192 protein-coding genes, 2 tRNA genes and 4 pseudogenes (2 of these 198 only partly in view) are annotated in these 229,081 nt (G+C 67.9%); 105 read left to right on the plus strand and 93 right to left on the minus strand.

The window, feature by feature from the left end; all coding sequences use genetic code 11:
• The 11 genes from CTP10_RS24495 to CTP10_RS24545 all read right to left on the minus strand — a co-directional run.
• A protein-coding gene (locus CTP10_RS24495) for an SDR family NAD(P)-dependent oxidoreductase (protein ID WP_116322952.1) crosses the window boundary here: on the minus strand, positions 1-627 show its 5' portion. The gene continues 144 nt to the left of window position 1, outside the view; only the first 627 of its 771 coding nucleotides appear in the window; it begins with the start codon at positions 625-627; its stop codon lies beyond the left edge, outside the window.
• A gap of 27 nt (positions 628-654) precedes the next feature.
• Positions 655-1,758 (minus strand): acyl-CoA dehydrogenase family protein, encoded by a 1,104-nt coding sequence (locus CTP10_RS24500; protein WP_116322953.1) that lies wholly within the window; start codon positions 1,756-1,758, stop codon positions 655-657.
• Complete coding sequence (locus CTP10_RS24505; RefSeq protein ID WP_116322954.1) at positions 1,755-2,894, minus strand: acyl-CoA dehydrogenase family protein; 1,140 nt, start codon at positions 2,892-2,894, stop codon at positions 1,755-1,757. The genes CTP10_RS24500 and CTP10_RS24505 overlap by 4 nt, the downstream gene beginning before the upstream one ends.
• 24 nt (positions 2,895-2,918) lie before the next feature.
• Entirely contained in the window at positions 2,919-3,689 is a 771-nt protein-coding gene (locus CTP10_RS24510; RefSeq protein ID WP_116322955.1) for an enoyl-CoA hydratase/isomerase family protein, read from the minus strand.
• 13 nt (positions 3,690-3,702) lie between these two features.
• A complete protein-coding gene (locus tag CTP10_RS24515) occupies positions 3,703-4,887 on the minus strand; it encodes a thiolase family protein (protein ID WP_116322956.1) in 1,185 nt (394 codons plus the stop codon).
• Between the two features lie 24 nt (positions 4,888-4,911).
• Positions 4,912-5,931 carry an acyl-CoA dehydrogenase family protein gene (locus CTP10_RS24520; protein WP_116322957.1) on the minus strand — a complete coding sequence of 340 codons (1,020 nt, stop codon included), beginning with the start codon at positions 5,929-5,931 and terminating at the stop codon, positions 4,912-4,914.
• A gap of 13 nt (positions 5,932-5,944) precedes the next feature.
• On the minus strand, positions 5,945-7,108 hold the full coding sequence (locus CTP10_RS24525; RefSeq protein WP_116322958.1) for an acyl-CoA dehydrogenase family protein: 1,164 nt from the start codon (positions 7,106-7,108) through the stop codon (positions 5,945-5,947).
• Positions 7,109-7,127: 19 nt separating this feature from the next.
• On the minus strand, positions 7,128-8,348 hold the full coding sequence (locus tag CTP10_RS24530; protein WP_116322959.1) for a CaiB/BaiF CoA transferase family protein: 1,221 nt from the start codon (positions 8,346-8,348) through the stop codon (positions 7,128-7,130).
• Between the two features lie 226 nt (positions 8,349-8,574).
• Positions 8,575-9,750, minus strand: coding sequence for a porin (locus CTP10_RS24535; RefSeq protein ID WP_116322960.1), 1,176 nt, complete (start codon positions 9,748-9,750; stop codon positions 8,575-8,577).
• Between the two features lie 230 nt (positions 9,751-9,980).
• Entirely contained in the window at positions 9,981-11,204 is a 1,224-nt protein-coding gene (locus CTP10_RS24540; RefSeq protein ID WP_116324093.1) for an ISL3 family transposase, read from the minus strand.
• A 220-nt stretch (positions 11,205-11,424) separates the two neighbouring features.
• Complete coding sequence (locus CTP10_RS24545; protein ID WP_116322856.1) at positions 11,425-12,261, minus strand: enoyl-CoA hydratase/isomerase family protein; 837 nt, start codon at positions 12,259-12,261, stop codon at positions 11,425-11,427.
• A 236-nt stretch (positions 12,262-12,497) separates the two neighbouring features.
• On the opposite strand from CTP10_RS24545, the gene CTP10_RS24550 reads away from it, so the two are divergent.
• Positions 12,498-12,971 carry an acyl-CoA dehydrogenase family protein gene (locus CTP10_RS24550; RefSeq protein WP_116322857.1) on the plus strand — a complete coding sequence of 158 codons (474 nt, stop codon included), beginning with the start codon at positions 12,498-12,500 and terminating at the stop codon, positions 12,969-12,971.
• Between the two features lie 75 nt (positions 12,972-13,046).
• Here CTP10_RS24550 and CTP10_RS24555 read toward each other — a convergent pair whose 3' ends face one another.
• The 8 genes from CTP10_RS24555 to CTP10_RS24590 all read right to left on the minus strand — a co-directional run bounded on the left by CTP10_RS24555 (position 13,047) and on the right by CTP10_RS24590 (position 24,014).
• The gene (locus CTP10_RS24555) at positions 13,047-14,057 is read right to left on the minus strand and encodes a Bug family tripartite tricarboxylate transporter substrate binding protein (protein WP_116322858.1); all 1,011 of its coding nucleotides are present in this window, start codon (positions 14,055-14,057) and stop codon (positions 13,047-13,049) included.
• A 67-nt stretch (positions 14,058-14,124) separates the two neighbouring features.
• Positions 14,125-14,580, minus strand: coding sequence for a MaoC family dehydratase (locus CTP10_RS24560; RefSeq protein ID WP_116322859.1), 456 nt, complete (start codon positions 14,578-14,580; stop codon positions 14,125-14,127).
• On the minus strand, positions 14,577-15,743 hold the full coding sequence (locus CTP10_RS24565; protein WP_116322860.1) for an acyl-CoA dehydrogenase family protein: 1,167 nt from the start codon (positions 15,741-15,743) through the stop codon (positions 14,577-14,579). The genes CTP10_RS24560 and CTP10_RS24565 overlap by 4 nt, the downstream gene beginning before the upstream one ends.
• 15 nt (positions 15,744-15,758) lie before the next feature.
• A complete protein-coding gene (locus CTP10_RS24570) occupies positions 15,759-16,964 on the minus strand; it encodes an acyl-CoA dehydrogenase (RefSeq protein WP_116322861.1) in 1,206 nt (401 codons plus the stop codon).
• Between the two features lie 15 nt (positions 16,965-16,979).
• A complete protein-coding gene (locus CTP10_RS24575; RefSeq protein WP_116322862.1) occupies positions 16,980-17,891 on the minus strand; it encodes an SDR family NAD(P)-dependent oxidoreductase in 912 nt (303 codons plus the stop codon).
• A 235-nt stretch (positions 17,892-18,126) separates the two neighbouring features.
• Complete coding sequence (locus CTP10_RS24580) at positions 18,127-21,936, minus strand: LuxR C-terminal-related transcriptional regulator (RefSeq protein WP_233528373.1); 3,810 nt, start codon at positions 21,934-21,936, stop codon at positions 18,127-18,129.
• Between the two features lie 141 nt (positions 21,937-22,077).
• Positions 22,078-22,854 (minus strand): AMP-binding protein, encoded by a 777-nt coding sequence (locus CTP10_RS24585; protein WP_158577737.1) that lies wholly within the window; start codon positions 22,852-22,854, stop codon positions 22,078-22,080.
• A 125-nt stretch (positions 22,855-22,979) separates the two neighbouring features.
• Entirely contained in the window at positions 22,980-24,014 is a 1,035-nt protein-coding gene (locus tag CTP10_RS24590; RefSeq protein ID WP_116322865.1) for a Bug family tripartite tricarboxylate transporter substrate binding protein, read from the minus strand.
• Positions 24,015-24,386: 372 nt separating this feature from the next.
• Between CTP10_RS24590 and CTP10_RS24595 the strand changes: the two genes are divergently transcribed.
• The 7 genes from CTP10_RS24595 to CTP10_RS24625 all read left to right on the plus strand — a co-directional run bounded on the left by CTP10_RS24595 (position 24,387) and on the right by CTP10_RS24625 (position 31,419).
• Entirely contained in the window at positions 24,387-24,809 is a 423-nt protein-coding gene (locus CTP10_RS24595) for a hypothetical protein (RefSeq protein ID WP_233528374.1), read from the plus strand.
• Between the two features lie 98 nt (positions 24,810-24,907).
• Positions 24,908-25,483: a DUF2889 domain-containing protein gene (locus CTP10_RS24600; RefSeq protein WP_116322866.1), complete on the plus strand. Its 576-nt coding sequence runs from the start codon at positions 24,908-24,910 to the stop codon at positions 25,481-25,483.
• Positions 25,484-25,533: 50 nt separating this feature from the next.
• Positions 25,534-26,517, plus strand: a complete 984-nt coding sequence (locus CTP10_RS24605; protein WP_116322867.1) for a Bug family tripartite tricarboxylate transporter substrate binding protein — start codon at positions 25,534-25,536, stop codon at positions 26,515-26,517.
• A gap of 96 nt (positions 26,518-26,613) precedes the next feature.
• Positions 26,614-27,780, plus strand: coding sequence for a thiolase domain-containing protein (locus CTP10_RS24610; RefSeq protein ID WP_116322868.1), 1,167 nt, complete (start codon positions 26,614-26,616; stop codon positions 27,778-27,780).
• 28 nt (positions 27,781-27,808) lie between these two features.
• Positions 27,809-28,207 carry a Zn-ribbon domain-containing OB-fold protein gene (locus CTP10_RS24615; protein ID WP_116322869.1) on the plus strand — a complete coding sequence of 133 codons (399 nt, stop codon included), beginning with the start codon at positions 27,809-27,811 and terminating at the stop codon, positions 28,205-28,207.
• 72 nt (positions 28,208-28,279) lie between these two features.
• On the plus strand, positions 28,280-30,355 hold the full coding sequence (locus CTP10_RS24620; RefSeq protein WP_233528375.1) for an acetate--CoA ligase family protein: 2,076 nt from the start codon (positions 28,280-28,282) through the stop codon (positions 30,353-30,355).
• 92 nt (positions 30,356-30,447) lie between these two features.
• Complete coding sequence (locus CTP10_RS24625; protein WP_116322871.1) at positions 30,448-31,419, plus strand: bifunctional helix-turn-helix transcriptional regulator/GNAT family N-acetyltransferase; 972 nt, start codon at positions 30,448-30,450, stop codon at positions 31,417-31,419.
• A 13-nt stretch (positions 31,420-31,432) separates the two neighbouring features.
• Here CTP10_RS24625 and CTP10_RS24630 read toward each other — a convergent pair whose 3' ends face one another.
• Positions 31,433-31,846 carry a PPC domain-containing DNA-binding protein gene (locus tag CTP10_RS24630; RefSeq protein WP_116322872.1) on the minus strand — a complete coding sequence of 138 codons (414 nt, stop codon included), beginning with the start codon at positions 31,844-31,846 and terminating at the stop codon, positions 31,433-31,435.
• A 79-nt stretch (positions 31,847-31,925) separates the two neighbouring features.
• Complete coding sequence (locus tag CTP10_RS24635) at positions 31,926-32,852, minus strand: LysR family transcriptional regulator (protein ID WP_116322912.1); 927 nt, start codon at positions 32,850-32,852, stop codon at positions 31,926-31,928.
• A 140-nt stretch (positions 32,853-32,992) separates the two neighbouring features.
• Here CTP10_RS24635 and CTP10_RS24640 point away from each other — a divergent pair, with 140 nt between their 5' ends.
• The 8 genes from CTP10_RS24640 (at position 32,993) to CTP10_RS24675 (ending at position 41,403) form a co-directional block, all read left to right on the plus strand.
• Complete coding sequence (locus CTP10_RS24640; RefSeq protein WP_158577738.1) at positions 32,993-34,375, plus strand: MFS transporter; 1,383 nt, start codon at positions 32,993-32,995, stop codon at positions 34,373-34,375.
• A gap of 135 nt (positions 34,376-34,510) precedes the next feature.
• On the plus strand, positions 34,511-35,710 hold the full coding sequence (locus CTP10_RS24645) for a 3-hydroxybenzoate 6-monooxygenase (RefSeq protein ID WP_116322874.1): 1,200 nt from the start codon (positions 34,511-34,513) through the stop codon (positions 35,708-35,710).
• Between the two features lie 47 nt (positions 35,711-35,757).
• Positions 35,758-36,456, plus strand: a complete 699-nt coding sequence (locus tag CTP10_RS24650) for a fumarylacetoacetate hydrolase family protein (RefSeq protein WP_116322875.1) — start codon at positions 35,758-35,760, stop codon at positions 36,454-36,456.
• A 13-nt stretch (positions 36,457-36,469) separates the two neighbouring features.
• Positions 36,470-37,108 carry a maleylacetoacetate isomerase gene (gene maiA / locus CTP10_RS24655; protein WP_116322913.1) on the plus strand — a complete coding sequence of 213 codons (639 nt, stop codon included), beginning with the start codon at positions 36,470-36,472 and terminating at the stop codon, positions 37,106-37,108.
• 24 nt (positions 37,109-37,132) lie between these two features.
• On the plus strand, positions 37,133-38,176 hold the full coding sequence (gene gtdA / locus CTP10_RS24660; protein WP_116322876.1) for a gentisate 1,2-dioxygenase: 1,044 nt from the start codon (positions 37,133-37,135) through the stop codon (positions 38,174-38,176).
• Positions 38,177-38,193: 17 nt separating this feature from the next.
• A complete protein-coding gene (locus CTP10_RS24665) occupies positions 38,194-39,696 on the plus strand; it encodes a fumarate hydratase (RefSeq protein WP_116322877.1) in 1,503 nt (500 codons plus the stop codon).
• A gap of 180 nt (positions 39,697-39,876) precedes the next feature.
• Positions 39,877-40,338, plus strand: a complete 462-nt coding sequence (locus CTP10_RS24670) for a DUF6130 family protein (protein ID WP_116322878.1) — start codon at positions 39,877-39,879, stop codon at positions 40,336-40,338.
• 114 nt (positions 40,339-40,452) lie between these two features.
• Complete coding sequence (locus CTP10_RS24675; protein ID WP_233528379.1) at positions 40,453-41,403, plus strand: Bug family tripartite tricarboxylate transporter substrate binding protein; 951 nt, start codon at positions 40,453-40,455, stop codon at positions 41,401-41,403.
• A gap of 118 nt (positions 41,404-41,521) precedes the next feature.
• Here CTP10_RS24675 and CTP10_RS24680 read toward each other — a convergent pair whose 3' ends face one another.
• Together CTP10_RS24680 and pdxR are read right to left on the minus strand one after the other, a co-directional pair.
• Entirely contained in the window at positions 41,522-42,238 is a 717-nt protein-coding gene (locus CTP10_RS24680; protein WP_116322880.1) for a DUF899 family protein, read from the minus strand.
• Positions 42,239-42,264: 26 nt separating this feature from the next.
• Positions 42,265-43,794, minus strand: a complete 1,530-nt coding sequence (gene pdxR / locus CTP10_RS24685) for a MocR-like pyridoxine biosynthesis transcription factor PdxR (protein ID WP_116322881.1) — start codon at positions 43,792-43,794, stop codon at positions 42,265-42,267.
• 82 nt (positions 43,795-43,876) lie between these two features.
• Between pdxR and CTP10_RS24690 the strand changes: the two genes are divergently transcribed.
• Entirely contained in the window at positions 43,877-44,500 is a 624-nt protein-coding gene (locus CTP10_RS24690; RefSeq protein ID WP_116322882.1) for an FMN-binding negative transcriptional regulator, read from the plus strand.
• A gap of 59 nt (positions 44,501-44,559) precedes the next feature.
• Here CTP10_RS24690 and CTP10_RS24695 read toward each other — a convergent pair whose 3' ends face one another.
• The 14 genes and pseudogenes from CTP10_RS24695 to CTP10_RS24760 form a co-directional block, all read right to left on the minus strand.
• Positions 44,560-46,287, minus strand: a complete 1,728-nt coding sequence (locus CTP10_RS24695) for a tannase/feruloyl esterase family alpha/beta hydrolase (protein WP_233528376.1) — start codon at positions 46,285-46,287, stop codon at positions 44,560-44,562.
• A gap of 322 nt (positions 46,288-46,609) precedes the next feature.
• On the minus strand, positions 46,610-47,632 hold the full coding sequence (locus CTP10_RS24700; RefSeq protein WP_116322884.1) for a class I fructose-bisphosphate aldolase: 1,023 nt from the start codon (positions 47,630-47,632) through the stop codon (positions 46,610-46,612).
• Positions 47,633-47,730: 98 nt separating this feature from the next.
• A pseudogene (locus tag CTP10_RS24705) lies at positions 47,731-48,001 on the minus strand (Dyp-type peroxidase); the annotation flags it as partial.
• A gap of 100 nt (positions 48,002-48,101) precedes the next feature.
• Complete coding sequence (gene fba / locus CTP10_RS24710) at positions 48,102-49,139, minus strand: class II fructose-bisphosphate aldolase (RefSeq protein WP_116322885.1); 1,038 nt, start codon at positions 49,137-49,139, stop codon at positions 48,102-48,104.
• A 41-nt stretch (positions 49,140-49,180) separates the two neighbouring features.
• Positions 49,181-50,416, minus strand: coding sequence for a phosphoglycerate kinase (locus CTP10_RS24715; protein WP_116322886.1), 1,236 nt, complete (start codon positions 50,414-50,416; stop codon positions 49,181-49,183).
• Between the two features lie 54 nt (positions 50,417-50,470).
• Positions 50,471-51,160 (minus strand): phosphoglycolate phosphatase, encoded by a 690-nt coding sequence (gene gph, locus CTP10_RS24720; protein ID WP_116322887.1) that lies wholly within the window; start codon positions 51,158-51,160, stop codon positions 50,471-50,473.
• Positions 51,157-53,172 (minus strand): transketolase, encoded by a 2,016-nt coding sequence (gene tkt / locus CTP10_RS24725; RefSeq protein ID WP_116322888.1) that lies wholly within the window; start codon positions 53,170-53,172, stop codon positions 51,157-51,159. The genes gph and tkt overlap by 4 nt, the downstream gene beginning before the upstream one ends.
• A gap of 26 nt (positions 53,173-53,198) precedes the next feature.
• Positions 53,199-54,077, minus strand: a complete 879-nt coding sequence (locus tag CTP10_RS24730; RefSeq protein ID WP_116322889.1) for a phosphoribulokinase — start codon at positions 54,075-54,077, stop codon at positions 53,199-53,201.
• An 11-nt stretch (positions 54,078-54,088) separates the two neighbouring features.
• Positions 54,089-55,183 carry a class 1 fructose-bisphosphatase gene (locus tag CTP10_RS24735; RefSeq protein WP_116322890.1) on the minus strand — a complete coding sequence of 365 codons (1,095 nt, stop codon included), beginning with the start codon at positions 55,181-55,183 and terminating at the stop codon, positions 54,089-54,091.
• Positions 55,184-55,234: 51 nt separating this feature from the next.
• On the minus strand, positions 55,235-55,951 hold the full coding sequence (gene rpe / locus CTP10_RS24740) for a ribulose-phosphate 3-epimerase (protein WP_116322891.1): 717 nt from the start codon (positions 55,949-55,951) through the stop codon (positions 55,235-55,237).
• Between the two features lies 1 nt (position 55,952).
• Positions 55,953-56,717 carry an HAD family hydrolase gene (locus tag CTP10_RS24745; protein WP_116322892.1) on the minus strand — a complete coding sequence of 255 codons (765 nt, stop codon included), beginning with the start codon at positions 56,715-56,717 and terminating at the stop codon, positions 55,953-55,955.
• Positions 56,718-56,720: 3 nt separating this feature from the next.
• Positions 56,721-57,656: a CbbX protein gene (gene cbbX / locus CTP10_RS24750; RefSeq protein ID WP_116322893.1), complete on the minus strand. Its 936-nt coding sequence runs from the start codon at positions 57,654-57,656 to the stop codon at positions 56,721-56,723.
• A gap of 144 nt (positions 57,657-57,800) precedes the next feature.
• On the minus strand, positions 57,801-58,220 hold the full coding sequence (locus tag CTP10_RS24755; RefSeq protein ID WP_116322894.1) for a ribulose bisphosphate carboxylase small subunit: 420 nt from the start codon (positions 58,218-58,220) through the stop codon (positions 57,801-57,803).
• 39 nt (positions 58,221-58,259) lie between these two features.
• The gene (locus CTP10_RS24760) at positions 58,260-59,720 is read right to left on the minus strand and encodes a form I ribulose bisphosphate carboxylase large subunit (protein ID WP_116322895.1); all 1,461 of its coding nucleotides are present in this window, start codon (positions 59,718-59,720) and stop codon (positions 58,260-58,262) included.
• A 151-nt stretch (positions 59,721-59,871) separates the two neighbouring features.
• Here CTP10_RS24760 and CTP10_RS24765 point away from each other — a divergent pair, with 151 nt between their 5' ends.
• The 5 genes from CTP10_RS24765 (at position 59,872) to CTP10_RS24785 (ending at position 65,508) form a co-directional block, all read left to right on the plus strand.
• On the plus strand, positions 59,872-60,822 hold the full coding sequence (locus CTP10_RS24765) for a LysR family transcriptional regulator (protein ID WP_116322896.1): 951 nt from the start codon (positions 59,872-59,874) through the stop codon (positions 60,820-60,822).
• A gap of 169 nt (positions 60,823-60,991) precedes the next feature.
• A complete protein-coding gene (locus CTP10_RS24770; RefSeq protein ID WP_116322897.1) occupies positions 60,992-62,671 on the plus strand; it encodes an ABC-F family ATP-binding cassette domain-containing protein in 1,680 nt (559 codons plus the stop codon).
• A 182-nt stretch (positions 62,672-62,853) separates the two neighbouring features.
• A complete protein-coding gene (locus tag CTP10_RS24775) occupies positions 62,854-63,063 on the plus strand; it encodes a hypothetical protein (RefSeq protein WP_147316295.1) in 210 nt (69 codons plus the stop codon).
• Between the two features lie 144 nt (positions 63,064-63,207).
• Positions 63,208-64,791 (plus strand): isocitrate lyase, encoded by a 1,584-nt coding sequence (locus tag CTP10_RS24780; protein WP_116322898.1) that lies wholly within the window; start codon positions 63,208-63,210, stop codon positions 64,789-64,791.
• A 375-nt stretch (positions 64,792-65,166) separates the two neighbouring features.
• Positions 65,167-65,508 (plus strand): YciI family protein, encoded by a 342-nt coding sequence (locus tag CTP10_RS24785; RefSeq protein ID WP_233528377.1) that lies wholly within the window; start codon positions 65,167-65,169, stop codon positions 65,506-65,508.
• Between the two features lie 103 nt (positions 65,509-65,611).
• Here the strand turns inward: CTP10_RS24785 and CTP10_RS24790 are convergent, their stop codons facing one another.
• Positions 65,612-67,735, minus strand: a complete 2,124-nt coding sequence (locus tag CTP10_RS24790) for a sensor histidine kinase (protein WP_116322900.1) — start codon at positions 67,733-67,735, stop codon at positions 65,612-65,614.
• Positions 67,708-69,111, minus strand: a complete 1,404-nt coding sequence (locus tag CTP10_RS24795; RefSeq protein WP_116322901.1) for a sigma-54-dependent transcriptional regulator — start codon at positions 69,109-69,111, stop codon at positions 67,708-67,710. Before CTP10_RS24795 ends, CTP10_RS24790 begins: the two co-directional genes overlap by 28 nt.
• A gap of 297 nt (positions 69,112-69,408) precedes the next feature.
• On the opposite strand from CTP10_RS24795, the gene CTP10_RS24800 reads away from it, so the two are divergent.
• The 9 genes from CTP10_RS24800 to moaA all read left to right on the plus strand — a co-directional run bounded on the left by CTP10_RS24800 (position 69,409) and on the right by moaA (position 78,242).
• The gene (locus CTP10_RS24800; RefSeq protein WP_116322902.1) at positions 69,409-70,848 is read left to right on the plus strand and encodes an L-lactate MFS transporter; all 1,440 of its coding nucleotides are present in this window, start codon (positions 69,409-69,411) and stop codon (positions 70,846-70,848) included.
• 35 nt (positions 70,849-70,883) lie between these two features.
• A complete protein-coding gene (locus tag CTP10_RS24805) occupies positions 70,884-71,006 on the plus strand; it encodes an MFS transporter small subunit (protein WP_271815722.1) in 123 nt (40 codons plus the stop codon).
• A 285-nt stretch (positions 71,007-71,291) separates the two neighbouring features.
• Positions 71,292-72,743, plus strand: coding sequence for a cytochrome ubiquinol oxidase subunit I (locus CTP10_RS24810; protein WP_116322903.1), 1,452 nt, complete (start codon positions 71,292-71,294; stop codon positions 72,741-72,743).
• Positions 72,744-72,763: 20 nt separating this feature from the next.
• Positions 72,764-73,771: a cytochrome d ubiquinol oxidase subunit II gene (gene cydB, locus CTP10_RS24815; RefSeq protein ID WP_116322914.1), complete on the plus strand. Its 1,008-nt coding sequence runs from the start codon at positions 72,764-72,766 to the stop codon at positions 73,769-73,771.
• Positions 73,772-73,782: 11 nt separating this feature from the next.
• Complete coding sequence (locus CTP10_RS24820; protein WP_233528378.1) at positions 73,783-73,908, plus strand: DUF2474 family protein; 126 nt, start codon at positions 73,783-73,785, stop codon at positions 73,906-73,908.
• A 2-nt stretch (positions 73,909-73,910) separates the two neighbouring features.
• Positions 73,911-75,995, plus strand: a complete 2,085-nt coding sequence (locus CTP10_RS24825; RefSeq protein WP_116322905.1) for an FUSC family protein — start codon at positions 73,911-73,913, stop codon at positions 75,993-75,995.
• Positions 75,982-76,194, plus strand: coding sequence for a DUF1656 domain-containing protein (locus CTP10_RS24830; RefSeq protein WP_116322906.1), 213 nt, complete (start codon positions 75,982-75,984; stop codon positions 76,192-76,194). The genes CTP10_RS24825 and CTP10_RS24830 overlap by 14 nt, the downstream gene beginning before the upstream one ends.
• Entirely contained in the window at positions 76,191-76,994 is an 804-nt protein-coding gene (locus CTP10_RS24835; RefSeq protein WP_116322907.1) for an efflux RND transporter periplasmic adaptor subunit, read from the plus strand. The genes CTP10_RS24830 and CTP10_RS24835 overlap by 4 nt, the downstream gene beginning before the upstream one ends.
• Before the next feature lie 144 nt (positions 76,995-77,138).
• Positions 77,139-78,242, plus strand: a complete 1,104-nt coding sequence (gene moaA / locus CTP10_RS24840) for a GTP 3',8-cyclase MoaA (RefSeq protein ID WP_116322908.1) — start codon at positions 77,139-77,141, stop codon at positions 78,240-78,242.
• Positions 78,243-78,247: 5 nt separating this feature from the next.
• On the opposite strand, the gene CTP10_RS24845 is transcribed toward moaA, so the two are convergent.
• The 3 genes from CTP10_RS24845 to fdhD form a co-directional block, all read right to left on the minus strand.
• On the minus strand, positions 78,248-78,514 hold the full coding sequence (locus tag CTP10_RS24845) for an Rrf2 family transcriptional regulator (RefSeq protein ID WP_116322909.1): 267 nt from the start codon (positions 78,512-78,514) through the stop codon (positions 78,248-78,250).
• A complete protein-coding gene (locus CTP10_RS24850; RefSeq protein WP_116322915.1) occupies positions 78,501-79,961 on the minus strand; it encodes an aminotransferase-like domain-containing protein in 1,461 nt (486 codons plus the stop codon). Before CTP10_RS24850 ends, CTP10_RS24845 begins: the two co-directional genes overlap by 14 nt.
• A gap of 206 nt (positions 79,962-80,167) precedes the next feature.
• Positions 80,168-81,019, minus strand: a complete 852-nt coding sequence (gene fdhD, locus CTP10_RS24855; protein ID WP_116322910.1) for a formate dehydrogenase accessory sulfurtransferase FdhD — start codon at positions 81,017-81,019, stop codon at positions 80,168-80,170.
• A gap of 134 nt (positions 81,020-81,153) precedes the next feature.
• Here fdhD and CTP10_RS24860 point away from each other — a divergent pair, with 134 nt between their 5' ends.
• Positions 81,154-82,545, plus strand: a complete 1,392-nt coding sequence (locus CTP10_RS24860) for an IS4 family transposase (RefSeq protein ID WP_271815723.1) — start codon at positions 81,154-81,156, stop codon at positions 82,543-82,545.
• A gap of 83 nt (positions 82,546-82,628) precedes the next feature.
• Here CTP10_RS24860 and CTP10_RS24865 read toward each other — a convergent pair whose 3' ends face one another.
• Positions 82,629-84,956, minus strand: a complete 2,328-nt coding sequence (locus CTP10_RS24865; RefSeq protein ID WP_116321380.1) for an FdhF/YdeP family oxidoreductase — start codon at positions 84,954-84,956, stop codon at positions 82,629-82,631.
• A 210-nt stretch (positions 84,957-85,166) separates the two neighbouring features.
• The gene (locus tag CTP10_RS24870; RefSeq protein WP_116321381.1) at positions 85,167-87,089 is read right to left on the minus strand and encodes a feruloyl-CoA synthase; all 1,923 of its coding nucleotides are present in this window, start codon (positions 87,087-87,089) and stop codon (positions 85,167-85,169) included.
• 273 nt (positions 87,090-87,362) lie between these two features.
• Between CTP10_RS24870 and CTP10_RS24875 the strand changes: the two genes are divergently transcribed.
• The 5 genes from CTP10_RS24875 to CTP10_RS24895 are packed head-to-tail and all read left to right on the plus strand — an operon-like array spanning position 87,363 to position 92,586.
• Entirely contained in the window at positions 87,363-88,316 is a 954-nt protein-coding gene (locus tag CTP10_RS24875) for a hypothetical protein (protein ID WP_116321382.1), read from the plus strand.
• Positions 88,313-89,197: a HesA/MoeB/ThiF family protein gene (locus CTP10_RS24880; protein ID WP_116321383.1), complete on the plus strand. Its 885-nt coding sequence runs from the start codon at positions 88,313-88,315 to the stop codon at positions 89,195-89,197. The genes CTP10_RS24875 and CTP10_RS24880 overlap by 4 nt, the downstream gene beginning before the upstream one ends.
• Complete coding sequence (locus CTP10_RS24885) at positions 89,190-90,443, plus strand: hypothetical protein (RefSeq protein WP_116321384.1); 1,254 nt, start codon at positions 89,190-89,192, stop codon at positions 90,441-90,443. Before CTP10_RS24880 ends, CTP10_RS24885 begins: the two co-directional genes overlap by 8 nt.
• Entirely contained in the window at positions 90,440-91,567 is a 1,128-nt protein-coding gene (locus CTP10_RS24890) for a GNAT family N-acetyltransferase (protein ID WP_116321385.1), read from the plus strand. The genes CTP10_RS24885 and CTP10_RS24890 overlap by 4 nt, the downstream gene beginning before the upstream one ends.
• A gap of 2 nt (positions 91,568-91,569) precedes the next feature.
• On the plus strand, positions 91,570-92,586 hold the full coding sequence (locus CTP10_RS24895; RefSeq protein ID WP_116321386.1) for a hypothetical protein: 1,017 nt from the start codon (positions 91,570-91,572) through the stop codon (positions 92,584-92,586).
• On the opposite strand, the gene CTP10_RS24900 is transcribed toward CTP10_RS24895, so the two are convergent.
• Positions 92,583-94,238, minus strand: coding sequence for a hypothetical protein (locus tag CTP10_RS24900; protein WP_116321387.1), 1,656 nt, complete (start codon positions 94,236-94,238; stop codon positions 92,583-92,585). The genes CTP10_RS24895 and CTP10_RS24900 overlap by 4 nt on opposite strands.
• Positions 94,239-94,444: 206 nt before the next feature.
• On the minus strand, positions 94,445-95,767 hold the full coding sequence (oxlT, locus tag CTP10_RS24905; protein ID WP_116321388.1) for an oxalate/formate MFS antiporter: 1,323 nt from the start codon (positions 95,765-95,767) through the stop codon (positions 94,445-94,447).
• 906 nt (positions 95,768-96,673) lie between these two features.
• Between oxlT and CTP10_RS24910 the strand changes: the two genes are divergently transcribed.
• Both CTP10_RS24910 and CTP10_RS24915 read left to right on the plus strand, forming a co-directional pair.
• Positions 96,674-96,901: a hypothetical protein gene (locus tag CTP10_RS24910; protein WP_116321389.1), complete on the plus strand. Its 228-nt coding sequence runs from the start codon at positions 96,674-96,676 to the stop codon at positions 96,899-96,901.
• Positions 96,902-97,477 (plus strand): annotated as a pseudogene (locus CTP10_RS24915) (molybdopterin cofactor-binding domain-containing protein); the annotation flags it as partial.
• On the opposite strand, the gene pgaD reads toward CTP10_RS24915, so the two are convergent.
• From pgaD to pgaA, 4 genes are read right to left on the minus strand one after another with little or no spacing between them, the layout of a single operon-like run.
• Complete coding sequence (pgaD, locus tag CTP10_RS24920) at positions 97,434-97,928, minus strand: poly-beta-1,6-N-acetyl-D-glucosamine biosynthesis protein PgaD (protein WP_116321390.1); 495 nt, start codon at positions 97,926-97,928, stop codon at positions 97,434-97,436. The pseudogene CTP10_RS24915 and the gene pgaD sit on opposite strands and share 44 nt — an antisense overlap.
• On the minus strand, positions 97,925-99,262 hold the full coding sequence (gene pgaC / locus CTP10_RS24925; protein ID WP_116321391.1) for a poly-beta-1,6-N-acetyl-D-glucosamine synthase: 1,338 nt from the start codon (positions 99,260-99,262) through the stop codon (positions 97,925-97,927). Before pgaC ends, pgaD begins: the two co-directional genes overlap by 4 nt.
• Positions 99,259-101,289, minus strand: a complete 2,031-nt coding sequence (pgaB, locus tag CTP10_RS24930; protein WP_116321392.1) for a poly-beta-1,6-N-acetyl-D-glucosamine N-deacetylase PgaB — start codon at positions 101,287-101,289, stop codon at positions 99,259-99,261. Before pgaB ends, pgaC begins: the two co-directional genes overlap by 4 nt.
• A gap of 25 nt (positions 101,290-101,314) precedes the next feature.
• On the minus strand, positions 101,315-103,831 hold the full coding sequence (pgaA, locus tag CTP10_RS24935) for a poly-beta-1,6 N-acetyl-D-glucosamine export porin PgaA (RefSeq protein WP_233528227.1): 2,517 nt from the start codon (positions 103,829-103,831) through the stop codon (positions 101,315-101,317).
• 920 nt (positions 103,832-104,751) lie between these two features.
• Here pgaA and CTP10_RS24940 point away from each other — a divergent pair.
• The 8 genes from CTP10_RS24940 to CTP10_RS24975 all read left to right on the plus strand — a co-directional run bounded on the left by CTP10_RS24940 (position 104,752) and on the right by CTP10_RS24975 (position 116,012).
• Positions 104,752-105,444 (plus strand): cytochrome c biogenesis CcdA family protein, encoded by a 693-nt coding sequence (locus tag CTP10_RS24940; protein WP_116321393.1) that lies wholly within the window; start codon positions 104,752-104,754, stop codon positions 105,442-105,444.
• Between the two features lie 47 nt (positions 105,445-105,491).
• Positions 105,492-106,022 (plus strand): thioredoxin family protein, encoded by a 531-nt coding sequence (locus tag CTP10_RS24945; RefSeq protein WP_116321394.1) that lies wholly within the window; start codon positions 105,492-105,494, stop codon positions 106,020-106,022.
• A 305-nt stretch (positions 106,023-106,327) separates the two neighbouring features.
• Positions 106,328-106,876: a fimbrial protein gene (locus CTP10_RS24950; protein ID WP_116321395.1), complete on the plus strand. Its 549-nt coding sequence runs from the start codon at positions 106,328-106,330 to the stop codon at positions 106,874-106,876.
• 92 nt (positions 106,877-106,968) lie between these two features.
• Positions 106,969-107,766, plus strand: coding sequence for a fimbria/pilus periplasmic chaperone (locus tag CTP10_RS24955; protein WP_116321396.1), 798 nt, complete (start codon positions 106,969-106,971; stop codon positions 107,764-107,766).
• A gap of 160 nt (positions 107,767-107,926) precedes the next feature.
• Positions 107,927-110,542 (plus strand): fimbria/pilus outer membrane usher protein, encoded by a 2,616-nt coding sequence (locus CTP10_RS24960; RefSeq protein ID WP_116321397.1) that lies wholly within the window; start codon positions 107,927-107,929, stop codon positions 110,540-110,542.
• 195 nt (positions 110,543-110,737) lie between these two features.
• Positions 110,738-111,934: an EAL domain-containing protein gene (locus CTP10_RS24965; RefSeq protein WP_116321398.1), complete on the plus strand. Its 1,197-nt coding sequence runs from the start codon at positions 110,738-110,740 to the stop codon at positions 111,932-111,934.
• Between the two features lie 291 nt (positions 111,935-112,225).
• On the plus strand, positions 112,226-115,282 hold the full coding sequence (locus CTP10_RS24970) for a PAS domain-containing hybrid sensor histidine kinase/response regulator (RefSeq protein ID WP_116321399.1): 3,057 nt from the start codon (positions 112,226-112,228) through the stop codon (positions 115,280-115,282).
• Positions 115,283-115,370: 88 nt separating this feature from the next.
• Positions 115,371-116,012 (plus strand): response regulator transcription factor, encoded by a 642-nt coding sequence (locus CTP10_RS24975; RefSeq protein WP_116321400.1) that lies wholly within the window; start codon positions 115,371-115,373, stop codon positions 116,010-116,012.
• Between the two features lie 18 nt (positions 116,013-116,030).
• Here CTP10_RS24975 and CTP10_RS24980 read toward each other — a convergent pair whose 3' ends face one another.
• Positions 116,031-116,663, minus strand: coding sequence for a M23 family metallopeptidase (locus tag CTP10_RS24980; RefSeq protein ID WP_116321401.1), 633 nt, complete (start codon positions 116,661-116,663; stop codon positions 116,031-116,033).
• A gap of 149 nt (positions 116,664-116,812) precedes the next feature.
• Between CTP10_RS24980 and CTP10_RS24985 the strand changes: the two genes are divergently transcribed.
• A complete protein-coding gene (locus tag CTP10_RS24985) occupies positions 116,813-117,127 on the plus strand; it encodes a TFIIB-type zinc ribbon-containing protein (protein ID WP_116321402.1) in 315 nt (104 codons plus the stop codon).
• 52 nt (positions 117,128-117,179) lie between these two features.
• Here the strand turns inward: CTP10_RS24985 and CTP10_RS24990 are convergent, their stop codons facing one another.
• Complete coding sequence (locus tag CTP10_RS24990) at positions 117,180-118,820, minus strand: hypothetical protein (protein ID WP_116321403.1); 1,641 nt, start codon at positions 118,818-118,820, stop codon at positions 117,180-117,182.
• Positions 118,821-118,993: 173 nt separating this feature from the next.
• Between CTP10_RS24990 and blaOXA the strand changes: the two genes are divergently transcribed.
• Entirely contained in the window at positions 118,994-119,830 is an 837-nt protein-coding gene (gene blaOXA, locus CTP10_RS24995) for an OXA-1206 family carbapenem-hydrolyzing class D beta-lactamase (RefSeq protein WP_116321404.1), read from the plus strand.
• A gap of 46 nt (positions 119,831-119,876) precedes the next feature.
• Here blaOXA and CTP10_RS25000 read toward each other — a convergent pair whose 3' ends face one another.
• Positions 119,877-120,221: a hypothetical protein gene (locus tag CTP10_RS25000; RefSeq protein WP_116321405.1), complete on the minus strand. Its 345-nt coding sequence runs from the start codon at positions 120,219-120,221 to the stop codon at positions 119,877-119,879.
• A gap of 216 nt (positions 120,222-120,437) precedes the next feature.
• Between CTP10_RS25000 and CTP10_RS25005 the strand changes: the two genes are divergently transcribed.
• From CTP10_RS25005 to CTP10_RS25035, 7 genes are all read left to right on the plus strand, one after another.
• A complete protein-coding gene (locus CTP10_RS25005) occupies positions 120,438-121,700 on the plus strand; it encodes an ROK family protein (RefSeq protein ID WP_116321406.1) in 1,263 nt (420 codons plus the stop codon).
• A complete protein-coding gene (locus CTP10_RS25010) occupies positions 121,687-123,291 on the plus strand; it encodes a sugar ABC transporter ATP-binding protein (RefSeq protein WP_233528228.1) in 1,605 nt (534 codons plus the stop codon). The genes CTP10_RS25005 and CTP10_RS25010 overlap by 14 nt, the downstream gene beginning before the upstream one ends.
• 138 nt (positions 123,292-123,429) lie before the next feature.
• Entirely contained in the window at positions 123,430-124,461 is a 1,032-nt protein-coding gene (locus tag CTP10_RS25015) for an ABC transporter permease subunit (protein ID WP_116321407.1), read from the plus strand.
• Positions 124,462-124,499: 38 nt separating this feature from the next.
• Entirely contained in the window at positions 124,500-125,474 is a 975-nt protein-coding gene (locus CTP10_RS25020) for an ABC transporter substrate-binding protein (protein WP_116321408.1), read from the plus strand.
• Positions 125,475-125,535: 61 nt separating this feature from the next.
• Complete coding sequence (zwf, locus tag CTP10_RS25025) at positions 125,536-127,023, plus strand: glucose-6-phosphate dehydrogenase (RefSeq protein WP_116321494.1); 1,488 nt, start codon at positions 125,536-125,538, stop codon at positions 127,021-127,023.
• An 11-nt stretch (positions 127,024-127,034) separates the two neighbouring features.
• Complete coding sequence (gene pgi, locus CTP10_RS25030) at positions 127,035-128,684, plus strand: glucose-6-phosphate isomerase (protein ID WP_116321409.1); 1,650 nt, start codon at positions 127,035-127,037, stop codon at positions 128,682-128,684.
• 21 nt (positions 128,685-128,705) lie between these two features.
• A complete protein-coding gene (locus tag CTP10_RS25035; RefSeq protein ID WP_116321410.1) occupies positions 128,706-129,662 on the plus strand; it encodes a carbohydrate kinase family protein in 957 nt (318 codons plus the stop codon).
• Here the strand turns inward: CTP10_RS25035 and CTP10_RS25040 are convergent.
• The 3 genes from CTP10_RS25040 to CTP10_RS25050 all read right to left on the minus strand — a co-directional run bounded on the left by CTP10_RS25040 (position 129,619) and on the right by CTP10_RS25050 (position 132,810).
• Positions 129,619-130,335: a hypothetical protein gene (locus CTP10_RS25040; protein WP_116321411.1), complete on the minus strand. Its 717-nt coding sequence runs from the start codon at positions 130,333-130,335 to the stop codon at positions 129,619-129,621. The genes CTP10_RS25035 and CTP10_RS25040 overlap by 44 nt on opposite strands.
• Positions 130,336-130,687: 352 nt before the next feature.
• Complete coding sequence (locus tag CTP10_RS25045; RefSeq protein WP_116321412.1) at positions 130,688-131,659, minus strand: Bug family tripartite tricarboxylate transporter substrate binding protein; 972 nt, start codon at positions 131,657-131,659, stop codon at positions 130,688-130,690.
• Between the two features lie 137 nt (positions 131,660-131,796).
• The gene (locus tag CTP10_RS25050) at positions 131,797-132,810 is read right to left on the minus strand and encodes a GlxA family transcriptional regulator (RefSeq protein WP_116321413.1); all 1,014 of its coding nucleotides are present in this window, start codon (positions 132,808-132,810) and stop codon (positions 131,797-131,799) included.
• 111 nt (positions 132,811-132,921) lie between these two features.
• Between CTP10_RS25050 and CTP10_RS25055 the strand changes: the two genes are divergently transcribed.
• The 7 genes from CTP10_RS25055 (at position 132,922) to CTP10_RS25085 (ending at position 140,017) form a co-directional block, all read left to right on the plus strand.
• Complete coding sequence (locus tag CTP10_RS25055) at positions 132,922-133,977, plus strand: ABC transporter substrate-binding protein (RefSeq protein ID WP_116321414.1); 1,056 nt, start codon at positions 132,922-132,924, stop codon at positions 133,975-133,977.
• Positions 133,978-134,031: 54 nt separating this feature from the next.
• The gene (locus CTP10_RS25060; RefSeq protein WP_116321415.1) at positions 134,032-135,090 is read left to right on the plus strand and encodes an ABC transporter ATP-binding protein; all 1,059 of its coding nucleotides are present in this window, start codon (positions 134,032-134,034) and stop codon (positions 135,088-135,090) included.
• A complete protein-coding gene (locus CTP10_RS25065; protein ID WP_116321416.1) occupies positions 135,087-135,929 on the plus strand; it encodes an ABC transporter permease in 843 nt (280 codons plus the stop codon). The genes CTP10_RS25060 and CTP10_RS25065 overlap by 4 nt, the downstream gene beginning before the upstream one ends.
• Positions 135,926-136,714: an ABC transporter permease gene (locus CTP10_RS25070; protein WP_116321417.1), complete on the plus strand. Its 789-nt coding sequence runs from the start codon at positions 135,926-135,928 to the stop codon at positions 136,712-136,714. The genes CTP10_RS25065 and CTP10_RS25070 overlap by 4 nt, the downstream gene beginning before the upstream one ends.
• A gap of 39 nt (positions 136,715-136,753) precedes the next feature.
• Complete coding sequence (locus CTP10_RS25075) at positions 136,754-137,767, plus strand: proline racemase family protein (RefSeq protein ID WP_116321418.1); 1,014 nt, start codon at positions 136,754-136,756, stop codon at positions 137,765-137,767.
• Between the two features lie 156 nt (positions 137,768-137,923).
• Complete coding sequence (locus tag CTP10_RS25080; RefSeq protein WP_116321419.1) at positions 137,924-138,103, plus strand: hypothetical protein; 180 nt, start codon at positions 137,924-137,926, stop codon at positions 138,101-138,103.
• Between the two features lie 570 nt (positions 138,104-138,673).
• Positions 138,674-140,017 carry a nucleobase:cation symporter-2 family protein gene (locus tag CTP10_RS25085; RefSeq protein WP_116321420.1) on the plus strand — a complete coding sequence of 448 codons (1,344 nt, stop codon included), beginning with the start codon at positions 138,674-138,676 and terminating at the stop codon, positions 140,015-140,017.
• A gap of 208 nt (positions 140,018-140,225) precedes the next feature.
• On the opposite strand, the gene CTP10_RS25090 is transcribed toward CTP10_RS25085, so the two are convergent.
• Positions 140,226-141,395: a M20 aminoacylase family protein gene (locus tag CTP10_RS25090; protein ID WP_116321421.1), complete on the minus strand. Its 1,170-nt coding sequence runs from the start codon at positions 141,393-141,395 to the stop codon at positions 140,226-140,228.
• A 142-nt stretch (positions 141,396-141,537) separates the two neighbouring features.
• Here CTP10_RS25090 and CTP10_RS25095 point away from each other — a divergent pair, with 142 nt between their 5' ends.
• Positions 141,538-142,497 (plus strand): LysR family transcriptional regulator, encoded by a 960-nt coding sequence (locus tag CTP10_RS25095; RefSeq protein WP_199414642.1) that lies wholly within the window; start codon positions 141,538-141,540, stop codon positions 142,495-142,497.
• 76 nt (positions 142,498-142,573) lie between these two features.
• On the opposite strand, the gene CTP10_RS25100 is transcribed toward CTP10_RS25095, so the two are convergent.
• Positions 142,574-143,542 (minus strand): Bug family tripartite tricarboxylate transporter substrate binding protein, encoded by a 969-nt coding sequence (locus CTP10_RS25100; protein WP_116321422.1) that lies wholly within the window; start codon positions 143,540-143,542, stop codon positions 142,574-142,576.
• A gap of 29 nt (positions 143,543-143,571) precedes the next feature.
• Complete coding sequence (gene argH, locus CTP10_RS25105) at positions 143,572-145,071, minus strand: argininosuccinate lyase (RefSeq protein WP_116321423.1); 1,500 nt, start codon at positions 145,069-145,071, stop codon at positions 143,572-143,574.
• Positions 145,072-145,196: 125 nt separating this feature from the next.
• Here argH and CTP10_RS25110 point away from each other — a divergent pair, with 125 nt between their 5' ends.
• Positions 145,197-146,075 (plus strand): LysR substrate-binding domain-containing protein, encoded by an 879-nt coding sequence (locus CTP10_RS25110; protein ID WP_116321424.1) that lies wholly within the window; start codon positions 145,197-145,199, stop codon positions 146,073-146,075.
• 13 nt (positions 146,076-146,088) lie between these two features.
• Here CTP10_RS25110 and CTP10_RS25115 read toward each other — a convergent pair whose 3' ends face one another.
• Positions 146,089-147,579, minus strand: coding sequence for a PQQ-dependent sugar dehydrogenase (locus CTP10_RS25115; RefSeq protein ID WP_116321425.1), 1,491 nt, complete (start codon positions 147,577-147,579; stop codon positions 146,089-146,091).
• A gap of 72 nt (positions 147,580-147,651) precedes the next feature.
• The gene (locus CTP10_RS25120) at positions 147,652-147,963 is read right to left on the minus strand and encodes a MarR family winged helix-turn-helix transcriptional regulator (RefSeq protein WP_376790696.1); all 312 of its coding nucleotides are present in this window, start codon (positions 147,961-147,963) and stop codon (positions 147,652-147,654) included.
• On the opposite strand from CTP10_RS25120, the pseudogene CTP10_RS25125 reads away from it, so the two are divergent.
• The 4 genes and pseudogenes from CTP10_RS25125 to CTP10_RS25140 form a co-directional block, all read left to right on the plus strand.
• Positions 147,911-148,039 (plus strand): annotated as a pseudogene (locus CTP10_RS25125) (MarR family transcriptional regulator); the annotation flags it as partial. The gene CTP10_RS25120 and the pseudogene CTP10_RS25125 sit on opposite strands and share 53 nt — an antisense overlap.
• Positions 148,036-148,758, plus strand: a pseudogene (locus tag CTP10_RS25130) (sulfatase-like hydrolase/transferase); the annotation flags it as partial. The pseudogenes CTP10_RS25125 and CTP10_RS25130, both read left to right, overlap by 4 nt.
• A gap of 65 nt (positions 148,759-148,823) precedes the next feature.
• The gene (gene rocF, locus CTP10_RS25135; RefSeq protein WP_116321426.1) at positions 148,824-149,744 is read left to right on the plus strand and encodes an arginase; all 921 of its coding nucleotides are present in this window, start codon (positions 148,824-148,826) and stop codon (positions 149,742-149,744) included.
• Positions 149,745-149,910: 166 nt separating this feature from the next.
• On the plus strand, positions 149,911-150,435 hold the full coding sequence (locus CTP10_RS25140) for a host attachment protein (RefSeq protein WP_116321427.1): 525 nt from the start codon (positions 149,911-149,913) through the stop codon (positions 150,433-150,435).
• Between the two features lie 73 nt (positions 150,436-150,508).
• Here the strand turns inward: CTP10_RS25140 and CTP10_RS25145 are convergent, their stop codons facing one another.
• Positions 150,509-150,769, minus strand: a complete 261-nt coding sequence (locus CTP10_RS25145) for a hypothetical protein (RefSeq protein ID WP_158577691.1) — start codon at positions 150,767-150,769, stop codon at positions 150,509-150,511.
• Positions 150,770-151,091: 322 nt separating this feature from the next.
• Complete coding sequence (locus tag CTP10_RS25150; protein WP_116321428.1) at positions 151,092-151,802, minus strand: GntR family transcriptional regulator; 711 nt, start codon at positions 151,800-151,802, stop codon at positions 151,092-151,094.
• Positions 151,803-151,998: 196 nt separating this feature from the next.
• Between CTP10_RS25150 and CTP10_RS25155 the strand changes: the two genes are divergently transcribed.
• From CTP10_RS25155 to CTP10_RS25165, 3 genes are all read left to right on the plus strand, one after another.
• On the plus strand, positions 151,999-153,675 hold the full coding sequence (locus CTP10_RS25155; RefSeq protein WP_116321429.1) for a GMC family oxidoreductase: 1,677 nt from the start codon (positions 151,999-152,001) through the stop codon (positions 153,673-153,675).
• Between the two features lie 70 nt (positions 153,676-153,745).
• Positions 153,746-154,648, plus strand: a complete 903-nt coding sequence (locus CTP10_RS25160; RefSeq protein WP_116321430.1) for a TauD/TfdA dioxygenase family protein — start codon at positions 153,746-153,748, stop codon at positions 154,646-154,648.
• Between the two features lie 35 nt (positions 154,649-154,683).
• Positions 154,684-156,105, plus strand: coding sequence for an aldehyde dehydrogenase family protein (locus CTP10_RS25165; protein WP_116321496.1), 1,422 nt, complete (start codon positions 154,684-154,686; stop codon positions 156,103-156,105).
• Between the two features lie 89 nt (positions 156,106-156,194).
• On the opposite strand, the gene CTP10_RS25170 is transcribed toward CTP10_RS25165, so the two are convergent.
• Positions 156,195-156,983, minus strand: a complete 789-nt coding sequence (locus CTP10_RS25170) for a GntR family transcriptional regulator (protein WP_233528229.1) — start codon at positions 156,981-156,983, stop codon at positions 156,195-156,197.
• A 357-nt stretch (positions 156,984-157,340) separates the two neighbouring features.
• Here CTP10_RS25170 and CTP10_RS25175 point away from each other — a divergent pair, with 357 nt between their 5' ends.
• The 4 genes from CTP10_RS25175 (at position 157,341) to gabD (ending at position 160,895) form a co-directional block, all read left to right on the plus strand.
• Positions 157,341-158,600: an AI-2E family transporter gene (locus CTP10_RS25175; RefSeq protein ID WP_116321431.1), complete on the plus strand. Its 1,260-nt coding sequence runs from the start codon at positions 157,341-157,343 to the stop codon at positions 158,598-158,600.
• Between the two features lie 119 nt (positions 158,601-158,719).
• A complete protein-coding gene (locus tag CTP10_RS25180; RefSeq protein WP_116321432.1) occupies positions 158,720-158,935 on the plus strand; it encodes a hypothetical protein in 216 nt (71 codons plus the stop codon).
• 128 nt (positions 158,936-159,063) lie between these two features.
• Positions 159,064-159,273, plus strand: coding sequence for a DUF3079 domain-containing protein (locus CTP10_RS25185; protein WP_116321433.1), 210 nt, complete (start codon positions 159,064-159,066; stop codon positions 159,271-159,273).
• A 173-nt stretch (positions 159,274-159,446) separates the two neighbouring features.
• Positions 159,447-160,895, plus strand: coding sequence for an NADP-dependent succinate-semialdehyde dehydrogenase (gene gabD, locus CTP10_RS25190; protein ID WP_116321434.1), 1,449 nt, complete (start codon positions 159,447-159,449; stop codon positions 160,893-160,895).
• A 124-nt stretch (positions 160,896-161,019) separates the two neighbouring features.
• On the opposite strand, the gene CTP10_RS25195 is transcribed toward gabD, so the two are convergent.
• The 3 genes from CTP10_RS25195 to CTP10_RS25205 all read right to left on the minus strand — a co-directional run bounded on the left by CTP10_RS25195 (position 161,020) and on the right by CTP10_RS25205 (position 163,076).
• Positions 161,020-161,811, minus strand: coding sequence for a hypothetical protein (locus CTP10_RS25195; RefSeq protein WP_199414643.1), 792 nt, complete (start codon positions 161,809-161,811; stop codon positions 161,020-161,022).
• A gap of 87 nt (positions 161,812-161,898) precedes the next feature.
• Positions 161,899-162,291, minus strand: a complete 393-nt coding sequence (gene flhD, locus CTP10_RS25200) for a flagellar transcriptional regulator FlhD (RefSeq protein WP_233528230.1) — start codon at positions 162,289-162,291, stop codon at positions 161,899-161,901.
• Entirely contained in the window at positions 162,288-163,076 is a 789-nt protein-coding gene (locus tag CTP10_RS25205; RefSeq protein ID WP_116321435.1) for a helix-turn-helix domain-containing protein, read from the minus strand. Before CTP10_RS25205 ends, flhD begins: the two co-directional genes overlap by 4 nt.
• Before the next feature lie 240 nt (positions 163,077-163,316).
• On the opposite strand from CTP10_RS25205, the gene CTP10_RS25210 reads away from it, so the two are divergent.
• Entirely contained in the window at positions 163,317-165,284 is a 1,968-nt protein-coding gene (locus CTP10_RS25210) for a PAS domain-containing hybrid sensor histidine kinase/response regulator (RefSeq protein WP_116321436.1), read from the plus strand.
• A 134-nt stretch (positions 165,285-165,418) separates the two neighbouring features.
• Positions 165,419-166,399, plus strand: coding sequence for a Bug family tripartite tricarboxylate transporter substrate binding protein (locus tag CTP10_RS25215; RefSeq protein WP_116321437.1), 981 nt, complete (start codon positions 165,419-165,421; stop codon positions 166,397-166,399).
• Between the two features lie 9 nt (positions 166,400-166,408).
• Here the strand turns inward: CTP10_RS25215 and CTP10_RS25220 are convergent, their stop codons facing one another.
• Positions 166,409-167,269: an IclR family transcriptional regulator gene (locus tag CTP10_RS25220; RefSeq protein ID WP_116321438.1), complete on the minus strand. Its 861-nt coding sequence runs from the start codon at positions 167,267-167,269 to the stop codon at positions 166,409-166,411.
• Entirely contained in the window at positions 167,266-168,126 is an 861-nt protein-coding gene (locus CTP10_RS25225) for an IclR family transcriptional regulator (protein ID WP_116321439.1), read from the minus strand. Before CTP10_RS25225 ends, CTP10_RS25220 begins: the two co-directional genes overlap by 4 nt.
• Positions 168,127-168,459: 333 nt before the next feature.
• On the opposite strand from CTP10_RS25225, the gene CTP10_RS25230 reads away from it, so the two are divergent.
• The 4 genes from CTP10_RS25230 to CTP10_RS25245 all read left to right on the plus strand — a co-directional run bounded on the left by CTP10_RS25230 (position 168,460) and on the right by CTP10_RS25245 (position 173,045).
• Positions 168,460-169,419, plus strand: coding sequence for an MBL fold metallo-hydrolase (locus tag CTP10_RS25230; RefSeq protein ID WP_116321440.1), 960 nt, complete (start codon positions 168,460-168,462; stop codon positions 169,417-169,419).
• A 64-nt stretch (positions 169,420-169,483) separates the two neighbouring features.
• A complete protein-coding gene (locus CTP10_RS25235; protein WP_116321441.1) occupies positions 169,484-171,202 on the plus strand; it encodes an FAD-dependent oxidoreductase in 1,719 nt (572 codons plus the stop codon).
• Positions 171,203-171,238: 36 nt separating this feature from the next.
• Positions 171,239-171,469: a DUF2783 domain-containing protein gene (locus CTP10_RS25240; RefSeq protein ID WP_116321442.1), complete on the plus strand. Its 231-nt coding sequence runs from the start codon at positions 171,239-171,241 to the stop codon at positions 171,467-171,469.
• Positions 171,470-171,641: 172 nt separating this feature from the next.
• On the plus strand, positions 171,642-173,045 hold the full coding sequence (locus CTP10_RS25245) for an MFS transporter (protein WP_116321443.1): 1,404 nt from the start codon (positions 171,642-171,644) through the stop codon (positions 173,043-173,045).
• Between the two features lie 65 nt (positions 173,046-173,110).
• Here the strand turns inward: CTP10_RS25245 and CTP10_RS25250 are convergent, their stop codons facing one another.
• Complete coding sequence (locus CTP10_RS25250; protein ID WP_116321444.1) at positions 173,111-173,419, minus strand: hypothetical protein; 309 nt, start codon at positions 173,417-173,419, stop codon at positions 173,111-173,113.
• Between the two features lie 197 nt (positions 173,420-173,616).
• Here CTP10_RS25250 and CTP10_RS25255 point away from each other — a divergent pair, with 197 nt between their 5' ends.
• Positions 173,617-173,838, plus strand: a complete 222-nt coding sequence (locus CTP10_RS25255; RefSeq protein ID WP_116321445.1) for a DUF2188 domain-containing protein — start codon at positions 173,617-173,619, stop codon at positions 173,836-173,838.
• 63 nt (positions 173,839-173,901) lie between these two features.
• Here the strand turns inward: CTP10_RS25255 and CTP10_RS25260 are convergent, their stop codons facing one another.
• The 4 genes from CTP10_RS25260 to CTP10_RS25275 form a co-directional block, all read right to left on the minus strand.
• The gene (locus CTP10_RS25260; RefSeq protein WP_116321446.1) at positions 173,902-174,228 is read right to left on the minus strand and encodes a hypothetical protein; all 327 of its coding nucleotides are present in this window, start codon (positions 174,226-174,228) and stop codon (positions 173,902-173,904) included.
• 95 nt (positions 174,229-174,323) lie between these two features.
• Complete coding sequence (locus tag CTP10_RS25265) at positions 174,324-174,602, minus strand: BON domain-containing protein (protein ID WP_116321447.1); 279 nt, start codon at positions 174,600-174,602, stop codon at positions 174,324-174,326.
• Between the two features lie 16 nt (positions 174,603-174,618).
• Positions 174,619-175,182, minus strand: a complete 564-nt coding sequence (locus CTP10_RS25270) for a BON domain-containing protein (protein ID WP_116321499.1) — start codon at positions 175,180-175,182, stop codon at positions 174,619-174,621.
• A 68-nt stretch (positions 175,183-175,250) separates the two neighbouring features.
• The gene (locus CTP10_RS25275) at positions 175,251-176,393 is read right to left on the minus strand and encodes a flavodoxin family protein (RefSeq protein ID WP_116321448.1); all 1,143 of its coding nucleotides are present in this window, start codon (positions 176,391-176,393) and stop codon (positions 175,251-175,253) included.
• A gap of 251 nt (positions 176,394-176,644) precedes the next feature.
• Between CTP10_RS25275 and CTP10_RS25280 the strand changes: the two genes are divergently transcribed.
• From CTP10_RS25280 to CTP10_RS25290, 3 genes are all read left to right on the plus strand, one after another.
• A complete protein-coding gene (locus tag CTP10_RS25280) occupies positions 176,645-177,250 on the plus strand; it encodes a DUF421 domain-containing protein (RefSeq protein ID WP_116321449.1) in 606 nt (201 codons plus the stop codon).
• Entirely contained in the window at positions 177,247-177,825 is a 579-nt protein-coding gene (locus CTP10_RS25285) for a CinA family protein (RefSeq protein ID WP_116321450.1), read from the plus strand. Before CTP10_RS25280 ends, CTP10_RS25285 begins: the two co-directional genes overlap by 4 nt.
• Before the next feature lie 81 nt (positions 177,826-177,906).
• The gene (locus tag CTP10_RS25290) at positions 177,907-178,248 is read left to right on the plus strand and encodes a hypothetical protein (RefSeq protein WP_116321451.1); all 342 of its coding nucleotides are present in this window, start codon (positions 177,907-177,909) and stop codon (positions 178,246-178,248) included.
• 52 nt (positions 178,249-178,300) lie between these two features.
• Here CTP10_RS25290 and CTP10_RS25295 read toward each other — a convergent pair whose 3' ends face one another.
• Genes CTP10_RS25295 through CTP10_RS25305 form a run of 3 tightly spaced genes read right to left on the minus strand, consistent with a single transcriptional unit; the run spans position 178,301 to position 179,833 of the window.
• Positions 178,301-178,927 carry a diguanylate cyclase gene (locus tag CTP10_RS25295; protein WP_116321452.1) on the minus strand — a complete coding sequence of 209 codons (627 nt, stop codon included), beginning with the start codon at positions 178,925-178,927 and terminating at the stop codon, positions 178,301-178,303.
• A 30-nt stretch (positions 178,928-178,957) separates the two neighbouring features.
• Entirely contained in the window at positions 178,958-179,413 is a 456-nt protein-coding gene (locus tag CTP10_RS25300; RefSeq protein ID WP_116321453.1) for a PA2169 family four-helix-bundle protein, read from the minus strand.
• Positions 179,414-179,449: 36 nt separating this feature from the next.
• Positions 179,450-179,833, minus strand: a complete 384-nt coding sequence (locus tag CTP10_RS25305) for a hypothetical protein (RefSeq protein WP_116321454.1) — start codon at positions 179,831-179,833, stop codon at positions 179,450-179,452.
• 342 nt (positions 179,834-180,175) lie between these two features.
• Here CTP10_RS25305 and CTP10_RS25310 point away from each other — a divergent pair, with 342 nt between their 5' ends.
• The 8 genes from CTP10_RS25310 to treY all read left to right on the plus strand — a co-directional run bounded on the left by CTP10_RS25310 (position 180,176) and on the right by treY (position 201,289).
• The gene (locus CTP10_RS25310; protein ID WP_233528231.1) at positions 180,176-183,568 is read left to right on the plus strand and encodes an alpha-1,4-glucan--maltose-1-phosphate maltosyltransferase; all 3,393 of its coding nucleotides are present in this window, start codon (positions 180,176-180,178) and stop codon (positions 183,566-183,568) included.
• A gap of 21 nt (positions 183,569-183,589) precedes the next feature.
• On the plus strand, positions 183,590-186,952 hold the full coding sequence (gene treS / locus CTP10_RS25315; RefSeq protein WP_116321456.1) for a maltose alpha-D-glucosyltransferase: 3,363 nt from the start codon (positions 183,590-183,592) through the stop codon (positions 186,950-186,952).
• Between the two features lie 41 nt (positions 186,953-186,993).
• Positions 186,994-189,240, plus strand: a complete 2,247-nt coding sequence (gene glgB / locus CTP10_RS25320) for a 1,4-alpha-glucan branching protein GlgB (RefSeq protein WP_116321457.1) — start codon at positions 186,994-186,996, stop codon at positions 189,238-189,240.
• Positions 189,237-191,477 (plus strand): glycogen debranching protein GlgX, encoded by a 2,241-nt coding sequence (gene glgX / locus CTP10_RS25325; protein ID WP_116321458.1) that lies wholly within the window; start codon positions 189,237-189,239, stop codon positions 191,475-191,477. The genes glgB and glgX overlap by 4 nt, the downstream gene beginning before the upstream one ends.
• Positions 191,474-193,732 (plus strand): 4-alpha-glucanotransferase, encoded by a 2,259-nt coding sequence (gene malQ / locus CTP10_RS25330; RefSeq protein WP_116321459.1) that lies wholly within the window; start codon positions 191,474-191,476, stop codon positions 193,730-193,732. The genes glgX and malQ overlap by 4 nt, the downstream gene beginning before the upstream one ends.
• A gap of 114 nt (positions 193,733-193,846) precedes the next feature.
• A complete protein-coding gene (locus CTP10_RS25335) occupies positions 193,847-196,390 on the plus strand; it encodes a glycogen/starch/alpha-glucan phosphorylase (RefSeq protein ID WP_116321460.1) in 2,544 nt (847 codons plus the stop codon).
• Positions 196,391-196,640: 250 nt separating this feature from the next.
• Positions 196,641-198,626, plus strand: coding sequence for a malto-oligosyltrehalose trehalohydrolase (treZ, locus tag CTP10_RS25340; protein WP_116321461.1), 1,986 nt, complete (start codon positions 196,641-196,643; stop codon positions 198,624-198,626).
• Complete coding sequence (gene treY, locus CTP10_RS25345) at positions 198,626-201,289, plus strand: malto-oligosyltrehalose synthase (protein WP_116321462.1); 2,664 nt, start codon at positions 198,626-198,628, stop codon at positions 201,287-201,289. Before treZ ends, treY begins: the two co-directional genes overlap by 1 nt.
• Before the next feature lie 21 nt (positions 201,290-201,310).
• On the opposite strand, the gene CTP10_RS25350 is transcribed toward treY, so the two are convergent.
• Positions 201,311-202,000: a malto-oligosyltrehalose synthase gene (locus CTP10_RS25350; RefSeq protein ID WP_233528232.1), complete on the minus strand. Its 690-nt coding sequence runs from the start codon at positions 201,998-202,000 to the stop codon at positions 201,311-201,313.
• Positions 202,001-202,506: 506 nt separating this feature from the next.
• Here CTP10_RS25350 and CTP10_RS25355 point away from each other — a divergent pair.
• Genes CTP10_RS25355 through CTP10_RS25365 form a run of 3 tightly spaced genes read left to right on the plus strand, consistent with a single transcriptional unit; the run spans position 202,507 to position 203,588 of the window.
• A complete protein-coding gene (locus CTP10_RS25355; protein ID WP_116321463.1) occupies positions 202,507-202,878 on the plus strand; it encodes a BON domain-containing protein in 372 nt (123 codons plus the stop codon).
• A gap of 42 nt (positions 202,879-202,920) precedes the next feature.
• Entirely contained in the window at positions 202,921-203,154 is a 234-nt protein-coding gene (locus CTP10_RS25360; RefSeq protein ID WP_116321464.1) for a hypothetical protein, read from the plus strand.
• A 47-nt stretch (positions 203,155-203,201) separates the two neighbouring features.
• Positions 203,202-203,588, plus strand: coding sequence for a hypothetical protein (locus tag CTP10_RS25365; protein WP_116321465.1), 387 nt, complete (start codon positions 203,202-203,204; stop codon positions 203,586-203,588).
• A 74-nt stretch (positions 203,589-203,662) separates the two neighbouring features.
• Here the strand turns inward: CTP10_RS25365 and CTP10_RS25370 are convergent, their stop codons facing one another.
• The 4 genes from CTP10_RS25370 to uvrA form a co-directional block, all read right to left on the minus strand.
• Positions 203,663-204,430: a BON domain-containing protein gene (locus tag CTP10_RS25370; protein WP_116321466.1), complete on the minus strand. Its 768-nt coding sequence runs from the start codon at positions 204,428-204,430 to the stop codon at positions 203,663-203,665.
• A 20-nt stretch (positions 204,431-204,450) separates the two neighbouring features.
• Positions 204,451-205,320, minus strand: a complete 870-nt coding sequence (locus tag CTP10_RS25375) for an endonuclease/exonuclease/phosphatase family protein (RefSeq protein ID WP_116321500.1) — start codon at positions 205,318-205,320, stop codon at positions 204,451-204,453.
• A 105-nt stretch (positions 205,321-205,425) separates the two neighbouring features.
• Positions 205,426-205,782 carry an endonuclease gene (locus tag CTP10_RS25380; protein WP_116321467.1) on the minus strand — a complete coding sequence of 119 codons (357 nt, stop codon included), beginning with the start codon at positions 205,780-205,782 and terminating at the stop codon, positions 205,426-205,428.
• A gap of 106 nt (positions 205,783-205,888) precedes the next feature.
• On the minus strand, positions 205,889-211,777 hold the full coding sequence (gene uvrA, locus CTP10_RS25385) for an excinuclease ABC subunit UvrA (RefSeq protein WP_116321468.1): 5,889 nt from the start codon (positions 211,775-211,777) through the stop codon (positions 205,889-205,891).
• Positions 211,778-212,225: 448 nt separating this feature from the next.
• Between uvrA and CTP10_RS25390 the strand changes: the two genes are divergently transcribed.
• Complete coding sequence (locus CTP10_RS25390; protein ID WP_116321469.1) at positions 212,226-212,555, plus strand: HigA family addiction module antitoxin; 330 nt, start codon at positions 212,226-212,228, stop codon at positions 212,553-212,555.
• 200 nt (positions 212,556-212,755) lie between these two features.
• On the opposite strand, the gene ribA is transcribed toward CTP10_RS25390, so the two are convergent.
• A complete protein-coding gene (gene ribA / locus CTP10_RS25395) occupies positions 212,756-213,352 on the minus strand; it encodes a GTP cyclohydrolase II (protein ID WP_116321501.1) in 597 nt (198 codons plus the stop codon).
• 382 nt (positions 213,353-213,734) lie between these two features.
• Between ribA and CTP10_RS25400 the strand changes: the two genes are divergently transcribed.
• Positions 213,735-214,130 carry a riboflavin biosynthesis protein RibA gene (locus tag CTP10_RS25400; RefSeq protein WP_233528234.1) on the plus strand — a complete coding sequence of 132 codons (396 nt, stop codon included), beginning with the start codon at positions 213,735-213,737 and terminating at the stop codon, positions 214,128-214,130.
• A 24-nt stretch (positions 214,131-214,154) separates the two neighbouring features.
• Here CTP10_RS25400 and CTP10_RS25405 read toward each other — a convergent pair whose 3' ends face one another.
• Complete coding sequence (locus tag CTP10_RS25405) at positions 214,155-214,625, minus strand: Lrp/AsnC family transcriptional regulator (RefSeq protein WP_116321470.1); 471 nt, start codon at positions 214,623-214,625, stop codon at positions 214,155-214,157.
• Positions 214,626-214,777: 152 nt separating this feature from the next.
• On the opposite strand from CTP10_RS25405, the gene CTP10_RS25410 reads away from it, so the two are divergent.
• Positions 214,778-215,140 carry an AsnC family transcriptional regulator gene (locus tag CTP10_RS25410; RefSeq protein WP_116321471.1) on the plus strand — a complete coding sequence of 121 codons (363 nt, stop codon included), beginning with the start codon at positions 214,778-214,780 and terminating at the stop codon, positions 215,138-215,140.
• Positions 215,141-215,149: 9 nt separating this feature from the next.
• Here the strand turns inward: CTP10_RS25410 and CTP10_RS25415 are convergent, their stop codons facing one another.
• Positions 215,150-216,067 (minus strand): LysR family transcriptional regulator, encoded by a 918-nt coding sequence (locus tag CTP10_RS25415; protein WP_116321472.1) that lies wholly within the window; start codon positions 216,065-216,067, stop codon positions 215,150-215,152.
• 132 nt (positions 216,068-216,199) lie between these two features.
• Here CTP10_RS25415 and metE point away from each other — a divergent pair, with 132 nt between their 5' ends.
• Positions 216,200-218,575, plus strand: a complete 2,376-nt coding sequence (metE, locus tag CTP10_RS25420; RefSeq protein ID WP_116321473.1) for a 5-methyltetrahydropteroyltriglutamate--homocysteine S-methyltransferase — start codon at positions 216,200-216,202, stop codon at positions 218,573-218,575.
• Between the two features lie 137 nt (positions 218,576-218,712).
• Here metE and CTP10_RS25425 read toward each other — a convergent pair whose 3' ends face one another.
• Both CTP10_RS25425 and CTP10_RS25430 read right to left on the minus strand, forming a co-directional pair.
• Complete coding sequence (locus CTP10_RS25425) at positions 218,713-220,134, minus strand: DUF1254 domain-containing protein (RefSeq protein WP_116321474.1); 1,422 nt, start codon at positions 220,132-220,134, stop codon at positions 218,713-218,715.
• 318 nt (positions 220,135-220,452) lie between these two features.
• Positions 220,453-220,830: a short-chain fatty acid transporter gene (locus CTP10_RS25430; protein ID WP_116321475.1), complete on the minus strand. Its 378-nt coding sequence runs from the start codon at positions 220,828-220,830 to the stop codon at positions 220,453-220,455.
• Positions 220,831-221,058: 228 nt separating this feature from the next.
• On the opposite strand from CTP10_RS25430, the gene CTP10_RS25435 reads away from it, so the two are divergent.
• A complete protein-coding gene (locus tag CTP10_RS25435; RefSeq protein ID WP_116321476.1) occupies positions 221,059-222,768 on the plus strand; it encodes an MBL fold metallo-hydrolase in 1,710 nt (569 codons plus the stop codon).
• Positions 222,769-222,872: 104 nt separating this feature from the next.
• A tRNA-Arg gene (locus tag CTP10_RS25440) sits at positions 222,873-222,949 on the plus strand.
• Between the two features lie 125 nt (positions 222,950-223,074).
• On the opposite strand, the gene CTP10_RS25445 is transcribed toward CTP10_RS25440, so the two are convergent.
• Complete coding sequence (locus CTP10_RS25445; RefSeq protein WP_116321477.1) at positions 223,075-224,028, minus strand: hydrolase; 954 nt, start codon at positions 224,026-224,028, stop codon at positions 223,075-223,077.
• Between the two features lie 269 nt (positions 224,029-224,297).
• Between CTP10_RS25445 and CTP10_RS25450 the strand changes: the two genes are divergently transcribed.
• Complete coding sequence (locus CTP10_RS25450; protein WP_233528235.1) at positions 224,298-224,642, plus strand: hypothetical protein; 345 nt, start codon at positions 224,298-224,300, stop codon at positions 224,640-224,642.
• On the plus strand, positions 224,606-225,154 hold the full coding sequence (locus CTP10_RS25455; protein WP_233528236.1) for a hypothetical protein: 549 nt from the start codon (positions 224,606-224,608) through the stop codon (positions 225,152-225,154). The genes CTP10_RS25450 and CTP10_RS25455 overlap by 37 nt, the downstream gene beginning before the upstream one ends.
• Positions 225,155-225,242: 88 nt before the next feature.
• Here the strand turns inward: CTP10_RS25455 and CTP10_RS25460 are convergent.
• The 5 genes from CTP10_RS25460 to CTP10_RS25480 all read right to left on the minus strand — a co-directional run.
• Positions 225,243-225,329, minus strand: a tRNA-Leu gene (locus CTP10_RS25460).
• A gap of 107 nt (positions 225,330-225,436) precedes the next feature.
• Positions 225,437-226,723: an amidohydrolase family protein gene (locus CTP10_RS25465; RefSeq protein ID WP_116321478.1), complete on the minus strand. Its 1,287-nt coding sequence runs from the start codon at positions 226,721-226,723 to the stop codon at positions 225,437-225,439.
• A 111-nt stretch (positions 226,724-226,834) separates the two neighbouring features.
• Positions 226,835-227,557 carry a TetR/AcrR family transcriptional regulator gene (locus CTP10_RS25470; RefSeq protein ID WP_116321479.1) on the minus strand — a complete coding sequence of 241 codons (723 nt, stop codon included), beginning with the start codon at positions 227,555-227,557 and terminating at the stop codon, positions 226,835-226,837.
• Positions 227,557-228,243 carry a uracil phosphoribosyltransferase gene (upp, locus tag CTP10_RS25475; RefSeq protein WP_116321480.1) on the minus strand — a complete coding sequence of 229 codons (687 nt, stop codon included), beginning with the start codon at positions 228,241-228,243 and terminating at the stop codon, positions 227,557-227,559. The genes CTP10_RS25470 and upp overlap by 1 nt, the downstream gene beginning before the upstream one ends.
• Before the next feature lie 97 nt (positions 228,244-228,340).
• On the minus strand, positions 228,341-229,081 hold the 3' portion of the coding sequence (locus tag CTP10_RS25480) for a URC4/urg3 family protein (RefSeq protein ID WP_116321481.1). 582 nt of this gene lie beyond the right edge of the window; the window shows 741 of its 1,323 coding nt (coding positions 583-1,323); the start codon falls outside the window, past its right edge; the stop codon is at positions 228,341-228,343.

The raw sequence follows: 229,081 nt of genomic DNA on the forward strand, positions 1-229,081 counted from the left end.
GTCGCGGAAGCGGTCGCCGCGGATGGTCTCCGTCATCGGCGTTTCCACCACGCCCAGGCAGATCGAGTTGGTACGCACGCCGTACTTGCCCCACTCGCGCGCGGCGCTCATCGTCATCCCAAGCATGCCGGCCTTGGCGCTGGAATAGTTGATCTGCCCGATCGAGCCGCGGCGGCCTGCCTCGGACGAGATATTGACGATGGAACCGCTGACCTGTTCGCCCTTCTTCGCGCGCTCCACCAGGTGCGCGCCGACTGCCTGCAGCCACAGGAAGGAGCCCGTCAGGTGGCAGTCGATGACCTCGTTCCACGTTGGCAGCGTCATGTTCTCGATCATCGACGCGCGCACGATGCCGGCGCAGTTGACCAGACCGTCCACCTTGCCGAAGTGCGACAACGCGTGCTCCATCGACGACGCGACGAAGTCAGCGTCGGACACGCTGCCGGTATAGGCAACCGTCTGTCCCGGATAGCGCGCGGTGATTTCCTGCAGCGCTTCGCCCTGCATGTCGACCAGCCCGACCCTGGCGCCCAGTTGCAGCGCGAGTTCCGCCGTGGCCTTGCCGACGCCCTGCGCGGCGCCGGTGACGATGATGACTTTGCCTTTCAGGGACATAAGATCCGACATAGTGTTCTCCTCGGTGTTTTCAACGGTTCAGTGGTACTGGCGGCCTTCCAGGCAGCCCATGTGGTATTGCGTGTCGCCGTGCAGCTGGTCCAGCACGAGCACGCGGCGCAGGTAGTGCCCGACGGCATATTCTTCGGTCATGCCGATGCCGCCGTGCATCTGGATCGCCTCTTGCGTGACCTGCCGTGCGGCACGGCCGATGTAGGCCTTGGCGGCATGCACCTGGTCCGCGCCGGCGGCCAGGTCATTGCGGCCCGCTAACGCCACGGCCAGCGAGAGCGACAGGCTGCGGCTCTGCTCCAGCGCCACCAGCATGTCCACCGCGCGGTGCTGCAAGGCCTGGTTGGATCCGATCAGCTTGCCGAACTGCTTGCGCGTCTTGAGGTAATCCACCGTCAGGTCACAGGCGCCCTGCATGGCCCCGACCATTTCGGCGCAGGCGGCGTTGATGCCGGCGTCGAGCACGCGCCGCAGCGCGGCCCCGTCCGCCTCGCCATCCAGCAGTTCGGCCTGGACGCCGTCGAGCCTCACATCGGCGGCCGGCGTGCCGTCGATCAGCCGGTAGCCTTCGCGCTGCACGCCGACGCTGTTTCCGTCCACCAGGAACAGCGCTGCCCCGCCTGCCGGCACCTGCGCGCTGACGACCAGGTAGTTGCTGCCCGCGCCGTGCACGACGCAGGGCTTGCTGCCGAACAGCGCCCAGCCGCCGACCCCGGACGCGGCCTGCACGGACACGCGTCCCGGCATGGCTTCGCCATGCGCCCATGCGAGCGTCACGTCGCCCTGGGCGATGCGCGGCAGCAGCCGGGCCTTTTGCGCGGACGAGCCCGCAGCCGCCAGCGCGGCGCCGGCCATCACCGCCGTGCCGTGGTAGGGCTCCAGCGACAGGACACGGCCCAGCTCGCGGGAAATCAGCATCTGGTCGACGGCATCGCCGCCGAAGCCGCCGAATTCCTCGGCGATTGCCGCCCCTGGCACGCCAAGCCCGGCCAGCGCGCCCCATACCTGCGAGCTGTGTCCGTCGTCGTGCACCACGTACTGCTGGCGCTTCTCAAAGTTGTACTCGCGGCCCAGCAGCCGCGACAGGCTGTCCAGCAGTTGCTGCTGGACGTCGTTCAGTTGCAGGTTCATCGCAGGTCCAGGACAGTGACCGAAAGAATGTTCTTTTGCACCTCGGTGCTGCCGCCGAAGATCGAGACGGCTCGGGAGTACAGGTAAGACCTGGTGAGCGTGCCGGTATCCGCGCGCAGTGCATCGGTGCCGCTCATGCCGCAGATCACGTCCGTGATGGCCTGGAAGATCTCGCTGCCGCGCGCCTTGAGCATCGGCGAAAGATTCATGTCGGCATCGCCGCCATGCATGCGGAATTGCGTGACCTCCAGCGCATGCAGGTCGGTCTCGATCATGGCAATGCGGCCGCGCCAGGGGGCCAGCATCTCGGCCGGCCGGCCTTCGGCCTGGTGCCGCGCAAGCAGGTCCCTGGCATAGGCCACGCGCTCCTTGCTGCGGCCGATGCCGGCAATGTAGGCGCGCTCGTGGCCGAGCAGGAACTTGGCGTAGTCCCAGCCCTTGTTCTCCTCGCCCACCAGGTTAGCCGCCGGCACCAGCACGTTGTCGAAGAAGACTTCGTTCAGGCTGTGCCGTCCGTCAATGCTGATGATGGGCCGCACCGTAATCCCCGGCGACTTCAGGTCGACCAGGATGAAGGAGATGCCTGCTTGCGGCTTGGCCGCGCCCGGGTCGGTACGCACAAGGCAGAAAATCCAGTCCGAGTAATGCGCCTGGCTGGTCCAGATCTTCTGGCCGTTGACCAGGTAGCCGTCCGCCGTGCGCTCGGCTCGGGTCTTAAGCGAGGCCAGGTCCGATCCGGAGCCCGGTTCCGAGAAGCCCTGGCAGACCTGGATGTCGGCGTTCAGCAGCTTCGGCAGGAAGTATTCGCGCTGCGCGTCGCTGCCGAAGTGGACCAGCACCGGGCCCAGCATGGTGATATTGAAGATATGCGGCGGCGGCGCGGGCGCGCAGGCGCACTCGTCGGCGAAGATCTGCTGCTCGGCGGCATCCCAGCCGGCACCGCCGAAGGCCTTGGGCCAGGCCGGCGCGCCCCAGCCGCGCGCGTTCAGCCGGCGCTGCCAGAGTTCAGTGTCGGCCTTGGAGGCAAAGCCGCCGGCGCGCAGCCGCTGGCGCATATCGTCGGGCAGGTTGGTGGCGATAAAGTCGCGGATTTCCTGCCGGAACGCCTTGTGTTGCCCGGAATAGAGCAGGTCCATGGTTGTCCTTCCGTTGGTTGGGGCTCAGCACCCCTTGAATACAGGCGCGCGCTTCTCCGCGAAGGCACGCAGCCCCTCTTGCATGTCGTATGAGCGCTGGTGGTCGCGGAACGCCAGCAACTCATCGCGCAATGCGTCGCTCACGGTCTTGTCCGTGGCCTGCGCCGCCACCCGCTTCATGCGCGACAGCACCAGCGGGCTGCGGGCGGCCAGCTCTTCGGCAAGTGCCTGGGCGTGGCCGGCCAGTTCACCGTCGGGCACCACTTCATTGACGAGGCCATGGCGCTCCATCTGCGCCGCCGTGAAGGTGCGGCCGGTGAAGAGCAGGTAGCGGGCCACGTTGACCGGCACCTTGCGCGGCAGCACGGCCGCGCCGCCGGCGCCGGGAAACACGCCGAAATTGGCATGCGCGTCACCGAGGCGCGCCGATTCGGCAGCCACCACCAGGTCGCAGGCCAGCACCAGCTCCAGTCCGCCAGCCACGGCCAGTCCGTTGACGGCGGCGAGCACCGGCTTGGGGAAGGCGCGCAGCGTGGCGAAGAACGCCGTGGCCACGTCGATGAAATCCGGCTCGCCGGCGGCAACGGGCGCAGAGACTTCCTTCAGGTCGGCGCCGGCACAGAAGGCGCGGCCATTGGCGGCCAGCACGACCACGCGCACGGCGGGATCGTCGGCCCAGCGCCGCAGTTGCGTGTCGAGTCCCAGCATCAGCTCGCGGCTCAGGCTGTTCATGGCAGCGGGCCGATCCAGCGTCAGCCAGCCGACGGCGCCACGAAGTTCATGCAGATGGCTCATCGTCAGGCTCCGTTCAGCACAGCTCGATCGCCACGGCCGTGGCCTCGCCGCCGCCCAGGCACAGGCTGGCCATGCCGCGGCGCAGGCCGCGCTGCCTGAGCGCGTGGATCAGCGTCACCAGCATCCGCGCGCCGGTGGCGCCGACCGGATGGCCCAGCGCGCAGGCGCCGCCGTTGACGTTGAGCCGGTCACGGGAAATGCCCAGTTCCTGCAGCGTCACCAGGGTGACCACGGCAAAGGCTTCATTGACCTCGTAGAGATCCACGTCCTGCGCCGTCCAGCAGGCTTTGTCGAGCACACGGCGGATCGCGGCAGCCGGAGCATCCACGAACTGCTGCGGGGCCTGGGCATGCGTGGCATGGCCGACGATGCGGGCGAGCGGCGCCACACCCTGGCGCTGCGCATCGCTTTCACGCATCAGCACCAGCGCGGCGGCGCCGTCGGAGATCGACGACGCATTGCCGGCGGTGACGGTGCCGTCTTGCCGGAACACGGCCCTGAGCTTTGGCAGCTTGTCGGCATCGCACTGGCCCGGCGTTTCGTCGCGGGTGAACAGCGTCTCGGCACCCTTGCGCTTGAGCGTGACGGGCGCGATCTCGTCATCGAACGTTCCCTCCTGCACCGCACGCTGCGAACGCTGCAGGCTCTCACGGGCATAGGCGTCCTGCGCCTCCCGGCCGATGCCGCGCTCCTGCGCGGAGAGGTCGGCGTAGTAGCCCATCAGGTGGCCCTCATACGCGTCTTCCAGGCCATCGCAGTACATATGGTCGAGGAACTGGCCGTGGCCGAGGCGGTAGCCATGGCGGCCGCGCGGCACAATGAAGGGCGCGTTGGTCATGGATTCCATGCCGCCCGCCACCGCCACCGAGCAGGTGCCGGCGCGCAGCAGGTCGTGCGCCAGCATCACGGCCTTCATGCCGGAGCCGCACATCTTGCTTAGCGTGGTGGCCGGTGTGGAAACCGGCAGGCCAGCGCCCAGCACAGCCTGCCGCGCCGGTGCCTGGCCCAGGCCGGCGAACAGGCAGCAGCCCATCAGGGCTTCGTCGACCGAGGCCGGGTCAACGCCCGCCCCGGCTACGGCGGCGCGGATGGCCACCGCGCCCAGTTGCGGCGCCGTGTGCTGCGCCAGCGCGCCATTGAAGGCGCCGATCGGCGTGCGCCTGGCGCCGACGATCACGATCGAATCAGTGTTCTGCATGTCAGGTTCCAGCCAGTCAGGGGGTCAGGCCGCGGCCGGTGCCAGCTGCAGCCGCACGAAGTCCAGGATCTCCTGGCCGGTGCCGCTCGCCTGGCTAAACAGCGCATCGCCAAGCGCGGTGGCGCAGGCGGTCTCCGTGCCGGCGCATGCGCGCCATTCATGCAGGCGGCGCGTGAACAGGCCGAGCGCCAGTTCCTCGGTGATGCCGATGGCGCCGTGCACCGCGTGCGCAATCGCGGCGACGCGGCTGGCCGCCTCGCTGCAGCGCAGCTTGGCCGCCGCTGCCAGCAGGGGACGCGGCAGGTAGCTGTCCGCGGCGCAGCCCAGGCGCGCGCCGAAGGCCGACGCATTGGCCTGCTCGGCCAGCACGCTCACCTCCTGCTGCATCGCCTGGAACTGCGAGATGGCGCGACCGAACTGCTGGCGGTCGTTCACGTAGCCGACGCTCATGGCCTGGATGCGCACCATGGCGCCGGCCATGCCCGCGGCGTGCATGGCGTTGCAGATGGCCAGCACGTCGCCCTCGCCGGCCGGCAGCCGGCGGATGGCCTGGGCCGCTGAATCCCAGCGCAGCGTGGCCGAAGCCTGCGGACGATAGGCCCCGGACGTGGCCTGGGCCAGCGCGCGCGGCATCAGCAGCCACTCGCCACGCCAGCCCACCAGCACCTGGTGCGCCAGCGCGCCGCCCGGCACTTCACGGCAGACGATGGCATCGCCTGCCTGGGTCAGCGCCGGGGCGATGGCGATACATTCGCCATCGTGCTCGTGGCCGGCGTCGGCGAGGATGGCGCGGGCGATGGCGGTCTCGGCAAACGGATGGCTCAGCCCGGCGCGCCCGGCGGCCAGGAACAGCGGGAAGGCTTCCGCCAGCGGCAGTCCCGCCCCGCCCCGCTCCACCGGGACCAGCGCGTCGGTGAAACCCAGCGCATCGATGGCGGACCATTGCGCGTCGGCACCTTCGCCGGACTCGCTGCGCCGTACTTGTTCATCCTGGCACAGGCCGGCCAGCGCGCGCTCGAAGGCTTCCAACAGGGAATCAGTCATGGTGTCTCTCGTATCAGCGAAGCCCGAGCGATCGGGCGATGATGCCGCGCAGGATCTGGCGCGTGCCGCCGCGCAGCGAAAAGCTCGGCGCCAGCTGCGTGATATAGGCGTGGGCGCGCAGCAGGTCGTCGGACGGGGCAAAGTCAGGCATCTGCTCCATCGCCTCGCTGATCCAGCCCGGTGCGGTCTGCTCGAACTCCGTGCCGAGGTCCTTGACATACGACGCGTCGATTTCCGGGTTCTCGCCCTTGTCAAGGCGGTCGGCCACGGCAAGCGACATTGCCCGCAACACGGCCATGCGCCCGGCGATGCGCCCGGCAATCGCCTTGACCGAATCCGGCACCGGCAGGCCGGAGGCCTTCACCTCGGCCAGCCATGTCTCGGCCAGCATCAGGCTGGTCAGGATGCGTTCCGGCCCGCTGCGCTCGAACGCCAGTTCGGCGGTCACCTGCTTCCAGCCGGAGCCCTCCTCGCCCACCAGCGCATCGGCCGGCAGGTCCACGTCTTCGAACACCACCTCGCAGAAGTGGCCATCACCCGCGAGGTCGCGGATCGGCCGCGCGGTGATGCCGGGCAGGCTCAGGTCGATCAGCACCTGCGACAGGCCCTTGTGGCGGTCGCCATGCTGGCCGGAGGTGCGCACCAGCGCGCACATGTACTGCGCCCGGTGTGCGTTGGTAGTCCAGATCTTGCGGCCGTTCAGCCGCCAGCCGGTCTCGGTGCGTACCGCCCGGGTGCGTACGGAAGACAGGTCCGAACCCGTATCCGGCTCGCTCATGCCGATGCAGATGAAGATCTCGCCGCGGATCAGCTTCGGCAGGAAGAACTGCTTCTGCGCTTCGCTGCCATAGCGCAGGATCAGCGGGGCAGTCTGCCGATCGGCGAACCAATGCGCGGATACCGGCGCGCCGGCGGCAATCAGCTCTTCCACCAGCACGAAGCGGGCAAAGGCGCTGCGGCCCGCGCCACCATACTCGGGCGGCAGGGCCAGGCCGATCCAGCCCTGCTCGCCGAGCGCACGGCTGAAGCCGGCATCAAAGCCCATCCAGGTGCGCGCGCGCACCGGCGCCGGCACGTCGCGCAGCGCGGCTTGCAGGAATTGGCGGATCGGGGTCCGCAGCGCCTCGTCCTCGGGCGGGATGCTGACGAGCGGAAGGGAATCGAGGGTCGAGTTCAAGTTAACTCCCGGTTTGGGTTCAGGTTCGGTCGCCGGCGTTCCCGCCGAGGCGCGTGGCGCCCTGCCTGGCCAGCTCGCGGATGCCTTGCTCGCTGTAGCCGGCCTCGGCCAGCACCTGGGCACTGTGTTCGCCCAGGCGCGGCGCCTGCCGCGTGACCGTCGGCTGCGACTTCGACCATTGCGACGGGATCGCCATCGAGCGGATCGCGCCTTCGCTGGGGTGTTCGACAACGTCGAAGAAGCCCACCGCGTCGAGGTGCGGGTCCGCCATCAGCGAATCCACCGTGTGCAGCTGCATCACCGGCATGTCGGCGGCTTCAAGCACGGCGATCCATTCCGCCGTGGTGCGCGTGGGCATGATCTCCGCGACCATGCGGTACAGCTCGTGGATATGCTTGTTGCGCTCGACGATCGAGCTGAAGCGCGGGTCGCTGTCCATCAGGCCGGGCTGGCCGATCAGCTCCAGGAACTTGCGCCACTGCTTGTCGTTGTAGAGCAGCACGCACAGGTAGCCGTCCTGGGTGCGATAGGGACGGCGGTGTTCGTTGAGAATGCGCGAATAGCCGCTGGGGCCGATGGGCGGCTCGAAGGTCAGCCCGCCCATGTGGTCGCCGAGGATGAACTGGGCCATGGTTTCGAACATCGGCACGTCGATCGACTGCCCTTCTCCGGTACGCTCGCGGTGGAACAGCCCCGCGGTGACCGCGTTGACCGCCGCCAGGCCGACGATGCGGTCGGCAATGGCGCTCGGCGCGTAGCGCGGCACGTCGCTGCCGGCCTGCTTGGCGAGCGCCGGGATCGCGACCGCGCCCTGGATCAGGTCGTCGTATGCGGACTTGGCCGCGTAGGGGCCACCCTGCCCGTATCCATACAACCCCACGTACAGGATGCGCGGATTGACCTTCGCCACTTCCTCGTAGCTCAGGTTCAGCCGCGCCATCGCCTGCGGCCGCACGTTGTAGATCAGCACGTCGGCATCGGCGGCGATGCGCAGCAGTGCCTCGCGCCCGGCCGCGGCCTTCAGGTCCAGCACGATGCTGCGCTTGCTGCGGTTCGCGTGCAGGAAGATGCCGGACATGCCGGCGTTACGGCGCGGGCCGACCTCGCGCACGGTATCTCCGTCCGGTGGCTCGACCTTGATCACGTCCGCCCCGAGGTCGCCCAGGATCTGCGTGGCGTAGGGGCCCATCAGCACCGTCGTCATGTCGACGATGCGCACGCCCTGCAACGGGCCGCTCATGTTGCGCTCCCCGCCCGTGCGGAGACGGGGAAAGTGAATGCGTTGAAAGTCATCATGCCTCCTTGAATCGCGTTGATGGAAATCCTACGGAAGCACGCAGGGTTGGAAAAATACTTTGTGTATGTCGCTCAATACATGGCTTGTATCGGTACCGGCGAGGGCAATGCCGTGCGGGGACGCGTGCACCACGGGTCCCCGCACGTACTCCCGCGACCGCCGGATGGCGTCAGAAGACGTGGCGAATGCCCGTGGTCACGCCGACCATGGCCTTCTGTCCTGCCATCGACGGATAGCCGTACAGGAACAGCGTCTGTGACGAGTCGAAGTTCAGGCCTGCATTGCGCGAGTAAGCCGCCGACAGGTAGACGTCGGTGCGCTTGGACAGGTTGTAGTCCACCAGGAACGACACCTGCCACGGGTTGGCAGGATTGCTGGCAGGTGCCGTCTGGCCCAGGCTCAGGCGCTTGAAATCCGCGTAGTAGTAAGCCAGCGACAGTCCCAGTGCCCTGGTAGCCTGGTAATTGACCCCCGCCCAGTAGTAGTCGTCGCGCGCCAGCGTATTGCCGTTGGCGAAGTCAACCTTGGCCCAGCGGTAGCCCACCATCGCCTTGAACGGGCCGGTGGCATAGCTGAACGCGGTGCCGGCCTTGCGGCTGGTTCCCTGCTGGCCCGAGGTCACGGTCGGATGCCATTCGTCATAAGCGAGGGTGGCGCCGAAGCCGTTGCTCAGCCACGTCAGCGAAGCGCCGTAGCCATTGTTGTCGCGGAACGCCCCCGGCGTTTCGCCGGCGCCGCCGTTGGCCAGCGCGGTGGCGCCGATCGCCGGCACCCCAACGCCGAACGAGTAGTGCGCGACGGCCTGCACCGGGCCAAACTGCCCCACATACTTGACCGTGTTGTCTTCGCGGTAGTTCGTGCCGAGCTGCCAGGCGACAGGTTCATAGGTCGTGGCAAAGCGCAGCGGCGCGAAGTTGGCCATGCCCTCGAAGAAGGAGGTGTACTGCCGGCCCAGCATCAGCTTGCCGTAGGACTGGTTCTGCAGGCCGACAAAGGCCTGGCGGCCAAACAGCCGGCTCGACTGGATCGCGCCGGTGTCCCAGGCAAAGCCGCTTTCCAGCACAAAGATGGCACTGTTGCCGCTGCCCAGGTCCTCCACGCCGCGCAGGCCCCAGCGCGAAGGCGACAGGCCGCCCAGCGTCGGCATCCCCACGCGCTTGCCGCCGGTGGTGGCAAAGACCGGCTGGCCATTGACGACGGCAGGCTGCGCCGTCGCGACGCGATTCACGTATTCGATGGACCCGTCGACCACCCCATACAACGTCACGCTGGAATTTGCCCGGGCCGTCGCGCCAAACCCCCCAAGGGCGCCCATCGCCGCCAGGGCGAAAATCGTCTTCCTCATTTCTTGTCTTCTCCTTGTCAATCGTCTGCGCCAGACGCAAGCTTCCCGTCCGGTGCGGGCACGCCTCCTCCAGAAGCGCGGCGCACGCCGCTTCCTCCGTGTGCGCGGTGACTAGGAGAACATTGCGCGGACCTCCCGATACCCCCCTGTCGGGAGGCGTTGGCCCTGCCCACACCCCCACTCATGTCGAGGGGGGACAAGCAGCACCAGGCGTCTAAAAAAATGGTTCTTCACCGATTTCCGGGGAAGGCTGCCCGGATTTTCAGGAAGAAGTAATAGTCATCGCGGAAGCCGTAGGCCATGCGTTTGATGACCTTGATCCGGTTGTTGATGCCTTCCACCAGATTGGTCCCCAGTGGCCAGCGGCTGTGGGCGAGGATGCCTGGCAGGTATGGCTTGAGCCGTTTGGCGAAGAGACATAGTGGGGCGATGCCGCTGGCCATGGCTCGGCCGTACCACTCATGCCAGAAGCGCCTGGCGTAGCCGGGATGCCGATATGCCCAAAGCGTCTTGAGGTCGTCCTTGAGCACGTAGACGGTCATCAGCGCCTTGTTGGCCGCCAGTATTTCCTCAAGCCGGATCTGATCGGCCTCACGCGTGACGTTCTCCCGATTGCGCAGCAGCAACCAGCGAGATGACTTGACCACCTTACGGGCGGTCTTGTCGCCGCGCAGCCGATTAGCCTCATCCACCCTGACGCGGTCGATGACCTCACGGCCGTACTTGGCCACCACGTGGAACAGGTCATAGACAACCTCCGCTTGCGGGCAGTGCATCCGCACTTCAAGGTCGTAGGCGGTATTCATGTCCATCACCGCGGCGCGAAGCCGGGCACAGCCTTCAGGGCCAAGCAGCTTGAAGAAGGGCCGGATTTCCTCTCGGGAGCGACCGCGCCCGACCCAGAGTACCCGCTTGCTCGACGGCTCGACGATGACTGTGGCATAGCGATGGCCCTTCTGGATCGCAAACTCGTCCATCGCGATCACCGTGACCCCGCTCAGATCGACCGGCCCCAATTCCCGCTCGAGATGGCGCAGATCGATGCGCTTGACCGTGGTCCAGGCCAACCGGTAGAAGCCCGCGACATGGCGCAACGACATAACCTTGCATAGTCGCGCTACGCTGGCCGCTAACCGCGTCGTGACCCGCGCATAGGGCGCGAGCCAGTCCAGGCGCTCCAGCTTCGGGCCACATCGCCGGCAAGCTAGACGAAGCCGCGGCACGACCAGCTCTACCGGAATCTCGAACACCGGAAGATCCCGCACGCGCCGCTCCACTCGGTCGTGGATACTGCTAACACCTCGACCACAGCCATCGCAGCACCGCCTCCGACGTGCCTTGGGTTCCAGCCGGATGATGCAAAAACGCTGCCCATTACGGGTCTCCTCCCAGCTATCGCGTAAGCGATAGCCTTCCCAGCAGCCGAGCTGGGCCATACAATCGCGTGGGGCCAACCTCCACCTTCCTGATTCTTGTTGTGTCGCAACTCCAAGATACCAGTGGTGGGCGGTTGGCCCTTTTTGTTTCTAAACGATCACGCAGATCGGCGAAGAACCAAAAAAATCCCGCGCGCAAAAAAAACTCCGGCACCAGTGCCGGAGATGAAACGCCCGTCACATCGAGCCTGTGACAGGGCATGGAGACATTTGCGTGTCGAGGCTCCGCCAACCCTGGTCAGGGCCGCGCCTCCCTGTCCCAGTCGAACCGTGCCGGCTTGCCGTTGAGAAAGGCATCCACCGCCTCCGCGTAGTACGGCACCGCCGAAGCCAGCGCCTGCGCCTGGCACTCCAGCTCCAGCAGGGTGTCGTATGAGCTTTCGAAGGTGCGGTTGAGCGCGCGCTTCATCAGCGCGAGCGCCTCTTGCGGCGCTGCCACGAAGCGTTGCGCGAAGTGCCGCGCCTCCTTCGCCAGTTCCTCCGCCGGATGGATCGCATGCACGATGCCGCAGCGCCTGGCATCGACGACTTCGAGGCGCCGGCCGGTGAACATCAGTTCCTTGGCCAGCATCATTCCCACGGCACGCGGCAGCGCATACAGCGAGCCCATGTCGGGCAGCAGGCCGACCTTGGCGAACGACATGCAGAACGACGCACGCTCCGAGGCCAGCACGAAGTCGGCCGCCAGCGCCAGCGAGAACCCCGCGCCGGCCGCCGGCCCGTCCACCGCCGCGATGACCGGGATTTCCAGGTCGCGCAACCGCCGCAGCCACTTGTGGATGTCCTGCAGGCGGCGGCGCATGGCCTCCGGCGCGCGCGCGGAAGGATCGGGACTTGCGAAGATCTCCCTGATCGACTTCAGGTCGCCACCCGCGCAGAAGCTGCCGCCTGAGCCGGTCAGGATCAGCGCGCGGATACCGCGGTCGGCTTCCACGCAATCGAGCATGTCGTGGTAGTCCTGCCGCATCTGCAGCGTCAGGGCGTTGCGCGACGCCGGACGCTGGTGCGTGAACTCGGCCACGCCGTCCGCAATGGAAAGGTGGCTGTGGCGCATCGGGATTTGCCGGGCCTGCATCGTCGTATGTCCTCCAGGAAGTGGCGGAAAGCCGTTGGCGGCAGTGTGGCGCCGCGCATGGTCTTGCCGCCCCCCTCATCTCAAGGGGGATGCTCCCAGCGTGTCCATAAGCCAGCGCCTATGCGCCAGCGGCACCCCCAGTGGTGGGGGGCGTTCCCGGCGTGGCCCGGGCTTAATGTGGACGGCATCGGCAATGCAGGCTGGCCTGCCTGCCGCCAACCAACTGGAGCGCCTTCATGAACTTTGCCCCCGACCCCAATCTCGCTGCGTTCCGTCAGGAGGTACGGGACTTCCTGCGGCAACACCAGCCGGCGGACCTGCCGCGACGCAAGGACGGCCTGCGCTCGCCGCGTGCCGACGTGGTGCGCTGGCAGCGCATCCTCGATGCCCAGGGCCGGGGCGCGCCCTACTGGGCAACCGAGCATGGCGGCACCGGCTGGAGCGTGCAGCAGCGCCTGGTGTTCGACGAAGAATGCGCGAGCGCCGGAGCTCCCTCCCAGGATGCGTTCGCGCAGAAGCTGGTCGGCCCGGTCCTGAACCATTTCGCCACGCCGGATGCGGAACCGACGGCAACGGCCCCGATGCTGCCGATGGCGGAGGTCGCGCAAGGCATGGCGTCGGAGATGTTCTTCCGCCGCGCCACCACCATCTATGGCGGCACCAGCGAGGTGCAGCGATCGATCATCGCCAAATCGCTGTTCCAGTTCTGAAGCCGCGGAAAGCAAGAATGTCCTTCGGCATACCGCCCGAAGGACTCTTGCAACCGGCAGGGTCGACTACGACTGCTATTCGGGCTGCAGGCCGGACGCCGCGATCAGCCGCTTCCATGTCTGCTGGTCCGCCATCACGGCCTTGCCAAGTTCCGCCCCGCTGCCCGGGTTAGGCAAGCTGCCACGGCTCGCGTAGTGGACCATGGCTTCAGGCGAGTTCACAAACTCCAGCGTCAGCCTGGCGATCTTGTCGACGATCGGCGCCGGCGTGCCTGCCGGCGCAAACAGGCCGCTCCAGTTGATGCGCGACACCGCCTCAACCACGGTGTTGTTCTGCATGCCGGCTTCAGCCAGCGTCGGCACCTCTGGCAGCAACGATACGCGCCGCGGGCTGAGCACCGCCAGCGCGCGCAGCTTGTTCGACTGGATCAGCGGCAGTGCCGCGGTGAACTCGACCATGGTGAAGTCCACATTGCGGCCAATCAGGTCCGGCAACAGCGTTGCGGTCGCCTTGTAGGGTACATCCACCGTCCTGATGCCCGCCGCCTCCGTGAACGCCGCTGCCGTCAGCCGGTAGCCGGTGCTGCTGCTGGCGCCGTTGAGCTTGCCGGGCCGGGCGCGTGCGGCGTCGACGAGATCCGAAACCGACTTGTACGGAGAACTCGCGGCGACTACCAGCGCCACCGGCAGCGACGACATGCGCGCCACCGGCACGAAATCCTTGCCCGGGTTGTACGGCAGTTGCCTGAACAGGTAGGGGTTCGCCGACATCGCGCTGGATGCGGTGAGCAGCAGCGTGTAGCCGTCAGGCGCGGACTTGGCCACATAGTCACTGGCGATGATCATGTTGGCGCCTGGCCGGTTCTCCACCACGACGCCCTGCCCCAGCTTCTGCGACAGGAATTTCGCCAGGAGCCGGGTGTAGTCGTCGATGCCGGTGCCGGGGCTGGCAACGGATACGATCCTGATCACGCGTTCCGGATAGTTCTGTGCCTGCGCCCCCGCCGGGGCGGCCAGGACCGCCAGCGCGCCGCTGGCGGCGGCAGCGAGAATGCGGCGGCGCTGGCGTGAAATGCGATCTTGCATGCGTGTCTCCTCCTTGCTTGTACTGCCCCGGTACGGGGCAGCTGGTCTTGTAGAGAGGTCCGGCGGGTTACGGGAACCGCCTGATGATCGATTCCGCGATGCAGACCGGCTTGCTGCCGCCCTGCCGCTCCACGATCATCTCGAGCTTCAGCTGCGCGCCGCCGTTTTCCAGCGGATCGAATGACACCAGCTTGAAATGCGCGCGCAGCAGGCTGCCGACCGGAACCGGCGCGGGAAAGCGCACCTTGTCCAGGCCGTAGTTCACGCCGGTGCTGCTGTGCTTCACCTTGTAGGCGGTATGGGAAAACGCCGGCAACAGGCTCAGCGTCAGGAAGCCGTGCGCGATCGGCGCGCCGAACGGGCCGTCCTTGGCACGCACCGGGTCCACGTGGATCCACTGGTGATCGCCGGTCGCATCGGCAAACAGGTTGATGCGGTCCTGCTCCAGCATCAGCCATTCGCTGGTGCCGATGACTTCCCCGACCAGCGGCTGCAGGTCGCTGATGTTCTCGTAGATCTTCATGCTTGCAATGCCTCCTGGTTCAGGGCTGCCTGCAGGGCGCGAGCGTTGCAAGCCTCGTGCAGGTCTGCGTTGCCAAACAGCACGTCCGCCACCACGGCGCGCTTGAAGTAGTGGCCCACGGTGTACTCCTCGGTCATGCCGATGCCGCCGTGGAGCTGGATGCCTTGCCCGCAGACGTAGCGGGCGGCACGGACGATCAGTGCCTTGGCCTGCGACACCGTTCGGGCCAGGTCGCCATCGTCGTCGTTCTCGATCGACGCCAGCAGCGCATACAGCATTGAGCGCGCGACTTCGAGTTCGGCCGCCATGTCCGCCATGCGGTGCTGCAGCGCCTGGAAGCTGCCGATGGGCACCCCGAACTGCTTGCGCACCTTCAGGTACCCGGCCGTGATCTCGATGGTCTTCTCCATGCCGCCGACCAGCTCGGCACAGAGCGCCGCGATGCCATGCGTGAGCCCGTGGCGCAGCGCAGCCTGTCCCGTGCCCGCTTCGCCAAGCAATGCATCAGCCGGTACAAAAGCCTGGTCGAAGGTGACTTCCGCCGCCCAGCTGCCGTCGTGCAGCGGCAACGCAACGCGCTGCAAGCCCGCCGCGTCGGCCGGGACCAGGAACAGGCTGCACAGGGCAGCCTCGCCGGACGCGCCTGGCAGCATGGCGGACACGATGAAGGCATCGGCATCGCAGCCGCCCAGCACCAGCGTCTTGGTGCCGTGCAGGCGGTAGCCGCCGGGCGCCGGCTCGGCGCGCGTCGCCACGGGTTCGGGCAGGCCGCGCGACTGCGCCTCGCTGTAGGCCAGCGCGACGCGGCGCGAGCCGTCCGCCAGCGCGGGGATCAGTGCGTCCAGCTGGTCGGGACCGGCAGCCGCCGCCAGGGTCTGTGCGGCCAGCACCGCGCTGCCGAGATACGGTTCCACCACCAGGCCCCGGCCCAGTTCGGTGGCGATCAGCACGGTTTCGATGATCGAGCCGCCCAGGCCTCCGGCCGACTCCGGCAGCGCGGCCGCCAGCCATCCGTTCTCGGCAAAGATGGCCCAGTGCCTGGCGTTGCAGGGCTCGGCGGACCTGATCCTGGCCGTGCGCGCCTCGAAGTCGTAATCTTTGTCGACGAAGCGGCGCACGCTGTCCTGAAGCAGGCGCTGTTCGTCAGTCAGGTTGAAATTCATGATCGGTCAGTGCCTTCAGAGTTGGAACATTGACTTGGCGATGATCGTGCGCTGCACCTCGCTGGTACCGCCATAGATCGTTGACGCGCGGCGAAAGAACATCTCGTTGGTGATGCCGCGGGCGACGTCCTGTGCGGGCAGCGGCGCGGCGGCATCGGCGGCGGCGTCCTGTGGCGTCGGGTAAGCGACGGCGCCGTAGTCCCCCAGCGCCTCGACCAGGAAGCTGCTCATCTTCTGCAGCAGCTCGGTGCCGCGGATCTTCAGGATCGAGCCCATGGCATGCGCGGCGGGGCTGTGATCCTCTTCCATCGCCGCCACGCGCTGCACCAGCGTGGCGATGGCGGCAAGCTCCGCCTCGAAGCGCGCCAGCTGCAGCGCGAACTCATGCCGCTCCAGCAGCACGCTGCCGCCCTCGCACCGGCGTGTCGCCAGCGCGTGGATCTGCGCCAGGTAGCGGCGCAGCATCGGCAGGTCGGCGGCCGTGGCGTGTTCGTTGTTGAGCAGGAACTTGGTGATCTTCCAGCCTTCGCCCTCGGCACCTACCAGGTTCCTGACCGGCACGCGCACGTTGTCGAAGAAGGTCTCGTTCAGGTGGTGGCAGCCATCGATGGTGACGATGGGCCGGACCGTGATGCCCGGCGTCTTCATGTCCACCAGCAGGAAGCTGATGCCTGCCTGCTTCCTGACCTCGGTGTCGGTGCGCACCAGCAGGAAGATCCAGTCGGCGCGATGCGCGTAGCTGGTCCAGATCTTCTGGCCATTGACCACGTAGTGGTCGCCATCGCGGTCGGCGCTGGTACGCAGCGAGGCCAGGTCCGAGCCGGAGCCCGGCTCCGAAAAGCCCTGGCACCAGTGCCGTGCGCCGCTGAAGATATGCGGCAGGTGCTCGGCTTTCTGCTCCGGCGTGCCGAATGCATTCAGCACGGGACCGAGCAGCTTCTGCGCACCGGTATCTTGCGATGGCGCGCCAACCGCCGTGCACTCCTCGTCGAACACCAGGCGCTGCAGCACGCTCCAGCCGGTGCCGCCATGCTCGGTTGCCCAGTACGGCGCGCCCCAGCCCTTCTCGTTCAGGATGCGCTGCCAGTGCTTGAGTTCCGACGCGGGCGAGCGCGTGCCGATGCGGATGCGGCCGCCCAGCTCGGCGGGCAGGTTCTCGCGCAGGAAGGCGCGCACCTGCTCGCGAAAGGCCTCCAGGCCCAGGTCACGTTCAAAATCCATGTTCGTCTCCGGCCGTCAGACCGGATCCCAGCCGAACACGTCGCGCGACAGGTCCAGCTTGTAGAAGGAATCCTGGAACATCGGGATGGCGCGCTCGACGCAGCTGTCGACGGTCCAGCCTTCGCCGTTGTGGGCGGTGCGGATCGGGCGCGGCTGCGAGAACAGGTAGATCTCGTTGTTGCGCACGCCGAAGACCTGTCCGGTGACGTGCTTCGCCCGATCCGTCAGCAACGCCAGCGTGAACGGCGCGATCTTGCCGGCTTCCAGGCGCATGTTGATCTTCATGCGTTCGGCCGCTTCCGGCGTGTTGGTCGGAATGCTGCCCACCATGCGCGTGAAGGCAAACGGTGCGATGCAGTTCGAACGGACATTGAACTTCTGCATATCGACCGCGATGGACTTCGACAGGCCGACGACGCCGAGCTTGGCCGCCGAGTAGTTAGCCTGGCCGAAATTGCCGATCAGGCCTGCGGTCGAGGTCATGTGCACGAAGGCGCCGCTTTCCTGCGCCTTGAAATGCGGCGCCACGGCGCGCGACACGTTCCAGCTGCCCTTCAGGTGCACGCGGATCACGGCATCGAAGTCGTCTTCGCTCATCTTGTGGAAGATGATGTCGCGCAGGTTGCCGGCATTGTTGACCACGCCATCGACGCGGCCATACAGGTCCAGCGCCTGCTGCACGATCTTCTGCGCCGGGTTCCAGTCCGCCACGCTGTCGGTGCTGGCCGCTGCCTCGCCGCCGGCCGCCTTGATCTCGTCAACGGCCTGCTGGGCCGGGCCCGCACTGCCGCCGGACCCGTCGATGTTGACGCCCAGGTCGTTGACGATCACGCGCGCGCCCTGGCGCGCTGCTTCCAGCGCGATACCTTTGCCGACGCCGGCACCGGCGCCCGTGACGATAATGACTTTCCCTTCAAGCAAGCTCATGTTTGGTACTCCGGAATGAATCGTTTGGATAAGGCTGTCGGCAGGGCGAATCGGGTTGCTGCCTCGGTAACCATGATTGCGGGAGGCGCGCAGGCGGGCACTCCCCGACCCGGGGGGCGGGCGAAAACGTAGCTTAAGAAACGCGGAGATGAGGGATAAGGCGCCGGCGCAAGCGCTCAATGGCTGCCTTGCCATTGCGGCAAGCAGCCATCGAGCACGCTGAATTCCGGCCGGATCAGGCAGCGCGGAGAGTGGGCTGGATCGAGTCGCCGCTCAGGTCGCGCAGGCGCGCCGCCGCACCGCCGCGCCCCCCCACGCCAAGCTTGGCATAGACATTCTTGAGATGCCATTTGACCGTCTCGGTCGAGAGGTTGAGCACCCTGGCAATCTTCTTGTTCGACATCGCTTGCGCCAGCAGATGCAGGATCTCGCGCTCGCGCTCGCTCAGTGCGGCCATGGGTCCGGCGTCCTCGCTGCCACGCGCCTGCCCCTGCCGAGCCGTGGCCACGGACGACATCTTGTGCAGGCGCTCGACGTAGAAGGCCAGCACTGGGTCGGGTGCGGCGTCGCGGCCGAGCCGGATGAGCAGATCGGGCGCGCTTTCCAGGACATCGAGCAGCGTCCGTGTCAGCTCAAGCCGATGACCTTGCCGGATCGCGCGCAGGAAGTCCTGGCGCGCCGCCTGCTGCTCGCCCAGGCCCAGCCGCGCGATGGCCAGTTGCAGGCGCAAGCCGGCAGCTCCCGGTGCCTGCTCGCTGCCTGCCAGCAGCAACTGGATGCGTTCGATGGCGTTGGCATAGTCCTTGGTATGCAGTGCCATCTCGACGCCGCCACGCGCAGCGGCCAGCGCGATCTGCCCCGAACGCTCCGGGCCCGCTCCGGCATAGCGCTCCGCCACCCCCTGCACGCACTCCAGCACGACACTGGCGCGCTCCATCTCATCCTGCTGCAGGTGGCGGCGCAGGCGCAGCACCAGCGCTTCGGCAAGGAGCCGGTCGAGACCGTAGCGCACCGCGTAATTTTCGAGACGGTCCAGGTAGGCGAGCGCCTGCGCCTGGCGGCCCGCCAGCCAGTGGGAATTGGACAGCACCCGGCACGCGCGCAGCACGATCTCCGGCAATGACACGCGCTCAAGCATGTCGATGCGCGGCTCCAGCAACTGGCACGCTGCCTCGGCCTCGTTCGATTCGTGGAGCGTATCGGCCAGCAGCCCCGCAGCCATGCATGCCAGTCCCTGGTAGGCAGCGCCGCGGCGTTCGGCTTCCTCCATCACCTCGCGCACGATCTTGCCGGCCTGCTTGATCCTGCCTTCCCGAGCCAGGCTGATGGCATGGATGCAACGGCCGAGCTGCCCGCTGCGGTGCGCACCGGTGCGTAACTCGGCCTCCTCCAGCACACGCCGGGCCAGGTCGTACTCGCCGCGCGCGGTGAGCAGCCAGGACAGCACATTGCCGCGTGCATGCCACGCAAAATCGTCGAGATCGGCAGGCGCGTCCAGCAGTCGCGGCAGCATGGCCGCCGCGGCGTCGGTGTTGTCCAGCTGCAAGGCAAAGCCTGCCCGCAACAGGCACAACGCGTAGCGCTCGCTCGCGTCGAGCTGCTCGCTCCGGGACTCGATCTGGTCCAGGCTGCGCTGGAGCTGGTCGAAGTCCCTCGAATAGAGCTGCATGTACGCATTGACAACATGGAGCCCGAAGCGCCGCTGCACCAGCTCGACCGGCAGCAGGCGCATCAACGCGGCCAGCTGGCGCAATTGGCCGCGTGTCAGCAGCGCCTGGGCGCAGCCTTCTACCATGCTCGCCGCGGCGTCCACCTGGCCGGCCTTGACGGCGTGGAACACGGCTTCTTCGATATGGCCGTGGCGCTCGAACCAGCGCCACGCCGTCTGGTGCAGCGCGCGCTGCCCGGCCTCGCCGCGCGCCGGAAGACGCTCGAGCAGCGCTTCACGCAGCAACGGATGAACGCGATACCAGGTCACGTGGTCCGCGCCGCATTCCGCCGTGACGAAGAGATGATCCAGCACCATCTGGCCCAGCCGCGACTGGATCGGCGCGATCGCCGTCGGCCGGCCCACGATCTCAGCGCAAAGCGGCGCGCAGAAACGCTGGCAGATGGCCACGCTGGCCAGCATGTCAAGATTGGCTGGTGCCAGGTGCACCAGCACTTCACGCTCGAAGTAGCCGGAAAAGGCGCCGGTACCCCCGACGCGGGCCAGCGGCGACCTGCCTCCCTGCCTGGTGCGCAGTTCGATGGCAAAGAGCTGCAACCCCGCCACCCAGCCGTCGGTCAGCGCATGCAGCGTGGCTGCGTCATTGCTGCCGATGCTGCCGAGCTGCTCGCGCAGGAAGCGTTCCGACTCGTCCGGCGTGAAGCGCAGGTCACGCATGTCGAATTCCGCCAGCGCGCCCTGCAGGCGCAACCGCTCCATCGACAGTTCGAGCGCGCTGCGCGAACTGAAGGCGAGGTGCAGTGGCGCCGGCGCATAGTCGAGCAGCCATTGGAGCGCCTGCAGGATGCGCATGTCGGTGATATGGTGCAGGTCATCGATCATCAGCACCAGTTCGCGCTGGCGCCGGGCCAGCGCCCGGACAAGGGTGATCACCCACAGTTCGACGGCAGTGTCGCTGCTGTCGGCGCCGACCACCCGCGCGGCTTCGCTGGCTGCGGCGGGATCGACTTCAGCGATGCTGGCCAGCAGGTAGTCGAAGAAGCGGACCGGCTCGTCGTCTTCGGCCGTCAGCGTCAGCCAGCAGACGTCGTACCCGAGCGGCAGGATTGCCTTGCGCCATGCCATCAGCGTGCTGGTCTTGCCGCTGCCGGCCTGCCCCTGGATCACCACGCAGCGCTGGCGGCGCGCTTCCATCAGGCGCTTCAGCAGCGTGTCGCGCGGCATGAGCTGGCGCGTGCCCCGCGGCGGCAGGACCCTGTCGCCGGCGATCGGCGTACGCTCGCGCGCCTCGGCAGTGGGTGCCTGCCAGCCGGCGGGCGATGGCACCGTGGCGGGCTGGATGCGCGCCGGCTCTGCCGCCGGAGGCACGTGCCGTGCGCCGGTCGTTGTGCGGACCCACTGGAAGGGTGCATCGGTGCCGGCACGCATGGCGGCCTCCACGGCCGCCAGCAATTCGGGGATGCCGGCGGGAAAGGCCCCTGCCCGCTCGGCCTGCGTGTCGCGCACGAAGCGATGCACCATGCGCAGCCAGCTGGCCGGGCCATGCGCCAGTTGCACGGTAATGCGCGGGTGCGCCCGTAGCCAGTGCTGCAATGGCGCATCGCAGGCGCCAGCGTGGCTGACCGCCAGCGCCAGCAACCTGCGCCCCGGCGCAGCCGCGGCTTGCGCCTTCTGCAGGAACGATGCCAATGCTTCATGGCCGGTGTCGCTGGCCGGGGCACCGGGCAGGCCGCCCTCCAGCATCGCCAGTGCCGTGACCAGCGAAACAGCGAGACTGCGCCGATGGGCGGGCAGCGTGCGCATGTGGTTGCTGCCATGCGGTGGGAGCGGTCCAGCGGCATCGTTGTCTGCCTGGTCTGCCTGGTCTGCCTGGTCTGCCGTGTCGGCCACCGACAGCACCAGCGCGTAAGCAGGCGGCGCGGCGTAGAGCGCGATGATTTCTGGCGACGGGGCTTCCGGAGCAAAGGATGCCTCCGCTGCGCCACCAGACTCCTGCATCGGCATGCCGCCGGCCTGGCTACTGGCGCCCGGTCTTGCTCCGGCCGCGCGCCAGTGCCGCGAAACGCTCATCGCGCTCACGCCGAGTTCCGCGGCAAGGCTGCGGGTGCTCCAGCCACGCGAGACGCCCGTCATTTCGCAGCCGGTCAGCATGGCCAGGCGTTCCACGTCCACCCGCACCGGCGGCGCGCCACGCGGCAGGTCGCGCAGGATGCCGCTCACGCCGGACATCGCATAGCGCTCACGCCAGCGTGCCACCTGGGCCCGGCTGATCCCAAGCTGCGGGGCGATCGCCTTGTTCTGTTCGCCACTGGCGGCGAGCAGGACAATGCGTGCGCGCTGTGCCAGGCGGGCGGGGGCGTCGGGGGCTCGGGTCATTGCCTCGAGCTCGGCGCGTTCGTGCTCAGTCAGGGAGATTCGGGGTGCAACACGCATAAGCAACCTCTGCGGATTGGCGGTGGCTAGCCTGCCAAGGGAATGCGCCGGCGGTTCGGATGCCCGCGCCGCCGGTACGACGTTTCAGCCCAGTGCGGCAATGGCCGCGGGCACCGGCTCCTGATAGAGCGCTTCAATCAGCGCCTTGCGGCGCTCACGCGTGACCACGCCTTTGGGCACGCCGGTGGACCCCGAGGTAAAGAAAATCCGCGCGATGTGTTCGGCGCGCACCGCGCCGTGCGCTGCCTCGATCCGCGCCAGGCGTTGCGGTGTCAGCTCGGTATCGAGCAGCGCGTCCCACCTCATATTCCCGTCGGCGGCTTCCTCCACGGCAATAGTCGCCTGCGCCGGCAGCGCCAGTGCCCGCAGCGCGCGGGCAAAGCCGGGCGCCGATTGCACGAACACCGCGGCCGGCGCCAGCAGCTTATGGACATCTTTCAGCCGCACGAAGTCCTGGCTCTGCAGCGAATAGGCGGCGGATACCGCGGCGCAGGGAATGCCCACGTATTCGGCGGCTGCCACCACCACGGCATGCTCGATCGAATTGCCCGACAGGATCATCAGGGGCTGTTGGCGCGACGGGCCCATCTCAAGCAATCCGGCCGCCACCGCCAGCATCTGCCGGTGGAAGTCGCCCCAGCAAAGCGTGCGCCAGGCGCCGGCGCTGTCGCGCTGGGCCAGCGCGGTCTGCGTGGCGCGCTGCCGCGCCCAGCCCTTGACGAAGCCGCTGAAGCCCAGGTGCGGCGATGGCACCGGCGCCGTGCCGGCGCGCAGCAGCAGCGTGCCATCGGGGCGCACCTCGTGGATCGCCTGCGCGGTGCGCAGAGCGGCGTCGCGATACCGCGGCTGCATTCGTGCCATGTCGCTCGTCGACGAGGTGGCGTCAGTAGCGTGTGGCCGATGGTGCAACATTGTCTTGCGTCTCCTCTCTCTTGCGCCCCGGGGACCTGCCGCCGCCAGGGTCGATGTCGTTCAGTCGATGTCGTTCAGTCGATGGTGGCGCCCGAGCGCTCGATGGTGGCCTTCCACTTGCTGCGCTCGGCCTGGATGAAACCGGCGAACGGCTGGCCGGCCAGCGGCAACGGCACCCCGCCCATCTTGTTCAGGGCCTCCACAGCGGCGGGATCCTTCAACATGCGCCCGACCTCCGCCTGCCACCTGGCCACGATGGCGGCAGGCGTGCGCGCCGGGAAGAACAGGCCGATCCACGAAGTGGACTCCGCCGCCGGATAGCCGGCCTCGGCAATGGTTGGCACCTGCGGCAGCGCCGGCAGGCGCGTGGCGCCAGTGACGGCGAGCGCGCGCAGCTTGCCCGCCTGGATCTGCGCCAGGGTGGAAACCGGATAGTCGAAGGTCATGTCGACCTGCCCTGCCAGCAGGTCATTGATGGAAGGCGCGCTGCCCTTGTACGGGATATGCACGAACCTGACGCCGGCCTGCGCCTGGAACAGTTCGGCGGCGAGGTGCGTGCCGGTACCGTTGCCGGCGGAAGACACCGTCAGCTTGTCCGGATTCGCCTTGGCGAACGTGACCAGGTCCTTGACCGACTGGTACGGCAGGCGGCTGTTCACGACCAGCACATTGGGGATCGAAACCAGCCCCTGCGCGGCAACGAAATCCCGGGCCGGATCGAAGCGCAGCGCCTTGTACAGGTACTGGTTGCTGGCCATGGTTCCTTGCGTGCCCATCAGCACCGTATAGCCGTCAGGCTCGGCCCGTGCCGCCAGCTCGGTGGCCAGGTTGCCGCCCGCGCCGGGGCGATTGTCGACGACGACGCGGATGCCGCCGTCGCGCGCCATGCGTGCCGCGACCAGTCGGCCGAGCTGGTCGGTAATGCCGCCGGGCGGCCCTGGCACCACCAGCGTGACCGGCTTCTCCGGATAGAACGCCTCTGCCCGCGCAATGGGCATCCACGCGGCCAGTACGCCACATGCCAGTGCCGCGGCACTCGCCGCGACCAGCCTTCTCCCGCACGCGCGCAGGCGCGGCACCTTGCCATGCGTTTGCCCTTGTCTTTGCATTACCCAGGTCTCCTGTTCGCACCGGGGACGTCCCGGCTGGCTACCGTCACTCGGCGTGGCACTCCTGCTATCTACGAATACCCGTAGTCAATCACGGAATTTCGTACAAATTGAATACTACGTCATTTCGTATAAATCTACAAAATATCGTAGGCGAAGCGGAATATGGCTCACATACGCCCGTGCAGCCAATGCGCCCCCCTGTATCGCTGATAGCAAGGCTTATCCGCTGGGCCACCGCGTATTTGCCCGCATATCGACCGCATGCCCCCCCTTGGTCGAGTGGGGCGAAGGCCGGGGCACTGCGTGACACTGTCCAGCAGAAACCGCAGCCCATCAGCGAATGCCGGCTGCCACCAGTGAGACAAGCCGATGCAGTGCCACCCTTCCCCGACGCTTTCCGCGCCATTCAAGGCCGACCCGCCGCCGGCAACGATCCAGCCCTTGCATGGCCTCGCGCCGATGGAGCGGCTGATGGACCTGCTGCAGGAAGTCCGCCACGTCAGCCGCCAGCTGCAGCGCAAGGCGCGGCAACTGGCGCGCTGCGATGACGAGCCCGCGTATGCCGAGGTCCTTCACGCCATGCTCAGCGACCGCATGCGCAGCGGCGATGCCCGCATGCGCATCGTTTGCTACGCGTCGGCGGCCGAACTGGGCGTGCCGGTGGAGCTGCCCGCGGAACACTGCAGGCAGGCCATGGCCGGTGGCCCGGGCTTCGCGCTGCGCGTGCTGTTCTGGGCCGCGCACCGCCGCATGCAGGGCGCCAGGCGGCCGCGACGGCAGGCCGGGGAATGACCTGGTGCTGACGATGCCGCCCCGCACGCCACCGAGACTGACGCTACCGATCGACCTGCCGCCGGCTGCGCTGCGCGCGCCGGCAGGGAAGCCATGCCATGACCCAGACCACCACTGACCGCATCGCCATCCACACCCGCGAAGTGACCTGCCGCGGCTATGAACGCAGCGATGGCCTGCTCGATATCGAGGCCGAAATGCGCGATATCAGCCCCACCGGCACCGACCTGCTGTTCCGGCAGGTGTCGCCGGGCGGCGCCATCCACCACATGCGCATCGTCGTGACCATGGACCGGGCACTGGTGATCCGGGACGTCAGGGCGGTGATCGAAGCCGGGCCCACCGAGTACTGCAACGCGATCGAGTCGGCCTACGCCGGCCTGAAAGGACTGCAGATCCGTGGCGGCTTCCGCCAGCAGGCCAAGGCGATCGTCGGCGGCGTGCACGGCTGCACCCATCTGACCGAACTCCTCGGTCCACTGGCCACCACCGCCACGCAGACCACCATGGCCATCGGCCGCCGCGAGCGCAATGGCCGCTGGCCCGGCGAAGGCACCGGCCCCATGCCGAAGCCGGTGCTGATCGGCAGCTGCCATACCTACCACGAGGATGGCGAGGCGGCGAAGCAGCTGTGGCCAGTGCACCGGCGCAGGCCCGCCACGCAGGAAGCCTGAACCCCGGCACGCCCTGCGCGGCCGGCAACCATGAGAACCACGGAGGAGACATGAACTGTTTTGCGGAACGGACCCGCGCACCCTGGCGCGCATTGCTGGCGCTTTGCCTGCCGGCCCTGGCAGCACCCGCGGCCGCCCAGCCATACCCGGAACGGCCCGTGCGCATCGTGTCGATCACCAGCGCCGGCACCGGGGCAGACGACTACACGCGCCTGCTGGCCAAACACCTGGGACAGAAGCTGGGGCAGAGCTTCGTGGTCGAGAACAAGCCCGGCGCCAACATGATCCTGGCCTGCGACTATGTCGCCAAGGCCGCGCCCGACGGCTACACGCTGCTGTTGTCCGCCTCCGGCGCCATGGCGGCCAATCCTTTCCTGTTCAAGCGCCTGCCCTATGACCCGCTGAAGGACTTCGTGCCGATCGCGCGCATGTCGGTGATTCCGGTGGCGCTGGTCGTGCCGGGCACGTCGCCGTACCGCACCGTGGCCGACCTGGTCAGTGCGGCCAAAGCCAGACCGGGCACGCTCAACTTCGGCACGTCGAGCACCGGCTACCGGACCATCATCACCGCCTTCAACGACGCCGCGAAGATCCAGGCCATGAGCGTTCCGTACAAGGCCATGAGCACGCTGCTGCCAGACCTGATGAGTGGCGTGGTCGATTACGGCGTGGTGGAGGTCTCGGCGGTGGTCCCGCACGTGCAGTCGGGCAAGCTGCGCGCGCTGGCGGTTACGGCCAACGCGCGCATGCCGCAACTCAAGGATGTCCCCACCATGGCCGAGGCCGGCATGCCGGCGGCGGCGATCAACAGCTGGACCGGCCTGTTCGCGCCGGCCGGCACGCCGCCGGCCATCGTGGAAAAGCTCACCCGGTACACGCTGGAATTCGTGAACTCGCCCGAAGCCATGGCGCACTACGGCGCACGCGGCAGCGTGCCGTATCCCGCTGGCGGTGCCGAGCTGCGCAAGACCATCGCCGCCGACCAGCAGATGTGGAAGCGGCTGATCACGCTGGCCGGCATCGAGCCGGAATAGCACCTGCTCTGACACAACCTCTGACACCACCTCAGCCGCCCGGCGGCATGCCGGGCGCGCCCGCCCTCCCACCTTACCGACCTACAGGAATCAAACATGAGCATCAAAGGCAAGGCCTATATCGTCGGCGCCTATGAGCACCCGACCCGCAAGGCACCGGACAAGACCGTGGCGCAGCTGCACGCGGAAAGCGCCAAAGGGGCGCTGGAAGACGCCGGCCTGACACTGGCCGATGTCGACGGCTACTTCTGCGCCGGCGACGCCCCCGGGCTGGGCGTGCTGAACATGGTCGACTACCTTGGCCTGAACGTGCGCCACGTCGACTCCACCGAGACCGGTGGCTCGTCTTACCTCGCGCACGTGTCGCATGCCGCGCAGGCCATCGCCATGGGCAAGTGCAACGTGGCGCTGATCACGCTGGCGGGCCGCCCGCGCTCCGAAGGCTCCAGCGGCACCAAGCCGCGCAACTGGGGCGACAACCTCCCCGACCTGCCCTTCGAAGCGCCCTACAGCCCGCTGACCGTCAATTCGTATGCCATGGTGGCGATGCGCCACATGTACGCATACGGCACCACCAGCGAACAGCTGGCGTGGATCAAGGTGGCGGCCTCCCATCACGCCCAGTACAACCCGAACGCCATGCTGCGCGAGGTGGTGACCGTGGAAGACGTCCTGAACTCGCCAATGATTTCCGACCCGCTGCACAAGCTGGACTGCTGCGTGGTCTCCGACGGCGGCGGCGCGCTGATCGTGGCCCGGCCGGAGATCGCGGCAAAGCTGAACCGTCCGAAAGTCCGCATCCTCGGCGCGGGCGAGCACGTGAAGGGGCAGCTTGGCGGCAACGTGGACCTGAGCTGGTCCGCGGCCAGGGTATCCGGCGCCGCGGCCTTCGCCGAAGCCGGCGTCACGCCCGCCGACATCCAGTACGCCTCGATCTACGACAGCTTCACCATCACCGTGCTGATGCAGCTGGAAGACCTGGGCTTCTGCAAGAAAGGCGAAGGCGGCAAGTTCGTGGCCGACGGCAACCTGATCTCGGGCGTAGGGAAGCTGCCCTTCAACACCGACGGCGGCGGCCTGTGCAACAACCACCCGGCCAATCGCGGCGGCATTACCAAGGTGATCGAGGCGGTGCGCCAGCTGCGCGGTGAGGCCCATCCGGCCGTGCAGGTCAGGAACTGCGGGCTGGCACTGGCGCAGGGCACCGGCGGCCTGCTTGGCTCGCGCCACGGCAGCGCCACCCTCATCCTGGAACGTGAATAACCCCTGCACGCAGGCATCGAGCACAGCCATGACGACACCCTATACCCCTACCCCCTTCAAGGCACCCGCCGAACACCCCGACAACACCGAATTCTGGGCCGCCGCGCGCGAAGGCCGCCTGCTGCTGCGCCACTGCGACAGCTGCGGCAAGCCCCACTGGTATCCGCGCACGCTGTGCCCGTTCTGCCTGGGCACGACCCAGTGGAAGCAGGCCAGCGGCCGCGGCACGATCTACTCGTACAGCGTCACGCGCCGCGCCGGCCCGACGCCATTCTGCATGGCGTACGTGACGCTGGACGAAGGCGTCACCATGATGACGCAGATCGTCGACTGCGACCTCGACACGGTGCGGATCGGGCAGAAGGTGCTGCTGCGCTTTGCGCCGTCGGACGGCGGTGCGCCGCTGCCCACCTTCACGCTTGCCTGAGCCACATCGGCCCTGCCCCGCACCCAACCTAGCCAGCCTGTTATGAATACGACTGCCTCCCTGGAAAGACTGTTGAACCCCCGTTCGGTCGCCGTTATCGGCGCTTCGGACGATCCCTCCCGTATCGGCGGACGGCCCATCGCCTCCATGCGCAAGCTTGGCTATGCGGGGCGCATCCTGCCGGTCAACCCCAACCGCCGTGAAGTGCAGGGCCTGCAGGCCTGGCCTTCGGTCGCCGCGTTGCCCGAAGTGCCCGACGTGGCCATTGTCGCCGTGCCCTCCGGCCAGGTGCTGGAAGTGGTGACGGCACTCGGCGAGCGCGGCGTGGCCGCGGCCATCCTGTTCAGCGCGGGCTTCGCCGAGGTCGGCGGCAGCGGCGTCGCCATGCAGGCCGAACTGGTGGCCGCGGCGCGGCGCACCGGCATGCGCCTGCTGGGGCCGAATTCCCTGGGGCTGGTGAACCTGCATACCGGCTTTGTCGGCAGCTTCTCTTCGCTGGCGGGGCTCGACGACGTGCGCGCAGGCCGCGTCGGCATTGTCAGCCAGTCCGGCGCCTACGGCAGCCACCTGGTGTCGGCCATGGTCGATACCAACGTGGGCCTGTCCAACATCGTCATGACCGGCAATGAGGCCGACCTGACCCTGGGCGAGATCGTCAGGCTGATGGTGGCCGATCCCAACACCGACGTGATCGCCCTGTACTCCGAAGGCATCAATGATGGCGATGGCCTGGTCGAGGCGCTCAAGGCCGCGCGCGCGGCGCGCAAGCCGGTGGTGATGATGAAGGTCGGCCGCAGCAAAGTGGGCGGCGCCGCGGCGCAATCGCACACCGCATCGATTGCGGGCAACGATGCCGTGGTCGACGCCGTGCTCGAAGAGCTTGGCGTGGTGCGCGCCTACACCACCGAAGCCATGCTCGATATCGTGCGGCTGGCCACGCGCGGCGTATTCCCGGCGGATAACACGCTGGGCGTGATCACCGTCAGCGGTGGCGCCGGCGTGATCATCTCGGACGCGGCCGAGGAATACGGCGTGCCGGTACCGGAAATGCCCGCATCCGCCCAGGCCACGATGCTGAAGATGCTGCCGATCTGCGCCCCGCGCAACCCGGTGGACACCACGGCCCAGTTCATCAACGACCCGACGCTGGTGAAGCCGTTCATGGAGATGATGCTCAACGAAGGCAGCTACCGCTCCATGCTGGGCTTCTTCAGCTATGCCGGCACCACGGCCGAAGTGGCACCGGTGCTGCGCCAGCAGCTCTCCGAAGTACGCGCCGCCTGTCCGGACCGTCTCTACGTGCTGGTGCTGCGTGGCCCGCGCGAGGTGATGCGCAGCTACGAGGCAGAGGGTTTCACGGTATTCGAAGACCCGACCCGCGCCGTGGCCGCCATTGCAGCCATGGGCCGCTTCGGCCGCGCCTTCGCCATGCAGCCGCTGGCACCGGCACCAACGGGCGGCACGGTCACGCTGCCAGCGCAGACGCCGAGCGAGGCGCAGGCGAAGCAATTGCTGGCCGAAGCGGGCATCGCCAGCGCGCCGGAGCGCGCGTGCGGCGACGTCGGGAGCGCCGTGCTGGCCGCGCGCGAGATCGGCTATCCGGTGGTACTGAAGATCCTGTCCCCGGACATCCTGCATAAGTCAGAAATCGGTGGCGTACTGCTCGACGTGCGCGATGAAGCGGCGGTGCGCAGCGGCTTCGGCACGCTCATGGAACGCGCCCGTGCGGCCGCGCCGGACGCGCGCATCGAAGGCGTGCTGGTAGCCAGGCAGCTGGGCGGTGGCGTCGAATGCATCATGGGCATCAACCGCGACCCCGTGTTTGGCCCGATCGCGATGTTCGGCCTGGGCGGGGTGTTTGTCGAGGTACTGAAGGACGTGGTGTTCCACCGCTGTCCCTTCGGTGAAGACGTCGCCGAGGCCATGATCCGGTCGATCAAGGGTGCCCCGCTGCTGCTGGGCGCCCGTGGCCGGCCGGTGGCCGACATCCCCGCGCTGGCGCGCACGCTGTCGCGCCTGTCGGCATTCGCCGCCGCCGCAGGGCCGCGGCTGCAGTCGATCGACCTGAACCCCGTCTTTGCGATGCCGCAGGGTGAAGGGGCTTTTGCGGCAGACGCGGTCATCGAAATCAACGCGGACGCCACCTGAGCGGGCGAGGCCGGGGCCGCTGCGCGCGGCTTGACGAAGTTGCGCAACGCAACTATATTGGTTGCGTTGCGCAACCCACATCAAGACAAGCCATGCCCGCCGATTCCCCCGCCGCCCAACAAGAGGCAACCATCCTCGAACTGCGGGAGTTCTCCCGCCGTCTTGTCCGTGAACTGGGTTTCATGCGCTCTACCCTGGCGGGAAGCGACCTGGCCCCATCGGCGGTTCATGCCGTGCTGGAAATCGGCATGGCGCCAGGCGTTAGCGCGAAGGACCTGGGACAGACGCTCAGGCTCGACAAGTCAAATACCAGCAGGCAGCTTGCGAGGCTCGAATCCGAGGGATATGTGGAGCGCCGTGCCTCAGCCGACGATGCGCGATCATCGGAGTTGTACCTGACAGCCGCCGGGAAAGAACTTCGGAGAAAAATCGACCGCTTCGCTACGGATCAGGTGTCGAACGCACTGCGGCGCATGGTGCCTTCTGACCAGCAGGCGCTGCTGCGTTCCCTTGCGCTCTACGCCGACGCACTGGCGCAAGACAACGCAAGCAAGCCGACCGGAGCAGAGAGCGGAACCTCGGGAATTCGCCAGGGCTATCAACCGGGCTGCATTGGCGATGTCGCAAGCCTCCATGCACGCTTCTATTCGGAGCATTGGGGCTTTGGCGCCTTCTTCGAGAAGCGCGTCGCAACCGAGCTTGCGGCGTTCGCGAGCACGCTGCCAGCGGAAGGCAAGGCACTCTGGCTTTACGTCGAAAATGGCCGTTCGCTCGCCTCGCTTGCGATTGACGGAGATACCGGGACCGGCGTCGCGCATCTGCGATGGTTTATCGTGGACGATTCGTTGCGTGGCTCCGGCATCGGGCGACAGCTTATGTCGATCGCGATGGCCTTTGTCGACGAGCATTACAAGGAAACATACCTTTGGACGTTCAAGGGCCTGGATTCGGCGCGCCACTTGTATGAGGCGTTTGGCTTTGCGTTGGCCTCCGAATTCGAGGGAGACCAATGGGGGACCAGGGTCACCGAACAACGGTTTACCCGCGAAAAGTTACACGTGTAAAGGCGTAGACAGCCTATGGTCCCCCCATAGGCTGCTCATTTCGTATCACCAGTTCCACGAACCCCGAATCCGTATCGTACTCCCGCGCAAACCGATGCCCGGGAAGAAGCGCCAGCAATATCTCGGCAGTGGTACGGACCGTGCAGCCGGGTGCCACATGACCGCCGGACACCCGCCCGCGCTGGTCGGCAACCGACATATGCAAGTGGGCCCCATCTGGTGACAGCGATCCGGCGAGCGTCAGGATTTCCAGATCGCCACGCAACTCGGCAGGATCCTCGTTTCCGGCAAATCGCAGTTGTGCAACGCTGAGGCTCCCGATGCCCTGGATGACGAAGGCCGCAGGCACCTTGAGCTGGCGCAGCGCGTCTTCCAGCGCGCCACGCAGATCGTCGCCGGGAGAGAGTCGCAGGGGATGTGCTTGCATCACGGAGATCCGGATTGGGGGGGATTGGGGGGATTGGGGCTTCGGGGCAGTTTAGGGCCAGGTTGACCGGGCCGCCATCTCATTCCTGCTCGCCCGTTGTTTCACCGAACAACTCCTGCGTAAGCCCCCGCAGCCAGCGATTGCCCGGATCGTCATGCTGGCAGCGGTGCCAGTGTTGCCTGAGGTCGAAAGCGGGAATCGGAAACGGTGGCTGGAGGACCTGCACATCCGCGATGCGCGCGAACAGCTCGCCCACCGGCAGCGGCACCGTGACGACGAGGTCGGTCGATGCGACCACGAGCGGGATGCTCAGGAAATGCGGGGAGCGCAGCAGTTCGCGGCGCACGATGCCATGCTGCCGCAGGTATTCCTCGACGATCTCCTGGCTACGGCTTTCGCTCTGGATCACGGCATGAGGTAGCGCACGGAACTGTTCCGCCGTCATGCGTCCCCTTGCGCTCGGATGGTCCCTTCGCGCCAAACACACGAACCCGTGCCGGAACAGGCGCTGCTGGAACACGTCCGAGCCGCCGAGGTCCGGGTAGTAGCCAATGGCCAGGTCGATCCTGCCGCGTTCGAGCTGATCCATGATGTCCGTGTGCCGCGCCGACACCGTGCGCACGTCCACATGGGGCGCCTCTTTCATCAGCCGGGCCAGCAGGCGCGGCAGGAATGCCGCTTCGCCCACGTCGGACAGGGCCAGCGTAAAGGTCCGGCGAGCCTGCGCGGGCTCGAAGCGCGGGGCCGTCAACAGATGCTCCCGCACCTGCGCCAGCACGCCCTGCACTACCGGCGCCAGCGTTACCGCGCGGGGCGACGGCTGCATCCCTTTTCGCACTTTCAGGAACAGCGGATCGCCGAGCTGGTCGCGCATCCGCTGCAACGCGTGCGACATGGCCGGCTGGCTCACGCCAACCTCCTCCGCCGCTCGCCCCAGGTGACCATGCCGCCACAGCGCGTCGAACACGCGCAGCAGGTTCATATCGAAGTTATCCATTTCGCTCATGACCGTCATTCCCGTCATTTGATTGCCGAATGATAGGGAAGAAACGAGACTTCGGTCATCCGGATTGGCCCGTAGCGCGGCAAATGCCAACGGAACACGACCTGACTACAAGACATAGCACCGCGCATCCAAGGAGACACATGTACCCGCCCCCGATCAGCATTGCGTCGGTGATCGACGCTCGGCCACTTGGCGCTTATCGCCTTCGCATCTTTATCGTCTGCTTCCTGATCGTGCTGATGGATGGCTTCGACACGCAGGCGATCGGCTTTGCGGCCAAGGCCATGTCATCCTCGCTCGACATTCCCATCGCACTTTTCGGGCAGGTCTTCTCCGCGGGCCTGCTGGGCGCCATGGTTGGCGCCTTCCTGCTCGGACCGCTTGCCGATCGCTTTGGCCGCCGCTGGCTGCTGGCGGCGTCCATCGTGATCTTTGCTGTGTTCTCGCTGCTGACGCCGCATGCGCCCACGCTGCCGGAACTGCTGCTGGTGCGCTTCGTCGCTGGCCTTGGCCTGGGTGGCGCGATTCCGAACCTGCTGGCGCTGTCCGCCGAATACACGCCGCGGCGCATGCGCGGCATGATGACCGGCGTGCTCTATGCCGGCTTCCCGCTGGGCGGTGCCGTGGGCGCTCTCGCCAGTTCGCACATCGTGCCGCACTACGGCTGGCCGGCACTGTTTTATCTCGGCGGCGTGCTGCCGCTGGCGCTGGCTGTACTGGTCATCGTCGGCCTGCCGGAGTCGCTGCCGTTCCTGCTCAAGCGCAAGGGCGGCCAGGATGCCGTGCGAGCTATCGTCGCGCGCATCGCGGGCCGATCGTCCGCGCCCGACTGCAATGCGAGCTATGTCGACGCCGAGGAAAACGTGCGTGGCCTGCCCTTCCGGGAACTCCTGTCAGGTGGGCGTCTCGCTTCCACGCTGCTGCTCTGGACCGGCTTCTTCATGTGCTTTGTGCTCTTGATCGTGCTGGTGCTGTGGACGCCCGCGCTGCTGCGCGGCGAGGGCGTCGGCGAACACGATGCCGCGCTGGTGGTCGCCCTGATCAATCTCGGCAGCGTCGCCGGCACCGCCGCCGGGGGCCGCCTGGTGGACCGTTTCGGCCCGTACCTGACGCTGCCGCTGCTGTTCATGCTCGGCGCGCTCAGCGTGTCCGGCCTGGGTTACGTCACCGATTCGCTGGCCCCGCTTGCGATCGCCGCCACGCTGTGCGGCGTGTTCATGGGTGCCGGCAGTTCGGGCCTGCTGGGCCTGGCCGTGCTGAGCTACCCCAGCGGCATGCGCGCCACCGGGGTGGGCTGGGCGATGGCGCTGGGCCGCATGGGCCAGGTCACCGGCCCGCTCATCGTCGGCGCCTTGCTCGCCAGCGGCTTCAGCATCAAGACCATCTTCCTGTGCAGTGCCGTTCCAGCCGCCATTGCCGCCGCCGCGATCCTGGTGCTGCGCGTGGCCCAGGCCGCGACCCCGGCTCACGGTGACGCACCGGCCGAAAGGACCGCGCTGCCCGCGGCGCTGGACGGTCGCTGACGGTCGCTGACGGTCGCTATCGACCGCTATCGACCGCTATCGACCGCTACCCCGCTTCCCTTCCATCCATTCGTTGTACGCGACGGCGGTCACGGCTCGTCGTGACCCGTGTCGCCTGAAGAAGCAAGGAGTCTCATGCGTATTTCCACCCAATCCAACCCGGTGCTCGTCGTTGGCGGCGGCATCGGAGGCCTCGCGGCGGCGCTTGCGCTGGCGCGCGAGGGCTGTCATGTCAAGGTGCTGGAGCAGGCCAGCGTCATCGGTGAAATCGGTGCGGGCGTGCAGTTCGGCCCCAATGCCTTCGCCGCATTCGACGCGCTCGGCGTGGGCGAGCGCACGCGCGCGCATGCCGTCTACACCGATCACATGATGATGGTCGACGCCGTCGACGGCGGCACCATCGCCGACATTCCCGTTGGCGCGGCCTTTCGCAAGCGCTTCGGCAACCCGTATGCGGTCACGCATCGCGCCGACGTCCACAGCACGCTGCTCGAAGGCGTGCGCGAGACCGACCGGATCGAATTCGTCACCGCGACCCGCATTGTCGAGGTCAGTCAGTCGGACAGCGGCGTCACTGCGTTCGACGAACACGGCAACACCTATCGCGGCTGTGCCCTGGTTGCTGCCGACGGCGTGAAGTCCGCCATCCGCCAGCAACTGGTCGGCGATCCGCCGCGCGTATCCGGGCATGTGGTGTACCGCGCCGTGATCGATGCCGCGCAGTTCCCCCGCGACATGCAATGGAACGCGCCGGTGCTCTGGGTCGGGCCGAACTGCCATGTGGTGCATTACCCGGTCCGCGCCGGCGAGCAGTACAACCTTGTGGTGACCTTCCATAGCCGCCAGCAGGAGACCTGGGGCGTCAGCGACGGCAGCCAGGAAGAGGTGCTGTCCTACTTCCAGGGCATCGATGCCCGGCCCTTCGGCCTGCTGTCGCTGCCGCCGACGTGGCGCCGCTGGGCCACGGCAGACCGCGAGCCGATCGGCCAATGGACGCACGGCGCCATCACCATGCTCGGAGACGCCGCCCATCCGCTGCTGCAATACCTGGCACAGGGAGCCTGCATGGCCGTGGAAGACGCCGTCACGCTTGGCGCCGCGGTACGCGCCTGCGACGGCGACCTGCTGCGCGCGTTCTCGCTGTACCAGGACGCCCGCATCACCCGCACGGCGCGCGTGGTGCTTTCCACCCGCGAGTTCGGCCGCCTGTGCCACGCATCCGGCGTGGAGCGGCTGGTGCGCAATGCCCTGTGGAAGGGCCGCTCGCCGGAGCGCTTCTACGACGCGCTGGAGTGGCTGTATGGCTGGAAGGCAGAGACCTGCCTGTCCGCCTGAACACCGCCATGCATGACGAATCCCGATCCCGAAACCTGGAGTCCCACATGACCTTTGTCGTTCCGCCCGTTCCCACTGTCACCATTCCCGTCGCCGGTGGCAACGGCCAGTTTCCCGTGCGCCGCATCTACTGCGTCGGCCGCAACTACGCCGCGCACGTCCGCGAGATGGGCATGGACCCGAGCCGGGAAGCGCCCTTCTTCTTCTGCAAGCCTGCCGATGCGACCGTGGTCGCGCCGGAGGGCGCCGGCGCGCAGGTCGACTATCCGCCGGCGACCGGACAGTTCCATTTCGAGATCGAACTCGTGGCGGCGATCGGCCGCGCGGGGCGCAACATTGCGGTCGAGGACGCCAATTCGCACATCTGGGGCTATGGGGTCGGCATCGACATGACGCGGCGCGACCTGCAGATCGCGGCGCGCGACCGCGGCCGACCCTGGGAGCCCGGCAAGGCCTTCGACCAGTCCGCGCCGGTCTCGCTGCTGCATCCCGCCACCGAGGTCGGCCATCCCGCCGGCGGCGCCATCTGGCTGCAGGTCGATGGCCAGGACCGCCAGCGCAGCAGCCTGGACAAGCTGATCTGGTCGGTGCCGGAAATCGTCGCCAACCTGTCGACGCTGTTCGAACTGCAGCCCGGCGACCTGATCTTCACCGGCACCCCGGAGGGTGTCGGACCGGTAAGCAGCGGCGAGGTCATGCGTGGCGGCATCGACGGGCTCACCAGCATCGAAGTGCGTGTCGCGTGAAGGCGGGCTGACCATGGACCTGTACGACTTCTTCAATAGCTCCGCGGCATACCGGGTACGCATCGCCATGGCGCTTAAGGGTATCCCCTGGAACCATGTCGGCGTCAACCTGCGCGCCGGCGAACAGCACCAGCCCGGATACAAGGCACGCAACCCGAACCAGCTGGTGCCGGTGCTGCACGACGGCGGCGAGACTATCACGCAGTCCCTGGCGATCATCGACCACCTCGACCGCAAGTGGCCAGTGCCGCGGTTGATACCTGCCGACGGCCCGGCCCGCACGCGCGTGCTGGAGATTGCGCTGACCATCGCCTGCGACATGCACCCGTTGAACAACATGCGCGTGCGCAAGTACCTCGGCAACCCGCTTGGGATCGATGAGGCCGCCGGATCCGAATGGGTCGCGCACTGGCTCGACGCGGGCTTCAGCGCCCTGGAGCCCTGGCTGCCGGCGGACGGCGGCTGGTGCGTCGGCGACGCACCCACGCTGGCCGACTGCTGCCTGGTGCCGCAGGTCGCCAACGCGCTGCGCGCGACGTTCAGCCTCGGACCATTCCCGCGCGTGCGCCAGGCCTACGCGCACTGCATGCGCCACGAGGCCTTCCGCCTTGCGGCGCCGAGCGCGCAGCCGGACTACGTTGCCGCCCACTGATACTGCCGCCAGAGGCATCCGATCATGACCACGAACCCCACTCCCGACCTTTCAAACCGGCGCGATGCCTTCTACCGCGACCTGGAACCGCACGCGATGGCCGCCCTCTGGACCCGGTTGCGCAAGCTGATCCCGGTGGAGCCCACGCCGGCCGGCGTGGCACACCGCTGGGCCTATGCCACGGCGCGCCCGTACCTGATGGAATCCGCGACGCTGATTTCGGCCGAAGAAGCCGAGCGGCGCGTACTGCTGATGGAGAACCCCGGCCTGCCAGGCACGTCGCGCATCACCAACACCCTGTATGCCGGCCTGCAGTTGATCCTGCCCGGAGAAGTCGCGCCGGCGCACCGCCATAGCCAGTCGGCACTGCGCTTCATCGTGGAAGGCTCGGGCGCCTACACCGCGGTCGACGGCGAGAAGACCTGCATGGAGCCCGGCGACTTCGTCATCACCCCCGCATGGACCTGGCACCATCATGGCCACGAGGGCAGCGCGCCAATGGTCTGGGTCGATGGGCTCGACATTCCCATCGTGTCGTTTTTCAACGGCGGCTTCCGCGAGGAGTTCGATGCCGACGAAGCGCCGGTCACGCGGCCCGCCGGCGATGCGCTGGCGCGCTACGGCTCGGGCCTGATGCCGGTGGGCTATCAGCCGTCTACGCTGAACTCACCGGTATTCAACTATCCCTACGCGCGCACGCGCGAAGCGCTGTACGCGCTGCCCCATGCCGGCGAACCGGATCCGCACGCCGGCTACCTGATGCGCTACACAAACCCGGTGGACGGCGGCTGGGCCATGCCGACCATCGCCACCATGATCCGGCTGCTTCCCTCCGGCTTCGGCACCTTGCCATACCGCTCAACCGATAGCACCGTCTTTATCTGCGTGGAAGGTACCGGCTACGCGATGATCGGCGATCAAAGGCTGGACTTCGCGCCGCACGATATTGTCGTCGTACCGGGCTGGAGCCGGTTCACGCTGCATGCCGAGCGGGATCTTGTGTTGTTCTCGTACTCCGATCGCGTCGCGCAGGAGAAGCTCGGCCTGTTCCGCGAGCAGCGCTTCTGAAGGCGGAGGCCGGCACCGTGACCACCGTCGTTTCGTATGAAGACTTTGTCGACAGCATCGCCGCGGCACTGCAGTTCATCAGCCACTATCACCCGCCGGAATTCATTCGGCACCTTGCCCGCGCCTATGAACGAGAAGCCAGCGAGCCGGCAAGGCAAGCGATTGCGCAGATCCTGATCAACTCGCGGATGTGCGCGGAGGGCAGGCGTCCGATCTGCCAGGATACGGGCATCGTCAACCTGTTTGTCCGCGTCGGCATGGACGTGCGTCTCGACGGATTTCCGTCGGGCGTCATCGACGCGGCCAATGCGGGCGTGCGCCGGGCCTATCTCGACCCGGACAATACGCTGCGTGCCAGCATCGTCGAAGATCCGCTGTTCACGCGGCGCAATACCGGCGACAACACGCCGGCGGTCGTCCACGTCGAACTCGTGCCGGGCAATACGGTTGTCGTGGACGTGATGGCGAAAGGCGGCGGCAGCGAGAACAAGAGCAAGTTCGCCGTGCTCATGCCCAGCGATTCGGTCGCGGACTGGATCGTCGGCATGGTGCCGTCGATGGGCGCGGGCTGGTGTCCGCCGGGCGTGCTTGGCATCGGCGTCGGCGGCACGGCCGAGAAAGCCATGCTGCTGGCCAAGCAGAGCCTGACGGCGCCGCCAGACATGCTCGAACTCAAGGCCCGGGGCCCGCGGAATCCGGTGGAAGCGATGCGCATCGATATCCACGACCGCATCAATGCGCTTGGCATCGGCGCGCAGGGCCTCGGCGGATTGACCACGGTGCTCGACGTCAAGATCGAGACCTACCCCACGCATGCGGCAAGCATGCCGGTCGCCGTCGTCCCTAACTGCGCGGCAACGCGACACGCGCGCTTCGAACTCGACGGCAGCGGTCCGGTCATGCTGACACCCCCGTCTCCCGATATCTGGCCGGAGCTGCCAATGCCCGATGGCACGGCAATCCGCCGGGTGGACCTGAACACCCTGACCCGGGAGGAAGCCGGCAGCTGGCGCGCCGGGGAGACGCTGCTGCTGTCGGGCCGCATGCTGACCGGACGCGATGCCGCCCACAAGCGCATCGACGAGATGCTGTCGCGTGGCGAGCCGCTACCGGTCGACTTCCGCAATCGCATGATCTACTACGTCGGCCCCGTCGACCCCGTGCGCGATGAGGTGGTCGGCCCCTGCGGCCCCACCACGTCAACACGGATGGACAAGTTTGCGGACCGCATGCTCGGCGCCACCGGCCTGCTCGGCATGATCGGCAAAGCCGAACGCGGGCCAGCTGCGATCCGTGCCATCGTCAGGAACCGCTGCGTCTATCTGGCGGCAACCGGAGGCGCCGCGTACCTGATCTCCAAGGCGGTCCGATCCTCCCGGGTACTGGCGTTTGGCGATCTCGGCATGGAAGCCATCTACGAGTTCGACGTGGAGAACCTGCCCGTCGTCGTCGCCGTGGATGCCACCGGTGACAGCGTCCACGAGAGCGGCCCGCGCATATGGCGCATGGCTACGGCGTGACATGGTTGCAGCGATCAGCCTGCGTGTTGTATCTCAACCGCCATGTTGGGAACGCGACGCCACATCCGGCAGCGATCGCATGAAAGTCGTCACGAACACACTACTCTGTACTTACGCGCGAGGAGCGAAACAGCCTCGCGCGCCGAGGCAATCCGCCTTGCGAAGAAAAAGGAACGCATCATGCCCCATCTACTCCGAGACCTGTCAGTCGCCGCAGCCGGCGCGGCATTCAGCCTCATCGCGTTCGCCCAGGCGGCGCCAGATACCAGGTCCCCTCCCGCAGTTCTCCCGCTGGCATCGGAGCCCGCCCCCAGGCTGGTTCCGTACGCGCCGCTGCCCGAACCGCTTGCCCGCGGTGTCGTCATCGTCCAGTTCCGCACCGAGCATTTCCGTGTCATGCCTGTCTTTGGCAAGACCGCCGCCGAACTATCCCCGCGGATCGGGCACCTGCATGTCACGGTTGACGAGACACCCGGCACCTGGGCCCATACCAGCCAGGATCCCATCATCGTGGTCGGGCTGACGCCTGGTGCGCACAAGCTCCGGCTCGAACTGGCCGATCCCAACCACAAGATCCTGGCCACCGAGATCGTCAACGTCACCGTGCCCGACCTGAAAGCGCCGGCAGCGCACAAGCACTGAGGACGCGACGCCCAGCGATCCGAAAAGTCTTTGTCAGGCAAGCGACGGTATGATGAGCCCGAATCACCGACCCACAGACGGAGACATGCCTTGACAATAAAATGCCGATTCACCCTGGGCCTGCTTGCCACGGCAAGCCTGATCGCAGCCGCGCCCGCTTGCGCCCAGGGCCAGTGGCCGGCCAAGCCGATCCGCTTTGTCGTGCCATTTGCCGCCGGCGGCGCCAATGACCTGATGGCGCGCGCGGCGGCCGAGGGGGCTTCCAAGGAGCTGGGCCAGACCGTACTGGTCGAAAACCGCCCCGGCGCGGGCGGCACCGTCGGCGCAGACATGGTGGCCAAGAGCAAGCCCGATGGCTACACCTTCCTGATCAGCGCCGCCGGTGTCATTTCCAACAGCATGATCAAGAAGTCGATCCCGTTCAAGGACGACGACCTGGTTCCCGTCGCCATGATCGGCCTGGCTCCGTCGGTCATCGTGGTGCCGAAGAACGCGCCCTACAAGGACCTGCGCGACTTTGTCGAGGCATCCAGGAAAGGGAACGGCTTCAACTTCGCCACCGCGGGGACCGGCAGCACGCCCCACTTCGTCGCCGAAATCCTTAACGTGAAATACGGCGCGAAGCTGCAGCCGGTGCCGTACAAGAGCGGGTCGGAGAGCACCACGGCAGTACTGGGCGGCCAGGTCGAAGGCACCTCAGAGGCCAGTATCATCGCGCTGCCGCATATCCTGCAGGAAGGCAAGTTCAAGGCGCTGGCGACCACCTGGACGCAGCGCATCTCGGCCTACCCCCAGCTCTCCACCGCCGTCGAGCAAGGCTTTCCGGACTTGCAGATCGCCCACTGGGCGGGCATCCACGCGCCGAAGGGTACGCCTAACGCCATCCTCGACAAGGTTGCCGCAGCGGTAGACAAGGCCATGAAAGATCCGGACGCCTCGGCAAAGCTCAAGGCCGTGGGCATCGAGCCCATCGGCGGCACGCGTGCGGACTTCGTGAAGTTCGTCAGCGCGGAACGGAAGCGACTGGGCGAGATCGTCAAGGCCGCCAAGATGCAGGAGAAGTGATGGCCGCGCAGGCCATTCCGGTGGCCTGCGGTTTCCGGCATTCGGTGACGGAAAGGAGGTCGCGCGTGGGACGCTCAGGGGGTCGCGCGTGGGACGCTCGGGGGACGCTCGGGGGACGCTAATAGGCAAGTTTTGGCATGAACTGCCCACGCCCCTCGGGGGTCATGTCGAGCAGGCCCCAGAGCGCACTGACGGCATCGCCGGAGCGGTGGTCCGTGCCAGGCTCCGAGGGCGCCCAGGTCAGGTCGCTGCCCCAGAAATGGCGGACCTTGCCGTTGTCGAGGCGGAATACGTTGAATGCGGTATCGTCCCACTCCTCGCCGGCCTTCCCGCCGCGCAACGTCCGTATCTCCGCCGGCAGTTTGGTTGAGTCTCCGAAATAGTCGGCGACGTAGCTGTTGCCGGCGGTCGAGAGGAACTGCAAATGCGCCCATCCCCGCTCGCGCGCCCACGCGACCAGCCGGGCGATTGGCGACTTGGCCACGATATACAGCGAGGCGCGCTGGCCGATATGCCTTGCCGCGCCGTTGACGGAGTCGAGCAAGAGCGTACACATCGGGCACGGCGTGTCGCGGTCGGGGCCGTACATGAAGCTGTACAGGATCAGGGTGCGATGGGGGCCGAAGAGTTTCGACATCTCGACCTTTTCGGGCATACCGTTGGCGCCGATCCGCTCGAACCGGTAGTCCTCCGGCACTTCGCCGCCTGGCGGCAGCGCGCGGCGTTGTGCCGTGACGGCCTCGATATGCCTGCGCAATGCAATTTCCTCGTCAACCAGCGCGTTGCGCGCCTTGCGGTATTCGGCGCTTTCGTTGGGATAAGTGATGTGCGACATGCTTATCTCCTGCGGTTTGCTCCCTGTTAGTCTTGCCGGCGCCCGGATCGGTTCATCGCCGCGATGACCGTGCCGAGCGTACGCATGCCCTGCAAGATCTGCCCGGTCGTCAGGCTGGCATAGCCCAGCACCAGCCCGGGCGGCCGGCCTTGCGCCCGCGGCATGGCAAACAACGGCGACAACGGATAGACGCCCACTTCCTGCTGCCGCGCAGCGGCCACCAGCGCCGGCTCATCCTGCGGACGCAGGGACGGCAGCCACAGCACCACATGCAGGCCGGCCGCGGTGCCGCTGACCTGCGCGTCCGCGGGCAGGTAGCGGGCAATGCCATCCAGCAAGGCCGCACGGCGGCGCTCATTCTCGCGGCGCATGCGCCGCACATGGCGTTCGTAGGCACCGCTTTCGATCAGCGCGGCCAGCACGCGCTGCTCCAGCACGGGTGCATGGCGGTCGGACAACCGCTTGGCCTGCCGGAATACCGGCACCAGACCGGCCGGCAGCACCACGTAGCCGAGCCGCAGTTGCGGCGACAGTGCCTTGGACACGGTGCCGACGTAGATCACGCGCCCGTCGGTGTCGATCGAGCGCAGCGTGTCGATCGGGCGCTGGCCGTATCGGAACTCGCCGTCGTAGTCGTCTTCGACGATCCAGGCGTCATGGCGCTGTGCCCATTGCAGCAACTCCACGCGCCGGCCGACCGGCAGCACGCCGCCCAGGGGGAACTGGTGCGACGGTGTCACGTAAGCCAGACGGACGCGCTCGTCCTGCGGCAGGCTGGCGGTATCCAGGCCATGCTCGTCCACGGGCGTGGGCAGGCACGTGGCGCCGGTGGCCGCGAAGCAGCATCGGGCCATCAGGTAGCCGGGGTCTTCAAAGACGAAGGCGTCGCCGGTATCCAGCAGCAATCGCGCGCACAGGTCGATGGCCTGCTGCGAGCCATTCACCACCACGATCTGCGCGGCGTCGCAGGCAAGCCCCCGGGCCCGTCGCAGATAGCCCTGGAGCGCGCGCCGCAGCGCCACATCGCCTTCCGGCGCGGCGTAGTAGAGGCCGTCCTGCTGGCGCAGCAGTTCGGCCTGGTAGGCGCGCCGCCAGGGCAGCGTGGGGAAATCCCGGGACGCCACCGCCCCATAGCGGAAGTCAAAGCGAAGCGGTTCCGCGTCGGGCAATCCCGGCATGCCGAGGCCCGCCAGCCGGCGTCCAAACCGGGACAAGGGCAACCGTGACGTGGGCCGCTGCTTTATAACCGCCGTGGCCGCCGTGGCCGGTGCCGGCGTTGCCAGCGCGCTGGCAACCCGCGCCGCCCGCCCTGCTGATGTAACCAGAAAGCCCTCTGCCGCCAGCTGCTCGTAAGCTGCAGTGACCGTGGTCCGGGACACGGCCAGCTCTGCCGCCAACGCCCGCGTGGACGGTGCCGGCGCGCCAGGCGGCAGCGTGCCGTCCGCGATCTGGCTGCGTAGCAGGTCGTAGATCCGGCGCCCCGCGCCCGTAGCGCCGGGCCGGTTACTGGTAGGCGGTCGGGTAGGCGGTCGAGTAGGCGGTGGTGACTGGCCCATAAAGAATGTAGAAAACTGGATCTTCCGATTGTGCCAGTTACAGGCGACAGTATCCACGACTCCATCGCCCACGATTCGCCCCATGTACATCCCTGCCCACTTCGCCGAATCCCGCCCCGATGAACTCGCGCGCATCATCCGCGCGCATCCGCTCGGCATGCTGGTCACCCAGGCAAACGGCGCGCTGGATGCCGACCACATCCCGTTCGAGTTCGATGCCGATGCCGGCACGCACGGCATACTCACCGCCCACGTGGCCCGCGCCAACCCGCTCTGGCAGCGCTGCCCTTCGGGCACGCCGGTCATGGTCGTGTTTCGCGGCGCACAGGCGTATATCTCGCCGAACTGGTACCCGAGCAAGCACGAGTCGCATCGCCTGGTGCCGACCTGGAACTACGAGGTGGTACACGCGCACGGCACGCTCACCGTGCATGACGACGAACGCTTCGTCAGGCGCCTCGTCGCGCGCCTGACGCGCCGGCACGAGGCGGACGAATCGCGGCCGTGGAAGATGGGCGATTCCGCACCCGAGTTCATTGACGGCCTGCTGCGCCATATCGTCGGCATCGAGATCGCCGTGACCTCGCTGCAGGGCAAGGTCAAGCTGAGCCAGAACCGGGAACTGCGCGACCGGCTGGGCGCTGCGGAAGCGCTGGAGGCACGGGGGTACGCCGAACTGGCGCAGTCAATGCGCAGCGCCGGCTAACGGAAAGCAAAAAAGGCAGGCCGCACGGGCCCGCCCCTTTCTCTTGCACCTGCGTGCGGTTATTGCGTCGCGCAGCTAAAGCTGGCTGCCACGTTTACGTCGCCGGCACCGTTGTACTTTGGCCAGTTCGGATACTCACACAGCGGACGCGTGCGGCCCGGCACGCCAACCGTGTCGGTCACCGTCAGCGAAGCCGGCGCGGTGCCCTGCTCGACCCACTTTTCCAGTGCGGTCAGCGAGTCCCACGAGGCATTGAACACGGAGCTGGTCGCGTGCCCATAGCCCGGGATCTCGTAGTAGCGCATGAAGTTGCTGACATTGCCAGCACCCATCGCGCCCTGCACCCGCGTGAAGTAGTCCTCCGTCGCGCGCGTGCTGACCAGTGCGTCGGACATGCCGTGGGCCATCAGGATCTTGCCGCCCTTGTTCATGAACGCGGACAGGTCGGTCTTGTTGATGTCCTGCAAGGCGGTCAGCTGGCTGATGCGGTCCTGCCATGGGCCCGGGTTCTGCGGGTCAAGCGTCAGCGAGTTGAAGGTCGGATCACGAGTGACAAAGTAGCGCACCCACTGGTCCCAGAACACACTGAAGTACGGCGCGGTGTTCGGCATCGGGTTGGCCGGGGCATCGGTGTTGAGCGCCAGCGCAATCACCGTGGGCTGGACCGTTGCGTTGCCGGCCATGCCCAGATCGGCGCCCCAGACGTTGAAGCCCGGATACTGCGTCTCGCCGCTGCCCAGCGCATAGCCGAACACGATCTGCGAAGCGTAGACCTTCAGCGCGCTGATCTGCGCGTCGGACAGGCAGGTGTCACCCGTGTCGGCGCCGTTGGCACAGCGGACTGGCTGGCCATTGAGCATCGCCGTTGACGGGTCGAAGCTGGCGTTGCAGGCAGCGATATTGCTGATCAGGCCGTCCTTGACGCCATCGAGGTCATCGCACGCGGCGATGGCGGCATCGTAGAGCACCTTGCGCTTGGGCTGGTTCGGGTATGCACCCGGCGCTGCCAGCGCGCGGGTGATGCGGCCGAACTGCAGGTCCAGGCTGGCAGCATTCCAGGCGGGGTAAAGCACGATGGCACCATCCCAGTCCTGCGGCCAGCGCTGCACCACGGCCAGCGCCTCGCGGCCGCCGCTCGAGCCGCCGGCAAAGTAGGCCTTCTTCGGGCCGTCGGCCTGGTAGTGCATCTGGATCAGCGCGATCGCGACGTCGCGCGTCTTCTTCAGCGCGTCGCTGGAGAAATTGCGGACCGCCTCGTCATTGGTCCCGAACGAACCGTCGCGGCTGCCGAGCGCGCCCGCCTGGTGCCCCGAATCGCTGGCGAAGGTGGCATAGCCGCGCGCCAGTGGCGAGGGCTGGTCGGTCGGGCCCGCCGGAACATTGCCCGCGGTATTGGGGATCGTGCCGTCATAGCCGCCGCCACCGAACATGACGACCTTCTGGTTCCAACTGGCGGGCATGTCGACCTCGAACCGGATCGACGGCGCCGTGGGGTCGACCGGTGCGATCGTCCCGGTCACCTTGCAGTACGCGCCAGTACCCAGCTGGCCGCCACCGGTAGCCGGCACCATGACGGCATCGGCAACGGTCGCGCCGTTGGTCGGAAGGCCGATACTGCCCGCGGCGACAGTCTTGCCCGGCAGGTTCTGGCAGGCTACCGGCGTCTTTGACGGCGGGGGCGGATTATCGTCCCCTCCGCCGCCGCAGGCACTCAGCACCAGGCCGGCCGCCGACACGACGATGAGGGGTGCCAGTCTGAAAGTCGCTGGCGAAACTTTGCTTTGCATGTCTTTTGACATTTGTCTTCTCCACGATGTCTCCGGGGGACGGGATAGCGGCAGCGGGACCGGCCCGGCGCTATCTCCCGGTGGCTGCGTCTGCATTCGGCGTGCCAGTACGCAGGTGACGAGACGGAGGTGGAGTGCGAAATATGTCCGGCGTTGCAGAAGCGGTACACCCGGGTATCACCTGGATGACGGCATCACACGCCCTCCCGGCGTGTAGCGGGAAAGTCTTTCAATCGAGCGCGAAGTAACTGCAACCGGCCCGGCAGCCGCCGGGGCATGCGCGCCGGTCGGCGACAAGCACCGCCAGCGCATTGCGGAAGGTTCAACTCCCCGCATTTTCCATTGCGGCTTCGTACTGCCCGAGGCACGCCATGCCATTCAGCCGCGAGCGCTGCAGCAGCGCCTGTTGTGCCTGCCCCGCATTGCTGGCCTCGCCGCGCCAGGCCAGCAATGGCGGCTCCTGCAAGGCGCGCCCGTAGGAGAAGCTCAGCCGCCAGGGCAACGGGCCCAGCCGGTTCATGGCGTCAAGATTGGCCGTGGCTTCGGCGGGCGTCTGGCCGCCGGACAGGAAGAAAACGCCGGGCACCGCGGCGGGCACGGTGCGCCGGAGCACCTGCACGGTCTGCTTCGCGACCTCTTCGGGCGCCGCGTGACCTGCGTCCTTGCCGGGAAGCACCATGCTGGGCTTCAGCAGCATGTGCTCGAACACCACCGCGTGCCTCTGCAAGGCGTCGAAGACTGCATGCAGCACGGCTTCGGTGACTGCAGCGCAGCGCGCCATGGTGTGTGCGCCATCCATCAGCACCTCGGGTTCGACGATCGGCACGACGCCCGCTTCCTGGCAGATCGCGGCATAGCGCGCCAGGGCCTCGGCATTGGCGTGAATGGCAAGCGGCCCCGGCAGCGTGTCGGACACGTTGTAGACGGCGCGCCATTTGGCAAACCTCGCGCCCTGCTGGCGATAGCCGGCAAGCCGCTTGCCAAGACCGTCGAGGCCCTCGGTGATCTCGTCGCCGGGCGCATGGGCGAGCGCCAGCTTGCCCTTGTCCACCTTGATCCCGGGCACGATGCCCTGGCGCGCGGCCAGTTCCGGCAGCGGCGTGCCATCGTCGGCCAGCTGGCCGAGTGTTTCCTCGTACAGGATCACGCCGCTGATGAACTCGCCCAGGCCCGGCGTGGACAGGAGCAGGTTGCGCCACGCCCGGCGGCTTTCTTCATTTGACGCTACACCGATGCGCTCGAATCGCTTGGCGATGGTCGGCCCGCTTTCGTCGGCGGCCAGCAGGCCTTTGGCGCCCTGCACCATGGCATCGACGGTGGCTTGCAGTTCGCTTGCTTGGTCCATGACGTTGCTCCGTGAGGGGGTATAGCAACAAGGATTGGCGCCTCGATGCGATTGCGCAAGCGACGGGCGTGCGGGCCATCTCGGACCGCCACGCAGAACTAAGGAGCCTGACCGGTATCAGCACCGGCGCCGTCCGGCCGGCGTTCGGCAAGCGCCTCCAGCAGCGAGGCGGAGGGCACGAAAAACAGGTTGCCGCTGACCGCCTCGCTGAAATCCAGCAGCCGGTCATAGTTGCCGGGCGGGAGAGCGGGCATAGCCGATAAAGAACGTGCTGAACTCGCCCTTGCCCGGCTGGCCGAACAGCATGTTGTCACGCAGGATCTTCACGTCCTCGCCGTTCTCGGGAAGGCGGTGACAACCGGCAGGCTTTGCTTCGTTGATGCTCCGGCCCCTCTCCCCTCTCCCCCACCCCTCTCCCGCGCGCGGGAGAGGGGAACGTATGCATGGGTTGGTGGTGCTGCGAGCACTGTCAGCGATAGCGCCCCGCCATCCTCTCCATCCCCACCGGCTTGATCCGCGCGGCCTGCCCCGCGCACCCGAAGGCCTCGAAGCGCAGCTTCACCACGCCCTTCGCTCCCTTCTTGGCCGCCAGCAAGGCCTTGCGGGGATCGAATTCGCTGCGGTCCTCGGCCAGGGACTTGCGGATCGCCCCGGTCATGGCCAGGCGGATATCGGTGTCGATATTCACCTTGCGCACGCCCATCCTGATGCCGCGCAGTATCTCCTCGACCGGCACGCCGTAGGTCTCCTTGATGTCGCCGCCGTACTGGCGGATGATCTCCAGCCATTCCTGCGGCACCGAGCTGGAGCCGTGCATCACGAGATGGGTGTCCGGGATCTGCGCGTGGATATCCCGGATGCGGTCCATCGCCAGGATGTCGCCGGTAGGCTTGCGCGAGAACTTGTAGGCGCCGTGGCTGGTGCCGATGGCGATGGCCAGCGCATCCACGCCGGTGCGGGCGACAAAGTCGCGCGCCTGCGCCGGGTCGGTCAGCATCATGTCGTGCGACAGCGTGCCGGCCGCGCCCACGCCGTCCTCTTCGCCAGCCTGGCCGGTTTCGAGCGAGCCCAGGCAACCCAGTTCGCCTTCCACCGAGACACCGATTGCATGAGCCATCTCGCACACGCGCCGCGTGACGTCGACGTTGTAGTCGTAGTCCGCCGGCGTCTTCATGTCTTCACGCAGCGAGCCGTCCATCATCACGCTGGTAAAACCGGAGCGGATCGATGCCTGGCACACCGCCGGGCTGGAGCCGTGGTCCTGGTGCAGCACGATGGGGATGTCCGGATGGGTCTCGGCCGCGGCCAGCACCATATGGCGCAGGTAGGCCTCGCCGGCATACTTGCGGGCGCCGGCCGAGGCCTGCAGGATGACCGGGCTGTCGGTTTCCCCGGCCGCTTCCATGATCGCGTGGATCTGCTCCAGGTTGTTGACGTTGAACGCCGGGACGCCGTAGCCGAACTCTCCCGCGTGGTCCAGCAGCTGTCGCAAGGAAATGAGTGCCATGGTGAAGCTCCTTTGGTCGATGCGGATTCGGTGATGCGGGGTCAGCTGGCGGCGCGCTGCTCCAGCACGTCCAGTGCGGGCAGCTTCTTGCCTTCCAGAAACTCCAGGAAGGCGCCGCCGCCGGTGGAGATGTAGCCCACGCGGTCGGCAATGCCGTACTTGGCGATGGCGGCCAGCGTGTCGCCGCCGCCTGCGATCGAGAACGCCCTGGAATCGGCGATGGCCTGCGCCAGCACCCTGGTGCCGTTGCCGAACTGGTCAAACTCGAACACGCCCACCGGGCCGTTCCAGACGATGGTGCCGGCGGACTTGAGCTGCCCGGCGAGCTGGGCGGCGGTCCTGGGACCGATGTCCAGGATCATGTCGTCGTCGGCCACGTCCTTCACATCCTTGACTGTGGCCGCGGCGGTCGCGCTGAACTCCTTCGCGCAGACCACGTCGACGGGGATGGGCACCGAGGCGCCGCGCCTGGCCATGATGTCGATGATGGCCCTGGCGTCCGCCACCAGGTCGGGCTCGGCCAGCGACTTGCCGATCTTCAGGCCAGCGGCCAGCATGAAGGTGTTGGCAATGCCGCCGCCGACGATCAGGTTGTCGACCTTGTCGGCCAGCGACTTCAGGATGGTCAGCTTGGTGGAGACCTTGGAGCCGGCCACGATCGCCACCAGTGGCCGCGACGGCTGGCCCAGTGCCTTGCCCAGCGCGTCGATCTCGGCGGCCAGCAGCGGGCCGGCGCAGGCGATCGGGGCATACCTCGCGATGCCGTGGGTGGTGGCCTCGGCTCGGTGCGCGGTGCCGAAGGCATCGTTGACGTAGATATCGCACAGTGCGGCCATCTTCTGCGCCAGTTCGTCGCTGTTCCTCTTCTCGCCCTTGTTGACGCGGCAGTTTTCCAGCAGCACCAGCTGGCCGGGCGGTACCTGGAAGCCGCCCGCGGTCCAGCCGGACAGCAGCGGCACCTGCCGGCCCAGCAGCTCCGACAGCCGGCGGCCCACCGGCGCCAGGCTGTGGCGCGGGTCCGGCTGGCCTTCCTCGGGACGGCCCAGGTGCGAGGTGACCATCACCGCGGCCCCCGCCTGCAGGCAGGCCGCGATGGCGGGCACGGAAGCGCGGATGCGGGTGTCGTCGGTGATCCGGCCCGCATCATCCTGCGGGACGTTGAGATCGGCGCGGATAAAGACCCGCTTGCCCGCCAGCCCGCCGGATGCGAGCAGCGCGGCCAGCGTGTGCGGCGCCGTGGATTTCGGTTGCCCCGTAGCGTGGGAAATATTCGTCATTGCCATCCGTCTCCGTTGACTTGTCCTGGTATCTCTGCCGGCCTGCCCCGGCTGTCAGGCGGCGGGCGCCAGCCGCGCCGGCGTCAGCAGCGCCGGCAAACCCTCCATGGAATCGACCAGCGCATCGGCGCCCAGCGCGCCGGGCCCGCCCGGGCCGGCGTAGCCGTAGCGCACCAGGCAGACCGGCATGCCGGCCGCGCGGGCCGCGGCCACGTCCACCGGCGAGTCCCCCACCAGCACGCCCTGCGCCGGATCGACGTCGAGCAGGCGGCAGGCATGGCGCAGCGGTTCGGGATGCGGCTTCATCTGCGCGATCGAATCGCCCGCCACCAGCACTTCCAGGTATGGCGCCAGTCCTGTCATGGCCAGCAGCGGCGCCGCCAGCGCGCGCGGCTTGTTGGTGACGCAGGCCAGCCGGTAGCCCTCGCGCCTGAGCGCGGCCAGGCCCGCTTCCACGCCCGGGAACACCGATCCCAGGCGGCCGTTGGTGTCGTCATAGTGGCGATGGAACAGCGCCTCGGCATCGGCGGGCGCCACCGCCAGCCGAGCGGTCTCCAGCACGCGCAGCACGAGGTTGGGCACACCGCGGCCGATAAAGCCGGCCACGGTGTCGAACGGCAGCGGCGGGCTGCCGAGGTCAGCCAGCATGCGGTTGGCGGCCTCGACGATGTCCGGGGCGCTGTCGACCAGCGTGCCGTCCAGGTCGATCAGCACCGCGGCGCAAGGCAGGGATACGGTAGTCATGACGTGCCCTCCAGCAAGGCGCGCGCAGCAGCCGCGACATCCGCCGGGGTCAGGCCAAAGTGCTGGTACAGCGCCTCGGCCGGGGCGGATTCGCCGAAGCTGTCGAGGCCCAACGCCACGCCGCCTTCGCCCACCACGCCGCGCCAGAACCAGGTGACACCCGCCTCCACGCTGACGCGCGGCACGCCCGGCGGCAGCACCGTGGCGCGGTAGGCCGCGTTCTGCGCGTAGAACAGCTCCACGCACGGCATCGACACCACGCGCGCGGCGATCCCCGCATCGGCCAGTTCCTGCGCGGCGCGCACCGCGATCTCCACTTCGGAGCCGGTGGCCACCAGCACCACGCGCGGCGGCGCGGCATCGCGCAAGATGTAGCCACCACGCGCAATCGCCGCGCGCTGGTCCGCATCGCGCTCGAACGGCGTCAACGCCTGCCGCGACAGCACCAGGCAGGTGGGACCGTGCTCGCGCAACAGCGCGGCCTGCCAGGCGTACGCGGTCTCGGCGCCGTCGCACGGGCGCCAGACCTGGTTGTTGGGGATCAGCCTGAGGCTGGCGGCGTGCTCCACCGGCTGGTGGGTGGGACCGTCCTCGCCGAGGCCGATCGAATCATGCGTCAGCACATGGATCACGCGCAGCCGCATCAGCGCCGCCATGCGGATGGCATTGCGCGAGTAGTCCGAGAAGGTCATGAAGGTGCCACCGTAGGGGATCAGCCCGCCGTGCAGCGCGACACCGTTCATCACCGCCGCCATGCCGAACTCCCGGACGCCATAGCTGATGTAATTGCCGTGCCCTTCGTGGTTGACCCAGACCGACGCCTTCACGTTGGTCAGGTTGGAACCGGTGAGGTCGGCCGAGCCGCCCAGCAGCTCTGGCAAGGCCGCCGTCAGCGCCTCAAGGCAGAGCTGCGAGGCCTTGCGCGTGGCGATCTTGCCTTGCAGTGCCGAGGGCGCGTCGAGCAGCGCCATCATTCCCGCATCGAAGCCTTCCGGCAGGCGGCCATCGACACGGCGCAGGAATTCCTGGGCCAGTTCGGGATGCGCGGCGCGATAGGCGGCGAAGCGCGCCTCCCATTCGGCCTCCCTCGCCGCGCCCTGGACGCTTGCGTCCCAGGCGTCGGCCACGTCCGGCGGCACAGTGAAGGGCTCGGCCTCCCACCCCAGCGCCTCGCGCATGGCGGCGATTTCCGCCGCGCCCAGCGGCGCGCCATGCACATCGTGGCCGCCGGCCTTGGCCGGGGCGCCCTGGCCGATCACGGTGCGGCAGCAGATCAGCGTAGGCCGGCCGCGCTCCGCCCTGGCCGCGTGCAGCGCGGCATCGATGGCATGCGCGTCATGCCCGTCGACACCGTCGATCACATGCCAGCCGTATGCGGCAAAGCGCTTCGGCGTGTCGTCGGCGAACCAGCCGGCAACGTCGCCGTCGATGGAGATGCCGTTGTCGTCGTACAGGCAGACCAGCTTGCCCAGCCCGAGCGTGCCCGCCAGCGAGCAGGCCTCATGGCTGAGGCCCTCCATCAGGCAGCCATCACCCAGGAAGACATAGGTGCGATGGTCGACGATGTCGAAGCCGGGCCGGTTGAAGGTGGCGGCCAGCAGCTTCTCCGCCAGCGCCATGCCGACGGCATTGGCCAGGCCCTGCCCCAGCGGGCCGGTCGTGGTTTCCACGCCGGGCGTCACGCCGAGTTCCGGATGTCCCGGCGTGGCCGCGTGCAGCTGGCGGAACTGGCGCAGCTGCGACATGGGCAGGTCGTAGCCGGTGAGGTGCAGCAGCGCGTACTGCAACATGGAAGCATGGCCGTTGGACAGCACGAAGCGGTCACGGTCGGGCCAGGCCGGGTTGGACGGGTTGTGGCGCAGGTGGCGGCGCCACAGGACCTCGGCCATCTCGGCCATGCCCATGGGCGCGCCGGGGTGGCCGGACCTGGCCTGTTCCACCGCGTCGGCGGCGAGGAATCGCAGCGCGTTGGCGCAGCGGGCCGCGGAGTCGATACGTTCGGGTGCATTCATATTTGGTGTCCTGGCAACGCTGCGGCTTACAGGGCGGCGCGCTTGCGGCGCTCCATCATGCGCAGCACGAACGGCGTGAAGATCAGCTGCATGGCCAGTTCCATCTTCCCGCCCGGCACCACGATGGTGTTGGCGCGCGACATGAAGGAGTCGTGGATCATGCTCAGCAGGTACTGGAAATCGATGCCCTTCGGGTTGGCGAAGCGGATCACCACCATGCTTTCATCCGGCGCGGGGATCTCGCGCGAGATAAAGGGATTGGAGGTGTCCACGCACGGCACGCGCTGGAAGTTCACATGCGTGCGCGAGAACTGCGGGCAAATGTAGTTCACGTAGTCCGGCATGCGGCGCAGGATGGTGTCGGTCACCGCCTCGGTCGAGTAGCCGCGCTGCTTCTTGTCGCGCCAGAGCTTCTGGATCCATTCCAGGTTGATGACCGGCACCACTCCGATCAGCAGGTTGGGATACCTGGCGACGTCGACCTCGTCGGTGACAACGCCGCCGTGCAGGCCCTCGTAGAACAGCAGGTCGGTGTCGGCGGGCAATGGCTCCCACTCTGTGAAGGTGCCCGGCTCCTGCACGAACGGGGCGGCCTCCTCGGCGCTGTGCAGGTAGTGCCGGCGCGTGCCGGTGCCGCATTCCGCATAGGAGCGGAACAGGTTTTCCAGGTCGGCGAACAGGTTGTTCTCCGGGCCGAAGTGGCTGAAGTTCATATTGCCGGTGCGCTCGGCCTCGGCCATCTTGACCTTCATCTCGGCTCGGTTATAGCGGTGGAAGCTGTCGCCTTCGATCACGACTGACTTCACGCCTTCGCGGCGGAAGATATTCTCGAAGGTACGGGTCACCGACGTGGTGCCGGCGCCGGAGGAGCCGGTGATGGCGATGATGGGGTAGCGTTCTGACATGGCCGTGAACCTCAGGCGGACGCGCGAAACAGGCTGCGCTCGTTGAACAGGGGATTGGGAAGATCGGGATCGGACTGGTCGGCGTGGTAGTCCTCGATCCGCTCCACTTCCTTGCGCGAACCGAAAATCACGCCGATGCGCTGGTGCAGCCCTCCCGGCGCCACCGACATCAGCGCCTGCCGGCCGGTGCTGGCGCGCCCGCCGGCCTGCTCCATCAGGAAGGCAATCGGGTTGGCCTCGTAGAGCAGGCGCAGGCGGCCCGGCCTGGCCGGGTCCCGGGTATCGCGCGGGTACATGAAGACGCCGCCGCGCATCAGGATGCGGTGCGCCTCGGCCACCATCGACGCGATCCAGCGCATGTTGAAATCCTTGCCGCGCGGGCCGCTCTTGCCGGCCATGCACTCGGAGATATAGCGCCGCACCGGCGCTTCCCAGAAGCGGCTGTTGGAGGCGTTGATGGCAAATTCCTGCGTCTCGGCGGGAACCCGCAGGCCGGGATGTGTCAGGAAGAATTCACCGAGGTTCGGATCGAGGGTGAAGCCGTTGACGCCGTTGCCCACTGTCAGCACCAGCATGGTGGTGGGGCCGTAGAGCGCGTAGCCGGCCGCGACCTGCGCCGTTCCCGGCTGCAGGAAGTCCTGCTCGGTCACCGGGTCGGCGCCATCGGGCGCGCGCAGCACTGAGAAAATGCTGCCCACCGAGACGTTGACGTCGATGTTCGAGGAACCGTCGAGCGGGTCGAACACCAGCAGGTACTTGCCGCGCGGGTAGCACGCAGGGATCTGGTATGGCGTCTCCAATTCCTCCGAGGCCATGCCGGCCAGGTGGCCGCCCCACTCGTTGACGCGCAGGAAGGCCTCGTTGCTCAGCACGTCCAGCTTCTGCTGGATCTCGCCCTGCACGTTGATGGCCGCGCCCTCGCCATCCGCGCTGCCGGCGCGGCCGTGCAGGCCGCCCAGCGCGCCGAAGGCCACCGCGCGCGCGATCTCCTTGCAGGCCACGGCCACATTGAGGATCAGGCCGTTGAAGCCGCCGCTGGCTTCCGGGTAGCGGCGGCGCTCCTCGATCAGGAACTGCGTCAGGGTCATCCTCTGGACTTCGGGCATGGCAGGTCTCCTTTTCATTTGCTGTGTGTGCTTGCATGGCGCCGACGCGGGCTAGGTGAACGTGGCGGCCTCGCGCAGGCGGCGCAGGATGCCGCGGTAGCCGCCGTCGGTATCCGGCGCGCCAAACACGGCGCTGCCGGCAACGAAGGTGTCGGCGCCCGCGCGGGCAATCGCCGCGATGTTGTCGGCCTTGACGCCGCCGTCGATCTCCAGCCAGACCGCCCGCCCACCGGCCGCCACCTGCCGGTCGATGCGCGCGCGCACCTGGCGCAGCTTGTCCAGCACGCCGGGGATGAACGCCTGGCCGCCGAAGCCGGGATTCACGCTCATCAGCAGCACCAGGTCGAGCTGGCCGAGCGTGTGGTCGAGCCAGCCCAGCGGCGTGGCCGGGTTCAGCACCAGGCCCGCCTTGCAACCGTGGTCGCGGATCAGGCCGATGGTGCGGTCCACGTGGCGGCTCGCCTCGGGATGGAAGCTGATGATCCCCGCGCCTGCCTTGGCGAACATCGGGATCAGCGCGTCGACCGGCTCGACCATCAGGTGCACGTCGATGGGAATGGACACATGCGGGCGGATCGCCTCGCACACCAGCGGCCCGATGGTCAGGTTGGGCACGTAATGGTTGTCCATCACGTCGAAGTGCACCAGGTCCGCACCCGCTGCCTCGATCGCGCGCACCTCTTCGCCCAGCCGCGCGAAATCCGCCGACAGGATGGACGGCGCCAGGCGGACGGTGTGTTGGTCGGTACGTTGGTCGGTGGCGTGCATGTCAGGCTGCCTCGCACCGGGTGCCGCGATGCCAGTTGCGCAGCGCGCCCAGGTCAGCCCAGCGCTGTGCCGCGCCGGGCAGCTGCCGCGGCAGCGGCTGCGCCGGGTCGCCCAGGTGCGGCAGCACCAGCAGCGCGCCGTCGAAGCGATCCTGCGCGGTGTAGGCGGTGGGCGTGATCACGGTAGCAATGCCGGCCGCCTGCGCCGCCCTTAGCCCGTTCTCCGAATCCTCGATCGCCAGGCAATCCCCGCCCTCCAGCCCCAGCTGCTCCAGCACGGCCAGATAGACATCCGGGGCCGGCTTCTTGATGGCGGTGGTACCGGCGTCGCCGATGGCAGCGAAGCGCTCGCGCCAGCGCTGGCCCAGCGGCACCTGCAGCAGCGCATCGAGGTTGGCCGGCGTGGTAGTGGTAGCAATGGCGATGGGCACGCCGGCATTGCCGGCCTCTTCGATCAGCCGGGCAATGCCAGGGCGCAGCGGCAGCTGGCCGCTGCCGACGCGCTCGGCATAGTGGCGGGTCTTGATGGCGTGCACGGCGTCGATCGTCTCTTTGACCTTGCACCCTTGGGCTTCCTCGGGATCGACCATGCGCCAGTAATGCATCAGCCGCTCTTTGCCACCGGCCACCCTGAGCAGGCGCGTGTAGAGCGCCTCGTCCCAGCACCAGTCGAGGCCGACCTCGGCAAAGGCGGAATTGAAGGCCTGCAGATGGGCGGTCTCGGTATCGGCAAGCGTGCCGTCGACATCGAAGATCAGGGCTTTCATGGCTTACTCCGCGGCCACAGGTTGCGAGAACACGCGGCTGGCGCGCAGGTCCTCGGCCGTGATGGTGGTCAGGGCCCGGTCGTCAATCACCGTGCCGGGATCGTCGAGCAGGCGCGAGGCATGGCGCAGCCGCGCGCGGTCCAGCGCGTTGCGCACGCTGCGGGCATTGGCGAAATGCGGTTGCGCCATGCGCCGGGCCAGGTAGTCGGCAAACACGGCCCTGCTCTCGTCGTCGAAGTGGTACTGCATCCCGGCCAGCATCAGGTCGGCGATCTGGCGCAGTTCCTCGAGCTGGTAGTCGGGGAAGTCGATGTGGTGGGCCACGCGCGACGACATGCCGGGGTTGGACTCGAAGAAGCGGTCCATGCGGTCCTTGTAGCCGGCCAGGATCACCACCAGGTCTTCGCGGTTGTTCTCCATCACCTGAAGCAGGATCTCGATGGCCTCCTGGCCGTAGTCGCGCTCGTTCTCGGGCCGGTAGAGGTAGTAGGCCTCGTCGATGAAGAGCACGCCGCCCATGGCCTTCTTCAGGATCTCCTTGGTCTTGGGCGCGGTATGGCCGATGTACTGGCCGACCAGGTCGTCGCGGGTCACGGCCACCAGGTGGCCGCGGCGCACATAGCCGAGCTGGTGCAGGATCTGCGCCATGCGCATGGCCACCGTGGTCTTGCCGGTGCCGGGATTGCCGGTGAAACACATATGCAGGCTGGGCGCGCCCGCGCTGAAGCCGCGCGCGGCGCGCAGCTTGTCCACCAGCAGCAAGGCGGCAATGTCGCGGATGCGCGCTTTCACCGGCTTCAGGCCGATCAGCTCGCGGTCGAGCTGGGCCAGCAGTTCGGTGATGCCGGCGCTGGCCAGCGTTTCTGCCAGCGACGTGGCCAGCGATCCCGGCAAGGCAGGCGGCGGCTGCAACTGTGCTGTCGTTTCAGGTGCGGACATGGCAGGCTCCGTGGGTGCTCATCAAAATCCGGGCGCAGCTTCCCCGGCGCGCTGCCTGGCGGCCGCGCCCCCAATGGGATTGCACAGGGAAAGGTCGCCGGCGGGCAGCGCGTGGGCGCTACGCGCCGGCTCGATTGCCGCCGCTCAGTAGCGGCTGCCTTCGGGCCGCGCCTGCACGGCGTAGCTCTCGATCGTGTAGCGCATCGTGCGGCCGGGCTCCTCCTGGCGCACCAGGCGGAAGCCGGGCTCGTCGGCGGGCCGGTTGACGATGAACGACATCACCACCGACTCCACCGTATGCGTCGAATCGAAGGCCGTGACGCGGATGTAGTGGTTCGGGAAGGTGTTCCGCGCGTTGTTGATTTCCATCAGGATGCCGGCGGCATCGCGCAGGTCGAACATCGGCAGGCCGAACATGTCCCAGTACGTGTTGCGCGGATGCGGGTCGTCGGTGTACTCGATGCCGACCGCCCAGCCCTTGTCCAGGCAGTATTCGAGCTGCCTGGTGATCTGCTCGTCGGTGAGTTCGGGCAGGAAAGAGAAAGTGCCTTGAGTGATGCGCATGATGTCCTCTCGTTCTGTGGGATTCAGGGGCTCAGGGGCTCAGGCCACCGACGCGGTGGGCACGAAGTCCGAGGTATCGGTCGGCGTGTAGTTGAAGCTGATGTCGCCCCAGGTATCGAGCGCCGCCCGCAGCGGTGCGCACCAGCGTGCTGCATCGCGCAGGATTTCCGGCCCTTCGTTGAGGATGTCGCGCCCCTCGTTGCGCGCCAGCACCATTGCTTCCAGCGCCACGCGGTTGGCCGTCGCGCCCGCCTGGATCCCTTGCGGGTGGCCGATCGTGCCGCCGCCGAACTGCAGCACCACGTCGTCGCCGAAGAGGTGGATCAGCTGGTGCATCTGGCCGGCGTGGATGCCACCCGATGCCACCGGCATCACCTTGCGCAGCGAGGCCCAGTCCTGGTCGAAGAACAGCCCGCGCGTCAGGTCGGTGTGGGTATAGGCATCGCGGCAGACGTTGTAGTAGCCCTGCACCGTCAGCGGATCGCCTTCCAGCTTGCCCACGGCGGTGCCGGTGTGCATGTGGTCGACGCCGGCTAGGCGCAGCCATTTGGCGATCACGCGGAACGACACGCCATGGCTCTTCTGGCGGGTGTAGGTGCCATGGCCCGCGCGGTGCAGGTGCAGGATCATGTCGTTCTGGCGGCACCAGTTGCTCATCGACTGGATGCAGGTCCAGCCCACGATCAGGTCGACCATGATGATGACCGAGCCCAGCGACTTGGCGAACTCCGCGCGCCGGTACATCTCTTCCATGGTGCCGGCGGTCACGTTCAGGTAGCTGCCCTTGACCTCGCCGGTGGCGGCGGACGCCTTGTTGACCGCGTCCATCACGAACAGGAAGCGGTCGCGCCAGTGCATGAAGGGCTGCGAGTTGATGTTCTCGTCGTCCTTCATGAAGTCAAGCCCGCCCTTCAAACCCTCGTAAACCACGCGGCCGTAGTTGCGGCCCGACAGCCCCAGCTTGGGCTTGGTGGTGGCGCCCAGCAGCGGGCGGCCGAACTTGTCCAGGCGCTCGCGCTCGACGATGATCCCGGTCGACGGGCCGGCGAAGGTCTTCACGTAGGCGACCGGGAAGCGCATGTCTTCCAGCCGCGCCGCCTTGATCGGCTTGAAGCTGAACACGTTGCCGATGATCGATGCAGTCAGGTTGGCGATCGAGCCTTCCTCGAACAGCGACAGGTCATAGGCCACGTAGCAGAAGAACTGCTCGGGGTTGTTCGGCACCGGCTCGACCCGGTAGGCCTTGGCGCGGTACATGTCGCACGCGGTCAGGCGGTCGGTCCACACCACCGTCCAGGTGGCGGTCGACGATTCGCCGGCGACCGCGGCGGCAGCCTCGACCGGGTCCACGCCGTCCTGCGGCGTGATGCGGAACAGCGCCAGCACGTCGGTGTCCCTGGGCACGTAGTCCGCGTCCCAGTACCCCATCTCCTTGTACTTCATCACGCCGGCGTCATAGCGCTTGCGCGGCTTGGCTTGGATCATTTCAGGTGCGTTCATGCTGGTCTCCCTTCCGTGGTTTGGCGGCGTGACTGCGCGTTGGAATGAAAGATATCGGGCGCCCAACATAAGGTAAATTCAGATATTCTTAGCCCCTATATAAGGAATCCCTTAAGTGAGGCGCAGACCGCACATCCACGGAACACTCGCTATGTCCTTTCTGCGCGCCCTCACCCTTCGCCAGCTCCAGATCTTCGTCACCGTGGCCAGGCATGCCAGCTTCGTGCGCGCGGCCGAAGAACTGCACCTAACGCAGCCGGCAGTCTCGATGCAGGTCAAGCAGCTGGAATCCGTGGTGGGGCTGCCGCTGTTCGAGCGGATCCGGGGCCAGCTCACGCTGACCGAGCCCGGCGACCGGCTGCTGCACCATGCCTCGCGCATCCTTGGCGAGATCAAGGATGCGGAAGAAGGCCTGCAGGCGGTCAAGGACGTCGAGCAGGGAACGATCACGATCGGGCTGATCAGTACGGCCAAGTACTTCGCGCCCAAGCTGCTGGCGGGTTTTACGGCGCTGCACCCCGGCATCGACCTGCGCATCGCCGAGGGCAACCGGGAAACGCTGCTGCAGCTGCTGCAGGACAATGCCATCGACCTGGCATTGATGGGGCGCCCGCCGCGCGAGCTGGACGCGGTTTCAGAACCGATCGCCGCGCATCCATACGTGCTGGTGGCGTCGCCGCGGCATCCGCTGCGCGCCGAGAAGCGGTTCGACCTGCAGGAACTGCGTCACGAGACCATCCTGCTGCGTGAACCCGGGTCTGGCACCCGCACGGTGGCGGAGTTCATGTTCCGCGATCACCTGTTCACGCCCGCCAAGGTGATTACGCTGGGCAGCAACGAGACCATCAAGCAGGCAGTGATGGCGGGCATGGGGATCAGCCTGCTGTCGCTGCATACGCTGTCGCTGGAACTGCGTACCGCGGAAATTGCCTTGCTGGACGTGACCGGGACACCGATCGAACGGGTCTGGCATGTGGCACATATGGCGAGCAAGCGGCTGTCGCCAGCGGGCGAGAGTTGCAGGGCCTACCTGCTCGAGCACACCGCGGAGTTCCTTGGGAAGGAATATGCCGGCCTGCTGCCGGGCCGGCGCGTGGCGTGATGAACCACTGGCAGGTTCGCCGGGATTTGCCGCCGATCCGGCGGATGTCGACCTTTGTGGCCGACGGGCGCCGCGGAGCGCAAGCGGCTCTTCACGCATGCGGCCAGAAAAGAGACAGCCCTGCACGTCAGGTCGGCTATCATGCCAATCCCCTCCGAAGTAGCTCCCTATGATTTCCGTCCGTAATGTCACGCTGCGTCGCGGCGTCAATGTCGTACTCGACCAGGCGTCCGTCACCTTCAACCCCGGCGAAAAGATTGGTCTTGTCGGCCGCAATGGCGCCGGCAAGTCGTCCTTCTTCGGCCTTCTCAACGGCACGCTGCACGAAGACAGTGGCGAGTTCTCGATTCCCGCTGCGTGGAAGATGGGCCAGGTCGCGCAGGAGATGCCGGAGACCGAGCAAAGCGCGACCGACTTCGTAGTCGAGGGTGACACCGTGCTGCTGGCCGCGCAGGCCGAAGTAGCCGCCGCCGAGGCCAGCGATGACGGCATGCGCATGGCGCACGCCTACATGGCCCTGCACGACGCGGGTGCGCACGATGCCCCCGCACGTGCTCAAGCGCTGATCCTGGGCCTTGGCTTCAGTGCTGCGCAGCTTGGCCAGCCGGTCAACAGTTTCTCCGGCGGTTGGCGCATGCGGCTGCAACTGGCGCGCGCGCTCATGTGCCCGTCCGACCTGCTGCTGCTCGACGAGCCGACCAATCACCTCGACCTCGACGCGCTGGTCTGGCTGGAAGCCTGGCTCAAGCGCTATCAAGGAACCCTGGTAGTGATCAGCCACGACCGCGAATTCCTCGACGCGGTCACGCAGGTGACGATGCACGTCGACAACGCCAAGCTCGTGCGTTATGGCGGCAACTACAGCAAGTTCGAAGACATGCGCGCCGAGCAACTCGTATTGCAGCAGGCCGCGATGGCCAAGCAAGCGGACAAGATCGCCCACCTGCAGAAATTCATCGACCGTTTCAAGGCCAAGGCCTCGAAGGCGAAGCAGGCGCAGAGCCGGGTCAAGGCACTCGAACGCATGGAGAAGATCGCACCGGTGCTCGCCGACGCAGAGTTCAACTTCGAGTTCAAGGAGCCGCTCAACGTCCCGAACCCGCTGTTGTCGATGCTGGACGCGAGCTTTGGCTACCCGGCGCCGACCGGCGCACTGCCGGGCACGCCGCCCACGGTCATCGTGCGGGGCATCAACCGTTCCGTGCTGGCCGGGCAGCGCATCGGCATCCTCGGTGCCAACGGCCAAGGCAAGTCCACGCTGGTGAAGACGGTGGCGCACGCGCTGGCGCCGATTGCCGGCGAAATCAGCGAAGGCAAAGGGCTGAATATCGGCTACTTCGCACAGCAGGAACTCGACGTGCTGCGCCCGCTCGACACGCCGATGGAACACATGATCCGCCTTGCCAAGGACACGCCGGTGCACCTGCGCGCCCCCGGCCAGAGTGGCACCGAACAATCGCTTCGCACCTTCCTCGGCACCTTCAACTTCAGTGGCGACATGGTCCATCAGGCGGTCAGCACGATGAGCGGCGGCGAAAAGGCGCGGCTCGTGTTGTGCATGATCGTGTGGCAGCGCCCCAACCTGCTGCTGCTCGACGAGCCTACCAACCACCTCGACCTGGCCACACGCGAAGCGCTAGGCATGGCGCTCAACGAATTCGAAGGCACAGTGATGCTGGTCAGTCACGACCGGGCCCTGCTGCGCGCCGTATGCGACGAGTTCTGGCTGGTCACCAAGGGCGGCGTCGAGCCCTTCGACGGCGACCTGGACGATTACCAGCAGTTCCTGCGCGACGAAGCCCGCCGCATGCGTGAGCAGCCTGCCGCAGAGCAGAAGGTCATCGCCTGAAGTTGTGGGACAAAGGGCAGGCGTGAGCTTCGCGGGGGCCGGTGCGGGATCGTCCGTTGCCAGGACCTTGTCCAATCAAGTTCGCGTGGAACTAGCCCACAACCCATTCGATCTTTGAATGGGAGCTCGCTGAGTTATTCACCAGCCGCTTTGGTCCGCAGGAGGCGCCCGGCCCCTGGTCCATGGATGCCGACCAGTTCCGGCTGCGCAATGAGCGCCGAAGGCCGGTCATTCTCGCCAGTTTTGCCAGCGCAACTTCATCGCCCCCTCCGACAACTGAAAGCGCATTTCACATGGTGGAATTGACGCGACTTTTCCTGCTCCGCCCGTTTTCGTTGCTTGAAAAAGCATTCCACATCGCAAAATTTAGCGCCTATCCTATTGAAAAATAAGGAAAAATCAAGTCTTATGTCTTATATAAGACCTTGCCGCAACGCATCAGGAAGGCCCTACAATGAGTCCACGCTGCTTGCATCGACACCCGTCGGCAAACTCAACGATTTTTTCAAAACGCGCTTATTTTTTAGGAAATTGACATGGCCCAGTATCAAGACGACATCAAGGCAGTTGCTGGTTTGAAAGAGAACCATGGCAGCGCGTGGAATGCCATCAATCCCGAGTATGCCGCCCGCATGCGTGCCCAGAACAAGTTCAAGACGGGCCTGGACATCGCCAAGTACACCGCCAAGATCATGCGCGCCGACATGGCCGCCTATGATGCCGACCCGTCGAAGTACACCCAGTCGCTGGGTTGCTGGCACGGCTTCATCGGCCAGCAGAAAATGATCTCCATCAAGAAGCACTTCAACAGCACCGACCGCCGCTACCTTTACCTGTCCGGCTGGATGGTAGCCGCGCTGCGCTCCGAGTTCGGCCCGCTGCCGGACCAGTCGATGCACGAAAAAACCTCCGTCAGCGCGCTGATCCGCGAGCTGTACACCTTCCTGCGCCAGGCCGACGCCCGTGAACTGGGTGGCCTGTTCCGCGAGCTGGACGCCGCCCAGGGCGCTGCTGCCAAGGCCGCCATCCAGGAAAAGATCGACAACCACGTCACCCACGTGGTGCCCATCATCGCCGACATCGATGCGGGCTTCGGCAACGCCGAGGCCACCTACCTGCTGGCCAAGCAGTTCATCGAAGCGGGCGCATGCTGCATCCAGATCGAGAACCAGGTGTCCGACGAGAAGCAGTGCGGCCACCAGGATGGCAAGGTCACCGTGCCGCACGAGGACTTCCTGGCCAAGGTCCGCGCCATCCGCTACGCCTTCCTGGAACTGGGCGTGGACGACGGCGTCATCGTGACCCGTACCGACTCGCTGGGCGCCGGGCTGACCAAGCAGATCGCCGTGACCCACACGCCGGGCGACCTGGGCGACCAATACAATTCCTTCCTCGATTGCGACGAAATCTCGGCCGACGCACTGGGCAATGGTGACGTTGTCATCAAGCAGAACGGCAAGCTGATGCGTCCCAAGCGCCTGGCCAGCAACCTGTTCCAGTTCCGCGCCGGCACGGGCGAAGCGCGCTGCGTGCTGGACAGCATCACCTCGCTGCAGAACGGTGCTGACCTGCTGTGGATCGAAACCGAAAAGCCGCATATCGAGCAGATCGCCGGCATGGTCCGCGAGATTCGCAAGGTCATCCCGAACGCCAAGCTGGTGTACAACAACAGCCCGTCGTTCAACTGGACCCTGAACTTCCGCCAGCAAGCGTATGACGCGATGAAGGCCGCGGGCAAGGATGTGTCGGCCTATGATCGCGCCCAGCTGATGAGCGTGGAATACGATCAGACCGAACTGGCGGCCGCCGCCGACGAAAAGATCCGCACCTTCCAGGCCGACGCGGCCCGCGAAGCCGGTATCTTCCACCACCTGATCACGCTGCCGACGTACCACACCGCCGCACTGTCGACCGACAACCTGGCCAAGGAATACTTCGGCGAGCAAGGCATGCTGGGTTATGTGGCTGGCGTGCAGCGCAAGGAAATCCGTCAGGGCATCGCCTGCGTCAAGCACCAGAACATGTCCGGCTCGGACATCGGCGACGACCACAAGGAGTATTTCAGCGGCGAAGCGGCCCTGAAGGCGGCGGGTAAAGACAACACCATGAACCAGTTCTGATACCAGTAGTACACCTGGGCAAAACGCCAACCCATACGGGTTGGCGTTTTTTTATCCGGCACTTTGCAGCAGATGTGCGGCGACACACGTGTACACAAAGGAGCAAAAGGCAAAACACATGACGACATCTGATGACCCTCATGGCAAGATCACACTGCCGCTGGCCAGGTGTAACGAGCAGGCGCTAAAACACGGCAAATTCAATGCTGGATGAAAATACAGCCAATGAGAGCAAAGACGATGCAGGATCAACTGCTTGCATGCTCGGAATCTGCACGTGTCAGAGCGCATCCTCCGTGTCAGGGCGCGTTACACATCGCCGCATGACACGTTAGGCCTCACAAACAGCACCGACCCCAACCGAAGGACCGAACGATGACGAAATACCTTGTCTCCTTTCCTGCAAGGGCGATGGAAGTCTCCGCCGAGGACTTTGCCGCCGTGGGCGAAGCTGCGCACGAGGTCATCCGCGAGGCGAAGGCTGCTGGCGTGTACGTGTTCGGTGGTGGTATCAACGAGGATGTCGCACCACTCATGGTCGCCTCAGACGGCACGGTCACAAACGAAACCTATCCCGAGACGAAGGAGTTCGACGGCGGCTTCTGTGTCCTGGAACTCCCGTCGCGCGAAGCCGCCATCCTGTGGGCTGCAAAGATCGCCAAAGCTTGCCGCTGCTCGCAGGAACTCCGCGAGTTTGGGTATGACCCCGAGAGCTGACGGGTTGTGGAGTGGGTCGAAAGCCTGACACTACCGCTGCATGAGGGAAAGCTTCCCTCCATGTCAGGATGGTTGTCGCTCCCCCGACTGCGTCTCCAGCACGTCATGACACGCGGTCATCAATCCCTGGCGTCGCCGCAGACCCGTCTTCGCGCAGCCAGACGATGAACTCCGCGCCCTGCCCCACCGTGCTTTCCACGGTAATGCGGCCACCATAGCGCTCCACCAGCGCATAGCTGATGGACAGGCCGAGGCCGGTCCCCATCTGCTTCCTGGTGGTGAAAAACGGATTGAACAGATTGGGCAGGTCTTCCTCGCGGATGCCGCGGCCCGTGTCGCGCACATGCAGCGTCACGCCGTGCCCTTCCCAGTCGCGCGTGGCCAGCGTAAGGTTGCCACCCTCCGGCATGGCATGGATGGCATTGGTCAGCAGGTTGACGATGACCTGCTGCAGTTCGCTGCGGCTGATGCGCACGCGGCGTGTGGCCAGGCAGGCCAGTTCGACCCGGATGGCCGCGTCCTTCAGCATGTGCCGGACCAGGTCCACGCAGCCGGCCGCGACCTCGCCCACATCCAGGCGCTCGGTATTGCCGGCGTATGCCTCTGGCCGGACAAACTGCAGCAGCCGGTTGGTCAGCAGGTAGATGCGTCGCACCTGCTCATCGATCAGCCGCAATTCATGCCGGACCGGCTCCGCAGCCGGACCGAGAATATCGCGGGCCACGTCCAGGTTACCCTGGATCACCGCAATCGGATTGTTGATCTCATGTGCCACGCCTGCCGTAAGCTGCCCCGCGAGCGCAAGCTTTTCCGATGTAATCAGCTGCTGCCGGGTCGCGCGAAGCACTGCGTTCGCATCCTCAAGCTCGCGGGTGCGCTCGGCGACCTTGCGATCCAGCGAGTCCGCCCAGTCCCTGAGCGCGGCATTGCGCTGCTGCAGGTCCGACAGCAACTGGTCAAACTGTCCGGCGAGCTGGCCCAGTTCATCCTCGCTGCCCACCGGACCCACGCGCGCAGAGGCATCGCCGGCCTGGAGCGCGCGCATGGTGCCGACCATCTTCGTCATCGGCATGAATACGCGACGGGCCCATAGCAGCGAGAACAGCGCGCCCGCCACCGCCAGCAAGATGAACAGGCCCACCAGCATGCCCAGCGCAAGGTCCTTGGCCTGGCTCACCGGCCGCGCCAGGTAGCCTACGTAGAGCATGCCGATGCGCCTGCCGCCGCTGTCCGCGATGGGCTCGTAGGCGCTCATGTAGCGGTCGTTGACCACGAAGGCCAGGTCCAGCCATTTCTCGCCGCGCAGCAGCACCTTGTCGCGCACCTCGCGCGAGACGCGCGTGCCCAGCGCGCGTTCGCCATGGAACAGCCGCACATTGGTGGCGATGCGGGTATCGTCCAGGAACAGCGTCGCGGTGCCCTGGCTGCCGCGCGGCAGGGATTCCGGCTGGTAGACCAGCGCGTTGATGGTGTCGATAAAGCCAAGGTTGTTGTTCAGCAGCGTGCCGCCGTGCAGGATCGCCACCAGCTCGCCTGCTGCGTTGAACACCGGCGCCGCGGCATGCACCACCATGCCGCGGGTTTCCAGCGTCCTGTCGGTCGGCGCGGCATTGGGCGTGGCGCGCAGCGCCACCTGGGCGCGGCGGGCAAGATCGCCGGACACCGCGGCCAGCTGCGCGGCCGACCAGGCATCGGTGGCGGCGTCGGCGCGGCCGGCCGCCGCGCTGGATACCACGCGCCACCCGGCCTGGCTGGTCCCGGAAGCGTCGGCCGGCGCGGCGCTAAGCACCCGGCCTTGTGGGAAGCCTTGCGGGAAGCCTTGCGGGAAGCCTTGTGGGAAGCCTTGCGGGTCGAGCAGTTGCAGGAAATCCAGCCCGTGCGCGCGCCGCGCCTCGTCCAGGACGGCGGCCATGGCACTGCCCCGCTCAGCTCCATCTTCCAGCCCTTCGACCAGCGCGTGCGACCTGGCCTCTTGCAGGACGCGGTCTTTCACCCCATCGACCATATGCTCGAAGTACTCATGAGCAACGAGCAGGTCGCTGTTGACCTTGTACGCCAGCAGGGCCTGGAACACGCGGTCGCCCCACAACGCCATCAGCAGCAGCAGCGCCACCAGCGCCACCAGCAAGGGCGCGACCACGATCGACACCAGCTTGGCGCGCAGCGAGGCGCGATAGCGGCGCAGCAGCGCTGAGGGCGTCAAGCGCGCAGGCCCCACTGCAGGCATTTGCGATCCAGCGTGCGGCGCGAGATGCCGAGCCGCCGGGCCGCTTCCACGCGGTTGCCACCCTCCGCCGCCAGCACCTGCAGGATGTGCCGGCGCTCGACGGATTCCAGCAGCGTGGCGTCGTCGGCGGGCGTCACGGAAGCTGCGCCATGCGTCTGCGGTGCAGCGGCGTCTCCGCTCTCGGCGGCGTGGGCCAGCAGTTCGACCGGGTACTCGCCCAGTATCAGCGCCCGCTCCACCAGGTTGCGCAGCTCGCGCGCATTGCCCGGCCAGTCATAGCCCTTGAGCAGGCACACCAGCGACGGCGACAGCGGCACCGGCGGCAGCCCCAGTTGCGCCGACAGCTGCTCCGAGAAATGCTCGGCCAGCGGCACCACGTCTTCCGGCCGCGTGCGCAGCGGCGGGATGGACACGCCGACCACGTCGAGCCGGTAAAACAGGTCCTGGCGGAAGCGCCCGGCGGCGACCTCGTTGGCCAGGTTGCGGTTGCAGGCGGCAACGATGCGCACGTCCACCGCGATCTCGCGTTCGGTGCCGAGCGGGCGGATGCGCCGGTCTTCGATGACCCGCAGCAGCTTGGCCTGCATCGCCAGCGGCAGTTCCGAGATCTCGTCCAGGAACAGCGTGCCGCCGTCGGCATAGAGGAACAGGCCGTGGCGCGCGCCGGCCGCGCCGGTGAACGCGCCCCTGGCGTGGCCGAACAGTTCGCTTTCGATGATCTCGGGCGCCATCGCGCCGCAGTTCAGCGGCACGAACTGCCCCTGGCGTCCGCTGAGCCGGTGCAACTCGCGCGCCACCACTTCCTTGCCAGTGCCGGATTCGCCCGTGACCAGCACCGTGGACGGCATCGGCGCGACCCGCGCGACCAGCGCCATCACCTTCTTCATGGCTTCCGAATCGCCGATGAAGTCCTTGTGGATGGTGTACTTGTCCAGCTCGCGGCGCAGCAGGTAGTTTTCCCGCGCGAGCCGGGCCTGGTTGAAGCAGCGCCGGATGGCGTTGAGCACCTGGTCGACGCGGAAGGGCTTGACGATGAAGTCCGCCGCGCCGGAGCGCAAGGCGGCAATGGCCGTGTCCATGTCGGCGAAGGCGGTCATCAGGATGACGTCGGCGGGATTGCCGGCCGCGCGCAGTGCCTGGAGCCATTCCATGCCACTGGCACCGGGCAGTGCCACGTCCAGCAGGATCAGGTCCACATGGCGCTGCTCCAGCAGCGCGGCGCCCGCTTCGGCGCTGTCGGCCGTGAGCACGCTGCCCACCTTGGCTTCCAGCGCCCGTGACAGGAACGAACGCATGCCGGGCTCGTCGTCCACCACCAGGATCGTGCGGCGCTGCCAGTTGTCGGCTTCGGCGGCGTTGCTTTGTCGTTCGCTCATCACTTTGGCTGTTGCGGGGGCAGTAGGAGAGTCTAGCGACTGTGCTCGATCCGCCTGTATTGGGGTTAAACCGACCCAGCCGCGCGCTGCGGCCGCCGCGGATGGACATTTTGACCCGCCCGCGGGGTCCGCGTCCGGACATTTTGTCTATCGGCCAGCCCTTCAGGCAGGCCACACACCGCAACCCATTGACGGCAAACGGCATCCGCCATCGGCACAGCTCTTGCTGAACGACGCGCTCCAGCCCTGCGCACCCGCGCAACAAGAGGCTGCCACTTCCAGGTAGGAGACAACTACATGTCCTATTCCGCGCAAGCGCAAACACCCGCCGAGCAGACGCAACACCGTGCCGGGCCATCGCCATCCCGGCCGGCATCGCGGCCATCGCCCTTCTCCAAAGAAGCGATCATCGCGCGCCCGGGCTTCAACCGCTGGATGGTGCCACCCGCTGCGCTGGCGGTGCACCTGTGCATCGGCCAGGCTTACGCGTTCTCGGTCTTCAATGAACCGCTGACCCGGATCCTCGGCGTCACGCGCCCGGCGCCGGGCGACTGGCAGCTGACCACGCTGGGCTGGGTGTTCTCGCTGGCGATCTTCTTCCTTGGCATCTCGGCCGCGTTTGCGGGCAAGTGGCTGGAGAAGGTCGGTCCGCGCCGCACCATGTTCACGGCCGCCTGCTGCTTCGGCGGCGGCTTCCTGGTGTCGGCGGCGGGGATCTGGCTGCACCAGATCTGGATGCTGTACCTGGGCTACGGCGTGCTGGGCGGGATCGGGCTCGGGCTTGGCTACGTGTCGCCGGTATCCACGCTGATCCGCTGGTTTCCGGACCGCCGCGGCATGGCCACCGGGATGGCGATCATGGGCTTCGGCGGCGGCGCGATGATCGGCGCGCCGCTGTCGGTCGCGCTGATGAACCACTTCAAGAGCGCCACCAGCGCGGGCGTGGCCGAGACCTTCCTGGTCATGGGCGTGATCTATTTCATCTCGATGTCGCTCGGCGCGCTGGCCATCCGCATCCCGGCCCCGGGCTGGGCGCCTCCCGGCTTTGTGCCCAAGGCCAAGGCGAGCAAGATGGTCACGCACGCCAACGTGCATATCGACCAGGCGCTGAAAACGCCGCAGTTCTACCTGCTGTGGCTGATCCTGTTCCTGAACATCACCGCCGGCATCGGCGTGCTGGGCCAGGCGGCGGTGATGATCCAGGAAACCTTCAAGGGCACCATCACCGCGGCCGCCGCGGCTGGCTTCGTCGGCCTGCTCAGCATCGGCAACATGACGGGGCGCTTCCTGTGGAGTTCCGCCAGCGACTACTTTGGCCGCAAGCTGACCTACGCCATCTTCTTCGCCTTCGGCGCCGCGCTCTACCTGGCCGTGCCGGCGATCGGCGCGGCCGGCAATGTAGCCATGTTCGTGGCCTGCTATTTCCTGATCCTGACCATGTACGGCGGCGGCTTCAGCACCATTCCCGCCTACCTGGCCGACATGTTCGGCACCGCCTACGTGGGCGGCATCCATGGCCGCCTGCTGACCGCCTGGGCCGCAGCCGGCATTGCCGGGCCGGCGCTGGTGAACTACATCCGCGAACACAAGCTGGCGCTCGGCGTGCCCCGCTCCGAGGTCTACGTCGACACCCTGCACATCATGGCGGGCCTGCTGGTGGTGGGTTTCATCTGCAACCTGCTGATCCGGCCCGTGCATGCGCGGCACCACCTGCGCGAAGCCGCCAGCGCGGCCTGACCGCGCCTGCCATCAAAACAACCAGGAGACAAGCCATGCAAAACGACCGCACCTTCGGCAAGACGCTGCTGCTGCTCGCGTTCTGGACCTACGTGCTCATCCCGCTTGGCGCGGGCATCTGGTCGACCCTCGGCAAGGCCATGACGCTCTTCACCTGAGCCGCCGCGGCGGCTGTCCGCCGCATCACGCTCCGTGCCTGCGGCGGCGGGCGCGATCCCGCCGAGTTCAAGGCGGGGTCTGCCCATGACTGTGATCCCGCGCAGCGGCGCCATCTGTACTGGTGGCGCCATGTGCCTGGCCAGCCCTGCTTCCGGCCCGCACAACTGAGCTTGAACAGTTCCGCAGGAACTGTATCCCTGGCGGGCAGGCTGTCATCCGTACGCTTGTCCGTAATGTCGCGGCACGGCCCATCGTGCCGGCGGCGCCCCACGGAGAGCACCTCAATGCACGGACTCACAGCCCTGGACCTTGCCCGAACCCAGTTCGGGTTTACGGTTTCCTTCCATATCCTGTTTCCCGCCATCACCATCGGGCTGGCCTGCTTCCTGGCGTTCCTGGAAGCGCGCTGGCTGCGCACGCAGGACACCGTCTACAAGACCCTGTACCAGTTCTGGATCAAGATCTTCTCGCTTAACTTCGGCATGGGGGTCGTCTCCGGCCTGGTCATGGCCTATGAGTTCGGCACCAACTGGTCGGGCTTCTCGCAGTTCGCCGGGGGCGTCACCGGCCCGCTGCTGACCTACGAGGTGCTGACCGCCTTCTTCCTGGAGGCGGGCTTCCTCGGCGTGATGCTGTTCGGCTGGAACCGCGTCGGGCCGGGGCTGCACTTCTTCTCGACCGTCATGGTGGCGCTCGGCACCATGATTTCCTCGACCTGGATCCTGGCATCGAACAGCTGGATGCACACCCCCGCCGGCTACGTCATCGTTGCCGGCAAGGTGGTCCCGACCGACTGGCTGGAAGTAATCTTCAACCCGTCGTTCCCCTACCGCCTTGCGCACATGGTCATCGCCGCGCTGCTGTCCACCGCGCTGTTCGTGGCGGCGTCCTCGGCCTGGCAACTGCTGCACGGGCGCGCCGTGCCCGCCGCACGCAAGATGCTGTCGCTGGCGATGTGGATGGTGCTGATCACCGCGCCGATCCAGGCGATGGTGGGCGACGCACACGGCCTGAACACGCTGGAACACCAGCCCGCCAAGATCGCGGCGCTGGAGGGACACTGGCACACGGCCCCCAGGGATGACAAGAACGGCTTCCCGCTGATCGTGTTCGGCATCCCGGACATGGAGCGCGAGGAAACCCGCTACGCCATCGAGATCCCGCGCCTGGGCAGCCTGATCCTGACGCACACCCTTGACGGCCAGATCCGCGGCCTGAAGGACTTCCCCAGGGAAGACCGCCCCAATGCCACGGTGCTGTTCTTCACCTTCCGCACCATGGTGGGCCTGGGCGTGGCGATGATCGGCTTCGGCCTGCTGGGATGGATACTGCGCCGCAACGGCGCGCTGTACCGGTCCAGGGCGTTCCTGCGCCTGGCCGTGGTGATGGGCCCCACCGGCCTGATCGCGCTGCTGGCCGGCTGGATGACCACGGAGATCGGCCGCCAGCCGTGGGTGGTGTACGGGCTGCTGCGTACCCGGGATGCCGTGTCCGCGCATGCGGCCGGCCCGGTGGCGCTGTCGCTGGCGCTGTTCGTGGTGGTCTATTTCGTCTGCTTCGGCGTCGGCATCCGCTACATGCTCAAGCTGGCCAGCGCCGGCCCCGCTCCCGATGCACACCCGCACCCGCATCCAGACGACAGGCCTTCCTACGGCCCCGGCAGCGTCGTTCCCGCCGCCATCGCCGCGGCTTCCGTTCCCCACGCGATGGCCCGGCACGGCCGCCGCGAATCCTGAACCCTGAACAGGTGATCGACATGGGTATCAACCTTCCCGTTATCTGGGCCACCCTGATCTTCTTCGGCGTGATGATGTACGTCATCATGGACGGCTTCGACCTGGGCATCGGCATCCTCTTCCCCTTCGTCGGCGACCGCCATGACCGCGACGTCATGATGAACACCGTGGCGCCGGTCTGGGACGGCAACGAGACCTGGCTGGTGCTGGGCGGCGCGGCGCTGCTGTGCGCCTTCCCGCTGGCCTACTCGGTGCTGCTGACCGCGTTCTACCTGCCGCTGATGTTCATGCTGCTGGGCCTGATCTTCCGCGGCGTGGCCTTCGAGTTCCGCTTCAAGGCCAGCGACCGCAGCCGCCCTTACTGGGACGCTGCCTTCACATGGGGCTCGGTGGTTGCCGCCTTCTTCCAGGGCGTGACGCTGGGCGCCTATATCGACGGCATCGCCATGGACGGCACCACCTACACCGGCGGCGCGCTGGACTGGCTGGCACCGTTCCCGATCTTCGCGGGCGTGGGCGTGGTAATCACGTACGCCTTCCTGGGTGTCACCTGGCTGATCATGAAGACCGAAGGCCGGCTGCAATGGACCATGCTGCGCGTGACCAACGTGCTGACTGGCGTGATGGTGGCCATGATCGCGGCAGTGAGCGTGTGGACGCCGCTGACGCACCCGGAGATCGCGCAACGCTGGTTCGCGCTGCCCAACGTGTTCTTCTTCCTGCCGGTGCCGCTACTGGTTCTTGTCTCCGCCGCGGGCATCTACCGCGCCCTGCACCGCCGCCCGAACGTGGCGCCGTTCCTCTACGCGCTGCTGATGATCTTCATGGGCTATACCGGGCTGGCCATCAGCATCTGGCCCAATATCATCCCGCCGGGGATCTCGATCTTCGACGCGTCGTCGGCCCCGCAGAGCCAGGGCTTCGCGCTGGCCGGCACGCTGTTTATCGTGCCGATCATACTGGCCTACACGTCCTGGTCCTACTACGTGTTCCGCGGCAAGGTGAAGCGCGGGGAGGGGTACCACTGATGGCCAGGCTCATGCGTTCCGGGCTCGCGTCGCGCCTGGGCTGGCTGCTGGCACTGTGGCTGGCGGGCGTCGGCACGGTCTTCGCGTGCGCCAGCCTGATGCGGCTGCTGATGCGCGCGGTCGGGCTCTCGAGCTGAACATGGCCTCGTCCACCCCGATCCCCCGCGCCACGGCACATGCGCCCGATGCATCCGGCACGCTCGCGGCAGCATGGGCACGGAGCCCGGACTTTGCGCCGTGGCTGCATTCTCTGAAGGTGTTCGGCGCGGCCATGCTGGCGCTCTGCGTGGCGCTGGCGCTCGGCCTGCCGCGACCCTACTGGGCCATGGCCACGGTGTACCTCGTGTCCAGCCCGCTGGCCGGCGCCACCCATGCCAAGGGCACTTACCGCGTGCTCGGCACGCTGCTGGGCGCGGTATGCGCGGTGGCACTGGTGCCGCTGCTGGTCGACGAGCCCGTGCTGCTGATGGCGGCGATCGCGTGCTGGACCGGGGCCCTGCTCTACCTGTCCCTGCTGGAGCCGGCACCGCGCAACTACATCTGCCTGCTGGCCGCCTACACGCTGCCGATCGTTGCGCTGCCCACGGTGAGCCATCCGGCGACCGTCTTTGATGTGGCTCTTGTCCGCATCGAGGAAATCGTGATCGGCATCGTCTGCGCCAGCGTGGTCAGCGCGGTGGTCTTCCCCGTGCACACCACCCCGGCGCTGGCCGCGCGCGCATCCGCCTGGCTGGACCACGCCTCGCGCTGGATCGATGACTTGCTGGCCACCGATGCCAGCGCGGGCCAGCGCCACGACAGCTTCAGCCTGCTGGCCGCCGACATCCTGGCGATGGAAACGCAGTTCGCCCCGCTCAGCTATGAAACCGACGGCGCACCGGCACTGCGGCGCGCCCGCGCCCTGCACCAGCGCATGACGGCCCTGCTGCCACTGGTGCTGGCACTTGCCGATACCGTCGGCGCCTTGCGCCGGCACCCGTCGGGCATGCCCGACGCGCTTGCGCAGCGGCTGCACGCTACGCTGGCCTGGATCGCCGGCGAGAAGGGCGCAAGCCGCCCCGCGCCTTGCTGGCTACCCTCAGGCGCTGCACCGGCCGCAACCGCGGACTGGCATGCGCGCCTGGCCGCGGCCACCGGCACCTATCTCGATGAACTGGCAGACCTCTGGCAAGACTGCCGCCTGCTGCAAGCGAGCCTGCGCCACGATGGCGGCGAGCCGGCAACGCTGCGCTATCGCGTCGAGCCCGCCGGACAGGCCCGCCACCATGATCACGCCCAACTGTTGTTTCGCGCCGCCACCGCCGGATCGGCCACCTTCGCGGCGGGCTTGCTGTGGATGGTGTCAGGCTGGATCGACGGCGCCGTTCCGGTCGGGCTGGTCGCGCTCGCCAGCTGCTTCATCGCCAGCACCGCGGAGCCGCGCCTGGTGGCCGGCCGGGTGATCGCGTGGGGCATCGCCTGCGCGCTGCTGTCCTGGTACTACCAGTTCGTGGTGCTGGTGCTGGCGCATGACTTCGGCTCGCTGGCAGCGCTGCTGTTCGTTCCGTACCTGTTGATCGGCGCCATGACGACACAGCCGCGCAATGCGCTGTTCGGCGTGCTGCTGGCGGTCACCGCGGCGTCCTTCCCGGGGCCTCGGCACCTCGATGCGGCCAGCTTCGCAGGCATCTTCAACGGCAGCCTGGCGAGCCTGGCGGCGCTGGTGTTCGCCGCGTTATGGGCCGTGCTGATGCAGCCATTCGGCCAGCAACTGGTGGCGTACCGGCTGGCCAGGGCCAACTGGAACGAGATCGCGCTGGCCGCGCATCCGCGCGCGGCGGTCAACAGCGCACGGCTGCGCGGCCGCATGCTGGACCGGCTGCTGCGCCAGTGGCCGCCGCTGACGCGCCGCAATAACGCCAGCGACAAGCCGGCCGGCGATGCCGTTGCCGACTTCCTGGTGGAATCCGCCGTACTGGTGCTGCGGCGCGCCTGTGTCGGTACCCGGGCCGTGCCTTGCCGTGCCGTCGAGCGCGCGCTGGCAGGTGTGGCGCGCCACTACCGGCAGTGCGCACGCATCGGCCATGCCGCCACGCCCGCGACGGCGCCCGCCGCGCAGATCGATGCGGCCTGCGCAGCGCTGGCCACGACGGTTCACGCCAGCCCCCGCGCGGCACTGGCGGCACTCACCACCCTGCGGCTCGCGCTGTACCCGGACCATGGAGATCACCATGCACGCCACTGAATTCGACCTGTACGGCGTCTTCGTGCCGGCCACCGTCGTGTGGATGCTGGCGGCGTTCGCCATCACCGCCGGCGCGCGCGCCGCGCTCTCCCGGATCGGCTTCTACCGCGTCGTGTGGCACCGGTCCCTGTTCAATCTCTCGCTTTATATCCTCGTGTTGGGCGCGATCGTCGCGCTCGTCTGGCAGGCTCCATCATGAATCGCAAGCTTTCGCTGCTCGGCCCCTACGCGGTGACCCTGGCAGCCGTGGTCGCGGCGGCACTGACCGCCTGGCATCTTTGGCAGTACTACACCGAGGCGCCCTGGACGCGCGACGGCCATGTGCGCGCCGAGGTGATCCAGGTCGCGTCCGATGTCTCCGGGCTGGTCACGGCCGTGATGATCGATGACAACGCCCGCGTGCACCGCGGCCAGGTCCTGTTCGTGCTGGACCAGGAGCGCTTCAGCCTGGCGCTGCGCCAGGCGCGGGCCGAGGCGGCTTCGGCACGTGCGGCACTCGCTCAGGCCCGGCGCGATCCGGCCGCCCAGGCGCGCATCGACGCAGCCGATGCCGCCGTGGAACTGGCCAGCCTGAACCTGGCCCGCTGCCGCGTGACCAGCCCCGTGGATGGCTACGTCAGCGACCGGCTGCCGCGCGCGGGGGATTTCGCCATGCGCGGCAGGCCGGCCTTGTCGGTGGTGGCCAGCGGCTCCCAGTACGTCGAGGGCTACTTCGAGGAAACCAAGCTGCAGGCGATCCGGGTCGGCAACGTCGCGGACGTGCACATCATGGGCCTGCCCGCGCCCCTGCGCGGGCGTGTGCAGAGCATTGCCCCCGGCGTCGAAGACCAGGACCGCAACCGCGGCCCGAACATGCTCCCCAGCGTCAACCCGACCTTCAACTGGGTGCGGCTGGCACAGCGCATCCCGGTACGCATCGCGCTGGACAAGGCGCCGCCCGGTGTACGCCTGATCGCCGGCCAGACCGCGACGGTGCGCATCCGCGAGCTGCGCGAGTAGGCGCGCTGCCGCCTCGCCCCAACTGTTCTGCTCCTGCGGCGGCCAATGTGTGCGCCCTGCCGGGCGCAGCCCGTCCCTACCATGGAGACTGAACCGGCCCCATGCTGCCGGGCCATTGGGGCCATTGCCCACCGGAGATCCGCCATGCAAGCAGCGCTTGTGCAACAAATGCCCCTCACCACCCACGCCTACGTGCCGGAGCCGGCACCGGCGGCCTGCAGGGACCAGCTTGGCCGCCCGCTGCGGGACCTGCGGCTCTCCGTGATCGACCAGTGCAACTTCCGCTGCACCTATTGCATGCCCAAGGAGCGCTTTGGGCGCGACTATCCCTTCCTCTCCCCCGCGCAACGCCTGTCAGACACCGAGTTGCTCGGCATCGTGCGGGCCTTTGTCGGCCTGGGCGTGGAGAAAGTGCGTTTGACGGGCGGCGAGCCACTGCTGCGCAAGGGCATCGAGTCGCTGGTCGAGGGCATTGCCAGCATGCGCACCCTCGACGGCGGCCAGGTGGAAGTGGCCATGACCACCAACGGCAGCCTGCTGGCACGCAAGGCCCGCGCGCTGCGCGATGCCGGCCTCGGGCGCGTCACGGTCAGCCTGGACAGCCTCGACGACGGCGTCTTCCGCGCGATGAACGACGTCGATTTCCCGGTGGCAGCGGTGCTGGAAGGCATCGACGCCGCGTGCGCCGCCGGCCTGCAGCCGGTCAAGGTCAACTGCGTGGTCGAGCGCGGCACCAACGACGCGCAGGTGCTGCCGCTGGTCGGGCATTTCCGCGGCAGCGGCGTCACGCTGCGCTTTATCGAATATATGGATGTGGAGGGGCCGCGCGGGTGGTCACAGTCGCGCGTGGTGCCTTCCGGTGAGATCCGCGCCATGGTCGAGCGTGCGCATGCGCTGCTGCCGGTCGCGCGGCGGGAAGCCGAGACTGCCAGCAACTATATGCTGGCCGATGGCAGCCTGAAGCTGGGCTTTATCTCCAGCATTTCACACCCCTTCTGCGGCGATTGCACCCGCGCACGCGTTTCGGTGGATGGCCGCCTGCACCTGTGCCTGTTCGCCACCTGCTCCGTCGACCTGCGCCCGCACCTGTCGGCCGCCCGCCCTGCCGAATCACTCGCCGCTGCCATCAGCCAGGCTTGGCAGGCGCGCGGCGACCGCTACTCCGAACTGCGCGCGGAACGGCTTGCCAGCGGCGAGCAGCACCCGAGGCAGTACCCGACCGTACGCATGTCGCTGGTGGGCGGCTGAGCCGCTCAGTCAGTCTCCGGGAACACCTGCGCGGCAAGCTCCACCCCCGCCTGCGTCAGGCTGGCGTGGCCGTGCCCCGCCTCGTCGATCGCAAACTCGGCCAGCCCCGCGGACTGTAGCTGCGTCAGCACGCGCCTCAGCACGCTCATCGGCAGTTGCGCCCGCTTGGCGATTTTTGCAAGCGACCAGGGCGTTGCGCCGCCTTCGTGCGCGGCCTGGTGCAGCACCTCCAGCGCGGCGAGGATGGCGGGATCGATCTCAGTGTCCAACATGGCCTGGTTTTTCCTGTGCTTGCTGCCGGCTCCGCGCCAGCAGGTGCTGCGCGATCTTGCCCAGCGTCTGCACCGCGGATTCGATGCCGGGCGACCATTCGGCGCTGTAGTTCAGCCGGATGCAGTTGGCGTAGGTGGCGCCGGGCGCGAACATATGGCCCGGCGCGACCGTGATGCGGTGGTCCAGCGCGGCGTGGTACATCTCCATGGCATCGATGCCTTCCGGCAACTGCACCCACAGCACGTAGCCGCCCGCCGGCCGCGACGTGGTCGTGCCTTCGGGGAAGAAGCGGCGCACCGCCACCGCCATGATGCTGGCCTGCTGCGCGTAGGCCTTGCGCACACGCCGCAGGTGGAAATCGTAGCCGTCGTTCTTCAGGAACTCGGCGATCGCCAGCTGCGGGATCGCCGGCGTGGTCAGCGTATTGAGGAACTTGAGCCGCTCCACCGCTTCGCGGTAGCGGCCCGGCAGCGCCCAGCCGATGCGGTAGGCATTGGTCAGCGTCTTGGAGAACGAGGCGCAGTGCAGCACGATGCCGGCCTTGTCGTGGGCCTTCAATGAGCTGGGGTGGACTTCGCCGTAATAGAGTTCGCCATAGACGTCGTTCTCGATGACCGGGATGTCCTTTTCGGTCAGCATCGCCACCAGGCTGGCCTTCTTGTCGTCGGGCATCCGGAAGCCGAGCGGGTTCTGGAAGTTCGGCATCACCATGCACGCCTTCACGCCCTTCTCGTCGATCAGCCGCGCCAGCGCCTCCTGGTCGATGCCTTCCACGGGGTCGGTCGCCACCTCGATGGCGCGCATCCCCAGGCGTTCGATCGCGTGCAGCATGGCGTAGAAGGTCGGTGACTCCACCGCGATGGTATCGCCCGGCTTCGCCACCGCCTGCAGGCACAGGTTGATGGCTTCGGTGGCGCCGATGGTAACGATCACTTCGTTGGGATCGATGGCCTGGCCGTTATCCAGGTAGCGGCGCGAGATCTGCCGGATCAGCTCGGGGCTGCCGGGCGGCAGGTCGTCGAGCAGCGTCCACTTGGCATAGCGGCGGGCGATGTTGTTGGCGTACTGGTTGATGCGCTGCCAGGGGAACAGCGACGGATCCGGATACGGCGAACCCAGCGGCACGGCATCGTCCGAGCGGATCGAGCGCAGCGTGGACAGCACCAGCGCGCTGACGTCAACCGCCGAGGGCTTGGCGTTGGGCCGGGACGTACGCAGTTCGATCGCGGGCTCGCCCGGACGCGCGCGCACGAAGTAGCCGGACTGCGGCCGGCTTTCGATCACGCCGCGGCTTTCCAGCAGCACATAGGCGCGGATCACCGTGGTAATGCTCATGCGGTGGTGCTGGCTGGCCTGCCGCACCGATGGAATGCGCTCGCCCGGCAGCAGTACGCCCTGCTGCACCAGTGCCTCGATATCCGCAGCCAGTTTTTCATAGAGTTTCACGCTGCGCTCCCCGCCTGCCGTGCCGCCGGTCTTGTTCAACCAAGCCAACGATGGAGATCATAGTACGGCAGCGGCACATGATGGAGCGATCCGGCGCTTTGCGGCCCCACGCGCACAAAGCCGCTGGCCTGGCCGAGCGCGGATACGGACGCCGCGCCCTGCTGCGCGGTGACCTGCACGACGCTGTCCCGGCTGCCCGTCGAAGCTCAACATGTCGCGTCTTCCGTCATTTCCAGCGCAACACCGGTGTAGTCGACGTAACCGTCGGCGCGGCAGAAGCTGAGCAGGCGCACGCCGGCCTGCTCGGCAATGCGGATCGCCAGCGAGGTCGGGCCCGAGATCGTCGCCAGCATCTGGATGTTCATGCGCGCGGCCTTGCGCACCAGTTCATAGCTCGCACGGCTGGACAGCAGCACGAACCCGTCGTCCAGCGCCACGCGCCGCATGGCCAGGTGGCCGATCAGCTTGTCCAGCCCGTTGTGCCGGCCGACATCTTCGAACGCATGCAGGATCTCGCCGCTCGCGTTGCACCACGCCGCCGCATGCACACCACCGGTGGCGCGCATCAGCCGCTGGTGCGAAGGCAACGCCGAGACGGCGCGCCCGAGCAGTTTGCGCGAAGGTTCCAGCCGCCGTGCCGGCTCGCGGATACGCGCAGGCTGCAGGTCGAGCAGTTCCAGGCTCTCGATGCCGCAGACGCCGCAGCCGGTGCGGCCCGCCAGCGCCCGGCGCTGCGCCTTCATCGCGGCGAAGGCCTGTTCGCTGATCTGCAGCTGGACTTCGGCGCTGTACCGGTGCACGCGGACCTCGATGTCATGGATCTGCGCGTTGTGGGCGACGATGCCTTCGGTCAGCGAGAAACCCACGGCGAACGCTTCCAGGTCCAGCGGCGTGGCCATCATCACGGCGTGTGAGATGCCGTTGTAGACCAGCGCGACCGGCAGCTCCTGCGCCACGTTGTCGAGCGCCGGCCGTGCCTCGATGTCCTTGTGGCGGACGATGGAGCGGGATTCATAGCCTGTGTGCCGGATCTGTTCGACCTGTTCGATGCAATGCATGGGGACCTCATGAAACTGTGAATTACCACCGGTTTGCTCCCCTCTCCCGCTTGCGCTTGCCTTTACCCACATCTCGATTGGAAAGGTTGTAAACCGGATTGGACGGTGTTAACTTCGTGTGAAGTTGACAATCAGTGGTGGCAATTTTGCCGGATACGGAAGATCTCGAAGACTGGGCCAGCGACGAATTCAGTGGCGCACAATTGGGCGATGCGCGTCGCACGCAGCGCCTTGTGGCATTGGCGCGCGGACTGGCGCAAAAAGCCCATGTTTCGTTCCCGCAGGCCTTGAGTGGTGCCCAACTCAAGGCGGCATATCGCTTCTTTGATAATGAGGCGGTCGACCCGGACGGAATCCTGGCGAGCCACGTCGCTCAAACCGTGGGTCGCATGCAGCGGGTACCTGTCGTACTGGCGGTGCAGGACACCACGGAATTCAATCTGGCAAATTTGCCCGCGACTGAGGGACTTGGTCACGGCACGGGCGGCAATTTGCACGGATTCATGTTGCACAGCGTGCTGGCGGTGACGCCTGAAGGCCTGCCACTGGGCGTGTTGAGCATGAAGACGTGGGTGCGTGCGCCGCAAGCATCGGGCAAGGCCGGGCAGCGCCGGGCGCTGTCCATTCGTGACAAGGAAAGCGTGAAGTGGCTGGAGGGGCTGGAATGCCTTGAGCCGCTCAAGATGCAGTGTCCGGACACGCACCTTGTTGCCGTCAGCGATCGCGAGGGCGATGTGTACGACGTGTTCCTGGCGCCGCGCCCAGCGGGGGTGGACTGGTTGGTGCGGGCCGCCTGGAATCGAGGCGTGGACCACCCAGAGAAGTATCTGTGGGAGACGGTTGCTGCGGCTCCTGTACTTGGAGAGACCGTATTGCACGTGCCCAGGAGCGGCGCCAGGCAGGCGCGTAGCGCCCGACTGGCTTTGCGTTGTGTGCCCGTCCAACTGCGACCGCCGCGCAGCCGCGGTGCAGAGGATCTACCGAGTCTCGAAGTGTTTGCCATTCACGCGCTGGAGATCGAGCCGCCCCAAGGCGTTGAGCCGCTCGAATGGATGTTGCTCAGTTCAATGCCTACCCAAACGCTGGAAGATGCGCTGGAGCGACTGAGCTGGTATGCCCGGCGCTGGACCATTGAATCCTGGCATCGTGTCCTGAAGAGTGGCTGCCAGATCGAAGCGCGGCAGTTCGGGACGCTGGAGCGGTTCCTACGTGCTACGGCGCTGTTCGCCGTGATCGGCTGGCGCATTATGTACGCGACCATGCTGGGCCGGCTCGAAGCCGATATCCCTTGCTCGGTGCTACTGCAACCGCTCGAATGGCGGGCCTTGTACTGCCGCACGCACGGCACAACCAAGCCACCGGAAGAGGCGCCAAAACTCAGCGACGCGGTCCTTTGGATCGCCAAGCTCGGTGGCTACCTGGGTCGCAAAAACGACGATCCCCCGGGAGCCACCGTCCTCTGGCGCGGCTTCCTCGCCCTGCACGAAATCACCGAAATGTATCGGATCTTCCAGAAAGACGAGTAAGCCGCCGCAAGTTGTGGGTAAAGGCAAGCGCTTGCGGGAGAGGGGAGCGTCTGCCTGGGGTGGTGGCAAGCACCAACCAACGACTACGCTGCCACGGCCGGCTGCTGGCGCGACGCGGTCAGCAGCACCGGCACCGACTTCGAAGTAGGCGTGCCGCAGCCGTCCCCAGTGCTTTCCAGCGGCACCAGCGGGTTGGTCTCGGGGTAGTACGCGCCGAGGCAGCCCTGCGGGATGTCGTAGTCGACCAGCACGAAGTCCTCGACATGGCGCTGCACGTCATCGTCCCAGACGCTGGTGATGTCGACATGCTGCCCGGACTCCAGCCCAAGCCGCTCGCGGTCGGCAGCGTTGATGAAGACCACGCGGCGCAGGCCGAACACGCCGCGATAGCGGTCATCCAGGCCGTAGATCGTGGTGTTGTACTGGTCGTGCGAGCGCGTGGTCATCATCACCATCAGCTTGTCGCCGTACTTTTCCCGCGCGCGATGGATCGGCGTGTCCTTGTCGATGCGGTTGACCAGGAACTGCGCCTTTCGCGACGGCGTCTGCCAGACCCGGTTGCGCGCTGCCGGCGTCAGGTGAAATCCGCCCGGCACGGCGACGCGCTCGTTGTAGTCGTCGAAGCCGTCGATCACCTGCTCGATGGCATCGCGGATGCGCGCATAGTCCTGCGCATACCAGAGCCAGTCGATCCTGTCCGAGCCCAGCGTGGCAGCGGCCATGCGCGCGACAATGGCTGTCTCCGACAGCAGGTGCGGCGACGCCGGCGCGTTCATGCCGAACGAGATATGGACCATGCAGACCGAGTCCTCCACGGTCACGCCCTGCGGCACGCCCTCCTGCAGGTCGATCTCGGTGCGGCCCAAGGTCGGCAGGATCAGCGATTCCTTGCCGTGCACCAGATGGCTGCGGTTGAGCTTGGTGGCGATGTTCACGGTCAGCGCACACTGGCGCAGCGCCTCGAAGGTGCGCGGCGTGTCCGGCGTGGCGGTCGAGAAATTGCCGCCAAGGCCGACAAAGACCTTGACCTTGCCCTCCAGCATCGCGGAAATGGTCTCGACCACGTCATAGCCGTGCTCGCGCGGCGGCTCGAAGCCGAAGGCGGTGCCCAGGCGGTCCAGGAACGCTGCCTCCGGCTTTTCCTCGATGCCCACGGTACGGTCGCCCTGCACGTTCGAATGCCCGCGCACCGGCAGCAGTCCGGCACCCTCGCGCCCGATATTGCCGCGCATCATCATCAGGTTGGACAACATCTGCACCGTCGGCACCGAATGCTTGTGCTGCGTCAGGCCCATGCCCCAGCAGGCGATGACGCGCTTGCCGCGGGCATAGACCTGCGTCAGCGCGTCGATGTCTTCCAGCGAAACGCCCGACTCCGAGACGATGTCGGCCCAGCTTTCCGCGCGCAGGTCTTCGACGAAGGCACCAAAGCCGATGGTGTGCTCGCGCACGAAGTCGACGTCGACCAGCCGTTCGCGGCCATGCCGGATCGCATCGTCGTCGAGTTCGACCAAGCGCCTGGCCATGCCCTTGATCAGCGCGAAGTCGCCGCCCAGCCTGGGCTGCACGAACATCGACGCAATCTTGGTGCTGGACCCGGTCAGCATCTCCACCGGATGCTGCGGGCTGGTAAAGCGCTCCACGCCGCGCTCGCGCAGCGGGTTGACCGACACGATGGTCGCGCCGCGCCGGGCGCATTCGCGCAGATCGCCCAGCATGCGCGGATGGTTTGTGGCCGCGTTGTGGCCGAACAGCAGGATGGTGTCGGCATGCTCGAAGTCATCGAGCACTACGGTGGCCTTGCCCACGCCTACCGTCAGCGGCAGGCCGCGGCTGGTGGCCTCATGGCACATGTTCGAGCAGTCCGGGAAATTGTTGGTGCCATAGGCGCGCACGAACAGCTGGTACAGGAACGCGGCCTCGTTGCTGGCGCGGCCCGATGTATAGAATGCCGCGTGGTTCGGATCCGGCAGCGCGTTCAGGTGGCGGCCGATCATGGCAAAGGCCTCGTCCCAGGGGATCGCGCGGTACTTGTCGGTCTGCGCGTCGTAGACCATGGGATGCGTCAGGCGCCCGTGCTGCTCCAGCTCGTAGTCGGTCTGCGCCATCAGCGACGTCACCGTGTGCTGCGCGAAGAATTCCGGCGTGACCCGCATGCTGGTGGCTTCCGCGGCCACCGCCTTGACGCCGTTCTCGCAGAACTCGAAGGTCGATGCGTGCTGGCGGTCGGGCCAGGCGCAGCCAGGGCAGTCGAAGCCGTCGGCCTGGTTCTGCTTGAACAGCATCTTGTACTTGCCGCCGGCCACCTTCTCCTTGATCAGGTTGATGGCAACGTACTTCAGCGCACCCCAGCCGGCGGCGGGATGGGTGTAGGGGGCGATGTGGCCTTTCTCGGGGGTCGGGGTGCTCATTGGCGTGGTGTCCTGTAACGACGGGGGCATCCGGGGCTGCTGGACCAGGGGTCGCATCCGGATCGTTGCGGTGACACCAGAGTAGGCCGGCGGGGTGGCGCGGGAGACGTACAAAGCGTGAGATGGCCGGGGAGTACAGTCTCGCCGGGCGGCCTGGCCGCCGCCCATGCGGTGTTGCGTCAGGCCGGCTGGCTGCCGGCCTGGCCATGCCTATGCCGCACAAGCGACATGCGCCGCAGGTTGCGCCTGGAACAGCGCCTCGACCAGCCCGGCGCGGCGCGCGCGGGTGGCAGCCTGGTTGACGTAGCCCTTGTCCGCGATCTCGTTGGCGTCGATCGACGGGGGCTCGGCCATCAGCAGCACGCGCCTGACGCTGAGGCTGGCGCCTGAACCGGCGCTTGCCTGCAGCCGCTCCCGGATCGCATCGACCACGCGGGGATGGCGCACCAGTGCCTGCGCATCTAGCTCCGCCAGTTCGGGATGCAGCGCCCGGCACGCGGCGACGTTGGGCCACGCCAGCGCGGCCACGTAGTCATGGTCGTGGCCGCAGATCACGGCATCGGTCAGCAGCGGTGCGCATTGTTCGACCAGTCCCAGCCTGACCGCGCCAACCCGCACCCAGGTGCCATTGACCAGCTTGAAGTCTTCCACCACGCGCCCGGCAAAGCGCACGCCCCTGGCCGGATCGGCAGGGTCGGCCAGCCGCACGGCATCGCCCAGGCAGAAGTAGCCTTCTTCGTCGAACGCGGCGGCGGTCAGGTCGGGCCGCTTGATGTAGCCGCTGAACAGGAACGGCCCGCGCATGCGGATTTCATAGCGGCGGCCCGCGCCGCCCCCGCTTTCCTCGCCTTCCAGCGGCACCAGCTTGACTTCGGCGCCGGGCATCGGCACGCCGACGTTGCCGGTGTCCCCGGTGGGCCAGCTGCAGTAGATACCCATGCCGCTGGTCTCGGTGCAGGCCAGTCCCGAGCAGAACACGATGCGCTCGCCAACGGTGTCTTCGGCCGCGCGGTGGATGCGGTCCCAGACATCGCGCGGCAGGCTGGCACCGCCGTAGGAGAAATTGACGACCTTGGCGAACAGGCTGCGCGCCAGCTCGGGATCGCGTTCGAGCTCGGTGGCGAGCATGCCCCACGCGGAGGGGACGCTGGTGAAAATCGTCGGGGATACCTCGCGCAGGTTCCGCACCGTGCGGGCGAATTGCCCGGGCAGCGGCCTGCCGTCGTCGATATAGTGGGTCGAGCCCAGCGTCACGGCACGGCTCAGATTCAGCACCCCGCCAAGGCCATGGTGCCAGGGCAGCCAGTCGAGGAACACCGGCTGGCGGTCGACCAGCGGCTGGTAGAGATCGGAGAAGTAGGCCGCCACGGCCCGCAGGTTGCGATGCGACAGCGGCACGCCCTTGGGCACGCCGGTCGACCCGGAGGTGAACAGGACCCGTCCCGTATCTTCATCGCGCACCGCGGCGTGGGCCGCGCGCACCGCCGCGTCGCGCTCCGCCGTCAGATCGGCGCCGGCCAGCGAGGCCCAGGGGAGCTGCCCCGCTGCGACCTTGCCGACCGCAATGACCGGGACCTCGGGCATGGCCAGCGCATCCACCGCCCGCGCGTACGCCGCGCCGTCCTGCACGAACAGTGCTGCCGGCGGCACCAGCTCGGCCACGCCCTTCAGCCGCACGAAATCATTGCTGAGCAGCGAGTACGCCGGGGAAACCGGCGCGGTCGGCACGCCCACATACTCCGCCGCCAGCAGCAGCACCGCCTGTTCGATCGAGTTGCCGGACAGCAGCATCAGCGGACGCTCCGGGCCGAGGCCCAGTTCCAGCATGCGCGCGCCGACCGCCTGCACCTGCCGCCACAGTTCGCCCCAGTTGACCGAGCGCCAGGCGCCCTCGCCGTCGCGTTCGCAGAAGGCGCGTACGTCCGGGCGCCGCTCGGCCCACCAGGACACGAAATCGCCCAGCCCACGCTGGACCGGATCCGGCGCGGGAGCCGCGCTGCGCAGCAGGATGCTGCCGTCCTTGCGGTGCTCGACCAGCGTGGCGCGTTCGACAAACACGGTCGGCCTGTACTTGGCTTCTTGCCTGGCTTCTTGCCTGGCTTCGGGCTTGCGAACGGCAGCGGAAATGGTCATCTCGGGTGTCTCCTTTATGCCCGCGGCTGATGCGCCGGGTCTTGTTCAGCGCCGGTCATGCGAATTGCAAGCCGGCTGTGCTGTCAGCGTAGGCCACCTTGCGCCCGGGCCATACCACCCGCCTCAGGTGGCGGTGCGCCCGACTGCGCCTGGCCGACGAAATGCGTACGGGCCCCGATCTTGTTATATGCTGCGCGCTGCACCTCCATTTCCTGGAATCTCCGGGAATTCCTGGACTGCTTACATAAGAACAAAGGCATCGGGCAAACCTGCATGTTCCAAGTCATCCATCGAATCCGCCAGCGGCTGCGCTACCTGGACCTGACCTTGAACGCCAGCCGCAGCGTGCGCATCCGGGTCGTCGAGCGGCCCGGGCTTTGGATGGACAGCACCCGGCTCGACGCCATGCTGGCCGAGATGCGCGGCGTGGTGCACCGGGGCATCGGCAAGGATCTCGACTATGGCGTGCTGTCCGGCGATCCCGAGCGGCTGCGCCGCGCCGTGGTCACGCTGCTCTACGACCGGGACAGCGGCCGCCCCATCGCCTTCAACGCGCTGTCGATCATGCCGATCGAGCTCAGGGGGCGACCGGTCGAGGCCATCCACCTCGGGCTGGTGATGGTCGACCCGGGTTATCGCACGCAGGGGCTTTCCTGGGTGCTGTACGGCCTGACCTGCATCCTGCTGTTCTTCCGCCGCGGCTTGCGTCCGATCTGGATCAGCAACGTGACCCAGGTGCCGGCGATCATCGGCAAGGTGGCCGAGGTCTTCGTCACGGCGTATCCCAATCCGTTCGCGCCGGCACGGCGCAGCTTCGAGCACCTGAGCGTGGCGCGCGAGATCATGAAATCGCATCGCCACGTCTTCGGCGTCGACGAGGGCGCCGGCTTCGACGAGGCCCGCTTTGTCATCACCGACGCTTACCGGGGCGGCTCGGATAACCTCAAGAAGACCTTCGACGCAGCGCCCAGGCACCGCGATGAACGCGTCAATGCGCTGTGCCAGCGCGAACTCGACTACCAGCGCGGCGACGACTTCCTGCAGGTCGCGCGGCTGGACCTGGCCAGCGCGCGCAAATACCTGTTGCGCGAAGTCCCGCGCGACTCGCTGCCGGCGATCCTGTCGCAGGTGGCGTTCCTGGCGCTCGGCCGGATCGTCCTGCCGCTGGTGCACTGGCTGAACCCGCGCGAGCCGATGGGAGACCTGCGCGCAAGGAACCACGCATGACAGCAAACCCTGCCTTTTCCTACGAAGAATTCACCACCCGCAATATCGGCTTCGTGACCGAGGCCGAGCAGCAACGGCTGCGCGACGCGCGCATCCTGGTCTGCGGCGTCGGCGGCATGGGCGGCGCCTGCCTGCAGGCGCTGGCGCGCATGGGCATCGGCGGCTTCGCGCTGGCCGACTTCGACGTGTTCGAAGTGTCCAACATGAACCGGCAGGTGTTTGCCAGCCTGGCCACCGTCGGCATCGGCAAGGTCGAGGCCACCGTCGCGCAGCTGCACCAGGTCAATCCGGCGCTGCAGATCGAGACGCTGGGCGAAGACTGGCCGGGCCGGCTCGACGACCTGCTGGCGCGCTACAAGATCGTGGTCAACGGCATGGATGACATGGCCGCGGGCATCGCGCTCTACCGCAAGGCGCGCGAGCATGGCGCCACCGTCATCGACGCCTATACCGCTCCCCTGCCCTCGGTCACCGTGGTGCGGCCACACGACCCGCGGCCGGAGACGCGCCTGGGCTATCCGAGCATCGGCATGGACTGGCAGGCGCTGACGCCGGCGCTGCGGCAGGCGTGCCTGGGCAAGGAACTGGAGTACGTCATGATCCATTCCAGTTCGGTCCGGCATGTCGATCTTGCGATTGCGAAGGACCTGCTTTCGGGCAAACGCAAGCGCATGTCGTTTGCGCCGATGGTGATCACCACCGGCAACCTGATGGCCTTCGAAGCCGCCAAGCTGGTGCTGGACCGTCCCCGGCTGGCCGATGCGCGCGGCTATTTCTTCAACCCCTGGACCATGCGCGTCGAGACGCCGCGCAACGCACTGGCCGCCTGGCTGCTGCGCGCCACGGTGCGGCGCTTCATGGCGAGGCTGCTCCGTGATTAACGCGCTGGCCAGCGATGTCACCGTGACCTGGCTGGGCGCGCTGGGTTGCGGACTCTACCTTCATTTCCTGTGGACGCGCCGCGAAGCCGGCAGCGGCATCGGCACCGGCCTGTTCCTGTTCGGCGTGCTGACGGCATTGCTGGCGGTGCGGGGCTTTGCCTGGCTGCTCGGCGGGCCGATGCTCAGCCCACTACTCGGCCGGCTGGTATTCGCGGCGGCCACGTTGCTGCCAATCGCGACCACGCTGTTTGCCGAGCAGCTGCTGCGGCGCCACCATCCGTTGTGGCTGAAGCTGCTGGCGCTCGGTGTGTCGGTGGTGTTCTTCGCCATCAACCTCGTTGCCGACCTGTCCACGAACGTGCCGCTGCTGCTGGCGTTCCTGGCCTGCTATGCAGTGGTCACGGCGAGCAACGGCTGGTTCCTGCTCTGGCTGCGCGATGCCGACCTGTCCAGCAATGAAGAGCGGCTGGCGCGCGCGGTGGTCGTGGTGGTGGCGCTGGCCGTGCCGCTGGCGGCGACGGATTTCCGCGAGGAACTCGGGCACGTGCCGGTCCGGCTGGGCGCGCTCGGGGCGCTGGCCTTTGTCTATGTGCTGCTGAGCCTGTCGGATTCGCAGCGGGTCGTGCGCGGGCTGCTGGCGCATATTGCCGCGGCACTGGTCTTCGCGGTGGTGCTGGCCGGCGCCATGGCGCTGGCGTCGCATGGGCCGGGCCCGGGATTCCTGCAGACGGGCCTGCGCGGCATGCCGGTGGCGCTGGCGTGGGTGTTGCTGACCGCCATCTTCGTCCGTATCCGCGCGGTGTCGCTCGCGGGCGACGGCAACGCCTTCCTGCGCTGGCTGCTCCATGCCCGCCTCGATACACCGGACGGATTCCTCCATTCGCTGCGGCGTCTGCCGCAAACCGCCGACCATGTAGTGCTGGGCGACGCCGAGCTGGCAGGCTATGCGCTGGCCGAGCTGTTCGCGCTGGCCGGCAAGCGGCGCGAGCCGGTATCGATCGGCGATGCCAGGGCGTGGGCCCGGCAGCCCCAGGCAAGCGGCATCGGCAGCGGCATCGAAGCCGCGGAACAGCTGGTCGACCTGATGGAACGCCACGAAATGACCCACGCCCTGCTGATCGCACGGCAACCCGCCATGGTGGTACTGCTGAACCTGCCGCAGGGCGCCAATGCCGCCATCGGCGAGCTGCGCGCCGCTGTCATCCTGCGGCTGGCGCGGCACCTGCACCGACAGGAGCCCGCATGAACCTGGAACTGCGCGAAGGCGATTTCGATGCATTCTTCGCTGCGCCGTTCGCCTGCTATGGCGACGATACCCATTTCGTCTCGCCAATGAAGGGCGACCTCGCGCGGGCACTGGATGCTGAAAAGAATCCTTTGTTCCGGCAGTTTGCGCGCCGCACCTGGTACACCGCGCACCGCGACGGACGCATCGTGGGACGCATCCTGGCCCATGTGCACGATGCCTCGAACCGGCTGTACGCGCAGAAGCGCGGGTATTTCGGCCTGTTCGACTGCATCGACGACATCGCCGTGGCGCGTTCGCTGCTCGATGCCGCTGCGGGGTGGGTCAGCCGGCAAGGCTGCGACGAACTGGCAGGCAGCTTCAACCTGACCATCACGCAGATGATCGGCGTCGTCACCGATGGCTTCGGGCACGCGCCATACACCTACCAGGAATACACGCCGCCGCATATTGCCCGGCTGCTCGAAGCCTGCGGCTTCGAGCGCATCTTCCCGATGCGCACCTTCGAGATGGATGTGCGCGGCTACGATCCCGACCAGTTGCTCGGCAACCGGCAGCGTGCACTGGCCAGCGATCCGGATTGGCGCTTCGCGCCGATCCGCCGCCGCGGCTTCGAAGGACGCCTGCGCGAGGCGTGCGCCGTGCTGAACGATGGCTTTGCCGCCAACCCGATGTTCGTGCCGCTGACGGAAGCAGAATTCCTCTACCCCTGCGCCGGCATGATGTGGATCATCGACGAGCGCCTGTCCTGCACGGCCTACTACCGCGGCGAGCCGGTCGGGGTGCTGCTCTGCGTGCCGGACCTCAACCCGTTCCTGCACGCCACGGGCTTCCGCCTGAAATGGTCGACGCTGTGGCACCTGCTGCGGTTCCGCGCCAGCCGCAAGCGCGCGGCGGTCATCTTTTTCTCGGTACGCCAGGCGTTCCACGGCCAGGGCGTCAACGGCGTGCTGCTGCACCGCCTGCTGACGGCGATGCGCGGTGCCGGCTATTCGCACCTGGGCATCAGCTGGGTGTCGGACACCAATGGCGCAAGCCTGCGGCAGATGGAAAAGCTGGGCGCCACCGAACTGCACCGCCTGCACCTGTTCCGCAGGGCGCTGGCACCGGATCACGGCAACTGACGATGCTGACACCTGACCAGCAACTGGCCATGGTCGCGCAGGCCGCGCGCGCCCCGAGTGCCCACAATATCCAGCCGGCCCGCTGGCACTTTGCCGGCGACCGCATCCTGCTGCTGGAAGACCCGGCGCGCTGGCTGTCCGTGGGCGACCCGACCGGCCGGGACAACCAGATCGCGCTGGGCATGGCGTGGGAAGGCATGGCGCTGGCTTTATCGACGATCGGCATTTCGCTTTCCCCGCCGGAGACTGAGGCGTTGCCTTACCCGCCCCCAGCCGCCGGCTTGCGGGTCGCGGCCTCCGGCCAGCTCCGGCCCGGTGCCAGCGCGGATTCCCTGGCCGCCGCCCCGGACCACCGCCGCGCCTGGCGCGGCACGTTCGCCCGTGCCGACGCCGCGCAGTTCGCGGCCATGGACCAATGCATCGCCGCGCATGCCGGGGTTGCCATGGTGGCGGAACTGGCCAGCACAGCGCAGTTCGCCAAATGGCATGACGACGCCGCGGCGGCCGCCTTCCACGATCCGGCCTTTGCGCGCGAGCTTTTCTACTGGCTGCGCCTGTCCCCGCGCGCCGCTGGCTGGGCCCGCGACGGACTGTCGGCCGAGTGCATGGCGCTGTCGCGCTGGGAAGCGATGGCAGCATCGGTCGCACTGCGGCCCACGGTAGTGCGCGTGCTGGCAGCGCTGTCGCTGACCGGGGTACTGGCCGGGGACGGCGCCAAGGTCAACAGTGCCGCCCGGATCGTGCTGATCCACGCCGCGCGCGACGTGACGGACTTCGAGGTCGGGCGCCGCTGGTACCGCTTCTGGCTGGACATGGCCAGCCGGGGCATCGCCGGCGTGCCGATGTCGGCGCTGGCCGATTCGCCCCGCCACGCCGCATTGCTGACGGAGTGCCAGGCGCTTCCAGCGGGGCACCGGCTGGTCAACGTGATGCGTTTCGGCCCAGTCGCTGGCGTAGCGATCCCCCGCAGTGCCAGGCTGCCAGCGTCGGAGCTGTTGCAGGCGGACGGCCCGCGCTAGAGCAGCTTCAGGAATTCCAGCAGCGCGTCCTTGTCGCTTTCCGACAGGGCGGTGAACTCCCGCTCGTGGCCCCGGTTGTCCCGCCCCGCGGTCGTGGTGTCATAGAGCACCGGGCTCGACCATGGCTGGTAGTGCGGCGGATAAACCCACGTTCCTTGCGCGCCGGACCGCCCGGCGATCCCCACGCTGGCGTAGTCCAGCGCATGGCCGCCCACCCAGAACCGGCGCGGCCGCGCCTCCGGATGCATCAGATGCCACAGCGTGGGAACCGAGCCATTGTGCAGATAAGGCGCCGTCGCCCAAAGGCCCGACAGTACGGGTGCTACATAGCCGCCGGTGTTGGCCGCATCGATATGCCTGCCCAGCGCCGAGCGCCCGATGGCCTGCAGCAGGCTCGCATCGATCGCCTGCCAGCGCGTGGCATCGGTGCCAAGCTCCGCCTGCGCCACCAGCCGGTTGGGATAGCTGACCAGCCGGGGCCGTGCCGTGTCTACGTCCATGTCCTGGCTGTAGCGGCCATGGCACTGCGCGCACTGCGCCGCGTAGATGCCGGCGCCGCGTGCCGCGCGGACCCGGTCGACTGGTCCGGGAAACGGCGGCGGCTTGTAGCACGCCATGAACCGCATCACGTCTTCCACCTGCGGGATGGCGCGGCTGGCGCGATCCGGCGGCATGCCCATGGTCGGCACGGTAAAGAACGCCACGATATGCGCGAGTCGCCCGGGGTCATTGGGGTCATCCGAGGCAACCGGCGCAAAGCGCGCCGCGCCCTTGCTGGTATAGACCCCGTCATAGAGCAGCGAAGAACGCAGTTGCCGGTCGCCCAGTTCCGGGATCGACGTCGAGCCGCTCGCGTCCGCTCCGCCAGAGAGCAGATGGAACTGGAACTTCAGCGCCGCCACGCCATTGGTGCTGCCGGCCGCGCCATTGCTGAACGGCAACGGCGCATCGCCCCTGGCCGCGAGTTCGTCGATCCGCTTGACCAGCCGCGGCCATACGAACCTGCGGATGGTCGCCAGTTCATCCGCCGAGGTATCGGGATACAGCCGCGGAATGGCGGCCAGCAGCTTGTCGGGGTCGGACTTGACCCGCTTGACCGCCTGGTAGACCGCGTTGACGAAGCCGTCGAGATTGAGCGAGGTATTCGGCAAACCCAGCCACACCTTGCCGGTCGGTTGACCGTCCTTGCCGTAGGTCACCCCCGCATGGCACGCGGCGCACCCCAGGTTCGAGACTTCCAGCCGGATCCTGGGCAGGTCGCGGCCAACGTTGCCGCTGACGATGCCAAGCGGCTTGTCGAACCCTGGCTGCTGCGCAAGCGGCCAGTTCAGGATGCCGTCGGGATAGATAAACCCGAACTCGCGCAGTGCGCGCCGCAGTGTCTCCGGCGCAGGTGCCGCATCCGGGGCGTTGGCCAGCACCAGCGCGGTCGTCGCCAGCTTCCACGGCAGCGCATTGGTCTCGAGCGTATCGGTGCTCAGGCCGCCAAAGTCGTCGAACACAAAGCGGGCCGCGCCGATCTGCTCCGGCGTGCCACCGGCGGCAAACCCGCGCATGACCGTGGATTCTCCGTCGGCATAGCCACGCAGGAAGTCGCAGCCCGTCAGCGTGGACAGCAGCAGCCCTATGGTGATTGCGCGTGCAAGAGGCATTGTTGTCCCAGTGGACGAAGCTTCGCATTTTAATCTGCCGGGGACATCTGTCGAAATATTCAAATCTCGTCATCACCGTCCAGGACGAAGTTTGCAGGCGGTCAGCATGCGAAGCCGCCACGGCGCAAAAAAAAACGGCGGGCTTCCGAAGAAGCCCGCCCAGTCAGCTACCAGTGGATCGGTCTATCTGCAGCGCCGCGCGTGGACTAAGCCGCCACTTGTGCGCCAGCTGCAGCGGATTCTTTCGCAAACTTCTGCCTCGCGGTCGCAACGTGCGAGGCCAGCACCGGCCGCAGCACCATGATGGCAAGGAACGCAGCCGTCAGGTCCATCACCGCCACCGTGTAGAGCACCGTCGACCACGTGCCGGTGGCTTCCATCAGCAGGTTGCCGATCGGGACGAACAGCGCGCCGATGCCCTTGGCGGTGTACAGCACGCCGTAGATCTTGCCGATGTGCTTGGTGCCGAAGGCGTCGCCGGCCAGTGCCGAGAACAGCGAGTAGACCTCGCCCCAGGCCAGGAACACCACGCCCGACAGGATCAGGAAGGCATACGGGTTGCTGCCGAAGTAGCCCAGCGCGATGATGCCCAGCCCTTCCAGCGTGAAGGCGATCACCATGGTCTTTTCACGGCCGATGTTGTCCGAGATCCAGCCGAACAGCGGACGCGAGATGCCGTTCATGATGCGGTCGAGCATCAGGGCGAGCGGCAACGCAGCCATCACGAAGAAGTGCAGGTCGACCTGGAATTCCTTCACGCCCAGATCCTTGGCAATGACGCCCAGCTGTGCCACGGCCATCATGCCGCCGGTGACCACCAGCACGAACATGACCAGCATCAGCCAGAACAGCTTGGTGCACAGGGCTTCCTTGAGGGTGTAGTCGCGCGTGGCCTGGGCCAGCTTCTTCGACCCCCGCACCTCGCCGGTCTTGGGCGAGCGCAGGAACCACGCCGCGACAAAGGCCAGCGATCCTTGCAGCAGGCCAAAGAACAGGAAGGTGTGCTGGAAGCCCTGCGACTCGATCATCGCCGCGATCGGCAGGATGGTTGCCGCTGAGCCCGCGCCATAGCCGCCGGCGGTCAGGCCGACCGCGAGGCCGCGGCGGTCCGGGAACCACTTGAGCGCGTTGTTGATGCAGGTCGCGTAGATCGAACCCACGCCCATGCCGCCGACCGCCGCGCCGACATAGAAGCCCATCAGCGTGGTCGCCTGCGAGTTGATGCACCACGCCGTGCCGATGAGGATCGCGCCGAAGGCCACCATCATGCGCGGCCCGAACTTGTCGATGAAGTAGCCCTCGATCGGCGCCAGCCAGGTCTGCACCAGCACGAACACGGTAAAGGCAATCTGGATGCTGGCACGCGACCAGCCGTAGGTTTCCTGGATTTCGGGCACAAACAGGGTCCAGGCGTACTGGATGTTCGCGGTCGCGATCATACAGACCACGCCGACGACCAGCTGGATCCAGCGCGTGGACTCGGAAGTCCCGTGATTGGGGCTCAACGCCCCTGCCGTTGCGTTACTCATAGCGCGCTCCTTGAACCGTGCGTTTCGGGAAATCCGTGGGAATGGATGAAGGTGGGGACGCCATGCGCGTCAACTTGCAGGTGGCTCCTGGCATTTTCTGTCTCCTGTGTCGTTGGCATTTACTGCCTTTTATCGCGACGCCTGATCGACGTCTCCCGCACTCACCTGTTTCCAAATCCGAGTAGCGATGGGATACACAGTATGTGATATATCAAGTAAGTCAAGGCGAACCAGCGGCAGGGTTTTCACTAGCCCAGCGATTAATGAGGGAAGTGGCTGGAAAACGTAATTCAGGTTATTTCCGCATCAGTGCGTGGGGCACATGAATAAGCCGCGTATATTCCCGGAAATCCAATACCGACGCGGCATTGCGGCGAGTCTTGACGATCACCTCAAAAGCAGGTCAAATGCAGACCAACGCAGAAACATTGCGATTTTGTAATGTTTCTGGGAAAATCAGGGTTTTCACCAGCCCGAATCAGAAGGCGGCAAAATAAGATTCCTGATTAATATCGATCCTGAATAATAAGAATAAAAAAAAGCCCGCAGGCGTCCCGGCGGGCGGAGTCATGGTGCGGGACATCAGCCGCAACATGTCATGCATTTATAAGCGATTATCTGCGGCAAATAAATAGGGGTGCGACTAATGGAATACCCGTTGTCTGTGTACGCGACAGCACAGTGCGGGGCTACACCAGCTGCGGCCAGCAGCCTCTGATCCCATTCGCCCAATTCTGCGTTTCATTGCGCACGAGGCGTGTCCCGCATATGCAAGCCTGGCACGCCCCGTCCGAAAAGGCGCGTCGGCACGCCGCCCGGCATTCCGCCACCCCGCGAACCCAACGCCGCGCCCAGGCGGCGTTTCGCCTTTTCTCCGGAAAGCGCACGACGCAAGGAGCCCCAGGCATGGAAGACCTCAGCGATATCAAGATCACGCAGCGAGACCTGCTCAAGGCTGGCGCTGCCTCGGCCACCGGCATCGCCCTGCCCGCCGCTGCGCAGGACACTGCGGCCAGCGGCTCGCAGGTTGCACAGACCGCAACGCGATCACCGAGGTTGCGGGGAGCAAGGCATGAAGCCCTTCACGCCATCGCGCAGCACGCCGGCCTGGATCCGCGCCAGGCGGTGTTCTAGAACAGCCAGGTCCGCGCCGGCGGGCGCAGCGTGCCGCTGGCGAGCATTGCCGTGAGCGCCCCCGAAGGCAGCCTGGCGGCCGAGGATGTGCTGGAGTTCGGCGACCTCGACAAGCGCTACCAGCAATCCACCTTCGGCGGCCATTTCGTCGAGGCGGCGGTCGATGCCGCCACCGGCGAGATCCGCGTGCGGCGCATGCTGGCGGTCTGCGCCGCGGGCCGCATCCTCAATCCCAAGTCGGCACGCAGCCAGGTGATCGGTGCCATGACCATGGGCGTGGGCGCGGCGCTGATGGAGGAGCTGGCCATCGACAAGCGGCTGGGCTGCTTCATCAACCACGACCTGGCCGGCTACGAGGTGCCGGTGCATGGCGATATCCCGCACCAGGAGGTCATCTTCCTCGACGAGACCGACCCGCTCTCTTCGCCGATGAAAGCCAAGGGCGTGGGCGAACTGGGCATCGCCGGCGTGGCGGCGGCCGTCGCCAACGCGGTCTACAACGCCTGCGGCGTGCGCGTGCGCGACTACCCGATCACGCTGGACAAGCTTCTGCCGAAGCTGCCACTGCAGGCTTGACCGGCGCGACCATCCATTCGTAACCCAGCCGCACGCCGGCGATGCCGCCGTCGTGGTCGTGGTCGATGACCGTCACCTTGGCCCGCTGCAGCGCCTCTACGCGCTGGCCCGGCAGGCCGAAGCTGGCCACCAGCTCGTCGTCGCCCAGCGGCGGCAGTGGCTTGCGACGGTCCATGCCGGAGAAGCGGATCTGGTTGTACAGCGCCCACGCCAGCAGCACCACGCCGTTGAACACGCCCACCAGCACGTACACCGACAGCGTGCCCATGGTGGGCATCATCGCGGACCAGAACGGCACGTCGAGGCCGGTCGACGCTTCCAGCAGGATGTCGCGGATGCCGCTGGCAAAGAGGTAGAAGAAGCCGATCCACGCCAGCGCGGTCAGCACCGCGTCGAACGCCCAGCGCAGCGGTGCGCGCCGGGTGCGGATGATCATGTTGTCGGGATTCATGACGATTTCATCGATTGGATGCCGCGATCGGGACTGTCCCAGCGCGCGCGCTTGCGCCGGGTCTTGAGCATGACCTTGGGGAAGGCCAGCAGCGTGGTGAACATGCCGACCAGCCAGTACGCCAACGGGTACCAGATGATCCAGTACAGCGTGCGCCCCAGGCGCGGCTCGTAGCGCCGGTCGATCGCCACGCTGATCATGAACTGCAATATGCAGACCGCCGCCAGCACCATGCCGGTAAAGCCCGGCGGCATCAGCTTCTGGATGCGGATATGCTGCGGCAGCTCGACGAAGTGCCCCAGCGCCCACAGCACGATCGACATGGCAAAGGCAAAGGCCCAGCCCGCCGACAGGCAGTACTCCGCCATCAGCGGCCACAGCCGGCGGTGGCGCCAGATCCAGATCGAGCGCACGTTCTTCATGAAGACCTCGGCGCCGCCCTGGGCCCAGCGCAGCCGCTGCTTGAACAGGCCGCGCACGGTCTCGGGCATCAGGATCCAGCACAGCGCGCGCGGTTCGTAGAAGATCGACCAGTGGTCGCGCTGCAGCTTCCAGCTGATGTCGATGTCCTCGGTGATCATGTCCAGGCTCCAGTAGCCGACGCGGTCCAGCGCGCGGCGGCGGAACGCGGCGACCACGCCGGACACGGTGAAGACCTGGCCATAGACGCGCTGGGTGCGCTTGATCAGCCCGATGATCGACGAGAACTCGCCAACCTGGATGCGCCCCACCAGCGTGGAGCGCGTGCGGATGCGCGGGTTGCCGGTGACCGCGCCGACGCGCGGGTTGGCCACCATCGGCGCGACCAGGTAGGCCGCGGCGTCCGGGTCCAGCGCCGCGTCGCCGTCGATGCAGACCAGGTACTCGCCGCGCGCGGCCAGCGCGCCCATGCGCAGGGCCATCGCCTTGCCCTGGTTCTGCGCCAGGTGCACCACGCGCAGCCGTTCATGGCGCTGCGCCAGCGCTTCCAGCACGGCGCCGGTGCCGTCGCGCGAGCCGTCGTTGATGGCGATCACCTCGAAGTTGGGATAGCGTTGTCCCAGCGCGGCCAGCAGCGTCTCTTCGCCGCTCTGCTCTTCGTTGTAGCAGGGCACCAGGATCGAGATGAACGGCGCGCCGGGCACCTGGGGCGCCTCGCGCTGCGCGCCCCACTGCCATTTGCGCTCCCAATGCAGCCAGAAGTACACGCCCCCGGCCATCCACAAGCCGGACATGAACAGCGGATAGAAGAACACGAAGGCCAGCAGCAGGTCGCCGGTGGCAAGCGCGGCCAGCGCGAACGGCAGCGCCAGCGCGACGCACAGGATGGCCAGGGCAAACAGTCTTTCGATCATGGTGCGGGGTACCAGGCGTTAGACAGCGCCGGGCGGATCACGTCGAGCCGGGGCTGGTTGTTCAGGAAGTCGTCGGGGTAGTAGCCGAAGCTGCGCGCGCCGCGCTGCTGCAGGCGCTGCATCCAGCCGGCCAGCACCTTGCTGTCGACCGGGCTTGCGGCCCCACCTTCGGGCTTGCGCCAGTCGCGCGCCTGCAACTCGAACACCGTGCGCCGGAGCGCGCCGGGACGCTGCGCCACCGCATCGACGATGCGGTCGAGCCACTGGTTCTCCCGGCCGCGCGGCACCTGCTCCATGTACGGCATCGCCATCGGTGCGGTCCAGTCATATGCCGCCAGGAAGTCGTCGAGGTTCTGCGCGAACCAGGCTTCGCTTTCCGGCTGCAGGATGGGCATGGCAAAGATGTTGCGCGCGGTCTTGATCGCGGGGCCGCGGATCGCGCGCACGCGCTGCGTCAGCTCCTGCGTGAAATCGACCAGCGCCCGGCTCTTCACGCGCGTCCAGCGCTGCATGATCTCCGGGTCGGCGCGCAGCGCGGCAATGTTGTCCGGCAGCCCGGCCTTGCGGTACGCGGCCAGTGCCGGCGCGCTGGCGTCCTCGAAGTCGCTGAGGATGGCATCGTCGTGGAACAGGAGGCCCTCGAAGAAGGCGTGGCGGGCCAGGTCTTCATAGACTTCGGTGATGCGCTGGCGCGCCACCGGGTCGAACGGCGACAGGCGGCGGTACTGCTTCGCGTCGACCTCTGCGTGGTGGGTGGCCGGGTCCCAGCGCGTCACGCGCGGCAGCGACGGGTCCATGTCGAAGCTCAGCACCGGCATCCAGGCGTAGACCTTGACGTTGGTGCGGTTGTCGAGCTGCCATGCCACGCGGTTGAACAGGTCGGCGCGCATCGGCAGCCAGCGGTTCGGGAAGTACACCGACTTGACCAGGCCGTCGCCATCGTCGTCGGAGAAGGCCTGCAGGAAGACCGTATTGATCTTCAGGTCGTAGATGCGCTGCACCAGCTGGTCGAGGTTGCGGTTGAGCTGGGCCGGGTCCGGGTCATAGACGTAGTCCAGGTCGACGTGCGCGACGCGCATGGCGCTCGGCTCTTCCATCGTGGCCACCGACTGCGCGAAGGCGCGCAGGCCGGGGTTGTCGGCGAGCAGCATGCGCGCGCCGGACATCAGCTTGTCGACCTTGGCCAGGCCGTCTTCCAGCGTCAGCGCCATCTGGTAGCCGTTCTCGCCGATGATGCGCAGCGCGGTGCCGCCTTCGGCGCCGTACGGCCAGATCCACACGCGCACCGGCTTGCCGGTGACGGCCTGGATCTTCTTCGTGATGCGCTGCACGTCGGTGCGCACGCGCGCCTCGTAGGCGGCGTCGGTCTCATAGCGGCCGGTGCCCGCGTCGAAGCCGCGCACCGCCGCGGCCGGCTCGGTGTTGCCTTGCGGGTTGGCGTTGATGCCGTAGTGCAGGGCGTCCGTGTGCGCGCCGATCTCGACCAGCCCGGAGGCGGAAATCTCGCGCAGTTGCTGCCAGGTCAGCAGCCGGTCGCGCGCGGTCGGCGTGCCGCCGAAATCGACCGGCTGGCCCGCCGGCGTGTCGAGCCACGCGCCCACCGGCGCCAGCACCGCGGGCCAGCGGTAGGCCTTCAGAATCGGCAGCACGCGCGCATGGAAGCTGCGGTAGCCGTCATCGAAGGTCAGCAGCACCGCGCGCGCCGGCAACGGCTTGCCGCCGCGGCGCGCGGCCAGCACCTGGTCGACCGAGACCGCCTGGTAGCCGTTCTCGCGCAGCCAGGCCAGCTGGCCGATCAGGTGGTCGGTCCGCACGCTCAGGTAGGCCTGGTCAGGGTCCTTGTCCTCGACGTCGTGGTAGGCCAGCACCACCAGGTGGTTGTCTGGCCAGGGCTGTTCGGCGGCGGCGAGCGGGCGCTGCGCCGGCGGCGTGAACACCGGGATGTCCTTGGCGCAGCCGGCCAGCAGGCATGCGGCCAGCAGCAGCCAGAGCAGGCGGCGCCAGGCGTGCAGCGGAAATCGTGTCATGGCGGGGTCCGGGTCAGAGTCGGGATCAGAATCGATAGGTCAGGTCGAACACGATGCGCAGCTCGCGCTCGCGCTGGCCGTCATAGGGCCGGCTGGTAGCGGTGACGGTGGCGCCCACGTCGAACACGTCGTTGGTGCGAAAGCGCTGGCCGTAGCCGAGCAGCAGAATCGCGCCGGTGCCGAAGCCTTGCTGGCTGTACGTGCCGGCGCCCGCCAGGAACTGCTGCTCCCAGGCGGTCTCGTAGCGGCGGTACAGCGTGTGCGTGAGCCGGGCCGACGGCAGCACCGTCAGGTCGGCGCGCGGGCTGTAGTACGACACGTCGGTGCGGCTGTTGCGCGAGCTCCACAGGTCCACCAGCAGGTCGGCCTTCAGGTGCGGCGCGGTGTAGATCCGCTGCACGCCGGCGATGCCGCCTTCGAGCCGGTCATTGCCGTCACTGAAGTGCGACGGCGCCACCGTCAGCATCCACTCGCTGGCCTCGCTGGCGCGCCAGCGGCCGTAGACCTGCACGGTGTTGGCATAGACGCCATTGAGCAACGCCTGCAGCGGCGTCGCGGTCGAGCGCAGCGCGGCCGAGGCGCCGATGCGCCAGCGGTCATCCAGGTCATAGTCCACCGCCACCCGGCCGCCCTGCCGCACGCCATAGCCATACCAGTGCGTGGACAGCTCGGCCTCGACGGTCAGGTCGCGCACGCGCCGCTGCACGCCGGCGCGGGCCCAGCGGTAGTCGACACGCCCTTCGTCGAAGCGGCCGGTGGCATAGCCCACGCCGCCGAAGGCGCGCCAGTCATAGTGGATCGGCGGCGTGTACAGCACCGACTCGATGCCGAAGTTGCCGTCGCCCACCACCGGGCTGTCGTTGGCCAGGCCGCGATAGCCTTCGATGCGCAGTTCGGCCTTGTTGTGCACGGCCCATTCGCGCGCCAGGCGGCGGGCGGTCAGGTCCTCCGGGAAGCGAGCCAGGGTATCGTCGCGCAGCATTTCCGCCTGGCGCCATTCCTGCAGGTCGAGCGCGGCATGGCCCTGCTGCACTTCCACCGCGAGCGCGCGCGGCGCCAGCGCTTCGGCGGCCTTCAGTTCCTGTTCGGCGGCACGCGGCCAGCCGCGCGCCAGGTAGACATTGGCCAGGCCCGCGCGCAGGCCGGAATGGCCGGGCGCGTTGCGCACCAGGTCTTCCGTGCGCTGCTGGGCCTGCATGGTGTCATCGGCCTGCAGGCGCGCGCGCGTGGCGGTCTGCTCGGCGGACAGCCACAGGTCGTTCGGCTGCCGCGTCGGCTGGCCGCGCACCCAGAGCCATTGCGGCTGCTCGGTGCGGGCCTCGCTCACCACCTCGCCCGCGGGCTCGAAGGCTTCGGCTTCGGCGTTTGCGTAGTACAGGCCGGTCTGGGCCTTCAGGCGCGTTTCGGGGTCGAGACCGAGCGGATAGGCTTCGCGCACCTGGCGGAACAACTCGGTGGCCTGTTCGGGGTGGCGCAGGTAGAGGTAGGCCGAGGCCACGTCGCCCAGCGCGTAGACGGGCACCGCAACGTCCTCGGCGCGCAGCGCCTCGTAGCTGTCGACCACGTCCTGCATGCGGAAGCGCGCGTGCAGCGCGCCGAGACGGTCGATGCGGGCGCGCCGGTACAGGGTCTCGCCTTGTCCTGCCTTCGCGCCCTGACCTTGCAGCACGGGCAGCAGCGCATCGTAGCGCGCCAGCGCGCGGTCGGCGATGGCAAAGCGCTCGGCTTCCATCCGCGTGGGCATGTCAGCCAGCCGCACCAGTTCGGCGGCGGCATCCAGTTCCAGCGTCTGCCGGGCCGCGCTATCGAACAGCGCCGGATGCTCGCCGGCAACGCGCAGCGCGGCATCGGCCAGCCCGGCACGCTGCAGCGCGGCCACGTATGCGCGCACGGCGTCGGCGCGTTTGGGTGCACGGGTGTAGGCCTGGTCGGCCTCGAACAGGGCCTCGTACGGTTCTCCGGCGCTGGCCTGCGCGTAGGCCAGCACCAGGCGGCTGTCGACGTCATCCGGCTGGCTGCGCACCAGTGCCTGGCCCGCTGCGACGGCTTCCGCGGCCTGGCCGCTGTCGGACAGCACCCCGACCTCGCCCAGCGCAAACACCGCCTCGTCGGGGAAACGCCGGCGGCCTTCGCGGTAGCGCGCCAGCGCCTCGTCCCAGCGCTTCTGGTCGCGCAGCGCGCCCGCCACCGCGGCCAGCACCTGCGGCGGCGCGGACCGCGCGACGCCCGCCTGCTCCAGTGCTCCGTAAGCGGCCAGCACCTCGCCGGGGCGCCCGGCCCAGCCGGCGATGATGATCCGGTCAAACGCCGCGCGCCGGTCCGAGGGAGCGCTGGCTACGCGCTCGCGCAACATGGTCAGCGCACTGGCGTAGTCACCGGCGCGGGCGCGCTGGATCAGGGCATCGTATGCGGCGTCAGCCTGCGCGGGTGCCGGCATGCAGCAAAGCGCTGCCGCCAGGCCCGCCGCGAGCCCGGCCGGCATGCGCCGGCGCAAGGTCTTGCGCCGGGCCGCACCGGTGCCGGCACGCGAAGGTTGCGTCATCAGTGAATCCATGGGATTCGCAGCCTGTCTCTTGTTATGCCCGAGCGCCGGCCCGCCTGCTGGAAGCGTGCGCGCGCCTGGGGTCCGTTATCGGCAGATGACATGCGGCACGGAGACACGGAACCCGATCGGGCCTGGCCGCAGGAGAGAGAGGCGGCAGGACAGCCCTACGGGATCCGGCGGGCACCGAGGAACCACGCCGGATGGCCAGCCCGCGATGGGCATGGCGTCGTGCAGACGCTACCGCCGCCTGGGGCGGGGTGCGTTGTCGCAAATCGGGGGGAATTGTAAGCGCTGTTTAGCGCTGCAAATCGTTAACATTCGCAAACGAATTTACAACTTGCTTCGAATTCCAGGTGCGAATTCTGTTCGCAATCCGCGATACAGGGCAATACCCGTTCGGGGGAAACATTACACACTTTTTACCGGCTTGCCTTGTCCGGCCTGGCTTGGCGCCGCGCGGGCCGCAGGGTGAGGCGGGGGTTTTGAGGCGGGTTTTCCGCGAACTTAGGTAATGGCCGACATAACCCATGCTCCCGAATATCTTTTCTATTTCGCGAGCCGGCAAATGTCCCTAATTCCATAACTCAACCAAATGGCGGATTTATGAACGATTAAATGCCGGCCGTGGGGCGGCGGCCAACCACCTGGCCCGCGTGACCGAGTAGGCAGCGGCGTCCATCTCCTGGCCGGGGACGACGCCAGCCACTTCGGCCAGCCCGCCACTTTGTATCGCACTGTATCTGGCGCGGTCCCGGACATGAAATGTTGCATTCCGGCGCTGCGGGGAAACAAGCGGGATACGCGTGGGCGCTCCAATGCGGTCATCGACCCAACCGGAGCCCGACGATGCCCGCCTGCCCTGCCCTGCCTGCCTGTGTTGCGCGGTGTGCCGCGCCGCACTCCCGCCGGAGCCGCCAATGATCGACGCGCTGCTCGCCTTCCTTGCCGGCGTGCTGACGATCGCATCGCCGTGCGTGCTGCCGGTGCTGCCGATGCTGCTCGGCGCCTCCCTCGGCCAATCCGACCGCTTGCGCCCGCTGGCCATCGCGCTGGGCTTCGTGGCCGCGTTCTCGGCATTCGGCATTGCCTTCGGCGCGCTGTCCAGCGCCTTTAGCGATGCCCATGGCGTGGTGCGCAACGCCGCCATCCTGATCCTGCTGGTGACCGGACTGGCGCGGCTGTGGCCCGCCGGGTTCGCGCGGCTGGCCGGGCCGTTCGGCGGCATGGCCGAGCGCCTGGCGGACAGGTTCGGCAGCGTGGGCGGCAGCGGCATGGCCGGCGGCTTCGTGCTGGGCATGTCGCTGGGCGTGGTCTGGACCCCGTGCGCCGGGCCGGTGCTGGCGTCGATCCTGGCGCTGGTGGCCAAGGCCCAGGACCTGCGGCGCGCCACCGCGCTGCTGGGGGTGTATGCCGCCGGCGCGGCCATCCCGATGCTGCTGATCGCCTACGGCGGCCAGTTCGCCACCACCCATGTGCGCCGGCTGGCGCGCCACACCCAGCGGCTGCAGCAAGGCTTCGGCGCGCTGGTGGTGGCCACGGCCATCGCCATGTATTTCCAGTACGACACCCTCGCCGTCGCGTGGCTGACGTCGCTGGTTTCCTTCACCTGAATCCCCTGGCTGAATCCTTCCCGACTGTCCGACACGGAGACTGCACCATGCACCGCATCCTGCGCACCCTGCTTGCCACCACCGCCATCCTCGCCGCCACCCACGGAGCCCCCGCTTCCGCCGCGCCGGCGGACTTCGGCAAGGCCCCCGAATTCACCGGCATCGAGAAATGGCTCAACTCCGAACCGCTGACCCTTGCCGGCCTGCGCGGCAAGGTCGTGCTGGTCGATTTCTGGACCTACGACTGCATCAACTGCATCCGCACCCTGCCCCATGTGCGCCAGTGGTACGACAAATACCGCGACAAGGGCCTGGTGGTGGTCGGCGTGCATACGCCCGAGTTCGGCTTCGAGAAGTCCACCGCCAATGTCCAGGCCGCGATCAAGCGCTTCGACATCCGCTACCCGGTGGCGCAGGACAACATGTATGCAACCTGGAATGCCTGGCGCAACCAGTACTGGCCCGCGCTGTACCTCGTAGATGCCGGCGGCAACGTCGTCTACAAACACTTCGGCGAAGGCAACTATGCCCAGACCGAGGCGGCCATCCAGAAGGCCCTGGCTGCCGCCAGGCCCTGACCCCTCCGGCGCGCGTTCGCGCGCCTGCTTTCCTCTCTCTTGCCGTCCATGGCGACGGCACCCCTCCTGGCACGCCACCCATTCCGGCCGAGCTTGCCGGCCCACCCCGAGTCCTTTCGGATATTTCCTAGGGTGGCACCAAGGGGGCCTCCATACACTGCCCCTTGTCCCCGCCACGCCCGGACCTGGCAAGGCCACAGCGGCCTGCCGGGGGCGCGGCGGGACAGGGCGAGCAGCCCGCTTCTGCAGCGCACCGACAGGTTGCCGCGGCTGCCGCCGGTCCATCAACCCTCGACAAAGCCATCATGACGCAAACCAAGCTTTTCGCCGCTCTCCTCCTGGCCGGGACCGCACTGGGCGCGCAGTACGCCCATGCCGCCGACGGCACCATCACCTTCAACGGCATGGTCACCGCGCAGACCTGCACCATCAACGGCAACGGCAGCGGCAGCAAGAACTTCAGCGTGAACCTGCCGACGGTTTCGGCCTCGACACTGCAGGGCGCCTCCACGGCCGGCCGCACGCCGTTCTCCATTGCGCTGACCAACTGCACGCCGACGTCGGGCAACGTGCATACGTTCTTCGAGTCCGGCGCCACCACCGACCTGAGCACCGGCAACCTGATCCTCGACAGCGGCCCGGCACCGGTTGCCACCAACGTGCAGATCGGCCTGCTGAACGCCGACGCTTCGCCGATCAAGGCAGGCTTCGCCGATGCCCAGCAGAACTCCAAGGCCGTGGCGCTGAACAACGGCGCCGCCACGCTGCAGTACTACGCCCAGTACGTGTCGACCGGCAACGCCGGCGCCGGCTCGGCCAATTCGAGCGTGATGTACACCATCGCCTACGAATAAGCCGTCACGGCGCTACCGCGGAGCGTGTTACCGGCCGCTCCGCGGCTTGCCAGGCAAGCCGCCGGTCATGACGCACCGATGCCGCCAATCCAATGACATCGACCTTCAAGACTCTCGTTGCCGGCTGCGCCTGCGCCGTTTCGCTCATGGGCGCACTGCCCGCGCAGGCTTCAGTGGTGATCGCGGGCACCCGGGTCATCTACCACGCCACCGATGCCGAGGTGACCATCAAGCTTTCCAACGAAGGGCAGACACCTGCGCTGACGCAATCGTGGATCGACAGCGGCGACCTGCGCGCGGCGCCATCGGCGATCGACGTGCCGTTCATGCTGACGCCGCCGGTGTCGCGCATCGATCCCGGCAAGGCCCAGACGCTGCGCATCGTCTATACCGGCGAACCCCTGCCGCAGGATCGGGAGTCCGTGTTCTGGCTCAACGTGCTGGAAGTGCCGCCGCGGCCCGCTGCCGAGGACGCCGACAGCAACAAGCTGCAACTGGCGTTCCGCTCGCGCATCAAGCTGTTCTTCCGGCCGTCCGGCCTCAAGGACAGCGCCGCCGATGCGCCGGCGGCGATCCGCTGGCGCATGACGCGCGCCGGTTCCCATGCCGCACTGGAAGCGCATAACCCGACCGCGTACCACGTCTCCTTCTCCGGTGTGGAACTGCTTGGCGGCGGCAAGACCGCCAGGTCCGAGGACGGCAGCATGGTCGCGCCTGGCAAGACCGCCATCTTCCAACTGGCCGGCGATGCCATGTCAGGCGCGGACAGCAAGGTGCGCTACCGCGCGATCAGCGACTACGGCGGCGAGATCACCGGCGAAGCAATGCTGGACACGTCCGTGCCAGCCGAGCCGCCTGCGCCGTCCAAGCAAGACACCCATCAGCCTTAGCGGCCCTCCTGTACGGGTGCGCCGGGTTTCCGGCCCGGCCCACCCGAACCCTCCCCTCCCGCCCGACGATGCCGCCTACGCGGCAGGGCCCGCTGTTGCCCGCGGCTGGCATGCGGATCGTCCGCGGCTTGCCCGCGGGCCGGCACTGACAGCAACGAGCATGCAAACATTCCCTCCTATTCCTTCCAGGCTGCGCCCGGCAAGCGCGGTGGCATTGTCTCTGCTCGCCAGCGTCGGCACTTTCGCCGCCAAGCCTGGCATGGCCGTCACAGCGGCCGCGGCGGCAGCTGCGGCTACAGCGGCCACAGCCGCCGGCGGCGCGCCGCTGGTCGCCGAGGTCGACTTCAACGACACCTTCCTGCGGCAGCCGGGCGGCGCCCGCCTTGACCTCAGCCGTTTCAACCAGGGCAACCCGGCCGCGCCCGGCGAATACCGCGCCGACCTCTACGTGAACCAGGTCTGGCTGGGCCGCGCGCCGGTGCTGATGAAGCAGGTCGGCGACGACCCGCGCAATGTCCAGCCGTGCCTCGACCGGGGACTGCTGGAGCGCATCGGCGTGGACCTACACAAGCTTGCGCCCGAGGCCGCCGCGAGGCTGGAGGACGCGCATGCCTGCGCGCCGTTGCCCGAGCTGGTGCCCGATGCAAGCGCCATCTTCGACAATGGCGAACAGCGTCTCGATGTGTCGGTGCCGCAGGCTTCGATGGTGCGGCAGGCGCGGGGCTACGTCGATCCACGCTACTGGGATGACGGCGTGCCTGCCGCGCGCCTGCAATACATGGGCAACGTCTACCACCTGGATAGCGCCGGCCTGTCCAGCACGCAGGCGTACCTGGGGCTGAACGCCGGCTTCAACGTCGGTCCATGGCGCTTCCGCCACGTCGGCAACCTGACGCGCGACGAATGGGCGGGCACGCATTACCAGAGCGTGCAGACCAGCCTGCAGCGCGCGATCGCACCGCTGCGCAGCCAGCTCACCTTCGGCGATGCCTTCACCGACGGGGTCATGTTCGACAGCGTCGGCTTCCGCGGCGTGCAGCTGGCCACCGACGACCGCATGTATCCCGAATCGCAGCGCGGCTACGCGCCGACCGTGCACGGCATCGCCAACAGCAACGCGCGCGTGCAGGTGCGGCAGAACGGCAACCTGCTGTACGAAACCACGGTCGCGCCCGGCCCCTTCGAGATCAACGACCTCTACCCGACCGGCTACGGCGGCGACCTGGAAGTGCTGGTGACCGAGGCCGACGGCAGCGTGCACAGCTCGCGCGTGCCCTACGCCGCCGCGGTCAACGCCTTGCGCCCCGGCGTGACCCGCTACAGCGTCACCGCCGGGCAGTACCGCAACAACGCCGTGCACGGCACGCCGATGATGGTGCAGGCCACGGTACAGCACGGTTTCACCAACCTTGTGACCGGCTATGGCGGTGTGACGGCGGCGCGCGACTATGCCGCCGCGGTCGCCGGCATTGCGCTGAACACCGACCTGGGCGCAATCGGCGCCGACCTGACCCAGGCTTACGCGCGCCTGCCCAACCAGGCCAGCCGCAACGGCCAGAGCCTGCGGCTGTCGTATAGCAAGCTGCTGCTGCCGACCAGCACCAACCTGACGCTGGCTGCCTACCGTTATTCCAGCAGCGGCTTCCTCAGCCTGACCGACGCCGTGGCGCTACACGAACTGGACAGCCGCAACCTGGCATACCTGTCGAACGGCGTCACGCGCGGGCGGCTGCAGGTCACGATCAGCCAGGCACTGGCGCCGGGATACGGCAACGTGTTCCTGGCCGGCTCGGTGCAGGACTACTGGAACCGTGACGGCACCGACACCCAGTTCCAGTTCGGCTACAACAACGTCTACAAGCGCATCAGCTACGGTGTGACCGCCGCCCGGCAGTTCAACGTCGGCGTAGGCCGCTGGGAAAACCGGGTCATGCTGAATGTCGGCGTCCCGCTCGGCACCAGCCAGCATGCACCCTACGCGCTGACCAGCTTCAGCCGCGACTCGCGCGGCAGCACCACCTTGCAGGAATCGGTCACGGGCACACTGGGCGTCGACAATGCCTTCAGCTATGGCGTGAACGCCGGCTATATCGGTGGCGGCGGCGCGCGCGACAGCGCCAGCGTCGGCGCCAATGCCAGCTATGCGTCGCCGATGGCCACGCTGACCGCCAATGCCAGCACCAGCCGCGACTACACCCAGGCCGGGCTGGGCCTGAGCGGCGGCATCGTGGCCTACGCCGGCGGTGTCGCCTTTACGCCGACGGTAGGCGACACCATGGCCATCATCGAGGCTGGCGATGCCGCCGGTGCGCGCATCACCAACGGCAGCGGGCTGCGCATCGACCCGTGGGGCCATGCGATCGTGCCGACGCTGACGCCGTTCGCCAGCAACCAGGTCGAAATCGATCCCAAGGGACTCCCACTCAGCGTCGAACTCAAGGCCACGCAGCAACACGTGGCGCCGACCTCGGGCGCCGTCGTCAGGATGGCCTTTGAAACGGTCAATGCCGGCCGCAGCGCGCTGGTCCGTTCCACGGGCGCAGATGGCACCCCGGTGCCCTTTGGCGCGCAGGTATTCGACGCGCTGGGCAACGAACTCGGCACGGTCGGCCAGGGCGGGCGCGCGATCGTGCGCGGGCTGCACGAAGACCAGGGCCGCCTGACGGTGACATGGGGCAAGGGCGCAGCCGAATCCTGCGCCTTCGACTATGCGGTCACGGACGGCCAGCGCAGCGACGCGCCCTGGCTGCTGCTGCCGGACAGCCAATGCCGGTGAGGTCACGTCGGGAGGAGCCCGGGAGCCAGCACAGGAGGGAACAGGAGGCAATGCAGGAGCCGTTTCGGATAAATCCGATGCATCGACATCGCGGGCAAACCTATCTTCTTGAAGAAGTCAACGCGGCATGGAAAGCCGCTACAGCGCCGCACGTCTTTGATCATCGGTTTTGCCGATTCTTGGGATACCCCAGCAATGACCTCCAACGTACTCGTCCTGCTCGACCGCGCCACGGCATGCGCCCCTGCGCTCGAGCTGCTGCAGCGAACCGCAGGCCTGCGCTGCGAAGCCGTCACCGACATCGACGCAGCGGTGCAGCGCCTTGGCGCAGCCCGCTGGGAACTGCTGCTGTGGGCGGCGCCGCTGCGCGGTACCGCCTTCGCGCGCCTGGTGCAGGCGCTGTCGCGGCGCCCGCAGCGCCCGCTGCTGGTGCTGGCCACCGCCGACGACCCCGCCCTGCTGACCGCAGCCATGCGCTACGCCCACGGCTGCGGCGTCACCGTGCAAGGCTACGTGCGCGGACCGCTCGACGGCGCGGCAGTCTCGGCGCTCCTGCATGGCCGGGGTAACGCCGCGGTGCCAGGGCCCGCCATCCCGCCGGTGCATGGCTTCGGCGGGAGCCAGCCGGATGCGGCGCCCGGCCGCGACGAGATCGCCGTGGCATTCCTGCCGCAGGCCTGCGCGACCGACCCAGGCGATATCGAAGCGGTGGAGGTGGTGCCCTGCTGGCGCCATCCTCTCCATGGCGGGCCTGCGGGCCAGCGCTTCCTGCCGCCGCCGGCCGACGGCGAAGTCGCGCTGCGGCGGCTCAGCCAGGTGCTGGGGCTGGCCGCGGCGGCGCTGGCGGCGTGGCTGCCCCTTGGCTTCCACCCGTCGCTCTCCTGCCCCTTTCCGCTGGCGCTGCTTGACCTCGACGACTGCGCCGGGCGCGTGGCGCGCGTGATACAGGATCACGGCTTGCATGCCAGGGACCTTACTTTCGAACTGGACCTGTCCGGCGGCGACCACGACCTCCATGCCATGGCTCCGGCGCTGCTGGACCTGCGTGCGGAGGAGCTGGAGTTTGCCGTGTCCTGCGGGGCACGCCATGACGGCATCGGCTATGCCACGCTGCTCGACGTGCCGGTCAGCGAGCTCAAGCTGGCGCCGGGGCTGACCGACGGCGTGGCGTTCGACCCCCACGTGCAACAGCTGGTGGCCGGCATGGTCGCGCTGGCCAAGCGGCTGGACATCCGTGTGGTCGCCACTGGCGTGGCGCAGCCGGAGGACTTTGCCGTGCTGCGTGACCTGGGATGCGATTTCATGCAGGGGCCGGTGGTTGGCGGACTGTGGCCCGCGGCATCGCTGGCGCGGCCATGCGTGCCCTGGCATGCCGACGTGCAGCACGCCTGAAGCGCCGCCTGACCCTTTGTCGCCCGCCCCCCGGGCGTAGGGCACCGGATTCGGAATACTCCTACCCGGCACCTGCGGTGGCCTTCCTACTATTCGCCCTGCGGAGCCCTTTCCGCCCTGCGGCAACCTCTGCCGCTTGCGCAACGTCAGTGTCGCATCTTGCGAACTGTGCATAGTCGAGAATCAAAAGGGGCGCGCGCGCTGCGGCATTTTCCATCCAGAAACGCTGGCACCGACCCCATCCATACAGCATTGCCGGGACAAGACACACCGGCCCAGGGGGAAATCAGCATGGACCAGGATCGGAGCCGGCGCCACAGGGCTGGGCGGGCTGGCGGCACGCCGCGCCGCGTTGCCGGCGCCGCCACCTTCGCCCTGCTCCTGGCCTGCCTGCTGGCGCCGGCTGCCGCGCAACTCGCTGCACAACCGCCCGCCCCCCACGGCGCGCTGGCGCCCTGGGCGTGGCCGCTGGCGCTGCTCAGTGCCGCCGCGCTGCTGGCGTTGGCCGTCAACTACCTGCGCCTGCGCCGCCAGGTACGGCTCACAATCCATGCCGAGACCCTGCTGCAGCGGCAATTGGCATTCAAGAACGCCCTGCTCGGCGCGTTGCCCTATCCGGTGGCTGCGCGCGATGCCGCGCAGCGCTACATCGAGGTCAATCCGGCCTTCGAGGCCCTGTGCGGATTCGGGCGCGACGACATCATCGGCCGGCCCGCCGGCGCCGCCATCTCGGGCCAGAGCGCCGAAGTCACGGCCGCTACCGACTCGCTCTGCCGCGAGGCCCTGGCGACCATGGCGCCGGCCTGCTTGCAACTGGACATCCGCAGCAACGGCGGGAATATCCGCCGCGTCCTTTACTGGGCCAGCCCCTTCCGCGACGGTGACGGTGACGGCAGCACCGGCGGCGTGATCACGACACTGGTCGACATCACCGAGATCTGCGAAGCGCAGCAGCGTGCGCGGCTGCTGGAACGGCGCCTGCAGGACGTGACCAGCAGCTTGCCAGCCATCGTCTACCAGATCCGCAAGCCCCATGATGGCAGCCCGCCGGCCTACACTTACGCCGCCGGCGGCACCGACTCCTCGCTCGGCATCACGCCGATGGCCCTGATGACGCCGCCCGGTGCGGTGGGCCGCCACCTGCATCCGGACGATATCGCGCTGGTGCACGATGCGCTTTCGCGGCCGCCACCCTGCACGCCGGTAGATCTCGACGTCCGTGTGCTGGGCCGGCATGGCCTGCGCTGGGCCAGAATTCGGTCGGTCGGCCGCTACGAGGGCGATGCCACGGTATGGAGCGGCGTGGTGGCCGACGTCACCGACCAGCACCGCCAGGCCGCGGCGCTGGCGCGCGCCAAGGATGCCGCGGAAGCCTCGCTGCGCGCCAAGGAAAGCTTCCTGGCGATGATGAGCCATGAAATCCGCACCCCCCTGAACGGCGTGCTCGGAATGGTCGAGGTGCTGCGGCGCACGAAACTGGATACCGAGCAGCACCGCATGCTGGCGCTGGCGCAGGAGTCAGGCTACGCGCTGGCGCAGATCCTCGACGACGTGCTCGACTACGCCCGCATCGAGGCCGGCCGCCTGGCCATCCTGCCTGCGCCGATGGACCTGCGCGCCTTGTCCGACAGCGTGCTCGGCCTGCTCGCGCCGCAGGCGCACAACAAGCAGCTGCACCTGCGCGTGCATATCGCCGCCGAGGTGCCCGCCAGTATCGAGGCCGACACCATCCGGCTGCGCCAGATCCTGTTCAACCTGCTGGGCAACGCCATCAAGTTCACCGACCACGGCTCGGTGACGCTGCGGCTGGAAGCCGCTCCGGTACAGGACGGCGCGGTGCTGGTCATCCTCAGCGTCAGCGATACCGGCATCGGCATCTCGCCGGAAGACCAGGGACGGCTGTTCGCCCCCTTCGTGCAGAGCGAGCAAAGCTCCGCGCGGCAGCATGGCGGCACCGGCCTGGGACTGTCGATCTGCAAGCGGCTGGCGGACCTGATGGGCGGCAAGCTGTCGATACACAGCGAGCCCGGTGAAGGCACCCTGGTGTCGCTGCGGCTGCGTTGCCCGGTCGTTGCCCGCGATTACGACCTGCCGGCGCTGCGCGGGCGCACCGTGCTGCTGGACCTGGCCGACGCCGCGCTGGCCGGCACCCTGCGGCAGCATGCCAGGGCCGCGGGCATGCGCGTATTCGATCCAGCGGGCCAAAGCGAGTCCGGGTCCGAGTCCGGGGCCGGGTCCGACTGCATCCGCCTGACCGATGCCGGGCCGCCTGCCGGAGAAGCTCCCGCCGCTGCCCCCGCGGACCGGGTCGTCCATATCACGAGCACGCCCAAACAGCTCGGCTTCCGCGTCTGCGAATCGGGCGTCAGGCTGAGCCAGAACCCCCTGCGCTGGTCGGCTTTCCTGGGTGCCATGGAGGCGGCGCTGGGCATGCCCGACGCCGGTGCCGGTGCCGGTGCCGGACAGGAGCCCGCCGCGGGCGCCGACGGCCCCGACATCTCCACGCATCCCGCCGATCCTGTTGTGGTGACCACACCCGACGGCGAACCCGTGCACGTGCTGGTCGTCGAAGACCATCCGATCAACCGGGAACTGATCCGGCAGCAGCTGGACGTGCTCGGCTACGCCCGCACCGTCTGCCGCGACGGCGCCGAGGCGCTGGCCAGGCTGCAGCAGTCGCGGTTCCACCTGGTGCTGACCGATTGCCATATGCCGGGCATGGACGGCTTCGAGCTGGCGCACGCCATCCGCGCCAGCGCAGACGCGCGCGTGCGCGGCCTGCCCATCGTCGGCGTGACCGCCACCACGCTCGCGGAAGAGCATGCACGCTGCTTTGCGGTGGGCATGAACCAGTGCGTGCTCAAGCCCACCACGCTCGCTTCGCTGCAGGCGGCGATGTCGCGCGCGCTGGAATTTCCGGAAGCCATCGCGGATGCCATCATCCCCAGCGGCCGGCAAGGCCCGCCGACGGAAGCCGCGCCGCTGCGCTTCGAGCCTGCCCGTCTGTGCGCCGGGCAGCTGGGCGGTGCGCTGGGGCCGCCGCCCTGGTCCGGGCCCATGCTGGCGACCTGCATCGGGGCGCTGCGGGCCGACCGCGATGAACTGAAGGCGCTGCTGCCCGGCGCGGCAGTGGGCGAGCTGCGGCGCTGGTGCCACCGTGCCAGCGGCGCGATGTCGGTGTTCGGGCATGCCTATGTCGACCAGCTCGTCGACCGGTTCGGCGCCGCCCTGAAGGCCAGCGATCCTGCACGCATCCGCGCAGTCGGCGCCGTCGTGCTGGCCATGATGGAACACCTGCTCGGCGTGCTCGGGCAACAACAACAGCCAGACACAACTGGCGTGGACTGACGGCCGGCCAACCGACTCTCCGGCTCTCCGGCTCTCCGGCGATGCCACGACCAGGCCAGCGATCGCAAGACTTTGACGGGAGCTTTCGATGTTCATACGTGTCATGCTTGCCGATGACCACCCGCTGATCCTGCTGGGCGCGCGCCAGGTGCTGGGCGCCGAACTCGGCCTCACGCTGGTGGGCGAGGCCAACAACGCCGACGCGCTGTTCGACCTGCTTGGCAGCGTCGAATGCGATGTGCTGGTGACGGACTTCTCCATGCCGGGCGAGCGCAATGCCGACGGCCTGGTGATGCTGGGCATGATCCGGCGGCGCTTTCCCGCCGTGCGCATCGTCGTGCTGACCATGCTGGACAACCCGGCGCTGCTGCAGAACATGCGCGATGCCGGCGCGCTCGGCCTGCTCAGCAAGCGCGGCGACATGGCCGAACTGCCCGCCGCGATCATTTGCGCGTACCGGCATCGCGCCTTCCTTGGCAAGTCCGTGCAGAAGGCAATCGAGACGCTGCGCAGTGCGCGCGGCTCGGCAGTCCCGGCGCAGGCACTAAGCCCGCGCGAGATCGAGGTCCTGCGCCTGTACGTCGGCGGCATGTCGGTGTCGGAGGTGGCGCAGCACCTGCACCGCAGCATCAAGACCATCAGCACGCACAAGCACAGCGCCATGGAAAAGCTGGGCCTGCGCAGCGATGCCGATCTTTACCACTATGCGGTGCAGAACGGCCTGGTCTGATCCCGGCGCGGTGCCTGGCTAGCGCCGCGGCGCGCTGGCTGCCGGTGGCGGCTTCAGCAGCGGAAACGGGTTGATCGCGCCGCCGGCGGCATAGATGCCGTAGTGCAGGTGCGGCGGCGTGCCGCGGGCATTGCCGGTGGTGCCGACATAGCCCAGCACCGTGCCCGGCGCAACGATATCGCCCGCGCGTATCGCCGCGTAGTCGTCGAGGTGGGCGTAGTAGTGCATCTGCCGGCCCGGTCCCATCACCCAGACCACCTTGCCGCCGAGCGAATTGGTGCCCACCCGCGAGACGATGCCTTCCGTGGCCGACAGCACCGGTCGGCCGCGTGGCGCGAAGATGTCGATACCTTCATGCTTGCGGCCGCCAGAGCGCGCGCCGTGCCAGGTATCGCGCAGCGCGCGCGCCGCGACGCCCTGCACCGGGACCGGCAGCGCCGCCGGCGCCGGGCGGGTGGCGAGGCGGGCCGCGTAGATGGCGCGTTCCAGCTGGGGCTGCAGCCATGGCCATGCGGCCCAAAGGATGGCGGCCACCACCGCCGCTGCGGCCAGGCGCGCCAGCAAGGGCCGGCGGCGGGGGGCATCGCCGGCCCCTTCTGGCGAAGAGGACGGGTCAGGAGCCGGGCCGCGATGGGGATCGAATTGAGGCATATCCGCTTCGACGGCAACGCGGCAGACAAATTCCGCACGCCGCCGGGTGTCGCCCCCGTCACTACGCAGGCAACAACCCGCGCTTCCGCGAACCAATTGCGTGGCGGGCCGGTCATACCTCGACTTATCGAAAGCAACTAGGAGAAGGCATGGATTGTCCGGTGTGCCCGCAGACGCAACTGGTGATGTCCGAACGTCAGGGCATCGAGATCGACTACTGCCCGAAGTGCCGCGGCGTATGGCTGGACCGCGGCGAACTCGACAAGATCCTGGAGCGCTCCGTCGCCGCGGCGCCCGCGCCGCAGGCCGTGGCGCCCGCCGCGACGCCCCAGCAAGGCTACGGCGACCGGGACCGCGGCCATGATCGTGACCGCGCTCGTGACCATGACCGGGACCGCTATTACGACGATCGCCAGCAGAAGCACTATCGCAAGAAGAGCATCTGGCACGAGTTGTTCGACTGAACGCCGCAGCGCGAAATCGCGTGCCATCGAGCGGAGTAATCCGGCGGTCCTGCTAACCCTTGCGCCGGCGGCGCGCTACCTCCGCCGCCGCGTCGCGCAGTTCCGGCGGCAATGCGCGGAGTTCCGCCGCGAAGAACGCCCGCTCGGCGGCGCGCAGCGCCGGAAACTGCGCCGCCAGCCGCTCCACCGCCGCGCAGGCTTTTGCCGTGGCGCCTTGTCCGTGCGTCAGGTACCAGGCCGATTCCAGCAACAGGTTGGCCAGTTGCAAGGGCCCCAGGCTGACATGGCCCGCGTCGTGGTCCTCCAGCGCAAAGGCGGCCACTGCCGACCAGCGCACGAAACCCTTGGCCGGCGCGAACGGCGCATGGAAGGGGCGCAACGCGTCGATGGCATCGGCCACGGATAGCGGGCGCTGGCGCCGAAAGGCGGCCACGCTGGCCGCTCCCTTGACCTCGCCGGCCCCTGCACCGCCGGGTGCATCCGGCCCACAGCTGCCGCGCGCGATGCGCAGCAGGAATATCGCGTTCCACGCGGTGCCGCCGCCCACCCCGAAGCGGTCGCAGATCCATTCCGACAGCCCCAGCCAGCGCATCGCCTGCCGTTGCACTGCGCCGGCATCGAGCGCGCGTCCGGGATCGACCAGGCCATGGCGCCAGAACAGCCACAGGCACAGGCCGATATTGGCCGAAGCATGCTGTACGGCATCGACCGAATCGGCTTCGTAGCCCGCCTGCAAGGCTGCCGCGAAAGCATCGAGGGCATGCTGCGCCGACAGCGCCGGCGCCACGTTGCCCGCGGCGGCCTTGCCCATCGCACCGGCCTTGTACAGCAAACCCTCCAGGTTCAGCACCTCGAAGCGCAGGCGCGGGTTGTAGCGTATCGCCGGGGATAGCTCCGGATCCGCGCGCAGCGCGGCCAGCCCGGCGCCTGCGCCCTCGTGGTCGCCGCGCGTATAGCGGGCCCAGGCGCGCACCACGTGCGCCATCGCCGCGAAGGTGGGCATGGCGGCGCCGGGACTGCCGGCCCGCGCCAGCCGGTCAAAGCGAGCCAGCGCGGCGCGGCTCTGCCCGAGGCTGCCGCAGCGGCGCCACGCCAGGCTTTCCTTGAGCAACGACAGCGCCTGCTGGAACGGGTCGCCGGCACTGCGTTGCGCCGCGCGGAATGCCTCGGCCACGGCGGTGCCGTGCGCGCCGGCATAGCCGTCCTGCGCGCTGCGCATGGCCTGCGTCAGCTCGCTCCAGAAAGCCATGTCGCGCATCACGTAGGCCGCGCCGTCCGGCATGCCAGGCGCCGGCGCCGCCGCCTCGCCAAAGCCTAGTTGCCGGGCCAGCGCCGCCGGTCCCAGCGTGCGGCCGTGCGCGACGAAGCGCAGCCGCCCGGCCTGCGCCGCCGTCATCCAGAACGGCCCCCGGCTGCGCTGCGCGGGGTTGGCTGTCGCCGGATCGCGTTGCCGGTCCGCGCCCCAGCCCACCGCCACGCCCCATCGCGCGAAGTCCGCGAAGGCGCGCGAGACCAGCATGCGAAGGTTGGCGGCAGCGGGGAAGGCGCTGCGCACGGCCGCTACTTTCACGTCGAGGCCGCTGCGCTGCGCATGCCAGGCGCGCGCCAGCAGCCAGACCGACTGAAAGCGGGCTGGACCGCCATTGACGCGGTACGGTGCGCAGACGTCGATGCAAAGCTGGGCGGCGGGCATGGCGGAAGCAGTGGCAGGCTGGATCGGGTCGAAGGGGGGTGCAGCGCCGCCATGTTACGCAAGTTACAGCGTGCGCGGTTGGCGTGCTCAGGGCGCTCTCCTATGCTGCGCACCACGGTCCGGGCCCGGATTGCCAACAGAAGATTTCCATCTCACCCCAACACGCTACTGCCATGCCTATCCGAATCGCCCGTTTGCTGTCCCCGCTGGCCGTGGGATTCGCCCTGCTTGCCGCCACGCTGCCCGCTGCCGCGCGCCAAGACGCGACGCTCGACGCCGCCGCGCTGTTCCGCCAGGCCGGCACCACCGGCACCATCGTCATCCATGACCTGCGCCGCGATCGTGTGCTGACCTACAACGCAGCGCGCGCCGCCACGCAATACTCACCCGCTTCCACCTTCAAGATCATGAACTCGCTGATCGGCCTGGACAGCGGCGCCGTCGCCGACACCGGCCACGACAAGCTGCCTTGGGACGGCAAGGTCTGGCTGGTCGGCGGCAAGGCCATCCTGCCCGAAGCCTGCAATGCAGACGTGCCACTGAGCGTGGCCTTCCCCAATTCGTGCGTGCCCGCCTATCAGGCGCTGGCGCGGCGGGTCGGCAGCGCGGCGTACCAGCGCTACCTGAGCGCCTCGCACTATGGCAATGCCGACAGCTCGGGGCCGGTCGACCGCTTCTGGCTCAATGGCAGGCTGCAGATCTCCGCCTACCAGCAAATCGATTTCCTCAAGGGCCTGGTGCAACGCACGCTGCCGTTCTCGCCGGCCGCGTTCGATGGCGTGGACCGGCTGACAGTGATCGAACGCACGACGGGCTATACGCTGCACGGCAAGACCGGCTGGGCCGATTCGACGCAGCCGGCCGTGGGCTGGCTGGTCGGATGGGTGGAGCGCGGCGGCGACAACTACCTGTTCGCGCTCAATCTCGACATGCTGAAGCCCGAGCACGCCAAGGCGCGGATGGAGATCGCACGCGCGGCGCTGCGGCAGGTCGGGGCACTGCCGGATTGAACGGCTCTCGCGCCAAGAGGCACCGGCGGCGGCTAGGGTCTTCGAACTACGGCACCGTCCCGCCGAGCTGCCGCAATAGCGTCTTCACGATTTCGTCGTGCAGATCCAGCGCGGCAGCGAGCGTCGGCGCGCCGTAGCTTTGATTGTCGTGCTCGCCCATGCCGGTCACGCGGGTCACGAACAGCGGTGCGTCGCCTGACGCCTGCGCCAGTCCCCGAAAACGCGTGGTGACCACGCCGCCGCTGTCCTGCAACAGCGTGCGGCGGAATATAGGGTCGTTCTCGGCCATCCAGCGCTCCCACGCCTCGCGCCCCGCCACCGCCACCGGGCGGTTCTTCAGGTCCAGGACGTAGTAGCGGCTCCAGCGGCCGGGTTCTGCGCGGGCCTTCATCGTCTTGCTCCCTCCGGTTGTCCGGTTTCTACGCTAGCCAGCTGACGGGCGGCGCGCAAGCAAAGTGCGCTATTAGCAACCCATAAGTCATGCGGCGCATCGGCCGTGCGGGTTTTCCCGTGGTTGAGTTCTGCCCTCGACTAATCTTTAATTCAACATGAATTAATTAATACCGGAGCCGGCGCCCATGTGCGTCGGCCAGAGGACGGAGACAACATGACCGCATCCAAGGCAGGCCGTGGCGTGAATTCCGCCAGCCTGCGCCTGTACAACGAACGCGCGCTGCTGTTGGCGTTGCGCCGGGCCGGAGAGGCGTCGAAGGCCGATCTAGCGCGGATGGCGCAGCTGACCAACACCGCCGTCGGCAGCATCGTGCAAACCCTCGCCGACGAAGGGCTGGTCGAGCAGGCCGGGCGCCGCACCGAAGGCCAGCGCGGCCAGCCCGCCAGCCTGATCCGGCTCAAGGCCAAGGGCGCCTTCGGCATCGGCGTGCGGCTCGACCGCGGCAGCATCGAGACCGTGATGGTGGACTTTGCCGGCGAACTGCTCGCCAGCCATGCCCACCAACTGGTCCTGCCCCACCCCGAGCAGGCACTGGAACTGGTGCGTCGCGATATCGAGGCGATGCGCGCCCAGCTCAGCCCGGACGAGCAGAAGCGGCTGCTGGGAATCGGCGTGGCGCAGCCCTATAACCTCGGGGCGTGGCTGCGCGAGCTGGATGTGCAGGGCCAGGACTTCCAGGCGAGCTTCCGCGCCTGGGACGAAGCCGACTTCGCTGCGATGCTCAACAGCGTCACCGGCCTGCCGGTGTTCAGCGAGAACGACGGCACCGCCGCCGCCGTGGCCGAGATGTTCTACGGGCGCCACCATGCGCAGCATTTCCTCTATGTGTTCCTGGGCCCGGCCATCGGCGGCGGCGTGGTGCTCAATGGCGACTGCGTGCGCGGCGTGTCGGGGAATGCCGGCGATATCGCCATGATGCCGGTGCCGCCCAGCACCCTGCCCTCCGCGCCCGCCCCCGGCGGCAAGCGGCGCGACCTGCTGCTGTCGCGCGCGTCGCTCAATGCGCTGACGCGCCACCTGCGCTATCACGGCGTGGCGGTCAACGGCCATGCCGACCTGCAGCGACAGGCCGAGCTGGGCCATCCGGCGGTGGCGGAATGGATCGACGACTGCGTCGACGCGCTGGCGCCCGCCCTGCAATCAGCGCTGGCGGTGCTCGACGTGCCGCTGGTGATCTTCGACGCCGACATCGACGGCGGGCTGGTGTCGACCCTGATCGGCCGGCTGCAGCAGGCGCTGGCCGACAGCGCGCCCGAAGCGCGCGCGCCCGCCACCGTGGTGCGCGGCTGCTTCGGCGCCAACGCTGGCGCGGTCGGCGCCGCGTCGCTGCCGATGTTCATGAACTTCTCGCCGCGCGCCGAACTGCTCAAGGGCGCCTCGGCCATCGTCCCGGAGGCCAGCCATGCCATGGTCTGAAGCATCGCGCACCCTGCCCCTGCCGCAGCGCCCGCTTGACGCCGCCGCCGCTGGCGCTGGCGCGCCGCTGCTGGCGCTGCGCAATATTTCCAAGACCTTTCCCGGTGTGAAGGCGCTCAGCAACGTGCAGCTGACCGTCTACGCGGGGGAAGTCCATGCGCTGATGGGCGAGAACGGCGCCGGCAAATCGACGCTGATGAAGATCCTGTCGGGCGCCTACACCGCCGACCCTGGCGCCGAGTGCCACATCGCCGGAGAGCCGGTCGCCTTCGGCGGCCCCGCCGCGGCGCGCGAGCACGGCATCGCCGTGATCTACCAGGAACTGAGCCTGGCGCCGAACCTGAGCGTGGCCGAGAACATCTACCTGGGCCGGCATCTGCACCGCCGCGGCATGGTCGACCGGGCCGCCATGGCCAGCGCGTGCGAAGCCACGCTGGCGCGGCTCGGGGCGGATTTCACGCCGGCCACGCCGGTGCACACGCTGTCGATCGCGCAGCGCCAGCTGGTCGAGATCGCACGCGCGGTGCACTTCGAGACGCGCATCCTGGTAATGGATGAACCCACCACGCCGCTGTCCACCCGCGAGACCGACCGGTTGTTCGCGCTGATCCGCCAGCTGCGCGCCGAAGGCATGGCGATCATCTACATCAGCCATCGCATGGCCGAGATCGACGAGCTGGCCGACCGCGTCACGGTGCTGCGCGACGGCTGCTTCGTCGGCACGCTGGAACGCGACGACCTGACCCGGGCCGCACTGGTCAAGATGATGGTGGGCCGCGACCTGTCCGGCTTCTACACCAAGACCCATGGCGAGACACGCCGGGGCGAGATCATGCTGTCGGTGCGCAACATGTCCGATGGCCGGCGCGTGCGGCCATGCAGCTTCGACCTGCGCGCCGGCGAAGTGCTGGGGCTGGCCGGGCTGGTCGGCGCCGGCCGTACCGAGCTGGCGCGGCTGGTCTTCGGCGCCGATGCGCGCACCGATGGTGCCGTGTTCGTCGCTGGCACGCCGCTGGCGATTGCCAGCCCGCGGCAAGCGATAGACGCCGGCATCGCCTACCTGACCGAGGACCGCAAGCTGCAGGGCCTGTTCCTGGACCAGAGCGTGCACGAGAACATCAACCTGATCGTGGCGGCCCGCGACGCGCTGCGCGGCGGCCGGCTCAATCGCGCCAGCGCGCGGCAGCGCACCACGCAGGCGATCCGCTCGCTCGGCATCCGCGTGGCGCATGCGCAGGTCAACGTGGGCGCCCTGTCCGGCGGCAACCAGCAGAAGGTAATGCTGTCGCGGCTGCTGGAGACGCGGCCGCGCGTGCTGATCCTGGATGAGCCAACGCGCGGCGTGGATATCGGCGCCAAGGCGGAGATCTATCGGCTGGTGGACGAGCTGGCCCGCTCGGGCGTAGCCGTGCTGCTGATTTCCAGCGAACTGCCCGAGGTGGTCGGCCTGTGCGACCGCGTGCTGGTGATGCGCGAAGGCGAACTGGTCGGGGAAGTGGCCGGCTGTGCCGATGCGGCTGGCATGCAGGAACGGATCATTGGGCTGGCGACAGGCGCGGGTGGGGACATTCAACACACCACACTGCATTGACGAGGCCCGCGGTTGCTCCCCTCTCCCGCAAGCGGGAGAGGGGAGCAACCAATCGGTTCAGCAGTCGTTAATTGCAAGACATATACGCACATAAGCACTTCGGCCCCCGCAGGCACGACGTTCCGACAAGGAGACACCATGCGCAACCCCTTCCATCCCACCGCCCACGCCACTGCAGCCGTCGCCCCATCCACCGGCCCGGCCCTGCCGGGCGCCGCCGGCCGCGCCACTACGCAGGAGCGCCTGCGCGCGCTCGGCATGCTGCCGGTGCTGGTGCTGCTCTGCTTCGGCTTCACGCTGCTGACCGACAACTTCGCCAGCCTGCAGAACCTGTCGATCATCGCGCAGCAGGCGTCGATCAACCTGGTGCTGGCCGCGGGCATGACCTTTGTCATCCTGACCGGCGGCATCGACCTTTCGGTGGGATCGATCCTGTCGGTGTCCGCGGTAGTGGCGATGCTGGTTTCGCTGGTGCCGCAGCTGGCGGCGCTGAGCGTGCCCGCGGCGCTGCTGTGCGGGCTGCTGTTCGGGCTGGTCAACGGCGCGCTGATCGCCTTCATGAAACTGCCGCCGTTCATCGTGACGCTCGGCAGCCTGACCGCGGTGCGCGGCCTGGCCCGGCTGGTGGGCCATGACAGCACCGTCTACAACCCCGACATCTCCTTTGCCTTCATCGGCAACGGCGACCTGCTGGGCGTGCCCTGGCTGGTCGTGATCGCGGCAGCAGTGGTGGCGGTGTCGTGGCTGGTGCTGCGCCGCACGGTGCTGGGCCTGCAGATCTATGCCGTTGGCGGCAACGCCGAGGCGGCCCGGCTGTCGGGCATCAAGGTGTGGGTGGTGCTGCTCTTCGTCTATGCCGTGTCCGGCCTGCTGTCGGGGCTGGGTGGCGTCATGTCGGCATCGCGGCTGTACGCGGCCAACGGCCTGCAGCTTGGCCAGTCCTATGAGCTGGACGCGATTGCCGCGGTGATCCTGGGTGGCACCAGCTTCGTCGGCGGGGTCGGCTCGATCACCGGCACGCTGGTCGGAGCACTGATCATCGCGGTGCTGTCCAACGGACTGATCCTGCTGGGCGTGTCGGATATCTGGCAATACATCATCAAGGGGCTGGTGATCATCGGCGCGGTGGCGCTGGACCGCTACCGCCAGAAAGGCTCGGCGCGGACCTGACTAACGCCCCTGCACAACGCCCTGACAGGAGACAGATCGTGATCAAGCCTTTCCTCTGCGCACTGGCAGTGGGCGCCCTGGCCGCGCTCAGCGCGCCGCCGGCCGCCGCGCAGGCGCCGTCGCAGCCTGCCGCACAAACCCCGCCGCGCCAGCTCAAGAAGGTCGGCGTAACGCTGGGCTCGCTCGGCAACCCGTATTTCGTCGCGCTGGCGCGAGGTGCCGAAGCCGCGGCACGGCAGGTCAATCCCGACGTCAAGGTCACCGTGCTGTCGGCGGACTATGACCTGAACAAGCAGTTCACCCATATCGACAGCTTTATCGTCGCCAAAGTCGACCTGATCCTGATCAACGCGGCGGATGCGAGGGCGATCGAGCCCGCAGTGCGCAAGGCGCGCAAGGCCGGCATCGTGGTGGTGGCGGTCGATGTGGCGGCCGCCGGTGCCGATGCCACGGTGCAGACCGACAACACCCAGGCCGGCGAGCTGGCGTGCGGCTTTATCGCCGAGCGGCTCAAGGGGCGCGGCAACGTGATCATCCAGAACGGGCCGCCGGTGTCGGCGGTGCTCGATCGCGTGAAGGGCTGCAAGGCCGTGCTGGCGCGGCACCCCGACATCCGCATCCTGTCGGACGACCAGGACGCCAAGGGCTCGCGCGAGGGCGGCCTGAACGTGATGCAGCTGTACCTGACGCGCTTTCCCAAGGTCGACGCGGTCTTCACCATCAACGACCCGCAGGCCGTGGGCGCCGACCTGGCCGCGCGCCAGCTCAACCGCCGCGGCATCCTGATCGCTTCGGTCGATGGCGCACCCGATATCGAGGCCGCGCTCAAGGCCGATACGCTGGTGCAGGCGTCGGCCAGCCAGGACCCGTGGGCCATCGCGCGCACCGCGGTGCAGCTGGGCGTCGGCATGATGAACGGCCAACGTCCCGCCGCGCCGACGGTGATGCTGCCATCGACACTGGTGACGCGCGCCAATGTCGGCCAGTACAAGGGCTGGGCCGCGCCGCGCTGAGCGGCATGGCCTGCCATCTTTTCAAATCGCCTTGCCTAACACACCGTTTCTTCCTGACATGATGGACAGCCTTTCCACCGCGGCCCCGGCCGCGGCCCACGCGCCCGAATTCGACTTCGTCCTGTTCGGCGCCACCGGCGACCTGGCGCGGCGCAAGCTGCTGCCGGCGCTGTTCGATGCGCACGCCGCCGGCGCGTTGCACCCGCGCGGGCGCATCCTGGCGCTGGGCAGCCAGCCGCTGTCGCACGACGCCTATGTGGCCATGCTGAACGACGAGGTGCTGCCGGCGCTGGCCGGCAACGTTGCGGCCTGGCAAGGTTTCCTGGAGCGCATCGTGTACCTGCAGGTCGATGCAAACGCCGATGCCGGCTTCGATGCGCTCGCCGAACTGGTCAACGCCCGCGCGGCGCCGGTGGTGGTGTGCTACCTGGCAACGGCACCTCACCTCTTCGCCACCATCTGCGCCCAGCTGGCGCGCGTGGGGCTGGCCGGCGAGCGCAGCCGGGTGGTACTGGAGAAGCCGCTCGGCCATGACCTGGCGTCGTCCGAAGCCATCAATGCCGAAGTGGCGCGGCATTTCGCCGAGGACCGCATCTATCGCATCGACCATTACCTGGGCAAGGAGTCGGTGCAGAACCTGATGGCGATGCGTTTCGGCAACGTGCTGTTCGAGCCCCTGTGGCGGCGCGAATGGGTGCGCCAGGTGCAGATCAGCATTGCCGAAGAGCTGGGCGTGGAGCGGCGCGGCGGCTTCTACGACGGCATCGGCGCGCTGCGCGACATGGTGCAGAACCACCTGCTGCAGCTGCTTTGCATGGTGGCGATGGAGCCGCCCACCAGCCTGTCGGAAGACGCCATCCGCGACGAGAAGCTCAAGATCCTGAAGGCGCTGCGCCCGATCCGCACCGAGGACGTGGCCGAGAAAGTGGTACGCGGGCAGTATTGCCGCGGCGCCGCCGGCGGCAATCCGGTGCCGGGCTACGCCAGCGAGCCGGGTATCGCCCCGGACAGCCGCACCGAGACCTTTGTCGCGATCCGCGCCGAGATCGCCAACTGGCGCTGGGCCGGTGTGCCGTTCTACCTGCGTACCGGCAAGCGCATGCAATCGCGCGTGGCCGAGATCGTGATCCATTTCCACGACGTACCGTACCCGCTGTTCCCGCATCCGCTGGGCACCATGGCCGGCAACCGTCTGGTGATCACGCTGCAGCCGGAAGAGAGCATCCGCCTCTATTTCCTGACCAAGCAGCCGGGCGACACGCAGGCGCTGCTGCCCGCCTCGCTCGACCTGCAGCTGACCAGCGCGGCCCCGCGCGTGCGGCGCGTGGGTGCGTATGAGCGGCTGCTGCTCGACGTGATCCGCGGCCGGCTGGGGCTGTTCGTTCGCCGCGACGAGCAGGTGCAGGCGTGGCGCTGGGTCGCGCCGATCCTGCAGGCGTGGGAGAACACTACCGCGCCGCCCAAGCCATATACCGCCGGCACCTGGGGGCCGGCGGCCTCCAGCGCCCTGCTGTCTCGCGACGGCCAGGCCTGGCACGAGGAAATGTAGGAGCCATCGACATGCACACCACCCTCCCCGCCTGGCAAGCGCTGCGCGCCCATGCCGAGACCCTGCGCCATACCCATATGCGCGGCTGGTTCGACGGCCCGCATGGCCTTGTGCGCGCCGAGCGCCTCACCGCCGAGGCCTGCGGCCTGACGCTCGACTTCGCCAAGAACCGCATCACCGGCGAGACCCTGCAACTGCTGCTCGACCTGGCAGGCCAGGCACGCGTGGCAGAACGGCGCGATGCCATGTTCGCCGGCGAGCCGGTCAACACCACCGAGCGCCGCGCCGCGCTGCATATCGCGTTGCGCGCTTACCCGGAAGACGGCTACCGTGCGCTCGGCGTGCCGGTCGGCGAGGACGTTGCCGCGGTGCTGGCGCAAATGGAACGATTTGCCGATGCCGTGCGCAGCGGCGCCTGGACTGGCTTTGACGGCCGCGCGATCACCGATGTGGTCAACATCGGCATCGGCGGCTCGGACCTGGGACCGCGCATGGTCTGCCGTGCGCTGGCGAGCGCCGGAATGGCCGACCACGCCGGGCCGCGCATGCATTTCGTCGCCAACGTCGACGGCAGCGACCTGGCGCGCACGCTGGCGCCGCTGGACGCCGCGACGACGCTGGTGATCGTCTGCTCCAAGACCTTCACCACGCTGGAAACGATGGCCAATGCCGGCACCGCGCGCGACTGGTTCGTGCAGCAGGGTGCGTCTCGCGCGGACCTGGCGCGCCATTTCGTGGCGGTCTCGACCAACCGCGAGGCGGTGGCCGCGTTCGGCATCGACCCGGCCAACATGTTCCCGTTCTGGGACTGGGTAGGGGGACGCTTTTCGCTGTGGTCGGCGGTGGGACTGTCGATCGCCGTGGCGGTGGGCTTCACGCGCTTCCGCGAACTGCTCGACGGCGCGCGCGCGATGGACCTGCATTTCGCCAGCGCGCCGCCGGCGCAGAACCTGCCAATGCTGCTGGGACTGCTCGATGTCTGGTATCGCAGCTTCCTCGGCGCCGGCAGCCGCTGTGTTGCCCCTTACTGCGAACCGCTGGAGCTGTTGCCTGCCTTCCTGCAGCAACTGGAGATGGAAAGCAATGGCAAGTCGGTGCGGCTCGATGGCGGCAGCATCCAGGCAGGCTCAGCCCCCGTGGTGTGGGGCACGACCGGCACCAACGGCCAGCACGCGTATTTCCAGATGATGCACCAGGGCTCGCAGCTGGTTCCGGTAGACTTCATCGCCACGCTGGAGCCGGTCAGCGACCTGCCGGGGCACCATGCCAAGCTGCTGGCCAATTGCTTCGCGCAGGGCGAGGCGCTGCTGCGCGGGCGCACCGCTGACGAAGTGCGCGCCGAAGGCGTCAGCGATGAAGCGCTGGTGCCGCACCTGGTGTTCGAAGGCAACCGGCCCAGCAATACGCTGCTGCTGCAGCGGCTGGATCCGTGGCACCTCGGTGCGCTGCTGGCATTGGCCGAGCATCGCACCTTCGTGCAGGGCGCGCTGTGGCAGATCAACTCCTTTGACCAGTGGGGCGTTGAACTGGGCAAGAAGCTGGCCGCACCGATCCAGCGCGAGCTGGAAGGCACGGCGGCCGCGACCCGGCACGACGCCTCCACCGCCGCACTGATCCGCCGCGCGCAGGCCGCCCTGGCCCCGCAAGGCGCCGAGGCCTGAGTTTTCCGCCGGAGACAACCGATGTCCACGCCTACCTCCCTGCCCCGCTATGTCGTCTTTGGCGAGGCACTCACCGACATGGTGCGCCAGCCCGACGGCAGCTGGCTTGGCCTGCCCGGCGGCTCGTGCTGGAACGTGGCGCGCACCGGCGCGCGGCTGGGCATTGCCACCGCATTCGCCGGCAGCGTCAGCCAGGACCTGTTTGGCGACGACCTTGCCCACGCCAGCGCCGCGGCCGGGTTGGACACGCGCTTCCTGCAGCGCGTGCCGCGCTCTCCCTTCCTGGCCTTCGTCGCCTCGCGCCATCCGCCGCAGTATTTCTTTGTCGGCGACGACAGCGCCGACCTGCACTTCGATCCCGCCGCGCTGCCTGGGGGCTGGCGCCAGGCCGCTGAGGTCGTGCATTTCGGCTCGATCAGCCTGGTGCGCCAGCCGCTGGCCGCGCGGCTGTGCGAAGAAGCCACGCAGGCTGCGCAAGCCGGCAAGCGCATCGCCTTCGATCCCAATTTCCGCGACCTGATGCGTACGCCGCACTACGGCGCGGTGCTGGCGCATATGCTGCGACTGGCGAGCTACGTAAAGATCTCCGACGAGGACCTGGCAGGCCTCTTTCCCACCCTCGACACTTCTGCCGCCTTCGCGCAGGTACGCGCCATGGCGCCCGACGCCACCGTGATGCTGACGCGCGGCGCCGAGGGCATGACGCTGTTCAAAGGCAGTGCCACGGTCGAACAGCCGGCGCTGCGCGTCGAAGTCGCCGACACGGTCGGCTGCGGTGACGCCGCGATGGGCGGGTGGATGGCAGGCGTGCTGTCGGGCGCCGCACACGACCTGGCGGCGCAGGCGCGGCTTGCCGCTGCGGCGGCGGCGGTGGCGGCGACGAGGGCCGGGGCATATCCGCCGTCGCGGGAAGAAGTCGAGGGATTGCTGAACGCTAAGGCAAAAACGCCGGCGACAACAACCGCAATCCGATCGTAAAAAACCGCTCGCCAGTCCCACCGCCGAACACATTGCCATAGGTGGTATCGACCTGCACCCGGTCCCGCACGACCCAGAAGCGCAGCCCCGCCTGGAACGAGGGCTTGCCGCGGTTCTCGCCAAAGGTCTCGGCGACGACGGCCACACGCGGATGTACCTGGGTTTCGGTGCCTACACCCCATGTCATGCGCGTCTGTCCCGCTTCGGTGTCACGATTGGCACCGACGTTGAGGTGCGCCAGGAAGCGATCGTCGGCAAACGAGAACGACACCGGCACGTTGACATAGACGTTGCCGAACAGCTTGCGCTGTTCCGCGGTGGGATGGTGAATCAGGCCAGCCGTCAAGGCAACGCCATAGCCGCCGGTTTCCAGCGGCCTGAGCAGCGTCTTCCCCTGGAACTGCACGTTGGTGAAATCCGTGCCGCCGTCCACGCGCTGCAGCGACCCGCCCAGGCTCAGTTCCAGGTTCCCGGTAGGGTTGCAGCCCGGCAGCGCCCAGAACTCATTGCCGGCGGATTGAAACTGCATCCACGATTCAAGCTGGCAGGACTTCGGATCGACGATGCGGGCATCGTCGGTGATCAGCGGCCGCGCGGCGATCGCGGCCCGGCTGGTGACCGCGGCCAGCAAGGCCAGCGCGGCGAGACGAACAAAGACATGGTGCCATGCCATGGCAGCCCTCCTGAACACATGCGGGAACACGGCCGGCGACGATACACGGCGGTCGTGACAGGATTTCGATGAGCAGGAAAGGGACGCCGGCGGCACCGCAGCAGCGTGCGCGAGTGCCGGATTGACGTGAATGAAGCCTTGCCGGTGGCAAGGACGCTGCAGGCCGCGTCAGCGCGCGCCTGCAGCCACAAGACTGCAGTTGCTCAGCGCGCCACGGCGGCCCGGGGCGATCCCCTTCCGCGAGAATAACTGGGACAACTGTCCACGGATAGCTCCGTTTATCAGAACGGGGCGCAGTGTAATGCCTGCGCCGGAAGCGGGTCAACCCGCGCGCGGCGGGTCTTGCATCGGATCAGGAACCGGCCTTGTAGTTGGTTTCCTTGACGATTCGGGCCCAGCGGGCCGTATCTTCGGCGATGGTGGTGGCGAACTGCTCCGGCGTGCTGCCGACCGCCTCGTAGTCGATCGCCGCCAGTTTTTCCTTGATTTCCGGCAGCGCGACGATGCGCGTCACCTCCTGGTTCAACCGGGCGACAATCTCCCTGGGCGTGCCGGCAGGCGCCAGCAAGCCCGCCCATGAGTTGAACGCCATGCCGTCGAAGCCCGCCTCCTGCATGGTCGGCACCTGCGGCAGCGTCGGTGAACGCCTGGAAGCAAACACCGCCAGCGGACGCAGCTTGCCGGCCTTGATCATCGCCATCGAATTGAACGGATCGATGGTCATGTCGACCTCGCCCGACGCCACGGCCTGCATCTGCGGCCCGGTGCCCTTGTACGAAGCGCTGACGACATCAGGAATTCCCGCGTTCGCCTTGAAGCTCGCCCCGATCAGCTCGATCATGCTGCTGCCGACTGACATGCTCAGCGGCCTGGTCTTGGACTTGGCCAGCGCCACGAATTCCTGCACGGTCCTGGCCGGCACGGATGGGTGGACCACCATGACGAAGCCGATATTGCTGATCAGCGAAATCGGCGCAAAACTCTTCAGCGGCTCATAACCGGCCTTGTACAGCAGCGGGCTTAGCGTTTGCGCCCCGGCACTGTTGAGCAGCAGCGTATAGCCGTCCGGCGCGGCGCGCGCCACGATGTCGGTGCCGATGATGCCGTTGGCGCCGGGCCGGTTTTCCACCACTACCGACTGCTTCAGCGCCTCGCCCAGCTTCTGCGAGATCAGCCGCGCCACCACGTCGGTAGCGCCGCCGGGAGAGAACGGCACCACCACGCGGATCGGCTTGCTGGGATAGGTGTCGCTCCAGGCCAGCGTGGGCAGGGTGCCCAGCACGGCGGCGCACAGCATCAGGCGGCGACGCAGGTTGACGGTCATCGGGCAGTCTCCGGTTAGCGGGCCGCCGGCACATCGCCAGGGCCCGTCATTATTCATGGTTATGAATTGGATTTTATGCCCATAAATTTCATCGTCAACTGAGGGTATGTACGGACGACGTTAGCCGCCGCGCGGCACTACTCCGGCCGCTGCTGCCGCTTGAATTCCCGCGGCGTCATTCCGAACCGTGCGCGGAAATCACGCGAGAAATGGGCCCCGTCGGAAAACCCGCAATCGAGCGCGATCTGCGTGATATTGCTGTGGTCGTTCTGCAGCAGCCAGCTACCGTATTCGAGCCGCAGCGAACGCTGGAAGCTCATCGGCGACATCGCCAGCGCCTCGTGGAACGCGCGTTCGAGCTGGCGCCGCCCCAGCCCCACATAGCGCGCGATGGCATCAAGCGAAGGCGGGTTGTCGATGCGCTGCTCGATAAAGTGGGCCGCCTGGCGTACGCGCGCATCCTGGATATGGGTCAGGTCGGCATAGAAATGCGCCTGCGGCAGCTTGGCCGGCCGCATCCCCTGCAACATCATGTGGCGCACCGCCTGCTGCGCCTTCTCCCTTCCGCAATGGCGCGCAACGAGATACAGCCCCAGGTCAATGGCCGCGGTCGACCCGGCACAGGTAATCAGGTCGCCTTCGTCAACGAACAGGTGATCGACCACCGCCCGCGCCTGCGGAAAGCGCGCGCGGAACGCATCCAGCACGTTCCAGTGCACGCAGACCGTGCGCGAGCCAATGATGTCGGCCTGTGCCAGCGCAAAGGTGCCGGTGCAGATGCCGAGCATGCGCACGCCGCTGGCGGCCGTCTGCCGCAGCCAGTCGCGCAGTGCCGGCGGCATGTAGGTGTTGGGGTAATCGTTGCCGCCGCAGACGGCGATGTAGTCGAAACCGCTCGGATCCTCGGGCAGCGCACCGGCCACCTCGATGGCAAAGCCCGCGCTCGACGTGCGCGGCAGGCCGTCCATGCTCATCACACGCCATGCGGTGTGGATCTGGCGGCTGCGGCCGCCGTGGTCGGCGGATAAGCGCAGCACATCCACGAGGCCGGCGAAGGCCGCGAGCGTGAACTGGTTGAGCAGCACGAAACCGACGCTGAGTTCGGGTTTACCCGTGCCGACTGGGGTGGATTCCGGAGGTGCCGTCAGCATGACGCAATTATTCAATTTTTTGTCGAGGCCTTGCAAGAGACGGCATGCCCGCTGCACGCACAATGCCGTCACAGGAACAGACAACAGATTCCACCTCAAGGGGAGCAGCAAATGGGACTGGAGACACGCACCATCCTCGGCGCCGCGGTACTGGCCGCCACCTTCACCAGCTTTACCACCGGCGCGCATGCGCAAAGCGGCAAGCTGACCGTCGCCATGTATGGCGGCAACTGGGGCGACGCCTTCCGCAGCTGCGTCGCCGAACCGTTCACCAAGGCCACCGGCATCGCCGTCACGCCCGAGATCGGCACGTCCACCACGACGCTGGCGAAGCTGCAGCAGCAGAAGGCCGCGCCCACCATCGACGTTGCCTGGATGGACGGCGGCATCAGCGAACTGGCCCTGCACGCAGGCGTGGTCGACCACCTCGATGGCGCCGCCATCCCCAACCTGAAGAACGTCATCGGCAAGGCCGTGTACCGCCAGGGCTCGACCAGCTATGCGGTCGGCACCGGCTACTACTCGCTGGGCCTGACCTACAGCACGCGCGAGATCAAGCAGCCGCCGAGCAGCTGGAAGGACCTGTGGAAGAAGGAATATGCCGGCGCGGTGGCAGTGCCCTCGCCCGCCAATTCCTCCGGCGTGCCGTTCGTGGTGTTCATGGCGCGCGTCTGGGGCACCGATGCCGCCAACCTGGCGCCGGTGTTCCAGAAGCTTGCGGCGCTCGACACCGCGCTGTTCTTCGACAGTTCGGGCGCAGCCACCAATGCCTTTCAGAGCGGCGAGGCGGTGATCGGCGCGCACTTCAACGTCGGCGCCTGGGACCTGATCGACAAGGGCGCGCCGATTGGCTTCGTCGTGCCCAAGGAAGGCGCGTGGGCCACCGATGCGCGCCTGCACCTGGTGAAGGGTGCGCGCAACAAGGCAGCCGCCGAGAAGTTCATCAACACCGCGCTGACGCCCGAAGCCGCCACTTGCCTGGCTACCCGCCTGTACCTCGGGCCCGCCGTGCAGGGCGTGCAGGTGCCGAAGGATGTCGCACGCAAGCTGCCGTGGGGCGCCAACGGCTCGGTGGACAGCCTGACCCTGTTCGACTGGAGCGCGATCAACGCCCGGCGCACCGAGATCACCGACGCGTGGAACCGCCAGGTTGCCCGCAAGCGCTGAACGCTGGCACGGAACGCCAAAAAACGCAGGAACGCAGGAACGCCGGAGACCACGATGACTGCCCTCTTGACCATCGATGCGCTGTGCAAGGAATTCGGCGCATACAAGGCGCTTGACCGGATCTCGCTGGAGATCGGCCATGCGGAATTCATCGCGCTGCTCGGGCCCAGCGGCTGCGGCAAGACCACGCTGCTGCGCGCGATCGCCGGCTTCCTGCAGCCCGACAGCGGCCGCATCGCCATCGATGGCCAGGACGTCACCGCGCTGCCGGCCAACCGCCGGCCGCTTAACACGGTGTTCCAGCACTACGCCCTGTTCCCGCATATGACCGTGCTGGACAACGTGGCCTACGGCCCGCGGCGCCAGGGCGCCAGCAGCGCCGAGGCGAAACGCCGCGCGCTGGAGGCGCTCGACTTGGTCGGCCTGGCCGCGCTGGGCGAACGCTATCCGCGCGAAATGTCCGGCGGGCAGCAGCAGCGCGTGGCGCTGGCGCGCGCCATCGTCAACCGCCCGCGCCTGCTGCTGCTCGACGAGCCGCTGTCGGCGCTGGACATGAAACTGCGCAAGCGCATGCAGCTGGAGTTGAAGCACCTGCAGCAGCAGCTTGGCATCGCCTTCGTCTTCGTCACGCACGACCAGGAAGAAGCGATGGCCATGGCCGACCGCATCGTGGTGATGAACGCGGGCCGCATCGAGCAGTGCGGCGCCGGCACCGAGATCTACCGCGCCCCGGCCAGCCGCTTCGTCGCGGAGTTTATCGGCGACGCCAACCTGCTGCCGTGGGAAGCCGCCGGCGCCGGCCACATCCGTCTGGCGATGCAGGACGCTCATGTGCCGGTGCACGTGCCCGTGGCCAACGGCACCGCGCGCGGCCTGGCGGTGCTGCGCCCGGAACACCTGTGCGTGGCAGACCCCAACGCCCCCGGCGGACTGCATGGCACGCTGGTCGACGTGATCAGCGTGGGCAGCCATACGCTGCTGCACGCCACCGTCGGCGGCCAGACGCTGGTGGCCCGGACCATGGGCCTGCCCGATGCGGCGATGGCGCGCGGCAAGCCGATCCGGCTCGCCTTCGATCCGGCCAACCTGCACCTGATCGGGGAGCCGGCATGAAGCGGCTGCCGATCGCGCCGGCCGTGATGCTGGCGGCGCCGCTGGCCTTCTTCGCGGCGTTCTTCCTGGCGCCGCTGGCGGTGGTGCTGATCGCCAGCTTTACCAGCGGCCAGCCGCCTGCCCCGACACTGGCCAGCTATGTACGCGTGCTGGCCGACCACTACCACTGGGAAGTCATCCTGGTCACCTTCCGCATTGCCTGCCTGACCACGCTGGCGTGCCTGCTGCTTGGCTATCCGCTCGCCTGGTACCTGGTGCGCGTGGTGCGCTGGAAGGCATGGCGGCGCTTGTGCGTGATCCTGCTGGTCGTGCCGATGTTCACCAGCAATATCGTGCGCTCGTTCGGCTGGATGGTGCTGCTGGGCCGCAACGGGCTGGTCAACCAGACCCTGGTCGACAGCGGGCTTGTCGATCGCCCCGTGCGTTTCCTGGGCACCGAGACCGGCATCCTGATCGGCATGGTCTACGTGTTGCTGCCCTTCGTCGTGCTTGCCGTCGGCAATGCGCTGGCGCGCGTGGATCCCGCCTGCGAACAGGCCTCGGCCGATCTCGGCGCCAGCCCGCTGGCCACCTTCCGCCACATCACGTTCCCGCTGACGCTGCCGGGCGTGGTGGCGGGCGGGATCATGGTGTTCACGCTGGCAGTCAGCGCCTATGTCACGCCTGCGCTGCTGTCGGGCGGCCGGATCTCGGTGTTGTCGATGCTGATCTTCCAGCAATACAGCACCGTGTTCGACATCCACTACGGCGGCGCGCTCAGCATCGTGCTGCTGGTCTTCACGCTGGCGATGGTGGCCATGGCCAGCCGCGTCGGCGAACACCGGGGGATTGCACGATGATCGCCGCCTTGTCCATTCGCGTCGTCTCATGGGCTGTGCTCGCCTACCTGGCACTGCCGCTGGTGGTGATCCTCGGCAGTTCCCTGACCGAATCCGCCTTCCTGGCCTTCCCGCCTGAAGGGCTGACGCTGCGCTGGTACCAGCAGATGCTGGGCGAGCCGGGCTACGTGTCCGCCTTCACCACCAGCACGCTGCTGGCACTGGCGGCAACCGCGGCGGCGCTGGTGCTGACCGTGCCCGCCGCGCTGGCGGTGGCGCGCTACGACTTCCCCGGCAAGCGCGCCATGACTTCGGTGCTGATGTCGCCGCTGGTGCTGCCGCACATCGTGCTGGGCGCGGCGCTGCTGCAGTTTGGCGGGTACTTTGGCCTGACGCGCAGCTTCACGTCGCTGCTGATCGGGCATACGGTCATCATTGCGCCGTTCGTGCTGCGGGCCACGCTGGCGCTGATGACGCCCGAGCAGAAGGCTCTGGAAGAAGCCTCCGCCGACCTCGGCGCGAACCCATGGACCACCTTCTTCCTGGTCACGCTGCCGCAGATCCGCGCCGGCATCGTGACGGGATCGATCTTCGCGTTCATCTCTTCTTGGATCAACGTCGAACTGTCGATCTTCAACACCACGGCAGACCTGAACACCATCCCGGTGAAGCTGTTCAACTACGTGCAGTACACCATCGACCCGACCATCGCCGCCGTTTCCGGCGCGACCATCGTGGTGGCCGTCGTCGCCATCACGATCCTGGACCTGACCATCGGCCTGGACATGCTGTCCGACCGCGAGTGATTCCCAATCGGCAAAACCTCACTGCAAGGAGCCATAGCCATGCGCAAGCAGGACGCGTTCGACGTCATCTACACCCACACCGAAGGGGAACCCCTTTGCATCGTCCACAGCGGCATTCCCTACCCCGCCGGATCGACCATCCTGGAAAAGCGTGCCTTCCTGGAAGAGCACTACGACTGGCTGCGCAAGGCGCTGATGCGTGAGCCGCGCGGGCACAAGGACATGTTCGGCGTGTTCCTCACGCCGCCGTCGAGCCCGGAGTACGACGCCGGCCTGATCTATATCGACGGCACCGAGTACTCGCATATGTGTGGCCACGGCACCATCGCCGTGAGCATGGCAATGGTCGCGCTGGGCCTGGTCCGCCGCGGCGAGAACGGCATCACCCGCATCCGCTTCGAGACCACGGCCGGGCTGGTGGTATCCGAGGTAGCCTCGGAAGGCGACAAGGTGCTGTGGACCCGCTTCGAGAACGTGCCCGCGTATGTGGCCGCGCAGGACATCCCGGTGCACCTGCCCGGCTACGGCGACCTGAAGGCCGACCTGGTCTGGGGCGGTAACTACTTCGGCATCGTCGACCTGTCGCCGTGCGCGCTGCGCATCTCGCCCGACAACGGCACCGAGCTGTCGCGCCTGGGCATCCTGGTGCGCGAGCAGATCAAGGAGCAGATGCGCATCCAGCATCCGACCGAAGCGCATATCAACAACCTGAACTTCGTCACCTTCTGGCACCAGCCCACGATCGAAGGCGCCTTCTACAAGAATGTCCACGTCTTCAGCGCCGGTCAGCTGGACCGCTCGCCCGGCGGCACCGGCACCAGCGCGATGATGGCGATGTTCGAGGCACGCGGCAAGCTCGGCATGAACCAGCCCATCCTGTCCGAGGGCCTGCTCGGAAGCGGCACGTTCGAGGGCTGCCTGCTTGGCGAAGTGAGCCTGAACGGCACCCGCGCAGTGCGCCCGACGGTCAAGGGCACCGCCAGCATCCTGGGCACGGCGCGCTGGCTGATCGACCGGAACGATCCGGTGGGGGCGGGGTTCCTGGTGCGCTGAAGGCGGGTCCATCCCGTTCAGCCGGGGCGGGATGGACTACTGTCAGACGGACGCCGACGCGGCTATCAGCGCGCAACCGGGAGCGGCGAAGGCGGCGCTTTCATATGCTTCCTCTAAGGGGAGCGGCGCCGATCATCTGCCGTGAAACGACAGCTCATGGAGCCCATCGTGCAGATCACCAGCTACCGGCCATTCGGGGTCATACCCCACCGCTCCCCTGACAGGCCCGCGCATCGCGCCGCGCGGGCGGCAGACAATTCGCTGCTGCTGGTGTTGTGGGTTCTGCTATCGCTCGCATGCTGTGCCGCCGCCATGGCGGTGGTTGACGTGCTCTGATTTTCCCTCTCCTCCTTGACCCTCCGAAGCGGAGGTCTGGCTGACCGCCTCACGGTACCGCCAGACGTGCCGCCCGGCGTTGGCAGGCGCCGGGCGGCAATTTTTTTTCATTTTCCACACAGTCCATTGCACGACAATCCGGCAAGACAATATCAAGCGTAACGCGGTGCAGACAGACCGGCACTGACAAGGGAAACCGAAGATATATGTCGCCGCCGATTATTGTTTTGACAAACCCGGCCAGCGGAATCAATTGACGATTTCACCTGCCATTTCCATTACCGATTCCCGTCATCTATCGACACGCATCGCCTCTGATTATTATCGACCGACAATATATCGCCCGGCCGGTTCTATATACACCAATTCAAGCCCCTGCCGCATCACGGCAGCGTAATAATCAAATCGATTGATTTTCTATTTACTTTCCGGATAGCATGCCGGGCGCGCCGCGGAAGCCGGATCGATGCTTCCGCGGCACTTGCATTGCCCCTCCCGGCGGCATATGCCGGCCGGCCCGGAACAAATGAAAAAGGTGGAACCATCCACCCGCATAATCAGGAGACGTGAATGGCGCCTTTGCTGTTCAAGGTGGAAGACCGTCCGCCGCGCATCACTACCGTGCTGTTGGCACTTCAGCATCTGCTCGCCGCCCTCGGCGGCATTATCGCGGTACCGCTGGTGATCGGCGGGGCATTAAAGCTGCCAACCCCGGAAATCATTGCCCTGGTGAATGCCGCCCTGATCGGCTCGGGCGTGGTGACGATTATTCAATGCAAGGGCGTGGGCCCGGTGGGGATCCGCTTGCCGTGCGTGATGGGCACCAGCTTTTCCTTCGTCGGCGCTGCCATCAGCGTGGGCGCCGAGCACGGCGTGGCCGGCATCCTGGGCTCGGCGCTGGCCGGTTCGCTGCTGATGATCGTCGGCAGTCATTTCATGCCCACCATCCGCAAGCTGTTTCCCCATACCGTCACCAGCGTGGTCGTCACCATGATCGGCCTGTCGCTGATCCCGGTTGCGGTGGACTGGGCCGCCGGTGGCCGAGGCAGCCCCCAGTATGGCGCGGTCGGCAACCTGGCGATCGCGGCCTTCGTGCTGGCGCTGGTGATCGCCATGGTGCAGTGGGGCAAGGGCATGATCTCGGCCTCCGCCATCGTGATCGGCATCCTGGGCGGCTACCTGCTGTGCCTGGCGCTGGGGCTGGTCGATTTCACGCAGATGCGCAATGCGCCGGTGCTGGCGCTGCCGCAGCCGCTGCACTTCGGCCTGGCGTTCCCGGTATCCGGCATCGTGGCGATGGCGATTGCCTACCTGGTGACGACGGTGGAATCCACCGGCACCTTCATGGCACTCGGCTCGGCCACGCAAACGCCGATCACGGGCAACAAGCTGTCGCGCGGGATCCTGTGCGACGGCTTCGGCTCCGCCTTTGCCGCGCTGATTTCGAGCCCGCCGCTGTCCACCTTCGCGCAGAACGTCGGCGTGGTGTCGCTGACCGGTGTCGCCAGCCGCCACGTGGTGGCGCTGACCGGCGTGATGCTGCTGCTGGCCGGGCTGTTCCCGGTGCTGGGCGCGCTGGTGGTGACGATTCCGCAGCCGGTGCTCGGCGGCGCCGGCCTGATGATGTTCGCCATGATCGTCTCGGGCGGCATCAACATGCTGAGCCGGATCGAGTTCACGCAGCGCAATACGCTGATCGTGGCCGTGTCGATCGGCTGCGGCCTGGCGGTGACCTTCCGCCCGGAGCTGCTGTCCAGGCTGCCGCTGTTCGTGCAGGAAGTGTTCGGCTCGGGCATCTCGGTGGGGTCGCTGGTGGCGGTGACGCTGAACCTGGTGCTGCCGGGCGGCAAGGCTGAAGCCGCCGAGGAGGCGCAGCACGACGAAGTGGCGCAGACTTCCGGCGAACTGGCCTGAACCCAACCGCGACGCCGGCGCGGCCGGGCAACCACCGCCTGGCCGCGTCAGTTTCCTCGCATGACCAGGCATCGCCTTGCCTGGCCACCTCCCGGCTTAGCGGGAGCGGGCCTTGCCCTGGCCCTTTGGAATGGTTGGCTTGATCCAGCGGATGCGGCGCGGGAACAGTTCGGTGATGGGCACCACGGCAGGCACCACGTTCAGCACCTCAGCGCAGGTAGCGCTCGACCAGCTTGACCCAGTAGGTGGCGGCAAGCGGCAGGCATTCGTCGTTGAAGTCGTAGCCCGGGTTGTGGACCATGCAGCCGCCCTCGCCATCACCGTTACCGACGATCAGGTAGCAGCCAGGACATTCCTCCAGCATGAAAGAGAAATCTTCGCTGCCGGTCAGCGGCACCATGTCGCCGATCAGGCCGCCCTCGCCCAGCCACTCGCGGGCAACCTCGCGCGCCAGTTCCGTGGTCGCGGGGTCGTTGACCAGCACCGGGTAGCGGCGGTCGTAGTGCACCTCGGCACTGGCACCAAAGCTGTCCGCCTGGGCATGCGCCAGCGCGGTGATGCGCGCCTGCAGCAGGTCGCGCACTTCGGCCTTCAGCGCGCGCACCGACAGCCGCAGTTCGGCACTCTCGGGAATCACGTTGGACGCCTTGCCGGCTTCGATCGCGCCGACGGTCACGATGGCCATGTCAAGCGGGTTCACGTTGCGCGACACCACCGACTGCAACGCCATCACCATCGACGCGCAGGCCACCACCGGATCGACCGCCCGATGCGGAACCGCGCCGTGGCCACCGCGGCCCGTCACGCGGATGGTGACGGTGTCCGAGGACGCCATGAACGGGCCGGGCAGGAAGCCGAACTTGCCGGTCGGGTGTCCGGGCATGTTGTGCAGCGCGAACACCGCATCGCACGGGAACAGCCGGAACAGGCCGTCCTTGATCATCTCGCGCGCGCCGCCCATGCCTTCCTCGGCCGGCTGGAAGATCACGTGCAGCGTGCCCCGGAAGGACTTGTGCACGGCCAGGTAGCGCGCCGCGGCCAGTAGCGTGGCAGTGTGGCCGTCATGGCCGCAGGCGTGCATCTTGCCGTCGATCTTGCTCGCATACGGCAGGCCGGTGGTTTCACGGATCGGCAGCGCATCCATGTCGGCGCGCAGGCCGATGGCAGGGCCGTCGCCGTGGCGCAGCGTGCCGACCACGCCGGTGCCGCCCAGGCCGCGATGCACGGCATAACCCCATGCCCGCAGGCACTCGGCCACCAGGTCGCTGGTGGCGAACTCCTCGAAGCCCAGCTCGGGATGGGCATGGATGCGGTGGCGCAGGTCCACCATCTCGGCTTCGATGGCGCGGATGCCGGGCAGGACGGGATCTGGATGCATGGGGTTTCCGGCGTTTTGTGGGGGTGATTGCGGGTGCGATTGCGGGGAATCGGGTGCGGCGATCTTAGGCATCGCCCGCTCGTGCCGATAGCCGCAAAACTGTTATCCTGACAACCTTTGGTTGTCACCCACCCGATCCAGCATGTCGATGAAACTGCACCAGCTCCAGGCGCTGGTCGCCGTTGCCGATGCCGGCAGCATCCGCGCCGCCGCCCGGCTGGCCGGGCTGTCGCAGGCGGCGGTGACCAAGGCGCTGCGCGAACTGGAAAGCGAAGCCCGGCTGCCCCTGCTCTCGCGCACTGCCAGCGGCGTGGCGCTGACCGCGGCGGGACAGCGGATGCTGGGCCATGCCCGGCTGGTGGTGGGCCAGCTCGCACGCGCCAGCGAAGAGCTGGCGACGCTGCGCGGCGAAGGCGTGGGGCGGCTGAGCATCAGCGTCACGCCGTGGGTCATGCTGACGTTCCTGCCGCGCGTGCTGCTGCGTTTTCGCGAACGCATGCCGGGCGTGCAGGTGGAGATCTTCGAGGGCCTGACCGCAGTGGCCTTGCCCCGCTTGCGCGAAGGCACGCTGGACTTTGCCGTGGGGCCGTTCACGGCTGCGATGTCAACGCAGGAATTCGAGTGCGAGCCGCTGCTTGCGTACACCTCGTGCGTAATCGCCCGGCGCGGCCATCCATGCGGGCAGGCGCGCTCGCTGCACGAACTGCTGGAGCAGGACTGGGTCGTCAACTACACCACGGCCAGCTACGAGTCCTTCATGCGCAACCTGTTCTGGCAGCATGATGCACAGATCGACCCGTCTCGGCTGCATTGCGCGCACTCCACCTCGTTGCTGCTGGAACTGATCCGCAATGCCGGCATGATCAGCTACTGCCCCCGGCCGCTGCTGCTGGCCGAGCCGATGCGTGGCTGGGTCCACGCCTTTGCCCTGGACGAGCAGTTCGAAACCAGCCGGCTTGGCATCATCACACGCCATAACGCGGTGCGCAGTCCCGCGGCGCAGTGCTTTACCGACTGCCTGCTGCAGGAGATCCGGCGGCGCGCGCGCTCGGCGGCGCAGAAGGACAGCGAGTTGTTCGACGAACTGGACGTGTTGTACTGAGTGCAGGAGTCCGCGGCAGGAAACGGCCGGATCCGTGCAATGCACGCACCCGGCCCGCGCGGTCCTCGCCGGAGATTCAATCCAGCGTGATGTTTGCCTTCCTGATCACCTCGCTCCAGCGCTGAGTCTCGACGCGCACCAGCGCGGCATATTCGGCGCTGGTGCCGGGCATCGGGACGGCCCCCTGGGCTGCAAGGCTCTCGGCAGTTTTCTTCTCTTTCGCGATCCTGTTGATCTCGAGCGAGAGCCGGTCGACGATAGCCTTGGGCGTTCCCGCCGGCGCCAGCACGCCGGACCAGGAGTCGACCACTAGGTCAGGGATGCCGGCCTCCGCCATGGTGGGAACGCCCGGCAACGAAGCCACGCGCCGCGAACTCGCGACCGCCAGGGCGCGCATCTTCCCGCCCTGGATTTGCGGCAGGACATTGGGCAGGTTGACGAACATCAGGTCGATCTGCCCCGCCATGAGATCAACCGCCGCCGGGCCCGCGCCCTTGAACGGCACATGCTCGAAGCTGGTGCCGGTCTTGTGCTGGAACAGCTCGCCGACCATCTGGTTGACGCTGCCGTTGCCGGCGGAGCCCATGAACAGCGGCTTGCCGCCAGATTTGGCATAGGCGACGAAATCCTTGACGGTCTTCGCCGGCACCTTGTTCGAGACCACCAGCACGTTCGGCACGGCGGCAAACAGTGCCACCTGCACAAAGTCCCTGTTCGCGTCGTACGGCAGCTTCTTGTAGATCAGCGGGTGGATGGACTGGTGGCCCGAAGACGCGAGCAGCAGCGTATAGCCGTCAGGCGGCGACTTGGCGACCAGGTCCGCACCCAGCGTGCCGCCCGCACCGGGCTTGTTCTCCACGATGACCTGCTGGCCCAGCGTCTCGGAAAGGCGCTGCGCCAGCACTCGGCCGACCAGGTTGACGGTGCCTCCCGCCGGGAACGGAACGATGAGGCGGATCGGCTTGTCCGGATACGCGGCGGACGCGCCTGGGGCAACGCAAGCAGCGCTTACGGCCGCAATCAGTAACTTGGCGATGAGCTTCATGGGGCTTGGGCAGGAAGTGGATGGATGGATCAGGCCGCTGCCAGGGCGGCGATATCGCGCTTCATCTGGTCGCGCGCCGCATCGAGGCGCTGCCGTGTCGACGTCACCGAAGCCAGCACGGCTTCAAGATGAGCGCGTTGGCGCTCGATGGCAAGGGTCACCTCCGCCGGCGCAGGGCCGCCGTTGCCGCGCGAGTTGATGCTTTCGACGGGGTCCAGGTACTGGCGCAGCCTGGCTTCCGGCCATTCGATCGCGCGGCCGATGACGTCCACCGCCGCGCGGTCGAGCATGGTGCTGGTCACTTCGCCCGCGGACTGGCCGGCATCCAGTGCCATGCGCACCAGGCCGCCCACGACGTGGTGGGCGTCGCGGAACGACAGTCCCGCGTCGGCAACGAGCCCGTCGGCCAGGTCGGTGGCCACGGAAAAGTCGAACCTGACCCGCTGCAGCATGGATTGCCGCTTCGGCTCGACGCTGCCGACGACCAGCCTGAACAGCGCCAGGCAGCGCGCCGTTTCCTCGCAGCACTCCCAGAAGCTGCGGATGCTCTCGCGGCTGCTGTCGCCGGTGTGCGTGAAGTGGGTGCCCTTGACCGCAATCAGCGCGGTCGTCAGCAGCCCGACGACATGGGCGCTCTTGCCGCGCAGGTATTCGAGCACGGCGGGGTTCTTCTTCTGCGGCATGATGCTCGAGGTACTCGCCACGCGGTCGGGGAAGGACAGCAGGCCGAACTCCGGCGTGGACCACACGTAGAAGTCCTGCGCCACCCGACCCCATGTCAGTGCGACGATGGTCATGGCGGACATGGCCTCCCACGCGAAGTCGCGTGACGCCACTGCATCCAGCGTGTTGTGGACCAGCGCACCGAAGCCGAGCGCGGTCGCGGTGACTTGCCTGTCGATCGGGAACCGCGTACCGGCCAGCGCGCCTGCACCCAGCGGCATGGCGTCGATCCGCGCCAGAGCCGCATGCAGCCGGTCCATGTCCCGGCCCAGCGTCTCGGCCACGGCGCTCAGGTAGAAGCCGAACGTGATGGGCTGCGCGGGCTGCAGGTGCGTGTAGCCAGGCATGACGGCATCGGCGAATTCACCTGCGCGTTGCAGCGCCACCCTGCGCACGCTGCCCAGCGCCTCGATGGTGTCGAGGACGATGCTGCGGGCGCGCATCCGGTCGATGGTGGCGGCGATGTCGTTCCGGCTGCGCGCCATGTGCAGGCGTCCGCCGATGTCCCGGCCGCTCACTTCCATCAGCCGGGCTTCATAGTTGAAGTACGGATCCTCGCGGGCGGGATCCAGGGTCACCGCGTCAGGCCCCTCGGCCTCCATCCGCTGCAGGCCGCCTGCCAGCTGCCGTGCGACTTCCGGTGACACCAGGCCGGTCTTGTGCAGCATCAGCAGGTGCGCCTGGTTCACCTCGGTGAGGTAGGCGAATTGTCTCGTGAAGTCGCGCGCAAGGCGCGGACCGTAAATGTGCTCGCAGATTTCCTGGGCAAGCGGCTCGTTGAGCCGGCGGCTGACTTTCGATTCCATGGTTCCGGATACGTTGTGTGGTGAACCCAGTATCCAAGCCAGCGGCATACCGGTCAAATGACAGTTTCACGGGGGCGCATGCATTTTTGATATGGGCATCCGGGAATGCCTGTACCATTGCCGGCATGAACTTCAAGCAGATCGAGACCTTCCGCACCGTCATGCTGACCGGCTCCATGACCGTCGCGGCGAAGCAGTTGCATACCTCGCAACCGAACGTCAGCCGCGTCATCGGCAAGCTGGAAGCGGAGCTCGGTTTCGAGCTGTTCGACCGGTTGCCGGGACGCGTGGTGGCAACCAAGGGCGCCGAGGCGCTGTTCAAGGAAGTGGAACGTGCCTTCGTCGGACTGGACAGCCTGAGCGACTCGGCGCGCGCCATCCGCGACGTCGGCGTCGGCACGCTGCGGGTGGCAGCCGCCGCGTCGATATCGCTGAGCGTGTTGCCGCAGGCAGTCCGGCGCTTCAGCGAAAAATACCCACAGGTACGCATCGTCTGCGACACCAGCGAGTCCTATGTGATCGCCAACTGGATTGCCACGCAGCACTGCGACATCGGCTTTGTTTCCAACATCTCCGACAAGCCGGGTGTCGTGGCGTCGGTCATACACACCGAAAGCGCCGTGTGTGTCGTGCCGGCGCGTCACCGGCTGGCGAAGAAGAAGCGGCTCGTTCCGGAAGACCTGGCCGGCGAGCGCTTTATTTCCCTGCCCGGCGGAAATACCTCACGGCGTGCGATCGATGCCGTGTTCCGTGACGGCGACCGCATCATGGCGCTCGAAACGCCTTTCGCCGCGACGATCTGCAGGATGGTCAGCGAAGGCCTCGGCGTGAGCCTGGTGAACCCCATCGTCAGCCGGACAATGAAGTTCCCGGGCGTGGTCGCCATCCCGTTCAAGCCCGATATCCCGTTCAGGAGCTACATGCTGCGCGCGCAACTGGCGCCACGCGACACGCACGCCAACCATTTCGCCGCCTGCATGCGAGCGGCCTTCGACGCCGTGTAACGCAGGGCGAGGCTTACTGCCCGCCGACTGTGGCATCGACCCGGTACACCGCCCCACCGGTCGCCGAAGTCCCGCTGTCCGCCAGCACATACAGCGCCTGCGCGGCATCCACGCCAAAGGAATACACGCTGCCGGGGATCGTGACGTTCCAGTCGACCTGCTCGGCCGCACCGCCATCGCGGAACACAAAACTCAGCAGCTTGCCGGTGCACAGGTCCGAATAAAAGTAGCGCCCTTGCAGCGCAACCAGCGCACTGCCCCGGTACACATAGCCGCCGACGATGGCGCAGCCGCCGGCATCGTGCCCGTACTCGAACACCGGCAGCGTCAGCCCGGCCGTGTCACAGGTGGCGGCGCCCACGCACGCAGTGCCTTCCATGCGGTTCCAGCCGTAGTTCAGCCCGGCGCTGGTGGCCGCCGCGACGTCGACTTCTTCGCGCTGGTTTTGGCCAACATCCGCGATATACAACTGTCCGGCATCGAAGGCGAAGCGCCAGGGATTGCGCAGTCCATATGCCCAGATCTCGCCGCGCCTGCCAGACTGGCCGGTGAACGGATTGCCGGCAGGAATGCCATAGGGCTGTCCGGATGCGCCGCTGGCATCGATGCGCAGCACCTTGCCGAGCAGCACGCCGAGGTTCTGCGCATTGCCGGACGGATCGCCCCCGCCGCCGCCATCGCCAGTGCCGACATAGAGCATCCCGTCGGGGCCGAATGCCAGTTGGCCACCGTTGTGGTTCTGGAAGTTGCTGTGCGGGATCGACAGCAACACCGTACCGGCCGTATCGGCAACGTCGGGATTGCTTGCGGAAGCCTGGTAGCGCGCGACGGTGATGGCGCCGTTGTTATCGGTGTAGTAGACGTAGAAGCGGCCGTTGCTGGCATAGGCTGGGTCAAAGGCCATCGACAGCAGGCCGCGCTCGCCGTCGGTGGTGGTCAGTGCATCGATATCGAGGAAGGGCGTGGCCAGCAGCGCGCCATTGCGTACGATGCGGATGCGCCCTGCGCGCTCCACGATGAACAGGCGCGCGTCGCCCGCGGGCGCGGTGAGATAGATCGGCTCGCCCAGCCCGCCCGCCACCTGCACCAGCGACAGGCGCACCGACCGGGGCGCGCCGTAGACGACGTTTGCCGTAGCCCCGGCCCCGACATCTACCGACTGGGCAGGTTGCTGTGGTTGGTACTGGCTGGTGCCGGCGAGCACATCGGCGGCGCTGATGGTGTAGGTACCGGTGGCGAGATTGGACAGGGTTGCCGACTGGGTGACGGTCTGGCGGTATTGCCCCGGGCCGGTCACCGTGACCGCGGCCGGCGATCCGGCCGGCAGGCCCGTGACCGCCACCGACAGCGTTCCCGGCCCATCCGGCCCATTGCTGCCCCCGGAGCCGTTGCCGGGGTTGCTACCGGTACTGCCGCCATCACCACCACCGCCGCCGCACGCCGCCAGGCCCAGGCAGGCGGCAAGGAACCACTGGCACAGCGAAGATCGTAGTGAGACTGACATGGCACGCTCCTGTCACCCCGGCGCCCGCTGCCACGCAAGAACCGCTCCTTGCCGTGGCAAGCTTCGCCTGCCCTACCCCTTGCCGCCGCGCCACACCTGCAGCGGATCCCAGGCCGGCGCGGCGTCTTCCGGCTGTGGCAAGGCCTGCGCCTGCTCCATCATGGCCTCGGCCCGCGCCTGCAGCTTGTCCAGGCAGCGCGACAGCACGCGCGCCTCTTCGGCGCTCAGGCACGCCGCCAGTTCCCGGTTGAAGGCACGCGCCTGCGCAAAAGCGCGGCGGTAGACCGCTTCGCCTTCCTCCGTCAGCGTGAACGCGGCGGCGCGCCGGTCCGAGCAGCCCGGCACGCGGCTGACCGAGCTGGCGCAAAGCGCCGGCCTGGACAAGGTGCTGGCCAGCCGGGCCGTGCACGCGCTGGTCGAACGCGGGCTAGTGCGGCGCGAGGCGCGTGAGCAGGGTCGGATACGGTGCGCCCCGCCTACCAGGGCCTGATCCAGCAGATCGATGACCGCCTCGGCCTGCTGTGGGACCAGCTGGAACGGCTGGGCCGCTGGCAGGACACGCTGATCGTCTTTACCGCCGACCATGGCGACTTCCTCGGCGACCACTGGCTGGGTGAAAAGGAGCAGTTCTACGACACCGTGCAGAACGTGCCGCTGATCGTCTACGATCCCTCGCCCGAGGCCGATGTCACCCGCGGCAGCGCGCAGCAGAGCATGGTTTCGGCAGTCGACGTGGTGCCGACGGTGCTCGACGCACTGGGGCTGCCGCCAGCCGACCATCGCATCGAGGGCCGCTCGCTGCTCGATCTGACCCGCGCGCGCAATGCGGGCAACTGGCGCGATTTCGTGGTCTCGGAACTCGACTACGCCTACCGCGGCGCACGGGTCGCGCTAGGCCGTCATCCGGGCGAATGCCGCGCCTGGATGGTGCGCGACGCACGCTGGAAATACGTCCACTGACACTGCTTCCGGCCACAGCTGTTCGACCTGGAAAACGATCCGGACGAGTATTTCGACCTGGGCGCCGACCCCGCCCATGAAACCGTGCGCAATGCCATGCGGCTGCGGCTGCTGGACTGGTTCTGCACGCTCAAGCCGCGCGTGACCGTGACCAACGAGGAAGTCGCGGCCAAGACCAACGTGTACAAGCAGGCCGGCGTGTTCTTCGGCGTGTGGTGAACGCGGCGGGTACGGAACCTGCAAACGCATTGGCGTCCGCACTCACCGCACTCCCCCACCCCGCCATGAAACCTGTCACGCTGATTGGCGCCCCCACCGATGTCGGGGCCGGCACGCGCGGCTGCTCGATGGGCCCCGAGGCGCTGCGTGTCGCCGGCCTGGCGCAGGCGCTGGCACGCAACAACCTGCAGGTCGAGGACGCCGGCAACCTTGGCGGCCCCGCCAATCCCTGGCAGCCGCCGCAAGGCGGCATGCGCCATCTCGACGAAGTCGTGGCCTGGAACCAGGCCGTCTACGACGCGTGCCTGGGCACGCTGCAGGCGGGCCGGCTGCCACTGCTGATGGGCGGCGACCATTGCCTGGCAATCGGATCGATCAGCGCGGCGGCGCGCCATTGCCGCGATACCGGCAAGACCCTGATGGTGCTGTGGCTCGATGCGCACGCCGACGCCAATATCGGCACCACCACGCCCACCGGCAACATGCACGGCATGCCGGTGGCCTGCCTGTGCGGGCACGGACCGGCGCCACTGACCACGCTGGCCGGCCCGGCGCCCGCAGTGGACCGCAGCGCGATCCGGCAGATCGGTATCCGCAGTGTCGATACGGAGGAAAAGCGCCGCCTGCACGAACTGCAACTGGCGGTGTACGACATGCGCTACATCGACGAGAACGGCATGCGCCACACCATGCAACAAGCGCTGGCCGGCATCGACGCGCAGACGCACCTGCACGTCAGCTTCGACGTGGATTTCCTCGACTGCGCGATTGCGCCCGGCGTGGGCACCACCGTGCCGGGCGGCCCGACCTACCGTGAGACCCAGCTCTGCATGGAAATGATCGCCGATACCGGCCGGCTGGCGTCGCTCGACGTGATGGAGCTGAACCCGGCCTGCGACGTACGCAACCAGACCGGGCTACTGGCCGTGGACCTGATGGAAAGCCTGTTCGGCAAATCGACGCTGTGGCGTCCGCCGCCAGCCTGAAAAAGTTGCACGGCGTGCCTGTCGATACTGCAACGGCATGGCCGATACGGCACCCAGGCACGCGCCAGGCGTGCGTGACGGCGCCGCGGCGGGTTGGCGCACGGTGGCGTACCCCTTGCAACACCGGTGATCAGGCCCACCGTTCGGGCCGGCAACCGGAGCGATCATGAAGAACATCTGGATCCTGGTGGCGGATGAATCCGTCGCCCGCGTCTTTGCCTCGCATGGCGACGCCGCCCCGCTGGCGGTGGTCGAAGAGATTACCGATGCCGCCGCGCATGCCGACCGCGCCGACCTGCGCCGCGATGCCTACGGCCGGCGTGGCCAGGCCGCCTCGCAGGGAGATGCCGGCCACCCGGGCGCGCACCAGGTTGGTCCGTCGACTGTCACCTCGTCCGCGGGGGAGGACGAACTGCACCAGGAAGCGCAGCTGTTCGCGCACCGTGTCGCGGACCTCCTCTCGGACGCCCGCAACAAGCAGCGCTATGAAGAACTCGTGCTGATCGCGGCGCCCCGTTTCCTCGGGCTGCTGCGCAAGACCTTGCCCGCTTCGGTCACCGGCGTGGTAACGCGCGAGATCGGCAAGGACCTGATCCACGTGCCCAACAACGACCTGCAGCAGCGGCTGGCCGACGAAGGCGTGGTGCCTGCGCGCCGCGACGAGCGTGTGAATATGGGAAGGGACCGCTGACGACTGGAAACGCGCCACAGAAAAGCGGCCGCCCGCACCCGCCTGCGGTCGGCCGCGCGTGCGGCTGCGCGTGTCAGCGCGCCGTACCGGAACCGCTGGTCGCGCCGCTGGAGCCGCTGGACGTGCCACCAGGGCTGGTGGTGCTGGTCGCGCCGGACGTGCCGGTGGAAGTGCTGCCCGGCGAGCCATAGCCGCTGCGGCTGCGGTTCTGTTCAGACACCGAGCCGGAACCCGACAGCGATCCCGAGCCGCTGGTGCTGCCGGTTGCCGAGCAGCCGGCCAGGATGCCGAGCGAGGCAAGCAATGCAATGCCGATGCGTAGCGTCGTTTTCATGTGGTCCTCCGTCTTGCTGGTTGCGGCCGGCCCTCGCATCGATGCAGGACCGGCCGGCGAGCGCGCTGAAATCGCCGCTCCGCTGCACATGACGCAACTGACGTACCAGTGGAGGTCGGCGATGGCAGGATTGGGGGTTGTGTTGCCGATGCTGCGGCAGGAAAGGACCAGTGTGCGGGATTGCTGCAGTAAGAAGTGCGCGGCGCGGGTAAAACTTACCGCGACTTACTGCGACTGCCCGCGACTGCCCGCGGCTTTACAGCGCCTTACCGCGCGGCCAGGCGTTGGCCGCATGTAGTTCAGCGCTTAAAGAAAACCCTGGCTAGCGCTTGAGCGTCCATTTGTACGCGTAGCGGTCCGGGCGGAACAGCAGTTCGGCGCAGAGCAGCGGCGTGCCGTCGATGTCGTATGGCGTGCTGCGCAGCCGCAGCAGCGGCTCGCCCTCGGCCACGCCCAGGCGCCTGGCCACGTCCGCGGGCGCGGCCACGGCGCTCGCCTCCATGGTCGACTCCTTGAAGCGGTAGCCGAGGCGGTTTTCAAGCACCGACATCGCATCATTGGTCTCCAGGTCTTCCTGCACCATCCGACGCATCAGCGGCTCGCGCCCCAGCAGCGTGAAATACGCTACCGGCGCATCGTCCCAGAAGCGCACGGTCGACACACTCAACACCTTCTCCGCGGGTTCCAGGTCGAGCACGCTCGTCACGAAGGCCGGGGCGCGCACCAGCCTGACCGACGCCAGCTTGCCGTAGGCCAGCTTGCCGCGCGCGCGGGCAGTCTCATAGAAACCGGTCAGCGCCCCCAGGCTCGGCGTATCGGTCGGGCGCGTGACGAAGCTGCCCTTGCCGTTGACCTTCTCGATCAGCCCGGCATTGTGCAGGCCCGACAACGCCTGGCGCACGGTGATCCGGCTCACAGCGAACTCCGTCATGAGTTCTGCCTCGGACGGCAGCTTGGCGCCCGGCCCCAACAGGTTGCGGACGATCCGCTCCCGGATTTCGTTCTCGATCTCTTTGAATCTTGGCAGCGCCACGTTTGTGCTCCGCCTGAAGGCGGACTCCGATGCGGGGGATCAGGGATTATACCTATCATGACAGGTCAGGCAGCAAACCCGGTTGACCTGTTATAACAGGTAATGGCAGTATCGCATCGCCAGTGCATGCCAGCGCCCCCGCCTTCCCTAACCGACCCTTCGACCCTTGCATGCGGGCGACTCAGGAGACACACAATTGGAAACCCAGGCAACAACACGGGCCGCCCGCGCAACGGCGGAATTCGATTACATCGTGATCGGGGCCGGCTCGGCGGGCTGCGCCGTGGCCGCAAGGCTCGCCGAAGACCGGCGCGTGACCGTGGCGCTGCTCGAAGCGGGCCCGCACGACCACCACTTTTCGGTCTGGGCGCCCATCGGCTTTGCCAACACGGTGCCCAAGGCCGGGCCGCGCAACTACGCGTACTACACCGAGCCGCAGGCGGGCCTGAACGGCCGCCGTTCCTACCAGCCGCGGGGGCGCGGGCTGGGCGGCAGTTCGTCGATCAATGGCATGCTGTATGTGCGCGGCCATCGCGACGACTACGACCAATGGGCGGCACTGGGTTGCAAGGGCTGGGGCTTTGACGACGTACTGCCCTACTTCCGCCGCAGCGAGCACAACGCCAGGCTGGCCAACGATCCCCTGCACGGCAGCGACGGTCCGCTGCATGTCAGCGACCTGCGCTCGCCCAATCCGTTCTCGCAGCGCTTCGTCGAAGCGTCGCTGCAGGCAGGCATGGCGCCCAATGCCGATTTCAACGGGCAGACACAGGAAGGTGCCGGCCTGTACCAGGTGACGCAGCGCAATGGCGAACGCTGGAACACGGCGCGCGCCTACCTGCATCGCGGCGATGCCGCGGACAAGGCCTTCAACGGCGGCCGCAGCGGCCTGTCGGTGCTGACCGACGCGCAGGCGCTGCGCATACTGTTCGAAGGCAGGCGCGCGACAGGCGTGGAAATCGTGCGCAACGGCGAGAAACAGGTGTTGCGCGCGCGGCGCGAGATCGTGCTCAGCACGGGCGCCTTCAACTCGCCGCAGTTGCTGATGGCTTCCGGCGTCGGCCCGGCGGCGCAACTGCGCAGCCTTGGCATCGACGTGGTCCACGACCTGCCCGGCGTGGGCGAAAACCTGCAGGACCACCTCGACATCATCGTCAACAAGCAACTGCACTCGACCGACCTGTTCGGGCAGACCGCAGGCGGGCTGCTGCGCATGGCGGGCGAGGTCATGCGCTACCGGCGCCACCGCACGGGCATGGTCACCTCCAACTTCGCCGAGGCCGGCGCGTTTATCCGCAGCCGTCCAGAGCTGTCCATCCCTGACGTGCAACTGGTCTTCGTGGTGGCGCTGGTTGGCAACCGCAACATGGAGAAGCGCAGCAAGCTCGGCCACGGCTATTCGTGCCATGCCTGCGTGCTGCGTCCCAGGAGCCGCGGCCACGTGCGCCTGCGTAGTGCCGACATGCGTGAGGCGCCGCTGATCGATCCGCGCTTCCTGTCGGCCGAAGAGGACATGGCCGGCATGGTAGCCGGCGTGCGCGCCATCCGCCGCATCTTCGCCCAGCCGGCGCTGGCGAAACACGGTGGCCGCGAACTGCTCACCGACGATTTCGGGCCGGACAACAGCAACGAAGACGCGATCCGCCATTTCATCCGCACGCATGCGGACACCGTCTACCACCCGGTCGGCACCTGCAAGATGGGCATCGACGACATGTCGGTGGTCGATGCCGAGCTGCGCGTGCATGGCATCGACGGGCTGCGCGTCGCCGACGCCTCGGTGATGCCGACACTGGTCGGCGGCAACACCAACGCGCCGGCGATCATGATCGGAGAGAAGGCCGCGGACCTGATCAGGGCCTCGGCCCGCTGAAAACCGTCGCCGCCCGGCTCGTCCGGGCGGCAAACTGCATCCGCAATAGCCACCACAGAGGAGACAACGCATGCAAGCCACCACCCTGAGCCCGGAGGCGTTCCGCGCGCAAGACCCGGCCTCCTGGCCGTTCACCGTGCGCCGTTGCACGCCCACCATCGGCGCCGAAGTCGAAGGCATCGATTTCCGCGAAGCCCTGGATGACGCCACCTACCTGGCGCTGCGCGCCGCGCTGCTCACGCACAAGGTGCTGTTCTTCCGCAAGCAGGCAATCACACCGGCCCAGCATGTGGCCGTGGCGCGCCGCTTCGGTGAGCTCGAAGTGCATCCCATGCTCGGCAACCATCCCGAACATCCGGAACTGGTTGTATTCGGCCGCGACGGCAACCAGCGCGGACGCGAGAATCTCTACCACTCCGACGTCAGCTGGCGCGAGGTGCCGTCGATGGGTTCGATGCTGCGCTGTGTGTCGTGCCCCGAGGTCGGCGGCGACACCATCTGGATCAACATGGCCGCCGCCTATGAAAAGCTGCCCGAGGACGTGAAGGCGCGCATTGCCAACCTGAAGGCGGTGCATGACGCGATGCCTACCTTCGGCGCCGCGATGTCCGAGGAAAGGTATGAGGAGATGCGCGCCAAGTACCCGCCGATGGTGCATCCGGTGGTGCGCACCCATCCGGAAACCGGCGAAAAGATCCTCTTCGTCAACGAGGGTTTCACCACGCATTTCGCCAACTTCGTCAAGGAGCAGCCTTACCGCATCGGCTCGGACTTTCGTCCGGCCGAGCTGGACCTGCTGCAATACCTGTACCGCCAGGCGGCGGCGCCTGAATACCAGGTGCGTCTGCGCTGGCAGCCGGACACCATCGCCCTGTGGGACAACCGCTCCACGCAGCACTACGCGGTGCAGGACTACTTCCCCGCCGTGCGCCACATGAACCGCGCCACCATCATCGGCGACCGCCCGGTATGAGCGGCCCTTTCCCAACGATCCGCGAGACCAACCCGATGAAACTCGTCGACAAGTTCTATATCAATGGCCAGTGGGTGCAACCCGCGCCAGGCGTGACCCAGGCCGACCTGATTGATCCGGCCACCGAGTCGCTGGCGGGCAAGGTTGCCATGGGCACCGCCGCCGACGTGGACCAGGCGGTCGCCGCTGCACGCGCCGCCTTCCCCGCGTGGTCCGCCTCCACCCGCGAGGAACGCATCGCCCTGCTCGAGCGCATCATGGCCGCCTACCAGGCGCGCCTGGGCGACCTGGCGCAGGCGGTGCGGCAGGAGATCGGCGCGCCGATCACCGTCGCCACCAACCTGCAGGCCGCCATCGGCCTGGCCCAACTGCAGGCCACGGTGCAGGCGCTGCGTGAATTCGAGTTCGAAAGCGAGCGCGGCAAGAGCTACATCCTGCGCGAGGCCATCGGTGTGGCTGCGCTGATCACGCCCTGGAACTGGCCGCTGAACCAGATCGCCGCCAAGGTGGCGCCGGCGCTGGCGGCGGGTTGCACGGTGGTGCTCAAGCCGTCGGAAATCGCGCCACTCGACGCGCAGATCTTCGCCGAGATCATGGATGCCGCCGGCACCCCGCCGGGCGTGTTCAACATGGTCTTTGGCGAGGGCCGCGTGGTCGGCACGGCGCTGTCGGCGCACCGCGATGTCGACATGGTCTCGATCACCGGCTCGACCCGCGCGGGCGTCGAGGTGGCGGTCAGCGCCGCGCCCACGGTCAAGCGCGTGACGCAGGAACTCGGCGGCAAGTCGCCGCTGGTGATCCTGGACGACGCCGACCTGCAGGCCGCCGTGACCAGCGGCGTTGCGCACGTGATGCTGAATTCCGGGCAGACCTGCATCGCGCCGACGCGCATGCTGGTGCCGCGCGCACAGTATGAACAGGCGGTGCAGATCGCCGCCGCGGTGGCCAACGCGGTCACGGTCGGCGATCCCGCCGATGCGCAGACCAGGATGGGGCCGATCTCGAACCGCGCGCAGTACGAGAAGGTGCAGCGGCTGATCGGCATCGGCATCGAGGAAGGGGCGCGCGTGGCCGCCGGCGGTCCGGGCCGTCCCGACGGGCTCGCGCAAGGCTTCTATGCCCGCCCGACCATCTTTGCCGACGTGCGCAACGACATGACCATCGCGCGCGAGGAGATCTTCGGACCGGTGCTGTGCATGCTCCCTTACGACACGGAAGAAGAAGCCGTGGCCATCGCCAACGATACGGAGTTCGGCCTGGCGGCGTACATCGCGTCGTCCAACCCCGAGCGTACCCGCAAGCTGGCCGCGCGCCTGCGCGCCGGCAGCGTGCGCATCAACGGCGCGACGATGGACATCTCGGTGCCGTTCGGCGGCTACAAGACCTCGGGCAACGGCCGCGAGTTCGGTCCGGAAGGCATTGCCGAGTATCTCGAAACCAAGACCGTCACCGCCTGACCACGCAAAGCGGGGCCTGGTCGATCATGGCCACGCCGCCAAACGAGAGACTGAGGCCTCGGCCGCCAGAAGCGTCACCATGGCGGGCTTCAGCGCACGGCGCAGGTGATGTCGCGCGGGATCCAGGTGCGCGCGTTGTCGGCGCCCGCGCGCGCGAGCACCATGCGGTGGTCGTAGTAGTGCGGCCGGTAGAGGCCGCGCAGCCACTGCACCGGCCGGCCGTCGTTGTCGCGCACCACGCGCAGCACCGATAGCAGCGCGGCGCCCATCGGCTCGTCGAGCAGCGGCGCCACGTGCGCATCGGCCAGGCAGCTGGAAATGCTCTGGTCGGCCTGGCTGATGCGCACGCCGCCGCGCTCCAGCAGCGCCAGCCCCGAGGTCTCCGTGATTGCCTGCGGGCTGAACAGAGGCGCCATCTCAGGCGGGATGTACATGGTCACGCACGACACCGGCCGACCCTCCAGGCTGCGCACGCGCACGATACGCAGCACTGCCTGCAACGGCGGTACGCCGAGCAGCTCGGCGACTTCCGGCGGGCACGGCAGCATGCCGTAGTCGATCAGCCGGATCATGGTTTCGCCGTGATCCTCCAGCAGCCCGTCGGCCAGCCGCCACGCGCGCGCCACCCCTGGCGAACGGCTGGCGTGGTCCTTGTTGACAAAGGTGCCATGCCCGGCGCGCCGGTACACCAGGCCTTCCTTCACCAGTTCGGACAGCGCCCGCCGCATGGTTACCCGCGCTACCTGGTATTGCTCGACCAGCCTTAATTCGGGGGGCAAGCCGGATTGGTCGAAAATGCCGCTGGCAATTTGCTGGCGCAGTATGAGGTAGATCTGGTGATAACGCGGCACAGGTGAATTGGATTTCGCCATGGTCATCGGGAGGTAGCCGGCAAGCCCTTGAAATATTGGGCTTGTCAGGGGGCAATGCGGCTCTTTCAGCCGGTTGCGAACGATATCAAAGGATTTATTGGCACCTCAATGGGACATTGGATGGAACATTTTCACGAGCTTCTGAAATACAACATGGAGCCACCACAATTGCGGTTATTTCGGGCGCCCGGGCGATATTCATCAGGTGCTTCACGTGCAAATGTGGGGCCCATGCGGACGGCCCCCCGGCGCCGCCCTGCCGTGATTGTCTGACACCAGTAGCCGGCAGCGTCCGACAGCCGCGCGCCACCAGACAGCTATCTTTCAAGGACGGTGCCACGCCTTTTGCCGAAGCGCCCGGCTATGTCGACCATTCCCGACCCCGCTCCCTCCCCATTGCCGCATGCCGCGCCGCCCGCCCCTGCCTCGGGCGAAGGGAGCGTGCGCGTGCCGGACACCGCCGCGCCCGAGGACAGTGCCCCCACGGAAGCGGCCGGATCGGAGGCCCCCGCCGACGGACCGATGGTCACGGTCGCGTCTGCCACGGTGTCGGCGGCGCTGCAGCGTGCCAGCACGGCGCTGGTCGTACTGGCGGTGCTGTTCTCGCTCTACGCCGTGCATATCGCCCGCGATTTCCTCGTGCCGGTCGTGATCGCCATCGTGCTCGCCTACCTGCTCGACCCGCCGGTATGCGCGCTGCAGCGGCTGGGCATGCCCCGCGTGGCGGCCGGCACGCTGGTGCTGCTGGCAGTGCTGTGCGCGCTGCTCAGCGGCGCCTATCTGCTGCAAGGCCAGGTGGAGTCCATCGTCAACAGCCTGCCCGAGGTCGCCAGCAAGCTGTCCCGCTCGGTCGGCGCCCTGCTGAGTGGCGACGATTCGATGTGGCAGAAAGTCCGGCGCGCCGCCACCGTGCTCAGCGGCACCGGGCAGCCGCCGCCGGTGCGCGTGCCGCACGTGGTGGTGGAACACTCGCCCGACCAGATCAACAACATGCTGCTGGCCGGTTCCGTGAGCGTCTTCACCATGGCCGGCCAGGCAGTCGTGGTGGTGTTCCTGCTGTATTTCCTGCTGCTGGCGGGTGACACCTTCAAGCGCAAGTTCGTCAAGATGGTCGGAAATACCATCTCGGAAAAGAAAATCAGCGTGCACATGCTGGACGAGGTCAACCGCTCGATCCAGCGCTACATGGGCATGCTGCTGGTGACCAATGCGGCCCTGGGCGTCTGTACCTGGCTGCTGCTGAAATGGCTGGGGGTCAATAACGCGGGGAGCTGGTCGATTGCCGCGGCGGCGCTGCACCTGGTGCCCTACTTCGGCGCGATGGCGATCGCGGTGTGCCTGGGCATGGTGACGTTCATGCAGTTCGGCACGCTGGGCATGGCTGCGGCAGCCGCGGGCGGGTCGCTGCTGATCGCCACGCTGATCGGCTCGGTCATTACCACCTGGATGACCGGGCGCATGGCCAGGATGAATGCGGTCGCGGTATTCGTCGCGCTGCTGCTGTTCACCTGGCTGTGGGGCGTATGGGGCATGCTCCTCGCCATCCCGCTGATCACCATTGCCAAGGTGGTGGCCGACCATATCGAAGGGCTGGAAGTGGTGGCGGAGTTCCTTGGCGAATAGTCCGTTCGCTTCCCCACCATCCCGTGCCACACCGGCGCAAGTCCCCGCACCTATACTCAACCCACGGATGCTGCACCACAGCATTTTCCTGCTGTGGAATTCGTGCTGGAGGAACCAACATGCCTTTATGCGAGCTTTGCCTGTCGCAACTGGACCGGCCGGGCCATTTCCCGCCTCACTCGAGCTTGCTGAAGTCGGCGCGTCTGCGCACCACCAGCGGCCAGAATGCCTTCGTGTACCGCTGCGGCGATTGCGGCGAAAGCCTGCTGCTGGCCTCCGCCGACGGCGAGGCGCCGGACCGGTGGACCCGGCTGGACGCCGAGGGCTGGCGCTGAAGCTGCGCCCGGCGCAATCGGCAAGCCAACGCTGTGCTTCGGCCCGCCTTGATCTTGGGCAAATCTGCATTGGATGGGCGGCCGGATAATTTGGCTCAGACGGGCCCTTTCCGCCCGCCCCTCACGCCATGGCCAAGAAATTTCCCCTCCACCCGAGCCATCCCGAGCGCGTCTGCTGGGGTTGCGACAAATATTGCCCCACGGACGCCATGGGATGCGGCAACGGCTCCAGCCGGACGCAGCATCCCATCGAGCTGCTCGGTGACGACTGGCTCGACTACGGCGACTGGGGCATTGACGTCCCTGACACCACTGCGCGCGGACCCGCACCGGTTTAACCGGCCGCGCAACTCCACAAACTGATGATGGCGTCGCGCGGATGCCCGATCACGGGATCGGGCAGTGTCGCACGCGGTGGCGGCAAGAACCACAACGCGGGCGGGATTACAATCGCCTTCAGGCTACCCAGCCCTTCCGCCCACAGCCCCTACCGCTTCCCACCGGAACCATCATGCTGAACCTCCAGGATTCTTCGCTGCTGCGGCAGCAGTGCTATATCGACGGCCGCTGGATCGATGGCGAGCGCCGTATCGACGTGACCAACCCCGCCACCGGCGAACGCGTCGGCCAGGTGCCGCAGCTGGGCGCCGATGAAACCCGCCAGGCCATCGAAGCCGCCAACCGCGCCCTGCCGGCCTGGCTCGCGCGCACGGCCAAGGAACGTTCGGCGCTGCTGCGCAAGTGGTTCGAGCTGATCCTGGCCAGCCAGGAAGACCTGGCGCGCATCATGACCGCCGAACAGGGCAAGCCGATCGCCGAGGCGCGCGGCGAAATCGCCTATGCAGCCTCGTTCATCGAATGGTTTGCCGAGGAAGGCAAGCGGGTCTATGGCGACACCATTCCGGCACCCGCCACCAACCAGCGCATCGTCGTCACCAAGGAGCCGGTGGGCGTATGCGCGGCGATCACCCCATGGAACTTCCCGGCAGCGATGATCACGCGCAAGGCCGGCCCGGCCCTGGCGGTCGGCTGCACCATGGTGCTCAAGCCCGCCTCACAGACGCCGCTGACCGCGCTGGCGCTGGTGGCGCTGGCCGAGCGTGCCGGCATTCCGGCCGGCGTGCTGTCAGTGGTGACTGGCTCGGCGAGTGCGATCGGCGGCGAGATGAGCAGCAACCCGCTGGTGCGCAAGCTGACCTTTACCGGCTCGACCGAAGTGGGCCGCGTGCTGATGGCGCAGACCGCGTCGACCATCAAGAAGGTTTCGATGGAACTGGGTGGCAACGCGCCCTTCATCGTGTTCGACGATGCCGACCTCGACGCCGCGGTGGAAGGCGCGATCGTGTCCAAGTACCGCAACGCAGGCCAGACCTGCGTCTGTGCCAACCGCATCTATGTGCAAGCGGGCGTGTACGAGGCCTTTGCGCAGAAGCTGGTGGCAGCCGTGGCGGCGCTCAAGGTCGGCAACGGCATGGAAGACGGCGTGCGCATCGGGCCGCTGATCGATGACAAGGCCGTGACAAAGGTGGAAGAGCATATCGCCGACGCCGTCGGCAAGGGTGCGCGCGTGCTGCACGGCGGCCAGCGCCACGCGCTCGGCCATTCGTTCTTCCAGCCGACCGTGCTGGCCGATGTCGCGCCCGGCATGCTGGTCGCGCGCGAGGAAACCTTCGGGCCGCTGGCGCCGCTGTTCCGCTTCGAGACCGAGGATGAAGTCGTGGCGATGGCCAACGACACCGAATTCGGCCTGGCCAGCTACTTCTATGCGCGCGACCTGGGCCGCGTCTGGCGCGTGTCGGAACGGCTGGAGTACGGCATGGTCGGCGTCAACACGGGGCTGATCTCGAACGAGGTGGCGCCGTTCGGCGGCGTCAAGCAGTCGGGCGTCGGCCGCGAGGGTTCGCACTACGGCATCGAGGATTACCTGGTCATCAAGTACACCTGCATGGCCGGGATCTGAAGCCGCGGCGGCGCGCCGCTCAGCGCGCGCCGCCGCGCTTGCGCCCGCCCTGCGCCCGCCCTGCACCCGCCCTGCACCCGCCCTGCCCCCTTGCCGCGCTGATCTCGCAGCGGGGCCCACGGGGCTATTCCGGCGAGCAGGCCGAGCGGAAGCGCTCGATCTGGTCGTGGAAGCGCTGCATCTGCTCGAACTGGTAGCGGGCATGGTCCGCGCTGTATGGCCTGCCTAACTCATGCAGCGCGCCGTCGGCGGCCCGCGACAGCCCTTCCAGCACCTGTGCCAGGGCCCTCCCTTCCACGCTGCGATGCCGGCGCAGGCGCCACGACAGCGCTTCCTGGCCCTGGCCGAACAGGCTCTGGTCGAGATGGCCGAGCCGCTCGGCGGCGGCCTGCGCTTCGTGCAGCGCCGCCAAATAGGCGCACACCGCCGACAGCCGCTGGTTCATCTCGCCGCCGCGGCACAGCAGTTCGCTGGCACACCTGCGCAAGCGCTCCGCCGCGCCGTGCTCGCCCGCCGGCGGGCCGTCGGGCACATACGTGCCGAGCGGCCGCACCGACAGCGCCAGCCCCGGTGGCAGCACACTGGTGCAATGACTGGCCAACTGGCGCTGCAGCGCGCCGTCGAGTTCGCAGCAGGCCGCCACGTCGGCCTCGACATAGAAGTCCAGTGATGCCTGCCGGCCGCGCTCGCTGGAAACCACCGTGCGCACCGGCTGGTGCCCCGCCTGTGCGAGGACGCGGAGCGCGGCTTCGATGGAGCGCTGCGCGTTGCCGTCCCCCGGCAGCGCGCCGACCAGGGCCGGCACGTGCGGCATGCCGGTGATTTCGGTGCGGGTCCGCAAGAAGGCGCCCGGCCGGCTCGCGGTGCCGGTCAGGCGCAGGCTGGTTTCGACGTAGTTCAGGGCCGTACCCGTCATCAATGCCTCCGTGGTTGGTTGCGGTGCCCGTTCGGGCGGTGGCGCGGCGCGCGCCGGGGATGGGCGTGGACTGGCCGGGGATGGCCATCAGGGCGCCCCGTCGGCAGACTGCGAAGCCATCACGATCGCCGCATGCAGGGCCTGCAGCGGGTGCCGCGCCTCGGGCGCCGTCAGCGATGCCAGCAGCTTGCAGTCGTCCAGCCGGAAGCGGCACAGCAGCAGGTTCGAACGCGCCAGCGACATCATCTGTGCCGGGGTCAGCGCGGCGAGCGCGTGCCCCAGTTCCTGCCGCATGCCAAGCCGGAACAGCGCCTCGGCTTCGTGCTGGCGCAGCAGGCGCTGCGCCAGCAGCAGGTATGACAGGTTCAACTGCTGGATATCGCGCAGGATGTCGGTGCCGGCAACGCCGCGGCTCATCCCGTCTGGCGTCGTGCCTGCGATCGCGTCCGCGGCGTCCGGGTGCGCCGGCTTGCGCGTCATTGGACGGGTGCCGCGCTATCGGCGGCGGTGTCCGTGGCGGTGTACGCCGAGATCGTAGGGCGTTCGGCGATGGCGCGCAGCGCGGGCTTGTCCAGCAGCTCGACGCAACGGTGCCGTACGCGGATCAGCCCGATCTCGGCCAGCCGCGAAAACTGGCGGCTGACTGTCTCCAGTGTCAGGCCGACATAGCTGCCGATCTCTTCGCGGCTCATGCGCAGGATGAATGCGGATGACGAAAAGCCGCGCGCCGCAAAGCCGTCGGCCATCCACAGCAGGAATGTCACCAGCCGCTCCTCGGCGGTCATCAGCGCCAGCATGGTCTGCATGGCCCGCGCGCGCTGCGCCTGGCAGTCGAGCGCCAGGAACAGCAGGCCGGCCAGCGCGGGCGCGGCGGCTGTGGCGACGCCCCGCAGGTCGACCGCGATCATGCACAGCATGGTGTCTTCCAGCGCCGTGGCATACGACACGTAGCGCGTGCGCGCCAGGCTGTCGAGCCCGACCAGTTCGCCGGGAAAATGGAAGCCGACCACCTGCGTGCGTCCGTCTTCGGTACTGACATGCGTCTTGACCGTGCCGACGCGGACCGCATAGAGCGCGGTGACCGGATCGCCGATCAGGTACAGCGGCTGCCCCTTGCGCAGACGGACGCTGCGCTGCGGCCCGCCCGCGGGAAGCGCGTGCTGCACCAGGCTGGCCGCATGGCAGCCCCGCGCCTGGGGGCAACTGTGGCAGCACGGCTGGGCGTCGGGCGGCGCGGACCGCTCGCTGGTAGGTGGCAATTGCATCGTCTCGTGACAAAGATTGACGGCGTAAAGAACTTGTGACCCATTCTATGAATCGCACATCGCGTAACAATCTGTATATTCCGAATCATCATCGCGAAGCTTCCGACCGCGCCGGCGCGGCGGTCGCCTGCTTCGGCGCGGAGCGCGGTATCCTTATGTGACGCGCAGCGCCGTGCCGCGAGCGCGCATATCCGGACCACGCCGGCGGCATGCCGGCATGCATGCGAACCTGAATTCGCCATGAAAAAAGCCCCCGCCGGCCCTGATGGCCCGGCCGCAGGCGCGTCGCCCGGCGAGCAGCGGGCCGAGGCGTCCCCCGACGCACCCTACCGGACCCTGGTCGAGGCCGTGCAGGACTACGCCATCTTCACGCTCGACGTGAACGGGTATGTGTCGAGTTGGAACAAGGGCGCGGCACGCATCAAGGGCTATACGCGCAAAGAGATTCTGGGCAAGCACTTCTCTACTTTCTACACGCCCGATGCGGTGGCACGACACTGGCCAGATGCCGAACTCAAGGCCGCCGCCGAGCTCGGACGCTTCGAGGACGAAGGCTGGCGCCTGCGCAAGGACGGCAGCCGCTTCTGGGCCAATGTGGTGATCACGGCGCTCAGGGACGCCGACGGCAAGCTGATCGGCTTCGGCAAGGTGACGCGCGACATGACCGCGCAGCGCCGCACCGCCGAAGCGCTGCGCCAGAGCGAGGAAACGCTGCGGCTGCTGGTGGAAGGCGTGAAGGACTACGCGGTGTTCATGCTCGATCCCGCCGGCAATATCGTCAGCTGGAATTCCGGCGCCTCATACATCAAGGGCTACCGCCGCGACGAGATCCTGGGCCGGCATTTCTCGGTGTTCTACCCGCCCGACGACGTTGCCGCCGGCAAGCCGGCGCGGTTGCTCGAACAGGCCCGGCGCGGCGGCCGCGTCGAGGACGAAGGCTGGCGCGTGCGCAAGGACGGCTCGCTGTTCTGGGCCAACGTCACGCTGACCGCCGTCTACGACGAATCGCGCGCGCTGCGAGGCTTTGCCAAGGTCACCCGCGACATGAGCGAGCGCCGCCGCCACGAGGAACTGGAGCGCTCCAGCCAGCGCATGAGCGAATTCCTGGCCACGCTGTCGCATGAGCTGCGCAATCCGCTGGCACCGGTACACAGCGCGCTGGCGGCGATGCGCCTGGCACCCGGCGACGCGGCGCTGGCAGACAGGGGCCTGAGCCTGATCGAGCGCCAGGTCACGCACCTGAGCCGGCTGGTCGACGACTTGCTCGACATCGGCCGCATCACCTCGGGGCGCATCGAGCTGCGCACCGGAACGCTGGAATTCAACGAAGTGATCGCGCTCGCCATCGAGGCGGCACGGCCGTCGCTCGATGCCAAGTCGCAGCGCGTCGCGGTGCAGACCCATGCCGCGTCGATCCGGATGCACGCCGACAAGACCCGGCTGGTGCAGGTGATGCAGAACCTGATCCTGAACGCGTCGAAGTTCTCGCTGCAGCAGACGACCATCAGCATCGTCACCGCCGTACAAAACCGTACCCTTCTGGTACAGGTGATCGACCAGGGCCGCGGCATCGCGCCGCAATCGATGGAAGACATCTTCAACATGTTCGTGCAGGAAAGCCGCCCCGGCACCGATACGCAGGGCGGGCTGGGCATCGGCCTGTCGCTGTGCCGCGCGCTGGTGGAGCTGCATGGCGGCACCATTGCCGCCGCCAGCGCCGGTCCTGGCATGGGCAGCACCTTCACGCTGCGCCTGCCGCTGCCGGTGGTGCATGAAGGCGCCACGCCGCAACCTCCGGGACGCGCCGCAGCCGGCAGCCCGGCCAGCGCCGCGCTGCAGACACAGCGCATCCTGCTGGTCGACGACAACCGCGATGCCGCCGACAGCCTGGCGATGCTGCTGGAAATGTGCGGCCACGACGTGACCATTGCCTACGATGGCGCCGAAGCGCTGCACGTGGCGCCGCGCTGCCGCCCGCATATCGCGCTGATCGACCTGGCCATGCCGGGCATGGACGGCTTCGAGGTGGTGCGCGCCATGCGCGGCGTGGCCGGCACCGAACACACCCGCTACGTCGCGCTGACCGGCTTCGGCCAGCCCGCCGACCGGCAGCAGAGCGAGCGCGCGGGGTTCGATGCGCACCTGGTCAAGCCGGTGGAGCTGGAAACGCTGTTCGGCACCATCGCCCGGCTGCAGCGGCCCGAATAAGCTGCGCCGCGACCGCCCGCTGCACGCGTGCAGGCGGCGGAAGGCCACCTTCGCCAAAGCCAAACCCGCGCCTGCGCGCACTGCGACACACTGAGGCCCGTTCCATCGCCAATAAACAGATGAAGGAGACAGCGATGCAGGGTTGGATCAGGCGCGCAGCCAGCGGGCTGCTGTTCGCATTCGCCGCCACCGCGGCAGGCACGGTACTGGCGGATTACCCGGACAAGCCGGTCCGGCTGGTGGTGCCCTTCCCGCCCGGCGGGGCGACCGACCTGCTGGCGCGCGAAATCGGCAATGCCCTGTCGGCGCGGCTGCACCAGCCGGTGGTCATCGACAACCGGCCCGGCGCCGGCGGCAACCTGGCGGCTATTGCCGTGGCGCGCGCCCCGGCCGACGGCTACACGCTGCTGTTTGGCACCTTTGGCTCGCTCGCGGTCAACAAGAGCCTGTATGACAAGCCGGGCTACGACCCGCTCAAGGATTTTGCTCCGGTAGCCTCCGTGGCCTACCTGCCCAACGTGCTGGTGGTGCACCCCTCGGTGCCGGCGCGCAACGTGCAGGAACTGCTGGCGCTGGCGCGCAAGGAGCCGGGCAAGCTGACCTACGGCTCGTTCGGCAACGGCTCGTCGTCGCACCTGGCAGGCGAGCTGTTTACCCACCTCGCCGGTGTCAATATCGCGCATATTCCGTACAAGGGCAGCGCCGCGTCGATGACCGACCTGATCGGCGGCCGCATCACCATGATGTTCGACAGCGTCTCCACCGCGCTGCCGTATATCCGCGACAACCGCGTGCGCGCGCTGGCGGTGACCACGCAGAAGCCCTCGGACCAGTTGCCGGGCGTGCCGACGCTGGCCGCCGCGGGCGTGCCCAACTATGAACTGACCGCGTGGTTCGGCGTGGCCGCGCCGGCCGGCACGCCCAAGCCCGTGATCGACCGGCTCAACGGCGAGATCGTTGCCGCGCTGAAGCAGCCGGAGCTGTCGGCAAAGCTGGCCAGCCAGGGCACGGTGCCGTTCCCGGCCACGCCCGCGCAGTTCGGCAGCTATATCCGTGCGCAGTACGAGAAGTGGGACGGCCTGATCAAATCCGCCAATATCCGGCTGGACCAGTAACCGGCTGAGTCAGCCTGCCGCGCCGCGCAGCGCGCCGAAGCGCCACGACAGCCGCCGTGCCGCCTGGCTTACCAGCGCGGCGGGCGCGCCTTCCGTGCCGCTGTCGAAGCTGCCGGTCGACCCCATCACCGCGATCACCAGTGCCAGGCTGCCGGTATGGTCGAACACCGGCGCGGCCAGCGTATCGATGCCCGGCACCGGGTGGCTCAGCGCGTTGTCGATCTGCGCCGCGCGCACCCGTGCCAGCCGGGCGGCGTAATCGGGCGCCAGCCTGCCGTCCTCGGCCAGCACCTGCTCGGCGGCAGCACCGGCCATGCGCAAATGGTCGGTCCGCAGCAGGCCGGCGAGCACGTTGTCGGGCAAGTGCGCCGCCACGGTGCGGCCGATCGCGGTATGGACCAGCGACAGCACCGTGCCGACGCGCAGGCTGACATGCTGCGGCCGCGCCGATTCCTCCAGCCTGACCACGGTCGGACCCATCGGGCCCAGCACGGCCATGGCCACGCTCAGGCCGGTGGTGCCCGCGAGTTCGATCACTTCGGGCTCGGCCTCGCGCGTCGGCGATAGCCGCTGCAGCGCGACCAGCCCGAGCTCCAGTCCCAGCGCGCCACACAGGTAATTGCCGGCGGCATCGCGCGCAAGCAGCCCGGTCTTCTGCAGGCTGACCAGGTGCGGGAATGCCTTGGCCGCGGGCATGCCGGCGGCCAGCGCGAGGTCGCGCAAGGCCAGCGGGCGCCCAGCGGCCACCAGCGCGCCGAGCAGCTGGCCGGTGCTGTCCAGGGACTGGATGCCCCGCTGCGTCTTGCCGCCTTCGGCGTCGGTATCCGGGCTGGCGTTGCCGGCCGGATCAGGTATGCGGCTCGGGCTCATGCAGGGCTTTCCTCTTCCGTTCCTTCCGCACCTTCGTCGCGCAAGGCCGCGGCGATATCCGCCGCCGCTGCCAGCAGCGCCCGTGCGGCGGTGCCGCCCCAGGCGACGTCGATGGCGCCGGTCGAGCCGACCAGCGTCAGCACCAGCCGCAACGCCCCGGCAGCGTCCAGCACCGGCACGCTGAGGCTGCTGATCGCGGGACTGGGCGTGTCGATGCTGCGCTCGATACCGCGCTCGCGGATTGCCTGCAGTGCGGCGCTGAAGTCCGCCTGCTGTGCGTTGGTCGCGTCCGGCTGCTGCGCGCGCCACAGCGGCTGCCACTGCGCCGGCGGCCCGAACGCGCAGTAGACGCGGCCGGTGGCCGTGGCCGCCAGTGCCATCACGGTGCCAACGTGCAGGTTCACGTGCAGCGGCGCGCTGGCGGGTACGTAGCGCACGATGGTGGGCCCTTGCGGCCCGGCAATGCTGATGGCCACGCTGAAGCCCGATGACTGCGCCAGCGCGTCGACGCGCGGCAGCGCGGCGCGGTAGGCCGGATCCTGCTCCAGGCGCAGCATGCCAAGCTGCAGCGACAACGGCCCGGGCTCGTAGCGGCCGGACACGTGGTCGCGCTTGAGCAGGCCCAGGCGCGTCAGGCTGACCAGGTAGGCGTGCGCCTGCGCCGGCGCCAGCTGCGCGGCCTCGGCCAGCGCTGCCAGCGGCATCGGAACGCGCGCCGCCGCCAGCGCGGCCAGCAGCCGGCCGCCGACCTCCACACTCTGGATGCCGCGCTGGGCCTTGTCTGCCTTGTCTGCCTTTTCCGGCTTGCCTTCCCTTTCAGCCTTGCCGGCCGCGCCGGTTGCCTTGCCCCTGGCCATCGCCACCCTGTGTGATCGGAAAACCCGGATATTAATCGAACGCCATCCGCGCGCCCTCGGATCAGGGTTAACCCGCGCGGCAGATTACAGCGAGAACCCGTTCCCTCGGCGGCCTTCTACAAATTTGTTATAGACGAACGAATTAGCTATTGATTAATCTGGCGGCGTTTCCTAAGATTGCACTACCCCGTCGCAACACGCAGGCACCACCGCGTGGAAGACCCATAGAAACGGGGGCGAGACAGCCCGTGCCGCCGTCCAGTCCTGCGGCACATGCAAGCGCAAATACGAGCGCACGTGCCGTCTTGCCTCCCCCACACCAAGGAAGACGCCATGTCCAAGGCATTCGCATCCCAGGCCGACCTCGAAGCCAAGCAAGTCACGTTTACCCAGCTGTCCGAGAACGCCTGGGCCTACACCGCGGAGGGCGACCCCAATTCCGGCGTCGTGATCGGCGACGACGGCGTGCTGATCGTCGACACCACCGCCACGCCGGCGATGGCGCAGGACCTGATCGCGCGCATCCGCACCATCACCGACAAGCCCATCAAGTACGTGGTGCTGTCGCACTATCACGCGGTGCGCGTGCTGGGCGCCTCCGCCTACTTCGCCGAGGGCGCGCAGCAGGTCATCGCCAGCCGCGGTACGTGGGAAATGATCGTGGAGCGTGGCGAGGCGGACATGAAGTCCGAGATCGAGCGCTTCCCGCGCCTGTTCGCCGGTGTCGAAACCGTGCCCGGCCTGACCTGGCCGACGCTGGTGTTCGAGAAGGAAATCACGCTGTTCCTCGGCAAGCTGGAAGTCCGCATCGCCCACCTGGGCTCGGGCCACACCAAGGGCGACACCGTGGTCTGGCTGCCGCAGCAGAAGGTGCTGTTCTCCGGCGACCTGGTCGAGTACGACGCCGCCTGCTACTGCGGCGACGCCCAGCTGGAAGAATGGCCCGCCACGCTCGACGCGCTGCAGGCGCTCAACCCCGAGAAGCTGGTCCCGGGCCGCGGCCCCGCGCTGACCACGCCGGAAGAGGTAAGGAAAGGCCTCGCCTACACCAAGGACTTCGTCACCACGCTGTTCCAGTCGGGCAAGGAAGCCGTAGCCGAGAAGCTCGACCTGAAGGCCGCGATGGCGCATGCGCGCCGCGCCATGGATCCCAAGTTTGGCCAGGTCTTTATCTACGAGCACTGCCTGCCGTTCGACGTCTCGCGCGCCTATGACGAAGCCAGCGGTATCCGCCACCCGCGCATCTGGACCGCGCAGCGCGACAAGGAAATGTGGGCCGCGCTGCAGGACTGAGCAACCGAAGACCCATAACAAGTCGGGCAACGTAGCAACACAGAGTTGGATGGAGAGACAGGCAATGAGCAGCATCGACTACCAGCGGATGTCGTTTGAGTACCAGCCGTGCGCGGAACAAGGCGCCGGGCAGGCGGATGGCACGGTCCATCCTGTCGTGGTGGTGGGCGCTGGCCCGATCGGGCTGGCCACCGCCATCGACCTGGCGCAGCGCGGCGTGCGCGTGGTGCTGGTCGACGACGACTGCACGCTGTCCACCGGCTCGCGCGCCATCTGCTTCGCCAAGCGCACGCTGGATATCTTCGACCGGCTGGGCTGCGGCGAGCGCATGGTGGAAAAAGGCGTGAGCTGGAACGTCGGCAAGGTGTTCCTGCGCGACCAGCAGGTCTACAGCTTCGACCTGCTGCCGGAAAGCGGCCACCGCCGCCCGGCCTTTATCAACCTGCAGCAGTACTACGTCGAAGGCTACCTGCTGGAGCGCGCGCAGACTCTGCCCAATATCGAGATCCGCTGGCACAACAAGGTGGTCGGGCTTGAGCAGCGCGCGGACGGCGCGGTGCTGACCATCGAGACGCCACAAGGCTGCTACCCGTTGGCCGCGCGCTACGTGGTGGCGGCCGATGGCTCGCGCAGCCCGATGCGCAAGCTGCTGGGCCTGGACAGCAAGGGCCGCACCTTCCGCGACCGCTTCCTGATCGCCGACGTGAAGATGGAAGCGGACTTTCCCAGCGAGCGCTGGTTCTGGTTCGACCCGCCCTTCCACCCCAACCAGTCGGTGCTGTTGCACCGCCAGCCGGACAATGTCTGGCGCATCGACTTCCAGCTCGGCTGGGACGCCGACCCGGTGCTGGAGAAAACGCCCGAGCGCGTGATCCCGCGCGTGCAGGCGCTGCTCGGCAACGACGTGAAGTTCGAGCTGGAATGGGTCAGCGTGTACACGTTCTCGTGCCTGCGCATGGACAGCTTCCGCCACGGCAATATCCTGTTCGCCGGCGATTCCGCGCATGGCGTGTCGCCGTTCGGGGCGCGCGGCGCCAACAGCGGCGTGCAGGATGCGGAGAACCTGGCGTGGAAGCTGGCCTACGTGCTGCAGGGCCATGCAGCCGACAGCCTGCTCGATACGTACGCCAGCGAGCGCGAATACGCCGCTGACGAGAACCTCCTGAACTCGACCCGCGCCACCGACTTCATCACGCCAAAAAGCGCCGTCAGCCGCGTGTTCCGCGACGCGGTGCTGACACTGTCGAAGCGGCACGCCTTTGCCCGCGGCCTGGTCAACAGCGGTCGCCTGTCGGTGCCCGCGGTGCTGCACGGCTCGCCGCTGAACACCGGCGACGCCGATGACGGCTATGCCGGCAACATGGTGCCGGGCGCGGTCTGTGCCGATGCGCCGGTGTCCGGGCCGCAGGGTGCCGGCTGGCTGCTGTCGCACCTGGGGCAGGATTTCACCGTGCTGCTGTTCGGCAATCCCGATGCCCTCGATGCCGCCACGCTGGCAGACCTGTCCGCGCTCAGGCAAGGCAACGTACCGCTGCGGCTGGTCTACGTCACGGATGCGGAGCAGCCGGCGATGACCTGTACCAACGCCATCGTGCTGCGCGACGACCAGGGCCTGGCCACGGCCCGCTACGGCGCCAGGCCCGGCACCTGCTACCTGGTGCGGCCCGACCAGCATGTGTGCGCACGCTGGCGCCGCGCGGACCCTGCCGCGATCCGCGCCGCGCTGGCGCGCGCCACCGGCGCCGGCCTGGCCGCGCCGGCCCCGGACCGGATCGCCGCCTGAGGCACGCCGGACAGCACGAGAACAGGAGACGACAACATGCCCGCCACCCTCAATACGCAACCCAACCTGGCCCGGCCCGACGATTTCTATGAAGCGCTGATCGAGATGCACCGCGGCCTCGACGACGCCCAGAGCCAGGCCGCCAACGCGCAGCTGATCCTGCTGCTGGCCAACCATATCGGCGACCACGACGTGCTGCTGGCCGCGCTGCAGGCAGCGCGCGAAGGCGTGGCCGACATGCCGTCCGCGGTAGCGCCGGCAGCCTGACCCGGCACGGGCGCGGCCAGGCCGCGTCCCATTCCGCTCTTTCCCCGCGCTTTTCCCCCGGCTGACCCCGGGCCGCCAACGAGCGCGCAACAGACGCGCCCGGCGGCGCCATCCCTGGCTGCAACCATCCCGACGCAACGCCCGCAGCCGCCACCGTACGGAGACAAACAGCATGAGCCATCCGGTCTCAGGGGACCTTGCGTCCCTGCATCTGACGCCCGCGACCCCCACCACCCTTCCCGGACTGCCAGCGCTGGCGGCGCGCGAGGAAGACGCGCTCTACCGCAAGGTGTGGCTGCGCATCATCCCGTTCCTGTTTATTTGCTACGTGGTCTCGTTCCTGGACCGCATCAACATCGGCTTCGCCCAGTTGCAGATGAAGCAGGACCTTGGCTTCAGCGATGCCATGTACGGCCTGGGCGCCGCGATCTTCTACGTCGGCTACGTGCTGTGCGAAGTACCGAGCAACATGCTGCTGGCGCGCTTCGGCGCGCGCCGCACCTTCACCCGCATCATGGTGCTGTGGGGCCTGGCCTCGGTGGGCATGATGGCCGTGTCGACGCCGGCGCAGTTCTACACGCTGCGCTTCCTGCTGGGTGTGTTCGAGGCGGGCTTCTTTCCCGGCATCGTGCTCTACCTGACCTACTGGTTCCCGGCACGGCGCCGCGCCGCGGTGATGGCGATCTTCTTTGCCGGCGTGGCGGTGGCGGGTGTGCTCGGCGGCCTGGTCTCCGGCTGGATCATGCGCGACATGGCCGGCGTGCTCGGCCTGCAGGGCTGGAAGTGGATGTTCGCGATCGAAGGCGCGCCCGCGGTCTTGCTGGGACTGATCGCCGCGCGCTGCCTGGTGGACGGCCCGGAACAGGCCCGCTGGCTCAGCGCCGACGAGCGCGCTTACCTGACACGCGCCGCGGCGGGCGAGGCGGGCAACGCGGCCGAAGCGAGAAAAGGCGGCCATTCGCTGCAGGCGCTACGCACGGTGCTGCGCAACCCGCGCGTGTACCTGTTCGCCTTTATCTACTTTTCGCTGACCTGCGGCTCGCTCGCGCTGAGCTTCTGGATGCCGCTGATCATCCGCGACTTCGGCATCAGCGACGTGATGTCGGTCAGCCTGTATTCGGTGGTGCCCAATGCCGTCGGCGCGGTGGGGCTGATCCTGATCGCGCGCCATTCGGACCGCAGCGGCGAGCGCCACCGCCATTTCCTGCTGTGCACCGCCGGCGGCGCGCTGGCGCTGGCCGCGCTCACGCTGCACCCGTCCAGCCTGGCGGCAATGCTGGCGATCCTGTCGGTTGCCGCGGTGCTGATCTTTGCCGCGCTGCCGGTGTTCTGGTCGCTGCCGCCCAGCTACCTGCCGGGTGCGAGCGCAGCGGCCGGCATCGCCATGATCAGCAGCGTCGGCATTACCAGCGGCATCGTCAGTCCGTGGGTGATCGGGCAGATCAAGACCCGCACCGGCAGCCTCGACCATGCGCTGTTGCTGCTGGCGGCGCTGCTGCTCGCCAGCGGGCTTGCGATGTGGCTGGGCGTGCCACGCCAGCCCGCGCAAGAATCCCGCCAGGCCGACCAGGAGTAATCAGAAGGCAGGCCTGCCACGGGTTTCGTCAAACCGGAATGTCCGCACCCGAGCGGGTGCGGCGCTTAGTGGGACCGGCCGCAGGGGATGACCTGCGCGATCTCCTCGCGCACCACCTCGACCACATCGTCGATCTCCAGCCCTTCAGCCGTCACCAGCACATCCTGTCCGCGGCCGATCGCGTAGACCACGCCGCGCCAGCGGCCGGGCTCGACCGCTTCGTTCAGGCGGATATTGAATTCGGTGTCCTGGTCCTGGCTGTACACGGTCACCAGGTCGCCAACCTGGGGTGCCCGCACAGCTTCTCCGTCGAACGCCCGTGCCACCACGGTCACCGGCGACTGCGTCAGCCCCCTGGCAAATCTTGCACGCATGGCCCGCTCCTCTAATGCAATCCAAATCCAGCTTACAAGAGGGCCGCCAAATAACCAGAAATTTCAGCGCGGAAGTCGGGCTTGCTGCCCTCCGCGCATTGTCCAGGGCTACTTCTCCGGCCTGTCAGACGCCGCCGGATAGACAGCCGGCGTAGATCGCCGACAATAAAGGAATCGACAGCCGAGGAGACAGCAAAATGGGCACCAGCATACACGTTGTGCCGCATCAGGACGGCTGGGATGTGATCCGCGAAGGCGCCCGCTACGCCGAATCCCACCATGCCACCCAGGAAGAAGCCATCGCCGCCGCGACTACGCAGGCGCAGCGCGACCGTGTTGAATTGCTGATCCATGGCCGCGATGGCCAGATCCGCTCGCGCAACAGCTTCGGCCACGATCCGCGCACCATACCGGGCTAAGCCCCGATCCCGAGACCGCGCCGGGAGCGCCGGAAACCTGGCCATCCCGGCTATAAAACCTGGCTACAAAATCTGTTTGCGGGATTTCGGCGCCTTCGGCTCCGAAGCCGGATAGTCGTATCGCTGCGCCGACTGCGGCCCCTCGTTCACCGCGGGCGACCCCGGCGTGGCGGGCGTGGCCGGTGTCGCGCGGCCGCTGCTTGCAGAAGGGGAAGCTGGCGTGGCTGGCGTGGCTGGCGTGGCGCGGCGCGTATCGCCTTGCCCCGGCTTGACGTCGGATGCGGCTGTGCCAGGGGCGCGCGTGTCGGCGCCTGGCCGCGTGGTCGTGGTCTGGGCCCAGGCCGGCACGCTCAGCAACGCGGCCAGTGCAAAGCTTGCAAGGTGCTTCATGGCGGTCTCCTTGATTGGTCGGCCAACACGTTTGTTCCCGGCCGTGAAGCCGGGGCCGAAGCGAAAGTCGTGCCATAGCCCTCACGCGACGATGCCTACCCCCCGGTACGGTCCGGCGCCACGCGCACGTGGTTGACCACTTCGCGCACGCCGCCAGCCGCGCGAATGCAGGCTTCGATCGCTTCGCTGCCCGCCTGCGTGCCGATCGCGCCCTCGATGGTGACGCGCCCATCGGCGATGTTGAGTGCGATTTCGCTGACATCCAGGCCGCTGTCCCACAGGCGAGCGCACAGCTTTGCCTGCAGTGCGGTGTCGGCGGCCGTGACAGCCGTGCCGCGTGGATTGGTGCGCGGCGGATTCGACGGATCCTGCATGCGTGGCCCTCCGGCGTCAGTACATGCGCATGCCGTGGCCGGGGTGCACCGCCGAAGTGTCGCCCCGCGCCACGCGCAGGTGGTTGACCACCTCCCTGACGCCATAGACCTCGTCGGCGACATCCTCGATCCCGTACTTCTGCTGGCGCTGCGGCACGCTGCCCTCCAGCGTGACCACGCCCTGCTCGACTCGAACCTCGACATCTTCCACCTGCAACCGCGCACTGTGCGCGAGCTGCTCGCACAGGTCCTCCAGGATGCGCGCGTCGCTGCGCTGATAGTTGCGTGGGCCTACCGGCCGAGCCTGGCGCGGGCCGCCGCGGTAAAGGTCCATGCGCTCGTTGTAGCCGGTGAACTGGCGGTAAGGATCGCGCCCGCGCGGCGCCTGCCGGGCGCGTGCCTCGGGCGGGCTGCCGGACTGCCCGCCCTGCGTGCCCTGCGTGCCGCCGAACTCGCCGGGGTCCACCGGCTCGTCGTAGTCGTAGACGCCATAGGCGCCCACGTAGTGGCTGCGCATGTCGGTGTCTGGCCCGGCGCTTTCATGCCAGGGTTCTCCACGCCGGTTGTCTCTACGGTCCATTGTCGTCTCCGCTTGCAGCACCGCAATCTGCAGCACCGCGATTTTCAGCACCGCTAATTACAGCACCGCTATTTCTGCCGCGGCGGCAGCAGGCCGCGGTCGGGCTCGCTGAGCTTGCCGGCGCGCAGCTGCTGCACCGCGCACGCCAGCGCGCGTGCCACGTTATCCACCTCGACCTGCACGCCTTCATCCTCGTCCAGTTCAGCGTGGCTGGTGGCATAGGGCTTGTAGTAGCCGATAAACCGGTCCAGCCGAGCCTGCTGCCCGGCATCGACCAGGCCCATCCAGTCGAGCCAGTCGGACAGCGCGCGACGCACGCCTTCGATGCCGGCCACGTCCCCGTGGACCACCAGTCCGTAGGTACGGCCTGCGAGGTGCTTGGGGTAGTCCCACCCCGCCAGTTCGACCGACTTGGCACGCACCGCGTCCTTGCCCTGCGTGCTGGTCGGATCCGGGTTGCCACCGTCGGCGCAGACCAGCCGGTCCATCATCAGCTTCAGCGGACTGGTGGCCTGGTACCAGTAGACCGGCGTGACGATCAGCACGCCATGGCAGCCGGCCCAGCGCGGATAGATCTCGTTCATCCAGTCGTTGACCTGGCCGAGCGCGTGGTTGGGGTAGCAACTGCACGGCCAGTGGCACAGCGGCATCGACGTCGAGACGCAGCCCTTGCATGGATGGATGTGCAGGTCGGCATCAGAGGTCAGCAGGCTCAGGTCGAGCATATCGACTTCCATCGCCTGCGCTTCCAGCGTGGCGCGCGCACGTTGTGCCAGCCGCCAGGACTTTGACATCTCGCCGGGGCAGGTGTAGTCGTTGCGCGCGGCGGCACAGACCAGGAGCACGCGCGACGGCGTGGCGGGGTCGGCCTGGCGTTGCTGGGCCGCGCGGATCGCCTCGCTGGCGGCACGCCATTCGTCGGACAACTCATAGTCCGGATCGGCGAAGCCGGGTCCCGCCTTGCGCTTCAGCGGCGCCTTGCGGCCTTCCTGGTACGCCTCCCACGCAATGCGCTCAAGCCGCGCCAGCGCATCATCCTCCGCGCGGTATGCGGGGTCGGTGAAGCGCGCCATGAAGCGCTGCCGGAAGGTGTCGCGCGGAACCGGCCCGGTCACCTGTCCTTTGCGCACGTCGGCGGGGTCGCCCGGATGCCGCGGCTTGCGGGGTGCATCCGGCGCCGGCGGGTCCGGCTTGTGCGTCGGGTCTGGCATAGGTGTCTCCGTTGGTTCTCTCGTGCATGCCCTGCTACCGGACATGCAAGATAGACGCCATCGTCCGTCACCAAGTGCGCCGCGCGCTGCCACGCAGCTTTTACAAGGTCCCGGCTGACGCTGCATGTACATTTTTCCCCGCTTGGGCGCGCCAATGACGCGGGCACGACGCCCGGGCGGCGCCTGGCCGGTGACACCACGCTGGCACGGAACCTGCCGCCGCTGCCATAAATTCCACTCCGGGTGCCGACATGGACATCGTGGAAATTCTGGCCGATCTGATGCGAAACGCCGTGGGCGAAGGCGATGACCTGTTGTGGTGGCAAGGCGCGGTGCGCGCCGCGATAGTCTTCGTCGGCACCTGGGCGATGCTGCGGCTGGCGGGGCGCCGGGCCTTCGCGCAGAAGTCTTCGTTCGACCTGTGCATCGTGCTGCTGCTGGGCGCGGTGCTGGCGCGCGTGGTGGTAGGTGCGACGTCGTTCGCGGTGGCCTTCGCCGCCGCGTTCGTGCTGGTACTGCTGCACCGCGCGGTGGGCTGGCTGTCGGGCCGCTATCCCGCCTTCGACCGTCTCACCGGCGGGCATGCGCTCGATCTGCTGAGCCAGGGGGAGCTGGATAGCGGGCGGGTGCGCCGGGCCATGCTGACCGAGGAAGACCTGCAAGCCAACCTGCGCGCGACGCTGCAGACCGACAGCTTTGCCGACCTGACGCGCGTAGTGCTCGAGCGCGACGGCAAGGTGACGTTCGTGCGCCAGCCCAGGGACGACGAGCCCGCGAAGCAAAGCCCGGCTGCGGCCACGCCGACCGTGTCGCGCGGCAATGGGGTGCCGGTCCGGCCCCGGAGTGCGCGTCAATGAGCCGCCCCGAGGCTGCCACCGGCTCCGGCGATCACCGCAGCGTCGCCCGTTATCTGCGGCGCCAAGGGATCCACGTGGTCACCGCGGAATCGTGCACGGCGGGACTGATCGCCTCGCGCATCGCCGAGGTGCCGGGCTGCGGCGATGTCCTGTATTGCGCCATCGTGGCGTATTCGCCGTCGGCCAAGGAGCAGTTGCTGCGTGTGCCCACGGAAACCATCCGCCGGCACGGCCTGACCAGCGAAGAAGTATCAATGGCGATGGCGCTTGGCGCGATGCAACTCAGCGGCGCCGACCTGGCTCTGGCGAACACTGGTGTCGCCGATGACGGCGGCGATGGCGACACGCCGGCCGGCACGCAGTGCTTTGCGTGGGTATTCCGCCGGCCCGGCCATGCCGGCCATGATGTGCTGGCGGCGCCGGCGGGCGTGGCGGTGTTCACGGAAACCCGGCGCTTCCCCGGCGAGCGCAACGCCGTGCGGGAAGCCGCGGCGGACTGGGCGCTGGCCCGGATCTGCCATTACCACGAACTGGCGCGCCGCGGCGAAGGCAACCGCACCGCGGCCCGCGACTGAATTGCCGGCCACGCCTCGCGGCGCAACGGCATAACCCAGGGCCCTGGGCCCGACCGACGTAGTCTTGCAATGGAGACCCATATGAAACGCATCCTCGCTACCACGGCACTGGTCGTCGGCGCCGCGCTCTGCCTGCCGGCCTTCGCCCAACAGGCTCCGGCCTCGCCTACCGCGCCGAATCCAAGCGCGCCACCGATCGAAGGCGCCGGCGCTTCGCGCAACCAGCCAGCCGCCACCGACATGACCACGGCACCGGCCGACACCACCAAGGACACCGCCAAGAAGTCCAAGGCGAAATCCGGCAAGGAGGCAAACACCGCCCGCAGCAAGAAGCCACGCGAACAGGGCACGCCGTCGGCACCGACCGCCGATGCGCCAAGCGGCCCGAAGGGCGATTCACCGGACCCGGCGCCCAAGCAGTAAGCGCGATCCCGGCGGAGCTGCAGCGGACGGGCTCACGCCGGATGGGCGCTGCCTAGGTATCCCCGCGCAGCGCCCGGGTCGCCTGCGCCAGCGCGGCTTCGCGCTCGCGCTTGCGCCAGCGGTGGCAGCGCCACAACTCTTCCAGGTAAGGCAGGCCGGCCAGCAAGGCTACCGCGACGAACAGTCCGGCCAGGTAGCCCGGCGGCAGCGGTGCGGGTTTCCATGCCAGCGCCAGCCGCGCCGGTTCGCTGCCCGCGCCGAACAGCGCCAGGAACTGGCCCCAGTACATCACCACCACATATGAGGCGGCAGCCATCGGCAGGACTTCGAGCAGGCTATGCATATGCTGCTCGACCGGCGCGATACGGCGGCGCTTGCTCGCGTACTGCACGTCCCACCACGCCGTGGCCTCGTGGAGCACGAGCGCCGCCAGCACCACGGCGATCACCAGCGCATTGACCTCCAGGAACAGCACCATCAGAAGGGGCAGGCCGACCCCGGCCAGCATCAGCATGTGCAGCCAGGATTCGCGCACGCCGGCGTTGCGCTCGATGTGCGTCAGGCGGTGGCACAGCCAGTCGCCCGCGCCGGCCAGCAGCCACAGCGGCACCAGGCCGTACATCAGCACCAGGCGCGCGGCATGTTCGAACGCTTGCAGGTCTGCAGCAGCAGTGGGCATGGTGGATGAGACAGTGTCCCGATTGTTCCCTTACGGACGCGCCGGTTGCGACGGTTGCGACGGTTGCGAACGGTATTGTTCGCGCAGCACCCGGAACAGCTCATGGCTGACCTGCACGCCGCGGTACTGGCGCCGCACCACCGCGCGCAGGCGCGAGCCCAGCACGTGCGCGCGGAGCGCGCGTGCATAGCGCCGCTGCACCGCCTGTTCGCCCTTGCTGACCGCGTGCAGGATGGCGCGATCCGAACGGTGCTTGCCGGAGCCGGCGCTGCACGCCGCGGCCGGCATGGCCTCCGGCAACTGCCCGAGCTGCAGCAGGCACGCCTGCAGTTCCTGCGCCGCCAGGGCAAAGGCATTGGCGCGGCTGGTCAGCACCGACTTGAGATGCGGATTGGCAGCGGCGAGCGCCGCGCGCCGGCAATCGTGTTCGCCCTCGCGCGAGACCGCGATGAGCGCGTTGAGCACCAGGATCTTTTTCTTTGCCATCGCACACCTGCCTGGTCCGCGGCCGGACCCGTAGAGTCATCGATCAGGGCCGGCCGAGCCCGGCGGTTGCCGGCGGTCGCCCCGCAGCTGGCGCATGTCGGCGCCGGACAAGGATAGTGGCCCCGCGCCCGCGTTGCCAGTGCTGTCGCGCGCCGCGTTGAAGGCCCGGTGCGATGCCGCTTGCCCGGCCTTGCGCGCTTCGCGCATGCCGCGCAGGTTCATCACGATCAGCGCCAGCTGCAGCACGATCAGCGCGTAGGCATCGCCATGCCATCCCCAGGCGATCCACAGCACGTTGCTGGCCATGAACACCCAGAAACCTGCGCGGCGCCGCGCAATGGAGCGCGACCCGACCAGCCATGTGGCAAGCACCGTCACCACCATCGCCGGCCACTGCGTAGCCTCCAGCCACCAGTCCATGCACGTTTCCCCGGTTGGTCCATCGTGACAGCGGGCAAGAAGCGTACCGGGCAATGCGCCTTCGGGCCGCGTGTGTGGCACCCGGCCCTCGCCCGGCAGCTTCTTGCCATCGGTCATGGCGAAGCCGGTACTTTTTACAAGCGGTAGCGTCAGGCGCACATTGCCTTTCGGCGGAAATCCTTTGGCGCGGCCGGGCTCCGCCGCATATCTTCAATCGTGCAGGCGCGCTGGCACGCACTTCGCATGGGTGTGCCATCCCGCCGGCTGGCCGTCTGGCGCCGGGCGGGACATTGTTGCTCCGCCGGAGCGAACCACCGGGAGGATTTTGTGCGGATCTGCCAGATGGACCTGACCGGAACGCCGGACGCCGACGAACACGCCCTGCAACGCGTGGCGGCGCTGGGCTTCGACCACGTACTGATCGGCGGCTGGCCGCACCTGTCCGGGACTGACACGCTGGCGGCGTGCAGCCGGCATGGGCTGGCGCCGCTGCTCGACATTTCACTGGACCGCTCCGGCACCGACGGGGAAGGCGCCACCGATCCCGACTGGATCGATGCCGCGGCCCCCGCTTTCGCGCCTCACGAGACCGACAACCATCTGCCCGGCGCGCGCCTGCGCTGGCATGACCCGCGCGTGGCCGAAGCGCTGGTGCAATGGTGGGCCGCGCGGCTGCGGCTGGCATGGGCCTCGGGCGCTGCCGGCTTTTGCTGTCGCGCGCCGGCACGCGTGCCCGGCAGGCATTGGGCAGCGCTGGCCGACACCCTGCGCAACGACGCCACCCCGCCCGAAGCGCGCGGCACGCCGCTCCTGCTGGCGTGGACGCCCGGCCTGACGCCCGCGCAGCTCGACGACCTGGCTTCCGCCGGCTTCGATGGCGCCTTCTGCTCGCTGCCGTGGTGGGACTTCCGCAGCGCCTGGCTGACCGAGGAGATCGCGCGGCTGCGCCGCTTCGGCCGGGTGCTGGCCGCACCCGCGCTGACCCCTGCCAGCCAGGATGCGCTGAGCGCACGGCGCGCGCTGTGGACCGCCGCCGCCATCGGCGACGGCATCCTGGTGCCAGCCGGTTTCGAGACCGGTGGCGCACTTGCACGCGACCCCCTGGCTCCCGACGGCGCCGGCCAGGACGGGGCGCCATACGACATCACGCATGAGCTGCTGGAGGCCACCACCTGGCTCGCCTCGCGCGATCCCGCGCCGGCGCTGGCGGTGCGGCTGCTCAGCGGGCCCGAGGCGCCGCTCACGGTGCTGGCGCGGCTGCCCGCACCGAACGGCCTGTGCACGGATCCGGCCACGGGCAACGGCTTTGCCGAGCCAGATGGCGCCGCGGCGCTGATGGTGGTGGTCAATCCCGATCCCATGGCACCCGGCACGCTTGGCGCAGACCGCATGCTGAGCGCGCTGCCGCACGCCAGCGCCCACCTTGAAGCCACGCCAGGCGGACCCGGCGGCACGGTGAATGCCAGCAACCGGCTCGACGCCCTGGGGTCGATCACGCTTGCCCCCGCCGACATCCGCCTCTTTGAAGCGCCGCCGGTGCCGCTGACCCGGCCCGGCATGCCACGCGCCGATGCGCGCGCGCCGCACGGACACGAGACCCTGGCCGCAACCGGGCTGGGCAGCGTGGTCGCCGCCATGGAAGCGCCGCGCGTCGCCATCGAACGCGTCGAACCCGCCTGCGACGACGGCCGCTTCGCGGTGCGGCGCGTAGTGGGCGAACGCGTGGACGTCAGCGCCGATATCTGGATGGACGGGCACGACAAGCTCGCCGCCGTCGTACTGTGGCGTGCCCCGGGCGAGACCGACTGGCACGAAGAGCCGCTGCAGCCCGTGGTCAACGACCGCTGGCAAGGCAGTTTTCCGCTGGTGGCGCTGGGCCGCCATGAATTCACCGTCGAGGCCTGGCGCGATGCCTATGCCAGCTGGCTCGACGAGATCAGCAAGAAGCGCGCGGCCGGGCTCGACGTCAGCCTGGAAACCGAGGAAGGCGCACGACTGATTGCGGACGCGCTGCTGGGTCCCGGGGGCAAGAGCGGCAAGAACGGAAAGAAAGGCAATGGCAGGAAGAACGGCCAGAAGCCTGCGTCGGACAGCGAATTGTCCGCCATCGTCGAGGACCTGACCGCCGCGGCGGGCGATGACAAACGCCGTCTTCAGATCCTGCTGTCGCCCCGCACCGCGGCCGCCATGCAGGCTCACATGGCCACCCCGGCGGGCAGGCAGTTCGCCTCGCGCCACCCGGTGGCGCTGCCGGTAGAGGCCGACCGTCTCGCGGCGCGCTACGCCAGCTGGTACGAGCTGTTCCCGCGCTCGCAAAGCAACGACGAGCAGCGCCACGGCACCTTCGACGATGTCATCACACGGCTGCCCGCCATCCGCGCAATGGGCTTCGACGTGCTCTACTTCACGCCGATCCACCCCATTGGCCGTACCCACCGCAAGGGCCGCAACAACAGCCTGCGCGCCGAGCCCGACGACCCGGGCAGCCCGTATGCGATCGGCGGCGACGAGGGCGGGCACGATGCCTTGCATCCCGAGCTGGGCACGTTCGACGATTTCCGCCGCCTGTGCAATGCCGCCGCCGCGAACGGGCTGGAGATCGCGCTCGACTTCGCGATCCAGTGCTCGCCCGACCACCCGTGGCTGAAAGACCATCCAGAATGGTTCGCGCACCGCCCCGACGGCTCGCTGCGCTATGCCGAGAATCCGCCCAAGAAGTACGAGGACATCGTCAACGTCGACTTCTACGCCGCGCCGCCCGCCGGCGCCGCGCTGTGGCAGGCGCTGCGCGACGTGGTGATGTTCTGGGCCGACCACGGCGTGCGCATCTTCCGCGTGGACAACCCGCATACCAAGCCGCTGCCGTTCTGGGAGTGGATGATCGCCGACGTGCGCGCCCGCCACCCCGACACCATCTTTCTGGCCGAGGCCTTCACGCGGCCGAAGATGATGGCGCGGCTGGCCAAGCTGGGCTTCAGCCAGTCGTACACCTACTTCACCTGGCGCAACACCAAGTGGGAACTGACCGAGTACCTGACCGAGCTGACGCAGGGCCCGCTGCGCGAATTCTTCCGCCCGCACTTCTTCGTCAATACGCCGGACATCAATCCCTATTTCCTGCACCACGGCGGCCGCCCTGCGTTCCTGATCCGCGCGGCGCTGGCCACCTTGCTGTCGGGGTTGTGGGGCATGTACAACGGCTTCGAGCTGTGCGAGAGCGCACCGTTCGTGCTCGACGGCAAGGTGCGCGAGGAATACCTCGACTCCGAGAAGTACCAGCTGCGCGCCCGCGACTGGCACCAGCGCGGCAACATCGTCGCCGAGATCTCGCGCCTGAACGAGATCCGCGCCGGCCACCCCGCGCTGCAGAGCCACCTGGGGCTGCGCTTCTACCATGCCGGCAGCGATGCGGTGCTGTGGTTCGCGCGCTTCGTTCCCGGCACCGACTACCTGTTCGGCGATGACGTGCTGCTGGGCGCGATCAACCTGGACCCGCGCAGCGCGCACGAGACCGACATCGAACTGCCGCTGTGGGAATGGGGCCTGCCCGACCATGCGCGCGTGGCCGTGCACGACCTGATGCGTGGCCAGCGCTTCGAGCTGCAGGGCAAGCACCAGCGCATCCGCCTCGACCCGGCGCAGTTGCCCTTCGCGGTGTGGCAGGTACGCCCGCTGGACCGGCCGGCGCCGCGCCCCGCCGCCGCCCCGGTGTCGACCGACCCGCACGGCGCCTGACCGGCATACGTGGAGACACGGATGAAACGCCTCACCGAAACCGCCAGCGCCGCATTGCTTAACGCCGACCCGCTCTGGTACAAGGACGCGGTCATCTACCAGCTGCACATCAAGTCTTTTTTCGATGCCAACGGCGACGGCGTGGGCGATTTCGCCGGCCTGCAGGCCAAGCTCGACTACCTGGTCAACCTGGGCGTTGACACGATCTGGCTGCTGCCGTTCTACCCCTCGCCGCGCCGCGACGACGGCTACGACATCGCCGACTACCGCAGCGTCCACCCCGACTACGGCACGCTGGCCGAGGCGCGCCGCTTTGTCACCGCGGCGCATGCGCGCGGGCTGCGCGTGATCACGGAGCTGGTCATCAACCACACCTCCGACCAGCACCCGTGGTTCCAGCGGGCACGCAAGGCCAAGCCCGGCTCGGCCGCGCGCAGGTACTACGTCTGGTCCGACCATGACCAGTCCTACGCCGGCACGCGCATCATCTTCTGCGACACCGAGAAGTCGAACTGGAGCTGGGACCCTGTCGCCGGCGCGTACTTCTGGCACCGCTTCTATTCACACCAGCCCGACCTGAACTTCGACAACCCGCAGGTGCTCAACGAAGTGCTGTCGGTGATGCGCTTCTGGCTCGACATGGGCATCGACGGGCTGCGGCTGGACGCGGTGCCATACCTGGTCGAGCGCGAAGGCACCAGCAACGAGAACCTGCCCGAGACCCACGCCGTCATCCGCAGCATCCGCGCGCATCTGGACCAGCACTTTCGCGGCCGCATGCTGCTGGCGGAGGCCAACATGTGGCCGGAAGACGCGCAGCAGTACTTTGGCCTGACCGGCCCCGAACCGGAAGGCGACGAATGCCACATGTGCTTCCATTTCCCGCTGATGCCGCGCATGTACATGGCCATCGCGCGCGAAGACCGCTTCCCGATCACCGACATCATGCGGCAGACGCCGGAGGTGCCGCCCAACTGCCAGTGGGCCATTTTCCTGCGCAACCATGACGAACTGACGCTGGAAATGGTGACCAGCAGCGAGCGCGACTACCTGTGGGAGGTCTACGCCACCGACCGGCGCGCGCGCATCAACCTGGGCATCCGCCGCCGGCTGGCCCCGCTGATGGAGCGCGACCGCCGCCGCATCGAGCTGATGAACAGCCTGCTGTTCTCGATGCCGGGCACGCCGGTGATCTACTACGGCGACGAGATCGGCATGGGCGACAACATCCACCTGGGCGACCGCGACGGCGTGCGCACGCCGATGCAGTGGTCGCCCGACCGCAACGGCGGCTTTTCGCACGCCGACCCTGAGCGGCTGGTGCTGCCGCCACTGCAGGGGCCGCTGTACGGCTACGAAGCCGTCAACGTGGAGGCGCAGGCGCGCGACCCGCATTCACTGCTCAACTGGATGCGGCGCATGCTGGCGCTGCGGCGCAAGCACCGCGCATTTGGCCGCGGCACGCTGCGCTTCCTGTTTCCCGGCAACCGCAAGATCCTGGCGTACCTGCGCGAGCACGAGGGCGAACACATCCTGTGCGTGGCCAACCTGTCGCGCGCGCCGCAGGCGGTGGAGCTCGACCTGTCCGCCTTCAATGGCCGCGTGCCGGTCGAGATGATGGGCGCCACGCCCTTCCCCGCCATCGGCACGCTGACCTACCTGCTGACGCTGCCTCCCTATGGCTTCTACTGGTTCGTACTGAGCGACGAGGCGCAGCCGCCTTCGTGGCACGTGGAGGCGCCTGAGCAGATGCCAGACCAGATCACCCTTGTGATGCAGAACATCGGCCGCCCCGAACTGACCGATGCGTCGCGCCGTGCCCTGGCCACCGAGGTGCTGCCCCATTACATCAGCCGGCGCCGCTGGTTCGGCAGCAAGCACGAGCGCATCGAGCGCGTCGGCATGGCGTACCTGCTGCCCTTCACGCGCGGCAGCAATGGCGAGGATGTCTACCTTGGCGAAGTCGAGGTGGCGCTGTCAGGACGCACCGAACGCTACCAGCTGCCAGTCGGCATCCTGTGGGACCGCGAGAGCGCCGACGGCGTATCGCAGCTGGCGCATGGGCTGTCGATGGCGCGCGTGCGCCAGGGCAGCCGCGTAGGGCTGGCCACCGACGGCTTCGTGGTCGAACCGTTTGCGCGCGAGGTGGTGCAGGCGCTGCGCAAGGGCGTGGAGCTGCAGGCCGGCCCGGACCGGATCCGTTTCCGCGCCGAACCGGGCCTGGCCGCGCTGGAACTGGAACGCGACCCGATCGAGTGGATGTCGGCCGAGCAGTCGAACAGCTCTCTGTCATACAACAACACCGCGGTGCTCAAGCTGGTGCGGCGGCTCTCCGGCGGCATCCATCCCGAGGCCGAGATGACGCGCTACCTGACCGCGCAAGGCTATGCGCACTCGGCGCCGCTGCTGGGCGAGGTGGTGCGCACCGGCGCCGACGGCGTACCGCATACGCTGATGCTGCTGCAGGGCTACATCCTGAACCAGGGCAACGGCTGGGACTGGACCCTGGATTACCTGAGCCGCGTCATCGACGATGCGCTGCCGGCCAAGGAAAGCGAGGACGAGTTCGCCGAAGCCATGAATGGCTACGCCGCGCTGGCGGGCACGCTGGGGCGTCGCCTGGCCGAGCTGCATGCCGTGCTGGCGCGCCCGTCCGACGACGAGGCCTTTGCGCCGGTGCCCGCCACCGAGGCCGACGCGCGCGACTGGGCCGCGCAGGCCATGCAGGCGCTGGAACGCGCGCTGGCGCTCGTCGACAAGCGTGCCGACAGCGTCCAGGGCTCGGTGCGCCAGGCGTTCGACGCCGACGTACAGACGCTGAGGGACGCGCGCGACGCGCTGCCCGCGCTGGTCGCGCAACTGGCCGCGGCGGCGCCCGGCAGCCTGCAGACGCGCTTCCACGGCGACTTCCACCTGGGCCAGGTGCTGATCGCGCAGAGCGACACCTACCTGGTCGACTTCGAAGGCGAGCCTGGCATGCCGCTGGACTGGCGCCGGCGCAAGACCTCGCCGCTGCGCGACGTGGCCGGCCTGCTGCGCTCGCTCGACTATGCCGCCGCCACCGTCGGCACCGACCGCCAGGAACGCACCCATACCGAGCTGCCGCCGCAACTGGCGGAGCGCCGCGCGCTGCTGCTCGATCGTTTCCGCACCACCGCCAACGAGGCCTTCCTGAACTGCTACCGCCAGCATATGGAAGCGTCGCCAGCGCCCTGGGCCGACCCGGCGCAGCTGCAGCCGCTGCTGGACCTGTTCCTGCTCGAACGCGCCGCCTACGAGGTCGACTACGAAGCCGCCAACCGGGTGGCGTGGATCGACCTGCCGGTCAGCGGGCTGGCACGCCTGCTGCGCAAGCTGCTGGCGCAGCCGGGAGGCCAGCCGTGAGCCCCCCGACCACGGCAACGCGCGGGGCACCTCGCAGCGGCATGCTGCCGGGACACGAACTCGATGCGCTGCTGGGCGCGCGCCACCACGACCCGTTCGCCGTGCTGGGCCCCCACCGCGACGGGGATGGCGGCCTGCTGGTGCGCGCCTGCCTGCCCGGCGCGGTCGCGGTGCAGCTGGCTGCTGCCGACGGCACCACGCTGGCCGAGATGGAACGGCTGCACCCCGGCGGCATCTTCGCCGCGCGCCTGCCCGGGAACGAGCGCCGCGCCACGGCGTCGGACTACCGCATCCGCGTGACCTGGCCTGACGGCACCGAGCAGTGCAGCGCCGACCCCTACGCCTTTGACGTGCTGCTGGGCGAACTGGACCTGCACCTGATCGCCGAGGGCCGCCACTTCGAGCTGGGCGAATGCCTGGGGGCGCAATGGCAACGCGTCGACGGCATCGACGGCGTGCGCTTCGCGGTGTGGGCGCCGAATGCGCGGCGCGTGTCGGTGATCGGCGAATTCAACGGCTGGCACCAGGCGCGCCATCCGATGCGGCTGCGCCATCCCAGCGGCATCTGGGAGCTGTTCGTGCCGGCCGCGCTGGGCGCGGAGCCCGGCAGCCGCTACAAATACGACCTGCTCGACCCGCACGGCACCGAGCTGCCCGACAAGGCCGACCCGCTCGCGCTCGCCACCGAAGCGCCGCCAGAGACCGCCTCGGTCGTGACCGCACCGGGCAAGGGCGCGCCGCCGTTCGAATGGCACGACGCCGACTGGATGGCACGCCGCGACGCAGCCGATCCCTACACCCTGCCGATGTCGGTCTACGAAATCCATGTCGGCTCGTGGCTACGCGCCGCCAACGACAACCGGCACGGCTGGGACATCCTGGCCGAGCGGCTGGTGCCATACGTGCAGGAGCTCGGCTTCACGCATATCGAACTGCTGCCCATCACCGAGCACCCCTTCGGCGGCTCGTGGGGCTACCAACCGCTGTCGCTGTACGCGCCGACCGCGCGGCTGGGGCCGCCGCAGGCCTTCGCCGCCTTTGTCGACCGCTGCCACCAGGCTGGCATCGGCGTGATCCTGGACTGGGTGCCGGCGCACTTTCCGACCGACCCGCACGGGCTCGCGCGCTTCGACGGCACCGCGCTCTACGAGCACATGGATCCGCGCGAAGGCTTCCACCAGGACTGGAACACACTGATCTACAACCTCGGCCGCAACGAGGTGCGCGGCTTCCTGCTGGCCGGCGCGCTGCACTGGCTGGAGCACTTCCATGCCGACGGGCTGCGCGTGGACGCGGTCGCTTCCATGCTTTACCGCGACTACAGCCGCCAGCCGGGGCAATGGGTGCCGAACCGCTACGGCGGCCGCGAGAACCTGGAGGCGGTCGCGTTCCTGCGCGAACTCAACAGCGTGGTCCATGAACGCTGCCCCGGCGCGCTGACCATCGCCGAGGAATCCACCGCCTGGCCCGGCGTCACCGCCAGCGTGGCCAGCGGCGGGCTCGGCTTCGACTTCAAGTGGAACATGGGCTGGATGCACGACACGCTGCGCTACCTCGGCCACGAGCCGGTACACCGTGCCTGGCACCACCAGGACATGACCTTCGGGCTGGTCTATGCATGGTCCGAGGCCTTCGTGCTGCCGCTGTCGCATGACGAAGTCGTGCACGGCAAGGGCTCGATGCTTGGCAAGGCGCCTGGCGACGACTGGCAGCGCTTTGCGGGCCTGCGTGCCTACTACGGTTTCATGTGGGCCCATCCGGGCAAGAAGCTGCTGTTCATGGGTGGGGAGCTGGCGCAGTGGCAGGAGTGGAACCATGACGCCGAACTCGACTGGGCGCTGCTGGACCACCCCATGCACCGCGGCATGCACACGCTGGTGCGCGACCTGAACCGGCTCTACCGCGAACTGCCGGCGCTGCACGCGCTCGACCACAGCCCCGAGGGCTTCCAGTGGGTGGTCGGCGACGACAACCACAACAGCGTGTTCGCGTGGCTGCGCCGCGCCGCGCCGGGCAGCCGCGAGGTCGTGCTGGTGGTGGTCAACATGACGCCGGTGCCGCGCCAGGGCTACCGCATCGGCGTACCCTTTGCCGGCACCTGGCAGGAATGCCTGAACACCGACGCCGGGTGCTACGGCGGCAGCAATGTCGGCAACGGCGGCGCCGTGACGGCGGTGGACGTGCCCTCGCACGGCCAGCCGGCCTCGCTGGCGCTGACGCTGCCGCCGCTGGCCACGCTCGTGCTGCGGCTCGGCCATGCAGAGGGTGAACAAGGCGCAACGACATGACCCGACCCTTCGCGGACCGGCTTCTCCCCGGCAAGCCATATCCACTGGGCGCCCACTGGGACGGGCTGGGGGTCAACTTCGCGGTGTTCTCGGCGCATGCCTCGCGCATCGACCTGTGCCTGTTCTCCGAGAACGGCCGCAAGGAACTGGCACGCATGCCGCTGCCGGAATGCACCGACGAGATCTGGCACGGCTACCTCCCCAACGCGGCACTCGGCACGCTGTACGGCTACCGCGCGCATGGCCCCTACGATCCCGCGCACGGGCACCGCTTCAACCCGCACAAGCTGCTGCTGGACCCCTACGCGCGCCAGCTGAGCGGCCCGGTGCGCTGGGCCGATGTGCTGTTCGGCTACCGCCTCCAGAGCGCGCGCGGCGACCTGACGCCGGACCGCCGCGACAGCGCCCAGAGCATGCCCAAGGCGGTGGTGATCGACGAAAGCTTTCACTGGGGCGACGACCGCCCGCCCGCGGTGCCGTGGCCTGCCACCGTCATCTACGAGGCCCACCTGCGTGGCCTGTCGATGCTGCGCGACGACCTGCTGCCCAACCTGCGCGGCTCCTTCGCCTCGCTGTGCGACCCGCGCTTTATCGACCACCTGGTGCAGATGGGCATCACCACCGTGGAGCTGCTGCCGGTACACGCCATCCTGCAGGACCGCTTCCTGCTGGAGCGCGGGCTGCGCAACTACTGGGGCTACAACACCATCGCGTACTTCGCCCCGGAACCGGCGTACCTGGGCACAGGGCAGTTGCAGGAATTCAAGGTGGCGATGCGGCGCCTGCATGCAGCCGGCATCGAAGTGATCCTGGACGTGGTCTACAACCACACCTGCGAGGGCAACGAACTGGGGCCGACGGTATCGTGGCGCGGCCTGGACAACGCCAGCTACTACCGCCTGATGCCGGGCGACGAGCGCCACTACATCAACGACACCGGCTGCGGCAACACGCTCAACCTGTCGCAACCGCGCGTGCTGCAGATGGTGATGGACTCGCTGCGCTACTGGGTGGAGTGCTACCACATAGATGGCTTCCGTTTCGACCTGGGCAGCACGCTCGGGCGCGAGGGCAACGGCTTCGACCAGGGCTCGGGCTTCTTCGATGCGCTGATGCAGGACCCGGTGCTGAGCCGCGTCAAGCTGATCTCGGAACCGTGGGACCTGGGCCCCGGTGGCTACCAGCTCGGCAACCACCCGCCCGGCTTTGCCGAATGGAACGACAAGTTCCGCGACGCGGTGCGCCGCTTCTGGCGCGGCGATGCCGGCAAGCGCGGCGAACTGGCCGCGCGGCTGGCGGCCTCGGCAGACATGTTCGACCGGCGCCACCGGCGCCCGTGGGCCAGCGTCAACTTCATCACCGCGCACGACGGCTTTACGCTGGCGGACCTGGTCAGCTACAGCAGCAAGCACAACGAAGCCAACGGCGAGGACAACCGCGACGGCACCGACGACAACGCCAGCGCCAACTGGAGCCCGGACGGCAGCATCGAAGGCCCGACCGACGACCCGGAGATCCTGGAGCGCCGCAATCGGGTGGCGCAGGCGCTGATGGCCACGCTGCTGCTCGCGCAAGGCACGCCGATGCTGACCGCCGGTGACGAATGGGGGCGCACCCAGCACGGCAACAACAACGCCTATTGCCAGGACAACGAGATCTCGTGGCTGCACTGGAAGCAGGCCCAGACGCCCGGTGCGCAGCCGCTGCAGCACATGGTGCGACGCCTGCTCGCACTGCGCCGGCGGCTGCACGCGCTCACCGGCGACCGCTTCGCCCACGGGCGCCAGGAACCGGCGCGCGGCATCGCCGACATTGCCTGGTTCGATACCGACGGCAAACCGCCCACCCCCGAGGAATGGGCAGACCCGGAAGTCCGCACGCTGGCACTGCGCCGCGCTGCCCCGCCGCCGCAACCTGAGCGTCCGCAACTGGGTTCGATGCCGGAAGAGGAGGAGGACGAAGACGATGCGCGCACCGTGCAGGTGACGCTGCTGCTGCTCAACGCCGGCGAGGCCGATGCGTCGTTCCTGCTGCCCGAGCCCAGGCTGGCCTGGACCCGGCTCTTCGACAGCAGCCGTCCCGAAGCCACCGAGTCCGAGCTTGCCGGCGATGCGGTGGGCGAAAGCCAGGTGGTGCCGGGCCATTCGCTGGTGCTGCTGGCCGCCCCGGCCCGCAGCCGTGAGAGCCCGCACCAGGAAAGCCCTCCGCTGGGCGCGCCGCAGGAGACACAGGAATGACCCGACGTACGCACGCGCCGCCCCCCACGCCACTGCAGAAGCTGGCGCTGCGCGCGGACCTGCAGCCGCATTGGACGGATGCATGGAGCCAGCCGCAAACCGTGTCCGACGACGCGCTGCGGCGCGTGCTGGACGGCCTTGGCCTGCCCTGCTCGACGCCTGGCCAGTGCGAAGCCTCGCGCGCCTGGCTCGCGGCCGATGACGCCGCCCATACGCTGCCGCCGCTGGTCACCGCCGAACGCGGCCAGCCGGTGGCGGTGCCATGGCCGCACACGCTGCCGGAGCGCGCTTACCGGCTGACGCTGGAAGACGGCGCCATCGTGACCGGCACCGCAGTGCGCGCGCACGCGGACGGTAATCCGGCCGGCACCATGCTGCTGCCGCCCATCGATGTTTGCGGCTACCACCGGCTCGAACTGGGCGATGCGCAAACGGTGCTGGCGGTGGCTCCCGCACGCTGCTACGGCGTAGCGGACGCGCTACGTCACGCCGGCCGCGCCGCTGCCGGCGCCGGCGCACGCCCATGGGGCCTGGCAGTACAGCTCTACAGCCTGCGCCGCGGCGCCAACTGCGGCATGGGCGACCTGACCGCACTGGCCGGGTGTTGCACCAGCGCCGCTGCCCTGCACGCCGACGCGGTCGCGATCAATCCGCTGCATGCCGGCTTTGCCGCGCTGCCGCAGCGCTACAGCCCGTATGCGCCTTCCAGCCGGCTGTTCCTGAATCCGCTGTACGCCGATCCCGCCGCGATGTTCGGCCAGGCAGCGCTGGACGCGGCCATCGCCTCGCTTGGCATCGGCGAGCAGCTGGCCGCCCTCGAAGCGCTCTCGGAAATCGACTGGATCGCGCTGGCGCCGCTGCGCTACGCCGTGCTGCACTGGCTCTGGCAGCGGCGCGAAAGCCTGCTGCCGCGTGCGGCGCTGGACGACTGCGCCGCCTTCCGGGCGCGGGGGGGCACTGCGCTGCATGCGCACGCCTGCTACGAGGCGATCCAGGCGCAGCGGCTGGCCGGCTCCACCAACGGCATGAACCACGCGTCGGCGCCCGACTGGCGCTGCTGGCCGGTCACGCTGCGCTCGCCCACCGACGCCGCGGTGGCGGCCTTTGCCCGCGACCATGCCGACGATGTGGCCTGCCACGCCTTCCTGCAATGGCTCGCCGCCGATGGCATGGCGCGTGCGCAGCGCGCCGCGCGCGACGCCGGCATGGCGGTCGGCGTGGTCTGCGACCTGGCCGTTGGCGCCGACCCGGGCGGCAGCCAGGCATGGACCCGCCAGCAGGAAATCCTGGCCGGCTTCCATGCCGGCGCGCCGCCGGACCTGTACAACCCGCTCGGCCAGGACTGGGGCGTCGCGGTGTTCTCGCCGCGCGGCCTGCGCCAGCACGGTTACGCCGCCTTCCTGGAAATGCTGCGCGCGAACCTCTCCCACTGCGGCGGGCTGCGCATCGACCATGTGCTGGGCCTGGCGCGGATGTGGCTGGTGCCCGCCGGCGCATCCGCCAGCGACGGCGCCTACCTGCGCTACCCGCTGAACGACCTGCTGCGGCTGGTGGCGCTGGAATCCTGGCGGCACCGCGCCATCATCATCGGCGAGAACCTCGGCACGGTCCCGCCCGAGCTGAACGCGGCGCTGGCCGCGCGCGGCGTGCTCGGCATCGACGTGCTGTGGTTCCAGCGCGAGGCAGTGACGGCGGCCAAAGCCGATGCCGAAGCCGATGCCGATCCAGCCGTCGAAGCCGATCCCGTCGCGCCGTTCCAGCCACCCGCGCAGTGGCCGCCCGAGGCCATCGCCACCACCTCCACGCACGACCTGCCCACCGTCGCCGGCTGGTGGGCCGGGCGCGACCTCGACTGGCGCGACCGGATGAAGCTGCTCGCGCCCGGCGAAACCCTGGCGCAGGCGCAGGCGGGCCGAGCCCGAGAGCGCAGCGCGCTGTGGCAGGCGCTGAACCAGGCCGGGCTATGTCAGGGCCAGGAGCCCGATCCCGCGCACGCACCGCTGGACGCCGTGCTTGCCTGGCTGGGCACAGCCCGCACCGCCATGCGCGTGGTTCCGCTGGAAGACCTGCTGGGCGAGGCCGAGCAGCCCAACCTGCCCGGCACCACCAGCGTCCATCCCAACTGGCAGCGCCGGCTTGATGCCGACGTGCGCGCGCTGGCCGACGCGCCGGAACTGCGCGCCCGCGCGCAATCGATTCGGCAAGCCGTTCGCAGTGGCCGTCACCGCACCCTGGATCCGCCACCGCGCGGCTAGCCGCAAGGATCGGCGCGCGAAGGTGGCGCCCACCCCACCCGCGCCGCGATCCGGGCGCGCACTGCTCTCCCATCCGCTAAGCTTGACCCACCAGCATGCGCAGGAGGTCCCGCCATGAAGGAAGTGATCCGGCCCGAGCACGCCGACGACACCCGTACCGCCCTGTCCGGCGCCAGCCTGCGGCGCGCGTTCCTGGACCACGTGTTCCATACCCAGGGCAAGCTGCCCGGGCACGCCAGCCAGAACGACCTCTACCAGGCGGCGGCGCACACCGTGCGCGACCGGTTGGTGCAGCGCTGGATCAGCACCGCCGAAGCCTACCTGGGCCAGCCTTCGCGCACCGTCGCCTACCTGTCGGCCGAATTCCTGATGGGCCCGCACCTGGGCAACAACCTGATCAACCTCGGCATCTTCGATGAAGTGCGCGAGGCCATGGCGGCGGCCGGGCTGGATCTCGACCGCATCCTGGAGCAGGAAGTCGAGCCGGGGCTAGGCAACGGCGGCCTGGGTCGGCTGGCGGCGTGCTTCATGGATTCGCTGGCGACGCTGGAGATCCCGGCGCTGGGCTACGGCATCCGTTACGAATACGGCATCTTCCAGCAGACCATCATGGACGGCATGCAGGTGGAGAAGACCGATACCTGGCTGCGCAACGGCAACCCGTGGGAGATCCAGCGCTCCGAATGGGCGGTACAGGTGCGCCTCGGCGGCCACACCGAGCACTACACCGACGACCGCGGCCACTACCGCGTGCGCTGGGTGCCGGCCAAGACCGTGGCCGGCGTGCCCTTCGACTCGCCGATCCTGGGCTACCGCGTCAATACCGTGAACACGCTGCGGCTGTGGCGCGCCGATGCCACCGAGGCCTTCGACTTCCATACCTTCAACCGCGGCGACTACCTCGGCGCGGTGAGCAAGAAGGTGACGTCGGAGAACCTGACCAAGGTGCTCTACCCCAACGACGAGACCGCGCAGGGCAAGGAGCTGCGGCTGGAGCAGCAGTACTTCTTCGTCGCCTGTTCGCTGCAGGACATGTTGCGGCTGCTGGCCGTCGATGGTATCCCGGTGACGCGCTTCCACGAGAAGTTCGCGGTGCAGCTGAACGACACGCACCCGGCGGTAGGTATCGCCGAACTGATGCGGCTGCTGGTCGACGAGAACGACCTGACATGGAACGAGGCCTGGGACATCACCCAGCGCGCCTTCGCCTATACCAACCACACGCTGCTGCCCGAGGCGCTGGAGCGCTGGCCGCTGCAGTTGTTCCGCCGTGTGCTGCCACGGCACCTGGAAATCATCCTGGAGATCAACGCGCGCTTCCTGGACGAGGTTCGCATCCGTTTCTTCGGCGACGAATCGCGGCTGTCGCGGCTGTCGCTGATCGACGAGCAGGGCGAGCGCCATGTGCGCATGGCCAACCTGGCGTGCGTGGGCAGCCACGCCATCAATGGCGTGGCCGAGCTGCACTCGCGGCTGATGCGCGAGGACGTGCTCAAGGACTTCTACGCGATGTGGCCGGAGAAATTCACCAGCATCACCAACGGCGTCACGCCGCGACGCTGGCTGGCGCTGTCCAACCCGAGGCTGACGCGGCTGGTGACCGATGCGATCGGCGATGGCTGGATCTCCGACCTGGAGCGCATCCGCGTGCTCGAGCCCTATGCAGACGATGCCGGCTTCCGCAAGGGATGGCAGGCGATGCGGCGCGCCAACAAGGAAGACCTGGCGCAGCTGATCCGCGACACCACCGGCGTGGTGGTGGATCCGTCGTCGATGTTCGACGTGATGGTCAAGCGCATCCACGAATACAAGCGCCAGCACCTCGCGGTGCTGCACGTGATCGCGCTGTACCACCGCATCAAGTCCGACGCGAACGCGGAGATCCCCCCGCGCACCTTCCTGTTCGGCGGCAAGGCCGCGCCGGGTTACGAATACGCCAAGCTGATGATCCGCTTCATCACCTCGGTCGCCGAAGTGATCAACCGCGACCCGCAGGTGCGCGACCGGCTCAAGGTGGTGTTCCTGCCCAACTTCAACGTCACCTACGGCCAGCGCATCTACCCGGCGGCCGACCTGTCCGAGCAGATCTCGCTGGCGGGCAAGGAGGCCTCCGGCACCGGCAACATGAAGTTCGCGATGAACGGCGCGCTCAACATCGGCACCATGGACGGCGCCAATATCGAGCTGCGCGAGGCCGTCGGCAACGACAACTTCTTCCCGTTCGGCCTGACCGCGTCCGAGGTCTATGCCCTGCGCGCGAGCGGCTACGACCCGGCGGCCTACTACCACAGCAATCCGCAGTTGCGCGCTGTGATCGACCTGGTCCAGCAGGGCTTCTTCTCGCGCGGCGATCCGGCGCTGTTCCGGCCGCTGTGCAACCCGCAGGCGGGGCACGACCCCTACCTGCTGCTGGCGGACTTCGCTTCCTATATCGAATGCCAGCAGATCGTCTCCGACGCCTATGCCGACCAGGATCGCTGGCAACGCATGTCGATCCTGTCGTGCGCGCGTTCCGGCCGCTTTTCGTCCGATCGCGCCATCCGTGAATACTGCGAGCGCATCTGGAACGTCGAGCCGGTGCCGGTGCGGCTCCTGCACCGTGCCAGCGGCGCGCCGTGGCAGGTAGATCCCGGCGCCCGGGGGCCGCGCGCGGCATAGATGCCTTCATGCGCGCATGCGCGAAGTGTGCGGTATCGCATGCGCGGGACGCCGAATGAACCCCGGTACTTTCTACAATCGCCCATGTAACAAAACTGTCGGCACGGCCCGCTCCTGCCCGCGCGCCGCGCCGCAATGCGCTGTTCTGCTGGCATGGAGTTCGCATTGCGCAAGAGCCGCCGCAATGCCTACCTCAAGGTCCCCAGATCCAGACCCAGACCCAGACGCCAACCGTTGGCAGGAGCCGAATTTGAATGCGAACCCGATTCTAGTCGCCCCGGGTGCCAGGTCCACCCTGCCAAACCTGGCCCCGCTCGACTGCTTTGCCGCGCCCTCTTCACGGGCCTTTTCCTCCAACGACGAACACGCGCAGGACTACCTGTTCGGGCCGGCCTGGCTGCCTGACGGGCGCGTGCGCTTCCGCCTGTGGGCGCCTGACGCGGCCGAGCAAGGCCACGCCGTGCGGCTCGAAATCGCGGGCCTGGGACCCGTCCATATGGCGGCGGGGCCCAACGGCTGGTTCGAGGCGATCGTGCCGTGCTGCGAAGGCGCGCGCTACTGGTTCCGGCTCGACGACGGCACCACCGTGCCCGACCCGGCCTCGCGCTGGCAGGCCGACGACGTGCACGGGCCGAGCATCGTGCCGGCGCGCGACGCTAGTGCCTCGTACGCGTGGACATGCCCCGACTGGCGCGGCCGGCCCTGGCATGAGGCCATCGTCTATGAAATGCATGTCGGCCTGTGCGGCGGCTTTGCGGGCGCCGCGCAGCAACTGCCGCGGCTGGCCGCGCTGGGCTTCACCGCCATCGAGCTGATGCCGGTGGCCGAGTTTCCCGGCGCACGCAACTGGGGCTACGACGGCGTGCTGCCGTTCGCGCCGGAGTCCAGCTACGGCACCCCTGACGAGTTGCGCGCGCTGGTCGACCGTGCGCACGCGCTCGGCCTGATGGTGCTGCTGGACGTGGTCTACAACCACTTCGGGCCCGAGGGCAACTACCTGCACCGCTACGCCAGCGCCTTCTTCCGCACCGACCGGCAGACCCCATGGGGCCCGGCCATCGATTTCCGGCGCCCGCAGGTCCGGCGCTTCTTCACCGAGAACGCGCGCTACTGGCTGGAACAGTTCCGCTTCGACGGGCTGCGGCTCGACGCGGTCCACGCCATCGAGGACGAAGGCTGGCTTGCGGCGCTGCCCGGCGAACTGCGTACGGCGCTGGCCGATAGCGCTCGCGGCACTGGCGGTGATCGCCACGTGCACCTGGTGCTGGAGAACGACAACAACGACGCCGCGCTGCTGGCGCAGGGCTTCGATGCGCAATGGAACGATGACGCCCACCACGCGCTGCATGTGCTGCTGACGGGCGAGGACGACGGCTACTATCGCGACTATGCCGGCCCCGCCGGCGTTGCTCCCGCTGCCGCCGAGCGTGGCCAGCCTGCGCTGCGCCACCTCGCGCGCGTGCTGGCCGAAGGCTTTGCCTACCAGGGCGAGCCCTCGCGGCACCGTTCCGCCGGCGCGGCCGCCGCCGTGTGCCGCGGCCAGCCCAGCGCGCACCTGCCGCCCACGGCCTTTGTCAGCTTCCTGCAGAACCACGACCAGGCCGGCAACCGCGCGCTCGGCGAACGGCTGGCCAGCCTGGCCGACCCGCGCGCGCTGCGTGCCGCCGTGGCGCTGCAGCTGCTGTGCCCGCAGGTGCCGTTGGTGTTCATGGGCGAAGAGACCGGCTCGCGGCAGCCGTTCCTCTACTTCACCAGCCATCCGCCGGAACTGGCCGAGGCCGTGCGCGAAGGCCGCCGCCGCGAATTCGCCGCCAGCGCGGCCTTCGGCGACGATGCGCGCGCCGCCGCCATCCCCGATCCCAACGACCTGGTTACGTTCGACGCGTCGCGGCCTGCGCTGGAGGACGACGCTGACTGGGCCCCGTACTACCGCGAGCTGCTGTCGATCCGGCGACGCGAGCTGTTGCACCGGCTGCCGGGCTGCCAGTCTGCCGGTGTCGACATCCTGGGCCGCGCGGCGCTTTGCGCGCGCTGGCACCTGATGGACGGCATGGAGCTGAGCCTGTGGCTGAACCTCGGCGACGAAGCGGTGCCCGCCATGCAACCCTGTCACGACCAGCGCGCGGCGCTGCATGAGAGCGCACCGGGCGCTGCCGCGGAACTGTCCGCCGGCATGCTGCCGCCGCTGGCCTGCGTCGCCACGTTGTGCGAGCCCGCCGCGGCGCGCGCCAGGTAATGCCGGCCACGGCAGGCACCGCGCCGGCAGCCGCGCGCGGCTTGCCGCGCGCCACCGCCCGGTTGCAGCTGCACCCTGGCTTCACCTTCGCCGATGCCGCCGGCGTGGTCGACTACTACGCCGCGCTGGGGGTCAGCCACCTGTACCTGTCACCGGTCTGCGAGGCACGGCCGGGCTCCTCGCACGGCTACGACGTCACCGACTTCACCCGCGTGCGCGAGGAACTGGGCGGCGAGGCCGGCCTGAAGGCGCTCGCCGCGCGCGCGCGCAGCGCCGGCCTCGGGCTGATCCTCGATATCGTCCCCAACCACATGGCGGCGGACTGCACCCACAACGGCTGGTGGCGCGATGTGCTGGCGCACGGGCGCGCCAGCCCCCATGCCGGCTGCTTCGACATCGACTGGACGCCGCGCGACCCGGCGCTGCATGGCAAGGTCCTGCTGCCAATCCTGGGGCAGTCGTACTGGGACGCGGTAGTCGCGGGCGAGCTGCAGTGGGTGCCCGCCAGCGGCGGACAGCCGGCCCATTTGCGCTACTTCGACCACGTGCTGCCGCTGGCGCCCGGCAGCGCCGATGCCGAGGCCACCACCGACCCCGGCTGGTACGACACCACGCAGGCCTCCGGTCGCAGCCGCCTGCACGCGCTGGCGGAACGCCAGCACTACCGGCTGGCCTGGTGGCGCACCGCTGCCGCCGCGCTGAACTGGCGCCGCTTCTTCGAGATCAGCGACCTGGTCGGCGTGTGCGAAGAAGACCCGCAGGTCTTTGACGCGGTCCATGCGCTGGTCTTCAGGCTGCTGAGCGAGGGCTGGATCGACGGCGTGCGCGTGGACCATGTCGACGGGCTGGCCGATCCTGCCGGCTACTGCCGCCGCCTGCGCGACGGACTCGACCGGCATGCCGCCGCGCGCCCGCCGCTGCTGCGGCTGCAGCGCCCGTGGCTGGTGGTCGAGAAAATCCTCGGCGGCGGCGAACGGCTGCCGCCGGACTGGCAGGTCGACGGCACCACCGGCTACGACTTCATGGATGAAGTGGCCGCGGTGCTGCACGACGAGGCCGGCGAAGCGGCGCTCACTGCGCTGTGGGCCATGACCAGCGGCGACGCGCGCCCGTACACCGATTATGTGCGCGAGGCCCGCTGCCTGGTGCTGCAGCGGCACCTCGTCACCGAATGCGAAGGCGTGACGGCCCGCCTGCACGCCTGCGCGCAACAGGAGCCCGGCACCCGCGACCTCACGCCGGCGGCGCTGCGGCAAGCACTGATGGCGCTGATGGCCGCAGTGCCGGTCTACCGCAGCTACTACGACGCGCAGCCGACGGCGCGCGACGCCGGCGCCGCGCATGCCGATGACGCCATGGTCGACCAGGCCCTGCTGTCCGCGCGCGGCGGCCTGGCACCGGACGAGGCCGTGGCGCTGGCATTCATCGCCGGCTGCCTGCGCACGCAGGCCGCGCCGGACAGCGATACTGGCGTGCTGCGCCGCCGCCTGCAGCAGCTAATGCCGGCGCTGGCGGCCAAGGCCGGCGAGGACACCGCCTTCTACCGCTACGGCCGGCTGCTGTCGCGCAACGAGGTGGGCAGCGACCCGGCGCAGCTGGCCACGCCGCCGGCGCAATTCCACGCCCGCATGGCGGCGCGCCGGCTGGCCGGCCCGCATGCGATGCTGGCCACTGCCACGCATGACCACAAGCGGGGCGAGGACGCACGCATGCGGCTGGCCGTGCTGAGCGAGCTGCCGGGCACTTTCGCCGACGCGGTCGCCGCGTGGGAGCGCGACTGCGCGTCACTGCTCGCCACGCTGCCGCGCGCGCCCGACCCGGCCAGCCGGCTGATGCTGTACCAGGCGCTGATCGGGGCATGGCCGATGGAGCATGCCGGCGAAGCGGCGCCGGTACCTGAAGCCCTGCTGGCGCGGATTTCAGCGTGGCAGGTCAAGGCCATCCGCGAAGCCAAGCGCCATGGCAACTGGACCTGCCCCGATGCCGAGTACGAAGGGGCATGCGAGGCCTTCCTGCGCGGGATCGCGGCGGCGTGGCCGCAGGGCGTGCTGGCCCATATCGGCAGCTTTGCGCAGCGGATTGCCACTGCCGGCGCGGTGAATAGCCTGGCGCAGGTGCTGGTGCAACTGACCGCGCCCGGCATCCCGGACCGTTACCAGGGCACCGAAGGCTGGGACCTTAGCCTGGTGGACCCTGACAACCGGTGCGCGCCGGACTTCACCCGGCTGCAGTCACGGCTGGCGTGCGGCGCGGGCTGGGCACACTGGCTGGCGCACTGGCGCGACGGCCGGCTCAAGCAGCAACTGGTGCGCCATGTGCTCGCCGCGCGCGGCGCCGACCCCGGGCTGTTTGCCGACGGCCAGTACAGCATGCTGGCTGCCCAGGGCGCGCTGGCGCCGCAGGTACTCGCGTTTGCGCGCAGCACTGCGTCGCGCCAGGCCGTCACCGTGGTAACGCGGCTGTCGGCGTCCCGGGTCGACCCGGCCGTGCCGCGCATTCCGCCGGCGTACTGGGGCGACACCACGCTGAACCTTGGCGCGCCACAGCCGGGCCGCTGGATCGACGCGCTGACGGGACATCCGCTCGATGCGCCCGCTGGCCGCCTGCGCCTGCGCGATGTGCTGGGCGGGCTGCCGGTGGCACTGCTGCTGCGCGAGCCCTGAAAAGCGCGTCACACGTGTATGTCACAAGCGCGGCATGTGCGGGATCGGGGCTTGCGATGCGATCGGGGTCAGCGGCGGGCGCGGGACCCTGGGCGCATAGGGCCCATGCGGACCATGCGGACCATGCAACCCGTGCGGGTCGTGCGGCGGCACCGCCTGGCCGTGATGGAATGGCTGGGCCTCGGCGGGCGGCTCGCGCTGCGCCTGGCTGGGCGAGGCGCTGCGGTCCTGCGGCAGGTAGGGCCGGATCACGACGGCGACGTAGTCGTCTTCCTTCGGCGTCACCACGATATAGGCAAGGCCGGACATCACCAGCCCCACTTCGCCCAGTTCGGTGGCAATGCGCGCCACGATAAAGCGCTGCAGCAGCAGCGGGTTGACGCTGTCGTCGATGGCAAGCGCCGCCGTGCAGATGGTCAGAAAGCAGCGCTCGACTTCGCGGCAGACCACCACCACTTCATCGAGCGCATAGCCGGAACGGCTGGCACGCACCAGCACCGAAACGCCGGAACTGGGCGCGGCGCGGTGCCAGCCGGGCTTGATCTTGAAACTGGGCAGCGTCAACCCGGAGCCTGTGTCCTGCGCGACCGTATTAAAGCGCTGGGCAAAATCCAGCGGAGTGATCGCGAGCAGCTGGCGTTCGACCGGCGCTGAGGAAACCGACACCGAAGAGGCCAGGATGACGGTGGACAGGATGCTGGCGAAATTCATTTCTACCCTCGCAACAGGATGTGCCGCTCCCCCCGGCCGGCTGCGCTGATAGCCCCGTCAGCGCGCGGCACACGGAGCCGCCGCGGCGTGGGGCCGGCGTGGCGGGTTGTGCTCGGCGGCACATGCCGAACGCCAGTTGTGGCCAGCATTGCTTCACTATAGACAGGACGGCACGCAAGCACACGACGGTACGCAAGCGGCGCGCCACGGGGCGCGGTGCGTCCCGGTGCGGGCGGCGTCCACGGCACGATCTGGCCTGGCTGCATGGCGCATGCACTTTCTGCAGCTACTGTAAAAACTACGGCGCGCCTCATTGCGGAAGCACCACCCTGGCGGGCGCTACGCTGCGGCGCAAGCCGCACAACCTCCTTTCGCCCCCCGGGAACGGAGCTTGCAGGTTGGTAGCAGGTGCGGGCAGGGTTGCATCAGCCCGCCGCTTGCGTAGTAGCCGCCGTCGCGTCCTTGACCCCGTCATTGACGCCGGCGCACCGTACAGGAGGACCGCCATGACAACTCGTTTCCGCTCCCGCATTCGCCATCTGGCGCTGCCGCTGGCGGTATTCGCCATGGCAGTCGCCCCGGCGGTGCCGGCGGCACCCACCGATGCGCCAGCCGCGCCATCCTCAACCGGGCGCACCGCCGCGCCGCGCGACACCGAAATTGCCAGCGACCGCACCATCACGTCCGAAGTCCAGGCACGCCTGGCTAACGCCCGCACGCTCGCCCCGGCGAAGATCCGCGTGTCGACCACCGACGGCGTGGTCAAGCTCGAAGGCTCGGTACGCGACGACAAGCAGCGCGCCATGGCCATGGAACTGGCCCGTTCGGTACGCGGCGTGACCGCGGTATCCGATGAACTGCGCGCCGGTACCGATTGAAAACCCGGATTGAAGACCGCTCGAATCTAGCCTGGAGACACCATGAGCACCCATCGCCAGCCCGACCATGACACCACGCGGCGCCACAGCGAGCCGCGGCCCGACCCGCACAAGGGCGGGCCCGACATCGAACACGAGCGCGGCAAGCCGGGACGCGACCGCCGCCACGACGTCGAGCGCGAGCACGATATTCCCGACGAGAACGGCGAGCCGCCTTCGGTGAAGCGCCGCGGCGGCAACCCGGAGGAAAGCGAGCCGCCGGTGGAAAACACCTGACCGCTGCATCGCGCCACCATGCCACACCGGACCGCACAGGAGAGACCATGAGCAAGACCGTACGTACCGGCGCCCGCCACGGGGACCGTGTCGGCAGCACCAGCGGCACGCGACGGGACAGCGCGCAAGCTTCGGCCGGAGGCGGCCGCCCGCGTGACAAGACAGCAACGGGCGCCGCGCGGGCCCAGGCCGGCAATATCCCCAGCACCCTGGATCCGGATCTGGACCAGGAGACCAACGATATCGAGAGCGAACTCGAGCAGCGCGATGAAGAATCGCACATGCCGCCGGAAGACGAAATTCCGGAAGAAGAGATCGCCGATGAAGTGGTGCGCGCCGCCGAGGGGCTGCCGGCCGAGGTGCCGGTCGACAAGGCCGACCGTACCGACGACCGCGACGAGCACCCGCCCAACCTGCCCCGCCGCGAGCCCTGACATCTGACAAGCCGGCAGGGAAGAAGGGCGGCGGCGCAGGTTCGTGCGCCGCCGCCCTTCTCGTTCCCTCACCCTCACTCCGAAGCAAGCAAGCCGTAGCGCTGCACGCGGATGTGGTTGATCACGTCCTGCACGCCGAACACGCGCTCGGCAATGTCCTCGATGTCGTACTTGGTGTGGCGGTCATTGACCTTGCCTTCCAGCGTCACCACGCCCTCCTGCACGCGGACTTCGACATCGCTGACATCGAGTTCGTCATCCCGCGCCAGCCGGTTGCAGACCTCATCGTGGATGCGGTCGTCCTCACGACGGTAATTGCGCGGACCGGCGGGACGCCGCTGCGCGGGCGCGTCCCACTCGTCGTCACTGCCGCCATAGCCGCCGTAGCCGCCGTAGCCGCCATCGCCACCATAGCCGCGGGCCTCGCGCTCAAGGCGCTCGTCTTGCCAGCGCCCGTAGCCGTAGCGCTCAGGCTCGCCGTAGCCGCCATGGCCACCATAGCCGCCACCACGTTCATCGCGACCGCGGCTCGCACCCGTCGCACTGCTCCGCGACCACTCGTCTTCATAACGCGGATCGCCACGGCCGCCGGCCCTATGGCGCGGGTCGGCCGGCCGGCGCCATTCGTCGACGTAACGCCCATACCAGCCTTCGTCGCCGCGTGTCACGTCCTCGGCCTGGTCGCGTGGCAGACGCTCGGCGGTATTGCCGTAGCGGCCGCCGCTCAGTTCTCGCTGGCGCCGGTTGCGCGACTGGGCGGGGATGCCGCTGTAGCCCTGGTCATTGCTGCCGTACTGCTGGTCGGGGCGCCTGCGCAGGTAGTTGTCGTCGCTATGTCTCATCGTCGTGCTCCTATGTGTCCCTATGCCTGAGTACGGATCTCCGCGCCCGCGGCGGCCGGCGGCGCTTCCGCCATCGGCACCTCGAAGCAGGCCAGCAGCGGCAGGTGGTCGGAGGCGACCCGCGCCAGCGGCGAGCGATGGCTGGCCACCGAGACCAGATGCGCGCGCGGCGATACCCAGATCCGGTCCAGCGCAAAAACCGGCATGCGCGAGGGGAACGTGGCGGTGTGGGGAGTGTGTTCGAAATACGCGTGCAGCCAGCGCAGCGGACGTCCCCACAAGAACCACTCGTTGACATCGCCCAGCAGGATGGTGGGCAACGGCGGCGCCGCGGCGATGTAATTGAGCAGTTGCTGCACCTGGTGACGCCGCTCGCCGGGGCGCAGCCCCAGGTGCGTGGCGATAACGCGCAACGCGCTGATGTGCCCCGACGCGGTACAGGCCAACGTGACGTCGATCGCGCCACGTGCCTCGCAACCTTTCACCGTGAGGTCGATCTGGTTGACCGCCTGCGGCGCGAAGCGCGTCAGCAGGGCATTGCCGAAGTCCGCGTTGCCGCGCACGCGGGTAAAACCCGACACCACATGCATGCCGGTGTGCCCCGCCAGGTATTCAAGCGTGTGGTCATTGCTGCTGCCCGACTCGACTTCCTGCAGCGCGACGATATCCGCGCTGAGTTCTTCGAGCACCGCGGCGATGCGGTCGGGACGGTAGCGGCGGTCGGTACCGACTGCGCGATGGATGTTGTAGCTGGCCACCGTCATGCGCGCGAGCCCCGCGGTGCGCACGGGGCCGCAATGGAGTGCCTGGCTGGCATCCGGCACGCTGCACTGGCCGTCGGCCGCTTGCGCAGGATTTACAAGAGGCGGTAAGTCCGGTTGCATTCGCATTTTGCCGCGCCCTGCCGGGTGAAAAGGCCGTGGCCAGCGCGGCGGCAGGACGCCGCGCGCGGGCCAGGCGGCCATTGCGAGAATTGCCCTGTCAGGCGCTCGGGATCAGGCACCGTCCAGGAACTGGCTGCGCGGGCCAAGGCGTCGGCCAAGGTCCGGGCTGACCCAGCGGGTGCCGCTGTCCATATACGGGTCAGGCGTGCGCTGAATGGGCGGGGTGGTCATGCCGGGCTGCGCCGGCACGGTAGAAGGCTGGGCTTCGGGCGCCGGCGCGAGGTCCTGCCGTGTAGCAGTGTTGGCGCCCTGCGTGTACGGGTCGAACTTGTCGGTGCTGCGTGCGCCCTGCGAATATGGGTCATAGGTGCCGCGCGGCGTGCCAGGCGTCATCTGCGCCATGGCGGGAATCGCAGCGGCGGCGAGCGCGACGGCGGCGAGGAGTCGGCTGGGTCGGATATGCTTCATGGTTACCTCCGTTCAGGACGCGATGTGCGCGCCAGTAACCATGAGCAAGCGAAAGGCGTGCCTGTACCTTATGGTCCAGGCTGCGCCCCGCGCTCGCGACTGAGGCTCAGGCCATGCTGACCCTGTCCCGCGCGCCTGCCTGCGGCGTGCCGGCCTTGCCGCGCGCCAGCACCGGCACCAGCGCCGCGCCTGTATGGCTGGCCTGGATCCGCGCCAGCGACTCCGGATCGGCCGCGCCGACGATGGTGCCACCGCCCGCGCCGCCTTCCGGCCCCAGGTCGATGATCCAGTCGGCCTCGGCGATCACGTCGAGGTCATGCTCGATCACCACCACGCTGTGGCCGCCGTCGGTGAGGCGGTGCAGCACGCGGATCAGCCGCGCCACGTCGGCCATGTGCAGGCCAACGGTAGGCTCGTCCAGCACGTACAGCGTATGCGGCGCCTTCTGGCCGCGGCGCGTGATGTCGTCGCGCACCTTGCTCAGTTCGGTGACCAGCTTGATGCGCTGCGCCTCGCCGCCTGACAGCGTCGGCGACGGCTGGCCCAGCGTCAGGTAGCCCAGCCCCACGTCCTTCATCAGCTGCAGCGGGTGCGCAATATTGGACATCGATGCAAAAAATTCCACTGCCTCGTCGATCTCCATGGTCAGCACGTCGCCGATGTTCTTGCCACGCCAGGTGACCGCGAGCGTCTCGGGATTGAAGCGCTGGCCGTGGCAGACATCGCATGGCACCTTCACGTCCGGCAGGAAGCTCATGCCGATGGTGCGCACGCCCTGCCCTTCGCACGCGGGACAGCGTCCATCGCCGGTGTTGAACGAAAAGCGCGACGCGGCATAGCCGCGCGCACGCGCCTCGAGCGTATCGGCGAAGAGCCGTCGGATCGTGTCCCACACGCCGATATATGTGGCCGGGCATGAGCGCGGCGTCTTGCCGATCGGCGTCTGGTCGACTTCCAGCACGCGGTCGATCGATTCCCAGCCCGTGATGGCGTCGCAGCCGTACCAGTCGTGATCCACCTTGAGGGGCTTTTTCGCCGTCGACTTGCTCGCCTTCGCCTCTTCCTTGGCCGCATTGCGCGCGCGGCGCGTGGCCGGCGACGACAACACCGAGCGGCCCACCGCATCGAGCAGGTTCGTCATCAGCACGTCGCGCGCCAGTGTCGACTTGCCCGAGCCCGACACGCCGGTGATTGCCACCAGCCGTGACAGCGGAATGCGCGCGGTCACGTGGCGCAGGTTGTGCAACGAAGCGCCGTGCACGGTCAGCCATTCCGACGGATCGGCCGGCTTTCCTGCTGCGCCCGGCTTCACGGGACGGCGCGCCTGCAGCGGATGGATGATCGGCTGCGCCAGGAACTGGCCGGTGGTGGAAGTCGGCGCCGCGGCAAGGTCGGCCACGCCGCCCTGCGCCACCAGCGTGCCGCCGCGCTTGCCCGCGCCGGGGCCGATGTCGATGATGTGGTCGGCGCGGCGGATGGTGTCCTCGTCATGCTCGACCACCACCAGCGTATTGCCCTTGTCGCCCAGCTTGCGCAGCGCATCGAGCAGGATCTGGTTGTCGCGCGGATGCAGGCCGATGGTGGGCTCGTCCAGCACGTAGCACACACCTTGCAGGTTGCTGCCAAGCTGCGCCGCCAGGCGGATGCGCTGGGCCTCGCCGCCGGACAGGCTCGGCGCGGCGCGGTCCAGGCTCAGGTAGCCCAGGCCCACTTCTTCCAGGAACTGCAGCCGGCTGCCGATTTCGCTGACCACGTCGCGCGCGATCTCGGCATCGCGGCCGGTCAGGCGCAGGCCGTCGACCCAGCGGCGGGTGTCGGACACGGTCCATTGCGCCACGTCGACGATGGCCTGCGTATCGAACGTGACCGCGCGCGCCACCGGGTTCAGGCGCGTGCCATGGCAGTCGGGGCACGGCGCTTCGCCCACGCCTTCGGGTTCCAGCTCTTCCGATGGCAGGCTCTGCTCGCGGCCGCGGTTGTCGTCGGCGAGCACGGTATCGTCGTATGCCGCGCGCTGCTCGCGCGTCAGCGCCAGGCCGGTGCCGACGCAGCTGCCGCACCAGCCGTGCTTGCTGTTGTAGGAAAACATGCGCGGGTCCAGCTCGGGATAGCTGGTGCCGCACTCGGGACAGGCGCGCTTGGTCGAGAACACCTTGACCTCGCCCACGTGCGCGGTGCCGCCGTTGGTCATGGCATGGTCCAGCCCGTCGAGCGGCGCCAGCAGGTGCATCACGCCCTTGCCCGCTTCCAGGGCCTGCGCCAGCAGTGCACGCAGTTGCGGCTCGTTTTCAGGCGTGATGACCAGGTCGCCGACCGGCAGCTCGATGGTGTGCTCGCGGAAACGGTCCAGGCGCGGCCACGGATCGACCGGCAGGAACTCGCCATCGACGCGCAGATGCGTATTGCCGCGCGCCTTGGCCCATTTGGCCAGGTCGGTATAGACGCCCTTGCGGTTCACCACCAGAGGCGCCAGGAAGCCGACGTGCTGGCCGCGATGGTCGCGCAGCAACTGCGCGGCGATCGATTCCGGGCTCTGCGACGTCACCGGCGCGCCGTCATGCACGCAGTGCTGGATGCCCAGCTTGACGTAGAGCAGGCGCAGGAAGTGCCACACCTCGGAAGTGGTCGCCACCGTGCTCTTGCGGCCGCCGCGCGACAGGCGCTGCTCGATGGCGACGGTCGGCGGGATGCCGTAGACCGCATCCACCTCGGGCCGCCCCGCCGGCTGCACGATCGAGCGCGCATACGCGTTGAGCGATTCCAGGTAGCGGCGCTGGCCTTCGTGGAACAGGATGTCGAACGCCAGCGTCGACTTGCCCGAGCCGGACACGCCGGTGACCACGTTGAATTTGCCGTGCGGGATATCGACGTTGAGCGACTTCAGGTTGTGCTCGTGCGCGTTGACGATGCGCACCACGTCCTCGCCCTCGATCTCGCGGCGCGCGCGGCGGGCCTGCAATACCGCCTGCAGCGGCACGCCTTCGGCTTCGGCGCCGGCGGCACGTTCAGCGGCAAGCGTGCCGGCTTCGCCGAGCGCGGCGTCATAGTGGATCAGCGCCTGGCCGGTATGCGACGCGGCACAGCCCTTCACGTCTTCGGGCGTGCCGGTGCAAACCACGCGGCCGCCGGCATCGCCGCCTTCGGGTCCCAGGTCGATCAGCCAGTCCGCGGCGCGGATCACGTCGAGGTTGTGCTCGATCACGATCAGCGAATGGCCGCTGTCGAGCAGCTTGCCGAAGGCCAGCATCAGCTTGGCGATATCGTCGAAGTGCAAACCCGTGGTCGGTTCGTCGAACATGAACAGACGGCGCGGCAGCGTGCTGCCGCGGGTGCGCGACGGCGTGGCCTGCGCGGCTTCGGCCAGGAAGCCGGCCAGCTTCAGGCGCTGCGCCTCGCCGCCCGACAACGTGGGCACGGGCTGGCCCAGCTTCATGTATTCGAGGCCGACATCGACGATGGGCTGCAGCACCCGCAGCACCGCGGCATCGCTGGCGAAATAGGACGCCGCTTCGCTGACAGTCAACTCCAGCACGTCGGCGATGCTGAGCGCGCGCGGCGGCTGCCCGGCGATGGCGCGTTCGATCTTCACCTCCAGCACTTCGGGGCGATAGCGGGTGCCGTCGCAATCCGGGCAGCGCAGGTAGACGTCGCTCAGGAACTGCATCTCGACGTGCTCGAAGCCGGAACCGCCGCAGGTCGGGCAGCGCCCGTCGCCGGAGTTGAAGCTGAACGTGCCGGCGGTGTAGCTGCGCTGCAGCGCCATCGGCGCCTTGGCGAAGATCTTGCGGATCTCGTCGAACGCGCCGACATAGCTGGCCGGGTTGGAGCGCGCGGTCTTGCCGATCGGCGACTGGTCGACGAAGACGACGTCATCGACCAGGTCCGCGCCGGTCAGCTTGCGGTACGCACCCGGCGACTCCGTCGCCTTGCCGAAATGCCGCGCCATCGCCGGATGCAAGACATCCTGCAGCAGCGTTGACTTGCCCGAGCCCGACACGCCGGTCACGCACACCAGCCGCTGCAGCGGGATCTCGACGGTGACGTCCTGCAGGTTGTGCTCGGTCGCGCCTTCCAGCACGATGCGCGGCAGCTCGTCATCGACCGGTCGACGCTGCCAGTGCGAGGCGTCGGCCACGCGGCGGCGGCCGCCAAGGTAAGCACCGGTCAGCGTGTTGGCATTGCGGATATCGGACGGCGGGCCGTCGAAGATGATATTGCCGCCGCGTTCACCCGGGCCGGGGCCCATGTCGATCAGGCGGTCGGCGGCCAGCATCACCGACGGATCATGCTCGACCACTACCAGCGTGTTGCCAGCGTCGCGCAACCGGTGCATGGCCTCGACGATGCGGTTCAGGTCGCGCGGGTGCAGGCCGATGCTGGGCTCGTCCAGCACGAACAGCGTGTTGACCAGCGAGGTGCCCAGGGCGGTAGTCAGGTTGATGCGCTGCACTTCGCCGCCGGACAGCGTGCGGCTCTGGCGGTCCAGCGTCAGGTAGCCCAGGCCGACGTCGCACAGATATTTGAGCCGCGTGCGCACTTCGGCCAGCAGCAGCTTGAGGGCATCGTCCAGCATCGCGCTGGGCAGCGTCAGTTCGTCAAAGAAGCGGCGGATGCGCTCGATCGGCAGCAGCATCAGGTCGTGCACCGTCAGGCCGGGCAGCGCTTCGAGTTGCGATCGGTCCCAGTCAACGCCGCGCGGCAGGAAGCGGCGTTCGGCCGCGAGTACCGCGTCGGCATTGCCCTTCGATCCCAGGCGCCACAGCAACGACTCGGTCTTCAGGCGCGCGCCGCCGCAGGTTTCGCACGGGGTATAGCTGCGGTACTTGGACAGCAGCACCCGGATGTGCATCTTGTAGGCCTTCGACTCCAGGTAGCTGAAGAACCGCATCACCCCGTACCACTGCTTGTTCCACTGACCGTTCCAGTCCGGCGAGCCATGGACGACCCAGTGGCGCTCGGCCTCGGTCATGTCGGCCCAGGGCGTGTCGCGCGGGATGCCAGCCTTGCCGGCGTAGCGCATCAGGTCGTCCTGGCACTCCTTCCATGCCGGGGTCTGCATCGGCTTGATCGCGCCTTCGCGCAGCGTCTTGCGCGCGTCCGGGATCACCAGCCCGAGGTCGACGCCGATCACGCGGCCGAAGCCGCGGCAGGTTTCGCAGGCGCCGTACGCGGAGTTAAAGGAGAACAGCGCGGCCTGCGGATCGGCGTAGCGCAGGTCGCTGTCGGGGCTATGCAGGCCGGTGGAGAAGCGCCACACCGGGCCGTCGTCGCCATCGGCCAGCACGTAGATGTTGACACGTCCGCCGCCACGCTTGAGCGAGGCTTCGATCGCCTCCACCACGCGCACTTTCTCGGTATTGCCGATGCGGAAGCGATCGGCGACCACGTCGAGCAGCTTGCGCGCGCCGGTCGGCGACTGCACCACGCGCTGCGCCTGCACGCGCGTGTAGCCGCTGACGGACAGCCATTGCTGGACCTCTTCCTCGGTCGTCGATTCCGGCAGCTCGACCGGGAACGTCACCACCAGCCGTGCATCGTGGTGCGGCTGGCCCGCGGCCGTGCGCGCCAGCAGCCCGGCGTAGATCGTCTCCGGCGTGTCGTGGCGCACCGGCTGCGCGGTCTGCTTGTCGAACAGCTCCGCCGCGCGCGCATACAGCAGCTTCAGGTGGTCGTTCAGCTCCGTCATCGTGCCGACGGTCGAACGCGAGCTGCGCACCGGGTTGGTCTGGTCGATGGCAATCGCCGGCGGCACGCCGTCGACCCGCTCCACCTGCGGGCGGTCCATCCGGTCCAGGAACTGGCGCGCGTAGGCGCTGAAGGTCTCGACGTAGCGGCGCTGGCCCTCGGCATAGAGCGTGTCGAATACCAGGCTGGACTTGCCCGAGCCGGACGGCCCGGTGACCACGGTCATCTCGCCGGGGCGCAGGTCGAGGTCGACATCCTTGAGGTTGTGCTGGCGGGCGCCGCGAATGCGAATCAGCTGCTTGCTCGACACGATTTCTTCTTTCGGATCAATGCGTTAAGGGAGGGATAGGCGTGGACGGAGGGAGGCTATCGGCCAGGCGGGCCTGGAGCAGACCACCATAGCACAGGGCCCGGGGGCAGGCCTGTGAAGGTGTAGTCCATACACTGTACATCCATACAGTGTAACAGTTCGGAAAGGAATTCGTATCGAGTGCGTGGCTCGAGGGCGTTCCCCGCTTTCAGATTCATGACGGTCCAGCGCTATGGCGACGGCGGCTTCATGGAGGTATCCGCTCCTTGCAAATTCGCTGGTTTGCCATTTATCGATTATCGATATACGATATGATCCAATCATTCAAAGCGCAGCGCCCCCAGTGTGGCGGCGTCATCAAGCAATGGCCAGTGGAGGATCTGCTTCATCTGGACCCATGACGGCCCCGCGGCTGTCGAGATCATTGACTATCACTGAGGACTGCAACATGGCCCGCTTTGAAAACGGCATGCGCCCTATCCATCCGGGTGAAATCTTGCGCGAGGAATACTTGGTGCCGCTGGGCATGAGCGCCAATGCCCTGGCACTGGCGCTACGTGTGACACCGGCTCGCATCAACGAGATCGTGCGCGAACAGCGCGGCATTACGCCCGACACCGCGTTGCGCCTGACGCGCTATTTCGGTGGAGATGCGCGCTCGTGGATGAATTTGCAGGTGACCTACGACCTGAAGGTCGCACAACGGGATCTGGGCGAGCGCATCGCGGCCGAAGTGGTCCCGCGTGAGGGCGCCGACCAGGAAATCCCCGAAAGCTAGGAGAACGGATTGCCGGCGCGGCGCAGGCATCGTGCCGCCCCGGCAGTCCACTGCCGCGACAGCGTATCCGCCAGCGCCCGGAAACGCGGTGCCGGCCGACTCCGGCAGGAATCATGTGAGGAAAAAGCCCGTCGCGCTTCGTCCTGACGGGCCCGTGGGCAGCCGGGAAGTCACCCGGCAAGCCGCCTGGCCGGCCGTCGTCAGTCGAGCAGGTGTCCCATGCGCGTGCGCTTGGTCGCCAGGTATTTCTCGTTCTCGGCATTGGACGGCACGATGTGCCGCAGCTGCTCGTTGACCCTGATGCCGGCCTTTTCCAGCGCGGCGGCCTTGAGCGGGTTATTGCTCATCAGCCGCACCGACGTGACGCCCCACTGGTGCAGCAGGTCGGCCGCAAAGGCATAGTTGCGCGCGTCGATGGCCTGGCCCAGCGCCAGGTTGGCGTCGACGGTATCGAGCCCACCGTCCTGCAGGCGGTAGGCGCGGATCTTCTCGGCCAGGCCGATGCCGCGGCCTTCGTGGCCACGCAGGTACAGCAGGATGCCGCGGCCCTCGGCCGCGATCTTTTCCATGGCCAGTTCCAGTTGCGGGCCGCAGTCGCAGCGGCAGGAACCGAAGACATCTCCGGTCAGGCATTCGGAGTGCATGCGGATCAGGACGTCGTCGCCCGCCACCTCGCCCACGCTGAGGGCCAGGTGTTCAATACCTGAGTGAGCGCCCTTGAAGGCGTGTGCCGTGAAGTCACCAAATCGCGTCGGCAGGCGTGCCGAATCGATCAGCTCAATTTCTGTGTCATTCATACCGGAATTCTTTTCAATGGGCACGGGGCGGCCCGGCACCGGCGACATTATGAGCGGAATTGCGCGTTCGCGCTTGATTCGGGCATGGAATGCACCGTTGCGGGTCGTCGGCATATTCCTACAGCAGGGCGCGCGACCGACTTATGCAACCGCTTCACAATGGTCTCTAGACTTGTTTACAGAGACGGAAGCCGGGCACCGGCCGCAACCTGGCGGGCATCCGGCATCATATCTTCAGGAGTTCGCCATGACCCGGAATCCACTGATTGGGGAAGAAGCCAGCACCAGGATTGCCGCGCTGTTCGACACCAAGTCAGCAGCGAACAGCGCCGCCTAGCGGGTGTGCTACGAGGCGCACCTGAAGCGTGGCCAGGTCCGGCTGGTGCATCCTTACGAAGCACACTTCGGGCGCAAGCTCGAGCCCGACAACGACGGCATCGTGCGCACGGCAGTACGTTCGCACCTGATGCTGGGCGCGCTCGGCGCCGTGATCGGCCTCGCGGTGATCGGCATCCTGCACCGGCAGGAGGTAGATGCCGTGATCCAGAACCCGGGCCCGGCGGCCGGCGCGGCGATTTTCATCGGCATCGTGCTTGGCATGCTGCTGGCTGGCCTGGCTACCGCCCGTCCCGACCATCAACTGGTCATCACACCCGTGCGCGACGCTGTGCAGCACGGCCGCTGGGCGCTGCTGGTCCACCCCATCTCCTCCCAGCAATGCGACGATGCGATGCGCGCGCTGCGCAACTCCACGGCCGAAGTGATGCGGACGGCGTAGCCATCTGCTGCGCCGGCTGGCGGCTCAGGGTTCGACCGAGGGCTCGCGCTTCAGCGTGCGCAGCACGAAGGTCGAGCGGCTGTGGCGCAGCCCGGGCAGCTTGTACAGCTTGTGGCGCAGGAATTCCTCATAGCCTTGCGTCCCGGCAACGGCGACCTTGATCAGGTAGTCATAGTCCCCGGTCAGCAGGTAGGCCTCCATCACTTCAGGCAGCTCGGCCAGCGCCTGGCCGAAGCGGTACAGCATGTCGTCGTCGTGCCGCTCCAGGGTGACCTCGATCAGGACCGTGTCCGGCAATCCCAAGGCTTTCTGGTTCAGGAGCGCCGCATAGCCTTCGATGACCCCGCCTTCCTCGAGCGCGCGCACCCGGTTCCAGCAAGGCGTGGCGGACAGGCCGACCTGCTCGGCCAGCTTCGCATTGGACAGCCGGCCGTCGCGGCGGAGTTCGCGCAGGATGCGCCGGTCGGTGTCGTCGAGCTTGGGAGGTTGCACCATGGCTACGCTTTTTATCGAAAGAATATTCTGAGAATTCTGCCATATGCAGATGCTTCTTTTTCATATCCCAGGATATTGGAGAAAAGAAAGAAGCTCATTTTGCAGTCCGGCTGGTAAATTAACCTCATCAGATGATCTGCCGGAATCGCCACATGCCAGCCACTGTCCTTCCCACCCTGCGCCTTTCCCTGCAACTCGACAGCACCGACCCGTTCGGCGCGATGGAGTGGGTGTTTGCCAGCGCCCGCCGCACCGGACTGGCACCTGAACAGTTGCGCTTCGACTCGCCCCGCTTTCACACGGCGAGTAAGCCGGTGCTGCATGCAACCTTGACCGCGGCCGATGCCAGCCTGCTGTGGCTGTTCCTGCGCCGGCTGGAGAGCGGCATCGACATGGCCGTGCTGGGCGCGGACGTCGACGACCCGGACAGCGAAGCGCAATGCGGGTCTACTGCCGCGCCGCGCGCCGCCACCCCACAGGTGAGCAGCGACGCCGGATTGGCGCTGCCGGCCTAGCCGCCTGCGCTAGGCCGGCAGCAGTTCAATGCCGTCGAGCTGCGCCGCGCACGTGTCACGCACGATCGCGACAAAATCCGCCATGTAAGGCCGGCGCGCCAGCGGCGCCGGAACCGTCGCATAGAGCTCGCTCCACAGCCCCCTGGCGCCGATCCGCTTGGCCAGCACGTAGTCGTGGTCGACGTAGTTCTTCACGCCCCAGTTGGGCAATGCCGCCACGCCGCGCCGGCTCGCCACCAGTTGCAGCACAGCCACCGTCAGTTCCGCCGTGCGCCGCTGCAGCCGGATGCCGGCGGGTTCCAGCACCTCGCGGATCAGGTCGATGCGCTGCTCCGGCACCGGGTAGGTGATCAGCGTCTCGCCGGCCAGGTCGGCGGCGTCGATGCGCCGCTTGTTGCGCAGCCGGTGTTCGTTGGCGATCACCGCCAGGATCTCGAAGCGGAACAGCGGCGCGACGTCGAGCCCGCGCCGCACCGCCGGCTGCGAGCCGATCACCATGTCGGCGCGGCCTTCGCTGAGCAGCGAGATCGGGTCGGCATGGAAGCCCGCCACCAGGTCCACCTCCACCTCGGGCCAACGGCGGCGGAATTCGTCCATCACCGGCATCAGCCAGTCAAAGCAGGTATGGCACTCCAGCACCACGCGCAGTTCGCCGCGGGTGTCGCCCTTGAGCCGTTCGATATCGCGCTCGGCCGCGCTGACCGCGGCCAGCACCTCCCGCGCCAGTGCCAGCAGGCGTTCGCCCGCCGGCGTGAAACGCAGCCCCTGCCGGGTCCGGTCGAACAGCGGCAGGCCGTAGTGCGCCTCGATCGCCTTGATCTGGTGTGACAGCGCCGACTGGCTGACATGCACGCGCTCGGCCGCGGTGGCGAGCTTGCCGGATTCGGCAATCGCAACCAGCGAGCGGAAATGGCGGACTTCGATCATGCGCAGGCCAGGGCGCGGGACCGCCCTCTTGTCGTATGAAATGGATTCATATGTTGTTTAAAACTTGTCGCTTGATTCATTTTATGGGGAAACCGACACTGTGCGCCAGTCATCTTCCGGAGCAAGTTCCCCATGGCACGCACCCATATCCTCGGCTTTCCCCGCATCGGCGAACGCCGCGAACTGAAATTCGCGCAGGAGTCCTTCTGGCGCGGTGAAAGCAGCGAAGCCACGCTGCGCGAGGTGGCCGCGCAACTGCGCCGCCGGCACTGGCAACTGCAGGCCGAGCGCGGCCTGGACACCGTCGCCACCGGCGACTTCGCCTATTACGACCAGATGCTCAGCCTGACCGCGCTGCTGGGCGCACTGCCGCGCCGGTTCGGCTTCGATCCCGCGCAGCTGACGCTGACGCATTATTTCGAGCTGGCGCGCGGCAACCGCGAGCAGCCGGCAATGGAAATGACCAAGTGGTTCGACACCAACTACCACTACCTGGTCCCCGAGCTGGATGCCGACACCACCTTCGACGGCGGCCCGGCCTGGTTCTTCGAGGAAACCGACGAAGCGCTGGCGCAGGGCTTGCGCGCGCGCCCGGTGCTGGTGGGCCCGGTCACCTACCTGTGGCTGTCCAAGAGCCACGTGGCCGGCTTCGACCGCCTCTCGCTGCTGCCGAAGCTGGTGCAGGCCTACCGCCGCATCCTCGGCCAGCTGAAGGCGCGTGGCATCGAGTGGGTGCAGATCGACGAACCCGCACTGTGCCTGGACCTGGAGCCCGCGTGGCTCGATGCCTTCGACAGCGCCTACGACGGCCTGCGCGACGCTGGCCCGAAGCTGCTGCTGGCGACGTACTTCGACACCGCCGCCGACCACGCCGCGCGCGCCGCCGCGCTGCCGGTCGACGGCTTCCACATCGACCTGGTGCGCGCTCCGGCCCAGTTGGCCGCATGGCAGGCCGCACTGCCGGCGCATGCCGTGCTGTCCGCCGGCGTCATCGACGGCCGCAATATCTGGCGCACCGATCTGCGCCGCGTGCTCGACACGCTGCGCCCCGTGCAGGCGGCGCTCGGCGATCGCCTGTGGCTGGCCCCGTCATGCTCGCTGCTGCATGTGCCGGTGTCGCTGGCGCATGAAGTGCGCCTCGATGCCGAGCTGAAGTCGTGGCTGGCCTTCGCCACCGAGAAGCTCGGCGAACTGCAGCTGCTGGCACGCGCGCTCAACGAAGGCGACGCCGCCGTCGCCGCGCAGCTGGCCGCGTCCGACGCCGTGCAGGCCTCGCGCCGGCAATCGCGCCGCGTGGTCAACCCGCGCGTGCAGCAGCGCCTGGCCGGCGTGAGCGCCGACATGGCCCGCCGCGCCAGCCCGTTCGCACAACGCATCGAGCGCCAGCGCGAGGCGCTGCAGCTGCCGCTGCTGCCGACCACCACCATCGGCTCGTTCCCGCAGACCGCGGCCATTCGCCAGACCCGAGCGGCCTTCAAGCGCGGCGACATCGGCGCGCTGGAGTACCTGGAGCGCATCCGCGCCGAAATCGCGCTGGCCGTGCGCAAGCAGGAAGAACTGGGCCTGGACGTGCTGGTCCACGGCGAGGCCGAGCGCAACGACATGGTCGAGTATTTCGGCGAGCAGCTGTGCGGCTACGGCTTTACCGAGAACGGCTGGGTGCAGAGCTATGGCTCGCGCTGCGTCAAGCCGCCGGTGATCTACGGCGATGTGTACCGGCCGGAGCCGATGACGGTGGACACCACCCGCTACGCGCAGTCGCTGACCGAGCGGCCGATGAAGGGCATGCTCACCGGTCCGATCACCATGCTGCAATGGTCGTTCGTGCGCGACGACCAGCCGCGCGCAACCACCGCACGCCAGCTTGCACTGGCCATCCGCGACGAGGTGTGCGACCTGGAACACGCCGGCATCCGCGTGATCCAGATCGACGAACCCGCGCTGCGCGAAGGCCTGCCGCTGCGCCGCGGCGACTGGGACGCGTACCTGGACTGGGCGGTCACCGCTTTCCGCCTGTCGGCCAGCGGCGTCAAGGACCAGACCCAGATCCACACGCATATGTGCTACGCCGAGTTCAACGACATCCTGCCGTCGATCGCTGCACTGGACGCCGACGTGATCACCATCGAGACTTCGCGCTCGGCGATGGAACTGCTGGAAGGCTTTGGCGACTTCGACTACCCCAACGAGATCGGGCCCGGCGTCTACGACATCCACTCGCCGCGCGTGCCGTCGGTGCAGGCGATGGAGCGGCTGCTCGACCGTGCCTGCGAGGTGGTGCCGCCGCAGCGCTTGTGGGTCAATCCGGACTGCGGCCTGAAGACGCGCGGCTGGGAAGAAACCGAGACGGCGCTGGCCAACATGGTCAGTGCGGCGCGCGCGCTGCGCGAGCGCTGGTCCAGCCCCGGCACGATGGCGTGGAAGCGGGTCGGCAAGCCGGCCGGCCACGTCGGCGCGACGCCTGCCGGCGGCACCGCCTGCACCGCCTGCGCGACGCACGCGCACTGAGCGACCCCGCACCTCGCGCAGTCAAACAAGAAAGGCCGCATGCCCACGGGCATGCGGCCTTTTTTTGCGTACTGACAAAGTTGGAGATCTTGTTCCCACTCCCACAAATGGCAGTGGGGGCGAGATACTCGCCTGTTTCAGTTCACCCGCATCACCGCCGGCGGCATCCAGCTGCCATCGAGCAGCGCCTGCTCCGGCCAGTACGCGCGCAACATCATGTTCAGTCCGTCGGGCGGAGCCGGCAGCCAGTTGGCGGCCCTGGCGCCTGCCGGGCGTTCGTGCTGGATATAGATGTCGAGCGAGCCGTCGCGGTTGTAGCGCAGGCGGTCGCGGCTGCTGAGGGCGTAGCGCTGCATCGGGTTAGGGATGAAGGCCTGCCGGTCGTTGTAGAGCGTCAGCGACCAGAATGCGCGTGCCGGCGGCAGCTGGCCCTTGTCGAAATGCAGCACATAGCGCGCCCCGCCCTGCAACGGCGTGCCGTTGGCATCGGTGCGTGCCGACGCGTAGATCGCATCTTCCGGGAGGTTGGCGCCCAGCCCCACCCACGCGGTCACCGCGCGGCGGGCATAGTTGGTGCCATAGTTGCCGAGATCGCGGTGCATGACCCAGCCGTTGCCGGCATCGGCATTACCCTTGCGCGCGCCCTGCACGATCGCCGCCAGCGCCGCGGTCGCGCCTTCCTGCACCGCGCGCGCGGTCGTCGGTTCCAACACCGTGGTCTTGAACGGCACGCCAGGGTGGATGCCCATGCGCCGCAGCTTCTCCACCATGGCGCTGTCGCCCGGCGCCGGCGGATTGGCCGGCAGCAGCGCGGCGAAGCGCGTGAAGAAGGCCTGGGCGTCCATCGCCGCGACCTGCTCCACCGGCGAACTCTGCGTGTCGACCGCAGCGGCGCGCGGCGCGGGGCGCTCGGGCACGCGGCGGCCGCCACCCCAGGCGGACAGCGGCGTCAGCCGGTACTGGTCCTGCAGCCGGTGCACCGCCGGATAATCCTGCTTGCCGTTGGCCTGGGTGCGCCCGATCAGCCAGACCATCGAAGTCGGCGAGCGGATCTCCTGCACGCCCTTGGGCAGCGTACCGCGCCAGTCGGGGCCGGTGATGGCGAAAATGCCGCGACGGGTGCCGGTGGTGCGCTTGCCCGGCGAGGCAAACACATTGGTCCACGCATCCATCAGCGGCATCAGGTAAAAGCGCCCTTGCGTGTCGGGCACGGACAGGATCACCGGCTCGCGCGACAGGTCCAGCCATGCCGACGAAGACAGCGTGTCGGCGTTAGGGCTGACCACATCGGTGAAGCTGGCGTCCGGGAACGTGCGCTTGTGGGTGAAGGTGTTGACCGGCGTGCGCAGCGTCATCAGCTCGCGCGTCACGTCCATCAGCACCAGCGGATAGGCATAGGTGAACACCTCGGCCGACAGGGCCTTCATGGCCTGGTCGGACGGTGGCTGTTCAATGGCGGCGGCCGCCTGGATGGCGGACGAATCCGGCGCGCTGGCGCAGCCGGAAAGCATGACTGCGAGCGTGACCGCGCTCGCCATAAGGCGAAATGAAGGCTTCATGACCCCGTTCCCGTTTCTCGCGACTTTTCCCGGGTTGCGGCTATGACTGCCGACATGTCGTCCGGGAGACGCATCTGTTTGCTTCCGCATCTTGTCCCTCCCCCTGCGCCGTGTCAATTACTCGCGCGTAGGGGAGCGCGGGCAAGCACACGCAAGGCGGAGCGCGCGGAAAATCGTGCATGATAATGCACGTATCGAGCACGATGGAAGCACAAGGTGTCCGCTGCGCGCAACGGGAAAGCACCCGTGGCGGGATCGCCGTGGCCGCTGGACCGTTTGGCCAAGGCCATGGAGCCCGGAATGACTGCGCGGGCCAGCTCAATACCGCATCTGCACATCGTCGACCTTGCCCGTGCGCGCGTTGTACAGGCAGGCATAGTGGAAGCTGATCGCCGACGAACTGTCGTCAGGCTCGAACACGCCTTCGCCATTGACCGAGGTCTGCGCGTTGGGGCGCTGGTAGTACTGCTCGCGGTCGGCCATCAGCATGACGCTGCCTGGCTGCGGATAGCGACGCTTGAGCGCTTCGGCGACGGCCGGCTCGCAGGCGCCCGAGGCCGCCGTGGACACGGTCTGCGAATCCACCGTGATGCGCGTGGTGGCGGGCGCGACCGGACGCGGCGCGGTCTGCGGCGGCGTTTCGCAGGCGGCCAGCAGGCACGCCAGCGGCAGGCACAGGATTGAAGCTCGGTTCACGCGGACCTCCTCGCAGCGGGAGCGCGCACCTTCGCGCCCTCCCAAAAAGTGAAGCGGAGCTATCAGATTAATGCCTTCGGGCAGAAAAGCCAAAGCCGGGCGGGCCCCGGCGGCGCCCGCTGCATCCGGATTTGCCCGCGATTGCGAATCTTTCAACGCGGCTACACTATCGGCTCCCGGCGCCGGCGCGCAGCGCGCGGCGCCGCAAGACATCACGATGCCGACACAATGACAACCACAGAGACAAGCGGCGCACGCCCTGCCACCACCGCCATCCCCGCGCCTTTGCTGCGCAATGCCGCCAGCCTGCTGGTCGTGCGCGACGCGCCCGCCGGCATGGAAGTCCTGCTGGTCCGCCGCGTCGAGCGCGCCAACGACCGCAGCAGCGGCGCCTACGTGTTTCCCGGCGGCACGCTAGACGCGCTGCAAGACAAGGCGCTGCATGCGCATGCCCAGGGCCTTGACGACATCGTCGCGAGCGAGCGCCTGGGCCTGCCGGCCGGCGGCCTGGACTTCTACGTCGCCGCGGTGCGCGAATGCTTCGAAGAAGCCGGCGTGCTGCTTGCCTATGGCAGCGACGGACGCCCGCTGTCGCCCGATGCCCTCGACGCCGGACAGCAGGCGCTGCTGCGCGCCGCCGTGCAGCGCGGCGGGCCCGGGCTGGCGCATGCGTGCGAGCAGTTGGGACTGAGGCTGGCAACTGACCGGCTCGCCTACCACAGTTACTGGCTCACGCCACCGGGCCTGCCCAAGCGCTTCGATACGCGCTTCTTCGTCGCCATCGCGCCGGAAGGCCAGGAGGTGGTCGCCGACGGCGCCGAGATTGTCGAACACCGCTGGATCCGCCCCGCCGAAGCTGCCGATCCGGCCAGCGGGCTGACGCTGATGCATGTCACGCGCCGGACGCTGGCGGCAATCGCGCAATTCGAGAACGCCGAGGCCTGCTTCGCCTATGCCGCCCAGTTGCGCGGCATCGCCTGCATCATGCCGCGGCTGGCCACGGGCGCTGCCGGCGTACGGCCGGTGATGCCCAACGAGCCATGCTATGCCGAGATCGGCCGCATCGATCCCGAGGGCAAGCACCATGGCCGTTACGAACTGTGCCCCGGCTTGCCGGTGCAGCTGTCCGAGCGTGTCTGGCGCGTCACCGCTAACAACGGCAGCGTGATGACCGGCCCCGGCACCAACACCTACCTGATCGGCGGCGGCGCGCGCAACGAATGGGCCGTGATCGATCCCGGCCCCGATGACGGCGAACATGTGCGCGCCATCCTGGCCGCGGCGCCGGGTCCGATCCGCTGGATTTTCGCCACGCACACGCACCTCGACCATTCGCCCGCGGCCGCCGCGCTGCAGGCTGCCACCGGCGCCGTCGTACTTGGCCGTGGCGCGCCCGCCGGGCAGTGGCAGGACGCCAGCTTCGCACCGCAGCGCGAACTCGCGCACGGCGAGCGCATCGCCATCGGCGACCACTGCACGCTGCGCGTCTGCCATACGCCGGGCCACGCGTCGAACCACCTGTGCTACCTGCTTGAAGAAGAGAAGACCCTGTTCACCGGCGACCACGTGATGCAGGGCTCGACAGTCGTGATCGGGCCGCCCGACGGCGACATGCGCGCCTACCTCGATTCTCTCGCTGCCTTGCAGGAAGAAGACCTGGAATGGCTCGCGCCCGGGCACGGCTTCCTGATCGCGCGTCCGCAGGACGCGATCCGCCTGCTGGTCCGCCACCGCTTGCAACGTGAAGCCAAGGTCGCGGCCGCGCTGCGAGAACTGGGGCCCGCGCCAATCGAAGCGCTGGTGCTGCGCGTCTATGACGACGTGCCGCCGCGCATGCATCCGGTCGCGCAGCGCTCGCTGCTGGCGCACCTGCTCAAGCTGCGTGACGAAGGCAAGGCACGCGAGGCGGACGGTGCCTGGGCTGAAGTGACGGCATAAGAGACGGCATAAGAGGACGGCGCATTGCCCGCAGCGGGCATGAAAGTTTTTTCGCGAACCCCTTGCGCAATCCCGAAATTCCGCTACAATTCGGCCTCTCGTGTGCGGCTGTAGCTCAGTTGGATAGAGTACTTGGCTACGAACCAAGGGGTCGTGGGTTCGAATCCTGCCAGCCGCGCCACCTATGCAGAAAGGAAAAGGGCTTCCGGAAACGGAAGCCCTTTTTTCATGGCGCCTCTGTTCATGGCGCCTCTGCGCGAAGGACGCGCACCACCCGGTGCGCAAGCGCTCGCCGCCACTCTGAAACTACCAACGGTACCTGGCACCGACCGTACCGCCCGGATTACGCCCCGCCCTCACCTTGAACCACAGCTTCACGCCGGTCGCCGTGTTGCCGTGCGCGCCGATATTGAACGAGAACAGCCCGCGCAGCAGGTCGGCATCGATCTTCGTGCCGTTGATGTTGATGCTTTGCTTGCGGCTGTCCTGCCACCAGTCGGCTTCAACGAACGGATAGATGCCGGCCAGCCGCGTCGGCTGCGCGCCATAGAGCCGTACGCCGATGCCGGTGGCGCTGGAATCGCCGGGCATGCCCTGCGCCTGCACGCCGCTGACCGGTGACATGCCGGGCTGGTACGCCAGCTGCAGCCGCGACTGGATCGTCAGGCCGCCGGCGCGCGGCACCACTGCATCGACAGCCAGCGCCATGGTGCGCACGCGCCCGTCGACAAAGCCGCCGGCGCTGGTGACATCGTCCATGTGCATCGTCAAGCGGCGCGGGCGATCGACCATGGCGACGAGGTCGCGGTCCACGGCGGCGAGGCCCGGCGCATCGTCATCCGGCCCCGCTCCCATCGCAAGCGGCAATGACGACGAAGGCTGCTGCGGCGCCCGTGTCGCGTACTCGATGGTGACCGGTTCGGGGGTACTACTGAAGAATGCAGGGGCGCTGGCCGGTATGTCGGCGCCGGCCACCAGCGTCTCAGGCGTCCCGGGCGTCCCGGGCATCTCGGACGCCCCGGCGAGCGGCGCTGGCATGCCCTGCGCCTGCAGCGGCTGGTCCCAGCCGGAGACGCCGTGGCTGTCGGCAATCCTTTCGGGAACCGCATCATCCGCGTGGGCCAGCGCACACATCAGCACGGCCAGGATGCTGCAGCATTGCAGGTGGTGCAGGATCGGACCCGGATGCGCGGCACACGGGTGCCAACCGGGGCAAGACCCCGCCTCCCTCTCTCTCGATGATGACAAGACCATAGTCATGGCAACCACCTTCGGACGTTATATCTGCTTGCCCGATGAGCTTGAGCATAGGTCAATCCAACCGCTTGCGTAAGCGGGGAATGTTCGTGAGCGCGCGGTGACAATGGCGCGCACGGCCGGCACGGCAGACAGCCAATGCGCGCCGGTGCAGGCGGCCGGGATCAAATCGCAGCGGGATTGCGCTTGAAATGATCCTTTTTCGTCAATAATGGCGAGAATGACAAACCTTTCATGCATTGCCCGGCACACAGCAACCGGGAGCGGAACCCATGGCACGGTGGCAACGCACGCGCCGGCGTAGCGCCGTGGCGGCGGCACGGCGCGGCAGCAGCCTGCAGCGAAAGCTGGCAATCGCCACCGCGGTCGGCGGCCTTTGCACGCTCGCGCTGGCCGCGCTGGTGATCGCGCGCTCGTTCGGCACCTTCATGGCCGCACGGCAGAACCTCCATGACATCTCGGCGTACCGCGTCGTGCTCGACACGGCCAACGTGCTGTCCGCCGAACGCGGGCCGGCCAACAGCGTGCTGGGCGAACCGCCACTGGCCGACAGCGCCGCGCGCGCCCCCGGCTGCGCGCCATGCGCGGGCTCAGCGACGCCGCGCTGCAGCGCCTGACCACAGCGCCCGCGCCGTCCTTCGGCCTGCATAGCCACCACCTGCCGCCACTGATGGTCGAGCGCGTGCGCGAGCGGTTGCAGCGGGCGCGCGCCGAGATCGACGAACTGGCCGCGCGCCCACTTGCAGAACGCGACATGGAGGCGATCCGCCAGGCCGTCGAAAGCATGTTCGACGTGGTCGACTTGCTGCAGCCCGCCATCGCCTGGCAAGTGCGCGAGTTGTCGGCCTGCCATGAAGGCCTCGCCGCGCCCGCGCTGACCGGCAAGATGCTGGGCGACCTGCGCGAGTACGGCGGGCGCATCGCCTCGCAGATCATGGCGCCCGTGGCGGCGCGACAGCCGATGCCAGTGCAGAGCCTGGTCGATGCCACGCGCTCAAGCGAACGGCTGCTCGTTGTGGGCGGGCCCGGCCAGTTGCGACAGTTCGATGCGGCGATGTACCGGGCCAAGGCGGAGGGGCGCAATTGCGTGCGCGAAGCGCAGAGCGAGGAAGGGGTGCCGGCGGCCTGATCTTGCCGCCGCGGAATGTCGATCGGAAGGGCCTGCGATCGAGACCGTAAACGAAAAAAGGCTCGCTTGCGCGAGCCTTTCCGAATATTGGTGCCCAGAAGAGGACTCGAACCTCCACAGTGTTGCCACCGCTAGGACCTGAACCTAGTGCGTCTACCAATTCCGCCATCTGGGCTTCGTTTCGCTGCATTGCTGCTGCGATGCGAAGAACGAAATTATGCCGCCAGCACCGGGCGGTGTCAACACCTCTCAGCAAAAATCCTGGGGGAGCATCCGCCGGGCCTACTGCGCGGCACCCTGCCGCATGAAATCGACCAGCGCCGGCCGCCCGGGCAGTTGCAGCGCCGCCGTCGCCGGCGGCGTGCTGGCGATGGTCTTGCCGGCCCGCAGCACACGCAGCCGCGTGGCGCGCAGCCGGATCGCCTCGACCGGGTCGCGCGCCTGCAGCAGCACCAGGTCGGCGCGGCAGCCCGGCGCGATGCCGTAGCCGTCCAGACCAAGGATTTGTGCCGGCGTCGCGGTCACCGCGGCAAAGCAGGCCCGCATCGCCTCCTGCCCGGTCATCTGCGCGACGTGCAAGCCCATGTGCGCGACTTCGAGCATGTCGCCCGAGCCCAGGCCGTACCACGGGTCCATCACGCAGTCGTGGCCGAAGGCGACCGGCACGCCCGCCGCCAGCAGTTCCGGCACGCGCGTCATGCCGCGGCGCTTCGGATAGCTGTCATGCCGGCCCTGCAGCGTGATATTGATCAGCGGGTTGGCGATCGCCGCGACGCCGGCCTCGCGCATCAGCGGGATCAGCTTGGACACGTAGTAGTTGTCCATCGAATGCATCGAGGTCAGGTGCGAGCCAGCCACGCGGCCATGCAGGCCGAGCCGCACGGTTTCGCTCGCCAGCGTCTCGATATGGCGCGACAGCGGGTCGTCGCTCTCGTCGCAATGCATGTCGACGCGCAGCCCGCGCTCCGCCGCCAGTTCGCACAGCAGTCGCACCGATTCCGCGCCCTGCGCCATGGTGCGCTCGAAATGCGGGATGCCGCCGACCACGTCGACGCCCATGTCCAGCGCGCGCGTCAGATTCTGCATCGCGCCGGGCGCGCGCAGCACGCCGTCCTGCGGGAACGCCACCAGTTGCAGGTCGAGGTAAGGACGCACGCGCTCGCGCACGTGCAGCAGCGCTTCCACCGCAAGCAGGCGCGGATCGCAGACGTCGACATGGGAGCGGATCGCCAGCAGCCCGCGCGCGACGGCCCAGTCGCAGTAGGCCAGCGCGCGTTCGACCAGCGCTTCCTGCGTCAGCATCGGCTTGAGTTCGCCCCACAGCGAAATCCCCTCGAGCAGCGTGCCTGACTGGTTCACGCGCGGCAGCCCGTACGACAGCGTCGAGTCCATATGGAAATGCGCGTCGACAAACGGCGGCGACACCAGCTGCCCGGCGGCATCGATTTCCTCTGCGGCCCGCGCGGCCAGCGCCGGTTCCACCGCGGCGATGCGGCCATCGGCAACGCCGATATCGATGCCGGTGCGCCCGTCGGGCAGGTTGCAGTGCCGCAGGATCAGGTCGAGCATGGCGCCTCTTGACGCGAAGGGTTCAGACGAAAAGCACGGCGCATGATCGCATTGCCGCGCGGGACGCAGGTAGCGCGCGTACGGACGTTTCGTACGGTACGGACGATTTGCTCACCCCTGCCCGTCGGCCAGCACCTGCATGCTCATGGCCTCGGGCGCGAGGCCGCAGCCGCGCAGCAGCAGCGCCACCAGGTGCTCGGTCGCCTGCGCATAGTCCTGCCGCCCCAGCTGGCTCACGCCGAGCACCGCGCATACCTGCGACTCGAAATCGGCATAGGTCTGCGTCGCGGCCCAGATGGTGAAGAACAGGTGCTGCGGGTCAACCGGCGCCATCTGGCCGCTGTCGATCCATTGCTGCACTACCGCGGCCTTGCGCGCCACCAGTTCGCGCAGCGCATGGCGCAGGATCTCGCCGATCTCCGGGGCGCCGTGCAGCAGCTCGTTGGCAAACACGCGCGAGGCATCAGGATGGCTGGCGGACAGCCGCATCTTGGCGCGGATGTATTGCTCCAGCGCCACCTGCGGCGGCAGTTCGGCCCGGATGATATCGGTCTCCGACAGCCACAGCTGCAGCGTGTGGGCCAGCACCGCACGGTACAGCGCCTGCTTGGTGCGGAAGTAGTAGTGCAGGTTCGACTTGGGCACGCCGGCGCGCGTCGCGATCTCGGCCATGGTGGCGCCGGCAAACCCCGCGCGCGCGAACACATACTCGGCCGCGCGCAGGATCATGGCCTGGTTCTCCTGCCGGATGCGGCCGGCGGGACCTTCGTGCGCAAGCAGCGCGCCGTGCATCGGCAGCGGCCGGCGCGATGGGGCGCTGGCGCGCGAGTCCATCAGCGTGTGCCGTAGAGCCGGTCGCCGGCATCGCCCAGGCCGGGCACGATATACCCGTGCTCATTGAGCGTGTCGTCGATCGCGGCGGTGACGATGCTCACCTCGGGATGCGCGGCACGCAGCGCGCGCAGCCCCGGGCGCGAGGCAATCAGGCACACGTATTTCATGGTGGTGACCCCCGCCTCCTTCAGCCGGTTCAGCGCCGCGATGGCGGAATTGCCGGTGGCCAGCATCGGATCGACCACGATGACCATGCGCTCGTGGATATCTTCGGGCATCTTGAAGTAATACTCGATCGGCTCGAGCGTCTCGGGATCGCGGTACAGCCCGATATGGCCGACGCGCGCCGCCGGCAGCAGCTCCAGCATGCCGTCGATGAAGCCGTTGCCGGCACGAAGGATCGACACCAGGCAGAGCTTCTTGCCCGACAGCACGCGCGACTGCGTCGGCGCGATCGGGGTGCGGATGGCGATGGTCTCCATCGCCAGGTCACGCGTGGCCTCGTAGGTCAGCAACTGGCTGATTTCGCGCACCAGGCGGCGGAAGTTGTCGGTGGTGGTTTCCTCGCTGCGCACCAGCGTGACCTTGTGCTGCACGAGCGGGTGGTCGACGACCAGCACGCCGGGCATGCCGGCAGCATCGTCGTCGGGGGTGGCTACGGCGGGAACAGCGGACATGTCGTTCATCGGGACGCTCCTGATGCCATGTTTGATGCCACGTTTTCCAACGCAAACCTTGTCGGTTGCTGCGCAATCGCAGCGGGCGCAGCCGCGCCCGCCCTGCTCAGAACACAGTGCCGTCGCTGATGATGCTGAACGGCGGCGCGCCGCCCGGGCGCCGCTTGGCGGCAATGCGCCGCCCGGCGGACCAGGTGCCGCCCTCCAGCACGCGCGCCAGTGGGAAGTCGGCTTCCGCCAGCCCCAGGGCCTGGCGCACGCCATCGGCCACCAGATCCAGGCCCGTCACGGTCAGCGCGCGCCATTCGACGATCACGGGCTCGTCCACCGCATGCGCCTGGGCGACAAAGGACGCATCGCGCGGCACCATCAGTTCGAAGTCGAACAGCAGGCCGCCATTGCGGTATTCAGGCAGCCCGGTCAGCGCATCCAGCCCGGTGACCGTCAGGCCCGCGTCTTCCAGTGGTTCCAGCAGCGAATAGGTCAGCCACTGCGTGAGCTTGTGGAACGGCACCAGCCCGCCGGGCGCGGCCGGATGGTGCCAGCAATCGCCCAGCGACACCCCCTCGACCACGATGCGTCCCGGCCAGACCGGCCCCAGCCCCACCAGCAGCGTGCGCAGCAGGAAGCTGGCGTCGAGCCGCTCGTTGACCGCGTGCGCCTTCAGGTAGTCATACAGGTTGCCCAGCCGCGCGGGCCGCCCGAACAGGGCCGGCGTAGCCTCCATCACCTCGCCCAGCCGGCGCAGCAACCCGGCGCGGCCTTCCAGCCCGACCAGCGGGTTGTGCTGGGCCACCTGGAAGGCGTGCGCAATGCTGTCGGCGTCGATGCGCTGCAGCCGCTCGGC

The sequence above is a fragment of the Cupriavidus sp. P-10 genome (assembly GCF_003402535.2).
Classification (GTDB): domain Bacteria; phylum Pseudomonadota; class Gammaproteobacteria; order Burkholderiales; family Burkholderiaceae; genus Cupriavidus.

Excerpts from the sequence above, each read along its gene's own strand:
- gabD (WP_116321434.1), top strand. The coding sequence starts at position 159,447 with ATGCTGAACCTCCAGGATTCTTCGCTGCTGCGGCAGCAGTGCTATATC.
- metE (WP_116321473.1), top strand. The coding sequence starts at position 216,200 with ATGGCACGCACCCATATCCTCGGCTTTCCCCGCATCGGCGAACGCCGC.
- CTP10_RS24645 (WP_116322874.1), top strand. The coding sequence starts at position 34,511 with ATGCGTATTTCCACCCAATCCAACCCGGTGCTCGTCGTTGGCGGCGGC.
- CTP10_RS25360 (WP_116321464.1), top strand. The coding sequence starts at position 202,921 with ATGAGCACCCATCGCCAGCCCGACCATGACACCACGCGGCGCCACAGC.
- CTP10_RS25270 (WP_116321499.1), bottom strand. The coding sequence starts at position 175,182 with ATGGACCGTAGAGACAACCGGCGTGGAGAACCCTGGCATGAAAGCGCC.
- CTP10_RS24560 (WP_116322859.1), bottom strand. The coding sequence starts at position 14,580 with ATGAAGATCTACGAGAACATCAGCGACCTGCAGCCGCTGGTCGGGGAA.
- CTP10_RS24790 (WP_116322900.1), bottom strand. The coding sequence starts at position 67,735 with ATGCCTGCAGTGGGGCCTGCGCGCTTGACGCCCTCAGCGCTGCTGCGC.
- CTP10_RS24770 (WP_116322897.1), top strand. The coding sequence starts at position 60,992 with ATGATTTCCGTCCGTAATGTCACGCTGCGTCGCGGCGTCAATGTCGTA.
- CTP10_RS24670 (WP_116322878.1), top strand. The coding sequence starts at position 39,877 with ATGCCCCATCTACTCCGAGACCTGTCAGTCGCCGCAGCCGGCGCGGCA.
- CTP10_RS24650 (WP_116322875.1), top strand. The coding sequence starts at position 35,758 with ATGACCTTTGTCGTTCCGCCCGTTCCCACTGTCACCATTCCCGTCGCC.
- CTP10_RS24795 (WP_116322901.1), bottom strand. The coding sequence starts at position 69,111 with ATGAGCGAACGACAAAGCAACGCCGCCGAAGCCGACAACTGGCAGCGC.
- zwf (WP_116321494.1), top strand. The coding sequence starts at position 125,536 with ATGGACAGCCTTTCCACCGCGGCCCCGGCCGCGGCCCACGCGCCCGAA.
- CTP10_RS25390 (WP_116321469.1), top strand. The coding sequence starts at position 212,226 with ATGGCCCGCTTTGAAAACGGCATGCGCCCTATCCATCCGGGTGAAATC.
- CTP10_RS24535 (WP_116322960.1), bottom strand. The coding sequence starts at position 9,750 with ATGAGGAAGACGATTTTCGCCCTGGCGGCGATGGGCGCCCTTGGGGGG.
- CTP10_RS25215 (WP_116321437.1), top strand. The coding sequence starts at position 165,419 with ATGCAGGGTTGGATCAGGCGCGCAGCCAGCGGGCTGCTGTTCGCATTC.
- CTP10_RS24580 (WP_233528373.1), bottom strand. The coding sequence starts at position 21,936 with ATGACCCGAGCCCCCGACGCCCCCGCCCGCCTGGCACAGCGCGCACGC.
- CTP10_RS25055 (WP_116321414.1), top strand. The coding sequence starts at position 132,922 with ATGGGACTGGAGACACGCACCATCCTCGGCGCCGCGGTACTGGCCGCC.
- CTP10_RS25080 (WP_116321419.1), top strand. The coding sequence starts at position 137,924 with ATGGAGCCCATCGTGCAGATCACCAGCTACCGGCCATTCGGGGTCATA.
- CTP10_RS25275 (WP_116321448.1), bottom strand. The coding sequence starts at position 176,393 with ATGCCAGACCCGACGCACAAGCCGGACCCGCCGGCGCCGGATGCACCC.
- gph (WP_116322887.1), bottom strand. The coding sequence starts at position 51,160 with ATGACTACCGTATCCCTGCCTTGCGCCGCGGTGCTGATCGACCTGGAC.
- CTP10_RS24550 (WP_116322857.1), top strand. The coding sequence starts at position 12,498 with ATGAACTTTGCCCCCGACCCCAATCTCGCTGCGTTCCGTCAGGAGGTA.
- CTP10_RS25255 (WP_116321445.1), top strand. The coding sequence starts at position 173,617 with ATGGGCACCAGCATACACGTTGTGCCGCATCAGGACGGCTGGGATGTG.
- CTP10_RS25005 (WP_116321406.1), top strand. The coding sequence starts at position 120,438 with ATGACCGCATCCAAGGCAGGCCGTGGCGTGAATTCCGCCAGCCTGCGC.
- CTP10_RS25000 (WP_116321405.1), bottom strand. The coding sequence starts at position 120,221 with ATGAAGGCCCGCGCAGAACCCGGCCGCTGGAGCCGCTACTACGTCCTG.
- CTP10_RS25470 (WP_116321479.1), bottom strand. The coding sequence starts at position 227,557 with ATGGACTCGCGCGCCAGCGCCCCATCGCGCCGGCCGCTGCCGATGCAC.
- CTP10_RS24820 (WP_233528378.1), top strand. The coding sequence starts at position 73,783 with ATGCGTTCCGGGCTCGCGTCGCGCCTGGGCTGGCTGCTGGCACTGTGG.
- CTP10_RS24765 (WP_116322896.1), top strand. The coding sequence starts at position 59,872 with ATGTCCTTTCTGCGCGCCCTCACCCTTCGCCAGCTCCAGATCTTCGTC.
- glgX (WP_116321458.1), top strand. The coding sequence starts at position 189,237 with ATGACCCGACCCTTCGCGGACCGGCTTCTCCCCGGCAAGCCATATCCA.
- CTP10_RS25140 (WP_116321427.1), top strand. The coding sequence starts at position 149,911 with ATGAAGAACATCTGGATCCTGGTGGCGGATGAATCCGTCGCCCGCGTC.
- CTP10_RS24755 (WP_116322894.1), bottom strand. The coding sequence starts at position 58,220 with ATGCGCATCACTCAAGGCACTTTCTCTTTCCTGCCCGAACTCACCGAC.
- CTP10_RS24825 (WP_116322905.1), top strand. The coding sequence starts at position 73,911 with ATGGCCTCGTCCACCCCGATCCCCCGCGCCACGGCACATGCGCCCGAT.
- CTP10_RS24515 (WP_116322956.1), bottom strand. The coding sequence starts at position 4,887 with ATGCAGAACACTGATTCGATCGTGATCGTCGGCGCCAGGCGCACGCCG.
- CTP10_RS24890 (WP_116321385.1), top strand. The coding sequence starts at position 90,440 with ATGAACCTGGAACTGCGCGAAGGCGATTTCGATGCATTCTTCGCTGCG.
- CTP10_RS24700 (WP_116322884.1), bottom strand. The coding sequence starts at position 47,632 with ATGGACCAAGCAAGCGAACTGCAAGCCACCGTCGATGCCATGGTGCAG.
- CTP10_RS25035 (WP_116321410.1), top strand. The coding sequence starts at position 128,706 with ATGTCCACGCCTACCTCCCTGCCCCGCTATGTCGTCTTTGGCGAGGCA.
- CTP10_RS25010 (WP_233528228.1), top strand. The coding sequence starts at position 121,687 with ATGCCATGGTCTGAAGCATCGCGCACCCTGCCCCTGCCGCAGCGCCCG.
- CTP10_RS24745 (WP_116322892.1), bottom strand. The coding sequence starts at position 56,717 with ATGAAAGCCCTGATCTTCGATGTCGACGGCACGCTTGCCGATACCGAG.
- CTP10_RS24585 (WP_158577737.1), bottom strand. The coding sequence starts at position 22,854 with ATGGCACGAATGCAGCCGCGGTATCGCGACGCCGCTCTGCGCACCGCG.
- cbbX (WP_116322893.1), bottom strand. The coding sequence starts at position 57,656 with ATGTCCGCACCTGAAACGACAGCACAGTTGCAGCCGCCGCCTGCCTTG.
- CTP10_RS25435 (WP_116321476.1), top strand. The coding sequence starts at position 221,059 with ATGACAACCACAGAGACAAGCGGCGCACGCCCTGCCACCACCGCCATC.
- CTP10_RS25450 (WP_233528235.1), top strand. The coding sequence starts at position 224,298 with ATGGCACGGTGGCAACGCACGCGCCGGCGTAGCGCCGTGGCGGCGGCA.
- rocF (WP_116321426.1), top strand. The coding sequence starts at position 148,824 with ATGAAACCTGTCACGCTGATTGGCGCCCCCACCGATGTCGGGGCCGGC.
- CTP10_RS24970 (WP_116321399.1), top strand. The coding sequence starts at position 112,226 with ATGGACCAGGATCGGAGCCGGCGCCACAGGGCTGGGCGGGCTGGCGGC.
- CTP10_RS24835 (WP_116322907.1), top strand. The coding sequence starts at position 76,191 with ATGAATCGCAAGCTTTCGCTGCTCGGCCCCTACGCGGTGACCCTGGCA.
- CTP10_RS25355 (WP_116321463.1), top strand. The coding sequence starts at position 202,507 with ATGACAACTCGTTTCCGCTCCCGCATTCGCCATCTGGCGCTGCCGCTG.
- CTP10_RS24565 (WP_116322860.1), bottom strand. The coding sequence starts at position 15,743 with ATGAATTTCAACCTGACTGACGAACAGCGCCTGCTTCAGGACAGCGTG.
- CTP10_RS24695 (WP_233528376.1), bottom strand. The coding sequence starts at position 46,287 with ATGCAAAGCAAAGTTTCGCCAGCGACTTTCAGACTGGCACCCCTCATC.
- CTP10_RS24530 (WP_116322959.1), bottom strand. The coding sequence starts at position 8,348 with ATGAGCGGCCCGTTGCAGGGCGTGCGCATCGTCGACATGACGACGGTG.
- CTP10_RS25410 (WP_116321471.1), top strand. The coding sequence starts at position 214,778 with ATGCCAGCCACTGTCCTTCCCACCCTGCGCCTTTCCCTGCAACTCGAC.
- CTP10_RS24960 (WP_116321397.1), top strand. The coding sequence starts at position 107,927 with ATGCAAACATTCCCTCCTATTCCTTCCAGGCTGCGCCCGGCAAGCGCG.
- CTP10_RS25100 (WP_116321422.1), bottom strand. The coding sequence starts at position 143,542 with ATGAAGCTCATCGCCAAGTTACTGATTGCGGCCGTAAGCGCTGCTTGC.
- CTP10_RS24615 (WP_116322869.1), top strand. The coding sequence starts at position 27,809 with ATGACGACACCCTATACCCCTACCCCCTTCAAGGCACCCGCCGAACAC.
- pgaA (WP_233528227.1), bottom strand. The coding sequence starts at position 103,831 with ATGACGCAACCTTCGCGTGCCGGCACCGGTGCGGCCCGGCGCAAGACC.
- CTP10_RS25075 (WP_116321418.1), top strand. The coding sequence starts at position 136,754 with ATGCGCAAGCAGGACGCGTTCGACGTCATCTACACCCACACCGAAGGG.
- CTP10_RS25310 (WP_233528231.1), top strand. The coding sequence starts at position 180,176 with ATGGACCTGACCGGAACGCCGGACGCCGACGAACACGCCCTGCAACGC.
- CTP10_RS24865 (WP_116321380.1), bottom strand. The coding sequence starts at position 84,956 with ATGAGCACCCCGACCCCCGAGAAAGGCCACATCGCCCCCTACACCCAT.
- CTP10_RS25260 (WP_116321446.1), bottom strand. The coding sequence starts at position 174,228 with ATGAAGCACCTTGCAAGCTTTGCACTGGCCGCGTTGCTGAGCGTGCCG.
- CTP10_RS25110 (WP_116321424.1), top strand. The coding sequence starts at position 145,197 with ATGAACTTCAAGCAGATCGAGACCTTCCGCACCGTCATGCTGACCGGC.
- CTP10_RS25290 (WP_116321451.1), top strand. The coding sequence starts at position 177,907 with ATGAAACGCATCCTCGCTACCACGGCACTGGTCGTCGGCGCCGCGCTC.
- pgaC (WP_116321391.1), bottom strand. The coding sequence starts at position 99,262 with ATGATCGAAAGACTGTTTGCCCTGGCCATCCTGTGCGTCGCGCTGGCG.
- fdhD (WP_116322910.1), bottom strand. The coding sequence starts at position 81,019 with ATGCATTGCATCGAACAGGTCGAACAGATCCGGCACACAGGCTATGAA.
- CTP10_RS25195 (WP_199414643.1), bottom strand. The coding sequence starts at position 161,811 with ATGACGGGTACGGCCCTGAACTACGTCGAAACCAGCCTGCGCCTGACC.
- CTP10_RS24940 (WP_116321393.1), top strand. The coding sequence starts at position 104,752 with ATGATCGACGCGCTGCTCGCCTTCCTTGCCGGCGTGCTGACGATCGCA.
- CTP10_RS25305 (WP_116321454.1), bottom strand. The coding sequence starts at position 179,833 with ATGGACTGGTGGCTGGAGGCTACGCAGTGGCCGGCGATGGTGGTGACG.
- flhD (WP_233528230.1), bottom strand. The coding sequence starts at position 162,291 with ATGACGCGCAAGCCGGCGCACCCGGACGCCGCGGACGCGATCGCAGGC.
- CTP10_RS25335 (WP_116321460.1), top strand. The coding sequence starts at position 193,847 with ATGAAGGAAGTGATCCGGCCCGAGCACGCCGACGACACCCGTACCGCC.
- moaA (WP_116322908.1), top strand. The coding sequence starts at position 77,139 with ATGCAAGCAGCGCTTGTGCAACAAATGCCCCTCACCACCCACGCCTAC.
- CTP10_RS25115 (WP_116321425.1), bottom strand. The coding sequence starts at position 147,579 with ATGTCAGTCTCACTACGATCTTCGCTGTGCCAGTGGTTCCTTGCCGCC.
- CTP10_RS25425 (WP_116321474.1), bottom strand. The coding sequence starts at position 220,134 with ATGAAGCCTTCATTTCGCCTTATGGCGAGCGCGGTCACGCTCGCAGTC.
- CTP10_RS24575 (WP_116322862.1), bottom strand. The coding sequence starts at position 17,891 with ATGAGCTTGCTTGAAGGGAAAGTCATTATCGTCACGGGCGCCGGTGCC.
- pdxR (WP_116322881.1), bottom strand. The coding sequence starts at position 43,794 with ATGGGCCAGTCACCACCGCCTACTCGACCGCCTACCCGACCGCCTACC.
- CTP10_RS24730 (WP_116322889.1), bottom strand. The coding sequence starts at position 54,077 with ATGTCAGAACGCTACCCCATCATCGCCATCACCGGCTCCTCCGGCGCC.
- CTP10_RS24875 (WP_116321382.1), top strand. The coding sequence starts at position 87,363 with ATGTTCCAAGTCATCCATCGAATCCGCCAGCGGCTGCGCTACCTGGAC.
- CTP10_RS24545 (WP_116322856.1), bottom strand. The coding sequence starts at position 12,261 with ATGCAGGCCCGGCAAATCCCGATGCGCCACAGCCACCTTTCCATTGCG.
- CTP10_RS25065 (WP_116321416.1), top strand. The coding sequence starts at position 135,087 with ATGAAGCGGCTGCCGATCGCGCCGGCCGTGATGCTGGCGGCGCCGCTG.
- CTP10_RS24880 (WP_116321383.1), top strand. The coding sequence starts at position 88,313 with ATGACAGCAAACCCTGCCTTTTCCTACGAAGAATTCACCACCCGCAAT.
- CTP10_RS25375 (WP_116321500.1), bottom strand. The coding sequence starts at position 205,320 with ATGCGAATGCAACCGGACTTACCGCCTCTTGTAAATCCTGCGCAAGCG.
- CTP10_RS25230 (WP_116321440.1), top strand. The coding sequence starts at position 168,460 with ATGTCCAAGGCATTCGCATCCCAGGCCGACCTCGAAGCCAAGCAAGTC.
- CTP10_RS24690 (WP_116322882.1), top strand. The coding sequence starts at position 43,877 with ATGTACATCCCTGCCCACTTCGCCGAATCCCGCCCCGATGAACTCGCG.
- CTP10_RS25210 (WP_116321436.1), top strand. The coding sequence starts at position 163,317 with ATGAAAAAAGCCCCCGCCGGCCCTGATGGCCCGGCCGCAGGCGCGTCG.
- CTP10_RS25180 (WP_116321432.1), top strand. The coding sequence starts at position 158,720 with ATGCCTTTATGCGAGCTTTGCCTGTCGCAACTGGACCGGCCGGGCCAT.
- CTP10_RS24810 (WP_116322903.1), top strand. The coding sequence starts at position 71,292 with ATGCACGGACTCACAGCCCTGGACCTTGCCCGAACCCAGTTCGGGTTT.
- CTP10_RS25145 (WP_158577691.1), bottom strand. The coding sequence starts at position 150,769 with ATGAAAACGACGCTACGCATCGGCATTGCATTGCTTGCCTCGCTCGGC.
- tkt (WP_116322888.1), bottom strand. The coding sequence starts at position 53,172 with ATGAATGCACCCGAACGTATCGACTCCGCGGCCCGCTGCGCCAACGCG.
- CTP10_RS25045 (WP_116321412.1), bottom strand. The coding sequence starts at position 131,659 with ATGACCGTCAACCTGCGTCGCCGCCTGATGCTGTGCGCCGCCGTGCTG.
- CTP10_RS25160 (WP_116321430.1), top strand. The coding sequence starts at position 153,746 with ATGCAAGCCACCACCCTGAGCCCGGAGGCGTTCCGCGCGCAAGACCCG.
- CTP10_RS24605 (WP_116322867.1), top strand. The coding sequence starts at position 25,534 with ATGAACTGTTTTGCGGAACGGACCCGCGCACCCTGGCGCGCATTGCTG.
- cydB (WP_116322914.1), top strand. The coding sequence starts at position 72,764 with ATGGGTATCAACCTTCCCGTTATCTGGGCCACCCTGATCTTCTTCGGC.
- CTP10_RS24630 (WP_116322872.1), bottom strand. The coding sequence starts at position 31,846 with ATGCAAGCACATCCCCTGCGACTCTCTCCCGGCGACGATCTGCGTGGC.
- pgaB (WP_116321392.1), bottom strand. The coding sequence starts at position 101,289 with ATGACACGATTTCCGCTGCACGCCTGGCGCCGCCTGCTCTGGCTGCTG.
- CTP10_RS24895 (WP_116321386.1), top strand. The coding sequence starts at position 91,570 with ATGCTGACACCTGACCAGCAACTGGCCATGGTCGCGCAGGCCGCGCGC.
- pgi (WP_116321409.1), top strand. The coding sequence starts at position 127,035 with ATGCACACCACCCTCCCCGCCTGGCAAGCGCTGCGCGCCCATGCCGAG.
- argH (WP_116321423.1), bottom strand. The coding sequence starts at position 145,071 with ATGGAATCGAAAGTCAGCCGCCGGCTCAACGAGCCGCTTGCCCAGGAA.
- CTP10_RS24780 (WP_116322898.1), top strand. The coding sequence starts at position 63,208 with ATGGCCCAGTATCAAGACGACATCAAGGCAGTTGCTGGTTTGAAAGAG.
- CTP10_RS25465 (WP_116321478.1), bottom strand. The coding sequence starts at position 226,723 with ATGCTCGACCTGATCCTGCGGCACTGCAACCTGCCCGACGGGCGCACC.
- CTP10_RS24520 (WP_116322957.1), bottom strand. The coding sequence starts at position 5,931 with ATGACTGATTCCCTGTTGGAAGCCTTCGAGCGCGCGCTGGCCGGCCTG.
- CTP10_RS25060 (WP_116321415.1), top strand. The coding sequence starts at position 134,032 with ATGACTGCCCTCTTGACCATCGATGCGCTGTGCAAGGAATTCGGCGCA.
- treS (WP_116321456.1), top strand. The coding sequence starts at position 183,590 with ATGAAACGCCTCACCGAAACCGCCAGCGCCGCATTGCTTAACGCCGAC.
- CTP10_RS24805 (WP_271815722.1), top strand. The coding sequence starts at position 70,884 with ATGCAAAACGACCGCACCTTCGGCAAGACGCTGCTGCTGCTCGCGTTC.
- CTP10_RS25405 (WP_116321470.1), bottom strand. The coding sequence starts at position 214,625 with ATGGTGCAACCTCCCAAGCTCGACGACACCGACCGGCGCATCCTGCGC.
- CTP10_RS24505 (WP_116322954.1), bottom strand. The coding sequence starts at position 2,894 with ATGGACCTGCTCTATTCCGGGCAACACAAGGCGTTCCGGCAGGAAATC.
- CTP10_RS25220 (WP_116321438.1), bottom strand. The coding sequence starts at position 167,269 with ATGAGCCCGAGCCGCATACCTGATCCGGCCGGCAACGCCAGCCCGGAT.
- CTP10_RS24680 (WP_116322880.1), bottom strand. The coding sequence starts at position 42,238 with ATGTCGCACATCACTTATCCCAACGAAAGCGCCGAATACCGCAAGGCG.
- CTP10_RS24990 (WP_116321403.1), bottom strand. The coding sequence starts at position 118,820 with ATGCCCGCCGCCCAGCTTTGCATCGACGTCTGCGCACCGTACCGCGTC.
- CTP10_RS24950 (WP_116321395.1), top strand. The coding sequence starts at position 106,328 with ATGACGCAAACCAAGCTTTTCGCCGCTCTCCTCCTGGCCGGGACCGCA.
- CTP10_RS24635 (WP_116322912.1), bottom strand. The coding sequence starts at position 32,852 with ATGAGCGAAATGGATAACTTCGATATGAACCTGCTGCGCGTGTTCGAC.
- fba (WP_116322885.1), bottom strand. The coding sequence starts at position 49,139 with ATGGCACTCATTTCCTTGCGACAGCTGCTGGACCACGCGGGAGAGTTC.
- CTP10_RS25295 (WP_116321452.1), bottom strand. The coding sequence starts at position 178,927 with ATGCCCACTGCTGCTGCAGACCTGCAAGCGTTCGAACATGCCGCGCGC.
- CTP10_RS24510 (WP_116322955.1), bottom strand. The coding sequence starts at position 3,689 with ATGAGCCATCTGCATGAACTTCGTGGCGCCGTCGGCTGGCTGACGCTG.
- CTP10_RS24980 (WP_116321401.1), bottom strand. The coding sequence starts at position 116,663 with ATGCCTCAATTCGATCCCCATCGCGGCCCGGCTCCTGACCCGTCCTCT.
- CTP10_RS25165 (WP_116321496.1), top strand. The coding sequence starts at position 154,684 with ATGAAACTCGTCGACAAGTTCTATATCAATGGCCAGTGGGTGCAACCC.
- CTP10_RS24800 (WP_116322902.1), top strand. The coding sequence starts at position 69,409 with ATGTCCTATTCCGCGCAAGCGCAAACACCCGCCGAGCAGACGCAACAC.
- CTP10_RS25370 (WP_116321466.1), bottom strand. The coding sequence starts at position 204,430 with ATGAGACATAGCGACGACAACTACCTGCGCAGGCGCCCCGACCAGCAG.
- CTP10_RS25090 (WP_116321421.1), bottom strand. The coding sequence starts at position 141,395 with ATGCATCCAGATCCCGTCCTGCCCGGCATCCGCGCCATCGAAGCCGAG.
- CTP10_RS24945 (WP_116321394.1), top strand. The coding sequence starts at position 105,492 with ATGCACCGCATCCTGCGCACCCTGCTTGCCACCACCGCCATCCTCGCC.
- CTP10_RS25380 (WP_116321467.1), bottom strand. The coding sequence starts at position 205,782 with ATGAAGCATATCCGACCCAGCCGACTCCTCGCCGCCGTCGCGCTCGCC.
- CTP10_RS25070 (WP_116321417.1), top strand. The coding sequence starts at position 135,926 with ATGATCGCCGCCTTGTCCATTCGCGTCGTCTCATGGGCTGTGCTCGCC.
- oxlT (WP_116321388.1), bottom strand. The coding sequence starts at position 95,767 with ATGAGTAACGCAACGGCAGGGGCGTTGAGCCCCAATCACGGGACTTCC.
- CTP10_RS24570 (WP_116322861.1), bottom strand. The coding sequence starts at position 16,964 with ATGGATTTTGAACGTGACCTGGGCCTGGAGGCCTTTCGCGAGCAGGTG.
- CTP10_RS24760 (WP_116322895.1), bottom strand. The coding sequence starts at position 59,720 with ATGAACGCACCTGAAATGATCCAAGCCAAGCCGCGCAAGCGCTATGAC.
- CTP10_RS25170 (WP_233528229.1), bottom strand. The coding sequence starts at position 156,983 with ATGACCATGGCGAAATCCAATTCACCTGTGCCGCGTTATCACCAGATC.
- CTP10_RS25050 (WP_116321413.1), bottom strand. The coding sequence starts at position 132,810 with ATGCTGACGGCACCTCCGGAATCCACCCCAGTCGGCACGGGTAAACCC.
- CTP10_RS25300 (WP_116321453.1), bottom strand. The coding sequence starts at position 179,413 with ATGGCAAAGAAAAAGATCCTGGTGCTCAACGCGCTCATCGCGGTCTCG.
- ribA (WP_116321501.1), bottom strand. The coding sequence starts at position 213,352 with ATGAATGACACAGAAATTGAGCTGATCGATTCGGCACGCCTGCCGACG.
- rpe (WP_116322891.1), bottom strand. The coding sequence starts at position 55,951 with ATGCACGCCACCGACCAACGTACCGACCAACACACCGTCCGCCTGGCG.
- CTP10_RS24965 (WP_116321398.1), top strand. The coding sequence starts at position 110,738 with ATGACCTCCAACGTACTCGTCCTGCTCGACCGCGCCACGGCATGCGCC.
- CTP10_RS24900 (WP_116321387.1), bottom strand. The coding sequence starts at position 94,238 with ATGCCTCTTGCACGCGCAATCACCATAGGGCTGCTGCTGTCCACGCTG.
- upp (WP_116321480.1), bottom strand. The coding sequence starts at position 228,243 with ATGAACGACATGTCCGCTGTTCCCGCCGTAGCCACCCCCGACGACGAT.
- CTP10_RS25040 (WP_116321411.1), bottom strand. The coding sequence starts at position 130,335 with ATGGCATGGCACCATGTCTTTGTTCGTCTCGCCGCGCTGGCCTTGCTG.
- malQ (WP_116321459.1), top strand. The coding sequence starts at position 191,474 with ATGACCCGACGTACGCACGCGCCGCCCCCCACGCCACTGCAGAAGCTG.
- CTP10_RS25250 (WP_116321444.1), bottom strand. The coding sequence starts at position 173,419 with ATGCGTGCAAGATTTGCCAGGGGGCTGACGCAGTCGCCGGTGACCGTG.
- CTP10_RS24870 (WP_116321381.1), bottom strand. The coding sequence starts at position 87,089 with ATGACCATTTCCGCTGCCGTTCGCAAGCCCGAAGCCAGGCAAGAAGCC.
- CTP10_RS24590 (WP_116322865.1), bottom strand. The coding sequence starts at position 24,014 with ATGCAAAGACAAGGGCAAACGCATGGCAAGGTGCCGCGCCTGCGCGCG.
- CTP10_RS25245 (WP_116321443.1), top strand. The coding sequence starts at position 171,642 with ATGAGCCATCCGGTCTCAGGGGACCTTGCGTCCCTGCATCTGACGCCC.
- CTP10_RS24910 (WP_116321389.1), top strand. The coding sequence starts at position 96,674 with ATGGAAGACCTCAGCGATATCAAGATCACGCAGCGAGACCTGCTCAAG.
- CTP10_RS25240 (WP_116321442.1), top strand. The coding sequence starts at position 171,239 with ATGCCCGCCACCCTCAATACGCAACCCAACCTGGCCCGGCCCGACGAT.
- CTP10_RS25015 (WP_116321407.1), top strand. The coding sequence starts at position 123,430 with ATGCGCAACCCCTTCCATCCCACCGCCCACGCCACTGCAGCCGTCGCC.
- glgB (WP_116321457.1), top strand. The coding sequence starts at position 186,994 with ATGCTGCCGGGACACGAACTCGATGCGCTGCTGGGCGCGCGCCACCAC.
- CTP10_RS24975 (WP_116321400.1), top strand. The coding sequence starts at position 115,371 with ATGTTCATACGTGTCATGCTTGCCGATGACCACCCGCTGATCCTGCTG.
- CTP10_RS25280 (WP_116321449.1), top strand. The coding sequence starts at position 176,645 with ATGGACATCGTGGAAATTCTGGCCGATCTGATGCGAAACGCCGTGGGC.
- CTP10_RS24830 (WP_116322906.1), top strand. The coding sequence starts at position 75,982 with ATGCACGCCACTGAATTCGACCTGTACGGCGTCTTCGTGCCGGCCACC.
- CTP10_RS24845 (WP_116322909.1), bottom strand. The coding sequence starts at position 78,514 with ATGTTGGACACTGAGATCGATCCCGCCATCCTCGCCGCGCTGGAGGTG.
- pgaD (WP_116321390.1), bottom strand. The coding sequence starts at position 97,928 with ATGAATCCCGACAACATGATCATCCGCACCCGGCGCGCACCGCTGCGC.
- maiA (WP_116322913.1), top strand. The coding sequence starts at position 36,470 with ATGGACCTGTACGACTTCTTCAATAGCTCCGCGGCATACCGGGTACGC.
- CTP10_RS25285 (WP_116321450.1), top strand. The coding sequence starts at position 177,247 with ATGAGCCGCCCCGAGGCTGCCACCGGCTCCGGCGATCACCGCAGCGTC.
- CTP10_RS24625 (WP_116322871.1), top strand. The coding sequence starts at position 30,448 with ATGCCCGCCGATTCCCCCGCCGCCCAACAAGAGGCAACCATCCTCGAA.
- CTP10_RS25205 (WP_116321435.1), bottom strand. The coding sequence starts at position 163,076 with ATGCAATTGCCACCTACCAGCGAGCGGTCCGCGCCGCCCGACGCCCAG.
- CTP10_RS24640 (WP_158577738.1), top strand. The coding sequence starts at position 32,993 with ATGTACCCGCCCCCGATCAGCATTGCGTCGGTGATCGACGCTCGGCCA.
- CTP10_RS25225 (WP_116321439.1), bottom strand. The coding sequence starts at position 168,126 with ATGGCCAGGGGCAAGGCAACCGGCGCGGCCGGCAAGGCTGAAAGGGAA.
- CTP10_RS24715 (WP_116322886.1), bottom strand. The coding sequence starts at position 50,416 with ATGACGAATATTTCCCACGCTACGGGGCAACCGAAATCCACGGCGCCG.
- CTP10_RS25085 (WP_116321420.1), top strand. The coding sequence starts at position 138,674 with ATGGCGCCTTTGCTGTTCAAGGTGGAAGACCGTCCGCCGCGCATCACT.
- CTP10_RS24555 (WP_116322858.1), bottom strand. The coding sequence starts at position 14,057 with ATGCAAGATCGCATTTCACGCCAGCGCCGCCGCATTCTCGCTGCCGCC.
- CTP10_RS24785 (WP_233528377.1), top strand. The coding sequence starts at position 65,167 with ATGACGAAATACCTTGTCTCCTTTCCTGCAAGGGCGATGGAAGTCTCC.
- CTP10_RS24775 (WP_147316295.1), top strand. The coding sequence starts at position 62,854 with ATGGATGCCGACCAGTTCCGGCTGCGCAATGAGCGCCGAAGGCCGGTC.
- CTP10_RS25265 (WP_116321447.1), bottom strand. The coding sequence starts at position 174,602 with ATGCAGGATCCGTCGAATCCGCCGCGCACCAATCCACGCGGCACGGCT.
- CTP10_RS24600 (WP_116322866.1), top strand. The coding sequence starts at position 24,908 with ATGACCCAGACCACCACTGACCGCATCGCCATCCACACCCGCGAAGTG.
- CTP10_RS25235 (WP_116321441.1), top strand. The coding sequence starts at position 169,484 with ATGAGCAGCATCGACTACCAGCGGATGTCGTTTGAGTACCAGCCGTGC.
- gtdA (WP_116322876.1), top strand. The coding sequence starts at position 37,133 with ATGACCACGAACCCCACTCCCGACCTTTCAAACCGGCGCGATGCCTTC.
- CTP10_RS25095 (WP_199414642.1), top strand. The coding sequence starts at position 141,538 with ATGTCGATGAAACTGCACCAGCTCCAGGCGCTGGTCGCCGTTGCCGAT.
- CTP10_RS25350 (WP_233528232.1), bottom strand. The coding sequence starts at position 202,000 with ATGAATTTCGCCAGCATCCTGTCCACCGTCATCCTGGCCTCTTCGGTG.
- CTP10_RS25445 (WP_116321477.1), bottom strand. The coding sequence starts at position 224,028 with ATGACTATGGTCTTGTCATCATCGAGAGAGAGGGAGGCGGGGTCTTGC.
- treY (WP_116321462.1), top strand. The coding sequence starts at position 198,626 with ATGCCGGCCACGGCAGGCACCGCGCCGGCAGCCGCGCGCGGCTTGCCG.
- CTP10_RS24500 (WP_116322953.1), bottom strand. The coding sequence starts at position 1,758 with ATGAACCTGCAACTGAACGACGTCCAGCAGCAACTGCTGGACAGCCTG.
- CTP10_RS24595 (WP_233528374.1), top strand. The coding sequence starts at position 24,387 with ATGCAGTGCCACCCTTCCCCGACGCTTTCCGCGCCATTCAAGGCCGAC.
- CTP10_RS25365 (WP_116321465.1), top strand. The coding sequence starts at position 203,202 with ATGAGCAAGACCGTACGTACCGGCGCCCGCCACGGGGACCGTGTCGGC.
- CTP10_RS25185 (WP_116321433.1), top strand. The coding sequence starts at position 159,064 with ATGGCCAAGAAATTTCCCCTCCACCCGAGCCATCCCGAGCGCGTCTGC.
- blaOXA (WP_116321404.1), top strand. The coding sequence starts at position 118,994 with ATGCCTATCCGAATCGCCCGTTTGCTGTCCCCGCTGGCCGTGGGATTC.
- CTP10_RS25175 (WP_116321431.1), top strand. The coding sequence starts at position 157,341 with ATGTCGACCATTCCCGACCCCGCTCCCTCCCCATTGCCGCATGCCGCG.
- CTP10_RS24985 (WP_116321402.1), top strand. The coding sequence starts at position 116,813 with ATGGATTGTCCGGTGTGCCCGCAGACGCAACTGGTGATGTCCGAACGT.
- CTP10_RS24955 (WP_116321396.1), top strand. The coding sequence starts at position 106,969 with ATGACATCGACCTTCAAGACTCTCGTTGCCGGCTGCGCCTGCGCCGTT.
- CTP10_RS25415 (WP_116321472.1), bottom strand. The coding sequence starts at position 216,067 with ATGATCGAAGTCCGCCATTTCCGCTCGCTGGTTGCGATTGCCGAATCC.
- CTP10_RS24735 (WP_116322890.1), bottom strand. The coding sequence starts at position 55,183 with ATGCCCGAAGTCCAGAGGATGACCCTGACGCAGTTCCTGATCGAGGAG.
- CTP10_RS24610 (WP_116322868.1), top strand. The coding sequence starts at position 26,614 with ATGAGCATCAAAGGCAAGGCCTATATCGTCGGCGCCTATGAGCACCCG.
- CTP10_RS25455 (WP_233528236.1), top strand. The coding sequence starts at position 224,606 with ATGCGCGGGCTCAGCGACGCCGCGCTGCAGCGCCTGACCACAGCGCCC.